At 61.6% G+C, this 225,981-nt stretch carries 207 protein-coding genes, 1 tRNA gene, 1 pseudogene and 1 riboswitch (1 of these 210 cut by a window edge); of the genes and pseudogenes, 111 read left to right on the top strand and 98 right to left on the bottom strand.

What is annotated here, in order from left to right; genetic code table 11:
- Positions 1-377: the 5' end (the start) of a DNA topoisomerase IB gene (locus tag ACIQTS_RS12800; RefSeq protein ID WP_402473592.1), read on the bottom strand. 622 nt of this gene lie to the left of the window's left edge; only the first 377 of its 999 coding nucleotides appear in the window; its start codon is at positions 375-377; its stop codon lies beyond the left edge, outside the window.
- Positions 378-584: 207 nt separating this feature from the next.
- Between ACIQTS_RS12800 and ACIQTS_RS12795 the strand changes: the two genes are divergently transcribed.
- Positions 585-2,273, top strand: coding sequence for a long-chain-fatty-acid--CoA ligase (locus ACIQTS_RS12795; protein WP_402473591.1), 1,689 nt, complete (start codon positions 585-587; stop codon positions 2,271-2,273).
- On the opposite strand, the gene ACIQTS_RS12790 is transcribed toward ACIQTS_RS12795, so the two are convergent.
- The 5 genes from ACIQTS_RS12790 to ACIQTS_RS12770 all read right to left on the bottom strand — a co-directional run bounded on the left by ACIQTS_RS12790 (position 2,270) and on the right by ACIQTS_RS12770 (position 7,999).
- Entirely contained in the window at positions 2,270-3,865 is a 1,596-nt protein-coding gene (locus tag ACIQTS_RS12790; protein WP_402473590.1) for a dipeptide ABC transporter ATP-binding protein, read from the bottom strand. The genes ACIQTS_RS12795 and ACIQTS_RS12790 overlap by 4 nt on opposite strands.
- Complete coding sequence (locus ACIQTS_RS12785; protein ID WP_402473589.1) at positions 3,862-4,659, bottom strand: ABC transporter permease; 798 nt, start codon at positions 4,657-4,659, stop codon at positions 3,862-3,864. Before ACIQTS_RS12785 ends, ACIQTS_RS12790 begins: the two co-directional genes overlap by 4 nt.
- A complete protein-coding gene (locus tag ACIQTS_RS12780; RefSeq protein WP_332730915.1) occupies positions 4,656-5,588 on the bottom strand; it encodes an ABC transporter permease in 933 nt (310 codons plus the stop codon). The genes ACIQTS_RS12785 and ACIQTS_RS12780 overlap by 4 nt, the downstream gene beginning before the upstream one ends.
- A gap of 6 nt (positions 5,589-5,594) precedes the next feature.
- Complete coding sequence (locus ACIQTS_RS12775; protein WP_402473588.1) at positions 5,595-7,259, bottom strand: ABC transporter substrate-binding protein; 1,665 nt, start codon at positions 7,257-7,259, stop codon at positions 5,595-5,597.
- Between the two features lie 131 nt (positions 7,260-7,390).
- Positions 7,391-7,999, bottom strand: a complete 609-nt coding sequence (locus ACIQTS_RS12770) for an NAD(P)H-binding protein (RefSeq protein ID WP_359185366.1) — start codon at positions 7,997-7,999, stop codon at positions 7,391-7,393.
- Positions 8,000-8,082: 83 nt separating this feature from the next.
- On the opposite strand from ACIQTS_RS12770, the gene ACIQTS_RS12765 reads away from it, so the two are divergent.
- A complete protein-coding gene (locus tag ACIQTS_RS12765) occupies positions 8,083-8,451 on the top strand; it encodes a helix-turn-helix domain-containing protein (protein ID WP_105656244.1) in 369 nt (122 codons plus the stop codon).
- Here the strand turns inward: ACIQTS_RS12765 and ACIQTS_RS12760 are convergent.
- On the bottom strand, positions 8,448-8,957 hold the full coding sequence (locus ACIQTS_RS12760) for a GNAT family N-acetyltransferase (RefSeq protein WP_402473587.1): 510 nt from the start codon (positions 8,955-8,957) through the stop codon (positions 8,448-8,450). The genes ACIQTS_RS12765 and ACIQTS_RS12760 overlap by 4 nt on opposite strands.
- A 118-nt stretch (positions 8,958-9,075) precedes the next feature.
- On the opposite strand from ACIQTS_RS12760, the gene ACIQTS_RS12755 reads away from it, so the two are divergent.
- Positions 9,076-10,212 carry an acyl-CoA dehydrogenase family protein gene (locus ACIQTS_RS12755; RefSeq protein WP_332488881.1) on the top strand — a complete coding sequence of 379 codons (1,137 nt, stop codon included), beginning with the start codon at positions 9,076-9,078 and terminating at the stop codon, positions 10,210-10,212.
- Positions 10,213-10,222: 10 nt separating this feature from the next.
- Here ACIQTS_RS12755 and ACIQTS_RS12750 read toward each other — a convergent pair whose 3' ends face one another.
- Entirely contained in the window at positions 10,223-10,927 is a 705-nt protein-coding gene (locus ACIQTS_RS12750; RefSeq protein WP_402473586.1) for an NUDIX hydrolase, read from the bottom strand.
- A gap of 247 nt (positions 10,928-11,174) precedes the next feature.
- Here ACIQTS_RS12750 and ACIQTS_RS12745 point away from each other — a divergent pair, with 247 nt between their 5' ends.
- A complete protein-coding gene (locus tag ACIQTS_RS12745; RefSeq protein WP_332498844.1) occupies positions 11,175-11,945 on the top strand; it encodes a 3-hydroxybutyrate dehydrogenase in 771 nt (256 codons plus the stop codon).
- A 28-nt stretch (positions 11,946-11,973) separates the two neighbouring features.
- Here ACIQTS_RS12745 and ACIQTS_RS12740 read toward each other — a convergent pair whose 3' ends face one another.
- Positions 11,974-13,032 carry a YeiH family protein gene (locus ACIQTS_RS12740; protein ID WP_402473585.1) on the bottom strand — a complete coding sequence of 353 codons (1,059 nt, stop codon included), beginning with the start codon at positions 13,030-13,032 and terminating at the stop codon, positions 11,974-11,976.
- A gap of 72 nt (positions 13,033-13,104) precedes the next feature.
- Here ACIQTS_RS12740 and ACIQTS_RS12735 point away from each other — a divergent pair, with 72 nt between their 5' ends.
- Entirely contained in the window at positions 13,105-14,037 is a 933-nt protein-coding gene (locus ACIQTS_RS12735; protein ID WP_402473584.1) for a LysR family transcriptional regulator, read from the top strand.
- 124 nt (positions 14,038-14,161) lie between these two features.
- On the opposite strand, the gene ACIQTS_RS12730 is transcribed toward ACIQTS_RS12735, so the two are convergent.
- Both ACIQTS_RS12730 and ACIQTS_RS12725 read right to left on the bottom strand, forming a co-directional pair.
- Positions 14,162-15,397 (bottom strand): PLP-dependent aminotransferase family protein, encoded by a 1,236-nt coding sequence (locus ACIQTS_RS12730; RefSeq protein WP_402473583.1) that lies wholly within the window; start codon positions 15,395-15,397, stop codon positions 14,162-14,164.
- Positions 15,398-15,826: 429 nt separating this feature from the next.
- Positions 15,827-16,216 (bottom strand): helix-turn-helix domain-containing protein, encoded by a 390-nt coding sequence (locus tag ACIQTS_RS12725; RefSeq protein ID WP_105662004.1) that lies wholly within the window; start codon positions 16,214-16,216, stop codon positions 15,827-15,829.
- Between the two features lie 380 nt (positions 16,217-16,596).
- Between ACIQTS_RS12725 and ACIQTS_RS12720 the strand changes: the two genes are divergently transcribed.
- The 3 genes from ACIQTS_RS12720 (at position 16,597) to ACIQTS_RS12710 (ending at position 18,872) form a co-directional block, all read left to right on the top strand.
- Positions 16,597-17,772 carry an NADP-dependent malic enzyme gene (locus ACIQTS_RS12720; RefSeq protein WP_402473582.1) on the top strand — a complete coding sequence of 392 codons (1,176 nt, stop codon included), beginning with the start codon at positions 16,597-16,599 and terminating at the stop codon, positions 17,770-17,772.
- A gap of 175 nt (positions 17,773-17,947) precedes the next feature.
- A complete protein-coding gene (locus ACIQTS_RS12715) occupies positions 17,948-18,391 on the top strand; it encodes a DUF4262 domain-containing protein (RefSeq protein WP_402473581.1) in 444 nt (147 codons plus the stop codon).
- Between the two features lie 73 nt (positions 18,392-18,464).
- The gene (locus ACIQTS_RS12710; protein WP_402473580.1) at positions 18,465-18,872 is read left to right on the top strand and encodes a DUF4262 domain-containing protein; all 408 of its coding nucleotides are present in this window, start codon (positions 18,465-18,467) and stop codon (positions 18,870-18,872) included.
- Between the two features lie 24 nt (positions 18,873-18,896).
- Here ACIQTS_RS12710 and ACIQTS_RS12705 read toward each other — a convergent pair whose 3' ends face one another.
- Positions 18,897-20,378 carry an amino acid permease gene (locus ACIQTS_RS12705; RefSeq protein ID WP_402473579.1) on the bottom strand — a complete coding sequence of 494 codons (1,482 nt, stop codon included), beginning with the start codon at positions 20,376-20,378 and terminating at the stop codon, positions 18,897-18,899.
- Between the two features lie 607 nt (positions 20,379-20,985).
- Between ACIQTS_RS12705 and ACIQTS_RS12700 the strand changes: the two genes are divergently transcribed.
- Positions 20,986-21,831, top strand: a complete 846-nt coding sequence (locus ACIQTS_RS12700) for a CoA ester lyase (RefSeq protein WP_105656257.1) — start codon at positions 20,986-20,988, stop codon at positions 21,829-21,831.
- 86 nt (positions 21,832-21,917) lie between these two features.
- On the opposite strand, the gene ACIQTS_RS12695 is transcribed toward ACIQTS_RS12700, so the two are convergent.
- The 4 genes from ACIQTS_RS12695 to ACIQTS_RS12680 form a co-directional block, all read right to left on the bottom strand.
- Positions 21,918-23,408: a sodium:alanine symporter family protein gene (locus ACIQTS_RS12695; RefSeq protein WP_105656258.1), complete on the bottom strand. Its 1,491-nt coding sequence runs from the start codon at positions 23,406-23,408 to the stop codon at positions 21,918-21,920.
- Positions 23,409-23,635: 227 nt separating this feature from the next.
- Positions 23,636-23,758: a type B 50S ribosomal protein L36 gene (gene ykgO, locus ACIQTS_RS12690; protein WP_402473578.1), complete on the bottom strand. Its 123-nt coding sequence runs from the start codon at positions 23,756-23,758 to the stop codon at positions 23,636-23,638.
- Positions 23,748-24,809, bottom strand: coding sequence for a GTP-binding protein (locus ACIQTS_RS12685; protein WP_402473577.1), 1,062 nt, complete (start codon positions 24,807-24,809; stop codon positions 23,748-23,750). The genes ykgO and ACIQTS_RS12685 overlap by 11 nt, the downstream gene beginning before the upstream one ends.
- Before the next feature lie 110 nt (positions 24,810-24,919).
- On the bottom strand, positions 24,920-25,777 hold the full coding sequence (locus ACIQTS_RS12680) for a fumarylacetoacetate hydrolase family protein (RefSeq protein ID WP_332731296.1): 858 nt from the start codon (positions 25,775-25,777) through the stop codon (positions 24,920-24,922).
- 220 nt (positions 25,778-25,997) lie between these two features.
- On the opposite strand from ACIQTS_RS12680, the gene ACIQTS_RS12675 reads away from it, so the two are divergent.
- The 4 genes from ACIQTS_RS12675 to ACIQTS_RS12660 are packed head-to-tail and all read left to right on the top strand — an operon-like array spanning position 25,998 to position 29,593.
- Positions 25,998-26,639: an ABC transporter permease gene (locus ACIQTS_RS12675; RefSeq protein ID WP_105656261.1), complete on the top strand. Its 642-nt coding sequence runs from the start codon at positions 25,998-26,000 to the stop codon at positions 26,637-26,639.
- Positions 26,632-27,894: a betaine/proline/choline family ABC transporter ATP-binding protein gene (locus ACIQTS_RS12670; RefSeq protein WP_402473576.1), complete on the top strand. Its 1,263-nt coding sequence runs from the start codon at positions 26,632-26,634 to the stop codon at positions 27,892-27,894. Before ACIQTS_RS12675 ends, ACIQTS_RS12670 begins: the two co-directional genes overlap by 8 nt.
- Positions 27,891-28,619: an ABC transporter permease gene (locus tag ACIQTS_RS12665; protein ID WP_105661999.1), complete on the top strand. Its 729-nt coding sequence runs from the start codon at positions 27,891-27,893 to the stop codon at positions 28,617-28,619. The genes ACIQTS_RS12670 and ACIQTS_RS12665 overlap by 4 nt, the downstream gene beginning before the upstream one ends.
- Positions 28,616-29,593, top strand: a complete 978-nt coding sequence (locus ACIQTS_RS12660) for a glycine betaine ABC transporter substrate-binding protein (protein ID WP_402473575.1) — start codon at positions 28,616-28,618, stop codon at positions 29,591-29,593. The genes ACIQTS_RS12665 and ACIQTS_RS12660 overlap by 4 nt, the downstream gene beginning before the upstream one ends.
- A 149-nt stretch (positions 29,594-29,742) precedes the next feature.
- Here the strand turns inward: ACIQTS_RS12660 and ACIQTS_RS12655 are convergent, their stop codons facing one another.
- Entirely contained in the window at positions 29,743-29,901 is a 159-nt protein-coding gene (locus ACIQTS_RS12655; protein ID WP_402473574.1) for a hypothetical protein, read from the bottom strand.
- A 221-nt stretch (positions 29,902-30,122) separates the two neighbouring features.
- Here ACIQTS_RS12655 and ACIQTS_RS12650 point away from each other — a divergent pair, with 221 nt between their 5' ends.
- Positions 30,123-30,671, top strand: a complete 549-nt coding sequence (locus ACIQTS_RS12650) for a YceI family protein (RefSeq protein ID WP_105656264.1) — start codon at positions 30,123-30,125, stop codon at positions 30,669-30,671.
- A gap of 113 nt (positions 30,672-30,784) precedes the next feature.
- Here the strand turns inward: ACIQTS_RS12650 and ACIQTS_RS12645 are convergent, their stop codons facing one another.
- Both ACIQTS_RS12645 and ACIQTS_RS12640 read right to left on the bottom strand, forming a co-directional pair.
- Entirely contained in the window at positions 30,785-31,228 is a 444-nt protein-coding gene (locus ACIQTS_RS12645; RefSeq protein ID WP_105656265.1) for a DUF4190 domain-containing protein, read from the bottom strand.
- Positions 31,229-31,355: 127 nt separating this feature from the next.
- Complete coding sequence (locus tag ACIQTS_RS12640; RefSeq protein WP_402473573.1) at positions 31,356-32,528, bottom strand: MFS transporter; 1,173 nt, start codon at positions 32,526-32,528, stop codon at positions 31,356-31,358.
- 93 nt (positions 32,529-32,621) lie between these two features.
- On the opposite strand from ACIQTS_RS12640, the gene ACIQTS_RS12635 reads away from it, so the two are divergent.
- On the top strand, positions 32,622-32,954 hold the full coding sequence (locus ACIQTS_RS12635) for a hypothetical protein (protein ID WP_402473572.1): 333 nt from the start codon (positions 32,622-32,624) through the stop codon (positions 32,952-32,954).
- A gap of 98 nt (positions 32,955-33,052) precedes the next feature.
- Here the strand turns inward: ACIQTS_RS12635 and ACIQTS_RS12630 are convergent, their stop codons facing one another.
- The 3 genes from ACIQTS_RS12630 to ACIQTS_RS12620 are packed head-to-tail and all read right to left on the bottom strand — an operon-like array spanning position 33,053 to position 35,915.
- Positions 33,053-33,685: an LUD domain-containing protein gene (locus tag ACIQTS_RS12630; protein ID WP_105656267.1), complete on the bottom strand. Its 633-nt coding sequence runs from the start codon at positions 33,683-33,685 to the stop codon at positions 33,053-33,055.
- Positions 33,682-35,133 carry a LutB/LldF family L-lactate oxidation iron-sulfur protein gene (locus tag ACIQTS_RS12625; RefSeq protein ID WP_105662149.1) on the bottom strand — a complete coding sequence of 484 codons (1,452 nt, stop codon included), beginning with the start codon at positions 35,131-35,133 and terminating at the stop codon, positions 33,682-33,684. Before ACIQTS_RS12625 ends, ACIQTS_RS12630 begins: the two co-directional genes overlap by 4 nt.
- Positions 35,134-35,150: 17 nt before the next feature.
- Positions 35,151-35,915 carry a (Fe-S)-binding protein gene (locus tag ACIQTS_RS12620; protein ID WP_105656268.1) on the bottom strand — a complete coding sequence of 255 codons (765 nt, stop codon included), beginning with the start codon at positions 35,913-35,915 and terminating at the stop codon, positions 35,151-35,153.
- A 146-nt stretch (positions 35,916-36,061) separates the two neighbouring features.
- On the opposite strand from ACIQTS_RS12620, the gene ACIQTS_RS12615 reads away from it, so the two are divergent.
- The 4 genes from ACIQTS_RS12615 to ACIQTS_RS12600 all read left to right on the top strand — a co-directional run bounded on the left by ACIQTS_RS12615 (position 36,062) and on the right by ACIQTS_RS12600 (position 40,459).
- Complete coding sequence (locus tag ACIQTS_RS12615; protein ID WP_365943363.1) at positions 36,062-37,738, top strand: L-lactate permease; 1,677 nt, start codon at positions 36,062-36,064, stop codon at positions 37,736-37,738.
- 24 nt (positions 37,739-37,762) lie between these two features.
- Positions 37,763-38,470 (top strand): FadR/GntR family transcriptional regulator, encoded by a 708-nt coding sequence (locus tag ACIQTS_RS12610; protein WP_105656270.1) that lies wholly within the window; start codon positions 37,763-37,765, stop codon positions 38,468-38,470.
- A gap of 173 nt (positions 38,471-38,643) precedes the next feature.
- Positions 38,644-39,414: an SDR family oxidoreductase gene (locus ACIQTS_RS12605; protein WP_402473571.1), complete on the top strand. Its 771-nt coding sequence runs from the start codon at positions 38,644-38,646 to the stop codon at positions 39,412-39,414.
- A complete protein-coding gene (locus ACIQTS_RS12600) occupies positions 39,404-40,459 on the top strand; it encodes an L-idonate 5-dehydrogenase (RefSeq protein WP_402473570.1) in 1,056 nt (351 codons plus the stop codon). Before ACIQTS_RS12605 ends, ACIQTS_RS12600 begins: the two co-directional genes overlap by 11 nt.
- Positions 40,460-40,535: 76 nt before the next feature.
- On the opposite strand, the gene ACIQTS_RS12595 is transcribed toward ACIQTS_RS12600, so the two are convergent.
- Complete coding sequence (locus tag ACIQTS_RS12595) at positions 40,536-41,087, bottom strand: OsmC family protein (RefSeq protein ID WP_402473569.1); 552 nt, start codon at positions 41,085-41,087, stop codon at positions 40,536-40,538.
- A gap of 31 nt (positions 41,088-41,118) precedes the next feature.
- Positions 41,119-41,240, bottom strand: a riboswitch (SAM riboswitch).
- A 140-nt stretch (positions 41,241-41,380) separates the two neighbouring features.
- On the opposite strand from ACIQTS_RS12595, the gene ACIQTS_RS12590 reads away from it, so the two are divergent.
- Positions 41,381-44,596, top strand: coding sequence for a DEAD/DEAH box helicase (locus ACIQTS_RS12590; RefSeq protein WP_402473568.1), 3,216 nt, complete (start codon positions 41,381-41,383; stop codon positions 44,594-44,596).
- A 62-nt stretch (positions 44,597-44,658) separates the two neighbouring features.
- Here the strand turns inward: ACIQTS_RS12590 and ACIQTS_RS12585 are convergent, their stop codons facing one another.
- The gene (locus ACIQTS_RS12585; protein WP_365943366.1) at positions 44,659-45,102 is read right to left on the bottom strand and encodes a MarR family transcriptional regulator; all 444 of its coding nucleotides are present in this window, start codon (positions 45,100-45,102) and stop codon (positions 44,659-44,661) included.
- A gap of 423 nt (positions 45,103-45,525) precedes the next feature.
- On the opposite strand from ACIQTS_RS12585, the gene ACIQTS_RS12580 reads away from it, so the two are divergent.
- Complete coding sequence (locus ACIQTS_RS12580) at positions 45,526-46,323, top strand: class III extradiol ring-cleavage dioxygenase (RefSeq protein WP_359185434.1); 798 nt, start codon at positions 45,526-45,528, stop codon at positions 46,321-46,323.
- A gap of 87 nt (positions 46,324-46,410) precedes the next feature.
- On the opposite strand, the gene ACIQTS_RS12575 is transcribed toward ACIQTS_RS12580, so the two are convergent.
- From ACIQTS_RS12575 to ACIQTS_RS12550, 6 genes are all read right to left on the bottom strand, one after another.
- Positions 46,411-48,372, bottom strand: coding sequence for a S8 family peptidase (locus ACIQTS_RS12575; protein ID WP_402473567.1), 1,962 nt, complete (start codon positions 48,370-48,372; stop codon positions 46,411-46,413).
- A 580-nt stretch (positions 48,373-48,952) separates the two neighbouring features.
- Entirely contained in the window at positions 48,953-49,894 is a 942-nt protein-coding gene (locus ACIQTS_RS12570) for an AEC family transporter (RefSeq protein ID WP_402473566.1), read from the bottom strand.
- Positions 49,895-50,016: 122 nt separating this feature from the next.
- Complete coding sequence (locus tag ACIQTS_RS12565; protein ID WP_402473565.1) at positions 50,017-51,345, bottom strand: enolase C-terminal domain-like protein; 1,329 nt, start codon at positions 51,343-51,345, stop codon at positions 50,017-50,019.
- Between the two features lie 3 nt (positions 51,346-51,348).
- Positions 51,349-52,950, bottom strand: coding sequence for an aldehyde dehydrogenase (NADP(+)) (locus ACIQTS_RS12560; protein ID WP_402473564.1), 1,602 nt, complete (start codon positions 52,948-52,950; stop codon positions 51,349-51,351).
- A gap of 50 nt (positions 52,951-53,000) precedes the next feature.
- Positions 53,001-53,939, bottom strand: a complete 939-nt coding sequence (gene kdgD, locus ACIQTS_RS12555) for a 5-dehydro-4-deoxyglucarate dehydratase (RefSeq protein ID WP_402473563.1) — start codon at positions 53,937-53,939, stop codon at positions 53,001-53,003.
- A gap of 138 nt (positions 53,940-54,077) precedes the next feature.
- Positions 54,078-54,968 carry a LysR family transcriptional regulator gene (locus ACIQTS_RS12550; protein WP_105656282.1) on the bottom strand — a complete coding sequence of 297 codons (891 nt, stop codon included), beginning with the start codon at positions 54,966-54,968 and terminating at the stop codon, positions 54,078-54,080.
- A gap of 151 nt (positions 54,969-55,119) precedes the next feature.
- Between ACIQTS_RS12550 and ACIQTS_RS12545 the strand changes: the two genes are divergently transcribed.
- The 5 genes and pseudogenes from ACIQTS_RS12545 to ACIQTS_RS12525 all read left to right on the top strand — a co-directional run bounded on the left by ACIQTS_RS12545 (position 55,120) and on the right by ACIQTS_RS12525 (position 60,473).
- A complete protein-coding gene (locus ACIQTS_RS12545) occupies positions 55,120-56,118 on the top strand; it encodes a tripartite tricarboxylate transporter substrate binding protein (protein WP_105661987.1) in 999 nt (332 codons plus the stop codon).
- Positions 56,119-56,167: 49 nt separating this feature from the next.
- Positions 56,168-56,752, top strand: a complete 585-nt coding sequence (locus ACIQTS_RS12540; protein WP_105656284.1) for a tripartite tricarboxylate transporter TctB family protein — start codon at positions 56,168-56,170, stop codon at positions 56,750-56,752.
- Between the two features lie 23 nt (positions 56,753-56,775).
- Positions 56,776-58,305, top strand: coding sequence for a tripartite tricarboxylate transporter permease (locus ACIQTS_RS12535; RefSeq protein ID WP_105656285.1), 1,530 nt, complete (start codon positions 56,776-56,778; stop codon positions 58,303-58,305).
- Positions 58,302-58,694 carry a universal stress protein gene (locus tag ACIQTS_RS12530; protein WP_105656286.1) on the top strand — a complete coding sequence of 131 codons (393 nt, stop codon included), beginning with the start codon at positions 58,302-58,304 and terminating at the stop codon, positions 58,692-58,694. The genes ACIQTS_RS12535 and ACIQTS_RS12530 overlap by 4 nt, the downstream gene beginning before the upstream one ends.
- Before the next feature lie 318 nt (positions 58,695-59,012).
- Positions 59,013-60,473 (top strand): annotated as a pseudogene (locus tag ACIQTS_RS12525) (gluconate:H+ symporter).
- 94 nt (positions 60,474-60,567) lie between these two features.
- On the opposite strand, the gene ACIQTS_RS12520 reads toward ACIQTS_RS12525, so the two are convergent.
- The 3 genes from ACIQTS_RS12520 to ACIQTS_RS12510 form a co-directional block, all read right to left on the bottom strand.
- On the bottom strand, positions 60,568-61,281 hold the full coding sequence (locus ACIQTS_RS12520) for a FadR/GntR family transcriptional regulator (RefSeq protein WP_402473562.1): 714 nt from the start codon (positions 61,279-61,281) through the stop codon (positions 60,568-60,570).
- Positions 61,282-61,347: 66 nt separating this feature from the next.
- Positions 61,348-62,481 (bottom strand): mandelate racemase/muconate lactonizing enzyme family protein, encoded by a 1,134-nt coding sequence (locus tag ACIQTS_RS12515; RefSeq protein ID WP_105656289.1) that lies wholly within the window; start codon positions 62,479-62,481, stop codon positions 61,348-61,350.
- Between the two features lie 260 nt (positions 62,482-62,741).
- Positions 62,742-63,965, bottom strand: coding sequence for a mandelate racemase/muconate lactonizing enzyme family protein (locus ACIQTS_RS12510; RefSeq protein ID WP_105661983.1), 1,224 nt, complete (start codon positions 63,963-63,965; stop codon positions 62,742-62,744).
- A gap of 280 nt (positions 63,966-64,245) precedes the next feature.
- On the opposite strand from ACIQTS_RS12510, the gene ACIQTS_RS12505 reads away from it, so the two are divergent.
- From ACIQTS_RS12505 to ACIQTS_RS12490, 4 genes are all read left to right on the top strand, one after another.
- Positions 64,246-65,172 (top strand): carbohydrate ABC transporter permease, encoded by a 927-nt coding sequence (locus tag ACIQTS_RS12505; protein WP_105656291.1) that lies wholly within the window; start codon positions 64,246-64,248, stop codon positions 65,170-65,172.
- On the top strand, positions 65,165-66,145 hold the full coding sequence (locus ACIQTS_RS12500; protein WP_286134060.1) for a carbohydrate ABC transporter permease: 981 nt from the start codon (positions 65,165-65,167) through the stop codon (positions 66,143-66,145). The genes ACIQTS_RS12505 and ACIQTS_RS12500 overlap by 8 nt, the downstream gene beginning before the upstream one ends.
- A gap of 96 nt (positions 66,146-66,241) precedes the next feature.
- Positions 66,242-67,597 (top strand): Gfo/Idh/MocA family oxidoreductase, encoded by a 1,356-nt coding sequence (locus ACIQTS_RS12495; RefSeq protein ID WP_365943756.1) that lies wholly within the window; start codon positions 66,242-66,244, stop codon positions 67,595-67,597.
- An 8-nt stretch (positions 67,598-67,605) separates the two neighbouring features.
- Positions 67,606-68,514 (top strand): NAD-dependent epimerase/dehydratase family protein, encoded by a 909-nt coding sequence (locus ACIQTS_RS12490; RefSeq protein ID WP_402473561.1) that lies wholly within the window; start codon positions 67,606-67,608, stop codon positions 68,512-68,514.
- 75 nt (positions 68,515-68,589) lie between these two features.
- On the opposite strand, the gene ACIQTS_RS12485 is transcribed toward ACIQTS_RS12490, so the two are convergent.
- The 5 genes from ACIQTS_RS12485 to ACIQTS_RS12465 form a co-directional block, all read right to left on the bottom strand.
- The gene (locus tag ACIQTS_RS12485; protein WP_402473616.1) at positions 68,590-69,435 is read right to left on the bottom strand and encodes a M24 family metallopeptidase; all 846 of its coding nucleotides are present in this window, start codon (positions 69,433-69,435) and stop codon (positions 68,590-68,592) included.
- Positions 69,436-69,686: 251 nt separating this feature from the next.
- Entirely contained in the window at positions 69,687-71,816 is a 2,130-nt protein-coding gene (locus tag ACIQTS_RS12480) for a DUF6807 family protein (RefSeq protein ID WP_402473560.1), read from the bottom strand.
- Between the two features lie 30 nt (positions 71,817-71,846).
- The gene (locus ACIQTS_RS12475; protein ID WP_402473559.1) at positions 71,847-72,755 is read right to left on the bottom strand and encodes a sugar phosphate isomerase/epimerase family protein; all 909 of its coding nucleotides are present in this window, start codon (positions 72,753-72,755) and stop codon (positions 71,847-71,849) included.
- Positions 72,752-73,990 (bottom strand): dihydrodipicolinate synthase family protein, encoded by a 1,239-nt coding sequence (locus ACIQTS_RS12470; protein WP_402473615.1) that lies wholly within the window; start codon positions 73,988-73,990, stop codon positions 72,752-72,754. The genes ACIQTS_RS12475 and ACIQTS_RS12470 overlap by 4 nt, the downstream gene beginning before the upstream one ends.
- An 11-nt stretch (positions 73,991-74,001) precedes the next feature.
- Positions 74,002-75,138 (bottom strand): Gfo/Idh/MocA family oxidoreductase, encoded by a 1,137-nt coding sequence (locus ACIQTS_RS12465; protein ID WP_365943759.1) that lies wholly within the window; start codon positions 75,136-75,138, stop codon positions 74,002-74,004.
- A gap of 174 nt (positions 75,139-75,312) precedes the next feature.
- On the opposite strand from ACIQTS_RS12465, the gene ACIQTS_RS12460 reads away from it, so the two are divergent.
- From ACIQTS_RS12460 to ACIQTS_RS12415, 10 genes are all read left to right on the top strand, one after another.
- Positions 75,313-76,332 (top strand): LacI family DNA-binding transcriptional regulator, encoded by a 1,020-nt coding sequence (locus ACIQTS_RS12460; RefSeq protein WP_359185465.1) that lies wholly within the window; start codon positions 75,313-75,315, stop codon positions 76,330-76,332.
- Between the two features lie 173 nt (positions 76,333-76,505).
- Positions 76,506-77,822, top strand: a complete 1,317-nt coding sequence (locus ACIQTS_RS12455; RefSeq protein ID WP_105661977.1) for an ABC transporter substrate-binding protein — start codon at positions 76,506-76,508, stop codon at positions 77,820-77,822.
- 571 nt (positions 77,823-78,393) lie between these two features.
- Positions 78,394-79,323: an N-acetylglucosamine kinase gene (locus tag ACIQTS_RS12450; RefSeq protein WP_402473558.1), complete on the top strand. Its 930-nt coding sequence runs from the start codon at positions 78,394-78,396 to the stop codon at positions 79,321-79,323.
- A gap of 96 nt (positions 79,324-79,419) precedes the next feature.
- Entirely contained in the window at positions 79,420-79,737 is a 318-nt protein-coding gene (locus ACIQTS_RS12445) for a bifunctional 3-phenylpropionate/cinnamic acid dioxygenase ferredoxin subunit (RefSeq protein ID WP_105656303.1), read from the top strand.
- Positions 79,738-80,871 (top strand): NAD(P)/FAD-dependent oxidoreductase, encoded by a 1,134-nt coding sequence (locus tag ACIQTS_RS12440; RefSeq protein ID WP_402473557.1) that lies wholly within the window; start codon positions 79,738-79,740, stop codon positions 80,869-80,871. It begins immediately after the preceding gene.
- A 7-nt stretch (positions 80,872-80,878) separates the two neighbouring features.
- Positions 80,879-82,135: an MFS transporter gene (locus tag ACIQTS_RS12435; RefSeq protein WP_332487544.1), complete on the top strand. Its 1,257-nt coding sequence runs from the start codon at positions 80,879-80,881 to the stop codon at positions 82,133-82,135.
- 152 nt (positions 82,136-82,287) lie between these two features.
- Positions 82,288-82,776, top strand: a complete 489-nt coding sequence (locus ACIQTS_RS12430) for an Lrp/AsnC family transcriptional regulator (protein ID WP_105656306.1) — start codon at positions 82,288-82,290, stop codon at positions 82,774-82,776.
- Between the two features lie 200 nt (positions 82,777-82,976).
- On the top strand, positions 82,977-83,222 hold the full coding sequence (locus ACIQTS_RS12425; protein ID WP_105656307.1) for a hypothetical protein: 246 nt from the start codon (positions 82,977-82,979) through the stop codon (positions 83,220-83,222).
- A gap of 359 nt (positions 83,223-83,581) precedes the next feature.
- Positions 83,582-83,953: a hypothetical protein gene (locus ACIQTS_RS12420; RefSeq protein ID WP_402473556.1), complete on the top strand. Its 372-nt coding sequence runs from the start codon at positions 83,582-83,584 to the stop codon at positions 83,951-83,953.
- A 163-nt stretch (positions 83,954-84,116) separates the two neighbouring features.
- On the top strand, positions 84,117-84,305 hold the full coding sequence (locus ACIQTS_RS12415) for a hypothetical protein (RefSeq protein ID WP_038993331.1): 189 nt from the start codon (positions 84,117-84,119) through the stop codon (positions 84,303-84,305).
- Here the strand turns inward: ACIQTS_RS12415 and ACIQTS_RS12410 are convergent.
- A complete protein-coding gene (locus ACIQTS_RS12410; protein WP_402473555.1) occupies positions 84,302-84,523 on the bottom strand; it encodes a lipopolysaccharide assembly protein LapA domain-containing protein in 222 nt (73 codons plus the stop codon). The two genes, ACIQTS_RS12415 and ACIQTS_RS12410, sit on opposite strands and share 4 nt — an antisense overlap.
- Before the next feature lie 2 nt (positions 84,524-84,525).
- Positions 84,526-85,173 (bottom strand): TetR/AcrR family transcriptional regulator, encoded by a 648-nt coding sequence (locus ACIQTS_RS12405; RefSeq protein ID WP_105656310.1) that lies wholly within the window; start codon positions 85,171-85,173, stop codon positions 84,526-84,528.
- A 106-nt stretch (positions 85,174-85,279) separates the two neighbouring features.
- Here ACIQTS_RS12405 and ACIQTS_RS12400 point away from each other — a divergent pair, with 106 nt between their 5' ends.
- The 3 genes from ACIQTS_RS12400 (at position 85,280) to ACIQTS_RS12390 (ending at position 89,258) form a co-directional block, all read left to right on the top strand.
- Positions 85,280-86,707 (top strand): flavin monoamine oxidase family protein, encoded by a 1,428-nt coding sequence (locus ACIQTS_RS12400; protein ID WP_402473554.1) that lies wholly within the window; start codon positions 85,280-85,282, stop codon positions 86,705-86,707.
- Between the two features lie 3 nt (positions 86,708-86,710).
- Positions 86,711-87,583: a universal stress protein gene (locus ACIQTS_RS12395; RefSeq protein ID WP_402473553.1), complete on the top strand. Its 873-nt coding sequence runs from the start codon at positions 86,711-86,713 to the stop codon at positions 87,581-87,583.
- Between the two features lie 151 nt (positions 87,584-87,734).
- Positions 87,735-89,258 carry an APC family permease gene (locus ACIQTS_RS12390; protein ID WP_402473552.1) on the top strand — a complete coding sequence of 508 codons (1,524 nt, stop codon included), beginning with the start codon at positions 87,735-87,737 and terminating at the stop codon, positions 89,256-89,258.
- Between the two features lie 91 nt (positions 89,259-89,349).
- On the opposite strand, the gene ACIQTS_RS12385 is transcribed toward ACIQTS_RS12390, so the two are convergent.
- A complete protein-coding gene (locus ACIQTS_RS12385) occupies positions 89,350-89,598 on the bottom strand; it encodes a hypothetical protein (RefSeq protein WP_146112217.1) in 249 nt (82 codons plus the stop codon).
- Between the two features lie 167 nt (positions 89,599-89,765).
- Between ACIQTS_RS12385 and ACIQTS_RS12380 the strand changes: the two genes are divergently transcribed.
- Together ACIQTS_RS12380 and ACIQTS_RS12375 are read left to right on the top strand one after the other, a co-directional pair.
- Positions 89,766-90,170: a low molecular weight phosphatase family protein gene (locus tag ACIQTS_RS12380; RefSeq protein ID WP_105656315.1), complete on the top strand. Its 405-nt coding sequence runs from the start codon at positions 89,766-89,768 to the stop codon at positions 90,168-90,170.
- Between the two features lie 14 nt (positions 90,171-90,184).
- Positions 90,185-91,378 carry an MFS transporter gene (locus tag ACIQTS_RS12375; RefSeq protein ID WP_105656316.1) on the top strand — a complete coding sequence of 398 codons (1,194 nt, stop codon included), beginning with the start codon at positions 90,185-90,187 and terminating at the stop codon, positions 91,376-91,378.
- Positions 91,379-91,452: 74 nt separating this feature from the next.
- Here the strand turns inward: ACIQTS_RS12375 and ACIQTS_RS12370 are convergent, their stop codons facing one another.
- On the bottom strand, positions 91,453-91,935 hold the full coding sequence (locus tag ACIQTS_RS12370; RefSeq protein ID WP_105656317.1) for an Lrp/AsnC family transcriptional regulator: 483 nt from the start codon (positions 91,933-91,935) through the stop codon (positions 91,453-91,455).
- A gap of 227 nt (positions 91,936-92,162) precedes the next feature.
- Between ACIQTS_RS12370 and ACIQTS_RS12365 the strand changes: the two genes are divergently transcribed.
- Positions 92,163-92,369: a helix-turn-helix domain-containing protein gene (locus tag ACIQTS_RS12365; protein ID WP_105656318.1), complete on the top strand. Its 207-nt coding sequence runs from the start codon at positions 92,163-92,165 to the stop codon at positions 92,367-92,369.
- Between the two features lie 47 nt (positions 92,370-92,416).
- Here ACIQTS_RS12365 and ACIQTS_RS12360 read toward each other — a convergent pair whose 3' ends face one another.
- Positions 92,417-93,208 carry a MerR family transcriptional regulator gene (locus tag ACIQTS_RS12360; RefSeq protein ID WP_402473551.1) on the bottom strand — a complete coding sequence of 264 codons (792 nt, stop codon included), beginning with the start codon at positions 93,206-93,208 and terminating at the stop codon, positions 92,417-92,419.
- Between the two features lie 503 nt (positions 93,209-93,711).
- On the opposite strand from ACIQTS_RS12360, the gene ACIQTS_RS12355 reads away from it, so the two are divergent.
- Entirely contained in the window at positions 93,712-94,521 is an 810-nt protein-coding gene (locus tag ACIQTS_RS12355; RefSeq protein WP_365943743.1) for a hypothetical protein, read from the top strand.
- Positions 94,522-94,703: 182 nt separating this feature from the next.
- Here the strand turns inward: ACIQTS_RS12355 and ACIQTS_RS12350 are convergent, their stop codons facing one another.
- Positions 94,704-94,946 carry a hypothetical protein gene (locus ACIQTS_RS12350; RefSeq protein ID WP_402473550.1) on the bottom strand — a complete coding sequence of 81 codons (243 nt, stop codon included), beginning with the start codon at positions 94,944-94,946 and terminating at the stop codon, positions 94,704-94,706.
- Positions 94,947-95,063: 117 nt separating this feature from the next.
- Here ACIQTS_RS12350 and ACIQTS_RS12345 point away from each other — a divergent pair, with 117 nt between their 5' ends.
- The 6 genes from ACIQTS_RS12345 to ACIQTS_RS12320 all read left to right on the top strand — a co-directional run bounded on the left by ACIQTS_RS12345 (position 95,064) and on the right by ACIQTS_RS12320 (position 101,568).
- Positions 95,064-95,717 carry a peptidyl-tRNA hydrolase gene (locus tag ACIQTS_RS12345; protein WP_105656322.1) on the top strand — a complete coding sequence of 218 codons (654 nt, stop codon included), beginning with the start codon at positions 95,064-95,066 and terminating at the stop codon, positions 95,715-95,717.
- 145 nt (positions 95,718-95,862) lie between these two features.
- Positions 95,863-97,830, top strand: coding sequence for an SH3 domain-containing protein (locus tag ACIQTS_RS12340; protein ID WP_402473549.1), 1,968 nt, complete (start codon positions 95,863-95,865; stop codon positions 97,828-97,830).
- A gap of 78 nt (positions 97,831-97,908) precedes the next feature.
- Positions 97,909-98,874, top strand: coding sequence for a formimidoylglutamase (hutG, locus tag ACIQTS_RS12335; RefSeq protein WP_402473548.1), 966 nt, complete (start codon positions 97,909-97,911; stop codon positions 98,872-98,874).
- Positions 98,875-98,987: 113 nt separating this feature from the next.
- Positions 98,988-99,944, top strand: a complete 957-nt coding sequence (locus ACIQTS_RS12330) for a metal ABC transporter substrate-binding protein (RefSeq protein ID WP_402473547.1) — start codon at positions 98,988-98,990, stop codon at positions 99,942-99,944.
- Positions 99,941-100,696, top strand: coding sequence for a metal ABC transporter ATP-binding protein (locus ACIQTS_RS12325; protein WP_105656326.1), 756 nt, complete (start codon positions 99,941-99,943; stop codon positions 100,694-100,696). The genes ACIQTS_RS12330 and ACIQTS_RS12325 overlap by 4 nt, the downstream gene beginning before the upstream one ends.
- Positions 100,693-101,568 carry a metal ABC transporter permease gene (locus ACIQTS_RS12320; protein ID WP_105661959.1) on the top strand — a complete coding sequence of 292 codons (876 nt, stop codon included), beginning with the start codon at positions 100,693-100,695 and terminating at the stop codon, positions 101,566-101,568. Before ACIQTS_RS12325 ends, ACIQTS_RS12320 begins: the two co-directional genes overlap by 4 nt.
- Before the next feature lie 289 nt (positions 101,569-101,857).
- Here ACIQTS_RS12320 and ACIQTS_RS12315 read toward each other — a convergent pair whose 3' ends face one another.
- Positions 101,858-102,730 (bottom strand): HNH endonuclease family protein, encoded by an 873-nt coding sequence (locus ACIQTS_RS12315; protein ID WP_402473546.1) that lies wholly within the window; start codon positions 102,728-102,730, stop codon positions 101,858-101,860.
- Positions 102,731-103,021: 291 nt separating this feature from the next.
- A complete protein-coding gene (locus ACIQTS_RS12310) occupies positions 103,022-103,708 on the bottom strand; it encodes a metal-dependent transcriptional regulator (RefSeq protein ID WP_400289624.1) in 687 nt (228 codons plus the stop codon).
- Between the two features lie 230 nt (positions 103,709-103,938).
- Here ACIQTS_RS12310 and ACIQTS_RS12305 point away from each other — a divergent pair, with 230 nt between their 5' ends.
- The 8 genes from ACIQTS_RS12305 to ACIQTS_RS12270 all read left to right on the top strand — a co-directional run bounded on the left by ACIQTS_RS12305 (position 103,939) and on the right by ACIQTS_RS12270 (position 110,987).
- A complete protein-coding gene (locus tag ACIQTS_RS12305; protein WP_105656329.1) occupies positions 103,939-104,973 on the top strand; it encodes a LacI family DNA-binding transcriptional regulator in 1,035 nt (344 codons plus the stop codon).
- 21 nt (positions 104,974-104,994) lie between these two features.
- Positions 104,995-106,509, top strand: a complete 1,515-nt coding sequence (locus ACIQTS_RS12300) for a sugar ABC transporter ATP-binding protein (RefSeq protein WP_365943731.1) — start codon at positions 104,995-104,997, stop codon at positions 106,507-106,509.
- Positions 106,509-107,477 carry an ABC transporter permease gene (locus ACIQTS_RS12295; protein ID WP_359185508.1) on the top strand — a complete coding sequence of 323 codons (969 nt, stop codon included), beginning with the start codon at positions 106,509-106,511 and terminating at the stop codon, positions 107,475-107,477. Before ACIQTS_RS12300 ends, ACIQTS_RS12295 begins: the two co-directional genes overlap by 1 nt.
- 49 nt (positions 107,478-107,526) lie before the next feature.
- A complete protein-coding gene (locus ACIQTS_RS12290; protein ID WP_105656332.1) occupies positions 107,527-108,462 on the top strand; it encodes a substrate-binding domain-containing protein in 936 nt (311 codons plus the stop codon).
- 74 nt (positions 108,463-108,536) lie between these two features.
- Entirely contained in the window at positions 108,537-109,460 is a 924-nt protein-coding gene (locus tag ACIQTS_RS12285; protein ID WP_402473545.1) for a ribokinase, read from the top strand.
- A 34-nt stretch (positions 109,461-109,494) separates the two neighbouring features.
- Positions 109,495-109,878 (top strand): D-ribose pyranase, encoded by a 384-nt coding sequence (gene rbsD / locus ACIQTS_RS12280; protein ID WP_365943729.1) that lies wholly within the window; start codon positions 109,495-109,497, stop codon positions 109,876-109,878.
- 53 nt (positions 109,879-109,931) lie between these two features.
- Positions 109,932-110,123 carry a hypothetical protein gene (locus ACIQTS_RS12275; protein ID WP_105661953.1) on the top strand — a complete coding sequence of 64 codons (192 nt, stop codon included), beginning with the start codon at positions 109,932-109,934 and terminating at the stop codon, positions 110,121-110,123.
- A 63-nt stretch (positions 110,124-110,186) separates the two neighbouring features.
- Entirely contained in the window at positions 110,187-110,987 is an 801-nt protein-coding gene (locus ACIQTS_RS12270) for an oxygenase MpaB family protein (RefSeq protein ID WP_402473544.1), read from the top strand.
- Positions 110,988-110,999: 12 nt separating this feature from the next.
- Here ACIQTS_RS12270 and ACIQTS_RS12265 read toward each other — a convergent pair whose 3' ends face one another.
- The gene (locus ACIQTS_RS12265) at positions 111,000-111,485 is read right to left on the bottom strand and encodes a DUF6328 family protein (RefSeq protein WP_365943727.1); all 486 of its coding nucleotides are present in this window, start codon (positions 111,483-111,485) and stop codon (positions 111,000-111,002) included.
- Between the two features lie 152 nt (positions 111,486-111,637).
- Here ACIQTS_RS12265 and ACIQTS_RS12260 point away from each other — a divergent pair, with 152 nt between their 5' ends.
- Entirely contained in the window at positions 111,638-112,018 is a 381-nt protein-coding gene (locus ACIQTS_RS12260; RefSeq protein WP_402473543.1) for a hypothetical protein, read from the top strand.
- Positions 112,019-112,071: 53 nt separating this feature from the next.
- Positions 112,072-114,528 carry an ABC transporter gene (locus ACIQTS_RS12255; protein WP_402473542.1) on the top strand — a complete coding sequence of 819 codons (2,457 nt, stop codon included), beginning with the start codon at positions 112,072-112,074 and terminating at the stop codon, positions 114,526-114,528.
- 7 nt (positions 114,529-114,535) lie between these two features.
- Here the strand turns inward: ACIQTS_RS12255 and panD are convergent, their stop codons facing one another.
- From panD to ACIQTS_RS12235, 4 genes are all read right to left on the bottom strand, one after another.
- Positions 114,536-114,958, bottom strand: a complete 423-nt coding sequence (gene panD / locus ACIQTS_RS12250; protein WP_365943724.1) for an aspartate 1-decarboxylase — start codon at positions 114,956-114,958, stop codon at positions 114,536-114,538.
- A gap of 110 nt (positions 114,959-115,068) precedes the next feature.
- Positions 115,069-116,610, bottom strand: coding sequence for a histidine ammonia-lyase (gene hutH / locus ACIQTS_RS12245; RefSeq protein ID WP_402473541.1), 1,542 nt, complete (start codon positions 116,608-116,610; stop codon positions 115,069-115,071).
- Between the two features lie 141 nt (positions 116,611-116,751).
- Positions 116,752-117,324 carry a hypothetical protein gene (locus tag ACIQTS_RS12240; RefSeq protein WP_402473540.1) on the bottom strand — a complete coding sequence of 191 codons (573 nt, stop codon included), beginning with the start codon at positions 117,322-117,324 and terminating at the stop codon, positions 116,752-116,754.
- A 279-nt stretch (positions 117,325-117,603) separates the two neighbouring features.
- On the bottom strand, positions 117,604-117,996 hold the full coding sequence (locus tag ACIQTS_RS12235) for a hypothetical protein (RefSeq protein ID WP_402473539.1): 393 nt from the start codon (positions 117,994-117,996) through the stop codon (positions 117,604-117,606).
- Positions 117,997-118,310: 314 nt separating this feature from the next.
- Between ACIQTS_RS12235 and ACIQTS_RS12230 the strand changes: the two genes are divergently transcribed.
- Positions 118,311-118,820, top strand: a complete 510-nt coding sequence (locus ACIQTS_RS12230) for a Dps family protein (protein ID WP_133834001.1) — start codon at positions 118,311-118,313, stop codon at positions 118,818-118,820.
- 78 nt (positions 118,821-118,898) lie between these two features.
- On the opposite strand, the gene hutU is transcribed toward ACIQTS_RS12230, so the two are convergent.
- A complete protein-coding gene (hutU, locus tag ACIQTS_RS12225; RefSeq protein WP_402473538.1) occupies positions 118,899-120,575 on the bottom strand; it encodes a urocanate hydratase in 1,677 nt (558 codons plus the stop codon).
- A gap of 130 nt (positions 120,576-120,705) precedes the next feature.
- Positions 120,706-121,920, bottom strand: coding sequence for an ROK family protein (locus ACIQTS_RS12220; protein ID WP_402473537.1), 1,215 nt, complete (start codon positions 121,918-121,920; stop codon positions 120,706-120,708).
- 158 nt (positions 121,921-122,078) lie between these two features.
- On the opposite strand from ACIQTS_RS12220, the gene ACIQTS_RS12215 reads away from it, so the two are divergent.
- The 7 genes from ACIQTS_RS12215 to ACIQTS_RS12185 all read left to right on the top strand — a co-directional run bounded on the left by ACIQTS_RS12215 (position 122,079) and on the right by ACIQTS_RS12185 (position 129,404).
- Positions 122,079-122,819 carry a sugar phosphate isomerase/epimerase gene (locus tag ACIQTS_RS12215; protein WP_365943719.1) on the top strand — a complete coding sequence of 247 codons (741 nt, stop codon included), beginning with the start codon at positions 122,079-122,081 and terminating at the stop codon, positions 122,817-122,819.
- Between the two features lie 5 nt (positions 122,820-122,824).
- Positions 122,825-123,937, top strand: a complete 1,113-nt coding sequence (locus ACIQTS_RS12210) for a Gfo/Idh/MocA family protein (protein ID WP_402473536.1) — start codon at positions 122,825-122,827, stop codon at positions 123,935-123,937.
- 45 nt (positions 123,938-123,982) lie between these two features.
- The gene (locus ACIQTS_RS12205) at positions 123,983-125,335 is read left to right on the top strand and encodes an ABC transporter substrate-binding protein (protein WP_105656349.1); all 1,353 of its coding nucleotides are present in this window, start codon (positions 123,983-123,985) and stop codon (positions 125,333-125,335) included.
- A 95-nt stretch (positions 125,336-125,430) separates the two neighbouring features.
- Complete coding sequence (locus ACIQTS_RS12200) at positions 125,431-126,423, top strand: carbohydrate ABC transporter permease (RefSeq protein ID WP_105656350.1); 993 nt, start codon at positions 125,431-125,433, stop codon at positions 126,421-126,423.
- Positions 126,416-127,255: a carbohydrate ABC transporter permease gene (locus ACIQTS_RS12195; RefSeq protein WP_105656351.1), complete on the top strand. Its 840-nt coding sequence runs from the start codon at positions 126,416-126,418 to the stop codon at positions 127,253-127,255. The genes ACIQTS_RS12200 and ACIQTS_RS12195 overlap by 8 nt, the downstream gene beginning before the upstream one ends.
- A gap of 18 nt (positions 127,256-127,273) precedes the next feature.
- On the top strand, positions 127,274-128,380 hold the full coding sequence (locus tag ACIQTS_RS12190) for a Gfo/Idh/MocA family protein (protein ID WP_402473535.1): 1,107 nt from the start codon (positions 127,274-127,276) through the stop codon (positions 128,378-128,380).
- Between the two features lie 13 nt (positions 128,381-128,393).
- A complete protein-coding gene (locus ACIQTS_RS12185) occupies positions 128,394-129,404 on the top strand; it encodes a sugar phosphate isomerase/epimerase family protein (protein ID WP_402473534.1) in 1,011 nt (336 codons plus the stop codon).
- 7 nt (positions 129,405-129,411) lie between these two features.
- Here ACIQTS_RS12185 and ACIQTS_RS12180 read toward each other — a convergent pair whose 3' ends face one another.
- The 4 genes from ACIQTS_RS12180 to cobA all read right to left on the bottom strand — a co-directional run bounded on the left by ACIQTS_RS12180 (position 129,412) and on the right by cobA (position 133,461).
- Entirely contained in the window at positions 129,412-130,185 is a 774-nt protein-coding gene (locus ACIQTS_RS12180) for an IclR family transcriptional regulator (protein ID WP_105656353.1), read from the bottom strand.
- A gap of 201 nt (positions 130,186-130,386) precedes the next feature.
- Complete coding sequence (locus tag ACIQTS_RS12175; protein ID WP_402473533.1) at positions 130,387-131,295, bottom strand: carbohydrate kinase; 909 nt, start codon at positions 131,293-131,295, stop codon at positions 130,387-130,389.
- Between the two features lie 46 nt (positions 131,296-131,341).
- Positions 131,342-132,442, bottom strand: a complete 1,101-nt coding sequence (locus ACIQTS_RS12170; RefSeq protein WP_402473532.1) for a uroporphyrinogen-III synthase — start codon at positions 132,440-132,442, stop codon at positions 131,342-131,344.
- The gene (cobA, locus tag ACIQTS_RS12165) at positions 132,442-133,461 is read right to left on the bottom strand and encodes a uroporphyrinogen-III C-methyltransferase (RefSeq protein ID WP_402473531.1); all 1,020 of its coding nucleotides are present in this window, start codon (positions 133,459-133,461) and stop codon (positions 132,442-132,444) included. Before cobA ends, ACIQTS_RS12170 begins: the two co-directional genes overlap by 1 nt.
- Positions 133,462-133,751: 290 nt before the next feature.
- Here cobA and ACIQTS_RS12160 point away from each other — a divergent pair, with 290 nt between their 5' ends.
- Positions 133,752-134,426 (top strand): alpha-ketoglutarate-dependent dioxygenase AlkB family protein, encoded by a 675-nt coding sequence (locus ACIQTS_RS12160; RefSeq protein ID WP_402473530.1) that lies wholly within the window; start codon positions 133,752-133,754, stop codon positions 134,424-134,426.
- Here the strand turns inward: ACIQTS_RS12160 and ACIQTS_RS12155 are convergent.
- Positions 134,423-135,301, bottom strand: a complete 879-nt coding sequence (locus tag ACIQTS_RS12155) for an endonuclease/exonuclease/phosphatase family protein (RefSeq protein WP_365943712.1) — start codon at positions 135,299-135,301, stop codon at positions 134,423-134,425. The genes ACIQTS_RS12160 and ACIQTS_RS12155 overlap by 4 nt on opposite strands.
- A 208-nt stretch (positions 135,302-135,509) precedes the next feature.
- Here ACIQTS_RS12155 and ACIQTS_RS12150 point away from each other — a divergent pair, with 208 nt between their 5' ends.
- Entirely contained in the window at positions 135,510-136,736 is a 1,227-nt protein-coding gene (locus ACIQTS_RS12150) for an MFS transporter (protein WP_402473529.1), read from the top strand.
- 8 nt (positions 136,737-136,744) lie between these two features.
- Here the strand turns inward: ACIQTS_RS12150 and ACIQTS_RS12145 are convergent, their stop codons facing one another.
- A complete protein-coding gene (locus ACIQTS_RS12145; RefSeq protein WP_332731479.1) occupies positions 136,745-137,170 on the bottom strand; it encodes a VOC family protein in 426 nt (141 codons plus the stop codon).
- Between the two features lie 190 nt (positions 137,171-137,360).
- On the opposite strand from ACIQTS_RS12145, the gene ACIQTS_RS12140 reads away from it, so the two are divergent.
- Positions 137,361-137,436, top strand: a tRNA-Ala gene (locus ACIQTS_RS12140).
- 133 nt (positions 137,437-137,569) lie between these two features.
- Positions 137,570-138,142, top strand: a complete 573-nt coding sequence (locus tag ACIQTS_RS12135) for a dihydrofolate reductase family protein (RefSeq protein WP_402473528.1) — start codon at positions 137,570-137,572, stop codon at positions 138,140-138,142.
- Between the two features lie 16 nt (positions 138,143-138,158).
- Here ACIQTS_RS12135 and ACIQTS_RS12130 read toward each other — a convergent pair whose 3' ends face one another.
- The 8 genes from ACIQTS_RS12130 to ACIQTS_RS12095 all read right to left on the bottom strand — a co-directional run bounded on the left by ACIQTS_RS12130 (position 138,159) and on the right by ACIQTS_RS12095 (position 146,736).
- On the bottom strand, positions 138,159-138,746 hold the full coding sequence (locus ACIQTS_RS12130) for an NADPH-dependent FMN reductase (protein WP_365943707.1): 588 nt from the start codon (positions 138,744-138,746) through the stop codon (positions 138,159-138,161).
- 138 nt (positions 138,747-138,884) lie between these two features.
- On the bottom strand, positions 138,885-139,220 hold the full coding sequence (locus ACIQTS_RS12125) for a cupin domain-containing protein (RefSeq protein ID WP_402473527.1): 336 nt from the start codon (positions 139,218-139,220) through the stop codon (positions 138,885-138,887).
- A gap of 2 nt (positions 139,221-139,222) precedes the next feature.
- Positions 139,223-139,996 carry an IclR family transcriptional regulator gene (locus tag ACIQTS_RS12120; protein WP_365943705.1) on the bottom strand — a complete coding sequence of 258 codons (774 nt, stop codon included), beginning with the start codon at positions 139,994-139,996 and terminating at the stop codon, positions 139,223-139,225.
- 31 nt (positions 139,997-140,027) lie between these two features.
- Positions 140,028-141,380 (bottom strand): MFS transporter, encoded by a 1,353-nt coding sequence (locus ACIQTS_RS12115; RefSeq protein ID WP_402473526.1) that lies wholly within the window; start codon positions 141,378-141,380, stop codon positions 140,028-140,030.
- Between the two features lie 193 nt (positions 141,381-141,573).
- Positions 141,574-142,827 (bottom strand): M24 family metallopeptidase, encoded by a 1,254-nt coding sequence (locus ACIQTS_RS12110; protein ID WP_402473525.1) that lies wholly within the window; start codon positions 142,825-142,827, stop codon positions 141,574-141,576.
- 296 nt (positions 142,828-143,123) lie between these two features.
- Positions 143,124-144,770 (bottom strand): BCCT family transporter, encoded by a 1,647-nt coding sequence (locus tag ACIQTS_RS12105; protein WP_402473614.1) that lies wholly within the window; start codon positions 144,768-144,770, stop codon positions 143,124-143,126.
- A 100-nt stretch (positions 144,771-144,870) separates the two neighbouring features.
- A complete protein-coding gene (locus ACIQTS_RS12100) occupies positions 144,871-145,665 on the bottom strand; it encodes a creatininase (RefSeq protein WP_402473524.1) in 795 nt (264 codons plus the stop codon).
- 411 nt (positions 145,666-146,076) lie between these two features.
- Positions 146,077-146,736, bottom strand: coding sequence for a GntR family transcriptional regulator (locus tag ACIQTS_RS12095; protein ID WP_402473523.1), 660 nt, complete (start codon positions 146,734-146,736; stop codon positions 146,077-146,079).
- Positions 146,737-146,887: 151 nt separating this feature from the next.
- Between ACIQTS_RS12095 and glyA the strand changes: the two genes are divergently transcribed.
- The 6 genes from glyA (at position 146,888) to purU (ending at position 154,271) form a co-directional block, all read left to right on the top strand.
- A complete protein-coding gene (gene glyA / locus ACIQTS_RS12090; protein WP_134779506.1) occupies positions 146,888-148,204 on the top strand; it encodes a serine hydroxymethyltransferase in 1,317 nt (438 codons plus the stop codon).
- Positions 148,205-148,206: 2 nt separating this feature from the next.
- Positions 148,207-149,424 carry a sarcosine oxidase subunit beta family protein gene (locus ACIQTS_RS12085; protein ID WP_013350045.1) on the top strand — a complete coding sequence of 406 codons (1,218 nt, stop codon included), beginning with the start codon at positions 148,207-148,209 and terminating at the stop codon, positions 149,422-149,424.
- An 11-nt stretch (positions 149,425-149,435) separates the two neighbouring features.
- Positions 149,436-149,735: a sarcosine oxidase subunit delta gene (locus tag ACIQTS_RS12080; RefSeq protein WP_013350044.1), complete on the top strand. Its 300-nt coding sequence runs from the start codon at positions 149,436-149,438 to the stop codon at positions 149,733-149,735.
- A complete protein-coding gene (locus tag ACIQTS_RS12075) occupies positions 149,732-152,629 on the top strand; it encodes a sarcosine oxidase subunit alpha family protein (protein ID WP_402473522.1) in 2,898 nt (965 codons plus the stop codon). Before ACIQTS_RS12080 ends, ACIQTS_RS12075 begins: the two co-directional genes overlap by 4 nt.
- A complete protein-coding gene (locus ACIQTS_RS12070) occupies positions 152,622-153,230 on the top strand; it encodes a sarcosine oxidase subunit gamma family protein (RefSeq protein ID WP_365943697.1) in 609 nt (202 codons plus the stop codon). Before ACIQTS_RS12075 ends, ACIQTS_RS12070 begins: the two co-directional genes overlap by 8 nt.
- 180 nt (positions 153,231-153,410) lie before the next feature.
- Positions 153,411-154,271 (top strand): formyltetrahydrofolate deformylase, encoded by an 861-nt coding sequence (gene purU, locus ACIQTS_RS12065; protein ID WP_193057963.1) that lies wholly within the window; start codon positions 153,411-153,413, stop codon positions 154,269-154,271.
- Here the strand turns inward: purU and ACIQTS_RS12060 are convergent.
- The gene (locus tag ACIQTS_RS12060) at positions 154,268-154,501 is read right to left on the bottom strand and encodes a hypothetical protein (protein ID WP_134779510.1); all 234 of its coding nucleotides are present in this window, start codon (positions 154,499-154,501) and stop codon (positions 154,268-154,270) included. The two genes, purU and ACIQTS_RS12060, sit on opposite strands and share 4 nt — an antisense overlap.
- 4 nt (positions 154,502-154,505) lie before the next feature.
- A complete protein-coding gene (locus ACIQTS_RS12055) occupies positions 154,506-155,687 on the bottom strand; it encodes a S8 family serine peptidase (protein ID WP_402473521.1) in 1,182 nt (393 codons plus the stop codon).
- Between the two features lie 256 nt (positions 155,688-155,943).
- Here ACIQTS_RS12055 and ACIQTS_RS12050 point away from each other — a divergent pair, with 256 nt between their 5' ends.
- The 3 genes from ACIQTS_RS12050 to ACIQTS_RS12040 all read left to right on the top strand — a co-directional run bounded on the left by ACIQTS_RS12050 (position 155,944) and on the right by ACIQTS_RS12040 (position 159,656).
- Positions 155,944-157,827, top strand: a complete 1,884-nt coding sequence (locus ACIQTS_RS12050) for a BCCT family transporter (RefSeq protein WP_402473520.1) — start codon at positions 155,944-155,946, stop codon at positions 157,825-157,827.
- Positions 157,828-157,947: 120 nt separating this feature from the next.
- Positions 157,948-159,159 carry an NAD(P)/FAD-dependent oxidoreductase gene (locus tag ACIQTS_RS12045; protein ID WP_402473519.1) on the top strand — a complete coding sequence of 404 codons (1,212 nt, stop codon included), beginning with the start codon at positions 157,948-157,950 and terminating at the stop codon, positions 159,157-159,159.
- Positions 159,160-159,206: 47 nt separating this feature from the next.
- Positions 159,207-159,656, top strand: coding sequence for a universal stress protein (locus tag ACIQTS_RS12040; RefSeq protein ID WP_402473518.1), 450 nt, complete (start codon positions 159,207-159,209; stop codon positions 159,654-159,656).
- On the opposite strand, the gene ACIQTS_RS12035 is transcribed toward ACIQTS_RS12040, so the two are convergent.
- Complete coding sequence (locus tag ACIQTS_RS12035; RefSeq protein WP_402473517.1) at positions 159,653-160,006, bottom strand: CHY zinc finger protein; 354 nt, start codon at positions 160,004-160,006, stop codon at positions 159,653-159,655. The two genes, ACIQTS_RS12040 and ACIQTS_RS12035, sit on opposite strands and share 4 nt — an antisense overlap.
- Positions 160,007-160,177: 171 nt before the next feature.
- Here ACIQTS_RS12035 and ACIQTS_RS12030 point away from each other — a divergent pair, with 171 nt between their 5' ends.
- Together ACIQTS_RS12030 and ACIQTS_RS12025 are read left to right on the top strand one after the other, a co-directional pair.
- Positions 160,178-161,557, top strand: a complete 1,380-nt coding sequence (locus ACIQTS_RS12030) for an MFS transporter (protein ID WP_332731453.1) — start codon at positions 160,178-160,180, stop codon at positions 161,555-161,557.
- 321 nt (positions 161,558-161,878) lie between these two features.
- On the top strand, positions 161,879-162,421 hold the full coding sequence (locus ACIQTS_RS12025) for a hypothetical protein (protein WP_402473516.1): 543 nt from the start codon (positions 161,879-161,881) through the stop codon (positions 162,419-162,421).
- Positions 162,422-162,428: 7 nt separating this feature from the next.
- On the opposite strand, the gene ACIQTS_RS12020 is transcribed toward ACIQTS_RS12025, so the two are convergent.
- On the bottom strand, positions 162,429-163,358 hold the full coding sequence (locus ACIQTS_RS12020) for a LysR family transcriptional regulator (protein ID WP_400289537.1): 930 nt from the start codon (positions 163,356-163,358) through the stop codon (positions 162,429-162,431).
- Positions 163,359-163,499: 141 nt separating this feature from the next.
- On the opposite strand from ACIQTS_RS12020, the gene mmsB reads away from it, so the two are divergent.
- The 5 genes from mmsB to ACIQTS_RS11995 all read left to right on the top strand — a co-directional run bounded on the left by mmsB (position 163,500) and on the right by ACIQTS_RS11995 (position 168,342).
- Positions 163,500-164,444 (top strand): 3-hydroxyisobutyrate dehydrogenase, encoded by a 945-nt coding sequence (gene mmsB / locus ACIQTS_RS12015; RefSeq protein ID WP_402473515.1) that lies wholly within the window; start codon positions 163,500-163,502, stop codon positions 164,442-164,444.
- A gap of 2 nt (positions 164,445-164,446) precedes the next feature.
- Complete coding sequence (locus ACIQTS_RS12010; protein WP_402473613.1) at positions 164,447-165,544, top strand: alcohol dehydrogenase catalytic domain-containing protein; 1,098 nt, start codon at positions 164,447-164,449, stop codon at positions 165,542-165,544.
- Between the two features lie 31 nt (positions 165,545-165,575).
- Positions 165,576-166,640, top strand: coding sequence for an ROK family transcriptional regulator (locus ACIQTS_RS12005; protein ID WP_400289543.1), 1,065 nt, complete (start codon positions 165,576-165,578; stop codon positions 166,638-166,640).
- A gap of 70 nt (positions 166,641-166,710) precedes the next feature.
- Positions 166,711-167,520, top strand: coding sequence for a polyphosphate--glucose phosphotransferase (gene ppgK / locus ACIQTS_RS12000; RefSeq protein ID WP_332727753.1), 810 nt, complete (start codon positions 166,711-166,713; stop codon positions 167,518-167,520).
- Between the two features lie 6 nt (positions 167,521-167,526).
- Positions 167,527-168,342, top strand: a complete 816-nt coding sequence (locus ACIQTS_RS11995) for a Cof-type HAD-IIB family hydrolase (protein WP_402473514.1) — start codon at positions 167,527-167,529, stop codon at positions 168,340-168,342.
- 277 nt (positions 168,343-168,619) lie between these two features.
- On the opposite strand, the gene ACIQTS_RS11990 is transcribed toward ACIQTS_RS11995, so the two are convergent.
- Genes ACIQTS_RS11990 through ACIQTS_RS11980 form a run of 3 tightly spaced genes read right to left on the bottom strand, consistent with a single transcriptional unit; the run spans position 168,620 to position 171,315 of the window.
- Positions 168,620-169,828: an amidohydrolase gene (locus tag ACIQTS_RS11990; RefSeq protein WP_402473513.1), complete on the bottom strand. Its 1,209-nt coding sequence runs from the start codon at positions 169,826-169,828 to the stop codon at positions 168,620-168,622.
- A gap of 11 nt (positions 169,829-169,839) precedes the next feature.
- Positions 169,840-170,559 carry a hypothetical protein gene (locus ACIQTS_RS11985; protein WP_400289550.1) on the bottom strand — a complete coding sequence of 240 codons (720 nt, stop codon included), beginning with the start codon at positions 170,557-170,559 and terminating at the stop codon, positions 169,840-169,842.
- 9 nt (positions 170,560-170,568) lie between these two features.
- Positions 170,569-171,315: a DUF5058 family protein gene (locus tag ACIQTS_RS11980; RefSeq protein ID WP_400289551.1), complete on the bottom strand. Its 747-nt coding sequence runs from the start codon at positions 171,313-171,315 to the stop codon at positions 170,569-170,571.
- Between the two features lie 242 nt (positions 171,316-171,557).
- On the opposite strand from ACIQTS_RS11980, the gene ACIQTS_RS11975 reads away from it, so the two are divergent.
- A complete protein-coding gene (locus tag ACIQTS_RS11975) occupies positions 171,558-172,511 on the top strand; it encodes an Lrp/AsnC family transcriptional regulator (protein ID WP_400289553.1) in 954 nt (317 codons plus the stop codon).
- A gap of 245 nt (positions 172,512-172,756) precedes the next feature.
- Positions 172,757-175,492: an aminotransferase class I/II-fold pyridoxal phosphate-dependent enzyme gene (locus ACIQTS_RS11970; RefSeq protein ID WP_402473512.1), complete on the top strand. Its 2,736-nt coding sequence runs from the start codon at positions 172,757-172,759 to the stop codon at positions 175,490-175,492.
- Positions 175,493-175,664: 172 nt separating this feature from the next.
- Here ACIQTS_RS11970 and ACIQTS_RS11965 read toward each other — a convergent pair whose 3' ends face one another.
- The 5 genes from ACIQTS_RS11965 to ACIQTS_RS11945 form a co-directional block, all read right to left on the bottom strand.
- Positions 175,665-176,906: a serine hydrolase domain-containing protein gene (locus tag ACIQTS_RS11965; RefSeq protein ID WP_402473511.1), complete on the bottom strand. Its 1,242-nt coding sequence runs from the start codon at positions 176,904-176,906 to the stop codon at positions 175,665-175,667.
- The gene (locus tag ACIQTS_RS11960; RefSeq protein ID WP_402473510.1) at positions 176,896-178,521 is read right to left on the bottom strand and encodes a biotin carboxylase; all 1,626 of its coding nucleotides are present in this window, start codon (positions 178,519-178,521) and stop codon (positions 176,896-176,898) included. Before ACIQTS_RS11960 ends, ACIQTS_RS11965 begins: the two co-directional genes overlap by 11 nt.
- 226 nt (positions 178,522-178,747) lie before the next feature.
- The gene (locus ACIQTS_RS11955; protein WP_402473509.1) at positions 178,748-180,151 is read right to left on the bottom strand and encodes an NAD-dependent epimerase/dehydratase family protein; all 1,404 of its coding nucleotides are present in this window, start codon (positions 180,149-180,151) and stop codon (positions 178,748-178,750) included.
- A gap of 174 nt (positions 180,152-180,325) precedes the next feature.
- Positions 180,326-181,831 (bottom strand): sodium/proline symporter PutP, encoded by a 1,506-nt coding sequence (putP, locus tag ACIQTS_RS11950; protein WP_402473508.1) that lies wholly within the window; start codon positions 181,829-181,831, stop codon positions 180,326-180,328.
- Between the two features lie 136 nt (positions 181,832-181,967).
- Complete coding sequence (locus ACIQTS_RS11945) at positions 181,968-182,930, bottom strand: LysR family transcriptional regulator (RefSeq protein ID WP_402473507.1); 963 nt, start codon at positions 182,928-182,930, stop codon at positions 181,968-181,970.
- Positions 182,931-183,163: 233 nt separating this feature from the next.
- Here ACIQTS_RS11945 and ACIQTS_RS11940 point away from each other — a divergent pair, with 233 nt between their 5' ends.
- Entirely contained in the window at positions 183,164-186,682 is a 3,519-nt protein-coding gene (locus tag ACIQTS_RS11940) for a proline dehydrogenase family protein (protein ID WP_402473506.1), read from the top strand.
- A 73-nt stretch (positions 186,683-186,755) separates the two neighbouring features.
- Here the strand turns inward: ACIQTS_RS11940 and ACIQTS_RS11935 are convergent, their stop codons facing one another.
- On the bottom strand, positions 186,756-187,355 hold the full coding sequence (locus ACIQTS_RS11935; protein ID WP_402473505.1) for a hypothetical protein: 600 nt from the start codon (positions 187,353-187,355) through the stop codon (positions 186,756-186,758).
- Positions 187,356-187,449: 94 nt separating this feature from the next.
- Here ACIQTS_RS11935 and ACIQTS_RS11930 point away from each other — a divergent pair, with 94 nt between their 5' ends.
- The 4 genes from ACIQTS_RS11930 to ACIQTS_RS11915 all read left to right on the top strand — a co-directional run bounded on the left by ACIQTS_RS11930 (position 187,450) and on the right by ACIQTS_RS11915 (position 192,657).
- A complete protein-coding gene (locus ACIQTS_RS11930; RefSeq protein ID WP_400343791.1) occupies positions 187,450-188,358 on the top strand; it encodes a LysR family transcriptional regulator in 909 nt (302 codons plus the stop codon).
- Positions 188,359-188,520: 162 nt separating this feature from the next.
- Positions 188,521-189,867 carry an MFS transporter gene (locus ACIQTS_RS11925; RefSeq protein ID WP_359192590.1) on the top strand — a complete coding sequence of 449 codons (1,347 nt, stop codon included), beginning with the start codon at positions 188,521-188,523 and terminating at the stop codon, positions 189,865-189,867.
- Positions 189,868-189,904: 37 nt separating this feature from the next.
- The gene (locus ACIQTS_RS11920; protein ID WP_400343793.1) at positions 189,905-191,188 is read left to right on the top strand and encodes a M20 family metallo-hydrolase; all 1,284 of its coding nucleotides are present in this window, start codon (positions 189,905-189,907) and stop codon (positions 191,186-191,188) included.
- Positions 191,185-192,657 (top strand): amidase, encoded by a 1,473-nt coding sequence (locus ACIQTS_RS11915; protein ID WP_402473504.1) that lies wholly within the window; start codon positions 191,185-191,187, stop codon positions 192,655-192,657. The genes ACIQTS_RS11920 and ACIQTS_RS11915 overlap by 4 nt, the downstream gene beginning before the upstream one ends.
- Before the next feature lie 60 nt (positions 192,658-192,717).
- Here ACIQTS_RS11915 and ACIQTS_RS11910 read toward each other — a convergent pair whose 3' ends face one another.
- From ACIQTS_RS11910 to ACIQTS_RS11895, 4 genes are all read right to left on the bottom strand, one after another.
- Positions 192,718-193,890 carry an ABC transporter permease gene (locus ACIQTS_RS11910; protein WP_105658873.1) on the bottom strand — a complete coding sequence of 391 codons (1,173 nt, stop codon included), beginning with the start codon at positions 193,888-193,890 and terminating at the stop codon, positions 192,718-192,720.
- Complete coding sequence (locus ACIQTS_RS11905) at positions 193,887-194,768, bottom strand: ABC transporter ATP-binding protein (RefSeq protein WP_402473503.1); 882 nt, start codon at positions 194,766-194,768, stop codon at positions 193,887-193,889. Before ACIQTS_RS11905 ends, ACIQTS_RS11910 begins: the two co-directional genes overlap by 4 nt.
- 79 nt (positions 194,769-194,847) lie before the next feature.
- Positions 194,848-195,513, bottom strand: a complete 666-nt coding sequence (locus ACIQTS_RS11900) for a response regulator transcription factor (protein WP_105658871.1) — start codon at positions 195,511-195,513, stop codon at positions 194,848-194,850.
- Complete coding sequence (locus tag ACIQTS_RS11895; RefSeq protein WP_400289579.1) at positions 195,510-196,829, bottom strand: sensor histidine kinase; 1,320 nt, start codon at positions 196,827-196,829, stop codon at positions 195,510-195,512. Before ACIQTS_RS11895 ends, ACIQTS_RS11900 begins: the two co-directional genes overlap by 4 nt.
- 200 nt (positions 196,830-197,029) lie before the next feature.
- Between ACIQTS_RS11895 and ACIQTS_RS11890 the strand changes: the two genes are divergently transcribed.
- Positions 197,030-197,581 carry a thioesterase family protein gene (locus ACIQTS_RS11890; RefSeq protein ID WP_105658869.1) on the top strand — a complete coding sequence of 184 codons (552 nt, stop codon included), beginning with the start codon at positions 197,030-197,032 and terminating at the stop codon, positions 197,579-197,581.
- A 56-nt stretch (positions 197,582-197,637) separates the two neighbouring features.
- Here the strand turns inward: ACIQTS_RS11890 and ACIQTS_RS11885 are convergent, their stop codons facing one another.
- A complete protein-coding gene (locus tag ACIQTS_RS11885; protein ID WP_402473502.1) occupies positions 197,638-198,264 on the bottom strand; it encodes a phosphoribosylanthranilate isomerase in 627 nt (208 codons plus the stop codon).
- The gene (locus tag ACIQTS_RS11880) at positions 198,261-199,247 is read right to left on the bottom strand and encodes an acyl-CoA thioesterase (protein WP_402473501.1); all 987 of its coding nucleotides are present in this window, start codon (positions 199,245-199,247) and stop codon (positions 198,261-198,263) included. Before ACIQTS_RS11880 ends, ACIQTS_RS11885 begins: the two co-directional genes overlap by 4 nt.
- Positions 199,248-199,365: 118 nt before the next feature.
- Here ACIQTS_RS11880 and ACIQTS_RS11875 point away from each other — a divergent pair, with 118 nt between their 5' ends.
- The 3 genes from ACIQTS_RS11875 to ACIQTS_RS11865 are packed head-to-tail and all read left to right on the top strand — an operon-like array spanning position 199,366 to position 204,692.
- On the top strand, positions 199,366-201,105 hold the full coding sequence (locus ACIQTS_RS11875; protein ID WP_402473500.1) for an ABC transporter ATP-binding protein/permease: 1,740 nt from the start codon (positions 199,366-199,368) through the stop codon (positions 201,103-201,105).
- A complete protein-coding gene (locus ACIQTS_RS11870) occupies positions 201,105-202,865 on the top strand; it encodes an amino acid ABC transporter ATP-binding/permease protein (RefSeq protein WP_402473499.1) in 1,761 nt (586 codons plus the stop codon). The genes ACIQTS_RS11875 and ACIQTS_RS11870 overlap by 1 nt, the downstream gene beginning before the upstream one ends.
- Positions 202,866-202,925: 60 nt before the next feature.
- Complete coding sequence (locus tag ACIQTS_RS11865; RefSeq protein ID WP_402473498.1) at positions 202,926-204,692, top strand: FMN-binding glutamate synthase family protein; 1,767 nt, start codon at positions 202,926-202,928, stop codon at positions 204,690-204,692.
- On the opposite strand, the gene ACIQTS_RS11860 is transcribed toward ACIQTS_RS11865, so the two are convergent.
- From ACIQTS_RS11860 to ACIQTS_RS11845, 4 genes are all read right to left on the bottom strand, one after another.
- Positions 204,689-205,753, bottom strand: coding sequence for an enoyl-CoA hydratase/isomerase family protein (locus ACIQTS_RS11860; protein WP_402473497.1), 1,065 nt, complete (start codon positions 205,751-205,753; stop codon positions 204,689-204,691). The genes ACIQTS_RS11865 and ACIQTS_RS11860 overlap by 4 nt on opposite strands.
- A 59-nt stretch (positions 205,754-205,812) precedes the next feature.
- The gene (locus ACIQTS_RS11855) at positions 205,813-206,718 is read right to left on the bottom strand and encodes a LysR family transcriptional regulator (protein WP_105658862.1); all 906 of its coding nucleotides are present in this window, start codon (positions 206,716-206,718) and stop codon (positions 205,813-205,815) included.
- Between the two features lie 46 nt (positions 206,719-206,764).
- The gene (locus tag ACIQTS_RS11850) at positions 206,765-207,028 is read right to left on the bottom strand and encodes a hypothetical protein (RefSeq protein WP_402473496.1); all 264 of its coding nucleotides are present in this window, start codon (positions 207,026-207,028) and stop codon (positions 206,765-206,767) included.
- Between the two features lie 135 nt (positions 207,029-207,163).
- Complete coding sequence (locus ACIQTS_RS11845; protein WP_133834920.1) at positions 207,164-207,640, bottom strand: Lrp/AsnC family transcriptional regulator; 477 nt, start codon at positions 207,638-207,640, stop codon at positions 207,164-207,166.
- 237 nt (positions 207,641-207,877) lie between these two features.
- Between ACIQTS_RS11845 and ACIQTS_RS11840 the strand changes: the two genes are divergently transcribed.
- Positions 207,878-209,122: an MFS transporter gene (locus ACIQTS_RS11840; RefSeq protein ID WP_400289598.1), complete on the top strand. Its 1,245-nt coding sequence runs from the start codon at positions 207,878-207,880 to the stop codon at positions 209,120-209,122.
- Between the two features lie 21 nt (positions 209,123-209,143).
- The gene (locus tag ACIQTS_RS11835) at positions 209,144-209,626 is read left to right on the top strand and encodes a hypothetical protein (RefSeq protein ID WP_402473495.1); all 483 of its coding nucleotides are present in this window, start codon (positions 209,144-209,146) and stop codon (positions 209,624-209,626) included.
- On the opposite strand, the gene ACIQTS_RS11830 is transcribed toward ACIQTS_RS11835, so the two are convergent.
- The 3 genes from ACIQTS_RS11830 to ACIQTS_RS11820 all read right to left on the bottom strand — a co-directional run bounded on the left by ACIQTS_RS11830 (position 209,613) and on the right by ACIQTS_RS11820 (position 212,747).
- Positions 209,613-210,605 (bottom strand): LLM class flavin-dependent oxidoreductase, encoded by a 993-nt coding sequence (locus tag ACIQTS_RS11830; protein ID WP_402473494.1) that lies wholly within the window; start codon positions 210,603-210,605, stop codon positions 209,613-209,615. The genes ACIQTS_RS11835 and ACIQTS_RS11830 overlap by 14 nt on opposite strands.
- A 126-nt stretch (positions 210,606-210,731) precedes the next feature.
- Positions 210,732-210,935 (bottom strand): cold-shock protein, encoded by a 204-nt coding sequence (locus ACIQTS_RS11825; protein WP_013349999.1) that lies wholly within the window; start codon positions 210,933-210,935, stop codon positions 210,732-210,734.
- 294 nt (positions 210,936-211,229) lie between these two features.
- On the bottom strand, positions 211,230-212,747 hold the full coding sequence (locus ACIQTS_RS11820; protein WP_402473493.1) for an MFS transporter: 1,518 nt from the start codon (positions 212,745-212,747) through the stop codon (positions 211,230-211,232).
- Between the two features lie 134 nt (positions 212,748-212,881).
- On the opposite strand from ACIQTS_RS11820, the gene ACIQTS_RS11815 reads away from it, so the two are divergent.
- Both ACIQTS_RS11815 and ACIQTS_RS11810 read left to right on the top strand, forming a co-directional pair.
- A complete protein-coding gene (locus tag ACIQTS_RS11815) occupies positions 212,882-213,436 on the top strand; it encodes a TetR/AcrR family transcriptional regulator (RefSeq protein WP_105658857.1) in 555 nt (184 codons plus the stop codon).
- 17 nt (positions 213,437-213,453) lie between these two features.
- Complete coding sequence (locus tag ACIQTS_RS11810; protein ID WP_402473492.1) at positions 213,454-214,710, top strand: CynX/NimT family MFS transporter; 1,257 nt, start codon at positions 213,454-213,456, stop codon at positions 214,708-214,710.
- Here the strand turns inward: ACIQTS_RS11810 and ACIQTS_RS11805 are convergent.
- The gene (locus tag ACIQTS_RS11805; protein ID WP_402473491.1) at positions 214,707-215,363 is read right to left on the bottom strand and encodes a trimeric intracellular cation channel family protein; all 657 of its coding nucleotides are present in this window, start codon (positions 215,361-215,363) and stop codon (positions 214,707-214,709) included. The genes ACIQTS_RS11810 and ACIQTS_RS11805 overlap by 4 nt on opposite strands.
- Positions 215,364-215,422: 59 nt before the next feature.
- Positions 215,423-215,962 carry a DUF1697 domain-containing protein gene (locus tag ACIQTS_RS11800; protein ID WP_400289611.1) on the bottom strand — a complete coding sequence of 180 codons (540 nt, stop codon included), beginning with the start codon at positions 215,960-215,962 and terminating at the stop codon, positions 215,423-215,425.
- A 75-nt stretch (positions 215,963-216,037) separates the two neighbouring features.
- On the opposite strand from ACIQTS_RS11800, the gene ACIQTS_RS11795 reads away from it, so the two are divergent.
- The gene (locus ACIQTS_RS11795) at positions 216,038-217,987 is read left to right on the top strand and encodes a prolyl oligopeptidase family serine peptidase (protein ID WP_402473490.1); all 1,950 of its coding nucleotides are present in this window, start codon (positions 216,038-216,040) and stop codon (positions 217,985-217,987) included.
- Here ACIQTS_RS11795 and ACIQTS_RS11790 read toward each other — a convergent pair.
- Complete coding sequence (locus tag ACIQTS_RS11790) at positions 217,984-218,394, bottom strand: RNA-binding S4 domain-containing protein (protein WP_133834871.1); 411 nt, start codon at positions 218,392-218,394, stop codon at positions 217,984-217,986. The genes ACIQTS_RS11795 and ACIQTS_RS11790 overlap by 4 nt on opposite strands.
- Positions 218,395-218,437: 43 nt before the next feature.
- Complete coding sequence (locus ACIQTS_RS11785) at positions 218,438-218,734, bottom strand: hypothetical protein (protein ID WP_286172318.1); 297 nt, start codon at positions 218,732-218,734, stop codon at positions 218,438-218,440.
- 129 nt (positions 218,735-218,863) lie between these two features.
- Between ACIQTS_RS11785 and ACIQTS_RS11780 the strand changes: the two genes are divergently transcribed.
- The 3 genes from ACIQTS_RS11780 to ACIQTS_RS11770 all read left to right on the top strand — a co-directional run bounded on the left by ACIQTS_RS11780 (position 218,864) and on the right by ACIQTS_RS11770 (position 222,768).
- Complete coding sequence (locus ACIQTS_RS11780; RefSeq protein WP_402473612.1) at positions 218,864-221,308, top strand: Tex family protein; 2,445 nt, start codon at positions 218,864-218,866, stop codon at positions 221,306-221,308.
- A gap of 145 nt (positions 221,309-221,453) precedes the next feature.
- The gene (locus ACIQTS_RS11775; protein WP_402473489.1) at positions 221,454-221,954 is read left to right on the top strand and encodes a ferritin; all 501 of its coding nucleotides are present in this window, start codon (positions 221,454-221,456) and stop codon (positions 221,952-221,954) included.
- A gap of 100 nt (positions 221,955-222,054) precedes the next feature.
- A complete protein-coding gene (locus ACIQTS_RS11770) occupies positions 222,055-222,768 on the top strand; it encodes an SH3 domain-containing protein (RefSeq protein WP_402473488.1) in 714 nt (237 codons plus the stop codon).
- Positions 222,769-222,785: 17 nt separating this feature from the next.
- Here the strand turns inward: ACIQTS_RS11770 and ACIQTS_RS11765 are convergent, their stop codons facing one another.
- Positions 222,786-223,451: a LuxR C-terminal-related transcriptional regulator gene (locus tag ACIQTS_RS11765; protein ID WP_402473487.1), complete on the bottom strand. Its 666-nt coding sequence runs from the start codon at positions 223,449-223,451 to the stop codon at positions 222,786-222,788.
- Positions 223,452-223,857: 406 nt separating this feature from the next.
- Here ACIQTS_RS11765 and ACIQTS_RS11760 point away from each other — a divergent pair.
- The coding region (locus ACIQTS_RS11760) for a choice-of-anchor G family protein (RefSeq protein ID WP_402473486.1) at positions 223,858-225,981 on the top strand (2,124 nt) is incomplete at its 3' end.

Here is a 225,981-nt window from a genome sequence, read left to right as displayed (position 1 = left end):
AGCAAGACCACGGCCGCAGCGACCCTGTCCTTGTCGTTTCTTCCCCGGCGCAGATCCCGCAGCAGCTGGCGGCGGAGATTGGGCAGTGCGCGGCCGAACGCCGGCAACCGGTCGAACTTGGCGGCATCCTGCCGCTCGCGGAAATCGGGGTGGTAGATCATCTGGGTGCGTCCTGCCGCATCGATTCCGCGAGCTTGGACCTTGGCCCGCGCACTGGCCGCGATCTGGACCTGTTTCCATGCCGGCGGGATCGACAATTGCCTGATCCGATCCAGCAGGTGCTGGTCCTTCACCGTGCGTGCCCCTTCCAGGTAGAAGAAGCCGGTTCCCGCGCGCCGGCGCGTGATGGGAAGCCGTTTGCTTCGGCGTGCTGGCATGGATGCCTCCCGGTAGTTGCGTAGCCGTGCAATCACGCACACGCTATCGCCGATCGCTGCCCTGCTCCGGGTGTTCGCAGGAAAATCCCAGCTGTGCGGTGCCGGGGCATTGACGCCAGCGGGCGGATCCGCCACCTGCAGCGCGTCGTTTGCGCCCGGGAAGCCCTGGAATCGCGCCGCGCTTCGTTACAGGGCATGATTGGAGGTATGGAAAATAGTGCTGCGCCCGCATGGGTGGCAAATTACCAGCCGGGAGTCCCGGCCGAAATCGAGCTGCCCACCGAACCGCTCAGCCGCATGTTCGAGCGCTCCGTGCGTGAAGCCGGCGAGAGCCCGGCGACCGAATTCTTCGGCCGCCGCACCAGCTACGCCGATCTGGGCGCGCAGGTAGCCAAGGCCGCCGAGGGCCTGCGCAAGCTCGGCGTGCGTGCCGGCGACCGCGTTGCGCTGATCCTGCCCAACTGCCCGCAGCACGTGATCGCCTTCTACGCGATCCTGCGCCTTGGCGCCGTCGTGGTGGAGCACAACCCGCTGTACACCTCGCGCGAACTGCGCCACCAGTTCGAGGACCACCAGGCGCGCATCGCGATTGCCTGGGACAAGGTCGTGGCCAACGTCCAGGAGTTCCCCAAGGACGTGCAGCTGGACTCCATCGTCTCGGTCAACCTGCTCGAAGCCTTCCCCGCGGTCAAGCGCCTGGCGCTGAACCTGCCGGTCAAGAAGCTGCGCGAGACCAAGGCGTCGCTCACGGCGCGCGCCTCGGGCACCGTGGCATGGAAGGACCTGCTCTCCGGTGCGCAATTGGATGCGAACCACCCGCATCCGGATGTCGATGACCTGGCGGTCATCCAGTACACCTCGGGGACCACCGGCCACCCCAAGGGTGCCATGCTCACCCACTTCAACCTCTATTCCAACGCCTTGCAGGGCGAGGCCTGGATGCTCGGGGCGCAGGAGCGCGAGGAAATCCTCTACGCGATCCTGCCGATGTTCCATGCCTTCGGCATGACCCTGTACCTGACCTTCGGAGTGAAGAAGCAGGGCCTGCTGGTGCTCTTCCCGAAGTTCGATCCGCAGATGATCCTGGATGCCTGGAAGAAGTCCCCGGCCACCGTTTACTGCGCGGTGCCGCCGATCTACGAGCGCACCGCCCTGGCGGCCAAGGAGCGCGGCGTCTCGCTGAAGAGCGCCAAGTACTGCATCTCCGGGGCGATGAACCTGCCCGACCATGTGGTGGAGCTGTGGGAATCGATGTCCGGCGGCCTGCTGGTGGAAGGCTACGGCATGACCGAGTCCTCGCCGGTGGCCTTGGGCAACCCATTCCACCCCAGCCGCCGCACCGGCACCATCGGCGTGCCCTTCCCCTCGACACTGATGAAGGTCGTGGACGTGGAGGACCCGAGCCGGGAAGTGGCCCAGGGAGAACCGGGCGAATTGCTGATCAAGGGCCCGCAGGTGTTCCAGGGCTATTGGAACAACCCGGAGGAAACGGCCAAGGCCAAAACCGAGGACGGCTGGCTGCGTTCGGGCGATGTGGTCACCGTTGACGAGGACGGCTTCGCCCAGGTGGTGGACCGCGCAAAGGAGCTGATCATCACCGGCGGCTTCAACGTTTCACCGACCGAGGTCGAGATCGCCCTGCGCCAGCACGCTGACGTGGCCGATGCCGCAGTATTCGGAAAGCCGTTGGCCCGCGGCGGCGAAATGGTGGTTGCCGCGGTGCAGCTCGAAGAGGGCTGCGGGCTGAACGAGGACGCGCTGCGCGCTCACTGCCGCGAGCTGCTGGCTGCCTACAAGGTGCCTAAGCGCATCGTGCAGATCGACGAGATGCCGCGCTCGCTGCTGGGCAAGATCCTGCGCAAGCAGGTCAAGGACCAGATGGTGGATCTGGTCTAGCGCAACCGCGGCATCGCCGAAAGCAGCAGTTTCGTGTAGTCGTGCTGCGGGGCGCCGAAGACCTGGTCCGTAGAGCCCTGCTCGATGATCTTGCCTTCATGCATCACCGCAACGGAGTCGCTCATGTGCTCGATCACCGACAGATCATGGCTGATGAACAAGTAGCTGGTTCCGGTGTCCAGCTGGATCCGATCCAGCAGGTCCAGCACCGTGGCTTGGATTGATACATCCAAGGCCGAGACCGGCTCGTCAAGGACCAGCACCTGCGGCTTGGGCGCTAGCGCGCGGGCAATTGCCAGGCGCTGGCGCTGCCCGCCGGAAAGCTCGCGCGGGTTGCGGCCCAGCAATTCGGTGGACAGCTCGACTTGTTCGAGCAGTTCAGCCGCCGGCTTGCGGTACTCAGCGGCGCGCTTGGACTTGCCGCGGCTCAGCGCATCGGCCAGCAGCTGCCCCACCGAATAGCGCGGATCGAAAGACCCCAACGGGTTCTGGTAGATCGCGCCCATTTGTTCGCGCAGCTTTCGGCGCTGGGATTCGAGGGCCGGGGCAAAGTGCTCGCCGAGCAGCTGGACATTGCCTGCATCAGGCTTCTGCAAGCCCAGCACCATGCGCGCGGTGGTGGTCTTCCCGGACCCGGATTCGCCGACAACGCCCAGGGTCTTGCCCCGGGGCAGTTCGAAACTGATCGCATCCACGGCCTGGTGCTTGCCGAACGTTTTGGACAGCTGCGTGGCTGATAACGCGGGGGCAGTAGTGGCGGGTGCTTCTGGCGGTGGTGCCGTCAACGGCTTGCTGGCTGCCGACAACGGGGCGAAGCGCGGTATCCCCGAAGGCACGGCCCGCAGCAATTGGCGGGTGTACTCGTGCTGCGGGTCGCCCAGGATCTGCCCGGTGCTGCCGGCCTCAACGATTGCACCGTTGCGCATCACCGCAATGTCGTCGGCCAAATGCGCTACCTGGGCCAGATCGTGGCTGATCATCAGCACGCCGCGGCCCTGCTCCTTGAGCTCGCGCAGCTGCGAAAGGACCAGTGCTGTCAGCGCCGAGTCCAAGGCGGTGGTTGCCTCATCGGCGATGACTACCTGCGGGTTGCCGGCCAGGGCCTGGGCAATCAGGGCACGCTGGCGCATGCCGCCAGAGAGCTCGGTGGAACGCTGCTTGGCACGGCGCCCGGGCTCGGGCATGCGCACGGATTCCAGCACCTGGAGCACTCGCTGCTGGCGCTCGGATTTCGACATCTTGCCGTGCGCCTTGAGCGCATCACCGATTTCCCGGCCCACCGGGCGCAGCGGATCGAGCGCCATCAGCGCATCCTGCAAGATCATGGACACCGAATTCCCGCGGATCTGCTGCCAGCCGCGGTCGGAGAGCTCCAAGGCGTTCTGCCCGCAGACAGCGAGCTCGGCGGCGCTGACGGTGCCGCCGGAGAGGCCAAGCAGGCTGCGGGCGGTCACGGATTTGCCCGACCCGGATTCGCCGACCAATGCGAGGCAACGTCCGGCCTTTACGGTGAAGGAAATGTTCTTCACCGCCACGGTGGAACCGAAATGGACCGAAAGGTCCTTGACCGTAATCAGTGCTTGCTCGTTCATGCTGTCCTTGCCCTTCCGCCCAGCGCGCGGCCAATCAGCGTGGCGCCTGCGGCCACGACAACTATCGCCAAGCCGGGGAACAAGCTCATCCACCACGCGAAGTGCAGGTAGGTGCGCCCGGCCGAAAGCATGGCACCCCATTCGGGAGCTGGCGGGGGAGTGCCCAAGCCCAGGAAGGACAGGGCAGCAGCCCAGATCACGGCTTGGCCGATCCCCAAGGTCGCCAGCGCCAGCAGGGGCTTGAGGGCGTTGGGAACCAAATGGTTGCGGACCAACAGCCACGAGCCGCGGCCCAGCACGGTGGCTGCCTCCAGCATTTCCGAACTCTTCAGCGTGCGGATCTGGCTGCGCACCAGCCGGGCATATCCCGGTGCGGTGGACAGGCCCACCGCGACGATGGCCGGCCCGACACCGGGTCCGGTGAAGGCAATGATCAGCAGTGCCATCAGCAAGGATGGAATCGCGTAGAGCGCTTCGAGCACGCGCAGGATGATCTCGTCGAGCCAGCGCGGGGACAATGCCGCAGCTGTGCCCAAGACGATGGCCAATCCCATGCCCAATCCCGTGGCCGCCAGGCCGATAGCCAGCGAGTCGCGGGCACCATGGATGACACGGGTATAGATGTCGCGGCCCGATTCGTCGGTGCCGAAGAAATGCGCGGCGCCGGGTTTGCTGAATGCCTCGGCCGGGTTGATGGCCAATGGGTCGCCCGGAGCCAGCACCGAAGGGGCCAGCGCGATGAGCGCCCACAGGGTAATAAAGGAAACCGAGAGGATCTTCGCGGCGCGGCTCATGAGCTGGCCCCCGCCGGATCAATGGCGCGTTCGATGCCCTCGGTAATCGCCATGGCCACGATGTACACCAGTGCGGAGAACAATGCGATGCCGGTGACCATGGGGATGTCGCGGGCCAGCACCGCAGAGAGCAGTGAGCGGCCCAGGCCCGGACGGGCGAAGATCGCCTCGACCACCACCGCGCCGGAAAGCAGCGAGGAGAAAGCCCAGCCGGTCAGGCCCAGAGCAGGCAAGGCGGCATGGCGCAAGCCATGGCGCCAGAAGACCGCCAGCCGGCTTTCGCCACGGGCACGCGCGGCCAGCGCGAACTGGCTGCCCAGGGCTGCACTCAGCGAATCGCGCATCAGCTGTGTGAGGAACCCGGCCAGCGGCAATGCCAAGGTCAGCACGGGAAGTACCAAACCCTGGGCGGTGCCGTTATCCACGGCCGGCAGCCAGCCGAGCATCGAGGAGAAGAGCATGATCAGCACCGCGCCGAGCCAGAAGTGCGGCACGGCGGCGGCAATGATCTCCACGATATTTCCCAGCCAGGCGCCAAAGCGGTTGGCCCGCATGGCCGATGCCGCGAAGCCCAAGGCCAGCACCCAGGCGGCCGCCAGGGCCAGCAGAGCAAGCCAGAGGGTATTGGGCAGGAGATCGCCCATGATGCCGGCGACCGGCTGCTTGAGCGAATAGGAGGTGCCGAAGTCCAAGGTGGCCAGCTTGCCCAGGTACATCAGGTACTGGGAGATGAGCGGCAGGTCCAGTCCGTACTCGGCGCGGGCCGCGGCCAGCGCTTCGGCCGAGGCCTGGGAACCGGGGCCGCCCATGATTGCTTCGGCCGGGTCGCCGGGGATCAGCCGGATGGCGATGAAGATGGCGGTGGCCACCAGCCATAGCACCACCAGCGCGCCGCCGATCTTGCGCCCGGCCCAAGCAATCGTGCCCATGGGGTGCTACTTGGTGATGAAGGTGTCGTAGTAGACCGGCGAGGACACCGCGGTGGTGGCGCCGATGCCGTGCACGTTCTTGCCGTAGAGGAAGTGGTTCTGCTGGTCGTAGAGCGGCAGCACGTAGTAGCCCTCCAGGACCAGCTTCTGGGCCTGCTCGTACAGCGCAGCGCGCTGGGCTTCATCGTTGGCCTCTTCGGCCTGGGCCAGGATCCCATCGAGCTTCTCGTTCTTCACCTGCGCGTTGTTGGCGAAGTAGCCCGATGGCGCCGGGACGGTCGAGTCGGAGTGGTACAGGATGCGCAGCACCGACGGGCCGACCTTGGTGTAGGGAGCCGAGACCAGGTTGTAATCGTGCTTGGCCAGGGCGCCGTACCAGCTGGACAGGTCCAGCAGCTGGATCTTCACCTCGAAGCCCACGGCCTTGGCCTGGGCCTGGAACTGCTCGAACAGGGACTGCTCGGCAGGAACCGACTGGTTGGTGGAGACCGGGAAGTCCAGCGACAGGCGCTTGCCGTCCTTCACGCGGTAGCCCTCGGCGTCGCGTTCGCTCCAGCCTGCTTCATCGAGCAGCGCGTTGGCCTTGGCCGCATCGGTGCCGAACAGCGATTCATCGGAGTAGCCCAGCGGCTCGGCTGACGACAGCAGCGAGTAGCTGCGCTCGGTGGTGCCGAAATAGAGGGCCTTGACGCCGGCGCTGGCATCCACGGAGCGGACGAACGCCTCGCGAACGCGCTGGTCATCGAATGGAGCCTTGGAGCTGTTCAGCTCCAGGCGGTTGGAAGCACCCGGGCGCGGAGCGTCCAGATGGCCCAGCGAGCCGTCCTGCTTTGCCGTGGCGATGGTGTCCGGCTGCGCGTTGTCGATGACGTCGACTTCGCCCGAGACCAGGGCTGCATAGCGGGTGGCGGCCTCAGGGATGAAGCGCCAGGTGATGGCCTCCAGGTAGGCCTTGGAATCGGAGCGCTCCGCGTCCTGGACCGGCAGCACATAGTCTTCGTTGCGGACCAGGTTCACGGCCTTCTGGTGCTCCCAGGACTCGACCTTGAACGGGCCGGTGCCTACCGGTGAGGCGCAGTTGGTCGCCTGGTCGCGTTCCAGCGCCTTGGGGGATTCGATGGCGGTCCATGGCATGGACAGCGATTCGAGCAGCGCGTTATCCGGGGCGGAGAGCGTCAGCTTGGCGGTGAGCTCATCGGCGATCTCGATATCCACGACCTTGCCCACGGCCAGGTAGCCGGTGGAGGACGCGGTATTCGGATCCTTCAGGTGCTCGATGTTGGCTTCGATGGCTTTGGCGGTGAGCTTCGTGCCGTCGGTGAAGGAAATCCCATCGCGCAGGGTGATGGTGCGGGTCAGCCCGTCATCGGAAACTTCGGTGCTTTCGGCCAGCCACGGGATGATCTTCCCGTCGGCATCCTTGGTGAACAGGGATTCGAGGTACTGGCTTGCCACCAGGGCTTGCGGGTAGTTGCCGCCCACATGCGGATCCAGGCAGGCCGGCTCGGCGTCGCCCGAAGCATAGACCAGGGTGCCGCCGGCAACCGGCTTCGCCTCCTCTGCGGGGGCATCGGGTCCTGCCCCTGCCGAGCAGCTGGCTAGAAGGGATCCAAGGAGCGGGAGCGCGATAGCGCAGCCAAGGATCTTGGACGCGCGCGAGTTTCGTTGCATGGGGAAGGGCTTACCTCGATGAACTAGTGGTGATGACCAAACCAACTCTAGCCATCTGGAACGCATTCGTCAGATCGGAGCGAATCGCTCCGATCCGACGAAACCTGGCTAGCGGCACTGCGCGAGGTGATCTACTTTTCGCTGGCCACGGTCATGCGGCGGTTCTGGTGGACCGGGGTTTCGATTTCATCGAGGATCGCCACGGCGAAGTCCTGGGAGGAAACGAAGTCGCCCGCTGGCGAATCGGTGCCCAGGGTGTAGCTGCCGGTGCGGCGTGCAGGCATGATCACCGGGGCTGGAGCCGCGACGGTCCAGGTGATGCCGGAAACCGAAGTGAACATGTCGTAGACCTCGGCGCAGGTGGTGGCCTCGGCCTTGTATTCCTCCGGGAAACCCGGGGTGTCGACCAGGCGGACGCCGTCTACCTCGGTAGCGCCGGCGCCGCCGACAACCAGCAGGCGGGCTGGGACCAGGGTTTCGGTGATCTGTTCGAAGGCATCCAGGTATTCCTGGTGGTCGCCACCGGTGCGCGATGGCGGTACGGCAATGACGAGCACGTCGTTGTTCTTTCCCAGATCGCGGTAGGTTGCCCCGTCGCCCAGCTCGGCGGCCACGGTGGTGGTTCCGTCGATTTCCTTGCCCGAACGGGAGACCGAGGTGACCTCATGGCCGCGTGAAATGGCTTCGGCAACGACTTCCGAGCCGACCATGCCGGTAGCTCCGTAAACTGCAATCTTCATGGTGTTCTCTTTCCTTGGGAAATTGGGTCCGGCACAATGGTATCTTTTAGATACCGCCCACTACAACGAAACTAGGTTTCCTCATGGATAGCCATGGCTCTTTTGACGTGTTCGTGCAGCAATGCCCTTCACGTGAAATCATGCAGCGCCTAGGCGATAAATGGACGCCGCTGGTCCTCTTGTCCCTGGCTGGCGGCCCGCAACGTTTCTCCGCATTACGCCAGCGCATCGGCGCGGTCACCCCTAAAGTGCTCACCAATACCCTGCGCAACCTGGAGCGCGACGGGCTGGTGCAGCGCACCGTATATGCCCAGGTGCCGGTGCGGGTCGACTACGAGCTGACTGATTTGGGACGCGGGATCCTGGAACCCATGGAAATCCTGCGCCTGTGGTCCGAGGAGCATGTGCCCAAAGTGCTCGCTGCCCGTGAGCGGTTCGACGCGCGCGGCTAATGGCCAGGTGGAGCAGCAGGACGCAGCGGCAGGAACATGAAGTGCTGGCCCACCAGCCCCTTGGTCGGATGGTTGAAGGCGCCCGGAATGGTGCCCAGGATCTTGAAGCCCAGCGATTGCCATAGACGCACTGCAGCCTCATTGGTCTCGACGACCGCATTGAACTGGATACCGTGATAATTTTCCTGCCGGGCCCAGTCGATCACGTATTCGCCCAGTGCTCGTCCCACGCCGCGATTGCGGCGTTCCGGATCGACCAGGAAGGACGCGGTGGCTATGTGGGCTCCCCGTCCGGGCTTGTTTGGCCCCATCTTGGCCGAGCCGATGATCCTGCCATCTGCCACGGCAACGACCGTTTGCCCTGGTAGCGTCTCCATCCACCAGGGGCGGGCTTCTTCAAGGGTTTGGCCTTGGGGGAAGGCGTAGGTCTGTCCCTCATCCATGATTTTGCGGTAGAAGCCGAAGATCCCAGGCCAATCCCCGGCGGTGCTTGTCCGGATTTGCATGCGCTTAGCCCAACTCTTTCGAAATGAATGCTTCGGAACTCATCCTATTGGTCCTCATTGTATCTTGCGTCACATAGACTGAGGTCAAAGACGCAAGGTGTAGGCAAAGGAGCCGGTGTTGTTTGAAGTAAGCGAAGACCAGAAGTCGTTGATCGAGATGGTCCATGATTTCGCCGAGACCAGGATTGCTCCCAATGCCCTGAAGTGGGACCAGGAACAGCACTTCCCGGTGGATGTGCTGGCCGAAGCCGGACAGCTGGGCATGGGCGGAATCTATGTTTCTGAAGATCATGGCGGATCCGGTCTGAGCCGCAGCGATGCGGTGCTGGTCTTCGAGGAACTCGCCAAGGCCGACCCGACCTTGGCCGCCTACATTTCCATCCACAACATGGTCGTGTGGATGGTCGACACCTTCGGCAACGACGCGCAGCGCGCCAAATGGCTGCCATCGATGACCGCCATGGACGACCTGGGCTCCTACTGCCTGACCGAGCCCGGAGTCGGCTCCGATGCGGCGGCCCTGTCAACCCGTGCCCGCAAGGACGGTGACGAGTATGTGCTCAGCGGCGTCAAGCAATTCATCTCGGGAGCTGGAAGCTCGGCGCTCTACATCGTCATGGCCCGTACCGCTGATACCGGTTCGCGCGGCATCAGCGCCTTCCTTGTTCCCGGGGATGCCGAGGGCCTGAGCTTCGGGCCGAACGAAAAGAAGATGGGCTGGAAGGCGCAGCCCACTCGCCAGGTGATCATGGAAGGCGTGCGCATTCCCGCCGCCAACCTGCTGGGCGAGGAAGGCCAGGGATTCTCCATGGCCATGCAGGCACTCAATGGCGGCCGCCTGAACATCGGGGCCTGCTCGCTGGGTGGCGGGCAGAGCGCGCTGGAGAAGTCGGCGCTGTATTTGAAGGAGCGCCAGGCCTTCGGCGGACCGCTGACCAGACAGGAAGCGCTGGTCTTCAAGCTGGCCGAAATGGACATGGAGCTGGAAGCCGCCCGCTCCTTGCTGCGCCGTGCCGCCGCCGCACTGGACGCGAAGAGTCCGGACCGCGTCCGCCTCTGCGCGATGGCCAAGAAGATGGCCACGGACGCCGGATTCAACGCCGCCAACAGCGCTATCCAGCTGCACGGCGGCTACGGCTACCTCGCGGACTACGGGATGGAGAAGATCACCCGGGATCTGCGCGTGCACCAGATCCTGGAAGGCACCAACGAGATCATGTCGCTCATCGTCGGACGCACGCTGCTGGAATCCTGACCGGCGGCAATCAGGCGTTGAACTGCTTTTCCGAATTCCGCACAGCGTTTCCCGAGAGGGAATCGCGGGGATCCGGATGAACCGATGAGATGGCCGGCTCGATGGAAATGATCTGCTCGATGCTGCCCTGCTCCATCGCATCCCGCAAGGTGCGCTGGGTGGGGCGCATCATTTTAATCTCGCCGCGTTCCAGGGAATCGAAGAGCTCCTGGGGGCTGATCCATGTGGAGATCACCGCTTCGGTGGTCTGGTGGACTGGTTCCTGGCCGGGGCGCAAGGCCGCGACAAAGAAGTACGTATCGAACCGCCGCGGGAAACCGGCTGGGGTGACCCAATTGGCCCAGGGGCGCAGTTGGCCAGGATCCAGCAGCAGCCCTGTCTCCTCGAAGACTTCACGACGTGCTGCGGCCAGGATCTCCCCGGCCAGATGCTCCGCGCGATCTGGTCCTTCCCCAAGGATCGAGGTGCGCGCCCATTGCCGGGCGTGCTCGCTGAGCAAGGCGGGATCCAGCTCTCCTGCCGCCACCGCTTGGCCGTCTTGGGCATCAACTCGGCCGCCGGGATAAACCACCATGCCGGCTGCGAAGTCCATGGTGTTCACGCGATGCTGGACGAAAACCTCAAACCCGCCAGCTGCCTCGCGCAGCAGCAAAACACTGGCCGCTTTGCGGATCGGGACCTCTGCGGGAGTCGCAGGTATCGGGGAAGTCGTCATTGCCTACCATGTCCTTGGCTCTTGGAAGTGAAAATAGCCTTCGAGAGCCAGCTTAGCTTCCAGCGCACAGCAAACGGGCAACCGGCAGAAACCGCTGTGCATGCTTGCACATTGACCTGCGGAATCTGCACAGCAAATGCCGTTGACCGGATTCCTGGCGGAGCCTAGTTTGAATCACAGAGACCTGCGCGAAGCTGCGGGCATCGCAACTGGAAGCCGCAGGGGAGCCGAGCAGAGGATGAGCGCAATGGCGGAACAAATTGGCCCATGGCCTCAGGGTCTGAAGGGGCGCCGCGCCTTGGTTACCGGTGGCGCCTCCGGCATAGGCCTGGCCAGTGCCCGGGCATTGGCCGACGCCGGTGCCACTGTGACGATTGCCGACCTCAATGAACAGGCCGCTGAAGAAGCGGCCCGCGAGCTCGGCGGAAAAGCATGGGCTGTGGATCTTTCGGATACCGCGTCGTTGGAAGATCTCAGCGTGGATACCGACATCCTGATTAACAACGCCGGCGTGCAAAGGGTGGCTCCAATCCATGAGTACGACCCCGAAGCCTGGAGGCTGATCCATCGGCTCATGCTGGAGTCGCCGTTCCTGTTGATCCGGGCAGCACTGCCCGGCATGCGCGAGCGCGGCTTCGGCCGCATCATCAATATTTCTTCGATCCACGGGCTCCGGGCCAGCGCGTTCAAGAGCGCCTACGTTGCGGCCAAGCACGGGTTGGAGGGACTGTCGAAGGTCACTGCATTGGAAGGTGCCGACTACGGGATCACCAGCAACTGCATCAACCCGGGCTATGTGCGTACCCCGTTGGTGGAGCGGCAGATTGCCGATCAAGCGAATTCGCATGGCATTGACGAGTCGGATGTCATCCAGAAGATCATGCTTGCCGAATCGGCCATCAAGCGCCTGGTTGAGCCAGAGGAAGTCGCTTCGCTGGCGGCCTGGCTCAGTGCGGATGCCGCGGGCATGGTGACCGGAGCGTCCTACACCATGGATGGCGGCTGGAGCGCGAAATAGGTGCGGCGGGCCCGCATGGCTGCCATGCCTAGGCCGGCGGGAACAGCAGGGTTCCGCCGATCGACACGGCGATGATCACCAAGGTGGACAGCAACCCCAGCAGGAATGAACGTCCGCCGGTTTTTGCGATGCTGCGCAGGTGGACCCCGAGCCCCAAGGCGAACATGGCCGCGGCAAGCAGGAGCGTCTGCGCGCTGGCCGCAGCTGCAAGCCACGCCTCGGGAGCCAGCCCGGTGGTGCGCAGCAGCATTGCCACCAGGAACCCGAGCACGAACAGCGGCACCAGTGGCGGGTTCTTGCCGCCTTGCACCGATTGGCGCCGCCGCATGAAGACGCCGACGCCGGCAATGATTGGAGCCAGCAGGACCACCCGGGCCAGCTTGACGGTCACCGCCACGGCCAAGGCGCCGGCACCTACCGAACCGCCGGCGGCGACGACTTGTGCGACCTCATGGGTGGACGCGCCGATGAGCATGCCGATGCTGCGTTCATCCAGCCCGAGCAGCAAGCCCACCGCCGGCATGAGCGGAATCATCAATGTCCCGAAGAGCACTACCAGCCCGATCGCGGTGGCGACCTGATCCTGCTTGGCCTTGACGACGTTCTCCGCACCTGCGACCGCGGCGGCACCGCAGATGGAGAAGCCGGTGGCGATGAGCAGGCGCTGCGGCAGATCCATGCCGAGCTTCTTGCCGATCCACAAGGTGGCCAAGAACGTGATGCCAACCGAGAGGGCCACCACCAGCAGTACCCCGGGGCCCAGGCCGAGGATGGTGCCCAGCGAGAGCTGCAAGCCCAGCAGCACAATGCCCAGGCGCAGCAGCTTCTTGCCGGCAATTGCCGTGCCGGGGGCAAAAGCCTGCGGGACCGGGGCAAGATTGCGCCACAGCGCACCGAGCAGGATAGCCAGCAGCAGGGCGCTCAGGCCATGGATGTAGCGGCTGGCGAACATGCACAAGATGCCGGCGGCAAGGCAGAGGAGCAGTCCCGGAAGAGCCGGAGCGAAACGCGAAGCAGGTTTTCGATGTCCGGACTGGTCACGTTTGGAGGTGGCAGATTCTTTGACGGGACTTGTGGAGTCGTGCATGGAAATAATTCTTCTCCGGCATGGCGAATTGCGGTATACCACTTCTTGCTATCGCGGACATATGATCATGATATGGAAAGCAGCTCGTCATCTCTCGAAGACATTGCCCGCTGGATTCAACCCTCCTCATTGGAGTTGCTGGTCGGCATCGCCGATCACGGGAGCCTGAGCGCCGGTGCCCGTGCGGCCGGGATGGCGCAGCCAAATGCCACCCGCGCATTGAAAACGTTGGAGCGCCGGCTGGGATACCAGCTTGTGGCACGCAAGACCACCGGATCGCGCTTGACGGCAGAGGGAGTGCTGACCGTCCAGTGGGCTCGTGAAGTCCTGTCCAGCCTGGAAGCCTTCGCCGCTGGCGCGCGCGCGCTGGCTGAAACCGGAGAGGGAGAGCTGGAATTCGGAGCCAGCATGACGGTGGCAGAATTCTTGGCGCCAAATTGGATCGGACTACTGCATCGTGCCCTGCCACGAGTCATCCCTCGAATGAAGATCATGAATTCCCAAGATGTTATTCGTGCAGTGCAGCAGGAGGAATTGGGACTAGGATTCGTGGAAACCCCGCACATTCCTCTGGGCCTGAAAAGCCGGCAGGTACTTCACGATGAAATGCTCGTGGTCACGTCGCCTTCACATGCTTGGGCACAACGGAAGGAACCGCTGAGCCTTCACGAATTGCAAAGCACGGCGCTGATAGAACGCGAGGAAGGCTCCGGCACCCGGGCATTCTTGGATTACATTGCCCATGCCGAACGCCCGAATCCGGTCGCTGTCTTCAACTCGAACGCAACGATTTGCCAGTGCGTGGCGCGCGGAATGGGACCCGCTGTGCTCAGCCATTTGGCGGTAGAGAGCCAATTGGAGCAGGGGCTGCTCGTCGAGATCCCGTTTGATGGGCCGGCGCTGTTACGCGAGCTGCGGGCGATATGGCCTGCGCACCGTGTCTTGAAAGCGACCGAGCAGAAGCTGCTTGAGATTTCCGTGGAATCCCGGATCGCGCAGGGCTAGCCGGAGATCCAGCCCCGACTGGATCTGTGCGGACTTGGCCAGGAGGCGGACAGCAAGCTTCCCATCAAGGATGCAGGGCGGCCATTTGTACCGGGCAATGAGCTCCCGGTACAAGCCTCCGGACTTAGAGTTTGAAGATCTCGTTCTTGAGCAGACCCGACAGACGCTGGACGCCTTCGTCGATGGTCTTCTCGTCAACGGAGCAGAAAGCCAAGCGCAGCTTATTGTCGGCTTGGCCGCTCGGGCTGAATGCCGCGCCTGGAATGAAAATGACCCCGGCCTTCACGCCCTGCTGCAGCAGCGCGTAGGTGTCAATGCCTTCAGGCAAGGTCAACCAGACGAAGAAGCCGCCTTCGGGACGAGTGTGGGTGACACCTGCCGGCAGGTACTTGGCCAATGCTTCGAGCATCGCGTCGCGGCGGGAACGGTACAGGTCGTTGTACTTGGTGATCTGCCCCTTCCAGTCATGCTCGTTGAGGTAGGCGCTGATGATCATCTGGTTCAAGGTCGGTGGGCACAGGGCTACCGCCTCGCCGGCCAGGTAGAAGCGGCGGAAAAGGTGGGTCGGGACCGCGGCCCAGCCGATGCGCAGGCCGGGCGCGAAGATCTTGGAGAAGGAACCCATGTAGATGACGTTTTCCGGGTCCAGGCTCCGCAGGGTAGGCGCAGGAGTTCCTTCGTACCGCAGCATTCCGTACGGGTTGTCTTCCAGGATCAGGATGCCGGCTTCGCGGCAGATGTCCACGATTTCCTGGCGGCGTTCGGCCGCCAGAGTGATCCCTGATGGGTTGTTGAAGTTCGGGATGGTGTAGAGGAATTTGATGCGCTCGCCGGCGGCGCGCAATTCGGCGATGCGGGCACGCAAGGCATCAGGAATCAAGCCATTTGCATCGGTGCCCACGGGGCGGGCGGACACCTGGTAGGCCTCGAAGGTATTCAGGGCCCCGACGTAGGTCGGATCTTCGCAGAGCACAGTGTCTCCGGGATTGCAGAAGACCTTGCAGGCCATGTCTTGTGCTGACTGGGAGCCGTTGGTGACCACCACATCTTCGACCCCCACGTTCGTGATGCCTTCAGCTGCCATGACATCGATAATTTGTGCACGCAGTTCAGGAGTGCCAAGTCCGGAGCCGTATTGCAATGCTTCGGGGCCCTGCTCGACGATGATGCGCCGGGCCATTTCACCGACCTTTTCCAGCGGGAGCAGCTGCAGGTAGGGGTTGCCTCCGGCCAGGGATACCAAGGAAGGGTCCAAGGAGAGCTCGAAGACGTCGCGCACCGCGGACTGCTTGATTCCGGCCGCGCGCTCGGATAGCAAGGATTCGTGCGAAGTGGTCAGCGGTTCTGATGCGGTGGTCATGGTTCTCCTCGGCAAGGCTCCCGGGGCGGGGGAGCGGGGTTCCTGCGCTGGGTGCGGCACAAGAATTGTTTTCAAATAGAATACTTTGGTATTCCAGCAGGAAATTCAAGGCTTGGCAAGAGCTGAGTTTTCAACCACGTGATTCTTTGCTCCAGGCGAGGCGTTGCGTTCCTCGATCTTCAGCTGGCCCAACGCCGAATTGACGCGGCCGTGAAGTTTCTCGGAAAGGTTTCGCGGCTAGCTCCCGGCCAGCCAGCACTGCCGGACCAAGAGGACCAGTAATTCGACGCAGTCCGCCGAAGCCCGGAAATACCCAAGACCGGGAGGCGCCCATCCATGCGAACAGGGAATAACCCGGGACCCTGATCAGCAGGCGATCCCATCATCCGACTTCCTGCGGGCCGCTGGCGTATTCGCCGGCTGGTTGGCTCACTTCTCGGTTTCGGTGCGGGAATCCAGCCAAGACTGGATGGCGCTTGGGCGAATGCGGCGATGCGTTCCACGGTATTCCACCGGAATAATCCCCGCATCGGCCAGCTTGCGCAGGTAGCTGTTGGAAATCCCGGCCATTTGGGCTGCTTGGGAAGTATTAAGGAGCAGCTCGGGTGTGCCGATGCTGACGGACTCGCCATCTGCAAACCGTGAAAGCACCTCGATCAGCGCCTGGTGCGCTTCTTTGGGCAACTTCAACGCGGTGCCGTTGACGAACACGGTCGTGTCATCCGACTCGTCCAGCGCGCGGCGTAGCCGCGCGGTGGTCTTCTCATCTAACGCCTCGAAGGTGCGGACCCTGCCCAGTGCTGAAGTCGGTGATGCCATGGCCCTTATTTTGCCTGAGATGTCCTTCGGACGCACCTCATGACGCTGCAAATGGACTGCCTGTCGCAACTCCTTTATGACACAGATGCGACGAATGGGGGTTGTACAGCGCCAAGCGGTTCCCGTATGGTGGAAAACGTAGGTCTAAAGAAAGTACTGACCAGCCATCTTCCGGCACACCATGACGGATCCTTCAGCCTCACCCGGCGGAGCCCCTCTGGGAATTGTGTACATGGAAGCCTGACGCCCTCCTTAATTGCCTGTGGGTCACGCTCCATTGCGGTCGGATGAATGGTCATGCGCGTTCCTACGCTCTGCCACCAATTTCGTGGGTACTGCGTTTTCGTCAATCAGAACTTTCTTGAAAGAAGAGCTATTCAATGTCTGTTGAATCCACTAAAGACCTGTCCACCATCACCGACGAAGAGATTTTCGACGCCCATCTTGGCGGCAAGCTTTCCGTCTCATCGCAAATGCCGCTGAACACCAAGCGCGACCTGTCCATCGCCTACACTCCGGGTGTAGCCAAGGTATCCCAGGCCATCGCAGATGATCCAGCCAAGCACGCAACCCACACTTGGGCCTCCCGCCTGGTTGCTGTGGTTTCGGACGGCACCGCTGTGCTGGGCCTGGGCAACATCGGCGCCGCTGCCTCGCTTCCGGTCATGGAAGGCAAAAGCGCCCTGTTCAAGGAATTCGGCGGCCTGGATTCGATCCCGCTGGTATTGGACACCACCGACGTCGATGAAATCGTCGAAACCGTCATTCGCCTGCGCCCGAGCTTCGGCGCCGTGAACCTGGAAGACATCTCCGCCCCGCGCTGCTTCGAAATCGAAAAGCGCCTGATCGAGGCGCTGGATATCCCTGTTATGCACGATGACCAGCACGGCACCGCGGTGGTGGTGCTGGCAGCTCTGATCGGCGCGGCCCGCCAGACCAAGCGCGACATCAGCTCGTTGAAGGTCGTCATCTCCGGTGCCGGTTCGGCTGGCGTCGCCGTCACCAACCTGCTGCTTTCGGCCGGCGTGGATGACGTCATCGTGCTCGACTCGCGTGGCACCATCCACCGCGAACGAGACGACCTTAATCCGGTCAAGGCCGACCTGGCCAGCCGCACCAACCGTGAAGATGTCATGGGTGGCCTGGCTGAGGCACTGGACGGCGCGGATGTCGTAGTGGGACTTTCCTCATCGACCTTCGAAGAAGCTGCCGTGGCGAATATGAACAAGGACGCCATCATCTTCGCGCTGTCCAACCCGACCCCGGAAATCATGCCGGATGCTGCCGCGAAGTATGCAGCCGTGGTGGCCACTGGCCGCAGCGACTTCCCGAACCAGATCAATAACGTGCTGGCCTTCCCGGGCATCTTCCGCGGCGCCCTGGACTCCGGTGCCAAGAAGATCACCGAGGGCATGAAAGTCGCCGCGGCCCATGCCATTGCCAACCTGGTTGGTGATGATCTGGCAGCGGATTACATCATTCCTTCGGCAACCGATGACCGCGTGATGCCTGCTGTAGCCGCGGCTGTGGCTGCGGAAGCAGAAAAGGCCAGGTAGAAAAAGCTGGCGAAAAAGCACTGCCTGCAACGACTCGTTGCGGGCAGTGCTTTTTTCATGCGCCGGGCTGTTCTGAGGCCGTTGTCTTGGGATATCCACAATCGTAGAAAGTTCCTGCCGGGGCGATGAATTCGCGCCACACTTGCTGGCATCAGATCAACCAAGGAGGAATGCGATGCGTAATCCTGAAGGCGTCCATCTCAGTGTCCGCAGCTCGTTGCCCGAAATGCAGCTACTTGGCGTTGTTGCACTGCGCGAAATATCAGAGAAGGGGTATGCCGTAGTGCTCAGCACTATGGCAAGGCAGCAACGGGTCCTGGGGTACACGCTGGGATTGGCGAAACGAGGGCATCCTGAAATCGTCAGTATCGGTGGAGGCGAAGATGATGTTTTTGGGCTTCTCACGCATCTGGCATCACAAGTCGTCGAGCATGGACAAGTCTTTTCCGAAGGTACCCACAACACATCGCTATTTAGCGAGCTCATTTTCTCGGAGCCAGAGGCGGAACTGAACACTCTTCCCCTCACCAGTCTGATCCTTGGCGACATCCCGATAAGAACCCTGCATTGCATGCAACCCAGGGACTTCGCCGTGATCCAGCAACAGGCTGCTCACTAGGAACTGCGCCGCATCGTCAAAAGATGAGCAGGCAGAGGAAAGGAACTGGACCATGTGCGATATGTGCAATGGCATGACACGCAAGCTACTGGAAGCCCTGATCGACCAGCGGATCCGCGACTACGGACATGAAGTGATTTTTGTTGAGTCGGACCGGATCAGCCCATCGCTTGCCTACACCGTTGGCCTGAGTCGCATCGGGCACCCAGAATTCCTTGTTCGAGGGCTGGACATGGATGACAGCATTCAGATGCTCAACGGATTTTCTGCGTCCGTGCTGGAATGGAATGAGGTTTTCGCCCACGGGCACACCGGCCGCTGGAAGGACGGAACACTGTTGTACTTCTCCAAGATCAGTACCGGGATCCGCAAGCAGGTGCCATTGGCTTATCAGAGGTACGGAGAAAGCCTGGGGTTGCTAGAAGTCCTACTCGTCGGCAGGGATATCCCTTACGAATATGTAGTTGCCCGGCACAATTAGGCCTTGGCATCCTTTGCCAAGCGCCTAGCTTCGCCGATGGATTGCAGCGGCCTCGTTCTCCGCGCGGACTTTTGCCCGATGTGCTGCGCGCAGGGCCTGGTGGCCGTCGGATTTGCGCACCTTCAGGTAGAACATTCCAACTACAAGGAACCACAGGGGCGTAGCCAGCAACGCAGCACGCGTATCGGCCTGCGTGGTCAATGCCCCCAGGACGAATACGAAGAAAGCTAGGACCATGTAGGGGGCTCCCATGCCGCCGGGGACCTTGAACTTGGAGGCATCATGCAGCTGCGGGCGGCGCTTGCGGAAGGCCAAATAGCTGATAAGGATCATTGACCAGACGAACATGAAGCACAGGGCAGACACCGTGGTCACCAACGTGAAGGCCTGGGCTACGGAGTCACCCGCGTACAACAGCACGACGGCAGCAAGAAGGAAGATGCAGGAGAATAGCAACGCATTGCGTGGCACCTGCGTGGCAGAAAGCTTGCTGAACTTCTGCGGAGCATCTCCATCCTGCGACAGGGCGTACAGCATGCGCGATGTCGAATAGATTCCGGAATTTGCACTTGAAGCGGCGGCCGTCAGCACGACGAAGTTGACCAGACCTGCAGCTGCGGCCAAGCCAGCCATCGAGAACATGCCAACGAATGGCGATGCATCAGCGGAGAACTTGTACCAGGGGGTGACGGCCATCAGGACGGTCAAGGCACCGACGTAGAACAGGATCACGCGCAGCGGAATGGAATTGATGGCCTTCGGGAGATTCTTTTCAGGATCCTTGGTTTCAGCCGCAGCCGTACCTACCAATTCAATGCCGACGAAGGCGAAAACGGCGATCTGGAAGCCTGCGACGAAGCCCATGAAACCAGTGGGGAACATGCCGCCGTGCGCCCACAGGTGGACGAAGGAAGCGGTGTCTCCCTCGGAAGAACTGAACCCGGTGGCAATCATTGCCAGGCCGCAAACGATCAACGCCAGGATTGCAACGATTTTCACCAAGGAGAACCAGAACTCGGTTTCGCCAAAAGCCTTGACCGTGGGCAGGTTCAGCCCGACCAATAGCAGGATGCAGCAAAGCGCGGGGAGCCACAACGGGATCTCGGACCACCAGTAGGCGACATACTGGGCAATCGCGACTACGTCCGCAATGCCGGTGACAACCCAGCAGAACCAATAGGTCCAGCCGGTGAAGAAGGCAGCCCAAGGTCCCAAGAGATCGCCGGCAAAATCTGCGAAGGTCTTGTAGTTCAAGTTGCTGAGCAGGATCTCGCCCATGGCACGCATGACGAAAAAGAGCATGAAACCGATGATCATGTATACGAAGATGACGGACGGTCCAGCAGCGGAAATGGTCTTGCCGGAGCCCATGAACAAGCCGGTGCCGACTGCTCCGGAGATCGCCATGAGTTGGATGTGCCTGCTGGACAGGCCGCGCTCAAGTTTCGTTCCGTCGGAAACGGTTTTCACTTGCGTGGAATCGTTCGCCACGGCTGCACCTTTCATGAGCAGATCCCTTCGGTTTTTCGAAGGAGACGGCCTGCTCGGAAGAAGAACTAGACCGCTGGAAGAGGTTATCGCAGATATATTGACCAGCTATATTTGGCCGTCACCGTGGACTGCGAGCAAGCTTAACAGTTGTGAAATTGGTTATACGCCACTCGATTCGGGCAGGCAGCCCGCTGCTTCGCGCAGTAGCCAGATGGGCAGAAACTGCACTTGAATGGGGCATTTGGATGCTGCTGGACCGCAGGGTGGCGGCATCTACCCGAAAACAAAGCCGCGGGAAATTGTGCGAAGGAAATCCTCCGGTTCCGGCAAATGGAATTAGCGGGAGGCGGTTGATCTGGAGAATCAGTACCACCGAAGATCAATACCCGTATGTCCCACCTGCAATCGGACTTTGGAAATGGCGGAACGCGGGAGCCGGGAAGCACCACGGGCAACACTGCATCCATGTTCAGCTCTACCGCGCAGAAGATGACCCGGCCCATCTTGGCAATGCGTAACAGGACTGCTCCAGCGCTGCATTCCGCGCCTTTTGGTTCACTTGAAGCAAATACTGTACATGGCCAGTGGAAGCTTGGAGGGCCAAGTGAGTAGTGTAGGACGTATGGCATTCCGAAATCGTCGAGCTGCGGCTCTTCCTGCAAAATTGTCCCGTTCCTGGCTCTTGGTCAATGCGGCCAAGGAGGAAACTTTCGCTCCTTCACTGGCTTGTGAAGCGGACTCGGTGATTTTTGATATGGAAGCTGCCGTTCCTGACGACCAGAAGATCCAGGCTCGCGATAACGTAGTGCGCGCACTGTCCAATGGCATGACTGCGTGGGTGCGCGTCAACGGCATTGACACTGATTTCTGGGCCGATGACCTTGCCGCGCTGTCGGGAACTCCCGGCCTGCGTGGAATCATGCTGGCCATGACCGAGCAGCCTGAACAGGTTACCTACAGCGCGATGAGGCTGCGCGCGGGCACTCCGGTCCTGGCCTTGATCGAAACCGCTTTGGGTATCGAGAACGCCACGCAGATCGCTTCGGCCCCGGGTACCTTCCGCCTGGCGTTCGGCATCAACGACTTCCGCAAGGACACGGGCGTCTCCGACGACCCGATGGCACTGGCCTACGCACGCGGCCGGCTCGTGATCGCTTCGCGTGTAGGCAAGCTGCCTGGCGCTATCGACGGACCTCCACCGGCAGGTGCCGATGCCGCCAAGGTGACCGAAGAAACCCGCATCACCGCCTCCATGGGCATGACCGGCAAGCTGTCGTTGTCCACCGATCACGTAGATGGCATTAACGCCGCGTTGGCACCCAGCGAAGACGAGCTGTCTTGGGCCATGGAACTGCTCGAAGCGCACGCCGCCGGCGCTTCGGTGGGCGATGGCTCATACCTGCCGCGTCTGGCCCGTGCCCAGAAGATCGCCGACCTGGCCGACTCCTACGGCCTGTGGAACGCCTAAGTCTTTAGCTGTCTTCCAACAGCAAAGAACCCGTTCAGCATCTGGAATCAATCAGATGCTGAACGGGTTCTTTTAGCTTGCGGAGCCTATGCCTCGTGGGCACCGCGGTTGCGAGAGGAACCGACGACGTCGCCAGCCTTCCATTCAGCCCAACCCGGACGATCATTCATGAAGTCCTCGATCTGCGCCTTGTTGGCTTCCAGCTTCGGGTCATGCTTGAGGTACCAGTGGGTTTCGCGAGCCACCATGCCCGAGAGGATCAGTAGGCCGATCAGGTTCGGCAGCGCCATCAGGCCGTTCATCATGTCCGAGAAGTTCCAAACGGCGGTCAGCTCGGTGGTGCAGCCTACGTAGACGACCAGCGAGAAGACGATGCGGAATGGCATCACGAGCTTGCGGCCGAAGAGGCGCTCGATGTTGCGCTCGCCGTAGTAGCTCCAGCCCAAGATAGTGGAGAAGGCGAACATGACCAGTCCGATGGTCACGATCCAGTGGCCCCATTCACCAGGCAGGCCGTGGGTGAATGCCTGGCCGGTCATCAACGCAGCGGAGATCTGCTCGCCGGTGGATTCATCGATCACCTTCCAGGTGCCGGTGGTGATGATGACCAGGCCGGTGCAGGTAACAACGATGATGGTGTCGATGAAGGTCTGGGTCATGGAGACCAGGCCCTGGCGAACCGGGTGGGTGGTCTGTGCCGACGCGGCAGCGATAGCAGCCGAACCCATGCCGGATTCGTTGGAGAAGATGCCGCGGGCAACACCGTACTGGACAGCGATGATGATGGCCGAGCCGACGAAGCCGCCAACAGCGGAAGTGCCGGTGAAGGCGTCGGTGAAGATCTCGCCGAAAGCTGCAGGAATGCCGCCGACGTTAGCGATCAGGATGTAGATCGATGCGGCCACGTAGAAGACGATCATGACCGGAACGAATCCAGCGGTGACACGGCCGATGGACTTGATGCCGCCGACCAGGACAGCGATCGACAGCACGGTCAGCACGACACCGGTAACCCATGGGGTGACGTGGAACGAATTCTCCAAGTTTAGGGCGATGGAGTTGCCCTGGGTCATGTTGCCGATGCCGAAGCAGGCCAGGGTGGCGGCGATGGCGAAGAACAGGGCCAGGAACTTGCCCAGCGGACCCTTGATGCCGCGTTCCAGGTAGTACTGCGGACCGCCGGACTTTTCGCCTGCGGCGTCGGTGCCGCGGTAACGCACGCCGAGATAGGCCTCGGTGTACTTCGATGCCATGCCCAGTAGGCCGGTGACCCACATCCAGAACAGGGCACCTGGGCCGCCGATGCCGATGGCGGTTGCGACACCGACGATGTTACCGGTTCCGACAGTGGCCGCCAGCGCTGTGGTCAGTGCCTGGAATTGCGAGATGTCGCCTTCTGCCTCGGCATCCTTGCGCTTGAGCAGGCCCAGGCGCAATGCGGCAGCGAGCTTGAAGAATTGCAGGCCACCCAAGCGGATGGTCAGGTACAGGCCAGTACCCAAAAGTAGCGGGATGAGGACAAACGGTCCCCAAATGACGGAGGAGATGTCCCCGAAGAGATCGCCCAAAGCGTCCATGGACTCAATATCCTTATGTGCGAGTGACTGATGATGAAGAGTTTCAGGCGAGAAGCCGATCCCCTTATGTGAGTGCCATCATATGGCAAGGGGAGAACTGTGTCACAAAGCGCGCTGGCGGATGCCATGTCCGGTTTGTTAACTTTATTTCACGATCAGGCCCGGGGCTCGGGCTGGCTGCCGCATTGCCGGCATCCACCGAAGTGGACGCCGGCAATTTCCGTGCTTCAGCCTTGCCGCGCTTTCATGCGCGGATTTTGCTTGTTGATCACGAAGACGCGACCTCGTCGTATGACCACCTGGGAGCCGGGCGCCTTCTTCAATGCGCGGATGGAATTCCTAACTTTCATGCCATTCACCTCCTTCATGATGTGCGGAGCTGAACAGGTCCTTGAGTTCTTCTTCGGTGACCTGGCATTGCTCGAAGACCGTCTCGATCTGCGAAGCTTCGTGTTCGGATCCGTAGAGCAGCAATTCCGAGACGGCGATATTCGAATTCCACGCGCCGGTGTTTTCCATCCAGATGCGCGGGCCGGCTCCGCCGATGGCGACGCGCTCGCTGAGGGCACTAGCCACCCAGAGGATTCCGCGGATGCAGGTGCAGGATTCAGCCAGGGACGGCAGGGCTTTGCGGAAGCGCTCGGGATGAAGCGGACGTTCGGCATGCAGGTGGATCGGCGCAGTGCGGGCATTGGTTGCTGTTCGCGGCAGGTGCCCGGCGCTGGTGCGTTGGCGCGCTGCTCTGGGGTGGAAGGAGCCGAGTCCTTCTTCGTGCACGCAGATATGCGCATGCGGTGCCATCTGCCGAGCTAATTCGAGGCCGGCTTCATAGTCGGCGCCGCCAGCGCGTCGTGGACCGGTGGCACTTTCGAGCAGTTGGGTTTCCAGGCCTTCGACCGGAATGAGGGTATCTGCCTGCATCAATTCGGTGAAGAAGAACTCTCCCGACGTCCTCGCATCGCGTTCCATGGCGTTGAATCCCGATTCCCAGAGGGTGTGCCGGTCCCACATCTGGTTTTCCAATTCGGCGGGATCCAGGGACAAGACGATGCTGCTGATCCGGATTTCCAATGGTTCGAGCTTTGTGCCGAGCATGTCCAGCACTGTTCCGCTAGGCCATGTGGCGGGCAACGCCAGGATCATTGCGGCCTCGGAATCTTCCGGTGCCAGGCGTTGGATCGTCGGCAGGATCTCGAACTTCGTCGCACAGCCGATGCAGGGGTGCCCAAGAACGGTTTCGGCATGTTCTGCGGCTGCAGATCCGGAGACGTGGCGCACCAGCCGATTGCCGTCGACGAAGTCATAGCGCAAGATGACGGCGTCAGGATGGTGGTGTCCCAGGTGGCTGAGGCCGGAGTCGCGGCTGGAAGTATCAAGTGCGGAGAGAACGATGAGATTCACGCGTTCAAGCTTATATGAGAATGAGTCTCAATAGCAAAATTGGGAACAGGGCTTAATGCCTCGGGGCCCGCCCGCAAATGCGGACAGGCCCCCGGAAGCGACAAGAAATATCAGTTCTGCGGCGCGTTGAAAACTACCGCAGAGGTACCCAGGCCTTCGATCGAAGTTTCAAGTGAATCGCCGTGCTTGAGCCACGGGTGACGCCCATTCTCGTCGCGGCGGCCCAACGCAACACCAGATGGCGTACCCGTCAGGATGACGTCGCCTGGCTGCAATTCATTGAATGTCGAGAGGTAGGAAACCAAGGCGTCAGCAGAGAAAATCAGATCATCGATCTGTTCGTCCTGCACCACGGTGCCATTGACCGTGCTGGTAATGCGGGCGGCAGGGTCCAGCTCATCCGGGGTCACGAGCCACGGGCCCAGGGGAGTGGAGCGATCCCAGATCTTGCCCTGCAGCCACTCTTGGGTGCGGCCCTGGTAACCGCGCATCGACACATCGCTGGCCACGGCGTAGCCGGCAATATGCGCGGCTGCATCCTCCTGGCTGATGCGGCGACCCGGCTTGCCGATAATGATGGCCAGCTCTGCTTCGTAGTCCACCCGATGGTCTTCCACTGGAATTTCGATGGTGTCCTTGGCGCCGCATAGGGTGGAAGCGAACTTCGCGAACACCGTCGGATACTTCGGCAGCTCTTCGCCGACCTCGGCCGCATGCGTCTTGTAGTTCAACCCGATGCAGTAGATTTTCTCCGGCTTGGGGATCAGCGGAGCATAGTCGGCTTCGCCCTCGGCGATGGAATCACCCACTAAAGCGCGAGCAACTACTTCTTGCTGAGTTGCGTCATCAAGACGCAGGAAACGCTGCACTGAATCGAGATTGTCCAAGTAGTAGGCGCGGCCATCTTCAATGACAGCAGCGGTGGTATGGCCTGGTTCGCTGGCGAGGCGGAGCGTTGCAAGTTTCATGAATCTATCTCACTACACTTCTCGCTGAAAGTGCACCATATTTCGTGATCGGCAATTGATAGCAATTGGCCTTAAATACGGCCGAGCCAGAGTTTTGATCTGGATAACGTGGCTTGGCCATGCTCCGCTGACCCGGCTAAACTCATGGCAAGCTACGGTCCCAGAGACCAGTCTTGAAATAACGATCTAGATACGAAACTAAAGTGAAGCAGGTTTTAATGTGGGTGACTTTTTTGGCGAGCGATCTCGCCATATCCTCTTCGCCTCGTGGCAGCACTTCTCGCTAGTCGCGCAGTGCTTGATCCTGGCGACAATTATTGCTGTGCTGATTGCCGTATTGGTATACCGCAACAAGCCCCTATCAGGCTTGGCTAACGGCATTAGCGCCATCGGCCTGACTATTCCGTCCTTTGCCCTGATCGGTTTGCTTATTGTCCCCGTGGGCTTCGGGGTTACTCCGGCAGTCATCGTGGTGACGTTCTTCGCCGCCCTGCCAATTCTGCGCAACGCGATCGTTGGGCTGAACAACATCGAACCAACCATTATCGAGTCAGCGCGCGGCATCGGCATGAGCCGGCTGAAGACTCTGATATCAGTAGAAATTCCCATAGCTTGGCCGGTGATCCTGACTGGCGTACGAATTTCAGCCCAGATGGTGATGGGCGTCGCCGCAGTGGTCTCCTACGCCCTGGGTCCTGGCCTCGGCGGGTTCATCTTCCAAGGACTCTCGCGTCTGGGCGGCGCGAACTCCCTGGAATCCGTGATCACCGGCGTAGTTGGCGTCGTGATCCTGGCGCTCATCCTTGATTTGATTTTGCTCGGCATTGGCCGACTGACTACCCCGCGAGGTATCCGTGTCTGAACATAAGATCCCTGAAAATGCCATGGCCCAGAATGTCACTGGCGCTTCGATCATGCTTGAGGAAGTAACCAAGACCTACCCGGGACAAAAGAAATCGGCCGTAGGCGGCCTGACCCTGGAGATCCCTGCCGGGTCCATCGTGATGTTCGTGGGGCCATCGGGCTGCGGCAAGACGACCACCCTGAAGATGATTAATCGCCTGATCGAGCCGACCAGCGGCAAGATCGTCATTGACGGCGAAGATGTCACCGGCATGAACGGTGATGAACTGCGCCGCCGCATTGGCTATGTGATCCAGGCTGGCGGCCTGTTCCTGCATATGACCGTGGCGACCAATATCGCCATGGTTCCAAAGATGCTGGGTTGGCCCAAGGAGAAGATCGCTGCCCGCGTCGACGAGCTGCTGGAACTCGTCTCGCTGGATCCGGAACTTTACCGGGACCGTTTCCCCAAGGAGCTCTCCGGCGGCCAGCAGCAGCGTGTGGGCGTCGCCCGTGCATTGGCAGCGGATCCACCGGTCTTGCTGATGGATGAGCCATTCGGTGCAGTTGACCCAATTACCCGCCAGCGTCTGCAGGATGAGCTGCTGAACATCCAGTCTGAAGTCCAGAAGACGATCGTGTGCGTGACCCACGACTTCGACGAAGCGGTGAAGCTCGGCGACTGGATTGCGATCTTCAACGAAGGTGCGCAGTTGGAGCAGTACGACTCCCCAGAAAGGATCCTGGCCAATCCGGCCAGCGAGTTCGTGGAGAACTTCATCGGTTCGGGTGCCGGCTTGAAGCAGCTGACCTTGACGCGGGTGAACGAAGTGGAACTGGGAGAAGCCATCACCACCACACCGGGCAAGAATGCTTCGGAGGTGCTCTCGCAGCTGCAGGGCGCCGGACGCAAATACGCGGTAGTGCTTGATTCGCGGGGACGTCCGCTGCGCCGCATGGACCGCCGGCAACTGTCGCGTGCCCAGATCATCGAGGGTACCTACGATGAATCCATGCCGGTCGTCGGTGAGCAGGCTACCTTGAACGACGCATTGGACACCATGCTGGTGGCCAGTTCCGAGTCGGCCCTGGTAACGGGACGCCGTGATGTGCTCACGGGTGTCATCACGGTGCAGACCGTCATGGAGGCGATCGCGGCCGCGAACAACACCACGGATGCTAATCACGAGGCGCCGGTTGGCCTGAACTCGGGTGCCATCAACGTCGTGAATATCGATAGTGCGGCCACCGGGCAGGATGGTGAATCGGCATGAGATCCGAAACCCGCAGCTTGATTTGGCAGATCGCCGGAATCGCAGCTGCTTTCGCCATCTTGGTGGGTTGGCTGGTAACAGCCGACCTGACCGAGACCGAACAGCAAACGCTGGATCCGGCAACGATTTGGGGCTACACCCTCGACCACCTGAAGATCACGGTCATCTCGGCGCTCATCGTTCTGCTGATCGCGATTCCGCTCGGCGTGCTGCTCACTCGCCCCGGACTGCGCAAGGCAGCCCCGGCGGTGCGCGCCATTGCCAACTTCGGCCAAGCCGCACCCGCCATTGGCGTCATCGTGCTCTTGGCCTTCTGGTTGGGGTTCGGCCCGAAAACTGCCATTGTCTCACTGGTGATCTATGCGATTCTTCCGGTGCTCTCCAACACCATTGTTGGCCTGCAGCAGGTTGATGAACGCCTGGTGGAGGCCGGGCGGGGAATCGGCATGAGCCAGATGTCCGTGCTGTTGAAGGTCGAGCTGCCGTTGGCCGTCCCGGTGATGCTATCGGGCATCCGCACAGCCCTGGTGCTGCTGGTAGGCACCGCGACGTTGGCAACCTTTATCAACGGCGGCGGGCTGGGCATCTTGATCACTACGGGAGTGAACCTGAACCTGAATGTGGTGCTGATTGCCGGCTCGTTGCTAGTGGCCTTGCTGGCTTTGACGATTGATTGGCTTGGCCGCGTCGTCGAACAGGTGGCACGACCGAGAGGACTTTCGTGAACCGCAAACTGAATTTAGCTGTCCTGTCCATGGCCGCGCTGATCGGAATGACTGGGTGCGGACTTAGCCCATCGACTGGGACGGTGCCCAACGCCGGCCCCGCCGAGATCAAGCCGCTGGTCGAAAACGCTGAAGACACCACCGTGACCGTCACGTCCAAGTCCTTTACCGAGCAGCTGCTGCTGGGGAAGATCACCGTGATCGCGCTCAAGGCTGCCGGCTATGACGTCACCGACCTGACCAATGTTCCTGGCTCCCAGCCGGCACGTCAGTTGCTGCTTTCCGGCGACGCGAGCGTGCTCTGGGAATACACCGGTACCGCGTGGCTGACCTACTTGGGCCACGAATCACCTGTTGTGGGTGAAGAAGAGCAGTGGCAGTCGGTGCACGATGAGGATGTTGCCAATGGAATTATCTGGGGAAATCCGGCACCGTTGAACAACACCTACGCATTGGCGATGAACGAAGAAACGACCAAGCGGCTGGGTATCACCAAGCTTTCCGAACTGCAAACGCTGGACCCCGAAGATCTGACGTTCTGCGTCGACCCGGAATTCAATTCCCGTCGAGACGGTCTGACTCCAATGCTGGAACACTACGATATCGACCGTGGTTCGGAAGTGGCTGAGGACAATATCGGCCTGTACGACGTGGGTGCCATTTACCAGGCAACCGCTAATGGCGCGTGCAACTTCGGTGAAGTCTTCACCACTGACGGACGCATCAAGGCGCTTAACTTGACCGTGCTGGAAGATGACCGGAAGTATTTCCCAAGCTACAACGCCGCCCCGGCTTTCAACGGAGAATTTCTTGAAAAGCACCCGGAAATCCAGCAGATCATGGACAAGATCGCTCCGTTGCTGACTGATCAGGTTTTGATGGAACTGAATTACCAGGTGGACGTGGTTGGCCGTGAACCGGCGGATGTTGCCTTCGAGTGGATGGTTGACCAAGGCTTGGTCTCCAGTCCCTAACCGAGACAACGAAAACTGCATGGATTAGGCAATGGATCCCCGGCATCGCGATGCCGGGGATCCATTTCAATGTCGCCGAGGATTCACTGGGGATTGGTTTCTCTCGGATGGATTTGCTTGCAGGATAGAAATAGGTGGAGGCCATCTACCTATTGCTGGTTCCGGGTGCCTAGCTCGCCGTCGACTTCATCGGCGATTTCGGTCGTGGCAGCGGTAGTGATGGATTCTTCCTGCCAAATTTCCTCTAGCTCTGCGGATAACTCGGCTTCTTCTTGGGCATTATCGGGAACTGGGTCATTTGCGTTCATGGCCTCAGTCTAGCCATGTACGCGTCTGAGTAAAGGGGTGCATGAAAAATGATTTCAGTAGAAACTTTCCTAGTCAGTATCTAAATACGGATCTCTTGAATAGCCAGATGAAACTTTTTTAGGGAAAGTGGTTGACGCTTCAACTTCATTAGTGTCATACTGGTATCAGCAAAACAAATTGAGGCGTCAACTACTTGATGGCCCGACGAAAGGATTTAGACATGACTGCATCTGCACTGACCACCGGAACCTGGAACCTCGACGCATCGCACTCCGAGATCGGCTTCTCGGTTCGCCACGCAGGCATCTCCAAGGTTCGCGGCAGCTTCACTGAATTCGACGCAACCCTGACCACCGGCGCAACCCTGGCAGATTCCTCGGTCGAGGCAACCGTCCAGATCGCATCGGTCAACACCAAGGACGCTAACCGCGACGGCCACCTGAAGGGCGAGGACTTCTTCAACGCCGAGCAGTTCCCAACCATGACCTTCAAGTCCACTGCGGTCAAGGGCGAGGCTGGCGAGTTCATTCTCGTTGGCGATCTGACCATCCGCGGCGTGAGCAAGGAAGTTGAATTCGAAGCAGAGCTCGGCGGCGAAGCTGTAGACGCTTTCGGTGCAACCCGCGTTGGCTTCTTCGCATCCACGACCATCTCCCGCAAGGAATTCGGCATCACCTGGAACGCAGCACTGGAAGCCGGTGGCGTTCTGGTCAGCGACAAGGTCAAGATCGAAATCGACGCTTCGTTCGTACTGCCAACCGCAGAGTAAAAGTTTCCCGAAGGCCGTCATGGGGATGACGGGATAAGGGCCGATACCGGCAAAGCCTCCGGCTCACGAAAGTGAGCCGGAGGCTTTGTCGTTAAAGTCGAGGGAAGAAGTGCCTAGGACCCGCTGAATGACGGGTCCACGGAAAATGCGATAGCACCGATGACAAGGAATGCGACATACACGATCCAGAGCACGCCCAAAATGGTGCCGATCCAACCGGTCACTTTGCCGACCGTGGATACCGTATTGAATTCCCTTTCGGCTTTATTGGCCTTGAAAATAGCAATCGGGCCAAGGATCACGCCTGCAACGAAGATGGACACAATGCCAAGAATCATCGAGGTCTGTGCCAGCTGGGTGCCTTGAAATTGGGATGCTGTCGGATAGCCGAAGTTGCCCTGGGGGTACTGGCCCGGTTGGCCATGTGCCTGTTGATTGTAGTAAGGCTGTTGCGGGACGCCGTTGAGATCGTAGGAACCAGGCTGCTGGTACTGCCGGTTCTGACCCTGGTGCCCTGAAGAATAGGGGTTTCGTGGTTCTTCGCCTGGACTGGTCATGGCAACCTGCTTTCCGCTTGTGAGGCTCGTTCGCTTAATTCAAGATTCTCACATGCAACCGGCAATAACATCTAATCTCTAGAAGAACTCTCTGCAATGCCAGAATGCCCCCTACCTGCCAGTGAAGTCAGCTGGCTGGATGCATTCTGCGCCACAGCGCATGAGTGCCAGTCGCCACCGCCACAAGTAATAGGCTCAGTGCCAAGCCGATCCCGAAGATCTGTCCGTAGTGGCCATTCTGCGCTAAATCTGCAGTTAGGTAGGTCGCCGCAGATGCCCCGGCGAATAGGGCGAAAACGAACAGTGAAACGGTGGTGGCCCGCGCGTCAGGCGAGATATCGGTCGCCCACCCCTGCATTGATGAGTGCATGATCGCGTTCGTGGCACCCAGGAAGAACGCGGTGAAGGTGTAGGAGGCAGGGGAGGGAGCGAACACCGAAGGGAGGAAAGCTGCGCAAAGCACCAGGCCGCCACCCCCAATAAGCCACGTTCGGCCAATGCGTGCCACCAATCGGCGCATCAAGCGTGCACCCAGAATGACTCCCAGGGCAAAAGCGCAACCTAGCGCTCCCGCCAAGCCAATAGTGACACCGGATTCTTGCAAGGCGGGAACGATATAGGTCAGCAATCCCATGAGCAGCCCGCCTTCGAGGAAGACGATGGCATAAAGGGCCAAATTCATGGGACGCAAAGCTGCACGGAATTGGAATCCGGAACGCGAATGCTCGGGCTCTGCCGCCTTCCGCAAGCTATACAGGGCCGCTACGCAACCCAGTGCAGGCAACAGGAACACCAGCCGCCAGTTCGCGTATGTTGCCAATGCTCCTGAAGCTAATGTCGCCAGGGTGGTGCCCAGCGAGGAATAGATCTGCAAATCAGATAAGCCCCGCGCGCGTTCTACCCCGGTACGCGTATCGCCCAGGAGCGTCATCAGCGTTGGATACAGCGCGCCGAACATAAACCCGATGACGGAGCGGGCAATGAGTAGCGGCAAATAGTCGGTGAACATGATGCTGGCGACCGCGCCGAGGCCAGCGCCGATGAGCGCCGCGCGCAAAACCGCCAGACGCCCGAAACGATCGCTAAGCACGCCCCAGATCGGCTGGCCAATGGCATAGAACAAGGCATAGGAAGCTACCAGTTGGACAGCTTGGGCGAAACTGAGCGAGGTGCCCAGCGAAAGTGCGACCAGCATGGGCGGAGTGCCATAGCGGTCGAAGAAGGAAAGGAAGCCGACGAAGCGCAAAGCCGAATCGGGAATGGTGCGTACCGAAATCCGAAGGTCCTGTTGTTTCTCCATCCCGGCCCTTCAAGTGAGAATCTTCCGCCTGCCTATCCATGTAAACAGAATCTGCCCGCTGATACTGTTTTGGATGACTGCTGCCACGGGCAGATGACGCATTGGCAGCTAGGCAGTTACCGGTGCTTCAGCCATGAACTCGCACTCAATTCCGGTCGCGCCCAGCGGCAGCGCCATGGACACGTCCATGACTGGCCAGGATTGGCGGGCTGGGTGCGCCAGGTATCTCCGGTAATGAAAATCCGAGGCAAGGGAAGCATAACGGATTGCCGTCACGATGGAGCCAGGGAAGTCATCGCGGGATTGAGCGTTTCCATTCCACCGGTGCGCTTCCGCGAAATGGTCGAGGCCGGGCTGCCGGCGTCGGTTTTTGCCGCGCGCGATCGAATAGAAGCGGACCTGAAGGATTTCACTGCCGGCGGCTAGGGCAAGAAGTCGACAGCACGCTTAAATGCACTCGCGGCCGGTTCCCCTGGAGGTTTAGGAGGGGGGAACCGGCCGCGAAAGCTTATATTGCGCCAGCCTTACAGACCGCGAACCATCAGGACGTCCAAGGTACGCGGGCCGTGCACGCCTTCAACGCGCTCCAGCTCGATATCACTGGTGGCCGACGGACCGGAGATCCAGGTCTGCGGACGGGTGATGGCCAGTCGCGGCATGGCTTCTGGCAGCAGGCGCACGATCGAGGAGATCGGCACGATGCACACATGGTGGTCGGGTACCAGCGAAATCGCGCGGCGGCCCTGGTTTGGCTCGCCATCGAGGATGATGGTGCCGGACTCGGCGACCGAAACGGCCGACGAGGTGACCACGGCGCTGGTTTCATCCAGTTCGGCGATGCTCAGCCGTGCGCCCGGGGCATCGATGCGCTGCTCGACCTTCTCGCCCAGCCCTGAGAGCCAGCCGGTGTCCAATCCATGCGGGTAGACAACGCTGGAGGCTCCCGCCAGCTTGGCCGCTACGTATTCCGGGATCTGCGCGGCGTCAATGACGTCCACCCCGGCCTTATAATCCACCAAGCGGTCCACCAGCAGGTCGATGAGCTCAGCTTCACCCATATCCGAGGTCTTGCGGTATTCGCGGGGTACCTCTTGGGCGACGGGAGCATCGGCTAGTGCCGAGCGGATCCGTCCCAGGATTTCGTCTTTTGCGCTCACTTGGACTCCTTCTCGTCGCTCCACCAGTCGCGGAAGGACTTGTTTGGCGGGGCGGGAATGTCACGGCTGGCGGTCCACCCTGCGGCGATGCCCGGAAGCTTCTTGATCTTCTTTTCCTTGCCGGACATCAGCCGGCCCAGCGGCAAGGCCTTTTCGAGCAGGCCGAGGTTCTTGCCCTTGCCCAACGCCCAGGAACCGCCCTTCATCAGCAGATCCATCTGGGTCGGGAGCTTGTGCTTGTCGCGGTTGGCATCCACGTCCTCGCCGCGCAGGTGCACGAGGATTTCCGGGATGTTGATCTTCACCGGGCAAGCGTCGTAGCAGGCGCCGCACAGCGAGGAAGCATATGGCAGGGAACCGTTTTCCTCGACCTCGATGCCGGTCAGCAGCGGGGAGAGGATTGCGCCGATCGGGCCTGGGTAGGTCGAACCGTAGGCGTGGCCGCCGGTGCGCTCGTACACTGGGCACACGTTCATGCAGGCCGAGCAGCGGATGCAGTTCAGCGCGGTGCGGCCGAAGCGGTCGGCCAGGGCGCGGGTGCGGCCGTTATCCAGCAGCACGATGTGCACGTTCTGCGGGCCATCGTCTTCGCTCACGCCGGTCCACAGCGAGGTGTAGGGATTCATGCGCTCGCCGGTGGAAGACCGCGGCAGCAGCTGCATGAAGACCTCGATGTCCTCCCAGTGGGGGAGAACCTTCTCGATGCCCATGACGGTGATCAGGGTTTCTGGCAGGGTCAGGCACATGCGGCCGTTGCCCTCGGATTCCACTACGCCCAGGGTGCCGGTATCGGCCAGCGCGAAGTTCGCGCCGGAGATGGCGACCTTGGCGGAAAGGAACTTCTTGCGCAGGTGCTTGCGGGCAGCTTCGGCCAGCTTGGCTGGCTCATCGGTCAGGTTCGGATCCACTACCGGCATTTCCTTGAGGAAGATGTCGCGCACCTCGGTGCGGTTCTTGTGGATTGCCGGAACCAGGATGTGGCTTGGCTTGTCGTTGCCCAGCTGGACAATCAGCTCGGCGAGGTCGGTCTCGAAGGCTTCGATGCCCTCAGTCTCCAGGTGCTCGTTCAGGCCGATTTCCTGGGTGGCCATGGACTTGACCTTGACGACCTCTTTCGAACCGGTCGCCTTGACCAGCTCGGTAACGATCTTGTTGGCTTCGTCCGCGTCACGGGCCCAGTGGACAATGCCGCCCCGGGCGGTGAAGTTCTTCTCGAACTCTTCCAAACGCTCTTCGAGGTTGGCCATCGTCAGGTTCTTGATGGCGCTGCCGGCGTCGCGCAGCTCTTCCCAGTCCGGAAGCTCGCCGACGACGTTCAGCCGCTTGTCGCGAATGGTGTGGGTGGCGTGGCGCAGGTTCTTGCGCATCTGGGTGTTGCCCAGTTCGCGGTGCGCGGCCTTGGGGAATGGCTCGGTCTCGAACAGGTTGCCCTGCCCGCCGGCAGGCATGCCGAGGAATACCTGAGTCACAGTGACACCGTCTCTTCCATGGTGCTGGCCAGGATATCTGCCAGGTGCAGGGTCTTTGGCTTGGCTCCGGTGCGTGAAAGTCCGCCGCCGATGTGCATCAGGCAGGAGGCATCGCCGCCCGCGCAGGCCGAGGCGCCGGTGGAGCAGATGTTCTTCATCTTGTCTTCGAGCATTGCCGTGGAGACATCGGAGTTCTTGATCGAGAAGGTACCGCCGAAGCCGCAGCACTGGTCAGCTTCCGGAAGTTCGTTGACGGTGATGCCGCCGACGGTCTTGAGCAGATCAAGTTGCCGATCGCCGAGTTTCAGCGAACGCATGCCGTGGCAGGAAGGGTGGTAGGTGATGGTCTGCGGGAAGTAGCTGCCCAGCTGCTCGGCGGCGTTGGTGATCCCCAGGACATCCACCAGCAGCTGGCTCAGTTCATAGGTGCGCTTGCCCACGGCAACTGCGCGTTCCTTGAGCTCCGGCTTGCCCAGGCGCTCTGCCAGGAAAGGGTGCTGGTGCTTGACCGAAGCAACGCAGGAGCCCGAGGGGGCCACCGCGACGTCATAGTCTTCGGTGTCGAAGGCATTGATGTGGTTTTCGACCACGGGCAGGGCTTCAGGCATATAACCGGAATTCATGTGCATTTGCCCACAGCAGGCTTGCGCCTTGGGGAAAATTACTTCATGGCCCAAGCGTTCCAGGATTTTCACTGTCGACTTGGCGGTTTCCGGATACATAGCATCCACAATGCACGTGGCAAAGAGAGCAATTCGCATAATAAATGACTCTTTCAGGGTGTGGTCAGACCATACTATGCCACGTACTTCGTAATAGTCAAGACTTGTTGTGATAGCTCTCACCTTGTACTCTAGGTGGTCGGACCACATATGGTCAGACCATCTCGAGTAAGGACGCCCACACCGTGTTTACACCCTCCACGGATCCGATCGCGGGGAGCATAGCTGTTTCAGCGCTCATCGCACTGATCCCGCTTGTAGCCTTCTTCGTACTTCTGGCGGTAGTCAAGGTCAAGGCCCACTGGGCCGGCCTCGGCTCGCTCGCTGTTGCCATCCTCGTGGCGATCTTCGGCTGGAACATGCCGGTTGGATTGGCATTGAACTCCGGACTGATGGGCATGGTCTTCGGTGCCTTCCCTATCGTCTGGATCGTTGTCATGGCGATCTTCCTCTACCAGGTCACCGTCAAGTCGGGCCGCTTCGAAGACCTGCGCCGCGTCTTCGACGTCATCGGCGGCGGCGATGTGCGCATCCAGGCCGTGCTGATTGCTTTCTGCTTCGGCGGCCTGCTTGAAGCGCTGGCCGGCTTCGGCGCACCGGTGGCGATTACCGCCACCATGCTGCTGGCATTGGGCCTGTCGCCCCTGCGCGCAGCCTGCGCGGTGCTGATTGCCAACACCGCCCCGGTGGCCTTCGGCGCCGTGGCGATCCCGATCACCACCGCCGGTGCCCTGACCGGCATCCCGGCTGCCGACATCGGCGCCATCGTTGGACACCAGTCCCCGCTGCTGGCGCTGTTCGTCCCATCGATCCTGGTGCTGATCCTCGACGGCTGGCGCGGCATGCGCCAAACCCTGCCGGCAACGCTGACCATCGGCATTTCCTTCGGTGTCGCCCAGTGGCTGTGCTCGACCTACTTCTCCTATGAGCTGACCGATATCGTTGCTGCGCTGGTTGGCTTGGCCGCCGCAGTGATCCTGCTGCGCTTCTGGACTCCAAAGGGTGCCGACGAGGCACGCCAGCGCGTGCTGACTGCTGAAGCCGCGGCAATTCCATACGAAGCCAACGCCAAGCTGCACCCGGTCAACACCTGGATGGCCTTGTTCCCGTACCTGCTGGTTATCGTCATCTTCGGCGTGGCCAAGCTGTGGAAGCTGGGCGTGGACATTCCTGCATGGCTGGCAACCACGGACATCAAGTTCGGCTGGCCAGGACTGGACGGCAAGATCCTGAATGCTGATGGCGAAGCGGTATCTTCGACCGTCTACAACTTCCAGTGGCTTTCCTCCCCGGGCACCTTGCTGCTGATCACCGGCCTGATCGTGGCCCTGGTCTACGCGAAGAACGACGGCAACGGCAAGTACAAGATGACCTTCGCCGAGGGTGCTGCCGAAATCGGCAAGACCGTCTACAACATGCGCTACGCCGCGCTGACCATCCTCTCGGTCCTGGGCCTGGCTTACGTGATGAACCTTTCGGGCCAGACCATTACCATTGGCACCTGGCTGGCAGGCACCGGCGCATTCTTCGCCTTCCTGTCGCCAATCCTGGGCTGGATCGGCACCGCGGTGACCGGCTCGGATACCTCGGCCAACGCGCTGTTCGCCAAGCTGCAGCAGACCGCTGGCATCAATGCCGGCATCGATCCGAACCTGCTGGTTGCCGCCAACACCTCCGGCGGCGTGGTCGGCAAGCTGATCTCCCCGCAGAACCTGGCCATCGCCGCTACCTCGGTGAAGATGGAAGGCCAGGAGTCGGTGATCCTCAAGAAGGTTGCCGGTTGGTCCGTAGGCATGCTGCTGGTGCTGTGCTGCTTGGTTTACCTGCAGTCCACCCCGGTTCTGTCCTGGATGCTGCCTTAGCCGTGAACGGCTAAAATAGATCCGATGCCAGTAAACCCAGCTCCGCGTGCGTACCAGATTGTTCTCCAAGCAATTGAAGAGGATCTGCGCAAGGAGAAGCTCTCCGTTGGAGACCAGCTTCCCGGCGAGCGTGCGCTCGCGGAGCAGCATGGGATCTCGCGGGCCTCGGTCCGCGATGCCATCCGCATCCTTGATGTGATGGGCATTATCAAGACTTCCACCGGCTCCGGGCCCAACTCCGGAGCGGTGATCATCTCCAACCCCTCGGCAGGCATTTCGCAGGCATTGCGCCTGCACTTGGCGGCCAAGGGGATCAACGTCCGCGAGATCGTCGAATCTCGCATCCTGCTGGAAACCTGGGCAGCGCAAATGACGCCGCGCGATCCGATCCATGCCCAGCAGGTCATTGACCGCACCGCGGTGCTGATCATGCGCATGGACGACGCGCAGCTCTCGCGCGAGGCCTTCCACCGCATTGATGCCGAGTTCCATGTGCTCCTGGCCTCCATGGCCGGCAACGCGGTAGTGGAATCGATGATGGAATCGCTGCGCAACTCGATCAGCGACTATGTCTCCGAATCGGTGCCCAGCGACGAGGCCTGGCAGCCGGTGGTGCGCGTCCTGCGCCGCCAGCACAAGGCCATCCACCACGCATTCGCGACGAACCAGCGCGAACGGGCGGCCCAGCTGCTCGAAGAGCACATCAACTGGTTCTACTCGCAGACCCGCTAGATCCGGCAGGATAGTTTTCAAATAAATAAGTCGGACTTTATGGCCCCTCGCACCTCTTATATCTGATATGTTTTTGGGGAAGCGACGGGGCTGATTTTTCGGATTTAACAGCTGGTTCATACCGCTGATGGGTTCCCGTCGATGTACCATCGACACTTCATGCGAGGGAATTCATGAGCCAACTTTTTGACCTGTCCGGACGCCTGGCCCTGGTCACCGGATCCTCCCGCGGCATTGGCCGCGAACTTGCCAGTGCCTTGGCGGATGCCGGTGCCACCATCATCCTTCACGGCCGAGATGCGCAACGCCTGGCCGAAACTGCCGCCGAATTCGGTACCCGCCATGGCACCGAAAGAATCCATAGCGCCTGCTTCGATGTCACCGATGATGCCGCCGTGCGCGAGAACATCGCAGCCATTGAAAAGAACATCGGCCCCATCCGCATTTTGGTGAATAACGCGGGTATCCAGCACCGCGTGCCCATGCTTGAATTGGAAGTATCTGACTGGCAGCGCGTGATCGACACGAACCTCACCAGCGCATTCCTGGTAGGCCGAGAAGTCGCACGCTCCATGGTGCAGCGTGGCGAAGGCAAGATCATCAACATCTGCTCGGTGCAAACCGACCTGGCCCGCCCCACCATCTCCGCCTACACCGCGGCCAAGGGCGGCCTGCGCAATCTCACCCGCGCCATGACCGCCGAATGGGCTGGTTCGGGACTGCAAATCAACGGCATCGCACCGGGCTACATCCACACCGAGATGACGCAGAATCTGGTGGATGACGAGAAATTCAATTCCTGGATTCTGGGCCGCACCCCGGCTGCCCGTTGGGGAACTGTCGAGGATCTGGCCGGACCAGCAGTCTGGTTGGCCTCGGATGGATCGAACTACGTGAACGGGCAGACCATTTTCATCGACGGAGGCATGAGCGTTGTCGTCTAATTCCCTCGCCACCAGCACGTTGGCCGTCGTGGCCCATGCAGCCGGTGATTTGCGTATTGAACAAATCGAGCTGGCAGCGTCGCGAGCAGATGAAGCACGCGTTGCCATCGCTTACGGCGGTATTTGCGGATCAGACTTGCATTACTGGAGCCACGGCGCCGCCGGGGAATCGATCCTCAAGGCTCCAATGGTTCTCGGGCATGAAATCGTCGGGACCGTCATGCAGGCCGCCGCTGACGGCAGCGGGCCGGCAGCCGGAACCAAAGTCGCCGTGCACCCGGCAACACCAGGCGAGACCGGGGAACCCTACCCGGCCGACCGCCCGAATCTTTCCCCGGGGTGCACCTATCTGGGCTCGGCCGCCCGCTACCCGCACACCGAGGGCGCATTCGCCCGCGAAGTGAACCTGCCATCACGCATGCTGCGTGAGCTGCCTGCTGGCTTAGCACTGCGTGATGCGGCACTGGCAGAACCGGCTGCGGTTGCTTGGCATGCGGTGTCGCGCGCCGGTGAAGTCGCCGGCAAGAAGATGCTGGTTATTGGTGCTGGGCCGATCGGAGCTCTCGCTGTAGCAGTGCTCAAGCGTGCCGGAGCCAAGGAAATCATCGCAGTGGACATGCACGAGAAGCCGTTGGAAATCGCCGGGAAACTCGGTGCCACTTCAACTTTGCGCGCCGGTGACCAGGAAGCTCTTGCCCAGGTGGGCGCGGACGTGGTGATCGAGGCCAGCGGCAACTTCCGCGGGTTGGCCTCCGCCGTGCGCGGTGCCGTGCGCGGCGGTCGAGTGGTCATGGTCGGGTTGCTGCCCTCTGGAGAACAGCCGGCGCTCATTTCGCTGGCTATTACCCGCGAGCTGGAACTGGTTGGTTCCTTCCGCTTCAACGACGAAATCGACCAGGTGCTTGCTGCCCTGGCCGACGGGTCGCTGCAGGTTTCCGAGGCGGTTACCCACGAGTTCGCGGTCGCCGATTCGCTTGAAGCTTTTGAAACGGCGAAGGATTCGGCTCGCTCCGGTAAAGTCCTGCTGAACTTCCTGGGGCAGTAGTTGGCTTCAGCTAGAAGTGCACCGCGGCGGCCCCTGAAGTCAGGGGCCGCCGCGGTGCTCTTTGCTTCAGCGAACTCTAGTTGGACTCTGCGATGCTTACCGCGGTTGTCACGGGCACCGGATTGGCGAAGAGGTCCAGCACCGGGCAGTGGGCATCCACTGCGCGGCGCAGTTCTTCATAGCGTTCAGCTGATTCCGGTCCGGCAATCCGGATGTCCAGATCCACCGACGAGAAGCCGGGGCGGATGGTCTGGTCGATGCCAAAGAGTCCGCGGACATCGAGGTGGCCATTGGCCTGGATCTTCACGTCGTCCACCTGGATGCCGAGGTTCTGCGCGTACAAGCGGTAGACCACAACCTGGCAGGAGATGAGCGCTCCGAGCGCGTATTCCACGGGGCTTGCGGCCAGGTCGCTGCCACCCAGGGCAGCTGGCTCGTCGACCTGGAAGGTGTGCTTGCCCGAGACAATGTTGCTGGCTACTGAATCGAAGCCTTCGCCCTCCACAGTGAAAGTCAATTGGGCACTTTGCGGGGCAGCCGAAATTCGTTCGCCCCAGCCCTTGCCTGCTTCCTGCAGGCGCTGTGCGCGGTCTTCGGATACGGTTGGGGCAGATGCTGCATTAGTCATGGGGAATTGATCCCCTTTCTGGCGCAAGGGGCGCCATCGCTTACGCATCTTGGCTGTCAAGATGCGTCGAATCTTCACCTGGGGCACCCCGCACAATGACGCAGGAGGGTTGCCGTCCACTCAGCCAGGGCTCAAAGAGTGGAACTCGTGATTCAGTGATTAATTTCTATCGGTTACAGGGCCCGCGGGTAAAGGGCAGAAGTAACTTTTCGTCACCGGGCATCTTGCTTTCCGGCTCGCTAAGATGGAATCTAGCTCTCGGGCGCCCACTGCACGAACAATGAACGGCGAGTATGGAATTCCAGCTGACACTTTCTGCGGCCCAGACCTTGGTGACCGAATCCGAATACAACCTGGGCCAGTTCCTGTGTGATTCCGGAAAAGTGCAGATCGCCAACCGGGTAATGCAACCGGGATCTACCCGCATCTCCGGTGTGGTGCTGCGCGAATCGGTGATGGCCCAATTGGAAATCACCGAGGGCAATATCAGCTTCACCAGCTTCTGCGGGAAGCATCCGGGGGTTCAGTCCTGTGAAGATGTCGCCGCCTTGCTCATCGAGGTCACCACCGAAGAAGACCAGGGCTTCTTCGTCTCCGACTCCGGGGTGGATCCCCACGCATGGAAACGCAATAGCAAGCCGCAGTGGGAACGTACCCTTGACCGTCTGCTTCCAGTCATTTCCGATGAGCCGCTGGCTGTCGAAGAACCGCTGGGATTGATCCTGAAAGTGGTCAGCGAACCCCGTTATGGCGGCGAGGACGCGCTGACCTTGCAGGCACGCCCGGCCCGCCAGGGAACCAAGAGCCCCTGGATCCAAACCGGGATCAGCTGGCGCAATGTTGCTTTTGATGCGCGGTTCTCCAAGAAGCAGCGTCGTGCGGTCGTTGAACTGGACCGGTTGCGTGAACACGTTGAACAAGATACTTATCGCCATTCGTGGGATCCCAAGGAGTGGATCTCCTTGATGGATCTTCCAGGCCAGGACCTGCTGGATGCGTTCGAAGCCCTGCGTGAAGCTGGAGTGCAGATCGTCAACGGTGGTTCTACGGCCAAGGCCCCGGTGGAGTTCAGCGAGCAACCAGCCATGGCACACGTGGATGTGCGTCGCGGTGAACATGGCCTGAGCATGGAAGGGAAGCTGCGCGGGCCGAGCGAAGAGCACGTCTACCTCTTGCCCATAGGCACGCCGCCGACCTTGTTGACTTACGCGTCCAGCCCCTTGCCGAAGGCCAGGGAAATCGGTTTGGCCCGGTTCGCTGAACCGGTCACGAAGGAACTGGCCACATTTATTGAATCCGGTGCGCAATCCATCCCGCAGGAAGGCGTTGAGCTTTTCGAGCGCCAGCACCTGGATCGATTGCGCCTGATGGCACCGTTGAAGAGCGAGGATGACAGCTACAGCATCCCTGTTCCAGCACGCCCCAGCCTCAAGCTGTCCCTGGAGAGCATCCGAACTCCGCTGACCGTGAGCTATTCCTGGGAGTACGGCTCCGCGGGCCCCCGCCAGTATGCCGTGGAAAAGGAAATTGCTGCTTCGGTGCAGGACAAGCTCGGCGCGCAGGCTTCCTTGGGGCAACTGACCTCTTCAGGAATCTTCCCGCCGAAGGAATTCAGCACCTCCGAATCCATCGATTTCTTGGTCTACGCATTGCCGCTCTTGGCAGAGCATCCTGATGTGGTCGTTGAAGAGCAGAACAGGCTGCCGAAGTACCGGATCAGCCACGCGCCGGCCGCTGTCAGTGTCGAAGCCGGCGAAAGCACGGGGGACTGGTTCGACTTGTCTGTGGAAGTGCTCCTGGACGAGACCAAGGTCCCGTTCCCACTGCTGCTGGAGGCCTTGACCAAGCAAGATGAGTATCTCGTCCTCGATGACCTTACGGTGATCCCGATTGATGGTGCAGATTTCACGCAGCTGCGCCAGCTGATATCAGAGGCCGGGGAGCTGGGCACGGTGCAGGGCGATACGATCCGCATCCATAAGTTGAGCATCGACTGGTGGCAAGAACTGGTGGATCTGGGCATTATCGAAGCCCAGCACAACCAGTGGCTGCAGACCATGAAGGCGCTGCAAAGCGGTGAAGAAATGCAGCCGGTCCAGCTAGCGGAAACGTTCAACGCTGAACTGCGCCCGTATCAGGGCCACGGCCTATCCTGGCTCAACTTCTTGCGTACCCATGATCTCGGTGGCGTCCTTGCCGACGATATGGGTCTGGGCAAGACCGTCCAGCTGCTGGCTTGCCTTGAACAAGCGCGCGTCGAGGATCCTGCACAGAAATTCCTGGTGCTGGCTCCTACCTCGGTGGTGGGTAACTGGATCAATGAGGCGCAGCGATTTGCGCCGCAGATGAGCGTCACCGGCATTACTTCAACAGCTAGAAAGAGCGGCCAAAGCATGGCTGCGCAGATCGGTGATGCCCAGCTGGTAGTTACCAGCTACACGATCTTCCGCCTGGCCTATGAGGATTTCGAAGCAGCCGGCTTCAACGTCATGATCATGGACGAGGCCCAGCAGCTGAAGAACCATGCCTCCAAAGGCTATAAGCAGGCCCGGCAGCTGCCAGTGCCGTGCAAATTCGTGGTCACTGGCACACCCATGGAAAACAACCTGATGGAACTGTGGGCGTTGGTCTCACTGGCTGCACCGGGCCTGTTGGGCGGTGCGAAGTCCTTCAAGGACAACTACCAGAAACCAATTGCCGACGGAGACCAGGAGCGCTTGGAGCGCCTGAAGAGCCGTCTGCGTCCGTTCGTGCTGCGCCGTACCAAGGAACAGGTCGTTCCAGAGCTGCCGGCGAAGACCGAACAGGTGCTGGAAGTCGAACTGGAGCCGGGGCACCGCAAAGCCTATGACCGCCGCTTCCAGCGCGTGCGGCAAGAAGTCCTGGGCCTGGTTGACGACGTTGATTCGAATCGCTTCCAGATTCTCCAATCGCTGACCTTGCTGCGCCAGCTGGCCTTGGATCCGTCCCTGGTAGGGGAGGGCGATGCCCCGAGCGCGAAGCTTGAAATGCTGCGCGAACTCATGGGGGACGCGGTTTCTGAAGGGCATAAGATTCTGGTCTTTAGCCAATTCACCAGTTTCTTGGCCAAGGCACGCGACGTCGCTGAAGAGCTGGGCATTGAGCACGGATACCTTGATGGGTCCACCACTGGCCCTAGGCGCAAGGAACTGATTGACGGTTTCGGCGAGGGAGATTTCCCGGTCTTCTTCATCTCGCTGAAGTCCGGCGGCTTCGGCATTAACCTCACTTCCGCCGACTACTGCATCTTGCTGGACCCATGGTGGAACCCGCAGGCCGAAGCCCAGGCTATTGACCGGGCCCACCGCATTGGGCAAACTCGTCCGGTCTATGTGTACCGCTTGGTGGCAAAGGACACCATCGAATCCAAGGTGCTCGCGCTGCAGGCCAAGAAGACGCAGCTGTTCAATGATGTCCTGGGAGAGACTGCCCAAGCCGCGCAGAGTGCGGCGTTAAGCGCCGATGATTTCCTGGCGCTGATGGAGTGAGCCTAAAAAGCTGAAGCCTTGGAAACCAGAAGGTCTCCAAGGCTTCAGCTGAAGATCGGGAACTAGAGAATCTGTTCAAAGCTGTCGTTGAGGCGGTGCAGGAGATCTCCAAAATTCTTCAGTTCGGCGGCTTCCCATTCCTTGAGCTGGCGGCGCAGTTCCTCACGCAGCGTGTTACCGCTGGAGCGCCACTTCTCCTTGGCGATTTCTGTTGCCGAGACCAGCTGGGCCCGGCCATCGGAAGGATCCTGGGTGCGGGTGACAAGTTCCAGAGACTCGAGGTGCTGCACGAGGCGGGAAATAGTCGCCTTGTCCAGACGCAGTTTTTCTGCGAGTGCTCCCTGTTGCTGGGCTTCATCACGGATGACCACTGCAAGCAAGCGGTACCCCGGATCCTGCAGGTCCGGGTGGATGATCTTGGCGCGACGGATCAGCATCTGGCGGGCGCGCAATAAGATGGCGGTGAATTCTTCTTCGACCGTCTGCATCAGTTCTTCTTCTTGCATACAAACCATTCTAAAGATTAATGGTCAATAAGTCTGATATTGGAAACCGCAGCCGTTCGAAGCCGAAGTGTTGAACGTACTGCGAATCCCCAGCTGAGCGTAATTAATGGCTTGGAAAAGACTGGCCAGGCAACGCCTGATGCCTGCAAAGCCGTACAGTTCCACTTCTCCGGCGCAGCTTAGGAACGACTTGCCAATTGCATTCGTGATTAGAGAAGCAATAGATTGCCGCCGCCGCTCAGAAGCAGAGCAAGAAAGCCATGGCCTCCGTTGCCGCTGGCGTTGGACCCAACGTGGTGCGGCGAATCTGTCCGCACTGTCCACGGGCCTCGTGGAGAGCATTGAGGGTCTTGCATGAATTGGATATCGGGATTCATGAAAATAAAGCTTGACGCTTCAACTAATGGTTGGTAGTTTTTAATCATGAATCAGCTATCCGATACCCCTCCCGTCTTGTTCCTTAGCCATGGTGCACCGCCACTCGCCGACGACCAGCGCTGGACCCAGGAGCTGGCTAGCTGGTCCGGCACTTTCGAGAAGCCGAAAGATATTCTGATGATCTCCGCGCACTGGGAAAATGCGCCGGTGACGCTGAGTGCTACCCAGCAGAAGAACGAATTGGTCTACGACTTCTGGGGCTTCGACCAGAAGTACTACGACGTTCGCTACGATGCGCCAATGGCGCCCGGGCTGGCCAATGAAGTCGAACGGCTGACCTCGGCCTATGGCCATCACGTGGAGCGCGACGAGACGCGTGGACTGGACCATGGCGCCTACGTGCCGCTGAAGGAAATGTTCCCGGATGCGGATGTACCTGTGGTGCAGATGTCCATGCCAACACTGGATCCTGCAGGACTCTTTGATCTGGGCAAGAGCTTGGCACCCTTGCGCGAGCGGGGAACCTTGATCGTTGGCTCCGGATTCACCACCCACAACTTGCGCTGGTTCAACCCAGCCGGCGGGCCGGATTCGGCGCCGCCATCGGCCTCCAGCGAGTTCGACCACTGGGCTGAGGAGGCGATGGTCCGCGGGGATGTGGACTCGATCCTCGACTTCCTGCACAAGGCCCCGGCGGCCCGTGAAGCGCACCCTCGCTCGGAGCATTGGGCTCCGCTGTACGTTGCGCTGGGAGCGGCATACGCCTCGGGTGGAATTGATGCCAAGACGGCAATTGACGGTTTCTGGTACGGCCTGTCCAAGCGCTCCTGGACCTTGAGCTAGGCGATCTCCCTATCTTTCCCGCAGCAAGCGCGGCACCGATTGGTGCCGCGCTTGCACAGGTAATAGTGGACTTTTCTGGTCGATCCTCTAGCTGGCGGCTACCGATGCATCATCAATGCGGAACAAGGTAGCCTGCGAGCTGTCTTCCACGCCCTTGAAACGCAAAGTAACGGTCTTACCGCGGAAGTTGTTCAGGTCAACAGCCTGCAGTTCGTAGGACGAGCCGGCATCCAAGTTCGACCAGGTGCCCACGTTGTAGGTTCCGTAGCCGTCCAGAACCTGTACGGTCAGCTTGTCGTACTGGCTATAGGCAGTAGTTTCATTGGTCAGCACATGCAGGTAGAACTCCAGCTGCGCATTGGTGGCATCTGCCGGGATGGCGACCTTCTGGTCCAGGGTGTAGGTGTTGGAATTGCCCCAACCATTCAGCCCAGCTAATCCGCTGCCGGAGCGGGCTGCCGAGCCGGACTCGAAGGTGTCGGCGCGGTTGGCGGTCCAGTAATCCGCCCCGTTCTCGAAGCCAGCATTCTTCAGCAGGTTGCCGCTTGGCTCCGGATCCGGAGTTGGCTCCGGGGTTGGTGTTGGGTTGCTGCCGTCCAGGGCATTCATGATCTTGGCGGCATCCACCAGTCCGGCGCCGCAACCGATGCTGCAACCGCCTGGCATCGCGCGGGTGCCCTGCTTCAACGCAGTTTCCACGGAGGCGGGGGACATCCCAGGGTCTGCCGACTTCATCAGTGCGACCATGCCCGCTACGTGCGGGGTGGCCATGGAAGTGCCCTGGTAGAAGGCATAGCCCTGGCTGGATGGAGTAGTGGTGCCGGTATTGATGGTGGACAGTACGCCCTGGCCGGCGTAGCGGGTGTCGCCACCAGGTGCGGTGACGTCAACGGCCGAGCCGTAGTTCGTGTAGTACGACGGAGCGCCCGAAGGGTTGCTTGCCGCTACGGTAATGACGTTTTCGCAGTTGGCCGGGCGGGAATTCGAAGCGTTCTGGCTTTCGTTGCCGGCGGCAACTACCACCGAGGTGCCGCGCGAAACCGCGGCGTTGATGGCCGCCTGGTAGGTAGTTCCGCAAGCGCCGCCACCGCCCAGGGACATGTTGATGGTGTCTGCAGGGGTTGGGTTATTGGCAATTCCCGGGACCGCACCGCCCGAAGCCCAAATGATGGCATCGGCGATATCGGACAGGCTGCCGCCGCACTTGGCCAGGACGCGGACCGGCTGGATCTTGGCATCCGGTGCAACTCCGGCCACGCCGCTGGAGTTGTTGGTGACTGCGGCTACGGTGCCGGCCACGTGGGTGCCGTGCCAAGAGGAATTGCCCGAGTAGCTGCCGCCGCATTCACCAGCGGCGTACCAGTCGCCCTCATCCTGGGGGTTCGCGTCGCGGCCGTTGCCGTCGCGGGCCGAGGCAGAGCTGGAGACGAAGTCGTAGCCGGAAACGATGTTGGCGTTCAGGTCCGAGTGCGAGGTGATGCCGGTATCCAGGACTGCGACGATGCTGCCCTCGCCGGTGGCGATGTCCCAGGCCGAAGGCAAGCGCATCCCGTTGGTGCCGCTGTAGTGCCACTGCTCGCCGTACCGGGTGTCGTTAGGCGTCATGGAAATCTTCATGATGGCATCGGGTTCCACCGATTCCACGAGACCAGACTGCGCAATATCGGCCATGAACTCCTTGGCGCCGTTGCCCTTGAGTTTCTTGTCGGCCTTCACCACGAAGCTGCCGGTGGCCATGGCTCGCATTTCCTTGACGGTAACGCCTGCTGCCTTGGCTGCTTTGCCCCAGGCCTTGGCGCGGGAGGACTTGCCCGTCTGCGTGGCTGAAGCCTTGTAGGTGACGATGAACTGGTCGTAGGCCTCGCCTGATTGCACCGAACCGATCTTGACCTTGTCTTCGCCATTTGCCTTGGGGAGGGACTTTTCAGCGGGAGCCGACACGGGGGAGGCGGTAGCTGGCAAGGCGCCAGCGCCGAAGCCGCTCATGCCGATCACTACGGCCGCGGAGACGGCCAGGGTTCTCCGAAGAGGGGTAGAAAAACGTGCCATTGATGTTCTCCTTGTAGGGTTTTTGGGCGCACAAAGGTCGGTGATCAATCGATGTGGTGTGTGCCGGTAGGAGCGTAACTGCTCGGCAACTCCTAAAGGAAGTACTTCTCAAATAAATCTTTTATATTCGCTCATGTACTAAAAAGGTGTTTCACATATTTCTGTGGAACTATCCCGGCGGACTCGCAGATTCGAAAAATGAATGATGGTTATCTGCATGTTTGGGGAGTTCGAAATTTTCAGATCCGCACTGACCATGGAAAACACATAATTATTTGCATAGCGAACGCTATCTTTCCGAAGTTGTTTCACGCTAGAAGTACATTCCGGGATCCAGCTCTCCTGGCGTCGAAGCCGTGTTCCAAGCGTGATAGGTATCTTGGCTAATTCATTGAATAAATGGGGTCCCTCCGGATTCGGCACCGTGCGATGGCCGATAGCGCCTTGGTTGCCAGCTCATCGGCTGGAGGCTTCGCCAACTAATCAGTTCCGCCGAGTTACCCTTCGGGAGACAGCTGGCAACGGCTTGCAGCGGCAGGCCCAAGATGCCCACCGGAGCGAATACCGGTGCTGCACGTATCTAGCCCAGCAAGAAGGCAATGACCAGCACACTGGGAAAGGTCAGCAGGGTGCTTGCCAGCACCACTTCGCGCGGCACGGCGACGGGCAACTTGAATTGCTGGGCAAACAGCAAGACGTTTTGCGCGGTTGGAAGCGCCGCCATGATCACCACTCCGAGAAGTTCGATTCCGGATAGGCCGAAAACGAAGCGGGCAACGAGCCAGGCGAGCAAAGGCATGAAGAACACCTTGAACGCGGTCGCCAGATAGATTTCGCCGCGCAGGTTCTTATCTGACAATGGACGCTGGCCGTATAGCGCCATTCCAAAGGACATCAGCAACAGGGGGATGGATGCGTCGCCAATCATTTGCACTGGCGCATGAATGACTTCGGGCAGTGCCAGGCCAAAGAAGGAGAACACCGCACCGAGGAAGGTCGCAATAGTGACAGGGTTGGCGATGGACTTGAGGATCATTTTCGCACCGGGCAGGCTATCCGCGCCACCGGACTTGGCGCGGGAGAGCACCGCGAACATGCACAGGTAGACGGGAGCGATGATCAGCAACTGCGCGATGAGCACCGACACTACGGGACTGGTGCTGCCCACCGCATAAAGGGCCAGCGGCACACCGATATTTCCAGCATTCACATAACTCGTGGACATGGCCGCAACGGGCAGCCGACGAGCTGGAGTATTGAAGACCAGCCGCGCGACCAAGGCATAAGCGGAGCCGGTCAGCACGGCAACCATCAAGGCTATCGGGGTGAATACACCAACCACCGCATGCAGATCGGTGCTGGCAAGCAGAGTGAACATCAGGGCGGGGTTGGTGATGTAGAAGATGAGCGGGGTCAGCCCCTGGGCAATGGCCGCGCGTTGTCGCGGCAGCGCGACCGACGTCAGCAGGCCGATGCCGATGAGGATCAAGACAACGGAGAATCCCTGTAGAACTCCTTGCATATTGCCTTTCCCGCCCGGTACTGGTGTTCCCAGCTCCGGGGCTTCTCGAAGCCGTGGACGGCGAGGGTGCGAAAGCTCCCTCTACCGTCCACGGTGCATTATTCAGATTCCCTGGCAGCCTGTCAGCGAACCAGCGCGGGACTCTTCGAATCGAAGGTCCAGCCGGGAATCAGGTATTGCATGGACACCGAGTCGTCACGCGAGCCCAACCCATGTTCCAGGTACAGTTCGTGGGCTTGGGCGACCCGATCCATGTCCAGGCTGACACCCAAGCCGGACCGCTGCGGAACCTTGATCTCTCCGTCCCGAATCACCAATGGTTCCTCGGTCAGGCCCTGTCCATCCTGCCAGATCCAGTGGGTATCGAGTGCCGTGATCTCGCCCGGAGCAGCGGCGCCGACCTGGGTGAACATCGCCATCGAGATGTCGAAGTGGTTGTTCGAGTGCGACCCCCAAGTCAGTCCGAACTCGTTGCACAGCTGGGCAACGCGCACTGAACCGGACATGGTCCAGAAATGCGGATCTGCCAGGGGGATGTCTACCGCATTGGTGCGCACCGCGTGCGCCATTTCTCGCCAGTCAGTCGCAATCATGTTCGTGGCGGTCTGCAGACCGGTCGCCCTGCGGAATTCGCTCATGACCTCGCGGCCCGAGAAGCGGCCCTCAGGGCCGCACGGATCCTCGGCATAGGCCACCACTCCACGCATGCGCTTGCCAAGCCGGATAGCATCTTCGAGCAGCCAGCCGCCATTGGGGTCAAGCGTGATCCGGGCTTCGGGGAAGCGTTCCTTCAAAGCGATGACAGCATCGACCTCGGAGTCCCCGTCCTGGACGCCGCCCTTCAGCTTGAAATCCTTGAACCCGTAACGGGCCTGAGCCGCCTCGGCCAGGCGCACCACGGCTTCTGGTGTCATGGCTTCCTCGCGGCGCAAGCGCTCCCAATCGTCGTTGCCCTGCGGTTCGCGCAGATACGGCAGATCCGTCGTATCCGGGTTGCCCACGTAGAACAGGTAGCCGAGCATCGGAACCGCGTCGCGCTGCTGCCCGTCGCCGAGCAGTTCGGCCGCCGGCACTCCAAGGAACTGGCCGTGCAAATCCAGCAGTGCAGACTCAAGTGCGGTGACTGCGTGCACGGTGGTGCGCAAATCGAAGGTCTGTGCACCGCGTCCGCCGGAATCGAGGTCTGCGAAGCGGGCTGCCACCTGGCGCAGCAGCGAACGGTAAGTCGCCACAGGGGCGCCGGTAATCAGTGTGCCGGCCTCCTCTATGGTCGAACGGATCGCTTCGCCGCCAGGTACCTCGCCGAGGCCCGTGCGGCCTTCGGAGTCAGTGAGGATAGCGATATTGCGAGTGAAGAACGGCCCGTGCGCCCCGGAGAGGTTCAGCAGCATGGAGTCATGCCCGGCGACCGGGATGACCTTCACCGAGGCAATGGTGGGCTGGGAAGTCATGGATTATTCGCCTTTCGCCTGCAGGACGCCGTCAATCCGGCGGGTCAACTTCCACGGGTTGTCTTCCGCGATGGGCTTGGGCAAAAGCGCGTCCGGGAAGTTCTGGTAGGCGATCGGGCGCAGGAAGCGCTCGATGGCCAGGGTGCCCACCGAGGTGGTCCGCGGGTCGGACGTTGCCGGGAATGGACCTCCGTGCACCATCGCGTGGCCCACTTCCACACCGGTTGGCCATCCGTTGACCAGGATGCGCCCGACCTTGGTTTCCAGCGTCCCGATGATCTGCCCTGCGGCTTCGTGATCCGAATCGTCCAGCTGCAAGGTGGCGGTGAGCTGGCCTTCCAGCCGGCCCAGCGCGGTTTGCAGCTGTGCGGCATCGGCGTAGCGAATCACCAGCGAGGCGGCTCCGAAGATTTCGTCTTGCAGCACCGGGTTGGCCAGCAGCTGCTCCACTCCAGCGGTGTAGATGGCTGGTGCCGGAGCGTTCTCGGTTGCCCCTTCGGTGCCACGGCCCAGCAGTTCGACACCGTCCTGGCTGCCGAGCGCTTGGACACCAGCGGTCCAGGAATTGTAGATTCCCTCGGTGAGCATCGTCTGCCCGGAAGTTTCCGGTGCCTGGCCGCTGACGGCGCGGGCGAATGCGTCGCCGGCAGCTCCGGTGGGAACAAAGACGAGTCCCGGTGCGGTGCACAGCTGCCCGGAAGAACCGACAACAGAAGCCAAGTAGGCCTTGGCCTGCGCAACGGGATCCTGAGCCAATGCTCCCTCGAAGAAGATCACCGGGTTGATGGAGCTCATCTCGGCATACACCGGGATGGGTTCCGGTCGCGCGGCCGCGGCGGCCATCAGGGCGGTGCCGCCGGCCCGCGAGCCGGTGAAGCCCACGGCCTTGATGACCGGATCCTTCACCAGGGCTTGGCCGATCGACGCGCCGGGGCCATAAACCAGTGAGAAGACTCCCGGGTGCAGCCCGAAGTCGGCGACGGCCTTGCCGATGGCATGGCCAACAATCTCGCTGGTTCCGGGGTGCGCATTGTGGGCCTTGAAGACCACCGGGCAGCCGGCAGCCAGTGCGCTGGCGGTGTCGCCGCCTGCGGTGGAGAACGCCAGCGGGAAGTTCGACGCGCCGAACACCGCGACCGGGCCCACCGGGATCTTGCGCTGCCGGATGTCCACGCGCGGGGCTGGGGTGCGCTCGGGCAGGGCCGGGTCCACGCGCACGCCGTGCTGGTCGCCCTGGCGCACCACCTGCGCGAACAGCCGCAGCTGTCCGGTGGTGCGTCCGCGCTCGCCGGTCAGGCGCGCCTCGGGCAAGCCGGTTTCGGCCATGGCGCGAGCGACCAGTTCGGCGCCCACTGCCTCGATGTTCTCCGCGATGGCTTCCAGGAACTCTGCGTGCTTCGACGGTTCCAAGGACCGGAAGGACTCGAAGGCCTCGGCCGCCGCAGCGGTGGCCAGCTTCAGCTGCTGCTCATCGATGAGGCTGTAGGCAGGTTCCAGGCGCTCGTTGGTCGCCGGATTATAGCCGTTGACCTTGCGCCCGTTGCCTTCGGTGCTGGCGCCGGCGAGGATGGACTGGCCGGTGAGGTTCTGCGTGGTTGTGCTCATGAATTGCTCCTGAGTCGACTGATTGGTGTGTCGTAAAGTGCCAGTGCTGGTCAGAGGCTCGCGCCGGCGGGAACGATGCCTGCCTGCTGGATCAGCGCGGACAGGTCCGCCAGGTCCTGCTCGGTCAGATCCTGCAGCGGCGGGCGCACCGAGCCGGAGTCGCGGCCGATGGCCTTCAGCCCGCCCTTGACGATGGATACGCCGTAGCCCTTGACGCGGTCGCGGATTTCCAGGTACGGCAGCACGAAGCGGTTCAGCTTCTCGTTGACCGCCTTCAGGTCCTGGGCGCGCACATCCTTGTAGAAGTCCAGCGCGAATTCCGGAACGAAGTTGTACATGGCCGAGGAGTAGGTGCTCATGCCCAGCTGCAGCAGCGGCAGCGCGAAGGTCTCCGCGGTAGGCAGCCCGCCCAGGTAGAACAGGCGGTCGCCATTCTTGGCGTACACCTTGGTCAGGTGCTCGATGTCGCCCAGCGCGTCCTTGAAGCCGATGAAGTTCTCGTGGTTATCGGCCAGCCGGGCCACGGTGTCCGCCGAATAGATCGCGTTGGCGCGGTTGTAGACGATTACGCCGGTCGTCGTCGATGCGCAGATGGCCGACGCGTGCTGGTAGAGCCCTTCCTGGTCGCATTCGGTCAGGTACGGCGGCAGCAGCAGCAGGCCCTCGGCCCCTGCGGCCTCGGCGTCTTGCGCATTCTGGATGGCCTGCTTGGTCGAACCGCCGGCCGAGGCCAGCACCGGAACCTTGGAGCCGGCTTCTTCCACTGCCATGCGGACCACACGCGAGGCCTCTGCCGGGGTCAGCGTGAAGCCTTCGCCCGTGCCTCCGGCGGCGAACAGTCCCGCGACATCGAAGCTGGACTGCCAGGCCAGGTGGTTGCGGTACGCGGCCTCGTCGATTTCTAGGTTCGCGTCGAATGCGGTGACCGGGAAGGAGAGCAACCCGTCCTTGAGCTTGGCGGCAAGTTCGGCGGGGGTGTACTGGGCCATGGTTTGTTCCTTTGACTGGTTCCCACCTCAGGCGAGACGGGAAAGCTGGGGGCGGTGCATTGGTATTACCCTCAGCCTAGGAACCCTCTATGATGCCTGTCCAAGCCCATATTTGTATTGTTTGATACCTACTGTGCATCATTCAGCGTGCAGCGCGTGGCGCACGATCGAGACCACCCGTTCCAGCGCCGGATTGCGCGAGGACTTGCTCCAGATGGCGTGCAGCTGCACCGGATCGTCGGTAACCTCGCCAAGCCGCAGGTAGCTGACCCCGCCCACGCCCAGCAGCTTGGCACTCTCCGGGACGAAAGCAATACCGCGCCCGGCGGAGACCAGCGCGAGCATGGTCAGCACCTGGCTGACGGTATGGCGCACGTTCTTGTGCTCGATGTCGACGCGGCGCACCACCAGGTCGTAGAAGTAGCGGGCCTTGGTGGGGGAGTGCATGATCAGCGGTTCGTTGCGCAGGTCATCGAACAATACCTCCCGCTGCAGCCGGGCCAGCCGGTGGCCGGAGGGCACTGCCACGTAGAGCCCCTCGGTTAATAGCAGTGCGGATTCGAAGAGCTTCTCGTCGAAGGGCGGGCGGGCCAAGCCCAGATCGATGTCGCCGTCCAGCAGGGCGTCGACCTGCTCGCCGGTCACCATTTCCGACAGCTCCAGGTGCACCTGCGGCATCTGCGCCGAGATTTCTCCCAGCAGCGGGCCGAGCAGGCTGAAGCCCGAGGCCGCGGTGAAGCCGATGCGCAGCTCGCCCAGCTGGCCGGCGGCGATGCGGCGGGCATTGTCCGGGGCACGCTCGGCGGCCACGACCAGCCGGCGGGCATCCTGGAGGAAAGCATGGCCCGCCGCGGTGAGGGCCACGCGGCGGTTGTCGCGCTCGAGCAGTTCCACGCCGACCGTGCGCTCGAGTTTCTGGATCTGCCGGCTCAGCGGCGGCTGGGTCATGTTCAGCCGCTCGGCGGCACGGCCGAAGTGCAATTCCTCGGCAACGGCAACGAAACTGCGTGCTTGGTCCAGAGTAAACATTTGATACCTTTCTGGAATCATTCTATGCACATTCAACCTTGGACATGCATCACTTCAAGTTTCTACGCTTGACTCCAAGACCAGCAAGGTGAGCTGTCTCACTCGAGGCCTCGGCCGGGGTCCCACACTCGACACCACAGGAGAACTTCCCATGAAAAATCGCTTGACTCGCCGCTCGCTGCTCGCCCTCTCGGCCACTGGCGCGGTACTAGCGCTTTCCGCCTGCGGCGGCAACGTCGGCGGGGGCTCGGCCTCCGCCGAATTCCCCAGCGGCCCCATCACCCTGACCGTCGGCCAGGCGCCTGGCGGCTCCACCGACCTGATCGCGCGCGCCGCGGCGGACGGCATGGCGGATTCCCTGGGCGTGGCCCTGCCCGTGGTGAACAAGCCGGGCGCCAACGGCGCGCTGGCCACCGAAGAAGTGGCGGCCATGGCCCCGGACGGGCAGAACCTCGTGCTGCTCAACGCCTCGTTGATCACCATTACCCCGCTGGCGGTATCCGCGGACGAGGCGGTTTCGCTCGATGACCTCGATGTCCTCATGGGACTGAGCCAGGATGACTACGTCATGGTAGCCAGCACCAAGTCGGGGATGGAGAACTTCGATGACATCAAGAACAGCGGCAAGAAGCTGTCCTTCGGCACTACCGGCGTGGGCACCGGCTCGCAGCTGGCCCAGGAACTGATCCTGGCCCAGGCGGGCATCGAAGGCACCACAGTACCATTCGACTCGGGTTCCCCGGCACTGACCGCCGTCATGGGCGACCAGGTACAGGTCTCCACAGTGCAGCTGGGCGAAGCCAAGCCGCAGATCGACGCCGGCACCGTCACCCCGATCGTGGTCTTCTCCTCCGAGCGCAATGAGTTCCTTCCCGATGTGCCCACCGCCATCGAGGCAGGCTATGAAGTCCCGGTCTCCCAGTACCGCGCCATCGCAGCCCCGAAGGGCCTGAGCGATGACGCCAAGCAGAAGCTGGTGGCCTCCATCAAGGACGCGGTAGCCACGGACACCTACACCTCGTTCAACGAGAAGAACATGCTGACTCCGAACGAGATTTCCGGCGAGGAAGTCACCGCCGAATGGAATGAGCTGGCCGCGAAGTACAAGGAACTGACCGATGAGTACGACATCTCGCTGGCCGGCAAGTAGCCTCCCGGCAGCCAGCTGATCCGGAACACTTCAAGCACAGGACAACATCATGCAAGCCAAACACGTTGAACGCCCGCCGGTGCCCGCCGCGCCCCGCGCGGAATCCGGCCCGGTGCAGCCCGAGGACGATTCGTCGCCCGAGGCGCTGACCCCGGAGGAACTCGCCGCCCAGTGGGAAGCCGAGGCCCCGGAACCGGCCGGACCGGTGGCGAACCTTGCCTCCAGCCTGGTGGTGCTCGCGCTGGGCTGCGCCGGCATGGCGCTGTCCGTTGGCCTGGGGCTGGGCACCCCCGCGGCGCCCAGCGCCGGGATGTGGCCCTTCATTGTCACGCTGATTGCCGCCGTCATGGCCGTGGTGCAGCTCATCGTGGGCAGGCGCGGCGGGCAGGACGGGGAGAAGTTCAGTGCCATGAGCTGGTACACCGTCATTGGTTTCGCCACCCTGATCCTGATGGTGGTGCTCATGCCGCTGATCGGCTTCGAGATTCCCGCGCTGCTGCTGTGCTTCGTGTGGATGCGCTGGCTGGGCGGTGAGCGCTGGCGCTCTGCCGCCTTGTATTCGGTGCTGGTGGTCGTGGCCTTCTACGCCATCTTCATTGCCGCGCTCGGCACCACGATTCCCCGACTGTTCTAAGTCGCAATTAAAGGTTGACTCCCATGGACTTCTTCGGACCAGTCCTGGACGGCTTCGGCACCGTCCTGGACCCCACAAACCTCTTGTATTGCCTGCTCGGCGTTGTCATTGGCATGCTGATCGGCGTGCTGCCGGGCCTGGGCCCGGCGGCCACGATCGCGATCCTGCTGCCGTTGACCTACGGTGTCGAGCCGGTGACCGCCATCATCATGCTGGCCGGCATCTTCTACGGTGCCCAGTACGGCGGCACGATCACCTCGGTGCTGCTGCGCCTTCCCGGCGAGGCCAGCTCGGTGGTGACGGTCTTCGACGGCTATGTCATGGCCAAGCAGGGCCGGGCCGGCACCGCACTGGGCATTGCCGCCATCGGCTCGTTTATTGGCGGCACGATCGCCATTGTGGGCCTGACCTTCCTGGCTCCGCTGGTGGCCAGTTTCGCGCTGGACTTCGGCCCGCCGGAGTACACGGCGCTGGCGCTGCTGGGCATCTTGCTGGTGGCCACCATCTCCGGAGGCTCCAAGATCAAGGCGATCATCGCCGCGGCGTTGGGCCTGTTCCTGGCCACGGTGGGTCGCGATGGCTTCACCGGGGCCGAGCGCTTCACCTTCGGCAACCTGTCGCTGGCCGACGGGATCGACTTCGTGCCGATCGCCATGGGCCTGTTCGGCGTGGGCGAGATCCTCTACAACCTGGAGGAGCGGCACCGGGCCGTGTCCGCCCCGCTGAAGGTGGCCAACGTGTGGCCGCGGCGCCAGGACCTGAAGCAGGCCTCCGGGGCGATCGGCCGCGGGTCGGTGCTCGGCTTCTTCCTGGGCATCTTGCCTGGCGGCGGCGCGACGATCTCCTCGCTGGCCTCCTACGCGCTGGAGAAGAAGACCGCCAAGGACCCTACGCGCTTCGGCAAGGGGGCGATCGAGGGTGTCGCCGGACCGGAAACCGCGAACAATGCGGCGGCGACCAGCTCGTTCATCCCATTGCTGACTCTGGGCATTCCTGCGAATGCGACAATGGCGATCATCTTCGGGGCGTTACTGATCCAGGGGGTCACCCCCGGCCCGCAGCTGATCTCCAATGACCCGGAATTGTTCTGGGGCGTGGTGAACTCGATGTATATCGGCAACATCCTGCTGCTGATCATGTCGATCCCGCTGATCGGGGTATTCGTGCGGATCCTGCGCATCCGCGCCGCGATCCTGGCGCCGATCACCGCGTTGATTACCCTGCTGGGCGCGTACACCATCCGCAACTCCATGTTCGACGTGATGCTGGTGGTCATGTTCGGCGCCGTGGGCTACCTGATGAAGAAATTCGGTTTCGAGCCCGGCCCGCTGGTGCTGGCGTTCGTGCTGGGCAGCCTGCTGGAATCCAACCTGCGCCGATCCCTGCTGGTGCTGGAAGGCGACCCCTCGGGCTTCCTGTCCCGACCCATCTCCGCAACGCTGCTGGTGGTGTTCGTGTTCGTGGCCGTGTGGCCGATGATCAAGTCCGCCATCGATCAGCGCAAGAACCGCTTGGTGGCCGTGCAGGCCGTAAAGGAAAAGGAAAACGCATGAGCATCATCGTGGGATACGTCCCCACCCCAGTAGGGCAGGCCGCCGTCGACGCGGCCATCATCGAGGCGAAGCTGCGCGCCGAACCGTTGCTGATCGTGAACTCCTCGCGCGAGGGGTCGCTGGTGGACAAGCACACCGCTTCGCCCGAGGACCTGGAACGCGTGCTGCTAGCTGCCGCCGCGGCGGGAGTCGAGGCTCGCATCGTGGAGTCCAGCTACCGTGATGACCTGACCGAGGAGTTCCTGGGGCTGGCCGAGAAGCACGAGGTGTCCTTGATCGTCATCGGGCTGCGCCAGCGCAGCCAGGTGGGCAAGTTCATCATGGGCTCGCACGCCCAGCGAATCCTGCTGCAGGCACAGCATCCGGTGCTGGCCGTCAAGGCCGGCTGACCCGCTACCGCACCGCTGCCAAGGGCCGCGGAAGGCTTCAATGGAAGCCTTCCGCGGTCTTTGCGCGTCCACGGTCCGGTGGCTCCTCAATGGTTGCAGCGCTTCAACTATTGTGAGGCTCGTCACTCAATGAATGGTTCCCGGGGAGCGCCGAAACGCCGAGCCGAATGCGCTACCGGGCGCGGAGTGCCGGAATGTCGCGGGATCGCGGGGATGGCCGCCACCCGGGCACGCAACGCGATGCCGGCTGGGTATCAAAACATGCGGATCGAGTCTTGGACGGGAGCGATCCCGGCTTACTAACGTGACTACAGGCACATGGCGATATGCGGCAGCTCACGTAAACCCAAGACCTCGCCGCCACCCGCGATGCCGAGATTCCACCCTTTTCCAAAGTATTCCCCAGATCGGAGCCCCTTTATGCCCCTGCTTGTCGTAGCGCTGGCGGTAGTCGTGCTGCTGATCCTCATGATGAGGTTCAAGCTCAACGGATTCATCGCCCTGATCCTCGTCGCCACCCTCGTGGCCTTCTGGGCCGTCGCCACCGGATCGCTGAGCGTGGACGGCGAGCCCGCGGGCGTCGCTGACATCCCGGAGATCATCACCGAGGGCCTGGGCGGGCAGCTGGGAAGCACCGCCGTCGTCATCGGCCTGGGTGCCATGATTGGCCGCGTCATGGGCGACGCCGGGGCGGCGCAGCGCATTGCCCGCAAGATCCTCTCGGTCTTCGGCGAGCGTGGCGTGCAGTGGGCCATGATTATTTCCGCGATGCTGATCGGCGTGACCATGTTCTACGAGGTCGCGTTCGTGATCCTGGTGCCGGTCGCCTTCACCCTGGTGCGCGCCACCAAGGTCAACCTGCTGTGGGTGGGCCTGCCCATGTCCATTTCGCTGTCCACCATGCATTCCTTCTTGCCCCCGCACCCGGGTCCGACCGCAGTGGCCGGGCTGTACAACGCATCGGTCGGATTGACGCTGGCCTACGGCCTGCTCATCGCCATTCCGGCCGGTGTGGCCATTGCGATGGCCTGGCCGCGGCTGTCCTTCGTGCGGCAGATGAACCCGCAGATGCCCTCGGGGCTGCTCGCGGAAAAGGACTTCGCCGACGACGAGCTGCCCTCGGGCGCCTTGTCCTTCCTGGTGGCGCTGCTGCCCATCGTGCTGATTGCCGGTTCGGAAATCCTGCGCATGACCGTGACGCTGAGCGAGGAGGCCGACGATGTGCTCGCGCTGCTGGGCTCGGCGGAAATTGCGTTGCTGATCGCCCTGCTGGTGGCGATTGCCGCCTTCGGCCCGCTGAACAACCGTTCCATGGCGCAGGTCGCCAAGTCGATGAGCGAGGCCGCGCGGGCCATGGCCATGATCCTGCTGGTCATCGGTGCCGGCGGTGCCTTCAAGCAGGTGTTGGTTTCCGCCGGCATTGCCGACTACATTGCGGACACCACTGCGGGGTGGAATCTCAGCCCGCTGTTCCTGGCCTGGATCATTGCGGTGATCCTGCGCATCGCGCTGGGATCAGCTACGGTGGCGGTATCGACCGCCGCCGGCATCGCTGCACCGCTGGTCGCGGCCACCGGAGCGTCGCCTGAGCTGATGGTGCTGGCCACCGCCTGAGGCTCGATCGCCTTCAGCCACGTGAACGACCCGGGCTTCTGGATGTTCAAGGAGTATTTCAACCTCAATGTCGGGCAGGCGCTCGCGGTGCGCACCACCTACACCACGACGTTGGCGGTACTCGGGTTGCTCGGGGTCTTCGCACTGGACCTGGTGATCACCTAGGCCCGGTACGGAACTTTGAAGGAAAGACCTCTCGGCGACATGGAGCTGATGGCAGCTGCCACGGCCAGCCGGAGGTCTTTTCCGCGTCCCGGCCCTAAAGCGCGGGGCCGAGCCCCGCTTCGGATTGCAGCCGCAGCATGGAGTTGCCCAGATGCATGCGCATGGCCGCGGCCGCCATGTGCGGGTCGCCGGAGGCAATGGCATCACGCACGGCGCGGTGCTCTGCGGCCACCGAACCCAGCCGGTCGGCGGTGATCGTGTCGGCCGAATCCAGCCGGCCGCGCGGCATCGCGATCATGGAGGGACCGAAATTCTCCACAGCCTGGCCGAAGTAGGGATTGCCGGTAGCCCTGGCCACGGCCAGGTGGAACTCGAAATCGCAGCTCATGCTCACCGCCGCATTGCCCGCTGCTGCCTCGAAGCCCCGCAGGGCCTGGTCCATTGCGGACAAATCCTGCGCGGTGCGGGAGCGGGCCGCGACGGCGGCGGCCTCGGTCTCGAAACCCACCCGGTACTCGATCAACTGGCGGCGTTCCTCGACGGTACGCGGAACCAGTGCTTGAGCGGCAGGCTCGGCGGGCGGTGGAGGAGTCAAAGCGAAGCTGCCCGCGCCGCGCCGCGTGTAGACCAGCCCTTCGGCCTGCAGCCGGGTAATGGCCTCGCGGACCACGGTGCGCGATACCCCGTGCTCGGCGATCAGCTCGTTCTCGCTGGGCAGCTTCTGTCCCGGAGGAATGGCCCCGCCGCTGATCTGCGCGCGCAGGTGCCCGACCAAGGCCGATGCCAGATTGGGTTTGGCTTTGTGCATGCTTAAAGGATAAGCGCCGGAACCGCCTGGCAGGCGGTTCCGGCGCGAAGGTCCAGTCATGGGGACTCAGGCGGTGCCGAATTGCGCGGTTTCGGTGGTCCACGCGCGGGCCTGGTCGCTCAGGGTGAAGCCGAGCCCTGGCCTGTTCGGAACGATCATCCGGCCGTCCTTGGTTTCCAAGTGCTCATTGAACAGCGGGTCGAGCCAGTCGAAGTGCTCCACCCAAGGCTCGCGTGGGTACGCTGCTGCCAGATGCAAGTGGATTTCCATTGCGAAGTGCGGTGCCAGATCCAGCCCAGCCTGGTCAGCGAAAGTTGCCAGTCTCTGGAACTGGGTGATGCCACCAACCCGGGGAGCGTCAGGCTGGATGATGTCGCAGGCGCGTGCGGCAATCAGGCGTTCGTGCTCGGATACCGAAGCAAGCATCTCTCCTGTGGCTATTGGCGTATCCAGGGCAGCGGTCAGGGCCGCATGGCCTTCAGCATCGTAGGCATCCAGCGGTTCTTCGATCCAGACGAGGTTGAACTCCTCGAGCCTGCGCCCCATGCGCAATGCGGTAGCGCGGTCCCATTGCTGGTTGGCGTCGACCATGAGCGGGAAATCCGGGCCAATATGCTCGCGCACTGCGGCAACGCGGCGCAGGTCTTCGGCGCTGTCCGGCAGGCCGACCTTGATCTTGATGCCGCCGATCCCTTCCTCGATGGACTGGGTAGCCCGATCCTTGACCTCCTCGATGCTGGCGTTCAAGAAGCCGCCGGAAGTATTGTAGGTGCGCACCGAATCGCGGTGGGAGCCGAGGAACTTGGCTAGCGGAAGCCCCGCGCGCTTGGCTTTCATGTCGTAGAGCGCGATATCAAGTGCGGCCAACGCCTGGGTCGCCACACCAGAGCGGCCCACCGAAGCGCCGGCCCAGAGGAGCTTGGTGTACAACTTGGCGATGTCACTTGGATCTTCGCCAATCATCGCTTGTGCGACTTCCTTGGCATGGGCGTACTGTGCAGGACCGCCAGCCCGCTTGGAGTAGGAGAACCCGAAACCCTCATGGCCCTGTTCCGTGGTGATCTCCGCGAAGAGGAAGACCACCTCGGTCATTGGCTTCTGGCGACCGGTGAAAACTTTCGCATCGGAGATCGGTGTGGCCAGCGGCAACCGGGCCGTTGAAAGCTTGACGTGGCGGATGGCGTCGGGGGTATAGGTCATGGCGGGAATCTCCTGTTGGGATCACTGTGGGGGTAAGCTCATTTAATTACTTATCCTATAAGTAAAGAACTTATTACACAAGTGATTTTTCGAGTGTTTTCTTCGGTGGCCTGCTGCCCCTTTCTTCTCTGTGGTCGAATGCGCCCGGAGCTGCCGCTCGGGTGCTTGAAACCACGGCAGGTTCCCGTCTGGACGGCGGGGCTCCAGGCAATCTCGGGCTGTCCGCAATGCTTGAAGCGGCTATTGCCTTGCCGGATCATTTACCCTTCGCAAGGCGCAGTGGTCAAGACCAGATGCTTGAGGGCATGGTTTTCAAGAACGACTGGATCCGGAGTGAAACCGAGCCCGGCTTCCGTTGGCAGACGGATCGTACCCTCGTTAGTGAGCTTCCCCTGATGCGGCGCATGCCAAGGGTGGAGCTGGGTTTCCCAACCGAGGAAGGGGATTTCCAATTCCGGACGGAGTGACCCGTTGGCAAGCTGGACTTCCTGGTCTGCGGCGATCAGCTGCGCGGTGGCCAGGAGGGCCGGACCGTAGTAGAAGCAGTGTGGCACCACATGGACATTAAGCCGTTGACCCGCCTCGCGAATTTTGAGCATGGCGCTGAGTCCGCCAATCTTTCCGACGCTAGGCTGGGCAAACTGCAGGGCGCCGAGTTCCATATCCGAGGTCAGCCCCTGGACCCCTGAATGGTTTTCTCCACCGGAGACGTTGCCGAAACGAGCATTGAGGGCGGCTAGTGATTGCGAATCATCTGGCGGGAAGATCGGTTCTTCGATCCACAGCAGCTCCAGGGCCGCCATGGCAGCAATCGACGACCCGGCTTCGGCTGGATGATGCCACTTGCAATTGACATCGACCATCAGCGGGTGGGAGCCCACGGCCTGCCGTGCGGCCTTGATGGCTGGAATCGAGGACTCATGGATTTTGAACGCCTTGAATCCGTGTTCCAAAGCCCTGGAAAGATGAAAAGCAACCTCCTGCGGATCCTCGGCATAGTGGACCAAAGACGCGTAGGCATTGATTTCATGGCGGGCATCGATATTGATGAATTCCCGCAGCGTCTGTCCTGCACGACGTGCCGCTATATCCCAAAGAGCGATGTCCACTGCGGATAGTGCGAAGTGAATGGGTCCGGTGCGCCCGAAAGCGTGGAATGCATATTCTGCCGAGGCAATGCTCCCGTCGAGGGCCGATGAACGCCCCAAGAAAAAGGGGGCCACGATCTGTTCAAGGGCAGCCCATGTCGCGGGATTGGATTTGTGGCCGAAGGCTTCGCCCCAGCCGGTGAACCCATCCGCGGTTTGCACCTTCACCATTAATGATTCCATCTGGGTCAACGTGCGTGATGATGCATTGAAAGCATCGATTGATTCCGCATTGGAATCTTCCTGGCTTCGCCGCGCGGCATCAAAAGGCAGTGATATCCGATAGAGCTCTATTGACACGATAGTGTCACTTAAACCGTCTTTGGCCTGCGACATTTTACTGATCTCCTATTTTCATATGGACGCATCCAGCGACTGTACGCACCGTGTGATGGCGTCCAGCGGTGGCTCCGAGGCGATTCCTCAAACCTATCTCGCCAGTGTGGTTGACCTCACGTTGGTGTTTAGTTTAGCGTTGAGGAATAGAGATTGGAAAGCGCATTCCTGAAGTCGATTTCGAATCATCTTCACCAAGCGCTTCTAGCAAGGAGTCACTCATGTCGGTCCCGATTCGTAAGGGCTGCCTTCGCGTTTCGTCGAAAGGAGGTAGTGGTCAATGAGCGCCATTGCCGAACTGCAGAACCTCAGCAAGAACAATGGCCGCAAAGTCCCTCCCAAGGACAACAAGGCAGCGCATATCTTCCTCATTCCGTGGACGATCGGGTTATTCCTTATCACCCTGGGGCCCATGGCCATGTCGCTGTATCTTGCGTTTACGGACTACAACCTTTTGCAGGCTCCGTCCTTTTCAGGGTTTGAGAACATTGAACGGATGCTCGACGACCAGCGGCTGCATAATTCATTGCGGGTCACGTTCACCTACGTTTTGATCGGTGTTCCGTTGCAGCTGGCAGTGGCCCTCGCCGTAGCAATCTTGCTTGACCGGGGAATGCGCGGGCTCTCTTTTTACCGCTCAATTTTCTACCTGCCTTCCATGCTGGGTTCCTCAGTTGCAATCGCAGTGCTGTGGAAGCAGATTTTCGGTACCACCGGCCTGGTGAATCAGCTCTTGGAATTGGTCGGTATCCAAGGCATTGGATGGATCTCCGATCCAAACACGTCACTTGGAAGCCTGATCTTGCTCAACGTGTGGACCTTCGGCTCACCGATGGTGATCTTCCTTGCAGGTCTGCGTCAAGTTCCCATGATGTATTACGAAGCAGCCTCCATTGATGGGGCGAGCAAATGGCGGCAGTTCCTGAGTATCACGTTGCCGATGATTAGCCCCATTATTTTCTTCAACCTGGTCCTGCAGATCATTGGGGCCTTCCAGAACTTCACTCAAGCTTTCATCGTGTCCAATGGATCGGGCGGTCCTGCCGATTCCACCATGTTCTTCACGCTCTACCTGTACCAGCAAGGATTCAAACAGTTCGATATGGGTTATGCCTCAGCCATGGCATGGCTCCTGGTGCTCATAGTTGGTGCATTTACCGCTGTGAACTTCTTCGTTTCTAAGTATTGGGTGTTTTACGATGACTAATCAAACTTCACTTCCAGATTCGCAAGTACGCGGTGGGTCACCGCAAGAACTCGTGCTTGATGAGGAAGAACTTCTCGGAAAAAAGCCGCCGGTTGGCGGTACTGATGAACGAGGCAAGACCGTAAAGGGTAAGAGCCCGAAGTTCAAGGTTTCAATGCGCTCATTGCTAAAGCATGCGCTGCTGATCCTGGGTGCCGGAGTCATGATCTATCCATTGCTGTGGATGGTAGCTAGCTCCTTCCGCCCGAACGACCTGATCTTCCGCGAGGCCGGTTTGGTTATTTCCCAGGTGGACTGGAATAACTACCCCAGCGGTTGGAACGCGCTGTCTGAACCTTTCAGCAAGTACTTGATGAACTCTGCGATTTTGGTTTTGGGATGCATCCTTGGCAACTTGGTGTCCTGCTCCATGGCGGCATACGCATTTGCCAGGCTTGACTTCAAGTTCAAGAAGATTATGTTCGCGCTGATGCTGATGACCATCATGCTGCCGATCCACGTGATTATCGTTCCGCAGTACATCATGTTTTCTCAGATCGGCTGGGTCAATACCTTCTGGCCAATCATCGTTCCGAAACTGCTTGCCACGGATGGGTTCTTCATCTTCCTGATGATCCAATTCATCCGAGGAATCCCTAAGGATATGGATGAAGCAGCCCGAATCGATGGCGCCGGCCATCCACGGATCTTCCTGCAGATCATCCTGCCGCTTATGGTTCCAGCCTTGGCAACTACGGCAATCTTCACGTTCATCTGGACCTGGAGCGACTTCTTTACCTCACTGATCTACCTCACCAACCCGAGTAATTACACCGTGCAAGTTGCGCTCAACGCATTCATAGACTCCACCGGAGAATCCAACTGGGGCGCACTGTTCGCAATGTCGATCGTCACGTTGGTCCCTGTATTCCTTGCCTTCCTCTTCGGGCAGAAATACCTGGTCAAGGGCATCGCAACTACTGGGATCAAATAGCAGGAATATGTCACTGGCCTAGGACAACAGCGCTAGGCCAGTGGCCTCGACCGATACCAGCCACAAGCGCCAGAAACTTATCGTAGGAGAAACCGCATGGGAAGCTCATCACGCACCAGCTACGTACTGATCGGCACAGGGAACCGATGCGAAATGTACCTGACTGCTATCTTCGGTGAACATAGCGACGTCGCTGAACTTGTCGCATTGGCAGATACCAACCAGGGGCGAATCGAGTACTACCAAGACGTAGTTGAACAGACCTTCGGCGAGAAGGTCGGGTCCTTTGACCCGCAAGACTTGGCCAAAGTCATTCGAGAACGCCACATTGACCGGGTAATCATCACGAGCCCGGACTACACGCATGCTGAGCTGATCTGCACCGCTCTGTATGCCGGCGCCGACGTGATAGTTGAGAAACCACTTACAATTGATGCGCCGAGCACCGCTCGTATAGCTCGGGCGGTGGAAGAAAGCGGCCATCAAATCGTGGTCACGTTTAACTACCGTTATTCTCCTCGGAATACAGCCCTGAAGAAGGCCATCGACGATGGGAAAATCGGCCAAGTCACATCCGTGGACTTCAACTGGATGCTGGATACCGTTCACGGAGCAGACTACTTTCGCCGATGGCATCGACTCAAGGAAAACTCTGGCGGCTTGCTAATCCATAAGTCCAGCCATCATTTCGATCTGGTCAATTGGTGGCTCGACGATTCACCGCAGAAGGTCTTTGCAACAGGAGGGCTGAAGTTCTACGGGCCCGACAACGCAGAGTTCAGGGGCCGCCAAGCCAACGAACGCGGTACCCACGGGCTAAGCGATAAGGATCCGTTTGATTTGGATCTTCGCAGCGATGAGCGGTTGGAAAAGCTCTATCTGGAGAACGAACACTTTGATGGGTACCGCCGAGACCAGGGAGTCTTCAATGGCGAGATCACCATCGAAGACAATTTGAGCCTGACTGCTGAGTATCAAAACGGACCGGTGCTTTCATATTCCCTGAACGCGCACAGCCCATGGGAAGGATACCGGGTTGCGGTGAACGGGACGGAAGGACGCCTGGAACTGGACGTTGTCGAACGGGCAGCAGTACTGCCCGCGGCCGGCGGGCATCCGGTGGATCCTTCATATAGCAATGATGGCCAGAGCGGCAATGCCAGGTCGAAAGGCGAGAGATTGCTTTTGCAGCGGCATTGGGAAGAAGCAGTGGAGATTCAGATCGAAAACTCGAATGGATCGCATGGTGGCGGCGACAAGCTCCTGCTCGAAGAGCTCTTCCGCGGAGCCAACGAGGATGGATATGCGCGGCAAGCCGGATTCATCGACGGTGTGCGCGCCATTGCTGTCGGGATTTGCGGAAATCAATCGCTGGAAACCAGGCAGCTCGTGGACGTCGGGAGTGCTGGCCTGGGCGTGGACATTTCGTTTCAACCGAAGGTCAAGGTGTAAACGGAGCCATGGGTGAAAAAGTCGTCATCACCGGGGGAGCAGGGCGTTTAGGCCGTGCCGTGCTCGCGGGGTTTTCCCACGCAGGGCATGAAGTGATCTCTCTTGACAGGCAGATTCCGCAAGAACCTCTCGATGGCGTGGAGTATCACTGCATCGATCTGATGGATGCGAAGGCTACGCATGCGCTATTCGAGCAGCTTGCTCCGCAAGCGGTGGTGTCCCTCGCGGCAATGGCTGTTCCTTTCATGGCCCCGGAAGAGGTGCTTCTGCACACGAACGCGACCATTGCCCATAACGTCACCTCGGCGGCAGTGGAGGCCGGTGCTACCAGGGTCGTGCTGGCCTCCAGCCCATCAATAATGGGCTATGGTTCTCCGGGCGGATGGGTGCCGGAGAAGCTGCCTCTTGATGAAAACGAAGTTCCCAAGCCATGGCATGCTTATGGGCTTTCCAAATTCGTAGCCGAGCAGATTGCCGCCATGTTCGCAGCGAAAATGGGACCGGCAAGTTCGGTGAAGTTCGCTTCCTTCAGGCCCTGCTATGTGATCGCAGAGGAAGAGTGGGCCGGCGCTCCAACGCAGCAGGGACACACTGTTGCTGAGCGCCTACAAGATCCTCGCTTGTCAGCGCCTGCGCTATTCAATTACGTTGATGCGCGGGACGTGGCAGATTTCCTGCTGGTACTGCTTGAACGGTTTGACCGCGTCGAGAATGGCTCGGTGTTCTTCGTTGGTGCAAAGGATGCCATGGCAACGCGTCCGCTCGCAGAGCTGATCCCAGAGATTTATCCGGAGCTCGAGGACGTCGCAGCGGGACTCACCACGGATAGCCCTGCCTTCAGTATCCAGAAAGCGCGAGATGTCCTTGGCTGGGAACCGAAACGCAGCTGGCGCTCGGAATTGAAGGCCACCGTATAAAGGGCATCGGTACATAAAATTATTGGCTGGGAAACCTCAAAAGGATTTCCCAGCCAATAATTGTTTAGGGTGCGCTTAGCGTTGAAGTACTGCTGGCCGTGGCAAACCGTTAACCAGGTTTGAGGGCCAGAGCGGATCGAAGGTGAGAACCTCAAAATCCCCGGACTCGGTCAGCAGCATGGTGTCCTCAACTTTGAACGCCAGACCATCGCGTGCTGCACTGGGATTGAACGCAAAAGCCTGGTTCAACTGGAAGAGATCAGTTGCTCCTGGGGTGAGCCGGGGATCTCGTCCGTTGTAGCCGGCAATGCCGCCTTGATGATGCAACGACCATTCCCCGGCATCGAAACCATGCTCCGGGTAGGATCCCTGGATGACGGGCAATAATTCACCGAGAACGCCGCCAGGGCGAATTGCCGCAAGGATATCTGCCTCGACAGCCAGGATGTCGTCTTCTCCAGAGAGTTCCTGAGGCGTCGGCGCACCGAATCGCACCCACCTGGTGATGTTGGCAATGAGCCCATGACGTCTTACGCACAGCACTGCCATGGCTTTGCCTCCGAGCGGGGCCGCGGTGGGCAGGGGGTGCCGGGCTGCGGCACGTGAATCGCCGCTGACCAAGGCAACGAGCACTTCGCCTCCTTGGGCGATGGCTCCAGCTGTCAGCTTGGCTGCCACATCGAACTCGGAATCATCGCTACGGGCGGCCGACAGCACTTGGGTCATGAGCGCAGCCGTGTCGCGGCAAAGAGCGCGATACCTATTAATCTCAGTTTCATTGAGTGCTGAGCGAAGGGCTCGCAAATCGGACTCGATTTCCCGCTCGCTGAGGATCTTTTGTCCGCTCGCCGCTGGAAACCATTCTCGGACATTGTCGAGATCCTGGTACCAGGCGGTGACATGTACCGAAACTTGTTCCACGTTGCCGAGCTCTTCTCGCTGGATCCGTGCAGCTTCACTCACGGACGTTGCAAGCTCGCACCCCTGGGCATGAACCAGAACCCTGGCAATGGGTGGTGCCGCAAGAGATACGTGCGTGCGGGCACCGCCCAAGAGCCAGGCAAGCGAAGCGGGGGTTGAGAGAAGCAGATACTGCCCATCGCGGCTTCTGATGAGCTCGACCAGTTGGGCATGCTTCTTTGCGTATCCATGAGTGGCAGTGGTGGGCACAATCAGCCTTCCTTGGAACCTGAACCGTATTTTCGGGCTAGCAGGGCCACGGTCTGCACCGGGACCCTCCCATCAACCACGAGTACTCGTACCTGGCGGGTTATCGCTTCCTGAGGGTCCAGCACAACCGGTGTAGACCAGGCCAGCGAACTGCCGACACCCGGATATCCAGAACTGCGAACAAACCATGGGTCATCATGCTCACTGCAGAAAATGATGGTGGCATCCCCGTGGCCTTCAGCAAGATCAGCCAAAGCCACCGAGTCCGAAGAGAACGTAGCACTGAAGGCGAGCCACGGACTGTGCACACCGTGGACTTGCGATTCCCCGGAAGCCGATGGGGTAAAAATATGTGGATCAGCGATTGGCGGCAGACGCCAGAAGAAACCTCCGTAGCCGCCGTTGTGACGGCCGTTGGTACCCGGAGAGCCAAGCGACACCTGGCGTTCGCGCGCCGAGAGCCTGAAACTGAAATCCAGGCTCCAGCCGGTGATGGCGCTTTCATGGTCCTCAAATGCATTGAGCTCAATCGAACGGTGCTCATCGAGCAGGATTTCCTGTTCGTGGCTGACCCATTCAAGCTGCGAATCCAAAGCGCTGCCATTGCGGGTGAACGCATTGGACGCTGTGCGGATATGTCCATGGTCCGCGCGCCATATGTAGCGTGACGCGTCGCGTGTGTAGGTGCGCCCACCCCAGAAATTGGTCCCGTTCACATCTTGCAATGCAACCCCGACACCTAGATGCCAGGTGTGGTCAAGCGGTTGCTGCTCACTGACCACGACTCCGTTGAAGGTCTTCAGGTTATCCAAGAAGGGACGCGGTGAATTGGTGAGGGAAATATCTTCTCCCGTCCGCAACTCCGCAAGGGTGCGCTGCTTCCCCGTTGCGGGATTGATCAGCGACAACGAGCCACTGGTTTTCGGTGGCAAGGCCCAAGGCGCTCCGAGTGAAGAGAAACTGGACTGCGCCGCCACCGCTCGGTCGATGAATCGTTCGATGTTCGGTATCACTGGGTGGAAATCTGCTCCATCACCGACAGGGATAACCTGCTCTTCTGCGATCTGAGTTGGAGCATCCGAGGTCCGTATCTGCTCAAGGACGCGCATGAAAGCACCGGCCGACGCCAATGAGCTCAAGAGTTCAGTTTCGCTGCCGTTGCGCACCTCGACGAGGTTCTCGAGAAGGTTGACTCGTCCGAAAACTTCAGAAGATTCTGGAAGTCCCAAGTCCGGGTTGGATCGAACCAGCAACTCATCACGGGTGTAGTACAAGGTTGCGGTGCCTTCGGTGCCATAGATGGTGATCCATGGATCCTGCTGTTCACTGGCGCAAACGGTCAGCGCGGCAATGACGGGGATTCCGGTGCTCGTTTGCACGCGCACCACGGAGGTATCGTCTGCTTGGATGCTGTGCGCGTGATACAGCTCGGTGGCAAGATGGGCGACGTCCTGGGCTTTGCGTGCTCCGGCGATGTGCAAGGCGCTGGCGACCGCGTGGGCCAGGGGATTGGTCACCACACCGTCGGCAATCTCGACGCCGTCGAGTTTTCGATGTCCTGCCCAAGGCGAACGTGCATAGTAGCCCGTGGTGCGGAGCCAATTTCCACTGGCACCCACCGCACGAAGGGCCCCGATGGGAGAGTTCTTCGCGTTATCGGCGAAGAACCCATCTATGGTTTTCAAGGCTGTCGAGCCAAGGGCCTGGAACCCTACCTGCACGTGGGCGCCAGCATCGGCCGCGGCTTGCAGCAGGCGTGAATACTGATCCAGGGTCGCTGTCGGCGGTTTTTCGAGGTAGAGATCTGCACCTGTACGCAAGGCCTTCATCGCCAGGTCGGCATGCGTACTGATCGGCGTTGAAATAATGATGATGTCCGGGGTTAATCCGGAGCTGAGGAAAGCATCAAAGTCGGCGAACACGTGCGTGTCCTTGCCGCGAATCTCTTTCCCGGGATCGACCGGATCGATGCCGGCAAGGAACGTGATTTTCTCCTCGGCTGCGAGTCGATGGATATTTGCCAAATGCTGGCGTCCGAATCCGTTCAGACCAATCAGCACCACCGCAGGAGCAGTTGGCGCTGCCAGGGCACTAGTCGTTGCAGATCCCGCTGCGGTGGCTTGCTGATTCATCGTGTTCCTTCAGAGATATTCGAATTCAGATCAGTTTAATGCGCTGGCCGGCTGAACGCCCGCAGCTTGCTCAAGGTGGGGCAGTACGAGAGTTTCGTAGCGCTGGGACATGGTTGCCAAGGTCAGCGCGGAATCCTGCTGGTTGATCTCGTCATTGAAGATCTCGACTTCAACTGGACCTCGGTATCCAGCCTGTGACACCCATCGGGAAATCGCCGAGAAATCGATATGGCCGTCGCCCATCATGCCTCTGGATTGCAGTGCATTGCTGGCAATCGGCAGATTGAAATCACAGATCTGGTAGCTGGCCAGGCGATGGTCAAGGCCTGCCCGCTGGATCTGCTGCTGCAATTGCGGATCCCAGAACACATGGAAGGTGTCAACAACAACGCCCACGGCCTTGGTTGGATAAGGACTGGCCAAGTCCAGGGCCTGTCCGAGTGTGGAAAGCACCGCTCGGTCGGCGGCATACATTGGATGCAACGGTTCTAGCACCAGCCGAACGCCGTGTTCCAGGGCGATGGGAACCAGCTCTTCCAAGCCGCGCGCGACGCGATCGCGAGCCGCGACAATGTTCTTGTCTGCTGGATCCCCGGTGCCGCCCAGAATATGCGCGGCCGACGGCAAGCCGCCCACGACCATGATCAATTCATTGGCGCCGATGACGGCAGCTTCCTCGATGGCCTGCCGGTTCGATGCCAGCGCGGCAGCTTGGGCTTCGGCCGAAGGTGCAGTGAGAAAGCCGCCACGGCACAAGGTGCTGGCTTTGAGCCCTGCCCCAGCGATGATCTGGGCTGCTGGCCCAGCGCCACCGGCCTCGGCAAGCAAATGCCGCCACGGACCAATATGGCTCAGGCCCGCCTGCGCTGCAGCTTCGGCGGCTTCGTGGAGGCTGAGATTCGGGGTAGTGCCGGTATTAAGCGATAGTTCGAATGTCATGACACACCTGTCAGGGACGAAGTTGTAGTTTTGATTCCAGAAATTGCCAGGAGCTGTTCCATTCGCTCAGCAGCCAGATCAGGGTTTTGCAACAGGCCAGCGCCATCAGCGAGAACGAATGTGCGCACCAAATGCGGCAGGGAACGTCCGGCGTGCAGCCCGCCGATCATCTGGAAACCGCTTTGGTGCCCATTGAGCCACGAAAGGAAGGCAATCCCGGTCTTGTAGTAGAACGTTGGGGCGCTGAAAATATGCAATCCCAGCTCTCTGGTGGAGTCCAGGATCTTCAGGCCGCGTTCTGCGTCGCCTGCATCGAAAGCCTGCAAGGCCGTTGACGCAGCGGGATAGATGGCGGCGAAAATTCCCAGCAACGCATCGGAATGCAGTTGCCCGTCACCGTGAATCAGCTCGGGATAGTTGAAATCGTCGCCAGTGTAGAGGCGCACTCCAGCTGGCAATGCGGCACGAAGCTGTTTCTCATGCTCGGCATTGAGCAAAGAGACTTTGACGCCGTCGATTTTCGACGCGTGCTGCTCCAGAATGGACTGGAAAACCCCGGTGGCTTCTGCCAAATCCTGTGTTCCCCAGTAGCCGCTCAACTGTGGATCGAACATGTCGCCAAGCCAATGCAGGATCACTGGCTGCTTGGCAGCATCGAGCAAAGTCGCATACACGTCCAGATAATCCTGCGAGGTGCGCGCAGCCTTGACCAGGGCCCGGGAGCACATCAAGATCGCCTTCGAACCTGAATCTTCAACAAGGCGCAGCATCTCCAAATAAGCGTTGGTGACTTCAGCCAGCTGGCCCGGCTGGACAGTGTCTGCCGACAGCTGGTCCGTGCCGACACCGCAGGCGAGAATATCCCTGACGGTGAGCCCGGCCAAGGCCGGGTAGCTGTTTTTCTGGAGAACCCCGGCCGCTTCGATCGCCGATCGCCTGATCAACTCGCAGGTAGCCGCGTAGTCCAGCCCCATGCCTCGCTGCGCCGTATCCATCGCATCGGCGATACCCAGCCCGTAGGACCATAGCTCGTGCCGGTAGGCCAGCGTCGCATCCCAATCGATGCTTGCCGGTGCGCCAGGCGTATTGTCTGCTCCCATGAGGGGGATGACATGGGCTGCGGCATAGGCCTTGCGCGAGGAAAGCGGGGCAGACGGCCGCTGGAATTCTCCGGGGCCTTTCAACCGATAGGAAAAGTTCTGCCCGTTTTCGTCAATGAGTGTCAATTCGGGCAAGGATGCGTAGCTCATAGCGTGATCTCCGGGATATCGAGGGTGCGTCGTTCGGCGGCTGACTGCAATCCCAAAGCCGCCAGCTGGACACCGCGAGCTGCCGAAAGCAAGCCATACTGGTGTTCGCGTCCCGCTGCGACGTCGGCCAAGAAATCTTCCCACTGCAGCTTGAAGCCGTTATCCAGGTCGGCATTGGCGGGAACTTCCATCCACTGGTCGCGGAACGACTCAGTGACTGGCAAATCGGGGTTCCAAACAGGCTTCGGAGTGTGGGCGCGTTGCTGGGCAACGCACTTGTTCAATCCCGCGACGGCGGAACCGTGGGTGCCGTCGATCTGGAATTCCACCAGTTCATCGCGGTAGACGCGCACTGCCCACGAGGAGTTGATCTGCGCAATTACTGCATCGCCGGAAGGAGTTTCGAGTTCGAAGATGCCGTAGGCCGCATCATCTGCGGTGGCTTCGTAGGCTTCGCCTCGTTCGTCCCAGCGGGTAGGGATGTGGGTTGCCGTGGTCGAGGTGACGGACTTGACCTTGCCGATGATTCCTTCAAGGACGTAGTTCCAGTGGCAGTACATGTCGGTGGTCATCGATCCGCCATCCGCAAGACGGTAGTTCCAGGAAGGCCGCTGCGCTTCCTGGATGTCTCCCTCGAATACCCAGTAGCCGAACTCGCCGCGCATTGAGAGAATGCGTCCGAAGAAGCCTTCGTCGACCAAGCGGCGTAACTTCACCAGGCCGGGCAAGTAGAGCTTGTCGTGCACGACGCCGGCGGTAATTCCCTTGGCCTGTGCCTGGCGGGCGAGATCAACGGCCTCTTCGAGGGTTTCAGCGGTCGGTTTTTCGGTGAAGATATGCTTGCCTGCCCCGATGGCTTTCGACAGCGTTTCGTAACGCAAGGAAGTCATGGACGCGTCGAAAATGATGTCGACACTCGGGTCATCAATCAGGGAGTCAAGATCGGTGCTGTAGTGCTCAACCTGGTGCTTCTGAGCAAGTTCGCGCAGCTTCGCTTCGTTACGTCCAACGAGGATCGGTTCAACGGTCAGCTTCGAACCGTCCCCGAGAATGATTCCTCCTTGGTCTCGGATAGGAAGGATTGAACGCAGCAAGTGCTGGCGGTATCCCATGCGGCCGGTGATGCCGTTCATGGCGATGCGTAGAACTTTTGTTTCTGTCACTGGGGTCTCCTCAAAACGGGGAATGCGTAAGGGAATAGAATGGGAATGCGCTTTCCACGATAGTGAGGTGTAATTGGAGTGTCAACCATCACGTTCGCGAAAGATAAGCTTGTGCCAAGTTGCAGAGAATGATAAGGATTTCAGATGGCTGTTCGACTAACTGATGTGGCTAATGAAGCCGGAGTTTCCCTGGCGACCGCTTCGCGAGTGCTCAATGGGTCAGCGCGCAAGCCGGCTGTGGAAATCTCGGATAAAGTGCGTGCTGCGGCTGAAAAGCTCGGATACTTCCCCAATGCCCAAGCGCAAGCGCTTGCCAGATCCACCACGAAGCTGATCGGCTTGGTGGTCAGGGACATAGCCGACCCCTACTTCTCTACCATCGCCCGGGGAGTGCAGCGCTCTCTTGGTGATAGCGGTGTCCAGCTGCTTTTGGCCAGCACGGAGTACGATCCCGAGCGGGAAATCGAAGCCGTTCAGGCATTCATGTCGCAACGGACGGACGCTATCATCCTATCGGGATCGCGCAGTTTGGGCGAGAATGGGCAGTTGCTGAAACTGATCGAGAATTATCAGGAAAACGGTGGCCAGGTCATGATTATCGGCCAGCCCATGACCGATATGGGCGGCATACAAATCGACAACGAAGCAACTGCCGAGCATCTGGCGGCCGAGCTGATCAGTGCCGGCCACCGCAGGTTTGTCGTATTGGCAGGGGAAGCGAATCTGCTGACATCGAGGGACCGTTCCAACGGGTTCCTGGAGAAGCTGAAGCGCAGTGGCCTGGATGCAGAGGAAGTTATCAGCGGTCCCTTCTCGCGCGAGGGGGCCTATGTTGCAATGAGCGACTACCTCAAGCAGCAGAAGTCGGCAGGCGGTGTCCATCGGGTGTGCGTGTTCTGCGTTTCGGATGTCATGGCCCTGGGAGCCATTCGGGCGATTCGCGAAAACCGCTTGCGTATTCCCGAAGATATCGCTGTGGTGGGATTCGATGACATCCCGACCCTTATCGACATTACGCCCACGGTCAGCACTGCTCGACTTCCTCTGGAAGAAATCGGAAAATGGGCTGGTGAGATGGCGCTGAACCACGGCGAACTGCGGAAGATTGTGGTTTCCGGTGTGCCGGTCCTGCGCGAGTCCACGCAGCTGGCTGACGGTCAGTAGTGATGTTCATTGGGAATCGTGCCATGCGAAAACTAACTGACTTGATTCCCGAAACCCCTTGACCAGTGACCGCAATCACACCTAGATTGTTTGGCAAGCGCTTTCCACAATGAAAAACCAGGTGTTGCTTGCAGGATGGCCTCGCATCACCACCCCACCCAAGGAAGATTTTCATGACTCAGCAGGTATGCACGAGAAAAACTGGACGGAAATTCGGTCTGCGGCTAAGCAAATCAGTTGCAGTTGTGGCGGTAGCCGCTCTGGCCCTCACTGGCTGTGGCGGTAGCAGCGCTGCCGACGGTGAGGACGGGAAGATCCAGCTTCGTTTCTCATGGTGGGGCTCGGATTCGCGGGCCCAGGCAACCAATGAAATTATTGAGGCTTTCGAAGCGGCCAACCCGGACATCGATGTCCAAGGCGAGTACTCCGACTGGAGCGGCTACTGGGACAAGCTCGCAACACAGGTTGCCTCCAACGATGCTCCGGACATTATCCAGATGGACGACAAGTACCTTCGCGAATACGCGGACCGCGGCGCATTGCTGGACCTCGAAGGCGTAGATGTTTCCAAGTTCGAAGACGTTGCCGTTCAAAACGGTACGACCGATGCCGGCCTTGTCGGCATTACCACCGGAATCAATTCCTTCACATTGACCGCCAATCCAAAAGTCTTAGCCGAAGCTGGCCTGGAAGTTCCAGATGACAAGACCTGGACGTGGGATGACTACCGGACGATCACCGAGACGGTGAGCCAGAAGCTTGACGGCAAATATGGAGCCGAAGCCCCGAACGAACCGGCCGGGTTGCAGACCTGGTTGCGTCAAGACAAGAAGAATCTGACGAGCTCGGATGGATCACTCGGATTCTCGCCTGACGATCTGGCCAAGTACTTCCAGCACCACAAGGACTTGATGGATAACGGTTCTTATCCAAAGGCCTCGGTCCTGGCGGAAAACCAGAATGCAGGTCCAGACCGTTCTATGACAGGCACGGGAGTGGCAGCCTTCGGCATGTGGTGGAGCAACCAGTTGGGAGGCCTTTCCACAGCGGTTGGTTCGGACTTGGTTCCGCTGCGACTGCCAAGCCACACCGGCAAGGCTGAGGACAATGGTCTTTGGCACAAGTCGTCAATGATGATGTCGGGGTATGCTCGCACCGAACACCCGGAAGAGGTCAAGAGATTTGTTGACTTCATGGTGAATTCGCAAGAAGCTGGCGCGCTGAACCAGATGGACCGCGGGTTACCTTCGAACACCGAAGTGCGGGAACAAGTCGTCTCAAAATTGGATTCAATCGAAGCTTCTTCTGCAGAATTCGTGACGAGCTTGAAACCCGAACTTCAGAGCACGGAACCAATCCCGCCAATGGGGTTCAGTGCGGTTCAGGATGTCCTCTACCGTTATGAAATGGAAGTGTTCTTCGAGCGCCAGAGCGTAAGCGACGCGGCGCAGAATGCCTTCAAGGAAATCGAAACTGCGGTAGCCCAATAGCTGAACGAGAATCAACCATCGTTCTTGCGGTCGTTGCAATCCCTGGATCCCGGGGATTGCAACGGCCTTTGCGCGTTCGAGGGAAAGTTCATTCTGCTCCTCCTTCAACTCTCTGCGCGGTGCAATCCTTGAATTCGCCACGGCGCGTGCCGTACAGGGCTGCGGTTTGAACCAGGGCTTCCAGATGCCTCATAACCTTGTTCGGTCGTGATCTGCGCCCAAGCAAGCCTCTCTAGCCATTTGCGTGCGACGAGTCGCGAGTGCACCAGCAACCGGGATGCGAGGCGCCAGCGGCCGTTGAACTTTCCAGAGCATGGCCTATCGGAAGGGTGCTGCCAATCAGCTGGAATCCCGCAGAGGTGAATTGCCATTGGGTTCCTGCTTTCTTCCATCCATTGCCAGAGGTAACCACACCGCGGTGCCCGCAGTTCTGGGCCGCAAAGCTGCTGGCTCGACCTTGCCGGTGATCGGTTTACGGCACCTGCGGATTGCAGGTCGAACCCCGCCAGCTCTGCGGCCAATGCGGGGAGCACAAAGTATCCTGAAAACTAAGTGCAAGAGGAATGGAAAAATGGCATCTGGACTTTTGGCAGTAGACGGCGGGCAGACCGGAATCAAGCTGAGATTCGAGCAGGATGGCGAAACTGCAGAATTAGCGCTTCCCGGTGTGCAAACCCATGAACCCGTCCTGCCCCAACTGGCACGCGCCATTAACCAAGCTGCCGCTGCCGCCGGATGGGAGTGCAGCACCGTGAGCGTAGGCACCACAGGCCTGGTGAAAGCCGAACATGATGCACGGCAGCTCTACGACCTCATCGGATCCAGCGCTATTTCCCATATTGCGCTGGCCCACGACTCGGTGACCAGCTATCTCGGAGCGCTGGGAGAACGCCACGGCGCTGTCGTTGCAGCCGGTACCGGTGTCGTCACCTTGGCGGTAGGCCCCTGCTCGGTGGCCCGAGTTGATGGATGGGGCCACATCATGGGTGATGCCGGCAGCGGCTATTGGATTGGCCAGAAGGCAATGAACGCGGCCATGCGCGGCTTTGACGGCCGCGGGCCAGCTACCGCGCTGACCGGGGAACTCGCGAAGCGCTGGCCCGATCTCTCCGAAGCGTATATTGACTTGCAAGCGATGCCGGACAGGGTGGCCATCGTCGCCTCTTTTGCGCAGAGGGTTGCCCAGTTGGCCGCGACCGATGAAATGGCGGCGCGGATCTGCGCGCTCGCCGGTGCAGAACTGGCCAGCTCCGCAGCAACGGCATTGCGCCGCGCGGGGCTGGAACAACAGGCCGGAGCGATTCCGGTCGCAGCCATCGGGGGAGTGCTCGCCGGCGAATTCGCCAGAAGCAGCTTCGTGCGGGAGCTGCACCTGCTGGTCCCTGCCGCGCAAGTCCAGGATTCGCCGGGAAATGGGCTGGACGGAGCCCGTGCATTGGCCCTCCTGCCAGCGGACCACGCCTTGCAAGGCCTCGTATCGCGCTTTCGCGCCCAGCCATAATACGTGGGCAGCGGTGATATCTGGCCATCAAATAGGCGCAGGCAATCAATAGGTGACAAGATTAGTGGAGAACGTCGTGATTATTAAGGAGTCATCGTGAGTTTCCGAGTCGGTCCCGTAGATCTTGTCCCCGAAGGCGAATCGTTGCTGGTTGAAGCCAAAGACAGCGGCGCAAGCGAAGACATCGCGATCTTCCACGCCGAAGACGGCAACTTCTACGCGCTGCAGGATGAATGCACCCACGAGGTCGCTTCGCTTTCCGACGGCTGGCTCGAAGACTGCAGCATCGAATGCCCCATCCACTCCTCGACCTTCGACCTGAAAACCGGCAAGGTGCAGTGCATGCCAGCCACCGTGGACGCCCGGACCTACAAGGTGGACGTCGTGGACGGCTTCTTGGAGCTTGAAATCTAAATGCCTTCCGTGCACATCATCGGAGGCGGGGTCGCGGGGTACGCACTGGCCCGGCACCTGGTGCAGCAGCAGTACGCCGGATCCATCAAGATCAGCGATGCCCAGGGCCTGCCCTATGATCGTCCGCCGCTGAGCAAGTCCCTGCAGGTTGAACCGTTCGCACCGGTGTCCTGGTACCAGCACCATGGCGTCGGCCTGATCCAGGAAGATGTCCAAAGCCTGCAACTGCCGCAGTCCGCTGACGACTGGGTAGTGCTGGCTACCGGCACCACGCCCAAGGCATTGGATGTTCCCGGCGGGCACCATGCGCTCAGCCTGCACAGCGCAGCTGACGCCGCCCGCATATCAGACGTCCTGGAATCGGGGATGTTCGGCCAGCGGGTGCTTGTCATCGGAGCGGGGCTGGTAGGGGCCGAGTTCGCGTCCACCGCCAAGATGTCCGGGGCACAAGTCACCTTGATTTCCAGCTCCGACGCACCTCTTGCCCACGTGCTGGGCCACGAACTTGCCGAACAGCTGCACGCGGATCATGCCAACCACGGCATTGCCACCTTGACCGGTGCGGTGACCGAGCTCGGCCCCAACTATGCAATGGCCAATGGCCAGCGCCATGATGCGGAGCTGATCGTGGCAGCCATCGGCGTCGAACCCGAAACTGCGCTCGCCGAGCAGCTGGGCCTGGAAGTCGACGACGGGATCGTGGTCGACGCGCAGCAGCGTTCTGCCAGCTGCCCCCAGGTGCTGGCTATCGGCGACGTCGCCCGGGAGGAAAACCAGCCCCGTGCGGTGCACTGGGAAGCTGCCATGGAAGATGCCGCCCAAGCGGCGGCAACCATCATGGGCACAGCCGCACCGAAGCGTTCGGTGCCATGGTTCTGGAGCGACCGCCACGAAATGCACGTGGAAACGGTGGGCGACTTCAGCCAGGCCGCCAGCACCGTGACGCGCCTGAACCGGCGAGGCAAGATCCAGACGGTCTTCGGGCTCGACGCCAAGGGCGCATTGGTGTCCGCCTCGATGATCGATGGCGGCCTGATGGCCAAGGCCGCGAAACGGCTCATTGCGAAATCAGCCACCCTAAGCATTGAACAATTGAAGGACCCCCTGACGGGTCCGCGCGAGTTAGGCCGGTAAGAAACTTATGAATGCAGCCGAACCACTGAAGGTTCCCGCGGCCCTGCAGACGCCCACCAAACGGGTCGGCCCTGGCTGGATCGCTGCGGTTGTCATTGTCCATATCGGTATCAATGTCGGCTTCTTCGCACCGATCCAGGTACTGCTCGGATTGCACGCCGAACAGCTGGATGCCAGCCAGAAGAACGCGATTCTCTCGCTGGTCACCGGCGTCGGCGCGGCAGTCTCGCTGGTGGCCAACCCGCTGTTCGGCGCGCTCAGCGATCGCAGCACATCGAAATTCGGGCGCCGCATCCCGTGGGTGTTCTTTGGAACTATCTGCGCTGCGCTGGCCCTGCTGCTGATGTCGACCTCGCAAACCGTGAGCACGCTGGTCATCGGCTGGGCGCTGATGCAAGCTGCCGGCAACGCCGCGCTGGCTGCGATCTTCGCGGCCATCCCGGACAAGGTGCCGGTAGAGCAGCGCGGCATGGTTGGCGGGCTGGTGGCCTTGGGCCAAACCTGCGGTTCGCTGATCGGTGCCGTGATCGGCATGGTCGCTGCGAGCAACCTGGTCTTCGGCTACGCCATCGTCGCTACCGCCGTGGCCATTTGCTCCATTCCGTTCGTGCTGATGCGCCAGGATGTTCCGCTGCCCAAGGGAGCACTGGAGCCTGTCAAGCCGCTGGAATTCGTGCGCAGCTTCTGGATCAACCCGGTCAAGCATGCCGACTTCGGATGGGCGTGGCTGACCCGGTTCTTGCTGTATCTCGGCTGCCAGCTGTGCCTGGTCTACCTGCTGTTCTTCCTGCAGGATGCCATCAAGCATCCAGAACCGGCCCAGGGCGTGCTGGTGCTGACCGCGATCTACGCCTTCTGCGTGATCTTCTCTTCGGTGATCTCCGGCAAGCTCTCGGACAAGGACGGCAAGCGCAAGAAGTACGTCATCATCTCTTCGGTCATCGTTGCCGCCGCGGCCGGCGTGCTGGCGACGGCAACGTCCTTCGCCACCGCCATTGTCGCCGCAGTGCTCCTGGGCATCGGCTTCGGCGCCTACCTGGCGGTGGACTTTGCGCTGCTGACCCAGGTATTGCCGAACGCCGATTCGCGCGGCAAGGACCTGGGCATGATCAACATTGCCAACTCGCTGCCGCAGGTGGTCGCCCCGCTGATCGCCTGGCTGGCGGTGAGCTGGTTCGGCGGCTACCCAACCCTGTTCCTGTGCTCTGTGGTGATCAGCCTCCTCGGCGCCGTGCTGGTACGCCAGATCAAGAGTGTTCCGTAGGTCCTGGACGAAGCATTCCCCAGCGTCGCGCACCGAGCGGAACGGAAACGGTGCGGCACCGGGAACTGGTGGCGGAAAAACGCCAAGGGGACGCCAACCGGGCCGTATGATGAATCCAGCGAACCGCGATAATGAGGAGCAGGTGCGGCTGAATGTCGATGAACGAATCCGGGCGGGAGAGCCGTGCAACGCAGCTTGATGGCATAGACCGCAAACTGCTGGCGTTGCTGACGAAGAACTCCCGGCGGACCAACAACTCCCTGGCCGAGGAGCTGGGCATAGCACCGTCCACCTGCCTGGCGCGGTTGAATGCCTTGCGCGATTCGGGAGTGATTTCGCGCTTCACCATCGAAGTGGATCCGCAGGTTCTGGGCCGGGAGCTCGAAGCGCTGATCTTCGTGAAAATCCGTCCCGGAGCCCGTCACCTGATGTCGAACTTCGCTACTGACATGCGCGGCAAACCGGGGGTGCGACAGCTGTTCTTCCTGGGCGGCGCTGACGACTTCGTCCTGCACGTAGCTGTGCGCAATTCTTCGGATGTGCGCCAGTTCGTGCTCGATAACCTCTCGGCCAATCCGGCCGTGGCCACCACCCAAACCTCCCTGGTATTCGAACACGGCCACGGCAGCGGAGAGTACTAGGCCCCATTTTTGACCGATTTCCATCTCGCCCATGTTCGCAGGAACAACCCGCAGCCCTGCGTTGGTCGAAGAAACATGCTAAACTTGATGTTCTTCTCTTGGCATGGCTGCGGCCCGTTGGCAGCTGGGGATCGGTTCTCCAGACAAGCAACGGACCCCACCGCAGCTGCGACTGAAAGAATGGGGAGGTCGAGAAGATAATGCATTTTGACGCAACTGTTGTCACCGCACTGGTGACCTTGATTGTTCTGGCCATCGCAACCGTTGTGCTGGTGATCCGGTACAAGCGCACCCACCAGGCAGAAATCCGCCAGGCCCTGGTTGCCAAGGCCCGGAAGCGCGGCGTTGCCTCGCCGGAAGACCTGTCGAACCACGATCTGGTACTGCAGATCCGAGCGGCAAAGCGCCAGCGCAAGCAGGATGGGCAGGACCTGAAGACCGCATAGGGTTTGCACCCATGCGCTGACGATGCTGAGCCCCAGTCCATTTCCGGACTGGGGCTCAGCCGCGTCAAGGGCGCTTGGGCGGCCGCTGGCCCCGTCTTTATCCAAAGCTGATGAACCGGTAAATGGCGTCGGGAATAAACGGCAGGTGCCAGCGGAATGCAGGCAGGTAATTAACCTCGCGCAATTCCGGGAAACTATGTCCCCGGTCACCAGAAAAGCCGATTTAACCCCTGAATCATGCGGATTGCATCACAGGGGCATGTGGGGTTCTGAACAAACCACTTCTCAATAGATAAATGGTCGGAAATGATGGATATGACTGGAAATCCAGCAGCGTTAATTCTTTAGGAGCAACAACAATGGCCTCGATCCCACTCGGTGAAGACATTCTCTTGGCACGCCACGGCGCCAGCATCGTCAAGCTCCGCCAGGATCGGAAGAACCGCACCACTGTTGCCCATCTGCGCGGTGGAGCCACCGATACGGCCTCGAACCTGCTCACCGCACCAGTTCCCGCATTGACCCCGGCAGCCAGCTTCACCCAGGGCGCGGCTCGCTACCTCAACGATGAAGCCGAGGTTAGCCGCGGCGAAGTTCGTTCGCTGGTCAAGATCTCGCTCGGCTTTTCTGCCATCATGGGCATCGTCTTCGGCGGCCTGGTCTTGGCTTTGTACAAGGTCGGCGGCAATGAAGCTCTCCAGTCGCTGAGCTACATGGGCGCAAGCCAGTAGCTCTCGCAAGCATTTCCAGGAAAACGGGATTCCGAGGCAACTCGGGATCCCGTTTTCCTGTTTCCGGACCAGGTGCTTACTCCGAGGCCGGGCTTGCGGCAAGTCTCGTATTTCTTGCCCTGCAGGCATAGGATGGCGGCAACGGGAAGGACGGGAGCAGGCCATGCGTTTTGTTTTGGAAGTTAACTTCGATACCGAGAACATGCAGCTCAAGCCATTGGAGGAGCTGCAGAAGATTCTGCGCGACTGGTCGACGAACATCACGATGTATCCGATCGTTGCCGGCGCCCAGGAAGATGTCTACGACTCGGATAACGAGCAGGTAGGGGAGTGGGCAATCCTCGACGACTAGCCTCGCCGTCTGGAGAACCACCCGATGGCATACCCCGCGGCCAGGGTAATGAGCAGGACAAGCCACAGCGGGGCCGTGGAATGGATCAAGAAGAATTCAACGCGGACGAAGGCCCGGTTCTGCAGCATGAAGACCACCGCGAGGATCACCAGTGCAATAGCTGCCCATTGCCTGGCGCTAAGCCCCTTCTTCGGCGGCCGCTGCTCCGGATAGCCCATGCTCAGCTTCCGTTCGCCAGCAAGCCGGCAACGAGAGCCGACAACCCGCGCTGGAACGAATCGTCGCTGGTATCAAGCTCTGATCGGCGTTGCGCGGCCACAGCCTGGGTGAAATGCGGAGTGAGATCCTGGTGATTGCTGGTGTCGAAAATGTCATGCGGAGCGGCCGTATCCATGGCCGAGCCGAAGATGAATGATTCCAGTGCGACAATCGTCGGAACAATCTCGTTCTCTGCCATGCCGAAGTCTGCCAGCGCTTCGGCAACGCGCTCGTACATTCCCAAGGTGCGCGGCGAATCGGAGACGGGCAGTACCGCGATGACCGGAATCAGGGGAATGTGCCGCGCGAAGACGTTCCGGTAGCTCGTAGCCCATTGAAGCAAAGCCTGCTTGGTATCGGCTTGGTCGAATACCGAGGTGTCGATATCGGCCATGACCAGTTCCTGGATCCACTGCAGGAGGTCGTGCTTGGAATCGACGTGGTTGTAGAGGGCCGATGGAGAGACGCCCAGGGATTTTGCCAGCCGCTGCATGGTCAGGGACTCGTAGCCGTCCCCGGAAACAAGTTCCAGCGCGTGCTCGGTAATGCGCTCCCGATTCAGCACCGCCTTGCGCGGGCGCCCGGCTCGCCTGGCTTCCGTTTCACTCATGCGGACCTCTTCCTGACGTGGGGTGCTTCACAACTGGATCTTCGTACCCTATGCTATATGACAGGTAAATGAACCTTATTCATTTAAATGTGCAAGGGAGTCGATCATGCAACATCTGGAACGCGACGTCGTCGTCATCGGGGCAGGGCCATCGGGACTGACAGCAGCCTATGAGCTGAGCAAGGCCGGCAAGTCCGTCGCGGTGCTCGAAGCCCGCGACCGCGTCGGCGGGCGCACCTGGACCGATGTCATGGACGGCGCGACCATCGAGATCGGCGGCCAGTGGATCAGCCCCGACCAGACCGGCCTCTACTCGCTGATCAATGAACTTGGCATCGAGACCTTCGAACGCTACAAGGCGGGCAAGAGCGTCTACCTCACCGGGGAAGGCGAGCGGATCGCCTATGAGGGCGAGGACTTCCCGGTGGCCGCCAGCACCGTGGCCGAAATGGACAAGCTGGTAGAACTCATGAACCAGCTGGCCGCCGAAATGAACCCGGACAAGCCGTGGGAGCACCCTCAGGCCCAGGAGCTGGACCAGATCTCCTTCCACCACTTCCTGCGCCAGCACTGTGCCGACGAGCTGGCCTGCAACAACGTGGGCCTGTTCATCGCCGGGGGCATGCTGACCAAGCCGGCGCACACCTTCTCCGCGCTGCAGGCGGTGCTCATGGCGTCCTCGGCCGGCTCCTTCGACAACCTGGTGGACGAGGACTTCATCCTGGACCGGCGCATCGTGGGCACCATGCAGGGCGTATCCAAGACGCTGGCCGAGAAGCTGGGCCAGCAGACCGTCTTCCTGGACAACCCCGTGCTCAAGCTCGAATGGTTCGATGGCGGGGTGGTGGCCCACGGGAGCACCGTGACCGTCTCGGCGAAGAAGGCCGTGCTGGCGGTACCGCCGAACCTGTACTCGCGCATTTCCTACGTCCCGGCGCTGCCTCGCAAGCAGCAGATCACCCACCAGCACCAGTCCATGGGCCTGGTCATCAAGGTCCACGCCGTCTACGACACCCCGTTCTGGCGCGAAGAGGGCCTGTCGGGCACCTGCTTCGGCCCGAGCAGCCTGGTCCAGGAGCTCTACGACAACACCTATGCCGGGGAGGAAACCGGCACACTGGTCGGCTTCATCTCGGATCTGAAGGCCGACGCCATGTGGGAACTGGACGAGGAACAGCGCCGCGCGGTGATCCTCAAGGCCATGGCCGGCTACCTGGGCGAGAAGGCACTGGATCCCAAGGTCTTCTACCTCTCGGACTTCGCCGCCGAGGAATGGACCCGCGGCGCCTACGCCACCAGCTACGACCTGGGCGGGCTGCACCGCTTCGGCCCGTCGCAGAACGAGAATGTCGGACCGATCTACTTCTCCTCCTCGGATCTGGCCGGCGAAGGCTTCCAGCACGTGGACGGCGCGGTGCGCATGGGCCGCCGCTCGGCCGCGCGCATCATCGCCGCACTGGATGGCACCGCCTACGACCAGAGCTACGATGGCGTTGCCACGCTGACCCCGTCCAAGGAAAAGGCCAGTGCCTAGGCCATGAAATTGCTCGTAGGTTACACCGCGGACCAGCGCGGTGCCGAAGCCATCGAACTGGCCAGCGCCCTGGTGGCCGGTACCCGCGACGCGTCCTTGCGGGTCGCCATCGTGCTGCCTGCCGCCACCCCGTTCAACGCGGTCTACCCCGGCGGGGACCATGGGTTCTCCTCCATCCTCTCCGACCAGGTGGACCGCTGGGCGGCGCAGGCCCTGGCCCTGGTGCCGGAAGGAATCGCCACCTCGGTGGTAGCCCGTTCCGTGCCCTCGGTGGCCGAGGGGCTCATCGGCCTGGGCGAGGAATTCGGGGCGCACGGGATCGTGCTGGGCGGCCGCAAGCGCCACCGCGCCGGATTCTTCAGCCCCGGGGCGATCGCCAATGCGCTGCTGCATTCCTCGCCGATGGCCGTGTTCATGTCCTCGCCGGCCTCCTTGGCCACGCTGCGCGCAGCCGGCGGGAAGATCACCAGGCTGACCGCATTCGTGGGGGACCGCCCGGGGGCACGGGAAGTCATCGGCCTCTCGGCGCGGATCGCCGCCGCCTGCGGACTGCCGCTGCGCGTGGCCACGCTGGTCTCCCATATGGATCTGGCCGACCCCCGGCTGGAGCTGGATGACCATCTGACCCAAACCCGCAGCTACCTGCAGGAACTGACCGGTTCCCTGGGCCTGGAGGCGGTAGTCGAGGTGGTCTCCGGGCGCGGCCTGGACGAAGCGGCCGCCCAGCTGTCCTGGCAGGACGGGGACCTGGCACTGCTGGGATCGGCCCGGCTGGCCGCCCCGCGCCGATTGTTCATCGGCCCCAAGGCCCAGCGGATCCTGGGCCAGCTCAACGTCCCGATAGGCGTCATCCCGACCCTCGAGGCTGCCAGCTAGAAGGCAGCGCGTCATTCTTGCACGATCCTTGTTCCCCGGGCACTTGCCGTCGCGAAGCACGCGGACGGTGCCCATCTGACCCCTGACGGAAGGTGGCTCGGTACTTCTGGCCGACGCACTCACACCTCGCTAATTGTTTAAGGTAACCACCATGTCGCACGACCTGAGGCAGGCATCGCCGCCTGCACGCTCCGAGAGCGGACTGCACGAAAAAGGACTGTCCAAGGGCACCGTTGGCGTTCTGGGGCTTGTCGTTATCGGCATCTCCTGCATCGCCCCGGCCTACACCCTCACCGCAGGCCTCGGCGCCACGGTGGCCGAAGTCGGCACCAGCCTGCCTGCGATCCTGCTGGCGGGATTTCTGCCGATGCTGCTGGTGGCCTTGGGCTACCGCGAGCTGAACAGCGCAATGCCCGATTCGGGCACCTCCTTCACCTGGGCGACGCGTGCCTTCGGCCCGATGATCGGCTGGATGGGAGGCTGGGGCCTGATCGCCGCGACGGTGATCGTGCTCTCCAACCTGGCGGCAGTGGCCGTGGACTTCTTCTATATCCTGATTGCCCAGCTCACCGGCCAGCCATGGATTGCGGAGCTGACCGGCAACCTGTGGGTCAACATCCCCACCACGCTGGTGTTCATTGCGTTGGCCGCCTGGATCTCCTACCGGGGCATGAACGCCACGAAGGTCTTCCAGTACGTGCTGGTCGGGTTCCAGGTGGCGGTGCTGCTGCTCTTCGCGGTCATGGCCCTGACCTCCAGCCAGCCCAATGATCCGACACCCATCACCTGGCAGATGTTCAATCCGGCCGGCATCGATACCTTCTCGGCCTTCGCCGCGGGCATCTCGCTGTCCATCTTCGTTTTCTGGGGCTGGGATGTCACCCTGACCATGAACGAGGAAACCACCGATCCAAAGAAGGTCCCCGGACGCGGTGCCACCTGGACGGTGCTGGTGATCATCGCGTTGTACCTGGCCGTATCCCTCGGGGTGATCTACTGGGCCGGGGTGGGCACCACGGGCCTGGGCGCAGGCAACCCGGAGAACCAGGAATCAATTTTCGCGGTGCTTTCCGGTCCGGTCATGGGCCCGCTGGCGATGCTGATGTCCTTGGCCATCTTGTCCTCCTCCGCGGCCTCGCTGCAATCCACCATGGTTTCGCCGGCACGCACCTTGCTGGCCATGGGCTACTACAAGGCGCTGCCCTCCAGCTTCGCGAAGATCTCCGCGCGCTTCATGTCCCCGTCGGTGGCGACTTTCGCCTCCGCTGCTGCCGCTGCCGTGTTCTACGTGGTCACCAGGCTGCTCTCGGAGAACGCATTGTGGGACACGATCACGGCGCTGGGCCTGATGATCTGCTTCTACTACGGGCTGACCGCCTTGGCCTGCGTCTGGTACTTCCGCGGGGAACTGTTCGCCAACGCCAGGAACTTCTTCTGCAAGTTCTTGGCGCCGTTGGCAGGTGGCGTCGTCTTGCTGGTGATGTTCTTTGCCACCGCCATCGAATCCATGAATCCGGACTACGGTTCGGGCTCCAATATCGGGGGAGTGGGCATGGTGTTCATCCTCGGGGTCGGCGTGCTGCTGCTGGGCGTTGGCATCATGCTGTGGATGCGGGTGCGCCACCCGGCGTTCTTCAAGGGAGAAACCATCAAGACCTACAAGCTGCTGAAGTAGGACCGGCGCAACGAACCAGAAGGACCACTCGCGAACGAATCGCGGGTGGTCCTTCGTGTTCGGTGCCGCCGCCGCAGGAGCTATCTTGCCGCTAGTCGGCGGCGTCGGCCCGGGTCATGTGCTTGGCCACGCCGATGGCGGCCAGCACGGCGCCGAAGGGGATGAGCGCGCTCTGGATCAATGAATTAAGGAAAGCCAGCGGCGCGCTGCCCAAAGGGCTGCTTCCAAAACCGGATTCGAAGCTCCACATCGCCAGGACTGGCAAGATGCTGCTGATGAGAACGCCTGCCAACACGATGACGACGCCGGATACAATCATCTTCTTATGTAGAGCAAGCAACGTTTTCTCCTATTGCCTTAGGCTGAGTATTTCCAACCGTAGCCAAATCCGCCACTTTTAGCTATAGCGGGAGTGCTGTTTGCTTTCGCCAAGGGCAGGTCTTTTCCTGCTTCGCAACCTTCTCGTCCAAAGGCCCCTAACCGGCGCGCAAATGGTTCAATAGGTTCATGGCTAACTCGGTACTTTTCATCTGCTCCCGCAATGCAGGCAAATCGCAAATGGCGGCCGCATTGATGGACTACATTTCTGAAGGGAAAGTTACCAGCTACTCGGCTGGAACCAACCCAGGTTCAGGCATCAACCACGAAGCGGTTGAATCGCTCTCGCAGGCCGGCGCGGACATGTCGCAGGGCACGCCCAAGGCCATCGACCCTCGCGTCGTCGAGCAAGTTGACCGCGTGGTAATCCTTGGCTCCGATGCGAATCCGCAATTCGATCCGTCCATCAAGACCGAACGCTGGGTCACCTACGAACCCAGTGAAGACGGCATCACCGGTGCCGAACGAATGAACATGATCCGCGATGAAATTGCTGATCGCGTCCGTGAACTGTTCCACGAGTTGGAGCGGTAGAAATCACTGTTCGCATGACCACCCGAAAGGCAACTCCGTGGTGGCTTCCGGGCGTATGCCTTGTGCTCACTGGTTGGTGTGCCAACCAATACGTATCGCTGATCAATTGGTACCAGCAATTCCGCGAGCTCAGTGAGTTCGAGGCCATGCTGGTCATGGGCAGCTACCTGGCGGGCATGATCCCGGCGTTGGCTTTCGGCGGACCGCTGGCGGACAAGTTCGGGCGCAAGCCATTTTCGCTGCTTGCCCTGGCCTGCTCCATTCTGGGATCCCTCGGGCTCATCTTCGGATCGGTTCACGAGTCCGGTCTCTATGCGGGACGCATCCTGACCGGCTTGGGCATGGGCCTGGCCATGGTTGCCATCACCAGCTGGGTGAAGCTGCTTAGCCCGGGAGCTGCCGGCGCGACTCGTGCCGCGCTGTGCACGTCCTTGGGCTTCGCGCTGGGACCGGTCATTTCAGGGGCAATTGTCGGGACCAGCGGCAGCCCGGAACTGGCATACATCGTCCATGCCGCCGCGGCGCTTTCCTGGTTGCTGTTGATGTTCTTCACCCGAGAAGACCGAGTCACTGACCGGGCAGGGCATCATCTGGAGGCCGACGTGACGACTCCGGCAAACCTCCAGCGGTTCTACCGCATCGTCTTGCCCGCAGCCCCATGGGTCTTTGGCATGGCGGCAACAGGGTTTGCCGTGGTTCCGGCGCTGAGCAACGGCGCCGGTGAATCCAGCCTGTTCTACACCACCTTGGCAGTCGCGGTCACCATGGGCATGGGCACCTTGATCCAGCCATTCGTCAAGAGATTCAATGACTTGGGCAAGATCAAGCTGCTCATGGCTGGACTGGCTACCTCGCTGGCTGCACTGCTCATGATGATCGCAGTGTCGCTGAGCGGCTCAGAATTCTTGGGAATTATCGCATTCGCCATAGCCGGTTCGGCCAATGGCATTTTGCTGGTTGCCGGGCTAAGCCAGGTATTGGATCTTGCCGGCGGCGCCGATGTCGGCAAATTGACCGGCCGGTTCTACATGTGCTGTTTCATCGGGTTCAGCTTCCCGACATTCTTTGCACTGTGGCGCACGGTCGCTCATCCTGCTCTATTCATTGGCCTGCTAGCCGTGCTCTGCCTGCTGTCCATGATGCAGGTGTACCGCTCGGCCAAGTATCTGCCCGCTGCCATTCTCGAAGAAGTTCCAAACAGGCCATAATGCCAAACGCCGCTGCCGGCCACCTTGCGGTGCCGGCAACGGCGTTTACGCATTGGACTCCAACGTACTGGGAGCTAGTCCTGGCTCAGCTTCTTGAGCAGCTCGGTGGTGCGGAATGGGATGACATCGCGCAGGATCATCGAGGTGGAAGTGCGGGTTATGCCCGGGCAGAGGCGGATCTCTTCACTGACCCGGTACAGGTCATCCGGGTCAGTCGCGGCCACACGAATCAACAGGTCCGTGTCTCCCGCCGGCGCGACGCATTCCAGAACCTCGGGAATCTGGCGCAGTGCGGCGATGGCCTCATTCAAGCTGGCCTGGTTCAATTCAGCGCTAACGAAAGCGCTGACGCCACGGCCCATGGACGCAGGGAGGATTCGCGCGGTGTTCGGGCGCAACGCACCTGAATGGGCCAAGCGTTCCAAACGAGTCTGCACGGTGCCGCGGGCCAGGCCCAGCTGCTGCGCCAGCATCATGATCGGCACACGCGGATCCGCATCGAGTGCCAGAAGGATACGCCGGTCGGTTTCATCGAGCTGATACGTATCCGAATTCATGTGGTGGTCTCCTGAGACAGGTTGTGTTGCGCGTGCATAAGTACCAACCTAGATTTTAGTCAATATGACCAGTGAATCCCAAATGTGTTGCGCGGATTGGCCGATATTATTGCGTGCAAGTCGGCTACTGGGGCCAACAGGGCGAATGCTCGGGCGAAAAGCCATCTTTTATCCACAAAATAACCAGGCTGAGATCAAATGGGCGCTAATCACAGTAACCTGTTGATATGAGGTTTTTGCGGTTGGAAGACGTGGCAGAGGAACTGAATGTGAAGCTGCCCCAGGTCCGCGCTTTGGTGAAAAGCGGGGAGCTGCCGGCCATCCAAATTGGCGGGCGGGGCATGTGGCGCGTGGAACGCGTTGCACTGGAGAACTATATCCAAGAACGCTATGCGCAGGCCCGCGATGATATCGCGAACGAGTCCCAGAGCTGAATGCGGTGCCCTTGGCTGTTCCCGAGTCCATCGGGAACAGCCACCGCCTAGTCCAGCTCGATAGCCCGTTCTGCAAAGACCCGCAATGCGTCGCGAACCAGCTCCGCGTATCCGCCGTAGTTCTTTGCAAACCGCGGATCAGCGACATACATCTCGCCGAGATTGCAGATATATGCCTTGTGCTGTGCCGGATCGCCGGAATCCAGCGGGGTGCCCTTGGCGCTCTGGAGCCAGCGCACATGTCGAGCCGCTAATTCCTGGGCTTCGAAGCTGTCTGGTGGGACGGAATTCTTCCCCGCCACGATCCAATCCTGATTGAGCATCTTCACCTCTTCCATGAATGCGTTTTGCTGGTCCCCGGTTTTGGAACGCCACCAGCGATTCGATGCTTCATGCGCGTCGGCGCCCCAGCGTTCGGCAACCTCTTGCTTGTACTGCTCGTTGAAGCCGTCAAAGCTCTTTTCCGGTTCCATGTTTCCTCCTGTCGTTAGTGTTGAAATGCTGTGTTCCAAGGCAGCGATCTGCCGGTCCAGCGCCGCACGCTGCCTATGAAGCTGTTCCTTATGGGTGCTCAGCGCGACCAGTTCATCGCGTTGCTCGTCCAGGATTTCAGCGATGGTATCCAGCTTGATGCCCAGCTGCTTGAGCAGGAGAATCTGCTGGAGCCGGACCAGCTGCCCGTCGGTGTAGAACCGATAGCCGTTGGCGGACACGTAGTCAGGTTTAAGCAAGCCGATCTGGTCGTAGTGCCGCAAGGTACGGCTGCTGATGCCAGCGGATTTTGAGACGTGCGCAATCGAGTGGTGAACTGCCGGCTCGTGGCTAGTTGAATCCTTCATGGCTACCACGCTAATGGTTGTCGCAACGTCAAGGTCAATAGTTCCAGTCGCATTTCCTGATCAAAATTTGTGATTCAGATCTCACGGCAAAATGGCGAATAATAGCGAGACATTCCTTGCCTGATTGATCATATTGACTAGTTGTTAGCACGCCTGTTGCACAGTGTGATCTATGTGTAGTTCACTGTTGGTAGATGAAGTTGAACAGGCTACCGCCGAAATCAACGAGGACCGCCTGATGACGTGAACCATCTGCATTTACGGGATCAAGGAGCCCTGGCCACCCACGCCGAGGCAAGGTAGAAGACATAGTCCAGATGGCTCGCGGGCATTCCAGTTGGGTGGAATGCCCACGGGCCATCTGGTATTTCTGCCAAAATCACTGACGTTCGGATCATAAGCTCCGAGCGAGTTGGGGGAAACGCCTGCCGGCATTCGCGATGCTTCGCTCTGGCTCTGGAACAATGAGCGCGTAGGGACACCGAGGAGTAAGAGTGGGTTCAATGAGGCGCGTCTGGCAAAACTGGTGGATGCAATTGGTCGCCGGATTGCTGATCACTGCGATCGTGGTGTTGCCGTGGTTATGGATCGGTCAGGAAGACCGCTCAATTCTCCCGCATGCCAGCGACGACGCCCAAGGGCTACTAGTGGTTTTCTCCGTGATCACCCTTTGGGGCAGCTGGTTTGCCCGACGCGTTGGATATAGCCGCACCGGCTTTGCCATCGTGACTGCCGTGGGCATGGTCCTGGGACTCTTGGGCCTGGGGTTCCAAGGACTCCATGCATTCGAACCGGGGCTTTTGAAGGGGGAACTCTCCGCAGCTTCGATTCGCCATCTCTGGGTTTTCGGTGGCCTGCTGCTGGTCAGCCAAGCCTGGTATTTCCTGGCCACTAAATTGCGGCTGCCCATAGCGGTGCTCTTCTATGCAACGCTCACTGTGGGCGTGAGCTATTGGCTGCAGATCATCGCATCGCTCGTTGCGGGCGCCCAGTCGTACTACGTTTACCTTTGGTATTCCGGGCCGCTGATCCTCGGCCTCATCTTGGGATTCGTCGGGTTCTCGAGGATCATGAACCTGCTGATGTGGGTTTTCGCATTGGCTATCCAATGGATGATGCCGGCAGTCGTGGAAAGCGCGGCCAGGGTTATTGGGTCGAAGACCACTGGCTGGAAGACCGTCGGCTCCTTCTGGGAACAATTCACCGCAAGTGTCCTGGAAATTCCGTGGCAGACTCCGCTGCTGGTCAGCTTGGCGACGGCCATGCTTACAAGTGTCATCTTGCTGATTGTTCGCAAGGTGCGGCGGCGCTAGGAAAGAGTCCAAGCAGCTAGTTAGCCGGTGCTGGCCAAATATCGGCAACGACGCGAACTGCACCCTGGAAATTCATTGCTGCCAAGACAGCATCAAAGGCTTGCGGGCCATTCGTAATGGATTTTTAGAACAACGGTGACCAGGCGCGCCCAGCTCCTCGTGGTTGGCAAGAGTGCGCGCCGTCAGGATCTCCGCTGGATCGTTGCCCGGAACACCAGGGTCCACCACGATTTGCCGACAGCCTCATCGAGCAGCACGGTGCCCAGCCCATCGGTACGTACCGTGGGCTCGATGAACTGCACGCCCACTGGCAAAACGGTGGTGTTCGCGGAAGTGATTGGAATCAGCTTGCTGGTCAGCTTGCCGTTCCCCGAAGCACCAGTGCTCGGGGCCCACCGGCCAACATAAGCCAAGCATTGGGACATGGCGCAATGCCGCGCTGTGCACGCGGTGGAAGCCGGGGAGCAATCGGCTTCGCCAGTCGGGGCACTGCTAGTCCGCTCCGAGTATTTCAGGGCCACCACTCGCCATAGAATAAGACTATGACTGAACTGCGCGATCGCGACCCCGGAGAACTGGTCCAGCCCATCATCCTGCGAATCGACAAGGAGGATCCGTCGAGCGAGGACGAGGGCCTGTCAGCGGTGGCACGAGCAGCCGTGATTGCCTATCTGCAAGATCCGCAGAACCCGGATTGGCAGCAGTGGGCTTCACAGGCCTACGCCAAATCGGTACGCCGGGCTAATCCCAAGATGTTCGCCAAGGTGCTGGAGATGTTCCCTGAGCAAATGGTCAGTGAAGTGGGCAAGGCCCGAGCCGTTGGCTTGCCTCCATTGCCGGCCGCTGACTTGCCGAAGCTGATTGCCAAGTTGCAGGTCTCCGGCACGCAGCTTCCAAAAGCGGAGGAAGTCCTGGATGCGCAGATCAGCATCGTACTGAACAAATCCTTGGACATGTCCACAGGCAAGGCCGCGGCGCAGGCAGCACACGCGCTGTTCGCCTGGCTGACAGAATCCCCAGCGGAAGAGGTCGAAGCGTGGCTCCACGCCCATGCTCCGGTGGGCATCAAGCACCTGCCGCGCAGGGAATTCGACCGCTTGTCGCGGCAGGCCGCTGGACCTGTCATCCAGGATGCCGGGCGAACTGAAATCGAACCCGGATCCGTCACCGCTTTCGTCATTTCCGAGGCACGCTAGAACCTTAGAATCCAAGCGCGGTGAAACCGCCATACCTGTGTCATGATTTCCTTGGCGGTAACAGCAATTGTCACCACAGCGGATCGCTGTGCACTTCCGTGGGCCACAGGAAACGGCAATATGCCCTTGCTCGAAAGCACTGACATTGAAATTCTCTAAACGTGTACTGGGCCTGCTGCTGGTCCTGATGCTGTCCTTCGGGACCGCAGCTGGCGCCAGCGCCTCAACGCAGGCTCCAGCCGGCCTGGCGCAACTCGCTGCCGCTCCTCCGGCAATTGCCAAGCAGACCACCACCAACCTGAATTTGCGCAAGTCGCCATCGGCCCGATCCGCGTCGCTGCTAGTCATTCCCAAAGGTGCCAAGCTCCTCGCGTCCAAGGGTTCATCGGGCTGGGTGCAAGCGAGCTACATGAAGAAGACCGGCTGGGTCTCGGCCAAGTACCTGGCAACGCCGAAAGCGCCGGCGCCGGCAAAGCCCAAGACCTCAGCCGTGCGCTATCTGATTTCCTTCCAGCCGGTGCGCAAGAAGGCATCGGCGGCATCCGCGGCCTTGACCGGGGCCATGCGCAAAGCCGAGGTCCAGCGCCTGGGCGCAACCGGTTCCTGGAGCCGGATCAGAATCGGCAAGATCACCGGTTTCGTGCCCACCAGCCAGCTGTCTACCGCAATGCCCGCGCCGGTGTACCGGTATGCGAAAACCGCGCAAGTGCTGCGCAAGTCCGCCTCTGCCAAAGCGGCACGCGTTGCGGGTGTTCCAGCTGGAGCCAAAGTCGAGTGGCTGCGCACGTCAGGCTCGTGGACCTATGCCATTTCTGCCGGAAAACGCGGCTGGCTGCCGGCCAAGCAGCTGTCGTCGCAACCGGCAGCAACCCGGAAAACGATCGGGAACCGTTGGCTGATCAGCAACAGCGTCCTGCGCCAGTCCAATCGCAGCTCATCTCCATCCCTTGGAAGCCTTGCACCGGGTGAAAAAGTCGGCTTGTACGCAACCCGAGGTTCCTGGTCCCAGATCAAGTCCCAGCGCGGCACCGGCTGGGTGCCTAGCGCTAGCCTGTCCAGCACCGCCTACAAGCCCGCCAACCCATCGGCTCGCTGGATCCTGGCTAATACAGCCCTGCGCGTCGGCGCTTCGGGCTCTTCCAAGTCCCTGGGGACTGTGGCAGCGGGGTCCAAGCTCACCCTGCACGGCACGTCGAATGGCTGGGCGCGAGTGAAGACCTCCAAGACGATGGGATGGGTTCCATCAAGCGTACTGGTGGCCAAGGCCTACACGCCGCTGAAGCAGGCCAAGCGCTGGACGACGGCTAATGTACACCTGCGCTCCGGGTACTCCACCGGCCATAAATCACTGGCGGTCATCTCCAAGGGCCAGCAGGTCAGCGTCCTGGGAACGGCCAATGGCTGGACGCGAGTTGCCTCAACGCAGGGCACCGGATGGATCAGCAATGGCTATCTTGCTACTAGCAAACCGCAGGCGCCGCGACCGGCACCGGCACCGGCACTGAAAGCCGAATACCGCTGGACCACAACCAACGTGAACCTCCGCGCCGGCGCGGGAATCAGCCACCAGAGCAAAGCCGTGCTGCAAGCGGGGCAGAAAGTCGCCTACCTGCGCAGCGATTCCGGATGGGCGCAAGTCGCCGCTCCCCAGGCCACCGGCTGGGTCAAGGAAAACTACCTTTCCAAAAATGAGCCGGGAATGTTGCAACCAGATGCGCAGCGCGTCATCGCTGCGTTGCAGGGGAAGACCGGCGATACTATCAGCGCCATTCATACCATTCGAAGCGGCTCTGCCGGGCACAGCTCCGGGAGGGCCGTGGACCTGATGATTCGCGACTACAAGAACAGGCAGCGGGTTGCCCAGGGCCAGAAGCTGGCCCAGTTCCTGCTGGATAACCGCAGCCAGCTGGGTATCTATTACCTGATCTGGCAAGACCGGATTTGGCTTCCCACGACAGGCTGGACGCCGTATTCCGGATCAGGAAAGTACGGAAACCAGTTCACCGGCAATTGGAATGACACCACGATGCATATGGATCACATCCATGTGGAGGTCTACGGCAACTCGGCCACGGGAGGTCCGCTGGACTACGGGGCGCTGCGAACCCGCTAATCTGCTGCTGTCTGGTGTTTCAGACGAAGATGCGCAGGGGGCATGGCGTATTCGCGGTGTCTCTGGTCAGCTGGAACCATGGAGAATTTTAAGCCGGAATTGGCTGTTGACCGGGCAGCGGCTACGTGGAGCGGGCGCAATGACGGTGCCGGAGAGCAGCACCTGAGATGGCATCAGCAAATCAACCGCAAGGCTGACGACCAGTCCGGCGGGCGGGGACCGGCAGCGCTGCTCGGTTTCGCTTCGGATGCCGGCGTGCTGCGCAACGAGGGCCGGGCCGGGGCGGCGCAAGGACCACAGGCGCTGCGTGCCGCCTTGGGTTCCCTGGCTATCCACGAGCCACGGCTCCTGATTGATGCTGGTGATGTCGCAGTATCTGGCGATGAGCTTGAATCAGGGCAGGAACGGCTGGCGCAGTCAGTGAGCGCTTTGCTCGGAGAAGGGATGCTTCCAGTCGTGCTTGGCGGCGGCCATGAAACGGCTTACGGTTCGTTCAACGGGCTTTTCCGGCATTGCAGCCAAGAGCCTGGAACCCGGCTGGGCATCTTGAATCTGGATGCGCATTTCGATCTGCGCAGTGCTCCGCGGCGGAGCAGCGGCACCCCTTTCCTGGATATTGCCAAGGACCTTCAGTCGGCGGGACAAGATTTCAACTATGCCGTGGTGGGCATCAGCAAACCGAACAATACCCGGGTCCTCTTCGAGCGGGCCCGCGCCCTGGAAGTGCGCTACCTGCTTGACGAGCAGTGCACTGCCGGGCAGCTGCCTTCCGTCCTGGCGTTCGTTGCCGACTTCATGGAGAGCGTAGACAAGCTGTACCTGACCATTGACCTGGATGTGCTTCCTGCCTCGGTCGCCCCCGGGGTCAGCGCCCCTGCCGGATTCGGGGTGCCGCTGGAAGTAATCCACGGGGTCTGCGCGATGCTGGCGCGCAGTGACAAGCTGGCGCTGGTCGATGTTGTCGAATTGAATCCATCATTGGATATTGACGGAAGAACGGCCCGCACCGCAGCCAGGCTGGTCAATACCCTGCTGGGGGTCTGATGCAGTAGGGCGCACCGAAATCTGCCGACGCGAACTTGCAATGTTCGACCCCTCAAACATTATGATTGAGGGGGACGAACTAATCGTCATGGCGAGATTTGGAATGGTGTGCAATGGTGCGAACCCTCAAGCCCCGATCACGTGCGGGGCAACGCGCAGGCTGGCTGGCTGCTGGCTTGGCATGCCTGTTCGCGCTCGCTGGATGCGGCGGTAGCCAAAGTGCCGTGCCCGCCGACAGCCAAGACCACCGGCCGGTGGTGCTGACAACCTTCACGGTCCTGCAGGACATCGCCCAGAATGTCGCAGGCGATCACCTGCGCGTTGATTCAATTACCCGTCTTGGTGCGGAGATCCACGGTTACGAACCTACCCCTGATGATCTGCGCCGGGCATCGCATGCGGACCTGATTCTCGATAACGGGCTGAACCTCGAAGCCTGGTTCCAGCAATTCGTCGAAGGCAATGACGCTCCGCATGCCACCGTCAGCCAAGGGATCAAGGCCATCGATATCGTCCAGGAAGAAGGTGCGGGAAAGCCCAATCCGCATGCGTGGATGAGCCCATTGAACGTGAAAATCTACGTGGACCGCATGGCAGATGCATTTACCGAACTGGACCCGGCCAATGCGCGCGACTACCGGGACAACGCCAAGGCCTACCAAGCCGAACTGCAAAAGGTCCACGACGAGCTCGAAGCGGCACTGGCAGAAATCCCCGAACGCCAGCGGGTACTGGTGACCTGCGAAGGGGCCTTCAGCTATCTGGCCCGGGATACCGCCATGGCCGAAAAGTATCTCTGGGCCGTCAACGCGGAATCGCAGGCTACGCCGCGCAAGGTCGCCGCGGCGATTGACTTTGTCAGGGAAAACGATGTTCCTGCGGTCTTCTGCGAATCCACGGTCTCCGATGCGGCCATGCAACGAGTCGTCGAATCCACCGATGCCTCCTATGGCGGAACGCTCTATGTGGACTCGCTATCCGAGCCTGGCGGTCCAGTACCCAGCTACCTGGACCTGATCTCGCATGACACCAGAACCATCGCCCGTGCCTTGAAAGGCGGAACACCATGAACGCGAAGCCCAGCGATGCCCTCGCAATTGATGTGTCGGCCGCGACCGTCCACTACGGCCCCGTGCTGGCCCTGGACCATGCCTCCTTGCAGTTGGGCCGCGGTCGGGTCTGCGGCCTGGTCGGGATGAACGGCTCGGGCAAATCCACGCTGTTCAAAACCATCATGGGGCAGATCAAGCCCGACACCGGCAGCGTGCGCATCAACGGCACCGACCCGCTGCAAGCTCGGAAAAGTGGGCAGCTTGCCTACGTGCCGCAAAGCGAGGCCGTGGATTGGAACTTCCCGATCTCGGTGCGTGAAGTGGTGATGACCGGGCGCTACGGGCAAATGGGATGGACCAGGAGAGCCAGGAAGAGGGACCACGCCGCCGTGGATGAAGCCCTCGAACGGGTGGAGCTGGCCAGTTTTGCCAACCGGCAAATCGGCCAGCTCTCCGGAGGCCAGAAAAAGCGTGCCTTCGTCGCCCGATGCATTGCCCAGGGCGCCAATATCATGCTGCTCGATGAGCCTTTCGCAGGCGTGGATAAACGCAGCGAAGCAACGATCACCAAGCTGTTGCGCGAAGTTGCTGATGAAGGCGGCAGCGTGCTGATTTCCACCCACGACCTGCACGCGCTTCCGGAACTTGCCGATGAAGCGGTGCTCCTGATGCGCAAGGTGCTGATGCATGGCCATCCGGATCTCGTGCTGCAGGCAGAAAACCTGGCCCTGGCCTTCGGGCTGGATCCCATGAAGCGAGGCGGGGAATGAACCTCATTGAATTGCTAGCTGAGCCGCTGGGCTACACCTTCATGGTGCGCGCCCTGCTGGTTACGATCATCGCCGCCGTACTGTGCGCGGTCCTGTCCTGCTGGCTGGTCCTCATTGGCTGGTCGCTGATGGGCGATGCAGTCTCGCATGCGGTCTTGCCCGGAGTCGTGCTGGCCTACATCGTGGGTGCTCCCTTTGCCCTGGGTGCCCTGGTCTTCGGATTCCTCGCGGTGGCCCTGATCGGGGGAGTCCGCGACACCACCAAGCTCAAGGAAGATGCTGCCATTGGCATCGTCTTCACCACGCTCTTCTCCATCGGGCTGGTGCTGGTCTCGGTCACGCCGAGCCATGTGGATCTAAACCACATCATCTTCGGCAATTTGCTGGGCGTCTCGGCCAATGACCTGTGGCAGGTCCTGGTGCTTGGCGCGATCACCTTCGCCATCCTGATTCTCAAGCGCAAGGACTTCACCCTCTATGCCTTTGACCAAACGCACGCACATGCCTTGGGGATGAGCCCGCGGATCATCGGCGCGGTGCTCCTGGGGCTATTGGCCATGACCTCTGTTGTGGCTTTGCAGGCGGTGGGCGTCATCCTGGTAGTTGCCATGCTGATCATCCCCGGCGCCACGGCCTACCTGTTGACCGATCGATTCGGGAAGATGCTCCTGATCGCACCGATCCTCGCAGCCTGTGCAGGAATCCTGGGTGTCTACATGAGCTATTACCTCGATGCATCAACCGGCGGAATGGTGGTTCTGGCCCAGGCGGCGATTTTTGGAATTGCCTATCTGTTCAGTCCGAAGCAAGGACTCATTGCCACCCGGCTGGCCAGCAAGGGGCGGCGCAAGGCGCTTGCGGCGAACACGTAGAAGGCGGTGGCAAGTTTCCCGCAGCTGAAAGGAAAATGGCGTGTGAGACGTGCGCTCGCCGGCGACAGCTGATGGGCAATGGATGCACGCATCAGCGAATCAGCGTACTTCCCATGGCCGGCAACGCTGCGGCAGGTCCTCTCGATTCATGGCTGGATCCGGATCCGGGCGATCCGGCGCATGGCTTGAACCTCCACCCGACCACCCTGCTAACTGGAAGGGCGCTGCCCTGCGCTGCGCCCGGATGGGCAGCTGAATCAGTTGGCTCGATCGGGACCTGCAAGCGGCATTAGGCGCGCCAGCGCAGTTTGCCCTTGGCGTCGGTCTTGCAGGTGTAGAGCTTGCCGGCCTTGGACTTGCCGCGCTTTCCCTTGTCTGCCTGCTTGCAGTAAGCGCCCGGATGCACGGTGCCCTTGACCACGGAAGGAGCCTTGTGCACGTCCTTCTTCGGTGATGCCTTGGGCTTGGAACCGGCAGGCTTGATCGTGGTGACTTTCGCGGCCTTCTGGTTGCGGCAGCTCTTGAGCACTTTGGCCATGCCCTGCTTTTCGGCTTTGGTGACCGACAGCGCGTACTTCTTCTTGACGCTGATCTGGGTGGCTACGTACTGGCATCGGAAGGACTTGTTCTTGGGGAGCCATTCAGCTGTGTTCTTATCGCCCTTTTGGCGATTGGCAGAGGCATCAGCGGCCATCAAATTCAGCGGGTCGTTAGCCAGAGCCTGGCGCTGGGCCTGGGAAAGCTTCTGGCCGCCGGAGATCCACGCGTTCTTCAGGGAAACCACGTGGTCAATGTCGACGCTGCCTGACTTGACCTTCCAGTTGATCCTCTTGCCGGTGTAGCTGTCATGCAACGTGCCCGAAGCTAGGGTGCACTTCTTGCGGTCCTTGAACTTCACCTTGGACATGTCCCGGGACAAGGTGTCCTGGCGTTCATCGCATTTGTCCTTGTCGAAGTCCTTCCACCCATTGCCGAATTTCTTGTTCCGGTTGTACCCAGTGGCGGCCGCCTTGCCCTTTACCGGCAGGGTCTTGAGCATTGCGGTGGCCTTGGGGCCCTTGAGCTTCGCCCCGGGAAGGACCTTCTTGCTGCTGGTGGCAGCCCGTTCAACCAGCAACGGACGATCTGTTGCCAGCAGGTCTTCAACCGGTGCGGGATCCATCCCGGTAAGTGCCGAAGGTTCTGCCGGTGCGCTGCATCCAGCGAGCACCAAAACTGCAGCGCAGAGCGCAGCAATGAGTTTTCTTGGCAAGGTGATGTCTTTCAAGAGAGTGTGAGCGCAGGAGTTCGCCAAGAATGCTGCAATGCACCCCCATGTAAAACTTGTACATTGCAGTATCCCTGGTTGATCATCACTTTAGACTATTGGCCGGACAATCAGCACCCTGGGTGCAGGGACGCGTCGATTCCACGGGCCTTCCGCGTGCCGTTGACCAGAACCTGGAAGGGCATTTCAGGGGAGAAGGGAGACCCATGCGGCCGCGGCTGCACGTGATCCCAAGCGCAGGGTTTCGCCAGTTGAGCAGACCTGGACATTCACTGTCTCGGAGAATTGCTCGCCAGCGGTAATGCGCAGTTGCGCGCCGACAACGATCCGGTGATCGGAGAAATACTGCAGCAGCTGCGAATCGTCATCGGCGATGCGTTCGACAACCACCTGGGCGTCATCGCTGGCATCGCTCAGGTTGAACGCCTGCGGGATGGAAATGCGGCCTTCGGCCGTCGGGATGGGGTCGCCATGCGGGTCGCGGGTGGGGTGCTCCAGCAGGCTGTCGATGCGCTCGATCATGAAATCGGATACCGCATGCTCCAGGCTCTCGGCCTCCTCATGCACCTGGTCCCAGCGGTAGCCCAGCATCTGCACCAGGAAAGTTTCGATCAGGCGATGGCGGCGCACCATGGTCACCGCATACTCGCGTCCCAGTTCGGTCAGCGTTACGGCGCCATAGGGCGCATGGTCGAGCAGGCCCTGCTGGCGTAATTTGCCCAGCGCGCCGGAAACCGTGGAGAGCTTCATGCCTGATTTGCTGGCGATGATGCTGGCGGTTACCGGATCGCTCGACCACTCGTTGAGACCGAAGATGATCTTGAGATAGTTCTGGGCGCTATCTGAAAGCTGGTTGACCGACACAAGCACCATCTTAGCGACCATCGGGCCAGCTGGCCGCGAGGTGACTTTGATTATTGGGCATTTCGGGCTGGAGACCGCTGACAACTGAAAGCGGCTAGTCAAGAGCCGAAAAATTCTGCTCCATGGATAAGGATTATCCGAGGCCCAGGGGCAGCGTATTGACTTAAATTTCTTTGTGAGGAAAACTGTGTAATCGATTCCATGGAATCGATTACACGTAAGCAAAGGGGCTTATCGACATGAACGCTGTCACCATCAAGGATGTGGCACTTGCAGCCGGAGTATCTTCCGCGACTGCCTCGCGCGTTCTATCCGGCCACCCCGCCACTTCGGCCGCTTCCCGCGAAAAAGTGGAAGCTGTCGCCAAGGATTTGGGTTTCGTGCCCAATGCCCAGGCCCGCTCCCTGCGCTCCACCAAAACCGACACCATCGCGCTGCTGATATCCGATGTGCGCAACCCCTACTTCTCCGATCTCGCGCATGCCGTCGAGCAGCAGGCCCACGCCGCGGGAATGATGACCTTCATCGGCAATGCCAACGAGGACACCGAACAGCAGGACCAGTTCCTCGCCGCGATGCTTTCGCGCCGCGTTGACGGATTGATTCTCGTTCCCCAGGGCCTTGATGAAGACGCCGACCGGCCAAGCCAGATGATGCAGCGCATCATTGCCTCGGGCACTCCGCTGGTTTTCGTCGACCGCACCCTGCCCGAGCTTCGCATCCCATCCATCACCGCCTCCAGCACCGGCGCCCTGGAAGAAGCCATCGCGCGGCTGAAGGCCTTGGGCCACGCCAAGATCGCTTTCTTGGGCGGCCCGGACCACGCTTCCACCGCCCGCGAACGCCACAGCGCCTTCGACTCGGCGATGGCAGCCAACGGCCTGGATACCGATCCTGCCCTGCACTTTGCCGGCGACTTCCGCGCCGCCTCGGGTGCCGAAGGCGCCCGCTGGCTGCTGGGCCATGAACTGCAGCCCACCGCGGTGGTCATCGCCGATGCGCCAATGGCCATCGGCGCACTGACCGTGTGGCGCGAAGCCGGCATCCGGATCGGGAAGCAGCTCTCGGTGATCACCTTCGACGAGGTGGACGCAATGCTCATGCACGATCCGCCGATCGCCACGATCAGCCACGACCTGACCAGCATGGGCCGCGCCGCGGTCACCGCGCTCCAGGACGTCATGGCGGGCAAGAGCCCCGAGCCCCAAGAATTCATCAGCCGATTCACCGCGCGTGAGTCGCTGGCCCCAACGCAACCCGCCACCGGCGCATAGGCGAGGATGGAAGGAACGAAAATGAGTAATGACGCTCTGCTGGTCCTGGACAAGGTCTGCAAGTCCTTCGGCCCGGTACAGGTGATCGACGAGGTCACCGTCGAGGTGCATGCCGGCAAGGTCTCGGTGCTGCTCGGCGAGAACGGCGCAGGCAAGTCGACGCTGATCAAGATGATCGCCGGCGTGCACGAGCCGGACGCCGGCCGGATCCTGGTGGACGGCAAGGCCGTGAAGATTCCCAACACCAAGGCCTCCGAGGCATTGGGCATCGCCACCATCCACCAGGAACTGAACCTGGTCCCGTCGATGACCATCGCCGAGAACATCACCCTGGGCCGCGTGCCGCGCAAATTCGGCATCATCAACCGCCGCGCCATGCGCCAGATCGCCCGCGAAGCGATGGACAAGCTCGGACTGGCGCTGGACGTCGATACGCCGGTGGGCCAGCTGGGCCTGGCCCAGCAGCAATTGGTGGAGATCGCCAAGGCGCTGAGTCTGGACGCCCGCGTGCTGATCCTCGATGAGCCCACCGCGGCATTGACCAAGGCCGAAATCGCGCACCTGTTCTCGGTGGTCGCCACCTTGAAGCAACAAGGGGTGGGCATGGTGTTCATCAGCCACCACCTCGATGAGATTGCCGAAATCGGCGACTTCGTGAACGTGCTGCGCGATGGCAAATTCATTGCCACCGTGCCGGCGGACACCGAGGAGAACGAGCTGGTCCGGCTCATGGTCGGCCGCGATATCGACGCCCAGTTCCCGCGCGTAGCCACCGAGCCAGGCCAGAAGCCGTTGCTGAGCGTGCAGAACCTGTGCGAGGGCATGCTCAAGGACATCTCGCTGGAAGTCCGCCCCGGCGAAGTGGTTGCCCTGGCCGGCCTGATGGGTGCCGGGCGCACCGAGCTGATCCGCGCCATCGCCGGAGCCGACAAGTACGCCAGCGGCGTCGTGGCGGTCAACGGCAAGAAGCTGGCCAGCTTCGACGTCGCTGCAGCTACCCGCGCTGGGATCGGGCACGTTCCCGAGGACCGCAAGACCCAGGGCCTGGTGCTGGATGCCTCGGTGGCCGAGAACATCGGCTACGCCACCATGGCCGCCACCGCCAAGAACGGACTGGTGGACCGCAAGGGCCAGAAGGACCGCGCGCAGCAGGTCGCCGAACGCCTGCGCATCCGCATGGGCAGCATCGATGCGCCCATCCGCTCGCTCTCGGGCGGAAACCAGCAGAAGGCCGTGTTCGGCCGCTGGTTCACCGCCGGGGCCAAGGTGCTGCTGCTCGATGAGCCGACCCGCGGCGTGGACGTGGGAGCGAAGGTCGAAATCTACGAACTGATCAATGAGATCACCGCCTCCGGAGGCTGCGTGTTGATGGCCTCCAGCGAACTGCCCGAAGTGCTGGGCATGTCCGACCGCGTCCTGGTCATGAGCCAGGGACGCATCGCCGGGGAACTGGCCACCGAACAAGCCACCCAGGACGCCATCATGTCCCTGGCCGTCAGCAATGTGCACCGCGAAGAAGAAATGGGAACCAAGTAATGAGCAGCGTAGCTACTGCCCCGAAGAAGGGCTTTGATTTCAAGGCATTCCTTGCCAACAACGGAGCCCTGGTTGGCCTGGTCATTCTTTGCCTGGCCCTGTTCATCGCCACCCCGCGCTTCCTGACCGGACCGAACCTGATGAACATCGGCATCCAGGTCTCCACCATCGCGGTGATGGCCTTCGGCATGACCTTCGTGATCGTCGCCGCCGGCATCGACCTCTCGGTCGGCTCGGTCGCGGCGCTCTCGGCCATGGGCTCCTCCTACGCCATCACCACCGCCGGCCTGCCCGATGGCCTGTCCATCCCGATCGGCCTGGCCGTCGGTGCACTGTGCGGCTGGGTCACCGGTGCGATGAGCGCCTACGGCAAGCTGCCCACCTTCATCGCCTCGCTGGCGATGCTCACCGTGGTGCGTGGGCTGACCCTGGTGATCTCCGATGGCCGGCCGATCTCCACCAGCTCCTCGGTGTCCTGGCTGGGCGATGACCTGGGCCCGATCCCGGTGCCGATCCTGATCCTGGTCGTCTCCGGCCTGCTTGCCGCCTTCGTGCTCAACCGCACCGTCATCGGCAAGAACGCCTTCGCCGTGGGCGGCAACACCGAAGCCGCGCGTCTGTCGGGCATCCCGGTCAAGCGCGTGCTGGTCACCGTCTTCATCATCTCCGGCGTCTTCGCGGCCCTGTCCGGCATGATCCTGGCCGGGCGCCTGGACTCGGCCCAGCCGACCCTGGCATCGGGCTACGAGCTGGATGCCATCGCGGCCGTGGTCATCGGCGGCGCATCGCTCTCCGGCGGCGTGGGACGCATCTCCGGCACCCTGATCGGCGCCCTGGTGCTGGCCGTGATCCGCAACGGGCTGAACCTGCTTTCGGTTTCCGCCTTCTGGCAGCAGGTAGTCATCGGCGCCGTGATTGCGATCGCCGTGGGCTTCGACGTGCTGCGCCGCAAGAACGTCAAGCACTAGATTTTCCCTCCGTACCCAGCAATTCAAGAAAAGTTCAAAGGAGAACCCCATGAAGAACATCATCCGCAAGACCGCAGCCGTCAGCGTCGGACTGGCCCTGGTGGCCGGCCTGGCCGCCTGCAACCGCGGCACCGAAGCAGAGGCCGGCTCGGCCACCTTGGCAGTGTCCACCCTGAACAACCCCTTCTTCGTCGACCTGCGTGACGGCGCCCAGGCCGAGGCCGAAGCGCAGGGCATCGACCTGTCCGTCGTCGACGCGCAGAACGACTCCGCAACCCAGGCCAACCAGCTGGCCACCGCGGCAACCAACGGCTCGGCCGGCCTGATCATCAACGCCGTGGATACCGAAACCGCTGAAGCCGGCCTGAACCCGGTGGCCGAGGCCGGCCTGCCGATCGTTGCGGTTGACCGTGCGGTGGGCGAGACCAAGATCGCTTCCTTCGTGGCTTCGGATAACGTTGCCGGCGGCGAGCAGGCTGCCAAGGCGCTGGGCGAGGCGCTGGGCGGCAAGGGCAAGATCATCGTGCTGGAAGGTGTTCCAGGCGCCTCGGCAACCAACGAGCGCGGCGAAGGCTTCGACAAGGGCCTGGCCGAGTTCAAGGACATCGAGGTCGTCTCCTCGCAGACCGCCAACTTCGACCGAGCCGAAGCACTGGACGTGGTCACCAACCTGATGCAGGCCAACCCGGATGCCGCTGGCGTGCTGGCGATGAACGACGAAATGGCCCTGGGCGCCATCCAGGCACTGGGCGACAAGGCCGGCAAGGACGTGTTGGTAGTCGGCTTCGACGGCACCGACGACGGCTTCAAGGCAGTCCAGGATGGCACCCTGGTTGCCACCATCGCCCAGAACCCGGCCGAGCTGGGCAAGCAGTCGGTGCAGATCCTGGCCAAGGCCATCAAGGGCGAAGAAGTCGAAGCCAATGTGCAGGTCGCCGTTGACACGGTAGACGAGAAGAACGTCGCCGACTACGCAGGCGAGTAATCTGCCCTTAGCGGCAATCAAGCAGTGCACCGGCGCCCATCGGCCGCCGGGTGGAGAGAACCAGAGGACATAGCATGCAGCAGGACATCCAGGTCACCATTGTGGGCTCTAGCAACGTGGACATCACTGCGCTGATGGCCCGCCTTCCCGGCCCGGGTGAAACCGTGCTGGCAGATTCCTACCAGCTCTCGCCCGGCGGCAAGGGCGCCAACCAGGCGCTGGCCGCCCAGCTGGCCGGTGCCGCCACGGAATTCATCGGCGCCGTCGGCAACGACTCGCACGCCGAAATTGCGCTGGGCCAGCTCGGGGAAGCCGGCGTGAAGCTCGATCGCGTGGCCCGCGCCAGCGAGCCGACCGGCGTAGCCATCATCCAGGTGGACCGTGGCGCGGAGAACTCCATTGCCGTGGTCTCCGGGGCCAACTCGACCGTCTCCGGCGAGGCTGTGCAGGGCGCCGGGGGCATCGAGGGCATCCTGGTGCTGCAGGGCGAGATTCCTGCCTCGGGCATCAAGGCCGCCATGGATGCTGCCACACAGCGCATCGTGCTCAACCTGGCGCCGGTGATTGAACTGGACCGCGAGTACCTGCTCAAGGCCAACCCGCTGGTGGTCAACGAGCATGAGGCCGAAGCCGTGCTCCAGCAGCTGAACCCGCACCCGGCTCGCCGGTTCGACGGCAAGTACGAGCGCCTGGCCGGGATGCTGGTCGACGAGGGCATCGCCAGCGTGGTCATCACCCTCGGCGCTAATGGCTGCCTGGTTGCCGACCGGTTCCCAGGGGAGAACGGCGGGGTCCAGGTTCGCGCGCTGCCCGCCGTGAAGGTCCAGGCCGTGGACACCACCGGTGCCGGCGACGCATTCACCGGTGCGGTGGCTGCCCGCCTGGCCAAGGGCGATGACCTGGCGCAGGCCGCAGAATTCGCCGGCAAGTTCGCCGCGCTGACGGTGCAGGCGCACGGAGCCCAAGCTTCCTACCCGCGTTCCCTGCAGAACCTCTGAGACCCCTTTTCGAGCAAGACCTGAGGAAGCCGCTGTGCTGAAATCCGAAATTCTCAACGCCCCGCTGCTGGCCGCCCTGGCCAAGTGCGGGCATACCGACACCGTGGTGATAGCGGACTGCGGCCTGCCGCTGCCCGAAGGCCCACTGGTCATCGATCTGGCCTTGGTGCAGGGGCTGCCCAGCTTCGATCAGGTGCTCGAGGTCCTGGCCCGGAACATGGTGATCGAGAACAGCACCCTGGCGGCCGAAGCAGAGAACGGCCCGGTCCAGGAACTGTGCCTGGCCAGGGGCCTGGACCCGGACTTCATCTCCCACGAAGAGCTGAAAGCCCAACTGCCCCAGGCCAAGGTCATTGTGCGCACGGGGGAAGCTACCCCCTACGCCAACGCGATCCTGCACTGCGGGGTAGCATTCTAGGCACCGGATGCCGCAGCTGTTTCGCGGCAGCGCGCTACCCGAGGAGAGACGCAGTGAAGAAGATGTTCTATGCAGCTTTCGCCCTCATGGTGCTGGGGGCGGCCGTCCTGATTCTCACCGTGCCGGCGTTGTCCAGCGACCCGGGCCAGACGCCCCAGAGCATTGCGGTGATCGCGGGAACCGTGTTCATGGCCGCAGCTTCCGTCGTTGTCCTGCTGAAGAAGGGTGCGACGCAAGAATCCTGAGCGACTTCCTGCAGCCATCGGCGCCAATGACCTTGGGCAAGCCGACTGCCTAGAATGGAGGTCATGAAGCAAAGGAACCTGGCCGCAGAGAACGGCGAGCCCTTCTCGAGCATCGCGCCGGAAGCCGGGCTGCTGCTCGGAGCGGGCCGAGCCATCTTGCTTCAGCTGGCCCACCCGCAGATTGGCCGGGCCATTGCCGAGCACTCTGATTTCGCCGCCAACCCGCTCAGCCGGCTGATTCATACCCTCGGCTATATCTATGCATTGAGCAATGGCACAGCAGAACAGCAGCGCAAGATCATCGCCCATGTGGACGCGGCGCACCGGCCCATTCGCGCAACGCGTGACGAGGGCAGGCCCGCGTATTCTGCGCTGGATCCCAGGCTGCAGTTGTGGGTGGCGGCCACGCTCTATGATTCGGCTCGCGTAATTGCCGGCCAGATCCTGGATGAAAACAAGGCCGACCAGGAAGAGCTCTACCTGCAGTACGCACGGCTCGGTGAGGCCTTGCAGATGCCGGGCGACTACTGGCCGCAGGACCTCGGCGGCTTCGAGCAGTACTTTGCGCAGAATCAAGCGAAGCTGGAAGTCACCAACCAGACCAGGGCGCTGGCCCGCGAACTTTTCGAAGCACGCAATGTCCCATGGTGGGTCCGGATCGGCATGCCGCTGATGCGCGACGTGACCATCGCCCAGCTGCCGGCCCCGGTGCGCGAGGGCTTCGGCTATCGCCTCACCGGGAAAGCAGCGCAGCGCAACGCCCGCGTCATCGCCGTCGCCAGGGCCGCCACGCGGCTGCTGCCGCGAGCCATCAGGCATGCGCCGATGCGGCTGATATTGCGCCGCGTCGACAAGATGGCCTAGCCGGCCCGAAGCCTAGTGCCCCAAGCCGTTCTCTGGTCCAACCCGGATCAGGATCCGCGGCAGCGCCACCAGCAGGAACAAGGCCACCAGGATCAGCGGCCCTCCGATCCAGGCCCCGATTTGCCAGCCGAAGAGCACCTGCAGCACAAACCAGACGCAACCCGAGACCAGCAGCCCCACGCCGATGCCCACGATCTTCACGACGGCGTGCCCCAAGCTGACCGTCTGCTCCTTGAGCCGCTGCCCGAAGAGATACCGGTGCACGGCCACGGGGGTGATCAGCAGCAGAATCAGCACAGTGGCCGCCACCAGCAAGATGATGTAGACCACCTCGTCGGTTCGGCTGAGCATCTCGAACCTCGCCTGGAAGGGCAAAACCACCAGGAAAGCAGCCAGGATCTGCACACCAGTTTGCATCACCCGCATTTCCTGCAGCAGCTCGTTCCACTGCCGGTGTGGTGCGCCATCGCTGGTATCGGGGTGGGAACGCTTGATCATCACTGTTCTCCTCGGCCTCAATCCGCCAGCTGGTTGAACCCCGCCGGCTCAAACGACTATGCCAAGCAATGCCGGTGCAGGCAAGAGCCTGCCGGCCCGCCGGGCCAAACTGTAGGTCGCGGCCGGTACATTCGGGAGCCAAGCAGAATTCGATGATGGAGGAGCAGATGGAACCTGATGGCGCCGCCGGGAGCAGCATTGATGTGTGGTCGATGCCCAGCCAGGGCCTGGCCTGGTGCGATTGCGGCAAAGGCCATGAACTCACGGAGGATATCGTGCTCCAGGCTATGGCGGCAGCAGGATTTGGACCCGGCCGGCCGCTGGCCCATGGACAGCTGGCCGAGCTGATTGCGGATCTCTGGCACTACTCACAGGTCTGCCGGTTCTTCCACCTGGCCGTGGCGCAGGCTGCGATGCGTATCCACGGGAAGGTCGATGAAATCTACCCGTGGGATCACAGTACCGATATCGTCGGATACTTCTCGAAGACCTGGCAAGGATGCCCCGACGCGGCCTGCCAATCCGAAGGGTGAGCGCGCGAGGTGCGAATTGAGTTCGCCCCGTGCATGCGCATAGTGTGGGAAAGATGAAGAGCTTTGCATCCTTCCGGGCACCTGCCGACCATGACGGATTCATCCATGTGCGGGGTGCCAACGAGAACAACCTGGACAATGTCGAAGTGCGCATTCCGCGCGATGCCATTGTCGCCTTCACCGGGGTCTCCGGTTCCGGGAAATCTTCCCTGGCCTTCGGAACCATCTTCGCTGAATCCCAGCGCCGATTCCTGGAATCGGTGGCTCCCTACGCGCGGCGGCTGATTGCCCAGGGGCACACGCCCAAGGTGGAATTCATCTCCGGGCTGCCACCGGCCGTGGCCCTGCAGCAACGGCGTGGTGCTGCCAGTTCCCGTTCCACCGTCGGGACCCTGACTACGCTGTCCAACTCCGTGCGCATGCTGTTCTCCCGCGCAGGAACCTACCCCCAGGGTGCGGCGATGCTGGATTCGGATGCCTTTTCCACCAACACCGCGGCCGGCGCCTGCGCGCAATGCCACGGTGCGGGAACGGTGCATTCGGTCAGCGAGGAATCGCTGGTCCCGGATTCCTCCCTGAGCATCAGGGACGGCGCGATTGCGGCTTGGCCCGGCGCCTGGCAGGGCAAGAACCTGCGGGACATCACCACGCACCTGGGCTACGACATCGACGTTCCGTTCCAGCAGCTGCCCGCGGAAACACGGAAGTGGCTGCTGTTCACCGAAGACCAGCCAGTCGTGGAAGTCACCCCGGAACGGGATCGCGTGGCCAAACCGTACAAGGGCCGGTTCTGGAGTGCCGAACGCTACGTCCGGCACACGGTTGCGACCTCGAAGAGCGAGAACCTGCGGTCCAAGGCGCTGGCTTTCATGCATTCGCAGGATTGCCCGGCGTGCTCGGGGACGGGATTGCGCCCCGATGCGCTCCAGGTCACCTTCGACGGCCTGGATATCGCGGAATTCAACGGCAAGCCGCTCAGCTCCCTGGCCGAGCTCTTGCGCCCCTTCGCGGCTGATGCCCAGGCAGAGGCGCAGGCCGAAGTCGCGAGCATCATCAGCGCCGACCTGCTGGGCCGAATCCAGGTGCTGGTCGAGCTCGGGCTGGGATACCTGAGCCTGGACCGCGCCACCCCGACGCTGTCGCCGGGGGAAATGCAGCGCCTGCGCATCGCCACCCAGCTGCGCGCGGGACTGTTCGGCGTCATCTACGTGCTCGATGAGCCATCGGCCGGGCTACACCCGGCCGATGTGCAGCCGCTGATCGAGGTGCTCGACGCGCTCAAGGCCGAAGGCAACTCGGTGTTCGTGGTGGAGCACAATATGGATGTGGTCAGCCGTGCGCAATGGATTGTCGATGTCGGCCCGGGCGCGGGCAGCAACGGCGGGCAGGTGCTCTACAGCGGAGAAGTTTCCGGCCTGTCCGGAATTCAGGAATCCGTGACCCGGCGCTTCCTCGATCCCGGGCCTGCGCCGCGCCGCGAGCCGCGCGAAGCCCAAGGATGGGTGCAGCTGCGCGGGGTGAACCTGCACAACCTGGACGACGTGGATGCCGCGTTCCCGCTGGGGGTCTTTTGTTCGGTCACCGGCGTGTCGGGATCGGGCAAGTCCAGCCTGGTCTGCGGTGCCCTGGCCCAGGCTGCGGGCGGCCCGGTGCTTGCCGGGCCGGAGGATCCGGAGGCGGTGGCGGACCGCGCGGTGATCGCCGAGGTCACCGGCGCAGACCAGCTAAGCCGCGTAGTGCTCATGGACCAGAAGCCCATCGGGCGCACGCCCAGATCCAATGTCGCAACCTACACGGGCCTGTTCGATGCGGTCCGCAAGGCTTTTTCCGAGCTGCCGCTGTCCAGGCAACGCGGCTACAGTGCCGGACGCTTCTCCTTCAACGTCGCCGGCGGGCGGTGCGAGAACTGCCAGGGCGAAGGCTACTTGGAAATCGAGCTGCTCTTCTTGCCAGGGACCTACGGGCCATGTCCCGAATGCCGCGGAACCCGGTACAACCAGCAGACCCTGGATGTCGAATACCAGGGCAAGAACATTGCCCAGATCCTGGAACTGGACGTCAGCCAAGCCGAGGATTTCCTCTCCGGGATCCCTTCCGCGGCACGGGCCCTGGCGACCCTGCGCGAAGTCGGACTGGGGTATCTGCAGCTGGGCCAGCCTGCCACCGAAATGTCCGGCGGCGAAGCCCAGCGCATCAAGCTGGCCACCGAACTCCAGCGCCAGCGCCGCGGGCACACGCTCTATCTGCTCGATGAGCCCACCACCGGACTGCACCCTGCCGACGTGCAGCTGCTGGTATCGCAGCTGCAGCAGCTGGTCGACCAGGACAACACCGTCATCGTGGTGGAACACCAGATGGATGTGGTTGCCGCAAGCGACTGGGTGATCGATTTGGGGCCGGCCGGAGGGGATGGCGGCGGGCGCATCGTTGCCGAGGGGACCCCAAGGGCGGTGGCGCAAGACAAGGCCAGCAGAACCGCGCAATACCTTGCGCGCCGGCTGGCCTTGTGAAGCTGGACTAGTTGCTGTTCAGCAGTGCGTGCGGCGGAGTCTGCACCCCGTCGGCCACGGCTTCGGCAGGATCATCGCCGAGGTGGATGATCTTGTTATCGGCATCCACATGCACCACGCTCGGCACATAGCTGCGCGCCTCGGCATCGTCCATCTGCGCATAGCTGATCAGGATGACCAAGTCGCCGGGGTGCACCAGATGCGCTGCCGCACCATTGATGCCGATGACCCCGCTGCCTGGCTCGCCAGCGATGGTGTAGGTTTCCAGGCGGGCGCCGTTGGTGATGTCTACGATGCTGACCAGTTCGCCGGGCAGGATATCCGAGGCTTCGAGCAGCTCGGAGTCAACGGTGACCGAGCCTACGTAGTGCAGGTCTGCCTGGGTGACAGTTGCCCGGTGGATCTTGGACTTGAACATGGTGCGTTGCATTAGACGATTCTTTCACGCGAGGTAAGTGGTTTCCCGGTATCCAAGCTTACGCCTCTTGCGCGCAGATGCCCGGGCATTGTCCGGCACCCCACACAGTTGGCCGCGAACGGCTACTTTGGCAGATGGGTTTCCAGCACGCGATGCACTTCCCCGGAGGCCAGCAACTGGCAAGCAGCTTCCAGCTCGGCAGAGAGGAAACGGTCCTCGCCCGGGCCTGCAACCTTGGTGCGCAGCAGCTCCAATACGGCGCGGGTAGCCGGGCCAGGCTGCAATGGCTGGCGCAGATCCAGGGCTCGGCCGGCAATCAGCATTTCTATTGCCAGGATGCGGCGCAGGTTGGTGACCGAGGTGCGCAATTTGCGCGCCGCGTGCCAACCCAGGGAAACATGGTCTTCCTGCATCGCTGATGACGGGATGGAATCCACGCTGGCCGGTACGGCCAGACGCTTGTTCTCCGCGACCAGTCCGGCCTGCGTGTACTGGGCGATCATCATGCCCGAATCCACGCCCGGGTCATCGGCAAGGAACGCTGGCAGGTCGCGGGAACGAGCCGGGTCGAGCATGCGATCGGTCCGGCGTTCTGCAATGGATCCCAGGTCAGCTACGGCAATGGCCAAGAAGTCCAAGACGTACGCCACGGGAGCGCCGTGGAAGTTGCCGTTGGAAGTGACTTCACCCGATGGCAGCACGACAGGGTTATCGATGGCTGCTGCCAATTCGCGGGTGGCGACCAGGCGGGCATGGGCGATGGTGTCGCGTACTGCGCCGGTAACCTGCGGGGAGCAGCGCAGCGAGTAGGCATCCTGCACGCGGCCGTCGCCTTCGCGGTGCGAAGCGACAATGGGGGAGCCCGAAAGGAAACTGAACATGTTTGCAGCACTGCGGCCCTGGCCCGGATGCGGGCGCAGCGGTTCGTGCAGTTCAGCACGGAAGACCTGGTCGGTGCCCAGCTGGGCTTCGACGCTCATGGCCGCGGTGGCATCGGCAATGTCTGCGAGCTCTTCCAGGTCTGCCAGTGCCATCAGCAGCTGGCCGAGCATGCCGTCGGTGCCGTTGACCAGCGCCAGGCCTTCCTTCTCCGCCAGTTCGACAGGTTCCAGTCCTGCTTCAGCAAAGAGCTCCGGCACGGGGCGCTTCACGCCTTCGCGGTCAGTGGCTTCGCCTTCGCCCATCAGGACCAGTGCGCAGTGGGAGAGCGGAGCAAGGTCTCCTGAGCAACCCAGCGAACCGTACTCACGCACTACCGGGGTGATGCCGGCATTGAGCAGTCCAACCATGGTTTCCAGCACTACCGGGCGCACGCCGGTGCGGCCCGAGGCCAGGGTCTTGGCACGCAGGAACATCAGCGCGCGCACCACTTCGCGCTCAACTGGGTCGCCCATGCCGGCTGCATGCGAGCGGATCAGCGAACGCTGCAGCTTAGCGCGGTCCTCGGGAGCGATGTGGCGCGTTGCCAGGGCGCCGAACCCGGTGGAAATGCCATAGACCGGGGTGTCGGCTGAAGCGAGGGCATCGATGTGGGCGCGGACTGCTGCCAGTTCTTCAAGAACCTGAGGCGCGATGCTGATTTGCGCGTTGTGCCGAGCTACCGCAATCACGTCATCGGCGGTGGCGCCAGCTAGGTCCAGGGTTACGTGCGGGGAAGTAGCCATGATTTTCAATCCGTTCTCTACGCTGCAATGAGGTCTCTAATCTCCATTGTTCGGCAGAACGAGTTTGCACGGCACTGATATTCGGGTCATCTGTCCGAAATGCCAGACAGTGCCCTGGAGGCCCGTTCAGGGGTTCCGGTTTCAGAAGGTGATGCCTTCGAAGGCATCCTCGCCAAATTTGTTGGACGAGCCGTTGTCCGTGACCTTGGCGTTCTCGTTAAGGGATGCGGCCGAATTGCCGATGCCGCTAAAGGTTACGTGCTTGATGTTCTTGACCGCTGCGATATTACCGCTGCCGTCCAGCTCAAGATTTTTGATGTGCGGAGCGACGATCATGTTTCCGGAACCAGAGATGGTGACGTTCTGGCAATCGCCGATGAGCTTCAGCATTTGACCCATTTCAGAGATATCCATGCCGCCCGTGCACCTGATTTCGGTCGCTTGCGCATCGAGGAAATCATAGACGAACTGGAAGGTGCTGTCCGCAGGTGCCTTCGGAACATTGGGAGTACCAGTAGAAGCGCCTTCTGGGGCTTTGGAGCTTGGGGTGACGCTGCCTTCGATAGGCCCGGCGTTCTCCGGTGCCATGCTTTCTTCTGCTGGTGCGCTTGTCTCTTCGCTGGAGGGTTGGATGCTCACGCAACCTGCCAGTGCGCCTGCAAGGATTCCAACCGCCAGCGGCCCAGCGAAGCGTTTGGTAATTTTCGAGAACATAACCATCCTGTCAATCGAACCGGCCAGCGCATTTGGACACGTGGTATAGATACATTCTGCGTTGAATGACGATAAATGACCAACGCGAACGGCACAGGAACGAATGAGTTCTCGTGCCCCGGGAGCACGCAACCATGCAATTTACTGACGATTCCATGCGGGGACAAAAGCAATCGCTTCACCGCATGCCCAGTGCAAGCAGTGAAGCTACTACTAGTGCCCAGGGGGAGAAGGGGCACGGTTTGAGCCGGCAGGCGAACCTACCGGGCTATTTGGTTCCTAGAATCCTTCATTCCGCTCTTCGGAACCAAACTGGCTTTCATCGTTTCCATACGATTGGCCATCGGACTGCTGTCCGGCCTGGCTTTCGCCGCCAAACGATTCCTCACCGGATTCGTTGCTATCGCCGTAGGATTGCTGCTCCGACTGCTGGCCTTCACCGCCGCCGTAGGGCTGCTGGCTTTCGCCACCGCAGTAGGACTGTTGTTCCGACTGCTGGCTTTCGCCACCGCCGTAGGACTGTTGTTCCGACTGCTGGCTTTCGAAGCCTTCAGATTCGTTGTTGTCGAAGTTCCCGAACTGCTCGTTTGCATCCTGCTCAGATGTGCTGTCCTCCGTGGGTCGGTGCTTCCTGACTTGCCCTACGCTATGCGCAGAAAAAGCCCGGTTCAAGGATTCCGGGGAAGCTCAGAGCCGCTGGAAACCCGCAGTTAAGCCAATACCCACGGTGTTCGGAGACTTCGGCCAATATTCACCACTGCGTGCTAAAAGGAATCGCCGTTCCCGGGAACCCGAGGGGCAAAGAGTATTTTCCGCAGCTGCCATGGCGGCTTCTGGAATCGCTCAACAGGCGCGAAGAGAAAGCTGAGCGTTCTCCGAAAGAATTGTCCATCCGGTCGGAATCCGCCCGGTAAATCGGTAGTGTCCAGACTGGGACACCGAGACAGGTCTTGCCCCAAGCGTCCATGACAACGTAAGGAGAAGCATTGGCTAATTCGAAGAAGACTCCAGCAAAGAAAACTGATCGCGAAAACGCAGAAAACGGGTTCGTGGCTCCGGAAGTGCTGCGCGAGTCCTTGCAGACCGTGCTGATCCAGCTGCTGGACCTGCAATTGGTGGGCAAGCAAATCCACTGGAACGTCGTTGGCCCCAACTTCCGCGACCTGCACCAGAATCTCGACGAAATCGTTGACATCGCGCGTCGCGGCTCGGATGAAATCGCCGAGCGGATGCGAGCTTTGCATGCCACTCCGGACGGGCTGGCAGCAACGGTCACGAAGTACACGAAGCTGGAACAACCGGTGAATACCGAAATCCTGACCACTAATGCAGTGGACATGGTTGTCAAGGCACTGCAGACCACTGTGGGAGTCATGCGAGAGGTCCATGACCCGGTGGATGAAGCGGATCCGACCACCGCCGATATCCTGCACCAGTACATTGCGGATCTGGAGCAGCAAGCCTGGTTTATCAGCGCGGAAACCCGGAAGCCTTAACCCGGGCCGCGCGGTCCTGGAATTGAATAAATAGCCTGAGGCACCACAATCAGTGGTGCCTCAGGCTATGTTCGCGTCCTACTTCTCCTGTGTGGCCATCGGGATGCGCACGCCGCGTTCAGCGGCAACTTCGGCGGCGCGTTCGTATCCGGCATCGACGTGGCGGATGACGCCCATGCCCGGGTCATTGGTCAGCAGTGCCTCCAGCTTCGCGGCGGCCATTTCGCTGCCGTCAGCCAAGGAGACCTGGCCGGCGTGGATGGAACGGCCCATGCCCACGCCACCGCCATGGTGGATCGAAACCCAGGTGGCACCCGAACTGGTTGCGGTCAAGGCGTTCAGCAGCGGCCAGTCGGCCACGGCATCGGTGCCATCCTTCATGGCCTCGGTCTCGCGGTACGGCGAAGCTACCGAACCCGAATCCAGGTGGTCGCGGCCGATCACGATAGGTGCAGAGACCTTGCCTTCGGCGACCAGCTGGTTGAACAGCAAGCCGGCCTTGTGGCGCTCGCCGTAGCCCAGCCAGCAGATGCGCGCCGGCAGGCCCTCGAACTCCACGTGCTTCTGTGCGGCATCCAGCCAGCGGTGCAGGTGCTCGTTTTCCGGGAACAGGTCCTTCAGCGCCTGGTCGGTGACCTTGATGTCCTCGGGATCCCCGGACAGCGCTACCCAGCGGAACGGGCCCAGGCCTTCGCAGAACAGCGGACGGATGTAGGCCGGGACAAAGCCGGGGAATTCGAAGGCGCGGGTGAAACCGCCCTTGCGTGCCTCGTCGCGGATCGAGTTGCCGTAGTCGAAGACCTCCGCGCCGGCGTCCTGGAATCCCACCATCGCCTCGACCTGCGCGGCCATGGCGGCCTGGGCTTTCTTGGTGAAGCCGGCCGGATCGGCTTCGGCTTCGGCGTGCCATTGGTCCATGGCGTATTCCACCGGCAGGTAGCTGAGCGGATCGTGGGCACTGGTCTGGTCGGTGACGATGTCGCAGGAGAATTCTCCAGCTTCGTGGCGCTTGAGCAGCGCCGGGAAGACCTCGGCGGCGTTGCCGACGTAGCCCACCGACAGCGGTCGGCCCTCGGACTTGGCTGCCAGGACTTTGCCCAGCGCCTTGTCCAGATCCAGTTCGACCTCATCGAGGTAGCGCTTGGAGGCACGGCGGCGCAGTCGGGTTTCATCCACGTCAACGATCAGCACGGCACCGCCGTTGAGGGTCACGGCCAGCGGCTGGGCGCCGCCCATGCCGCCGCAGCCACCGGTCAAGGTCAGGGTTCCGGCCAGCGAGCCCTTGAAGCGCTTCTCGGCGATCGCGGCGAAGGTTTCGTAGGTGCCCTGCAAGATGCCCTGGGTGCCGATGTAGATCCACGAACCGGCGGTCATCTGGCCGTACATCATCAGGCCTTCGGCTTCGAGCTTGCGGAAGTGCTCCCAATTGGCCCAGTCGCCAACGAGGTTGGAGTTGGCAATCAGCACCCGTGGTGCCCACTTGTTGGTCTTGAAGACGCCGACCGGCTTGCCGGACTGCACCAGCAGCGTCTCGTTCTCTTCCAGATCCTTGAGCGTCTGGACGATCGCATCGAATGCCTCCCATGAGCGGGCTGCCTTGCCGGTGCCGCCGTAGACCACGAGATCCTCGGGGCGTTCGGCAACTTCCGGATCCAAGTTGTTCATCAGCATGCGCAATGGGGCTTCGGTGGCCCAGGACTTGGCGGTCAGTTCGGTACCGCGCGGGGCGCGGACAACACGTGGTTCGTGGCTCATGGCAATTCCTTACGATGTAACGTAGCTAACTGATTCCATCATTGGCTATCGGCCATGGCTTGGGTACCGGAGAATGGGCAGAGCTGTCCGGTATTTCAGAATCGGAGGAATTTCCGGTTGCCTCCAGCTCCTAGGTGGCGGGGATCAGCGCCAGCGCGCTGCGTTCGATGGCCTCCGGGCTCAGGGCTTGGCTGATGGCGATCATGCTGGCTCCGCGCAGGGCTCCAACTTCCCAGCTGCGCGAGGTGCGGATCTGCAGGTGCTGGGTGGAAAGCGGCGCTCCGCGCTGGTAGACCACCTCGCGGATGCCTGCCAGCAGGTGCTCTCCGGCGGCGGAGATCCGACCGCCCACCACGATCAGCGACGGGTTCAGCAAGCTCACGCTGGCAGCCAATACCTCGCCCAAGTCGCGGCCGGCTTGGCGCACTGCATGGATCGCTTGGATGTTCCCCGAGTTCACCAGGGCGACCACATCGGTGTTGCTGTGCGCTTCGATGCCCTGCGCCCGCAATGCGGTGGCAATTTTGGGTCCGGCGGCTACGGCTTCCAGGCAGCCTTCATTGCCGCAATGGCAGTAGATGCCATCGCCGCGGCGGATGCGCACGTGCCCGATATCGCCGGCTGTGCCCTGCGCTCCGCGTTGCAGCAGCCCTCCGGAAATGATGCCCGAGCCGATGCCGGTAGCCAGCTTGACGAAAATGAAGTCCTCGCTGCCGGTCTCCAGCTGGTCCTTCTCGCCAATGGCCATGAGGTTGACGTCATTGTCCACGACCACCAAGGCATCCAGCTGCTGCTGGAACCAAGCGGGGATGTCGAAGTCGTCCCATCCGGGCATGATGGGCGGATTGGCGGGACGGCCGGTCTCGAAATTCACCGGCCCTGGCACTCCCATGCCTATGGCAATGACATCGTCACGGGTGCGGCCCAGCGAATCGAGCAAGCCATCGGCCAGATCCATCGCGGTCTGCAAGATCGCCACCGGGCCGTCGGCGAAGGAAATGGGAGCCTGGGATTGCATCAGGGGAGTGGGGGCCAGATCGGTCAGCGCAACGCGCAGGTGGCTGGCTCCCAGATCGACGGCCAGCACCAGGCGGGCATCGGGGAGCAGGGCAAGCCGCTGGGGAGGGCGGCCTCCGGTGGACGCGCCATCCGCAATGGTGCCAACCAGGCCCAGCTGGATGAGCACGTCGAGGCGCTCTTGCAGGGTGGAGCGAGCCATGCCGGTCAGGGCGGCAAGGTCCGTGCGGCTGTGCGCGGCACCGTCCATGAACAGTTGCAAGACGTCGCCTGCCCCACTGGCGCCGCGGGCGAATTGCATGCTTTTGGGGCTCGAAGGATTGGCCATGAACCCAGTAAAACACAGCAATGGACGCGAAGCCGAAACACTTTATGAGAATGTCGACATACTTCTATTGACTATCGACAAAAGTAAAACTAGTCTCAAGGTGTGATGCAAGTCATGAGCATCTGGATCGCACCCACCACTTCTTTCAGGAGACGCCTTTGCCTGCCCACGACCTATCAATCCAGCTGTACACGCTGCGCGAGCACATCGCAGAGAACCTGGCCGCGACGCTCGAACGCGTAGCTGGCATCGGCTACACGCAAGTCGAGCCGTACAACTTCGTGGCCCGCGCTGACGAGTATGCACAGGCGCTGGCCGAGAACGAACTCAGCGCGCCAACGGCGCACGCACCGCTGCTCTCCTCGGACTACGACGAGGTCTTCGCCGCGGCCGGCAAACTCGGCATCAGCACGGTCATCGATCCGTTCATCCCGGCGGAGCAGTGGCAGGATGCCGAGTCCATCGGTGCCATCGCGCAGAAGCTCAACGCCGCCTCCCGGCGCGGTGCCGAATACGGCATCAAGGTCGGCTACCACAACCACGACTGGGAGATCTCCAGCAAGATCAATTCCAAAACGTCCCTGGAATACCTGGCTAGCCTGCTGGACCCGGAGGTCGTCCTGGAAGTGGACACCTACTGGGTTGCCGTGGGCGGCGCCGATGTGCTCCAGCTGCTTGAAGCGCTGGCACCCCGCGTTGTGGCCCTGCACATCAAGGACGGGCCGAAGTCCAAGAACCACAAGGAACAGGTTCCGGTGGGCAGCGGATCCATGCCGATCGACCAGATCATCGACGCCACCAGCGGCATGCTGCATGTGGTGGAACTCGATGACTTCGCAGGCGACATCTTCCAGGCCGTGTCCGAAAGCCGCGCCTACCTCGTAGCAGAAAAGAACTAGGGACTATGGAATTCCAGAATCAGCCCATGGGCGTGGGCATTGTCGGAGCCGGCACCATCAGCGACCAGTACCTGGAGAACCTCACCGCATTCCCGGACCTCGCCGTGCGGTTCATCGCCGACCTGGATACCGAGCGCGCAGCAAGCCAAGCGCGCAAATGGTCCGTGGAAGCCTCGGGAACCTATGCTGAATTGCTGGCCCGCGAAGACATCCAGATCGTCGTGAACCTGACGATCCCGGCAGTTCATGTCGAGGTAGCCCTGCAGGCGGTGGCCGCCGGCAAGCACGTCTGGGGCGAGAAGCCCTACGCGCTGGACCGCGAATCCGGACGGCAGCTGGTCGACGCCGCCAAGGCAGCAGGAGTCCGCGTCGCCGTGGCCCCGGATACCATCCTGGGTGCGGGCCTGCAGACCGGCCTGCGGCAGATTGAAGCAGGCGCCATCGGCACCCCGCTTTCGGGCCTGGCCATCTTCCAGGGCCCCGGCCCGGAATCCTGGCACCACAGCCCGGAATTCCTCTTCGCCCACGGCGCGGGACCGCTCTTCGACCTCGGGCCCTACTACCTGACCACCCTGGTGCGAGTCTTCGGCCCGGTAGCCAAGGTCGCCGCCCTGGGTTCGCAGGCCCGCGCGCAACGGGTCATCGGTGCAGGCCCCAAGGTCGGAACCAGCTTCCCGGTCGAGGTCCCAACCCACGTCGGAGCGCTGCTCTCCTTCGAATCCGGGGCCAGTGCGCAGTGCATCTTCAGCTTCGACTCCAAGCTCAAGCGTGCAGGGTTCGTGGAGATCTCCGGAACGGAAGGCACCGCGCAGCTGCCGGATCCGAACGAATTCACCGGAGACACCATCCTGCACTTCGGGGACCAGGAGCCGAGCGTTGTCACCGCCCAAGGATCCACCTACGGGCGTGGCACCGGCGTTGCCGAACTGGCCCAAGCCATCCGCGAGGGCCGCAAGGAACGCGTGCCCGGCGAACTGGCGTTCCACGTCCTGGACATCATGGTCTGCGCCGCGGAAGCCATGGAATCGGGAGCTTTCATCGACGTGGCCTCGACGGTCGAGCCCATCGCGCTGCTGGACCCGGCCTGGGATCCTTCGGCTCCCGGCATCCTTGCCTGAAGCACCACCCCTTGACAGCATCACCCGCACCTAAAAGGAATAAACATGTCTGCACCACATTTCAAGAGCAAGCTGGGGCGCTTCACGGCGATCACCTCCATCGCAGCGCTGTCGCTCAGCGGCCTGGCCGCCTGCTCCGGCTCGGCTTCCGGCTCCGGGTCGGAAGAAGCCGGCGGGACCATCACCTACTGGGCTTCGAACCAGGGCAGCTCGGTCACCCAGGACGAGGAGATCCTGGGCGAATCCATCAAGCGGTTCACCGAGGAAACCGGCATCGAGGTCGAGCTGGAAGTCGTCCCCTGGGCCGACCTGTACAACCGCATCCTCACCGCCGTCTCCAGCGGCGAAGGGCCGGACGTGCTGAACATCGGCAACACCTGGGCCACCACCTTGCAGGCCAGCGGTGCCTTCGTCCCCTTTGAAGGCGAGGCGCTGGAGGCCATAGGCGGAGCCGAGAAGTTCGTGCCGGCAGCCCTGGCCACCGGCGGCGCCGAGGGCCAGGCCCCAACCTCGCTGCCGTTGTATTCCATGGCCTACGGCCTGTACTACAACACCAAGATGTTCGAGGAAGCCGGCATCAAGCAGGCTCCGAAGACCTGGGATGAATTCTTGGCCACCGCCAAGAAGCTGACCAAGGATACCGACGACGACGGCAAGGTCGACCAGTACGGCTTCACCTTGGCCGGACAGCGTACCGCCAATAATGCCCACTCCGCATTCATCCTGGGCATGCAGAACGGCGGCGAGCTGTACACCACGGACGGCAAGCCGGACTTCACCAATGATGGCGTCGTCAGCGGCGTCAACGACTGGATCCAGCTGATGGGCGAGGACGGCGTTGTCTCCAAGTCCAACGCCGAGATCAATGACGGTTCGGTGCTGCCAGGGGAAATCATGGACGGCAACGCCGCCATGTTCTTCGACCAGGCCCCGGGCAAGTCCTTCAATGCCGCTGACTTCAAGGACTACGCCATGGCGCCCATCCCGCTGAAGAACGCCGATGCCACCGGGCTGGAAGCCACCCAGTCGCTGGTTGCCGGCATCAACGTGAGCGTCTTCGAGAACTCGGATAACAAGGATGCCGCCCTTGAATTCGTGAACCACCTGCTCAGCGTCGATGAGCAGAAGAAGCTGAACGCCAAGTACACCTCGCTGCCATCGGTCACCGAAGCTTTCGACGACCCGGCCTTCGACACCCCCGAGCAGCAGGCCAAGAAGGAGATCCTGGCCAATAACGCGGCCCCGATGCCGCTGTTCCCCACCGAAGGGCAGATGGAATCCCTCGTAGGCGAGGCCATCGCCAAGCAATTCGCCAGGATTGCCCAGGGCGAAAAAATCACCGAGGCCGATGTCCGCAAGGCATTGGAAGACGCGCAGAAGCAGATGCCGGCTAGCTAGCGGCCCGACACGTTGCACTGGCCGCGGGAGCGGACCTCCTTGCGCCCCCGCGGCCAGTTGCAGCACCCAAATTCGTTTTCATGAAAGGAGACCGAATGTCGGCGCCAGCCCAGACACCGCCTCGAATCAGCGAACCGCTCAAGCCCCGCGACGCTTCAAGGGCGATCAAGCGCAGTTCAATCAAGCGCGACCGGTTCTTCCCCTATGCGCTCTCAGCTCCCGCAGCATTCCTGGAACTGCTGATCCACATCATCCCGATGCTGCTCGGCGTATGGATCGCCTTCCTCTCGCTGACCCAGTTCTCCATTGCCAACTGGGTCAAGGCCCCGTTCGTGGGACTGCAGAACTTCACCACCGCGCTGGACCCCAACGGTCCGATCGGTTCCCAATTCTTCGACGCCCTCGGGCGCACCTTCCTGTTCACCTTCCTGGTAGTGGCAATCGCCTGGAGCCTTGGCATTTTCGCCGCGGTCTTGCTGGCATCCAAATTCCGCAGCAACGGATTCTTCCGCACCCTGTTCCTGGTGCCCTACGCACTGCCAAGCTACGTCACCACCATCGCCTGGGCGTTCATGTTCAACCAGCGCGATGGCATGGTCAACCGCTTCCTGGTCGAAGACCTCGGGATCCTGGAGGAAGGGCCGTTCTGGCTATTGGGCGGGAATTCCTTCTTTGTCATGGTGGTTGTCGCCGTCTGGCAATTCTGGCCTTTCGCTTTCCTGATGCTGCTGGCCGCCCTGCAATCCATCCCGAACGAAGTCTATGAAGCCGCTTCCCTGGATGGAGCCAGCCTGTGGAAGCAGTTCACCAGGATCACCCTGCCAATGATCAAGCACGCCAACGTGGTGCTGCTTTTGATGCTGGGACTGTGGGTGTTCAACCAGTTCGACATCCCCTACCTGCTCTTCGGCCCGGTGTCCCCGGAAGAAGCAACCCTGATTTCCCCGTTGATCTACCAGCAGTCCTTCAACAACTGGAACTTCGGCGTGGGTGGCGCCTTGAGCGTCGTCCTGCTGATTGCCCTGCTGATCGTCTCAGCGTTCTACATCCGACTTGTCATGCCGAAGGGAAAGAGCATCGATGATTGAGACCCGCGGCTTCCGCATCCTGCGAGTTTTCGGACTAGCCTTCATCACCCTGATCATCGTGCTGCCGCTCTACGTGGTGCTCACGACCTCCATCAAGCCCCTCAAGGATGTGCGCGGCGCCTTCGAGTGGATTCCCTCGGAAATCACGCTGGCCCCGTACCTGGATATCTGGACCACGGTGCCGCTGGGCAAGTACTTCGCCAACTCGTTGATCGTGACCATCAGCGCCACCATCCTCTCGGTTTCCATCGCGATCCTGGCCGCCTATGCGCTCTCGCGCTTCGACTTCCGCGGGGCACGGTCCTTCCGGCTGATCGTGCTCTCCACCCAGATGTTCCCCGGCATCCTGTTCCTGCTGCCGCTCTTCTTGATCTTCACCCAGCTGGAGCGTGCCGTGGGACTGCAGCTGAACGGAACCTACCTGGGGCTGATCGTCACCTACATGACGTTCTCCCTGCCATTCTCCATCTGGATGCTCACCGGCTTCTTTGCCGCCATGCCCAAGGAACTGGAAGAGGCGGCCATGGTCGATGGACTTGGCCGGCTCGGCGCACTGCTCAAGGTGGTCTTGCCGGTAGCACGCCCGGGGATCATCGCGGTGTCGGTCTACTGTTTCATCACTTCCTGGAGCGAAGTGCTCTTCGCCAGTGTGCTCACCAATTCGGACACCAGGACGCTGTCCATCGGCTTGCAGGCCTACGCTTCGCAGACCGATGTGTACTGGAACCAGATGATGGCCGCCTCGGTGGTGGTATCGATTCCGGTGCTGGTCGGTTTCCTCTTCGCGCAACGGCACCTGGTCGCAGGCTTGTCCTCCGGCGCGGTCAAGTAAGAAAAGACAAGGAATTACATGTCCCAGTTGAACAGCCAGCAGGCTGCACCGGCCATGCAGGAACTGAAGGTCGGCGTCATCGGCGGCGGCTTCATGGCCCGGACCCACGCCGATGCGATCCGCCGGGCAGGCGCCCAGCTCATCGGGGTGCGGTCCAACGGCGAGCAATCCACCCGCCAAGCGTCAGCCGCCCTGGGCGTGCCCGGTTTCGGCAGCGTCGAAGCGCTGCTCGCCCAATGCGACGCCGTGCATGTCACCTCGCCCAATGCGTTGCATGCCGAGCAGGCAGCCGCTGCACTGGCAGCTGGCCTGTCCGTTGTTTGCGAGAAGCCGCTGGCGACCAGCGCCCGGGAAGCCGGCGAGCTGGCATTGCTGGCATCGCGTTCCCGGGCCGTGGCTTCGGTGCCGTTCGTCTACCGCTACCACCCCATGGTGCGGCAGGCCCGGGCCCACGTGCAGGAAGGGAAACTTGGCCGGCTGCTGACCGTGCGTGGCCAGTACCTGCAAGACTGGATGCATACGGTCAGCGACAGCAACTGGCGGGTAGAACCGGACAAAGGCGGACCTTCGCGGGCCTTCGCGGACATCGGTTCGCATCTGGTGGATCTGCTGGAATTCATTGCGGGGGAGCGGATCGTTCGGCTGAACGCGACCACCTCCATTGCCCACAAGCAGCGGGGCGCCGTGGACGTCGATACCGAGGATGCTGCCGCCTTGATTGTGCAGATGGCTTCGGGAGCCATCGGCACGCTGATGGTGTCACAGGTCAACGCCGGCCGGAAGAACGCCTTGACCATCGAGCTGTCCGGAGACCGGTCGGCGCTGGAATTCAAGCAGGAAAAACCGGAAGAACTGTGGATCGGCAAACCCGACATGTCCTCGATCCTGTCCCGCCAGGCCGCTGACCTCAGTCCCGATGCCGCACGCTTGTCGGTGGTCCCTGCAGGACACCCGATGGGCTACCTTGATGCTTTCGCCGCTTTCGTGGCCGACACCTACGCGGCGATCCGTGGCGAAGCGCCCGAAGGGCTTCCAACTTTTGCCGATGGCGCCCGCGCCTGCCGCTTGACCGATGCCGTTCTGGAATCGGCTGATTCCGGGGACTGGATCGACACCGATGACTAGAGGAGAAACCACCATGAACGCGACGCATCCAGTGACGCTTTTCACCGGCCAGTGGGCTGATATGCCCTTTGAAGAAGTCGCCCGGCTGGCTTCAGAATGGGGTTATGACGGATTGGAAATCGCAGCCAGCGGTGACCACCTGGACCTCAAGCGTGCCGACGAGGATCCGGCCTACCTCCAGTCGCGGCTGGAAATCCTGGACAAATACGGGCTGAAAGCCTGGGCGATCTCCAACCACCTGGGCGGCCAGGCTGTCTGCGATGATCCCATCGACTTCCGCCACCAGGCCATCCTGCGCGACTATGTCTGGGGCGATGGGGATGGGGAAGGCGTCCGCCAGCGGGCCGCCGAGGACATGAAGCGCTCGGCCCGCGTCGCCCGCAAGCTCGATGCCGATGTAGTGGTTGGCTTTACCGGCTCGAAGATCTGGCAGTACGTCGCCATGTTCCCGCCGGTTCCGGGCGAGGTCATCGATGCAGGCTACGAGGACTTCGCGGATCGCTGGAATCCGATCATGGACGAATTCGATGAGCAGGGGGTGAAGTTCGCCCTGGAGGTGCACCCATCCGAGATCGCCTACGATCACTGGACCACCGTGCGCACCATGGAAGCAATCGGCCACCGCGAAGCGTTCGGGCTGAATTGGGATCCCAGCCATATGTTCTGGCAGGGCATCGACCCGGTCGCATTCATCACCGACTTCGCCGACCGCATCTACCACGTGGATTGCAAGGACACCCGGATGCATCATCCCAACGGGCGCAATGGCATCCTGGGTTCCCATCTCCCGTGGGGCGATCCCCGCCGGCGCTGGGACTTCGTCTCCACCGGCCACGGAGACATCAACTGGGAAGATGCCTTCCGCGCACTGGACTTCCACGGGTACAAGGGCCCCATCTCCATCGAATGGGAAGACGCGGGAATGGACCGCTTGCACGGTGCGAAGGAAGCTGTGGGCTACATCCGCAGCCTCCTGTTCAAACGCCCCGAAGCGTCCTTCGACGCGGCATTCTCGAACCAGTAGCACCTGGCTAGGATGGACGCTTGCCCTGCACCCGCGAGGTAATCACCGAAGCAGTGGCGCGGATCTGCAGCAGGAGAGTCTCCCACTGCTCTTCGGGGACACGATCGGCCAGGAAGGTGACAGCAACGGCGGCCACCGGCCAATCGCTGGAATCCCGGATTTCTACCGCGAGCGAGTGGAAATCCGGGGTGACATCTCCGCGCTCTACGGCATAGCCGCGCTGCGTGCTCTGGTCCAGCTCGCGGCGCAACTGCGAGTAGCTGGAGATCGATGACTCGGCCACGCGCTCCGTGAAGCTGGCGGTACCGGGGTAGAGCGCGCGCACCTGGGATTTGGGCAGCGCGGCGAGAATTGCCCTGCCGGATGCGGTCAGGTGCGAAGGCAGGCGAACACCCACGTCGGTGACCAAGGATGGCCGGCCCTTGGCGCGTTCTTCGACAATGTAGAGAACATCGGAACCATGCAGCACGGCCAGGTGGGCGCTTTCGCCGACCTTGTCGACCAGCTGGGCAATCAGCGGGGCACCCAGCCGTGCCAGCGGTTCCTGGCGGGTATAGGCGCTGGAAAGCTCAAAAGCGGAGACCCCCAGACCATAGGATTTGTCCTCTGGATAGTGGGTGATGAATCCGTGCTCCAGCATCACGTTCAGCAGCTGGTAGACACTGGATCGAGGAAGCTCCAGCAACGTGGCGATCATTGCCGCCGGAGTCGGGGTCTTCCGGCTGGCCAGCAACCTGAGGATCCGCAAGGTGTTATCGGCCGCTGGAACCTTGCTGCCCATGGGGCCTCCTCAATGAATCGTGCATAGTGCTCTGCAAGGAACTCTAGCAACCTGGTCTGCCGTTTCCTTCGATAGTCCAGGCTGCTGGGCTGGCTGCCGGCGGATAATGCAAGTCACCCACAACGAATGAAATAAATAGTCGCTGGGATCAGCGCCATTCCAGGCGGAGATCCCAGCGACTATCGGCCAGAAATGAAAGGTCTAGCGCGTCGTGGAACTGAGGAAATGATTCAGCTCGTCAAGGGTTGGAGGATTCGCCCCGGCGCGCGACACGGTGATTCCCGCGCACACCGAAGCGATCTGCATGACCTTCTCCAGCTCGACGCTGTCCAGCTGCGTGCCATCGCGAAGGGACTTGGCCAGCGAGCTGTCCAAGATGGCGTGGAGCAGCCCGGCCATGAACGCATCACCGGCGCCGACCGTATCTACGGTACGCACCGAAATCGAGGGAACCATGACCTCGCTTTGCCTGGTCCGGGCCTCGGCTCCGCGTGCGCCGAAGGTAATGATCGCTAGCGACGCCCCGCGCTCCAAGAAGTGCTCCAGGATGCGATTGGTGTCCCATCCCGGATAGAGCCACAGGGCGTCTTCGTCACTGAGCTTGACGATATCCGCCCGTCCGGCCAGCTTCTCGATCTGCTTGACCGATTCTGCCCGGTCCTCGACCAGCTCCGGGCGCAGGTTCGGATCGAAGCTCAGGATCTGGCCCGGTGGGGAAGCCTCGAAAGCCTCATGGATTCGAGCGGCACTCGGACCCTGGAATGCTGCAACGGATCCTGAATGGAACAAGGTGGCTTGGGTCGAAGCCATGCTCTGCAATTTGCAGTTCAGCTGGAACTCGTAGTTGGCATCTCCGGACTCGTCCAGCACGACGGTGGCGCTGGAAGTCTGCGCATCGGTGTGCGATCCGGCTGCGAGCTGAACGCCTGAGGCCGCCACATGTTCGGCGATCAGCCGGCCATGCTCGTCATCGCCGATGTCCGTCTGGAGCAGGACTTCGTGGCCCAATCGGCCGAGTCCAACAGCAACATTCATCGGGGAACCGCCGGGATGCGCCACACCATCGACGATATCGACTAGGGCTTCACCGGCAACCTGAATATTAACCATGACATCGATCCTACGTAACCCGGAGGGAAAAAGCCCATCGGGGCGATCATACGTTCAGCCTGTACCCACGTTTGATGACCGTGGCGATGATTTCCGGTTGCGGCAACGCCTTGCGCAGCCGGCTCAGGGTCATATCCAAGGCATGCTTGGAACTGGCTTCCGGAAGCGCGGCCCCCAGCTCGTCGCGGGAGAGGACGCTGCCGCCGGCCTCGATCAGCGCCCGCACCAATTCAGCCTGCCCGGGCGTCAACTCGCAGTTTTCGTCCTGGACTGAGAGGGTGCGACCGCGCAGCTGCACCTGGCCGTGGACTGTTTGCGCCTGCAACGTGCCCAGCGAGGCCAGATGCTCCACGAGCTGGCCGATCATGGCACCCATGCGATGGCGCTCGGGAACCAGCGGGCAGATGCCCGCCTCGATCAGCGGGGCAGCGGTCACCGGTCCAACGGTGGCCACTGCGACGCGCTCGGCCAGTGAGCGCAGCAGGGCGGGCAAGCGATTGCGCGCCTTGGCAGCGGCGAACAGCGCGTGCACGCTCGGCGCGCTGGTGAAGGTCACCGCGTCGAAGTGGGCGGCGCACAGGCCCTCCACCAAAGCCGAAATCCCGCTATCGCTGATGGTGTCCTGCCAGCGGTAGGGCTCCACCTTCAGCACCCGGCGAGCGCCCAGCTCGCGCAGGCTCTGGGGCATTCCATGGTCGGAATCGGCATGAAGCTGCAAGGCGACGGTGGCGCCCTGGAGCTTGCCCTCCAGCAGTTCCAGCATGGAGGCGCTGCGCCCGTCCTTGGCCACGGCGGCCGGCTCCAGGCCCAGCGCCTTGACGGCGCCATGGGCTTTGGCCCCGCGGACGTAGAGCTGCGCCTGCCCGAGCGCTGCCAGCAGCTCGTCGCCAATGCCGGCAGCCTCGGAGGTATCAACCCAGCGGCGCAGTCCGTAGGCGGTTGTAATGACGGCTACCTGCGGACGGACCTCAATCAGCTTTTGCGTTTGGGCGATCAGTTGCTGCTCGTCGTCCAGCGGGGCGAGCTGGAGCAGCGGAGTATGGGTCACCTCGGCGCCGCGGCGTTCGAAGGCTTCGATGAGTTCTGCGGAACGGCGGTCGCTGGTGACGGCCAGCCGGAAGCCGGCCAAGGGTTTGGGGCTGCTCATCAGGCCACTTCCAATTGCGCTGCCAGCGCGGTCGGCTCTTCTTGCGCTGCCGCGTTCACCAGCGTGGCCGGCAGTCCAGCGACTTCACCGATGACAATGACTGCAGGATTGGAATGGCCGCGGGCTGTTTCGGCGAGATGGGCTAGCCGTGTGCAGCTGGTGCGCTGGATGTCGGTGGTGCCGGATTCGACGATGGCGCATGGCATTTGCGGGTCCATGCCGACCCGGTGCAGCCCGGCGACGGTCTGCTCGATGGTGCCCATGCCCATCAGGATCACGATGCTTCCGCCCAGCTTGGCCAGGTGGTCAAGCTGCGCATCGCTGAGTGGATCGTGGGCCGAGACCACGGTGAACATGGTGTTCACCCCGCGGGCGGTGACCGGGATGCCGGCTGCTGCAGGCACGGTGATGCACGAGCTCAGTCCCGGGATGACGCTGATCGGGATGCCCGCAGCGGTAGCGGCCGCGATTTCTTCGAAGCCGCGGCCGAAGACGAAGGGATCTCCGCCCTTGAGCCGGACTACGGCAGCGCCACCGCGGGCCGCTTCGATCATCAGGGCTTCGATATCCCGTTGGGTGAGCTTGTGGTGTCCGGGAAGCTTGCCGACGTCCACGATTTGAGCTTGCGGTGCGAGAGCGGGCAGGTGCGCTGCGGGACCGAGCCTGTCGGCGAAGACGACTTCTGCTTCGGCCAGGGCCCGCACGCCGCGCAGGGTCAGCAGGTCCAGTGCGCCGGGGCCGCCACCGAGCAGGGTGATGGATCCGGCCCGGGTCGCTGGTCCCAGGTGCATGACGGGAATGCGCGCTGCCTGCACCACCGAGGCGAAGCGCAGCGGTTCGGCATCGCAGATCACCAGCAGGCCGGCTTGTTCCAGCAACTGTATTGCCTGGAAGGGCCCGTCGGCGGTGAGCACCGTGGCGCCCTCCGCCTGGAAGCGCAGCGCAGTATTTTTGCTCCCGGATTTATTTCCAGCGATCAGCACAGTGCATCCGCGCAGTTCGAGGTCGATGCCAATCATGGTTTCCTTGATTCTGCTCGAGTTTCTAGGGGTGACATGGGATTCTCCTTGAACTAGTGGATGCACCCAGCCTAGGCCCCCAGGTTTTCCCGGAGGTATCGCAAATGTTTCAAGCGCAATAATTCGAGTAAAGGTTAACCTTTTCGAAATGTTCGCGAGGGTAAGACGAAACACAAAGTCTCTAATGTAAATATTGTTGCGAGGCACTGGCCTGGCTGATCTTGCAAAGTTCAGTGAGCGAATACGCGGGAGACTTGCCGAGCTCTGCCTGCAACGGGCACGCTGGGAACATGGAATCCCTGTTCGACGACAGTGCACTGCCCCGTACCGGGGGAGCCTTGCGCCCAGGAGCCTGGCACTTGCCGGGGTGGCTGGACGCGCCCGCGCAGCAGTGGATCGTCCGGCGCTTCTTCGAATGGGGCAGCGGGCCTGTTCCGCCGCACCGCACAGCCGTCAACGGCCATCCAATGAGCGTGCAGAGCTTGTGCCTGGGGTGGCATTGGAGCCCGAACCGCTACTCCAAGACCGCTGACGACCTGGACGGGCAATCAGTGGCGCCCATGGAAGACTGGCTGGTCCGCTTGGGCAAGCAGGCGGTCGTAGAAGCTACTGGTGACCTGCAGCGCGCGCAGGACTACCAGCCCGATGCGGCTATCGTGAACTACTACGACGTGCAGGCCGCCATGGGCATGCACCAGGATGCGCAAGAGCGCATCAACGCCCCCGTGGTTTCGCTGTCCATCGGCGATTCGGCAACATTCCGCCTGGGCAATACCGAGAACCGCAACCGGCCATGGCAAGAGATCCGGCTGGCTTCGGGGGACCTGTTCGTCTTCGACGGCCCCTCACGCTTCGCCTATCACGGGGTGAGCAAGATCCATGCCGGGACCGCGCCTGCAGGCCTGGGCCTTGGCGGCGGACGCATTAACATCACGCTGCGCCAGACCGGGCTGGAAGCGAACTAGTTCCCCAGGTCGATCGTGGCAGAGAGCGCGTAATGATCGGAATCGGCGATTTCCAGCCGCTCCAGGCCTGCTGATTCGACGCCGCGCAGCATCACATGATCGATGCCGAGCATCGGGAACAGGGACCGCGGCCAGGTCAGGGCCAAGCCCCAGTCGCTGTAGTGGGCTTCCTCCAGCTGGTTAGCGACCGGCGCGAAGTGGCGGTCGGAGCTGGTGGCGTTGAAGTCTCCGGCGGCAACGATCCTCGGAGAATCGTCATCGGCGAGGTAGCCGGCCAAGGAAGCAAGCATCATGTCCCGCTCGTGATGGCCGGTAGGCCTGGCCGACGCCGCATGCACAGCGTACAGGCGGACATCCCCTTTTTCGCTGGCCACGTCCACCCGCAACGCGCGGTCCCAACCCAGGCCCAGATCCAGGGGCTCTGGATTCTTCAGCGGATAGGCGCTCCACACGCCTACGGTGCTGACCATGTAGCTGTAAGGGTGGGATTGGGCGAGCTCGGCGGTGATTTCCGGCTCCTGGCCTTCACCGATTTCCTGCAGGGTGATGACCTGCGCGCCGTTGGCTGCCAATTCGCGGGCAGCCTGCACGCCCGCAGACTCGTGGACGTTTTGCGTGGCAACCAGCAAGGAAGCTTCTGGTGCGCGCCGGTCCGAAGGCAGGAACGCCGGCCCGAAGAGCACAGCCCAAACAACGACCGGTACGAGCAGGCCGATGAAGCTGATGCGTCCGCGCACCACCAAGGCCATCAGCAAGAGCACTGGAATTCCGAGGCCCATCCACGGGGCCAGGTTATCGACGATCAATCCGAGACCCAGGACATCGGGGATCTGCTGGTGGAACACCATTAGCCCGGCCAGCGCGAGACAGAGCATGACAAAGAAGAACCTCGCGATTATTCGCGAGGTCGACAGGCGATGGTGCGATGAATGAGGCATAGGACTTAATACAGTGGCACAAAATACTGTGGGATTCGTAATTTTCCGCTCGGGGATTGCCACTGTCGCCCGATGCAGTCACTACGATGGATAAGAGCGCCGAGGGAGCCGCTTCCCAAGACCCTGCCATGAATTGAGAAATTGAATGACTGCCTATGTATCTGGCGGAAAACTACTGCTGGCAATTATTGCCTTGGCCATGGGCGGCGTCGGCATCGGTGTCACGGAGTTTGCCATGATGGGCTTGCTCCAGGAAGGCGCCGCTGATCTGGAAGTGGGCTATGCGCAGATGGGCCTGATGATCAGCGCCTACGCAATCGGCGTGGTGGTGGGCGCCCCGGTGCTCACTGCGCTGGCTGCCAAGATCCCGCGCAAGCGTGCGGTGCAGCTGCTGATTCTCTTCTTCACGCTCGCCAACCTCTCCTCATTCTTCGCTCCGGACTACAACACCATGCTGGTGACCCGCTTCCTTGCAGGCCTGCCGCATGGGGCCTACTTCGGGCTGGCCGGGGTGCTTGCCGGCAGCCTGGTTCCGGCCACAATGCGCGGACGCGCCATTGCCTGGGTGATGCTCGGGCTTTCGGTGGCCAACGTTGCCGGTGTCCCGTTGGTGACCCGGCTCGGCCAGGAATACGGCTGGCGTTCGATGTTCCTGATCGTCACTGCGATCGGCGTGTTGACCGCTGTGCTGATTAGCTTGTTCGTCCCATGGCGCAAGACCGATGCCGGGGCGAGCATCCGCCGCGAGCTGACCGCCTTGAAGAGTGCCCAGGTGTGGCTGGCGATGCTCACCGGCATTGTCGGCTTCGGCGGATTCTTCGCGGTGTACTCGTACATTTCGCCCACGCTGACCGAAGAAGCAGGACTGTCAATTGAGCTGGTGCCGCTGGCTTTGGCGCTCTATGGCGTAGGCATGGTCGTTGGTTCGCTGGCCGGTGGCAGGCTTGCCGACTGGTCGATCTTCGGCGCGATCAAGCTTTCTTCCGTTTTCATGATCGCCACCATGCTGATTTTCGCTGCCGTGACGAGCTGGGTGGTTCCGACGATGATCATGGTCTTCGTGATGGGCGCGGTGGGTTCCTTGCTGATCCCTGCGTTGCAGACGCTGCTGATGGATTCGGCCCCGCATGCGCAGTCGCTGGCTGCCTCGCTGAACCACTCGGCGCTGAATGTTGCCAACGCGCTGGGCGCCGCCCTGGGTGCCGCGGTGATTGCCGCCGGTTACGGCTTCCGCGCCCCATCTGTGGTCGGCGCTGGCCTGGCCGCCTTGGGCCTGCTGATCGCGTGGATCACCCAGATCCGCGCGAAGAAGGTGGGCCTGCTCGTAGGCCGCGAAGCTTTGGAAGCCCGCGAGCAGGCGCGCACCCACTAGCGCTTCGGCTAGCTGGTCACCGCGGTGATGTTGAACATCCAGACCACGCCGAACTTGTCGCGCAGCTCGCCAAAGGAGTCGCCCCACGGGGCCCGCTCCAATGGCATGTTGATCTGGCCGCCTTCGCCCAATCCTTCCCACCACCGGGTCAGGGTCTCCGCGTCGGCTCCGGCCGTCCCGTCGCTGCTTAGCGCGATCACGCCATTGCCCCGGACGTCCATTTCAGGCGGGGTGTCCGAGGCCATGAAGTGCAGGCCGCGTTCAACGAATAGCGAGGAGTGCATAATCTGGTCGGCAACGGCCGGATTATTGTCATTCATGCCTTCTTGGAAGGTCATCATGGAAAGCTCGCCACCGAGTACCTGGTGGTAGAACTCCATAGCTTCTTTGGCGTCTCCGGCGAAACGCAGGTATGGGGTCAGTCCGATGGTCATGGGATTGCGCCTTTCGAAGGAATGGGTGGGGCCGGCAGGTCCCGACCCATATTCTTCCACTTGGGGAGCACCGTGTGAATAGAGGATTGTGACCAGCGTCTCGAACAGCCGATTTGGAGTTTTCGGCAGTGCTCCGGTAAAGTTTTATCTCGGTTCAGGGGTTCTACAAGCCACTGGAATCACCTCGTTTGGGGGTATGGCGCAGTTGGTAGCGCGTCTGCATGGCATGCAGAAGGTCAGGGGTTCGAATCCCCTTACCTCCACCAAATAGAAAAAAACCGGGAAACATCAGAAATGATGTTTCCCGGTTTTTTGCATTCTCCCAAGTTCCCAACAGGCCATGCTGTAGGGTTGGCTCAACTTCCCAGACGATTCCGTCTTCGAGCCAAGGGAGAATCAATGAGAGAACTAACCTACTTCGTTGCAGTGAGCTTGGACGGGTACATTGCCGGTCCTCACGGCGAATTCGATGCATTCGCGGTGGCTGGCGACCATGCGGCGCCCATCTGGGACCGCTACCGCGGCACCGCGCCGACCCAGCTGGCAGAGTCGGCTGGACTGCCTATCGAGGGGTGCCCTTTCGATACGGTGCTGATGGGATGGAATACCTACGCTGTCGGCTTGCCAGCACTGCCTAGCCCGTACTCGCATCTGAGACAGATTGTTTTCACGCGCGAGCACTCTTCACCTCCAGGAAGCCAAGAGGTGCAGTTCAGCAGTGCGGATCCGCGAGAGGTCATCGGGGAACTCAAATCCCAACCGGGTGACGGCATCTGGCTGTGCGGCGGAGGGCAATTGGCCGCCAGGCTCCGGCCGGACATCGACAGGTTGGCCCTGAAGGTGCAGCCGGTGATGTTCGGGTCGGGTATCAGGCTCTTCGGGGACACAGGGTATGCCCCGGATCGCTGGAGGCTGGAGAACATGCAGGCTTTTGCCTCCGGAGTCTGTCTTGCCGAGTACTCGCGCGTCTAGTGGACGTTGGAGGCGGCTACATACCTTCGTCTCCGATATGACCCGCAGCTGTCGCATCGAGCACACGCTCAACGAACGCCGCATATTCGCCCATGTAGTGGGCCAAGAACTTCTCAGTGTCCGGGTTGCTGATGCTCCCGTCCTCGCCGAAGTCTTCGGGACGGTACTGCAGGTAGACCTCGGGGGAGTTCAGCTGCGGGGCATCCAGGAAGCTGAGGACGCTGCGCATGCTGGACTGCATGACCGCAGTGCCGATGGCTCCGACCGAAGCGCCGAGCAGGCCCGTGGGCTTACGGGCGAAAGAGTTGGAGCCCCAGGGCCTCGAACCCCAGTCGATGGCATTTTTCAGCGCACCGGGAATTGAACGGTTGTACTCCGGGCTGATGAATAGCAGGCCGTCCGAAGCCTCGATGGCGGACTTGAGCGCGGTCCCGGCTTCGGGATAATTGTCATCGTAGTCAGCGCTATACAAGGGCAGATCGCTGATCGGGATTTCCGTGAAACTGAGGTTTTCAGGTGCTAGGGCTATCAGGGCCTTGGACAGGACGCGGTTGATGGAGTTCGTGGCGAGCGAACCGACGAAATAGCCGATGTTGTAATCCATGGAACCACTTCAGCACCGGGGCGAGGGGTGGCAAAAGGCACTCGGGCAAACTCCCAGCTAAGCCAGTCCGCCTGGTTGACCGCGCTGGGTAATCTGCTGCGAGCCGAAGGCTGAGAAGTCGGCTTTGCGTGGCGGGGCCTAAAGCGTGAGCACGCGCAGGCCAGTGCCGCCGGTATTGCGCAGGCCGTGGTCCGCTCCGGCGTCGGCCAGTATGCTGCCACCGGGACCGAGCTCGTTATCGTGCTCGCCGACCCGCATCAGCGCCCGACCCTCTCGCACTTGGTAGAACTCCTGGGAAGCACTCTCGCCCTCGTGGCGATGGAAGCCCTCGAATCCGCCTGGCTCGATCACCCAGGTCTGGATGGCTACTGGCATCCCGGTATGCCCGGCGAAGTGGTGGCTGACTTTCATAGCTGACCCTTCGTGCATACCGTAGTCGAAGGCATGGGCATCGCGCGCTTCAAACGGGTCCATGGCTAACTTTCCGCCTGGTATCCCAGCCTGGTGCTGATTCGCCTTGCTGCGGTGCGGGTGCTGGAGCAGAGCTGCTCCAGCTCATCGGCGCCGATGCGGTAGAACGGAGCGGCAGTCATGGCGCAGGCTACGAGTTCACCGCGGTGGTCGAGGATGCCTGCGGCCACTCCGACCTCCTCGGCGGAAGTCTCGCCGTAGTTGACCGCGTAGCCGCGCTCGCGCACAAGATTCAGACGTGCTTGGTATTCGGTGGGGGCTGTGCCTGCAAGATCGATCTCTCCACTGGAGATCAGCTCCGCGCGGCGTACTGGATCCTCATTGGCGAGGAATACCTGCACGGTAGCGCTCAGTCCCGAACGGTAACGCGACCCCATGACCGAAGTGTGCTTGACCAGGTGGGTAGAAGGCAGTTGTTCGACCGAAATCGACTCGTTGCCGTCCCAGATATTCAGTACAGCGGTCTCGCCGGTCGCTTCACGAAGATCTTCCAGAAGAGGGTAAGCCACCTGCCGCACATCCAGGTTCGCAAGCAATGGACCGGCAATGGCAATCAGGCCGACACCCAAGCGGTACTTGCGGGTTTCCTCGTCTCTATCCACAACGCGTTCCTGCTCAAGGGTGGCCAGAATGCGCGAGACGCTGGATTTGTGGAGACCAACCTGATCTGCGATTTCGGTGACGCCGACTAACGGGCGCTCAACGGTGAAGCAACGGAGCACATCGAGCACGTTGACAATCACCGAGGCGCCTCGGGTTTCGCTGCGAATTTCAGTCATTTCCCCTCCTGAGTTGCTACTATCCTACGGCTCAAACCAATGGTTTACGGCTGGTTTCGACCGAGCAGGCCACCGCCACCAGCGAAATCACTGCTGCGCCCATCAAGTACCAGCCGGGGGCAAGGACGTTGCCGCTAGTGGCAATCAGTAATGTGGCCACGAATGGCGCGGTTCCGCCAAACAATGCATTTGAGAGGTTGAACGACACTGCGAAGCCGGAATAGCGGACCTTGGTGGGGAACATTTCCGCGAGATAGCTCGGAAGGGTGCCGTCGTTGAGCGTGAGCATCGCGCCGAGCAGGATCTGGACCAAGACAATGACCAGGAAGTTTCCTGATTCCAAAGCCATGAAGGCAGGAACGGTGAACAGGATGAACAGAATCGATGCGCTGATCAAGATGCGCTTGCGTCCGAAACGATCCGAAAGCATGCCCGTGATAAAGATGAAACCGACGTAGGTCAACAGCGCAACGGTCGTTGCCAGGTAGGAACGGGTGGCGTCCAGTCCGAGCTCTTCGGATAGATAGGTCGGCATGTAGGAAAGGATGACATAGAACCCCACGGCGTTCAGCAGCACCGCACCCGCAGCCTGGACCAGCTGGCGCCAGTGGTTCTTCAGCAACGACCCGACCGGGGATCCCTCAGGAGTGGAGGACTCGGACGCTTCAAGGAAAGCTGGCGAATCCTCCAGCTTGGTGCGGATATAGCGGCCAATGAGCCCCATGGGCGCGGCCAGCAAGAACGGTATGCGCCATCCCCAGGACTCCAGATCCCCGGTTGACAGCAACACGGTCAGCCCGGCGGCCATCAGTGAGCCGAAGAGCAGGCCGGTGGCAGTGCTCGCCGGAACCACTGCCGCGTACAGGCCGCGCCGGTTGGCCGGCGCGTACTCGACCAGGAAGGCGGAGGCGCCGGCATACTCGCCGGCGGCAGAGAAGCCCTGGACCAGACGCAGGGCCAGGAGCAGCAGGGGCGCGCCAAAACCGATGGATGCGTAGCCGGGGAGCAGCGCTATGCAGAAGGTGGCACCGGTCATCAGCAGGATCGACCACGACAGGGCTTCACGCCGGCCGATCTTGTCGCCCAGATGCCCCCAAATGAACCCGCCTACAGGACGGACCAGGAACGAGATGGCGAATACCCCGAAAGTCATCAGCAGACCAGCTTGGGGGTCGTCGCTGGGGAAGAATACGGCGGCGATTGTGACGGCGAAGTAGCCGTAGGCCGCGTAGTCGAACCATTCCACGAAGTTGCCGATGAAGCTGGCAGCGATCACCTTGCGGCGGGTCTTCGCGTCAATGGTGCGGGACTGGGACACGCAGGGGGCCGCTGCGGCCGTGGTTCCGGTGGGAGCTTGCAGTGGGGAATTGCTGGAATGGTTCATGGGGTGAAACCGCCTCTGGAGGGCAACGGCTTTGGCCAGTCCTGGCTTTGATGCCGCTGGAATGATGAAGTGTTTCGACAGACCGGTGGGTGGTCTTCGGTTCTAGGCACAGCCCCCTGCTTGCTGCGCCCCAGATGGCTAAAGCAGCCGTGGGGCAGGGTATTGGGCCCTGCCCCACGGTGATCGGTTGCGCTTACGCGTCGATGATGTTGTTCTCCGGGCCGAAGCCGAACTTGGTGATGTTCTCGACTCCGCCATCCTCGCCGATCACGAGGATGTCGTGCTCGCGGTAGCCGCCGGCACCTGGCTCGCCATCGGCGACGGTGATCATTGGCTCCATCGAAACGACCATGCCCGGCTCCAAGACGGTGTCGATGTCTTCGCGCAGTTCCAGGCCTGCTTCGCGGCCGTAGTAGTGCGAGAGGACGCCGAAGGAGTGGCCGTAGCCGAAGGTGCGGTTCGGCAGCAAGTTGTGCGAGATGAAGATTTCGTTCAGCTCTGCGGCGATGTCCTTGCAGACTGCGCCCGGCTTGATCAGTTCCAGGCCCCGCTTGTGGACCTCGACGTTGACGTTCCACAGTTCCAAGCTGCGTGCATCTGGCTCACCGAGGAACAAGGTGCGCTCCAGCGCGGTGTAGTAGCCCGAGGTCATCGGGAAGCAGTTCAGCGAGAGGATGTCCCCGCGCTGAAGCTTGCGGGTGGTGGCCCAGTTGTGGGCGCCGTCGGTGTTGATCCCGGACTGGAACCAGACCCAGGTGTCGCGCACTTCGCGGTGCGGGAAGGTCTTGGCAATCTCGTGCACCATGGCTTCGGTTCCGATCAACGCTACTTCGTATTCGCTGATGCCTTCGCGGATCGCTGCCTTGATGGCTTCGCCGCCCAGGTCGCCGATGCGTGCACCGTGCTTGATGACCTCGATTTCCTCGGCGGACTTGATCATGCGCTGGCGCATGGCATCCTGGGAGACGTCTACCAGTGCGGCACCGTCGAAGGCGGCGGCGATCTTCTCGCGGGTCAGGCCCGGCAGGAAGTCGTCTTCCACGCCGATGCGCGAGGCCTTCACTCCATCGCGCTTGAGTGCTTCCTGCAGGCCGTAGAAGAAGTTGTCGCGCTTCCAGTCGGTGTACACGATGTTCTCGCCGTAGCTGGTGCGCCATGGCATGCCGGCGTCGATGTTCGCGGTGACGGTGGTGGAGTTGGTCTGGGTGACCACCAGCGCGTACTTGCGACCGAAGGTGGTGTACAGGAAGTCCGAGTAGTACTTGATGCCGTGGTAGCTGGTCAGGATGACTGCGTCCAGGGACTTGGCTGCCATGATCTGGCGCAGGCCGGCCAGGCGGCGTTCGAACTCCGCATCCGAGAAGGTCAGCTGCTGCTTGGATCCGTTGTGCAGGGTCTTCAGGCGGGCCAGTTCGGAAACGTTCGTGGCGATGTTGGCGGTAGTCATGGTTGTGGCTCCTTGTAAGAAATCAAGTGTCAAGGCAGGCCGGCCCAATCAGATGGATTGCGAGGATTCATGGGAATCGCCGGAGAAGAAAGTTACGTGTTGCGCTCACTGCAACGCCGTTGCAATTAGACTATGTGTGCTCTGCGTCACTGTCAAGGGAGAATCCAAAAACTTTTCACTTTTACCGAAAAACTCCAATTGACTTAGTGGTATGCAATACAGGTGCGGAGATGATGAAGGCCGCGCAATTGAATATGACCAGTTGCGCGGCCTTCATGCTCGATGCTTCCCAGAGCCTAGTTGTGGCTTCCCTGGTCCGGCTCCGTCTTGCGGATGGCGCCTTCTCCACTGGGATCCGGAACGAAGACGAGGTTCGGGTCCGGATTATTGATGTCCTTCTCCAGCTGCTTGATGGCCTTATCGCGCTTGAGCAGCCGGCGGATGAGGTTGATGATCATCAAGATGATCACGAACGAGAACGGGAAGGCCCCGATGATGGTACCGGTTTGCACGGTATCCACCACCGCGGTTCCGCCCATGGTCAGCAGCACAGTGGTCACGGTGGCCACCGAGAGCACCAGGACCACGCGGAAGACCGGGCCGGACTTGCCTGGCGCCGAGACGAACTCGCTCAGTGCATAGATGCCCGAATCCAGCGAGGTGACGTAGTAGGTGGCCACCAGGATGGTGGAGACCACCAACAGGATCGTGCCAACCACCGGCAGCGAATCAAGCATCACGAACAAGCCCGAAGAGGTGTCTTCGGCCACCGCGGCGCTGACGCCGCGATCGGTCTGGTCATCGTAGTAGATGGCGGCGGAGCCGATGACGGCAACCCAGACCATCACGATCAGCGAAGGGATGATGGTCACGCCCAGCACGAATTCGCGAATGGTGCGGCCTCGGGAGATGCGTGCGATGAAGCCGGCCACGAATGGCGAGAAGGCGATAACCCAGCACCAGATGAAGACCGTCCACCAGCCATTCCAAGAATCCTGCCAGCTGTCCAAAGTCGTGGCCGCCAGGCCGGAATCGGTCCACAGGCTCATATTCGCGAAGTTCGTGAAGAAGCTGCCGAAAGTCTGGGACATGTTCGAGATGATGTACAGCGACGGTCCGAAGATCAGCACCGCGGCAACCAGCGCGATACTCAAGATCGAGTTCAGCCCGCTGATGCGGGCCATACCCTTGTTGATGCCGACAATCGCGGAGATCGAGGTGATGCCGGCGAAGATCAAGATAACCATCAGCCACATCATCGGGCTGGCAGTCAGGCCAGTAAAGGAAGTCAGACCCGAAGAGAACTGCATGGCGGCGAAGCCGAAGGAGGTGGCCAGGCCGAGCACGGTAGCGATGATGGCCAGCAGTTCAACAATCACGCCGGCGCCGCGGCGGGACCAGCGGGGCAGGATGTCCACGGTGGCTTCGCGGAAGGTCAAGGTCTTGCCCAGATTGTGGTGCGAGTAGGCCAGGCAGACGGCTACGGCGCAGTACATGGCCCAGGCGGTCAGGCCCCAGTGGAAGTAGGTCCAGACGATGGCGCCTTCTTCTCCGCCGCCGCCCGGCATTGCCGGAATGACCGGGTTTTCATCGCGCAGCATGATCGGTTCGGCCACGGACCAGAAGATCAACCCGATGCCCTGGCCGCAAGCGAAGAGCATGGAGTACCAGGCGAACTTGCTGTGCTGAGGTTTGGCATTCGGACCGCCCAAGCGGATCTTGCCCACCCGGCTCATCGAGAGCCAGATGCACACCACGACGGTGAAGACCGAGTACAAGATGAAGAGCCAGGTGAATTTCCCGGTGACGAAGGTGCGCATTTCGGAAATGGCAGCCGAGGCGGCTTCAGGATTCGAGAGCACCCAAATCATCACGGCGACAATCAGTACTGGCGGGATCGCCCGGATCAGCAGGCGATCAATCGGAGGGATATGCCGTCCCATGAAGCGTGGAACTTCAACTTGCTGTGGGGAGGAGTCTGAAGGCTTGGATGCTTTCAAGGACTTTTTCCTGTCTTGGGATGTTGAATTATCCACCGACATGTTAATTCACCTCTATATTTACATCGCCAAGAAGCAGCTCGCCTTTGAGCGCTTGGGCAACTTGGTCTGTGACGGTTTCGAAAAGTAGTTGGCCGCGTTCGGCGGTTGCTCCCTTGGCGGATGACAAGCAGCCGCTGTCCGGGGTGCGCGCGGGGTCTTCGGGGAAGATGTCGTAGGCGGTGAGCTTGGCTGGCGGGTGGTCGATGACCCGGTCCATGTCCACCAGCTGCGGGTGCAGCAGGAGCATGAGCGAGGTTTCCAGGATGCCGCCGTGCTCGATATCCCAGCCGAGGAATCCGTCGGGGAAGACCTTGGCCAGGGTGTTCTCGTCGACGAAGTCCCAGTACGAAAGCAGGATGGCGCGGGCGGTGGAACCGGCGGTGCGTGTTTTGGCCACGGCGTTATCTACACCCTCGTAGAGGAACTGGTAATTCTCGAAGTGCCCGTTGAGCAGCACCACCTTGTCGAATCCCTGGGAGATGAATGAAGTGACGACATCTTCGACCATCAGGCTCAGCGATGTGCCTCCCAGGCTCGTCGTGCCTACGCGGTGGTTGCCGCCGCCCGAGCGCGGCTGCGACTTGTAGCCGTAGCAAAGAGCTGGAGCAACCAGCGCGCCGGTGAGCTGGGCGACAGCTTCTGCGATGGAGCGGGAAAGCATGGCGTCGACGCCCAATGGCATGTGCGGACCATGCTGTTCGGTTGCGCCCGCAGGAATGATGATGGTGGATCCGGTACGCGCTACGTGCTCGGCGTAGGTCTGGGCATCGAGTTCGTCGATGAATACTGAGTGCATGGATTTCTCCTGGACCCGTGGGGCCCTTGAGGCCGCAGGCGGGGATGATTCTGTATCGGAATACAGTTGCAAGATCTGCAACACTGTTGCAGTGAATCATTTCAGTGGCTCACATCACAGTCAATACCCGTGGTGAAAAACTTTCGAATGGCCGAACTGCGGGCACTCGTAACGGTGCTTCAGACTGAGGAATCCAGCCGGAGAAATCAGTGGTTTAGCGTGACGGCGACCCGAAAAAACTTCTGTTCAAGCGCGTAGCGCCCTCGTGGCTGGCTGGATTCCGCGGCGGCGTCCCTGTTTTATGCAGGCGGAGGTGGGCACCGCCAGTGTGTAGCGAGACAAAGTGAAACAGTTGGCAATGCGCGGGCTGCTCCATATTGTTGGTGGCCAGCTCGGCGGGCAGTGGGGCGCCTAGAGGACGGCGCGAACCGACTTCTGGAAATGCACGATATGTTCTAGGGCCAGCTGGCGCGCTACTGGCGCATCCCCGTCCAGAATGGCCTGCAAGAGCGAGACATGCTCGGCGATATGCTCGTCCACGCTGGGCAGTCGATCCAGTGCCATGCACCAGATGCGCGTGGCCAAGTTATCCAAGCGGATTAGTGTCTCTTCTAAGTGGTGGTTGCCGGCGGCCTGGTAGATCAGCCGGTGCACTTCGAGGTCATTTTCCATCAGGGTGCGGCGCAGATTCTCTCCGGAGAGCTGGCTGACTGCTTCCAAGGTGGCTTCGATGCCGGCGCGGGCGGTTCCTCCGCGCAGGGTTGCGGCCTTAGCCGCTGCCAGTGGTTCAAGGACCTGGCGGATTTCGGTGATATCAGCTAATTCGGTGATATCCACGCGGGTGGCGAAGGTGCCGCGGCGCGGGTAGGACTGCACCAGATGGTCTACTTCAAGGCGCTTGAGTGCTTCGCGCAGGGGAGTGCGTCCCACTCCTAAGTCATCGACTAGTCCGGCTTCGTTGATCGGGTCGCCGGGGGCGATGTCCATCATGATCAGCCGGTCTCGCAGCACCTGGTAGGCGCGTTCGGCCATGGACTCGGTGCCTGCTGCAAGCTGCGTCGTGGTTGTCATCCCGCCTCCAATTTCCTTGCTCCATTCTGCACGATTGTTACGCGCTGAAGTAATTTCGGGTAACCCATTGACCGGGCTGTGATTTCCATCATACAGTGAGTTGCAGATTGATATATCAGTTGTCGACAATTCATACATTTAGGGATGGGTAATGGCACACGCTACGACTCTTGCTGCAGATTCACTGACTGCAGACCTCGCACACCTCGACCCGGAGGTGGCGCAGCGTATCGACGCTGAGCTGGCTCGCCAGCAGCGCGGTCTGGAAATGATCGCGTCGGAGAACCACACCGCGCAGGCAGTGATGCAGGCGCAGGGTTCGGTACTGACCAACAAGTACGCCGAAGGCTACCCGGGCCGCCGTTACTACGGCGGGTGCGAAGAGGTTGACGTGATTGAGACGTTGGCTATCGAGCGCATCAAGGAATTGTTCGGTGCGAAGTTCGCTAATGTGCAGCCTCACTCCGGTGCTCAGGCTAATGCGTCGGTGTACCACGCGTTGGTCCGCCCGGGCGATACCGTGCTGGGTTTGAACCTGGCTCATGGTGGTCACTTGACCCATGGCATGAAGCTGAACTTCTCGGGCCGCTTGTTCAACATCGTTCCTTACGGTGTGGACGAGGCCACTTATGAAGTGGACATGGACGAGGTGGAGCGTCTTGCTGTGGAGAACCAGCCGAAGATGATTGTTGCTGGCTGGTCGGCTTACCCACGCCAGTTGGACTTCAAGCGTTTCCGCGAGATTGCTGACAAGGTCGGCGCGTACTTGTTCGTGGATATGGCTCACTTCGCTGGCCTGGTGGCTGCGGGGTTGCATCCGTCGCCGGTGCCTCATGCGCATGTGGTGACGTCGACTACGCATAAGACTCTTGCTGGTCCTCGTGGCGGCATTATCCTCTCGAATGATGCTGAGATTGCGAAGAAGCTGAATTCTGCGGTGTTCCCTGGTCAGCAGGGTGGTCCGTTGGAGCATGTGATTGCTGGCAAGGCTGTGGCTTTCAAGATTGCTGCATCCCAGGAGTTCAAGGAGCGCCAGGCGCGTACTTTGGCTGGGGCGAAGATTCTTGCTGAGCGTTTGACCCGGGCTGATGTGTCGGCTCAGGGCATTAGCGTTCTGACTGGTGGCACTGATGTGCATTTGGTGTTGGTTGATCTGCGTGAGTCGGAGCTTGATGGGCAGCAGGCTGAGGATTTGTTGGCTCAGGTGGAGATTACGGTGAACCGTAATTCGGTGCCGTTTGATCCTCGTCCGCCGATGGTGACTTCGGGTTTGCGTATTGGTACTCCTGCGTTGGCTACTCGTGGTTTCTCTGAGGCTGCGTTTGCTGAGGTTGCGGAGATCATTGCGCAGACGTTGATCGCCGGCGCCCAAGGCAACACCGAAAAACTTCCCGAACTCAAACAGCGCGTACTGGACCTGGCCCAGGCCCATCCGCTCTACCCGAACCTGAAGAAGATTGGAGAATAGCCATGGCTGATCTGCTGCCTGAGCACCCAGAATTCCTCTGGGCAAACCCGGAACCGAAGAAATCCTATGACGCCATCATCGTTGGCGGCGGCGGCCACGGCCTGGCCACCGCATACTTCCTGGCCAAGAACCACGGCATCACTAACGTCGCCGTCTTGGAAAAGGGCTGGCTGGCCGGTGGAAATATGGCCCGCAACACCACCATCATCCGCTCGAACTACCTCTGGGATGAGTCGGCCGGCATCTACGAAAAGTCGCTGAAGCTGTGGGAACAGCTGCCCGAGGACCTGGAATACGACTTCCTGTTCTCCCAGCGCGGCGTGCTGAACCTGGCCCACACCCTGGGAGATGTGCGCGAATCCGTGCGCCGCGTCGAAGCGAACAAGCTCAACGGCGTGGACGCCGAATGGCTGGACCCATCCCAGGTCAAGGAAGCCTGCCCGATCATCAATACCTCCGACGACATCCGCTACCCGGTCATGGGCGCCACCTGGCAGCCACGCGCCGGCATCGCCAAGCACGACCACGTAGCCTGGGCCTTCGCCCGCAAGGCCAACGAAATGGGCGTGGACATCATCCAGAACTGCGAAGTCACCGGCTTCATCAAGGATGGCGAGAAGGTCACCGGCGTGAAGACCACCCGCGGCACCATCCATGCCGGGAAGGTTGCGCTGGCCGGCGCAGGCCACTCCTCGGTGCTGGCAGAAATGGCCGGCTTCGAACTGCCGATCCAGTCCCACCCGCTGCAGGCTCTGGTTTCGGAACTCTTCGAACCGGTGCACCCGACAGTGGTCATGTCCAACCACATCCACGTCTACGTCTCCCAGGCCCACAAGGGTGAGCTGGTCATGGGCGCGGGCATCGACAGCTACAACGGCTACGGCCAGCGCGGTGCCTTCCACGTCATCCAGGAGCAGATGGCCGCGGCCGTGGAACTGTTCCCGATCTTCGCCCGGGCGCACGTGTTGCGCACCTGGGGCGGCATCGTGGACACCACCATGGACGCCTCGCCGATCATCTCCAAGACCCCGATCCAGAACCTGTACGTGAACTGCGGCTGGGGCACCGGCGGATTCAAGGGCACCCCGGGCGCCGGCTTCACCCTGGCGCACACCATCGCCAACGACGAGCCGCATGAGCTGAACAAGCCGTTCAGCCTCGAACGCTTCGAAACCGGCCACCTGATCGACGAACACGGCGCTGCCGCCGTCGCACACTAGGAGCAACCACCATGATGCTGATTGATTGCCCGAACTGCGGGCCACGAAATGAAAATGAATTCAAGTACGGGGGGGAAGCCCACGTGGCCTACCCCGCAGATCCCCACGCGCTGAGCGACAAGCAATGGTCCCGCTACCTGTTCTACCGCCAGAACAAGAAGGGCATCTTCGCCGAACGCTGGGTCCACGCCGCAGGCTGCCGCAAGTGGTTCAACGCTCTGCGCGACACCGTCACCTATGAATTCAAGGCCATCTACCCAGCCGGCGCACCACGTCCGGAAATCCACAGCGCCGAAGGAGGCACCCGATGAGCAAGCCACAACGCCTGAGCGCCGAGCAGAGCTCCCGCGCTCGCATCAACCGCGAGGAAGCACTTTCCCTCACCGTTGACGGGGCCAAGCTTTCCGCCTTCCGCGGCGACACCGTAGCCAGCGCACTGCTGGCCAATGGGGTGCGCAGGGCCGGCAACTCCCTGTACCTGGACCGCCCGCGCGGCATCTTCGCCGCCGGAGTGGAAGAGCCCAACGCGCTGGTTACCGTCAGTGCCCGCCACGAGCAGGACATCGATGAGTCGATGCTGCCAGCGACCACCGTTCCGGTCACCGAAGACTTGAACGCCACCTTGCTTTCGGGCCTGGGCGTACTGGATCCGACCAAGGATCCGGCCTACTACGACCACGTCCACGTGCACACCGATGTGCTCGTGGTCGGCGCCGGCCCGGCAGGCCTGGCCGCGGCCCGCGAAGCCTCGCGTTCCGGAGCCCGGGTGATGCTGCTCGATGAGCGCGCAGAAGCCGGAGGCACCTTGCTGGATACCGCCGGCGAGCAGATCGATGGCATGGACAGCAGCGCGTGGATCGAGCAGGTCACCAGCGAGCTGGCTGAAGCCGAGGAGACCACCCACCTGCAGCGCACCACCGTGTTCGGCTCCTACGATGCGAACTACCTGATCGCCGCGCAGCGCCGCACCGTGCACCTGGATGGCCCATCCGGCCCCGGCGTCTCCCGCGAACGCATCTGGCACATCCGTGCCAAGCAGGTAGTCCTGGCCACCGGCGCCCACGAACGTCCGATCGTCTTCGAGAACAACGACCGCCCGGGCATCATGCTCGCCGGCGCGGTGCGCAGCTACCTGAACCGCTACGGCGTACGTGCCGGAGCGAGGATCGCGGTAGCCACCACCAACGACTCGGCCTACGAGCTGGTGCGTGAACTGGCCGCCACCGGCGGAGTTGTTGCGGTCATCGATGCCCGCTCAAGCATTTCGGCCGCCGCCGCACAGGCTGTGGCTGACGGGGTCCAGGTCATCTCGGGCTCCGTAGTGGTGGACACCGAAGCCGATGAAAACGGCGAACTGTCGGCCATCGTGGTCGCAGAGCTCGATGAAGCACGCGAGCTGGGGGAAACCCAGCGCTTCGAAGCAGACGTGCTGGCCGTGGCCGGCGGCTTCAACCCGGTAGTGCACCTGCACTCCCAGCGCCAGGGCAAGCTGGATTGGGACACCACCATCCACGCCTTCGTCCCAGCCGATGCCGTGGCCAACCAGCACCTGGCCGGTGCGATGACCGGACGCCTCGATACCGCCAGCGCCCTGTCCACCGGCGCAGCTACCGGCGCCGCGGCAGCTACTGCCGCCGGCTTCGCCACCGTGGCCCGCACCCCGCAGGCCTTGGAAACCGCACTGGGCGAAACCCGGCCGGTCTGGCTGGTGCCGTCGGTCAGCGGCGATGACGCAGTGAACTACAAGTTCCACTTCGTTGACCTGCAGCGCGACCAAACCGTAGCCGACGTATTGCGCGCCACCGGCGCCGGCATGAAGTCGGTGGAGCACATCAAGCGGTACACCTCGATCTCCACGGCCAATGACCAGGGCAAGACCTCGGGCGTGGCAGCGATCGGCGTGATCGCCGCGGTACTGGGCATCGAGAACCCGGCGGCAATCGGCACCACCACCTTCCGCGCACCATATACGCCGGTGGCCTTCGCAGCCCTGGCCGGACGCAACCGCGGGGACCAGCTGGACCCGGCACGCATCACCGCAATGCACTCCTGGCACCTGTCCCACGGCGCCGAATTCGAAGACGTCGGACAGTGGAAGCGCCCGTGGTACTACCCGCAGGCCGGGGAAACCATGGACCAGGCCGTCTACCGCGAATCCAAGGCCGTACGCGACTCGGTGGGCATGCTCGACGCCACCACGCTGGGCAAGATCGAGATCCGCGGCAAGGACGCGGCAGAGTTCCTGAACCGCATCTACACCAACGGCTACACCAAGCTCAAGGTGGGCATGGGACGCTACGGAGTGATGTGCAAGGCCGACGGCATGATCTTCGATGACGGCGTGACCCTGCGCCTGGCCGAAGACCGCTTCTTGCTGCACACCACCACCGGCGGCGCCGCCGACGTGCTGGACTGGCTGGAGGAATGGCTGCAGACCGAATGGCCTGACCTCGACGTCACCTGCACCTCGGTAACCGAGCAGCTGGCCACCGTAGCCGTGGTGGGACCGCGTTCGCGCGATGTCATCGCCAAGCTGGCCTCCACTGTGGACGTGTCCAACGAGGGCTTCAAATTCATGGCCTTCAGGGACGTGGTGCTGGACTCCGGAATCGAAGCGCGCATCAGCCGCATTTCCTTCTCCGGCGAACTCGCCTTCGAAATCGCGGTCCCTGCCTGGCACGGGCTGCGCGTCTGGGAAGATGTGTACGCCGCCGGCGAGGAATTCAACATCACCCCGTACGGCACCGAAACCATGCACGTGCTGCGTGCCGAAAAGGGCTTCATCATCGTCGGCCAAGACACCGACGGTACGGTGACCCCGCAGGATGCCGGCATGGAATGGGTTGTTTCCAAGCTCAAGGACTTCATCGGCAACCGCTCCTACTCCCGGGCCGATAACGCCCGCGAGGACCGCAAGCAGCTGGTCTCGGTACTGCCGGTGGACAAGTCCCTGCGATTGCCAGAAGGCGCCGCGCTGGTGGCCTCGGATGCTCTGGCAACCGAAGGCATTACCTCGATGGAAGGCTGGGTCACCAGCTCCTACGATTCGCCGAATCTGGGCCGCACCTTCGGCCTGGCGCTGATCAAGAACGGGCGCAACCGCATCGGTGAAGTGCTCAAGACCCCGGTCGGCGACCAGCTGGTCGACGTCGTAGTCTCCGAAACCGTCCTCTATGACCCGGAAGGAAGCCGTCGAGATGGCTAACAACACCTTGATTGAAACCCCGCTGCGCCATTCACCAGCAGAACACCTGGATACGGTCATGGACGCAGCCAGCGTAGCCGGACGTGTGGAACTGCGCGAAATCGCGTTCACCACCCAGATCTCGCTGCGTTGCGCACCGGGCACGCAGGCCCATGCGGCATTGGCCGCGGCCACCGGCGCAGGCTTGCCAGCGAAGGTGGGCGAAGTTGCCGGCGAGGCACAAGGCACCGCGGTGCTATGGCTGGCTCCGGATGAATTCCTGGCCACCAGCGCGGAGAACACCGAACTGGGTGGCGTGCTCAGCGCGGCGCTGGGCGATGCACCGGGACAGGTCGTTGACCTCTCGGCTAACCGCAGCGTGCTGGAACTGACCGGACCGGATGCGCCGCTGGTGCTGCGCAAGAGCTGCCCGGCGGATCTGCACCCGCGTGCCTTTGCAGTGAACCAGGCGATTGTCACCTCGGTGGCGAACATCCCGGTATTGCTGTGGCGTACCGGCGAGCAGGCCTGGCGGATCATGCCTCGCGCATCGTTCACCGAGCACACCGTGCATTGGCTGGTTGATGCCATGTCCGAGTTCGCCTCGGAAGCAATGATCTAGCCCAGCTTCGCTAGAGCACCTTGAGCACAGTTCCGGCCCCGCCCTGATCTTTGGGGCGGGGCCGGAACTGGCCAAGAATGCAAAGGCAGGCTAAGCAATATTCTGTCCAGTTCATGGTGGTAGGCCGTATGCTCCGGCACCGTGCTACATAGGCCGTCCACTCACAGAAAAGAAGGACTCATGAGCGAGCAAATCCGTCACGTCTTGACCCTGCAATGCCCCGAAGGAATGGGGATCGTGAATGCGGTCACCGGATTCCTGGTTAAGCATGAACGCACCATCGTGGAACTCAAGCAGTTCGACGACATGAGCGCCGGACGCTTGTTCCTGCGCGTGGAATTCTCTGGGGAGGCCGAAGAGAATCTGCTGGCTGAGCTGCGCGAGGAATTCACCGCCATCGCCGCCAAATTCGAGATGGACTGGCAGCTGCGCGAACGCGGGCAGAAGACCAGGGTACTGATCATGGTCTCCAAGTACGACCACTGCCTCAATGACCTGCTTTTTCGCTCGCGCACCGGCGAACTGCCCATCGAGATCGTTGCGGTGGCCTCGAATCACGAAGACAGCCGCGACCTGGTCCAGTGGCATGGCATCGAATACCACCACATCCCGATCAGCAAGGAAACCAAACCGCAGGCCGAAGCGAAGCTGCTGGAACTGATTTCCCAGACCGGCGCCGAATTGGTAGTCCTGGCCCGCTACATGCAAGTTCTCTCAGACCATCTGGCCACGGAGCTGACCGGCAAGACCATCAACATCCACCACTCGTTCCTGCCCTCCTTCAAGGGCGCCAAGCCGTACCACCAGGCTTGGGAGCGCGGCGTGAAGACCGTGGGCGCGACTGCCCACTACGTGAACTCCGAGCTGGATGAAGGGCCGATCATCGCCCAGCAGGTCGTGGAAGTGGACCACACCTTCGGGCCATCGGAGCTGATCGCCGCCGGACGCGACTCCGAATGCAGGGCGCTGTCCAACGCGGTGCGCTGGCACTGCGAAGGCCGAGTCTTCCTCTACGGAAACCGCACGGTCATCCTGCGCTAGGCATCATCATCCAAGGCCCGGTATTGCTGCTGGGCATCAACCGATTCCACCGCCGATAAGCCGCGCAGCTTCTCGGCAACCTCCTCGCTGCCCTCGCCAATCACCTGGCCGAGGGCGGCGAGCACCTGCTTAACCTGCAATCCGCGGGACTGCAGTTCGCTGACCACCGGTTCCAGCGGGTGCTGGGTGGAAATGGTGATGACATAGACGTGCACTTCGGCGCCGGACATGCCGCTACGCTTCCTGTGAGGCCGGGGCCTGGACCAGCCCGGCTCCGGCATCCATGGCCGGCAGGGAGACATCTCGGGAAGTTGCCACCAGCTTGTCCCACAGCTGCTGGGAGCGCAGGCCGGTGGATTCGGCCAGCAGCGCTGCCACGCCGGCCACATGCGGGGTGGCCATGGACGTTCCGCTGATGGTGTTGTACCGCTTGGCGACGGGCCACGAAGAGTAGATGCCAACGCCGGGGCCTGCAATATCCACCTCGCCGCCCTCGGTGTCCAACGCCTGGGCCGAGAAGTCCGCCACGGCCAGCTTCGAGTCCAAAGCCGCTACGGCCATGATGTACGGGCTGTTGGCCGGTGCGCCGACGAATCCCGGGTTCCCGGCAGAGCGCTGTGCATTATTTCCGGCGGCCGCCACGATCAAGGAGCCCAGCTCCAAGGCGCGGCGTCCGGCAGTGACATAGGGCGGGTGCACAGTTCTCACGTCAGCACCCAGCGACATGGAGATGACCTCGCACTTGTTTTCCAGTGCCCAGTTGATGCCGGCCAGGATCGTGGAGTCCGAACCTGAGCCATCGGCGCCCAGCACCTTTCCAGCGAAGATATTGGCTTCCGAGGCGACCCCGTAGCCCGGACCCTGCTGCGGTTCGCGCGGACCGCAGGCGCTGCCGATGCAGTGGGTTCCATGTCCATGGCCGTCAGTGGCGTCCTCGCCTGCGACAAAGGACTTGGCGGTCACCGTGCGGCCTGCGAAGTCCGGATGCGCACTGTCAAAACCGGTATCCAAGACGGCCACGTTGATGCCCTTGCCGGTGTAGCCCGAAAGCGAAGCGCCTACGGCCTGCAGGCCCCAGGTGAATTGGCCGGTGTCCGCATAGGAGTCCGTGGCGGCCGGGGCATCGGGCAGGATCCGGTAAACCAGCTCGGGTACCACCGAGGCTGGCAGCTTGTGCCCGGCGCAGCGCTGGCGGAAGTCCTCAAGCTGGTCAGCCGAGCTGGTGACCACAGCGATGCCCAGCATCGGGAAGTACTCGGTACTGGAATAGCCCTGTTCAGCCAGTAGCTGCGGAAGTTCTGATTCGCGCTGGGCTGCTGCGATGCCCGGGGCTCCGGATTCCTGCCGGTCGAAGACCAAGACGTAGCGGTTGGGAATTTCGGCGACGGCTGCGTGACGGGTCTGGTTGCTGTACATGACGGGGCTCCTTGCTGGTTCCGAGAGGCTTTCATGCCAAGGCCTACGAGGTACCTCGCACTGTACCCGGTGGCATGGACAAACTGCCATGCCTGGCAACAAGCATCTATGCAGCGCACAGCAACCACGGCGCACCGCCCGGCGATACCCGACTGGCAGAAAGAAGCCACTATTCTTCGCTGGCCCTTGAATCTTCGCGGCGAAAGAACAAGGGTGGAAGTCCTAGGGCATTTCTCTGAGTGAAGGAGCCTGGACCATGACGAAGAACATTGACGAAGTTGAACCTCCCGAAGCAGATAATGGGCAGCACGCAAATGCTGTGCTGGAAGCATCCCCGCATACCGCGCCGATCCCGGTGCACATGCACATTGCCGAGGACGACACCGACGAGCAGATCACCGCGAAGCTGCGCCGGCAGGGCGTGCGCCTAGGCAAGGGCGGGATCGCCCCTGCGGTCTTCTGGCCGGCGCTGCTGGTGATCCTGGCTGTGGCGGTCTTCGCGATCCTCGCGCCCAACGCGGCGGACACGACTTTCAACGCCGTGCAGAACTGGATCGTAGCCAACCTGGGCTGGTACTACATGCTGATCATCGGCGGCTTTGTGGCGCTGGTGATCGCCATCGGCTTCTCCAAGCTCGGGCGGATCACCTTGGGCAATGACGGAGAGAAACCCGAATTCGGCCTGTTCAGCTGGTTCGCGATGCTCTTCGCCGCCGGCATGGGCATTGGCCTGGTCTTCTACGGGGTCGGCGAACCTCTGATGTACGCCACCGTGGATCCGAAGCCGGGTTGGGAAGGCAGCGAATCGGAGCTGGCCGGACTGGCCATGGCGCAGACCTTCATCCACTGGGGCCTGCACCCGTGGGCCATCTACGCGGTGATCGGCTTGGCTTTGGCCTACGCGATCCACCGCCGCGGCCGCCCGGTGTCCATCCGCTGGGCGCTGGAACCGATCCTGGGAGATCGGGTCAAGGGCTGGCTGGGCGATGTGATCGACGTGCTGGCCATCTTCGGCACCGTCTTCGGCATCGCGACCTCGCTGGGCTTGGGCGTGCAGCAGATCAGCTCGGGACTGCAATCCATCGGGCTGGTGGAGTCGGTGGACAACACGCTGCTGGTCGTCCTCATTGTCGTGATCACTTTCCTGGCCACCATGAGCGTGGTCAGCGGCCTGGGCGCCGGGATCAAGTGGCTGTCGAATATCAACCTGTCCATGGCCGGGCTGCTGATGATCAGCGTGCTGCTGCTGGGCCCGACGCTGTTCCTGTTCCAGAATTTCGTGCAGTCCCTGGGCGTGTACCTGGCCAATTGGATGAACATGACCTTCGACGTCGGCGCCTTCCAGCAGGGTGAGGAATCGGCCACCTGGTTCTCCAGTTGGACGGTCTTCTACTGGGGCTGGTGGATCGCCTGGGCACCGTTCGTGGGCATCTTCATTGCCCGCATTTCGCGCGGGCGTACCGTGCGCCAGTTCGTCACCGGCGTGCTGCTGGTGCCGACCATAGTCGGTTTCCTCTGGTTCTCGGTCATGGGCGGGTCGGGGCTGTACCGCCAGTTCTTCGGCGCTGGGGACATGGTCCAGGACGGGGCGGTCTCCGCGGAGGGCTCGCTGTTCCAGGTGCTTGAAGCCTTGCCGCTGGGTTCGATCCTGTCGGTGGTGGCGATCTTGCTGGTGGCGATCTTCTTCATCACCTCCTCGGACTCCGGCTCGCTGGTGGTCGACATGCTCGCCTCCGGCGGGCACCCGAACCCGCCGACCTGGTCCAGGGTGCTGTGGGCGGTGCTCGAAGGCGTGCTGGCCGCTGCCTTGCTGGTGGCTGGCGGGCTGCAGACGCTGCAGGCCGGTTCGCTGGCCACGGCCTTGCCATTCAGCATCATCATGATCATGATGTCGGTGGCCACGATCAAGGGGTTGCGCCATGAAAGCCGGGCCTTGGAAGTCATCGAGCAGAAGCGCCGGCTGGCGCGGGTCACCGAGCACGTCTCCGATGAGCTGTGGGGCGCCTTGGACGAGCAGCCCGAACTGCGCCGCTACGTCGATGACCGTATCGACTACCGGGTCTCGCGCACGCGCGGGATCTTCGGCAAGCGCGTGGAATCAGAAGCAAAATCCCGGCACGTGAAGCCAAGTGACGACTAGGTCCGGGACCTGACCCCCGATGCCTTGCCAAGCAGGGCATCGGGGTGTGAGGATCAAGGTGACAAGCACTATCCACTGGCCGCGGTCCGTCACCGCGGCGGGAAGCAGAGGGGTTGTTCCATGGACCAGGAGTCGATAGTCATCGTTGGTGCCGGGCTTGCCGCCGCCAGTACGGTGGCAGCACTACGCGAGCGGGGACATGCCGGCCCGATCACTCTGATTGGCGAGGAATCGCACCTGCCCTATGAGCGTCCGCCCCTGTCCAAGGGCTTCTTGCAGGGCAATGACAAGCCAGAAGACTTCACCGTGCATGACGCGCAGTGGTACGCAGCACAGGAGGTCACCCTCCGGCTGGGAACCGCCGCAATCAGCGTGGAGACCGGCAAGCAGCAGGTGATGCTGGCCGATGGCACCGCCGTGGATTACGGGCAACTGGTGCTGGCCACCGGTTCGCGGGCCAGCGTGGGCGGGGACTCGCCAATGCCCGGTTATGACCTGCCCGGGGTGCATGTGCTGCGCACGCTGGAAGATGCCCAGTCGCTGCGCGAAAAACTGGTCGAGGGTGCCCAAGTGGCCGTGGTCGGCTCGGGCTGGATCGGCATGGAAGTGGCCGCCACAGCCCGCCAACGCGGAGCCCGGGTCACCGTCTATTCACCGTCCGAGGTGCCGTTGGCCAAGGTTTTCGGAGAACGCTTCGGGAACCACCTGCTGGAGCTGCACCAGTCCAATGGAGTGGATGTGCGCACCGCACGCGTGCAGGGCATCGAGCAGGTCGACGGGCACCTGCAAGTGCTTTCGGATGCCGGCTCATCGCGTGCCGATGTGGTGCTGCTGGCTATTGGTGCCAAACCCAATCTGCAACTGGCCGAGACTGCCGGGCTGGCAGTGGATCACGGGGTGGTGGTCGATGCGTCGCTGCGCAGCAGCAACTCCAAGATTCTGGCCATCGGGGATATCGCCCAGGCGTTCAATACCAAGCTGCGCGCCCAATTGCGCGTGGAGCACTGGGACAACGCGATCCGCCAGGGCAAGCTGGCGGCCGCGACGCTCACCGGTGCCGACGCATCCTATGACTGGTTGCCGTATTTCTTCACGGACCAATTCGATCTGGGAATGGAATATGTGGGGCATAATTCCCCAGATGACGTCTCGGTAGTCCGCGGCAGCATGGAAAGCGGAGAATTCTTGTTGTTCTGGCAAGATGGCGAGAAGATCACCGCGGCGGCAAACGTGAATATCTGGGACGTCAATGATCGCCTGCGTGAGCTGGTGGGCAAGACGGTGCCAGCCGCCTCGCTGGCGGATCCGGATATCGACCTCGGTGATTTATAGGATTTTACTAAGCAGCAAGTGACCCTCCAAGAAAGTAGGAATAGCTGATGAGCATCATGGTCATGGGCGTGGAGCCGGGGATGTCCCCGGCAGTATTGGCCGCGGCGGCTTCGCTGGCGCGCGGCCTGGATGCGAAATTGGTGTGCATCCATGCCGACTCCGGACGTTTCGTCACCGACAAGCTTGCCGAAGGAAACCTGCTGGCTTCGGCTGCTCCGCTCTCCGAGGAACTCGCCTGGGAACTCAACTCGGTGGTTACCGGTGTCGAGCTTGAAAGCTACACGGTGGCCGGCGACCCGGCCAAGGTGCTCGCTGCCGTTGCCGAACAGCTCGATGCGCAGATGATCGTCGTGGGCACCCGGCGTCCGGGGATCCGCAATAAGATGGCTCAGCTGGTCGAGGGATCAATCGCCGTGGCGCTGGCCCATAAGCAGCACCGCCCGGTCCTGGTGATTCCACAGCAACCTTCCGAAGAAAACGAACTGCCCTGGGACTAGGCGGCTGACTTCATCTCGAAGTACAAGTCCAGATGCAGTTTGCAGCCCGGATTGAACAGTGCCTGACAGTTCGGGCAGGAACTGGTTTCCAGATATTCTGCGGGGCTCAGCTGCGTGCTGCAGACTCCGCAGAGCACCGCCGGTTCATCGAACCTGTCTGCCGGCCACGGCTCTGTCTGGTGATCGGCGAGCTCGGCATGGCAAAGGTGGCAGGGGTAGAAGGTCGCGCAGCAATCGTGCTTCAGCGCGATCACATCGAAGAGCGAGTGGTAGTGGGCGCACCGAGTTTGCCCATCCATGCGCACGCCTCGCAATGCTGCAGGGTGCGCCGGGTTTCCCCATTTCTTCATATGGATCCTTTCAGATAACCGTGATCGGGTGTGCAAATATGCACGCCGAATGTGCACAATCCGTGTCCCACTATGCCTCGTTTTACCTATCTTTCGCGATGTGATCTAGGCCATACTCGCTGATGAAGCTGGTTCCAAAGGGGGTACTGGCGTGGGCGGAAGGAACGCACAGTGGCAAGCGAAACGTCATCGAAGGCCGAGCGCAAGGGATTGCGCCGGGTCGTAGCAGCCTCCATGGCTGGCACCGTCGTCGAATGGTATGAATTCTTCCTCTACGCGACCGCGGCAACCCTGGTCTTCAACAAGATCTTCTTCCCGGATACCGGCAACGATCTGGATAACATCATCAAGGCCTTCCTGACCTACGCGGTCGGTTTCATTGCGCGCCCCATCGGCGGCATCGTCTTCGGCCACTTCGGCGACAAGTACGGGCGCAAGCACCTGCTGCAGGTGGCGATCGTGCTGGTCGGCGCAACCACCTTCCTGATGGGCTGCCTGCCCACCTTCGACTCCATCGGCTATGCCGCACCGATCCTGCTGATCGTGCTGCGCTTCGCCCAGGGCTTCGCCGTGGGCGGGGAATGGGGAGGCGCGGTGCTGCTGGTGGCCGAGCACGCGCCGAACAAGGAACGCGGCTTCTGGTCCTCCTGGCCGCAGGCCGCAGTGCCGGTGGGCAACCTGCTGGCCACCGTGGTGCTGCTGGTGCTCTCGGCAACGCTGAGCGAAGCGGCCTTCCTGGCGTGGGGCTGGCGCATCGGCTTCTGGCTCTCGGTGGTGATCGTGGTCGTCGGCTACTACATCCGCACCCGCGTTTCCGATGCCCCGATCTTCAAGGAGGCCAAGGCTGAGCTGGAGCAGAACGCGGCTGCCGGCTACGGCGTGGGCGAAGTCTTCAAGCGCTACCCGCGCGGGGTGTTCACCGCCATGGGCCTGCGCTTCGGGGAGAACATCATGTACTACATGGTGGTGACCTTCTCCATCACCTACATGGCCACCCAGCTGGACATGGACACCTCCACGATCCTTGGCCTGATGCTCATTGCCCACGTGATCCACGCGATCCTGGTGCCGATCGTCGGCCGTTTCACCGACACCCTCGGCCGCCGCCCGGTCTACGCCACCGGCGTGGTGCTCATGGCCGTCTGGGGCGTGGCGGCCTTCCCGCTGTTCAATACCGCCAATGATGCGGTCATCCTGGCCACCATCGTGCTGGGCTTGGGTGTGCACGCGCTGATGTACGCCGGGCAGCCGGCCATCATGGCCGAGATGTTCCCGACCCGCATGCGCTACTCGGGCGTCTCGCTGGGCTACCAGGTCACCTCCATCGTGGCCGGGTCCATGGCCCCGATCATCGCCACCTTCCTGCTCAAAGTCTACGGATCCTGGGTTCCGGTGGCCGGCTACATCGTGTTCGCCGCCCTGGTCACCCTGGTGGCGGTGTTCTTCATGAAGGAAACCAAGGGGCTGGACCTCGGCGAGATCGACGAGGCGGACCGGCTGGCAGTGAACGGCGAAAATGCCGTCCGCGATGAACTGAAGATGCAGAAGTAAGCCGCAAGATCCAGCACGACGCCGAAGGCCAGCTCCACGCACGGGGCTGGTCTTGGGCGTGTTCAGTGGCCTGCGGGCGGGCCATCGGCTTGCGCCGCCGTTGCCGATCTGCGAGTCTGGCAGCCAAGAAGGGTGGGGTTTTGGTGGACGTCACTGTCCCCAGCATGATGCGATTGCGAGGTGCACGGGCAGATGGGAATCGAGTACCTGTTGGCGTTCCTGTTCGGTATTGGCTTCGTTGCCGCTTGCGCTTCATACGGGCGGCGCCGGAGCAGCAAGAAGAATAATGAAAAGTAGCCAAGTTTGCCGTTGGGGTTCGGCATGAAGCGGTGCAGGCTGCATATCTTCGGTGCCAGCGGCAGTGGCACCACGACCCTCGCGCGCGCCGTGGCCGATGCCTGGTCCGTGCCGCATGCCGATAGCGACGACTACTTCTGGGTTCCGACCGATCCTCCATACCGCGAGCAGCGTGCGCCGGCTGCCCGAACCATGCTCATGAACCAGGTCTTCGTTCCGCGCAAAGCCTGGGTACTGTCCGGATCAGTGCAGGGATGGGGAGAAGAAGTCCTGTCGCAGTGCGATGCCTTCGTTTTCCTGGCGCTGGATCCCCAAGTGCGCCTGCGCCGTCTTGCAGAACGCGAGAAGCAGCGCCTGAGCGGGCAATCCCTGGAACTCGGAGCCCTGGAACAATTCATGGCGTGGGCAGCTGGCTACGATGACCCGGACTTCAGTGGACGCAGCCGCGCCCGCCATGAGGCCTGGCTGGAGAACGAAGTCCGTCCGGTGCTCCGGCTGGACAGCGCCCGATCAGTGGCGCAGCTGCTGCAAGCCATCGTGGACTGGGAACCGGACGGGCCACGGTGAACGGCGCCTAGCCGGGGGACAAGTTGTACGCCGGGAATGGCGGGATGAACCAGTCGCCGGCGGTGGCTGCATCATTGAGCGCGCGCACCGTTTCCTGGACCGCGCGGCTGCGCAAGGCTTCTTGGCGTCCCACCAGCCAGTACTCGGACTGGTAGGTGAACTGGTCATGGAGCACCGGAACCATATTCGGGTAGTGCTCCGAGAGGAAAGTGGGGAGCAAGCCGATGCCTGCATGGTTCATGGTGGCCGCATATTGCACCGCGATGCTGGTGGAGGAAATCGCGCGGTGCATTGGCGGCAAGGCGCCGGTGGCCTCGTCGAGCTTGTCCACCGTCAGCGCGGTGTCGATGTAGTAGTTCAGGCTATGCCCGGCCAGATCGGCAACCTGTGCCGGGGTGCCGTGGGCTTCCAGGTACTCGGCCGTGGCGTAGAGCCGCAGCTCGTAATCCAGGAGTTTTGTGGAGGCCGCCTTGCGGACGCTGGGTTCGCCAATGACAATCTCCAAATCCATGCCGGTCCGCGTCTGCCGTGCACGGGTGGTTTCCGAAACGATCTCGAAGACCAGTTGCGGATGCTTTAGCTGGAGCTTTGCCAGGGCCGGAGCCGCCAGGTGGGCGCTGAAGGCGTCGGGAGCGGCGACGCGCACATGGCCGGCCAATGCACCGGTCTCCTTCTGGGAGCCGATGGCTTCCACGGCCTGCTCGATGGCTTCCGCGCTGGACATGGCCCGGCGCCCCAGGTCCGTCAGTTCCCAGCCGTTGGGAGAGCGCGTGAGCAGGTGGCCGCCCATGGCTTTTTGCAGTGCGTCGATGCGACGGGAAATCGTCGAGTGGTTCACCCCGAGAACATTCGCGGCGGCGGTGTAGCGGCCCAGGCGCGCAACGGTCAGCAGGGCAATGAGGGATTCGAGATGGCGGTAATCGATCTGACGGTCCATGGTCCACAGTCTGCCATGCCTCGTGTGCGCTAGCGCACACTAGGCCTGCGCAATTGGCGTGCCCAAGTGCATTGAGTCTGGCACGCCGCGCACCCTACGCTGGCCTGACAAGGACAATACTCAAGGACGAGGGGTGTGCAGATGAGCACGTACGCATGGATTGGCCTGGGCAACATGGGCGGACCGATGACCGCGAATCTGGTGGCCGCAGGGCACACCGTGCGCGGCTACGACCTGGACGAGCAGGCCTGCGCCGCCGCGGCCGACGGCGGAGTACAGATAGCCGGATCGATCGCCGAAGCCATGGACCAGGCCGACGCCGTGTTCACCATGCTGCCCAAGGGAGAGCACGTGCGCGCGGTCTATGAGGGTGACGCCGGCATTTGGGCCAACGCCAGCAAGGACATGCTGCTGCTGGATTCCTCCACGGTGGACATCGAGACTTCCCGCTACATCCACGCGGGCTCCGCGCAGCGCGGCCTGCACTTCGTCGATGCCCCAGTCTCCGGCGGCATCTCCGGAGCCGCGGCCGGAACCCTGGCCTTCATGCTCGGCGGGGCACCAGAACTGATGGAGCAGGCCACCGGATTCATCGCCCCGATGAGCGGGAAGACCATCGTTGCCGGGGGCCCCTCCATGGGCATTGCCGCCAAGATCTGCAACAACATGATGCTGTTCATCGACCTGATGGCCAGCGCCGAAGGCTCCCAGCTAGCCGAGGCCCTGGGCCTGGACCCGGAAGTCTTCTGGCAGATCGCCTCGGTCTCCTCGGGACGCTCCTGGGCGCAGCAGACCTGGTACCCGGTGCCGGGCATCATCGATACCGCCGCGGCGAACAACAACTTCGAGGCCACCTTCCGCACCGACTTGGCCCGCAAGGACATCGGGTTGGCCCTGGACGCGGGCGCAAGCACCGGGGTGCAGCTGCCGGCAGCCAGCTTGGCCCGCGAGCACTTCGACGAACTGATCGAGCAGGGGCTGGGCGACAAGGACTGCTCGCTGATCGTGAAGAACCTGCTGCCAGAAGGTGCCGTGCGCGGGTGGAACCCGGAGTCGGCCGAAGCCAACCAGCCAACCGCGGGCTGAGCATGCGCCAGATCCATGCCGCGGTGCTTGAGCGCCGGGAGAACCAGCGGCCCTATGCCAAGCACCGGCCGCTGGCGATGCGCCAGCTGCAGCTCGAAGAACCCGGGCCCGGCGAAGTGCTGGTGCGCATCACCGCGGCCGGACTGTGCCATTCGGACTTGTCGGTGATCGACGGGAACCGGCCGCGTCCGCTGCCGATGGTGCTGGGCCACGAGTCAGCAGGCATCGTCGAGCAGGTGGGTGATGGGGTGGATCTGGACATCGGCCAGCAGGTGATCTCGGTCTTCCTGCCGCGCTGCGAGAAATGCGAAGCCTGCGCCAAGGGCGGCAAGCTGCCGTGCAGCGCCGGCACCGCGTCCAACGGTGCAGGGACCCTGCTGACAGGCGCTCGCCGGTTGGCCCTCGATGGCCAGCCGGTCCATCACCACCTCGGCGTCTCGGCCTTTGCCGACTATGCGGTGATGGATGCGCGCAGCCTCATCCCGGTGGGCGCGGACGTTCCTGCTGAAGTGGCCGCGGTGCTGGGCTGCGCGGTGCTCACCGGCGGCGGTGCACTGCGCAATGCCGCCGGGGCAACCGGCGCCCAGGATGTTGCCATCGTCGGCCTGGGCGGGGTAGGCATGGCCGCCTTGCTGGTGGCCGCGGGGCAAAGGAGCACCGGCAGTATCCTGGCCGTTGACGCCAATGAGGACAAGCTGGTCACCGCGCTGGCCTTGGGCGCCGATGAAGCCTGCACGCCGCAGGCCCTGGGGCAGCGCACCGCCGAAATCGTGATCGAGGCCGCGGGGCATCCGCGTGCCTTCGAAACCGCCTTGCAGGCCACCGGCGTGGGCGGAACCCTGGTGACCGTGGGGCTTCCGGCTCCGGGCGCGATGAGCAGCATCGAGCCCCTGGGCCTGACCGCAGGTGCGCGCACGATCATCGGCAGCTACATGGGTTCTGCCCTGCCCAAGAAGGACATTCCCTACTACGAGCAGCTCTGGCGCTCCGGCAAGCTCCCTGTGGAGAAACTCGTGGAAACCAGGCCGCTGGCCGAGGTCAACGACGCCCTGGATGCACTAGCCGAGGGACGGTCGGTGCGCCAAGTTCTGCTGCCCTGAAATCAGGGCAGAAGGCCAGTAGGATTGGTGGGTGACTGATTCCACTGCGGGGCCCCGTGCCCTGGCAACGCTGACTGACATCCGGGTATTCGATTACCTTTGCCAAGCCCCGGCGACCCGTACCCAGATCGCTGCGGATCTGGGGATCTCCAAGCCCACCGCATCACAGGCGATCTCGCGCCTGCAGGAGAACGGCCTGGCCTCGTCCATCGAGCGGGACAACGAGCCCAAGCGCGGCCGCGTTCCCGAGCACTATGCGCTGGACAGCGGCTTCGGCCACCTGCTGGCACTGTGCCTGCAGGCAGAATTCCTGCAGGTCCGCGCCACCGACTTGGCCGGAAAGACGCTGGTGGACCGCTTCTACCCGCTGACGGCGCAAACCACCGCCGCGCAGGTAGAGCAAATGGGAGCCCGCGAGATCTCCCGCGTGGCCGCTGAGCTCGGCTCCCCATTGCTGGCCGGGGCCGTGAGCCAGTCAGCCCCGGTGCAGCGCGATGGCGGGCTGCGAGTCCTGGCCACCCCGATTTTCCCTTCCTCCGGGGCCAACCTTGCCGGCCAGTTCGCCGGCGGGGTTCCGGTGCTGCTGGATAACGACGTGAATTGGATGGCCCTGGCCGAAGCCGGGGAGCTGGCCGGTTCCTTGATGATGATCTACATCGGTTCCGGCCTGGGCGCAGGCCTGGTCATCGACGGTGCGCTGCACCGCGGCAAGCACGGCACCGCCGGCGAGCTGGAGACCCAGCTGGTAGGCACCGCGAACCTGCGCGATGCGCTCGGCGAGGCCGGGATGTTCCAGACCCGCGTGCTCTGGGAAAAACTGGCCGATGAACGGAACTGGCCAGCCTTCCTGTCCCCGTTCGGCCGTGTCCTGGCCAACCTGATCGGCTTCGTCGATCCGCAGCGAGTGGTGGCCATCGGCCCGGGGCTCACGCCTCAATTGTGCGCGGCGCTGGAAAGCGAACTGAACAGCTTGCTGCCCAAACCGGTTCATGTTCAGCTTTCCACCTTGGGAACGGAGGCCGCGGCACGCGGCGCTTTGGCCGGCGCCCGGGAGCTGGCCTTGGCCAACTTATGGGAAAACTACCGGGTACGTTGACCGAAGTGATCCAAGCTATATATTGTAAAGAGTCCTTAAAATTTTATTTTCTTCACCGGGGAGACCACTGATGGCACCATCTGACGCATCGGCATCCACGTCGCAGTTCGCTGCCATCGGCCTTGATCTGGGCGGCTCGTCGATCAAGTACGGATTGGTTGGAACCGACGGCAAGCTTGTTGAGAGCACCTTCAGCAAGGCAGCTACGCCTGAGGGCGCGCATCCGGATGCTGTCGCCCAGGTGATGGCGGGCATCGTTGCCGACCTGCAGGAGCTCACCGGCGACGAGCTGGCAGGAATCCCCGCTGGCGTCACCGTGCCTGGCATCGTCATCGACGGCGTCGTGCACTCGGCGGCCAATATCGACAAGGCCTGGATCGGCTTGGATGTCACCGCTACCTTCAGCGCGATCCTGGGCCGTGACGTCTTTGTTCTCAACGATGCGGATGCCGCCGGCGTGGCCGAGGTCTACGCGGGTGCCGGAGCCGAGCAGGGCAAGCCGGTCAAGGGCAGCACCTTGCTGCTGACCCTGGGCACGGGCATCGGCTCGGCCTTCTTCCGCGACGGCGTGCTGTTCCCGAATGTCGAATTCGGCCACCTCGAAATCGACGGATTCAATGCCGAGAGCAAGGCCGCCGCGCGAGTCATGCACGAGGAAAACCTCAGCTGGGAGCAGTACATCGCCCGCCTGCAACGCTACCTGTCCCACGTGGAATTCCTGTGCAGCCCGGATTTGATCATCATCGGCGGAGCGATCTCGGAAGACCACGAAAAGTTCCTGCCGCAGCTGGAACTGCGAGCCAGGATCGTGCCTGCCCAATTCAACAACGCCGCCGGGGTACTGGGCGCTGCGCATCGCGCGCTGAAACCCGGCAACTAGGAACCTATGCATACGATTGACCCGAAGGCCCAGATCAAGCTCGTCGCCGTTGACATGGACGGCACTTTCCTGGACGGCGAAGGCAAGATCCCCGAGGCCTCGTGGGCTGTGATCGACAAGCTCCAGGCCCGCGGCATCAAGTTCGTGCCGGCTTCCGGGCGCCAGTTCGCGACCCTGCGCGAGCAGTTCGCCCCCTTGGGGGAGATCGCGATCATTGCCGAGAACGGGACCGTCGTGATGCACGGCGAGAATGAGATCTACTCCAACATCATCGATCCGCCATCGGTAGCCGCCGTGATCCAGGCCGTGCGCGGGCAAGCCGCGCTGGACGCCGGATTGGTGCTGTGCGGACGCCGCACCGCCTATGTGGAGCGCGCCGATGAACGGTTCGCCAGCGCCGTGGCCCCGTACTACCGCGCCGTGCAGGTGGTTGACGACCTGGCCCAGGTCGAGGACGAGATCATCAAGATGGCCGTCAACGTCGGCACCGGCGCCGTGCAGGCAATGGCGGCAGCGCTGCAGGTGCCGCTGCAGGTGGTGATCTCCGGCAGCCACTGGGTGGATGCCATGAACCACGGCGTGCACAAGGGACTGGCCCTGGCAGCGTTGCAGGACAAGCTGGGAATCAGCGCGGATGAAACGGCAGTTTTCGGCGACTACCCCAATGACCTGGAAATGATCAAGGCCGCCACCTACTCCTTCGCCATGGCCAATGCGCATCCGGTGGTGGCAGAAGCCGCGAACTTCACCGCGCCTTCCAACCTCGAGCACGGTGTGCTGCAGGTGCTCGGCGCCTACCTCGATGGGCGTACCCGGCTCTGAAGCCACGGTCAAGATACCTCTTGGGGCGGATGCCGGCGGCGGCCGATTCCCGCTAGGCTCGGGGCATCGAGTGAACCCGCTGGGTGCTATTGGGCAAAAGGGGAACGAGCCATGGAATCGCCAACAGCCATCATGGGCGCAGTCCTGGTGCTTATCGCGTTGATCGGTTGCGGGGTTTTCGATCGCAAGCCCAAGGGCTAGCGTTCGGGCGGAACTGCACGGGCCGGGGTCCGGGTGGAGGTTTTTCGTTCACCTGGACCCCGGCTTTTCGCGTTGGCTAGTTGCCCAGGTAGTGGCGGATTCCCGCCAGGGCTGCCCGTACCCCCGAATCCAATGCGCCACGGTATTCGGGCAGGAAGAACGGGGAGTGGTTGCCAGCCGGTGCTGGATCCTGCGGGTCGGCACCGCCGAACATCCAGAACACGTTCGGCACGCCGATGGCATCGCCCAGGGAGCCGAAGTCCTCGGACCCCATGAGCGGCGGCACTAGGCGGACCTGCTCCTGCCCGAATTCCCCGCGCAGTGCGCCCACGACGTTGCCGGTCTGCTCCGGGTCGTTGTACAGCCGAGGGAAGGTGTAGAGCTGCTCGATCTTCGGCTGCGGAGCTCCCGAGGCCTGCGCCTCGGCATCGATGATGCGGGTGACCGCATCCAGCACCTTCTCGCGGACCGGTTCGGTGAGCGTGCGGATGTTCAGCGTGAGCACCGCAGTGTCCGGGATGATGTTTTCCTTCAGGCCCGCATGGAACGAGCCGCAGGTGACCACGGCGGAATCCAGCGGATGCACTTCGCGCGAGGTGATGGTCTGCAGCCGGGTGATGATATTGGCTCCCAGGACAATCGGGTCGATGGAATCCTGCGGCTGGGAACCATGGGCCTGCTTGCCGTAGAGGGTAACCTCCAGCGAGTTGGCCATCGCCATCGCCGATTCCGGGGTGATGTGGATGATTCCGGTGGGGAAGGGGAAGACATGCTGGCCGAGGACTGCTGATGGCCGCGGAGCCCGCTCCCACAGGCCATCGGCGAGCATGGCGGCGGCTCCGGCGCTGGTTTCCTCGCCGGGCTGGAAGATGAACACCACGGTGCCGGCCCACTGGCCGGTGCTGCGGGCCAGCACGCGGGCCGCGCCCAGGGCGCTGGCCACGTGGGTGTCATGGCCGCAGCCGTGCATCACCGGCACATCGGTGCCATCAGCCAGCAAGCCCCTGGCGGTGGAGGCGTAGTCCACCTTGGTGTCCTCGGCGATGGGCAATCCGTCGCTGTCGGCGCGGAAGGCCACCACTGGCCCCTCGCCGTTGCGCAGGATGCCCACCACACCGGTGCCGCCGCAGCGGAAGTGCTCGATGCCCAGGTCTTCGAGCCTGGACTCGATGAACGCTGCGGTGTTGTGCTCCTGCATGGACAGCTCCGGGGTGCGGTGCAGGTGCAGGTAGTCCTCGTGCAGGGTTTGGGTTTCGGTTTCGGTGAGCCCGAAGGTGTTCAGCATGGAATGATCCTCTAGCTTTCTGCGGTGTAGATTTTCTTGCGGTCGCGCAGGACCCAGGAGAAGACGATGGAGCTGATGACCACGATGGCGGTGGCGAACATGCCCACCGCTGGTGCCGCCGGAACGACCACGAAGTTCATGGCCAGGGCCAACGCCAAAGCGATGATGGTGGGGCGCAGCGACTTCATTGCCACGATGCTCTGGACCAGTACGGCACCCATCAGCGAAGGCAGGATGTACAGGCGGGCCACCTCGATGACTTCGAGGGGGATCAAGGAAACCAGCCAGGTGCCCAGCAGGCCGACGAACAGCAGCAAGCTGGTCAGGTGGACGGTTGCTGCACCGCAGATGGCCATGACCGCGGCCAGGTCGCCGCGCTTGGATCCGGGCTTGGCGCCAATGGTGGACTGGGCCACGATCGCCGCCGGAAGCAGCTTATTGGAGATGTTGCCGATCATGAACGCCTGGTACATGGCTGCCGAACCGAGGATGGGGAAGTAGGTCAGCGGTTCGACGATCCACAGCACGCCGAAGGTTGCACCCACGGCGAGGAAGGCGACCCAAATCATGGACGGGGTGATCTGCAGGCCGCTGAAGAAGGCGATGTAGATCGGGCCGATCAGCGAGAGCACCAGTCCGATGAGCATGGTGATCGAGCCGTAGCGCGACGTCTGCTTCTCGAATCGCGCCATTGATGCGTCGGCGCCGGTCAATTGGGGTGTCGTAGTCATGATTGGTCCTTAGGCGGTGTGCAGGAAGTAGGCCGCGACGATGGAAACGACGATGGAAATGCCCAAGGCCCATTCCTTGAGCCATTTGATGTTCAGCACCTTGGCCAGGTACAGGCACAAGCCCATGCAGGCTGCGGAGATTCCCACCAGAATTGCGTGGATGCTGGATTTCGGCAGTTCGGCAATGGTCAGTGCGGAGAACGCGCCGAGCAGGGCCGCGGTGGGGATCAGCGCCATGATTGCCGGGTTGCGCTTGGACATGGACGCGCCGCCCTTTTTCAGCAGCGGGGTCATGATCAGCGTGCAGATCATCCACATGGCGCCGGACAGGCTCATGGCCAAGAAGGCGACTCCGAAGACCTGCTGGGTGTAGCTGCCGCCACCGAGGGACGCACCCATGGTGCTGGCCGCGATACTCGCAGAACCGGTTTCAGCCGCGGCGGAGCCGATCAGGCCGATGCGTACCAGGACCGCGGGTGTGCCGAAAAGGGCCAGCAGTGCGATAGCTACCAGGACCACCGCCAGGGACGGGCCGATGGACGCGACCATGCCGGCACGGAAGGATTCCTTGACTTCGTTGAGCGGCATGTCCACATGCGGAGCTGCCTTCTTCGCCGCCCGCGAATACAAGATGCACTGCACGAAGATGACAGCGAAGACACCCAGCGCGCAAAGCCAGAGGACCGGCGAGTTGGCCAGAGCCCAGATGTCGGTTGATCCGGGATCACCTGCTGCCATGACGAGTTGCGGATTCATGAGTGCTCCTTGGGTTGGAAACAGTGGATGTGAGCTGGATCTCTATCGAGTACCAACGATCCGGGATTAGAATGTTTCTGGCAAGATATGAATTGATTAGCCATAAATCTGGCCAAATCCTCCAAAACACCCCAATTGCACGAGTGGAACTTGGGAATTTAGACGAAATAATCTGAACTTTTTCCATATGAATTGCAGTGGTACCGGCGCCATGCGGCGGTTGTGGCCTGAAAGCAGGAATCATGTCCGATTTAAGCATCCTCAGCGACCTGGAACGGCAAATCATCGTCGCCTTGCAGGTCGACGGCCGCGCGACTTGGCGCAAGATCGCCCGGGTGATTGGCGAACCGGAACGTACCGTTGCCCGCTACGGTTCAGCCCTGCTCGAGCAGGGGAAGGTGAAGATCGCGGCTATTGCCCATCGCGCCGGCGCCGTGATTGCCTCGGTGAGCTGCGCGCCCGGAACGATCCCGGTAGCCAGCCAAGCGCTGTCCGCGCGAACCGACACCAGCTTCACCTATATGGTCACCGGTGAAAGCGACGTCGTCAGCGAACTGCACTACGACGGCGGGTTGCAGGACATCCTGACGTTGCAGCTTCCGGCCACCCCGGGCCTGAGCAATATCCAGATCTACCCGATCCTGAAATACTTCAAGACCATTCGCGCATGGCGCGGCGGGGCACTGAGCAATGCGCAGGAAACGGCTTTGGCCCCCAGCACCGGAGGGGAACTGACCACGTGGAACCCCGTCGGAGAGCTGGGGGACAGCGATCACCTCATCATCGACGTGCTGCGCAAGGACGGCAGGGCAAGCATCGAAACTATCTCGCGCCAAGTGCGCCTGAGCGAAACCTCGGTCTCCCGCCGGCTGGATTGGTTGCTGCGCGGCGAGCACATCTCCATTCGTGCGCTGGTTGATCCCGCGCTGATGGGATTCAAGGTCGAAGCGCTGCTCTGGGTCCAGGTCTCCCCGGCCCATGTGGATGCGTTGGGGACCCTGCTCACCAGCCTGCCGCAGGTGAGGTATGTTGCCGCGGTGGCTGGCGATGCCCAATTGCTCGTGGACGTCACGGTGCCAACCCAGCGGGATCTCTACGAATTCATTGCCAAGACGAAATGGGGCGAAATGGTCCAGCTGCGCACCTCGATGGTGCTCGGTGCCCGCAAACGCGGCGGTCAGCTGGCCGGCGCCTGAACAGGCCGGCGGATAAGGTGTTCAGCAACAATTCACCGGTTTTTCGCTCCCGCAGCCGAAGGGGGCCAGCGGCGGTAAACGCAAGGTGAACACTTCCCCGAAAGGCGATAATAATGCGTAATATCGTCTCAACGGTTCGGAACCGCTTCGGAAGTGGCATAGTCTCACGATACCGGGCGGCATGGCTTCGCTCGCGCTGTTAACAACCAGTTAACGCTGCAGGGGTGAAAGGAATACCGGCAACCGTGAGCAAGAGGTTGACCTACGGGACGAACCAGGGAACGGCTACGCCTGAAAGCGCGTGGCGCAAACGCAAGGACGCGTGGGAGCACTTGGGCTATGTGCTCAGCGAGATCTCTTCTGAATACCAGGAGGAAGACCGCCGCACGGAGCACGAACTGGAGGCCGGCCGGTTGCTGGGGCTGCTGGCAGCCATAGAACCGTACTGGGCGAATCCCGGCATCGAATATTTCAACGAGGTTTCCCGGCTCATGTCCGGCGGGCAGTACGAAGATGCCATGAAGCTGGTCTACCAAGCGAACCAGACCTTCAGGACGCTGACCCAGTACATTGACCTTGAAGGCCATGACGAGGCGGAACAGGATCCATCCCAGCTGGGTAACGGTGCACCTGGCAACGCCAGGGTGCAGGCACCGATGGTGGAAATCCTGCTGGTGGATAATGGCCCGGTGGAGGAGATTGAGCTTTTCAAGGAAGAAATCGCCGAACAGCGCCAGCGCACCGATCCGTTCCACTACAACTTCGTGGTGGTGCCCAGCGTGGAAGATGCCTTGGCCGCGATCCTGATCAATCCCGGCATCCAGTCCGTCGTGCTCACCGCACGCTTTGATGTGCGCACGCGCCGCCGGCTTTCCTCGACGCTCAAGAATTTCATTGCCCGGCGGATGGAAGGCTATTTCCAATCCACTAGGCAGATCCAGGGCCTGCTGGATCTGGAAAACATCCTCGATCAACTGCGCCCCGAAGTCCCGGTGTACCTGATCGCCGGGGTCGCCCTGGAATCGATTGCCCACGAGATCACCGGGCGTTTCCGCCGGATCTTCTCGCGCAATGACCGGATGGATCTGCACCTGTCGATTGTCTCGGAAGTGCTCGAACGCTACCAGACCCCGTTCTTCAACGCGCTGCAGAAGTACGCCAAGCGGCCTGGCGGGGTCTTCCACGCCATGCCGATCTCCCGGGCAGGTTCGGTGCAGAACTCCCCATGGGCCAGGGACCTGGTGGACTTCTATGGCAAGAACCTGCTGCTGGCCGAAACCTCGGCCACCTCCGGCGGGCTCGATTCCCTCCTGGACCCGCAAAGTTCCATCAAGAAGGCCCACGAGCTGGCGGCCCGGGCTTTTGGCAGCCACCGCACCTACTTCGTCACCAATGGCACGTCGACCGCCAACAAGATCGTGCACCAGTCGATTCTCGCTCCGGGGGACATCGTGCTGGTGGACCGCAACTGCCACAAGTCCCACCACTACTCGCTGGTACTCGCCGGGGCGAACGTCAGCTACCTGGAGGCCTACCCGCTCAACGAGCATTCGATGTACGGGGCGGTGCCGCTGGAGGAGATCAAGGGACGGCTGCTGCAACTGCGCCGCGAGGGCCTGCTGCACAAGGTCAAGATGCTGACCTTGACCAACTGCACCTTCGACGGGATCATCTACGACCCGCGCCGGGTGATGGAAGAATGCCTGGCCATCAAGCCGGATTTGGTGTTCCTCTGGGACGAGGCCTGGTTCGCCTTCGCAGGATTCCACCCGGTGTACCGCCAGCGCACCGCCATGACCGTGGCGGCCGTGCTCGAAAAGCAGCTGCAGACCGCGGATTACCACCAGCGCTACGCCGCGCAGCGTGCGGCCCTTCCATCACCGGGCACCGTGGAGCACCCGGAGAATGACCAGGCCTGGCTGGACACCCGGTTGATTCCGGATCCGGAGCAGGTCCGCTTGCGGGTGTACTCCACCCAGTCCACGCATAAGACCCTGACCTCGTTGCGCCAGGGCTCGATGATCCACATCTACGACCAGGACTTCGCGGTGCGCAACCTCAACGCCTTCCGCGAGGCCTACATGACCCACACCTCCACCTCGCCGAACTACCAGATCCTCGCTTCGCTGGATATCGGCCGCCGCCAGGCCGAGCTGGAAGGCTACGCGCTGGTGCAGCGCCAGGTCGATTTGGCGCAGTCGATTTCGCGGGCCATGGCGCGCAACGAGCTGCTGGGCAAGTATTTCAAGATCCTGCACTCGACGGACCTAATCCCGCAGAAGTACCGCCGGTCCACCACGCAGAACCCGGTGCGCGACGGCCTGGCAGCCTGGGACGAAGCCTGGGCAGAAGACGAGTTCGTGGTGGACCCCTCACGCCTGACCTTAGACATCAGCCGCACGGGCGTGGACGGGGACACATTCAAGCACGAGTACCTGATGGATGGGCATTCGATCCAGGTCAACAAGACCAGCCGCACCTCGGTGCTGCTGATGACCAATATCGGCACCACCCGTTCGGCCGTGGCGCACCTGATCGAGGTGCTGGTGAAGATCGCGGAGGAACTGGACCGCAAACGCCGCCTGGATGGGAGAGTGCTGGCGCTGGGCAAGAAGCCTGCGGCCGAACAGATTCCGTTGCCGGACTTCAGTGCCTTCGCTCCTGAATTCGCAGGAGGCGGTGGAAGCGGGGACATGCGCTCGGCCTACTACCTGACCTACCAGGACCCGGCGACGCATTTCCTGTCCTCCGCGCAGATCCGCACCCAGCTGGTGAACGGAGAACGCGTGGTGTCGGCGGTATTCGTCACCCCGTACCCGCCGGGATTCCCGGTGCTGGTCCCCGGCCAGGTCATTACCCTGTGCATTCTGGATTACATGGACCGATTGGACACCCGCGAAATCCACGGTTACCACCAGGATCTGGGCTACCAGGTGTTCACCTGCGAAGCCCTGGAACAGATCGCGGCGCAGCAGCCCTGAACGGGTTGAGCGGCTTGCCTTGAACGCAGCTTGCGAACCCACCCGGCATCCCCGGGTGGGTTCCGGCTTCCGCGGCGAAGAACGCTGCACGCAAGAACAGTTGCCGTCACGACCCGAAAGGCCCTGATTCGCGCACCGAATGCGCAAATCAGGGCCTGAATCGTAAGCAGCCCTAAGGCTGTATTTTCCGTCCGGCCAGATGCGCCGAGATCGCCTCGAACGCACGAATGGTCGGGAACAGCTTGGAAGCATCCTGCGGCAGCGGCCAGCTGGAAAGCTTGACCGCGACCAGCTTGGTCGCCGGATCCATATAGATCATCTGGCCATGGATGCCCAGGGCCACCGCGGCCCCGGTGGCAGGGTTCGGGAACCAGATCTGGTTCCGGTAGTGCCCGCCGGGCATCATGTTGTCGCCCGGGGACTGGGCGAACGCCTGGACCAGCGCGGGATCGGTGGCGAAGGTGTCGGCGATCCATGCCTCGGAGAGAACCTGCTTGCCGGTCAGCGCACGCCCGCCATTGATATAGAGATGGCCGAAACGCGCCAAATCGCGCAGGCAGGCGTTGAATCCGCCGTCGAACATTCCGGTGCCGAATTGGTCAACGCCCATCACCAGATCCTGCTGGGCACCGAGCTTGGACCAGACATAATCCGAAAGCAGTTCCTGCAGCGGGGCGCCGCCGGCGGCTTCCAGCACCCAGCCCAGGGCGTCGGTCTCGCAGGAACGGTATTCGAAGACCCCGCCGTGCGGTCCCTTGGCCTGCAGGGTCAGCAAGAACTCGTACATCCCGATAGGCCCGATGCCGCCACGCGACGGGGCCCAGCCGATGGCCTCCTCCAGCTGGCGCACCTCGGCATTGGGATCCAGATACTCTTCGGAGAATTTGATCCCGGAGCGCATATCCAGCAGGTCGCGCACCCGGGCGCCGGCATAGCCGCTGCGTTCCAACACCGGCACGTAGGTGGCTACCGCCTGCTCGGCATCAAGCATTCCGGCGTCCACCAGCGCCCCGGCCAGGGAACCCACCAGGGTCTTGCTGACCGACATCAGCAGATGATCGGTCAGCGACGTCATGGTGTTGTAGTACTTCTCCCAGAGGATCCGTCCATTGTGCATGACCAGCACGGCGTCGGTATTGGTCGCGTGCATTACCCCGCGCACGGTCAGCGCCGGGTCGGTAATGCTCGCCTTGGCCACTTCTAGTTTGCCCAGCTTCTCCTCGGCCAGGTGCAGCCTGACGATCGGGCCATCGCCGCGCGAAACCTTCACGGTGGGATGGATCCTGGCGATGTTCTGGAATGAGCGCTTGATATTCTGCGGGTACTGCCAGGTGGCGATGTTCAGCGCCTTGCTGGGAGGACCTGCCAAGTTGGCCGCCATGTGCCCGGCGGCATCAGTCGCTTCAGTTGCCATGCTCTGATGGCGGAACGTCAATTCCCTTGTATTGGGATCGGATGCAGGAGATGAAGTGCTTGGCATCGATGCTGAGCTTGGTTTTCTTCTTGCCTTCGTACTGCAGCTTGGCCTTGGTGACCAGGACCCCAAGATCGGCTCCCTTCCATCGGTAATCCTCTACGCCGTAGATGCGCAGGAAGAATGCTTCCTTGTGGGTCTGCAGCTGGTGCCAGTCCAATGCGGAACGGGAAAATTGCAGCTTGCCGCGCGAGTCGAGGTAATAGTTTCCGGTGCGTGGGGCATGGGTGATGTACTGCAGGATGTCATCGGTTTCCTTGATGATCATGTGGCTCCAGACATCAGCCCCGCTCATCTCTTCCCAGCGAGCATTGATCTCGTCAACGTCCAGCTCGAATTCCACATCAAGGAATTCAAGCAGGTGGAAGAGGAACAGCGGCACGTCGGCATAGGCTCCGGCGGTGACGTTGGTGATGGCGCTGGCCCCGGAGATGCGCGGGTTCAGTTCGCCCAGGTACACCTCGTCGGTGTCGGTGTCCACCAGCACGTCCACCTCGAAGAAGCCGCGGTAGCCGGTGTCCTTCAGACCGTTGCCCACCTTGCGGACCAGATCGATGGCGCGCGAACGCTGCGAGTCGGTGACCACATCCGGGTGCATCTCATTGCCGCACCAGCCGCCCTTGTACGGAGTCAGTTCCTTGTAGCCGGCCAGTTCGGTCAGGATCGGCCCCACCACCGTGCCGCATTCGGTCAGCACTGCCTCAACGGCTACCGGCTGGTTGTTGATGCGCTTCATGATCTTGAGCTGTTCGCCGATGATGTTCTTGGCATGCGCCTTGAACTGCGCCTTCGAGTCGATGAAGAAGGTCGTCTTGCCCGAATCCCCGTAGGGGGTCTGGACCACCAGGTCCTTGCCCAGGCCGGCTTCCCCGGCCAGTTCCATGAGCTCGTCGTAGTTATCGGCGGTGCCCAGCACGTTGGGCACCGATGGTGCGCCGGCGGCATTGCCCAGCTTGGTGGTAACGATCTTCGAGTCCAGTTCGGTGCGCAAGGCGGCCGAGGGCAGGATCAGGTCGTAGCCCAGTTCCTCGCAGATTGATTCGGTTTCCTCGTCGAAGAAGACCATCGCGATCTTCGGCCGGGGACCGCCCGGGGTGCACTGGGAATCGATGTATTCGCGGACCTCGGAGTTCTCCAGCAGCCAGTTGTTGATCTCTTCGGCGCTCTGGAAATCGACATAGGGCTTCTCGGCGGGGGTGAAGACCCGCGGGTGGTGGCCGTCCCAGCCGTCGTAGTAGGTGATGTAGCTGAATTTGCGGACCCATCGGTCAAGGCCCAGCAGATTGACCGGGGTGGCGCCGAGGAAGAAGATCGGAGTGGTATTGGTGCGGAAGAAATGGCGAACTTCGCTCATGTTCTTCAGCTTGCGGTCCATGCGCAGGACCTTGGCCGGGAGATTCTCGGGTTCGGACTCGTTGTAGGCCGCGTCGACGGCGACGTTGGCGCTGAGCTGATCGGTAACAACGCGCGCCTTGTGGCGCAGCTTGTCCAGATCGCTGGGTTTGGGCATGCGGTGGCGAGAAGCCGGGGCGTGGGCTTCAAGAATGTTGGCCATGATGTGGAGATGTCCTTTGAAACTGTCCGAAGAAGGGCGGTTGCACGGCACAATGCGTGACAGTTTCATGCTCAGCGCTCATCGTAAGCACCGGCACACGTTCTGCTTAACGCGTGGTGAACATTGAGCCCGCCCCCGCCGATGCGGCCTGTGACTTGGGATGCAACGGCAGGTTCGCGCTCAAAGCTAGGTAAAGGTTACTCCTTATTGCGGTAACTGGCGGCTGCTAGCCAGACACCGTCGATGCGAAATCCAGCTGCTGGAATTCGAATCCGGCCTGCTGCAAGACTTCGCTGGTGACCTTGCGGCCGGTCAACGCGACCCGGGCATTGGATCCCATGACCGCGGCGCCGATCTTGGGCAGCACCGACCCGGTGGGCAGGCCAGGCAACCCCGCGATGGATCGCAAGGCGGCCATGACCTCGGCATTGCGCAGCGGCTTCGGGCTGGCGGCATGAACCAGACCGGCAGGGATGGAGGGCTCTTCGAAGCCGAGCAGGCAACGGATCAAGCGCAGCCAGTCTTCCAGCCCAATCCAGCTGAACCATTGCTTGCCGTCCCCCAGCGGACCGCCCATGCCGGTATTCACCAGCAGGTTCAGCGGGCCAAGCAGGGGAGCATCGGGGTGCATCACCAGCGAGGTGCGCAAGAGATAGCGCTGCTCGGCGTTGACCGCAGCTTCGGCGAAGGCCTGCTCCCATGCCGAAGCGACCCCGGTCATTTCCGGCAGGGCGCGCTGGTCGCTGGGCACGGGGCTGGACTCGGTCAGCTCTTCCTCGCCGGCGTCACCGAAGATGGCGGTGGTGCTGGCCTGGATCCAGGTGGCCAGCTGGGGCGCCGAGGCTGCGGCTTCGGCCAGGGTCTTAGTGGAGGCCACGCGCGAGTCGGTGAGCGCTGCGATGTTCTCCGGGGTGTTGCGCTTATCGACGCGCTCGCCGGCCAGATTGACCAGGTGCACCGGGTTCTTGCTGGACAGCGCACGGGCCCAGGGCCCCTGGTGCACGCCATCCCAGCTGTACTGCTCGGCAGGGAAATCATTTTCCGGGTTGCGGGTCAGCACCAATACGGAAATGCCGCGGCAGACCAGATCGGCGACGAGGTTGCGGCCAAGGAATCCGCGACCGCCGGAGATCACCACATGGGCATCGCGTTTGCGGTGCGCACCCGGGGCGATGATCCGGTACAGGCGGGCCGCCGCGATGGCGAAGTCCTTGCACAGGGCGTTGGCCACGGTGAATTTGAAAGCGGTGGTGCCCGGGCCGTTGAGCTCAGCGGTGAAGTGCAGCACGGATCCGTGCTCATGGGGCTCTACCTGCCAGCGCAAGACCATTTCACCGGCCGGCTGCGGCTGGGTGAACTCCACCATGAGGGTGTCCTGGTTGCGCCGGGTGATGGAGCCCGAAGGCGCGGTGCTGCGGTGCAACGGGCCGAAGAATTTGCCCGGCGGCAGCAGGTCCACCTTGGTGCCCACGCCGCGCTGGTCGTCATGCACGACGAAGCCGTCGAAGCTCTTCATCCACTGGCCGGTCTGCGACAGGTTGCCCACGATCGAGTAGACGGCCTGCGGGCCAGCGGCCAGGAACTGCGACTCGGTGCGCTGCCAGTGCGTGAATTTACTCGTGGTGCTCATCTTGGAATAGTTCCTTCCAGCTCGGTTTCTCGGGCATAGCTCTAGGCTACTGTGCCCGGTGCACTTCGGCAGGATAGACATCGAAGCCTGCCTGAACTGTTACACCAGAGTCCGGGAACGGGAAAAGCTCCCTTGGTCCATGCGGACCAAGGGAGCTTTGCATCGGTGCGTTGGCTAGGCGGTAACCTTCGCGCCGACTTCCTGTTCCATTTCGGTGAACTCGGCATCGATGGTCGGGTTCGGGCGGTAGGTTGCCCGGGAAACCAGCCATGCGACAACCAGTGCGGCGATGAAGCCCGGGACGATCTCGTACATGGCCGCGGACAGCGGCTTGACGTTGCCCCAGATGAACACCACGACGGCGCCAGTGACCATGCCGGCGAAACCGCCTACGGCGGTCAGCTTGCGCCAGTACAGGGCCAGCAGGACGACCGGGCCGAAGGCGGCGCCGAAGCCCGCCCACGCGAAGGAGACCAGCTTGAGAATGGACGAGCCAGGGTCCAGCGCCAGCAGGGCCGCGATTACGGCCACCAGCAGCACGCCGGAGCGGCCCAGCATGACCAGGGCCTTGGGCGAAGCCTTGCGGCCGGTGATGTTGTAGAGGTCCTCCACCAGTGCCGAGGAGCAGACGATCAGCTGCGAGGACATGGTGGACATGATGGCCGCCAGCACAGCGGCGAGCACCAGGCCGGCGATCAGCGGGTGGAAGAAGATCTGGCTCAGCAGCAGGAAGACAGTTTCGCTGCTGGCCTTGTCCAGTGGCTGATCGGCGAAGTACGCGACGCCGATCAAAGCGGTGGCGACGGCGCCCAGGGTGGTCAGGAACATCCAGCCGATGCCGATGCGCCGTGCGGTCTTCGCTTCGCCCGGGGTGCGCAGCGCCATGAAGCGCACGATGATGTGCGGCTGGCCGAAGTAGCCCAGGCCCCACGCTGCGGTGGAGAAGATGGCCACGGCGGCCAGGATCGCGCTGTTGTCGCTGAAGGAGGAGAACAGGTTGAACGCTTCGGGATTGACTTCGGTGACCTTCGAGGTGATGTCCCCGATGCTGCCGATCTGGATGACTGCCACAATTGGCACGGCAATCAGTGCGGCGAACATCAGCACGCCCTGGACCATATCGGTCAAGGATGCTCCGAGGAAGCCGCCGAACAGGGTGTAGAGCAAGGTGATTCCTGCCACGAAGAACATGCCCGCAAGGTACTGCCAGCCGAAGGAAGCCTCGAAGAACTTGCCTGCAGCCACCATTCCCGAGGATACGTAGAAGGTGAAGAACACCAGGATGATCACCGATGCGCCGATGCGCAGCAGGTGGCTGTTGTCCTTCAGGCGCTTTTCGAAGAAGCTCGGGATGGTGATGGCGTTCTGCGAGATCGCGGTGTAGGAACGCAGCCGCGGGGCGACGAACTTCCAGTTCAGCCACGCGCCGATGAGCAGACCGATGCCGATCCATGCTTCGTGCAAGCCACCGAGGTAGATGGCGCCGGGCAGGCCCATGAGCAGCCAGCCGGACATGTCGGATGCGCCTGCGGAAAGGGCTGCGACCCACGGCTTCAGGCCGCGGTCGGCCAGCATGTAATCGTCAATGTTGTTGGTGCGGCGATATGCAATATAGCCGATGCCAAGCATGGCGGCCATGTAAATTGCGATCGCAATCATCTGGAAAGTCTGGTCGGACATTTTTCCTCATTACCGTTTGTGCCTGGGGCTTTTCTCAGCCGCCATAGGCGCGGATTTCTGTGGTGCGAGTCACCACTATGGCACTAATTCTCCGGTTTGTCGCCGGGTGCCATTTGGTCTGTGATCATTCTGTTATCTAGTCGACCGTATCGAAGTCTGCAGGGGTAGCCAAAATCGCGGAGTTGCTTGCATCACTCATTCCGGGCTGCGCGTGCAGCGATTTGCGCACCGCGCGGATGGCCGGGGACTGGGTGGAGGAATGCCGCATGGCGGTGAAGATGGTGCGCTCCGGAGTGCCGGGAAGATCCACCGTGCGCAGGCTGCTGCGCTGGTCGCGCAGGACCAGCTCTGGGAGCATCGCCACGGCGTTGCCCGAAGCGACTAACTGCACGTGAGCCTGCAAATCAGCGGTTTCGTAGCGCAGGTCCGGCTCGAACCCTGCAAGCCGGCAAGCCTGCAGGGCCCAGTGCCGGCTGGCGGCACCCGCCGGTTCCACCACCCAGGGCAGGGAGTTGGCATGCTCCAAGGTGTGCACCCGGTCGAATTCTGCATTTCCGGCCGCGCCTCGTGCCGGCAAGGCCAGGCGGATCGGATCGTGAGTCAGAACACGCCGATCGAGGTTGTCGTAGTGCGGCGCGGAATGTCCCGAGTACTGCTCCGCGACCACCAAATCGAAACTTCGGCTGCTGGTTTCATTCAACGCGTCCGCCGGTTCCTGCTGGCTCATTTCCACCCGCAGATTGGGGTGCCTGGTGCGCAGTTCGCGCAGTACTGGCGGCATGAGCCGGAGCATGGCCGTCTGGAAAACCGCTAGCCGGACGGTTCCGGACACCGTGGACATGGCCGCGGACAGGTCCGCTTCGGCACGTTCCATGGAATCGAGCAGCTCTTCGGTGTGGGCCACCAGGATCTGGGCCTGCGGGGTGAGCTTGAGGGTGCGTCCGGTGCGCCGCAGCAGCTCCACTCCGGTTTCGGTTTCCAACTGGCTCAGCTGCTGCGATACCGAGGAGGGGGAGTAGCTCAGCGCGTCGGCCACCTCGGCAATGGTTCCGCGGATATGCAATTCGCGAAGCAAGCGCAATCTTCTCAGTTCAAGCACGGTTTTCCCGCCATTCAGTTAATAGGGACTCACGGAGTCCAAATACTTCGGCAAAACCGAACGAACATCTTCGGCTTTGTTCACTTTTGCTTAAGACAATATAGGTTCATACTCGATCTTGCACACAGCTTTTCTTGGCGGTTCTCTGGCAACAGCAGACCACCGGATTAGCCATAACGACATCAGCGTTCGGTGCCGAACCACAAGTACGAATTGCATCGAAGGGACCACCAGTGTCTTTCACCTCCACCCAGCACGTAGTGCCAGCCGCACTAGATGCCGACGGCAACCCGCTCACCTCGCCGGCCGAACTCGCTGACGACGTCATCAAGCTGGTGCGCCGCTGGCTCACCGAAGCTTCCGAATACCCTGTAGATGCTGCCGCTGCCCGTCTGGCCGGTGTGCTCAAGGACCCCAAGGGCCTGGACTTCACCGTAGGCTTCGTCGATGGCGTGATCCGCCCCGAAGACCTGAAGGTCGCAGCAGCCAACCTCAAGGCGCTGGCTCCCATGGTGCCAAGCTTCCTGCCCTGGTACATGCGCAAGGCCGTCGCAGTAGGCGGCGCCATGGCCCCAGTCGTGCCGCAGGTAGTAGTTCCCATCGCCCGCAAGGTCTTGCGCGAGATGGTAGGCCACCTGATCATTGACGCCTCGGATGCCAAGCTCGGCGGCGCGATCTCCAAGATCAAGCGCGAGGGCGTGGACCTGAACGTCAACCTGCTCGGCGAGGCGATCCTCGGCGAAGGCGAAGCGGCCCGCCGCCTGGATGGCACCACCAAGCTGCTGGAACGCGATGACGTGGACTACGTGTCGATCAAGGTCTCCTCCACCGTCGCCCCGCACAACCACTGGGCGTTCGATGAAGCCGTGGAGCACATCGTGGACAAGCTGCAGCCGCTGTACGAGCTGGCTGCCAACAGCCCGAAGAAGAAATTCATCAACCTGGACATGGAAGAGTACAAGGACCTGGAGCTGACCATCGCGGTCTTCACCAAGATCCTGTCCAAGCCCGAATTCAAGGACCTGCCCGCCGGCATCGTGCTGCAGGCCTACCTGCCAGATGCCCTGGGTGCAATGATCCAGCTCCAGGAATTCTCCGCGGCCCGCGTGGCCGAAGGCGGCGCACCCATAAAGGTCCGCGTGGTCAAGGGCGCCAACTTGCCAATGGAAACCATGGAAGCCGACATCCACGGCTGGCCGCTGGCCACCTGGCACACCAAGCAGGACTCCGACACCAGCTACAAGTCCGTGCTGGAATACGCGCTGCGTCCGGAACACGTGAAGAACATCCGCATCGGCATCGCCGGGCACAACCTCTTTGACGTTGCACTGGCTTGGCTGCTGGCCAAGTCGCGCAACGCCACCGACGGCATCGAATTCGAAATGCTGCTGGGCATGGCCACCGGCCAGGCCGAAGCGGTGCGCAAGGACGTCGGCTCGCTGCTGCTCTACACCCCGGTGGTGCACCCGCAGGAATTCGACGTGGCCATCGCCTACCTGATCCGCCGCCTCGAAGAGGGCGCCAGCCAGGAAAACTTCATGTCCGCAGTCTTCGAGCTGGCCAAGAACGAGGCCTTGTTCGAACGCGAGAAGAACCGCTTCCTCGCATCCCTGGAAGCCATGTCCAATGTGGTCCCTGCCCCGCATCGCGTGCAGAACCGCCAGGTCCAGGATCCGGCGCTGAGCACCCGCGTGGCCGGTTTCGCCGACGGCTCCACCGAATTCTTCAACACCCCGGATACTGACCCGGACCTGAACCAGAACCGTGCCTGGGGACGCGAGATCCTGGCCAAGATGCAGGCATCGCCGCTGGGCAAGGAACGGGTCAAGAACAACACCCTGAACAGCGCCGGCGAACTCGACGAGTCCATCGCCATGGGCGTGGATGCCGCCGCCGGCTGGCAGCAGCTGGGCTCGGCCCAGCGCGCGCAGATCCTGCACCGTGCCGGCCTGCTCTTCGAGGAGCGCCGCGCCACCTTGCTCGAGGTCCTGGGCTCCGAATGCGGCAAGACCATTGACCAGGGCGATGTGGAAATTTCCGAGGCCATCGACTTCGCGCACTACTACGCGGAACTGGGCCGCGAACTGGATACCGTGGATGGCGCGAAGTTCGTCCCGTCGAAGCTGACCGTGGTCACCCCGCCATGGAACTTCCCGATGGCGATCCCAGCCGGTTCCACCCTCTCGGCGCTGGCCGCCGGTTCCTCGGTGATCATCAAGCCTGCCAGCCAGGCCGCCCGCGTGGGCGCTGTCATGGTGCAATGCCTGTGGGATGCCGGCGTGCCCAAGGACGTGCTGCAGCTGGTCTTCGTGGGCGATCGCTCCCTGGGCCAGCAGCTGGTCTCCGATGAGCGCGTGGACCGCCTGATCCTCACCGGCGGCTACGAAACCGCGGAACTGTTCCGCTCCTTCCGCAAGGACCTGCCGCTGCTGGCCGAGACCTCCGGCAAGAATGCCATCATCGTCACCCCGAACGCCGACCTGGATCTGGCTGCGCGCGACGTCGTGCAGTCGGCCTTCGGCCACGCCGGCCAGAAATGCTCGGCAGCCTCGCTGGTGGTGCTGGTGGGCTCGGTGGCTGAATCCCGCCGCTTCAACAACCAGCTGATCGATGCGGTGAAGTCGCTGAAGGTCGGCTACCCGTGGAACCCCGAATCCCAGATGGGTCCATTGATCGGCGAGCCGGGCGAAAAGCTCAAGCGCGGCCTGACCACCCTGGGCGCCGGCGAGCGTTGGGCCATCGAGCCGAAACAGCTCGATGACTCGGGCAAGCTCTACTCGCCGGGCGTGCGCTACGATGTGGCCCGCGGCAGCGAATACCACAAGACCGAATACTTCGGCCCGATTCTCGGCGTGATGACCGCGCAAACCCTGGAAGAAGCCGTGGAGATCGTCAACGAGGTGGACTACGGCCTGACCTCGGGCCTGCATTCGCTGGATTCGGCAGAGATGGGCTACTGGCTGGAGAACATCCAGGCGGGCAACATCTACGCCAACCGCGGCATCACCGGTGCCATCGTGCAGCGCCAGCCATTTGGCGGCTGGAAGAAGTCGGCCATCGGCGCAGGCACCAAGGCCGGCGGTCCGAACTACCTGATCGGCATGGGCTCCTGGGTGGATGCCCCAGCCAAGCAGGGCGCAGCGCTCTCGGCATTCGACCAGCGCCTGCTGAACACCGCAGAACTGGATTCGGAGCAGGCACAGTGGCTGGGCTCGGCACTGGCCAGCGACAAGCTGTGGTGGAACAACGAGTTCAACCAGGCCAAGGACCGCTCGGGTCTGGTCGCCGAACGCAACATCTTCCGGTACCGCGCCGTTGACGTGACCGTGCGCTTCGAAGAAGCCACCAGCGGCCACGGCCTGGCCGAGGCGCTGCGCGTCATTGCCGCCGGTGTCACCGCAGGTTCCCGCGTGATCTTCTCCGCTGACGTGCAGCTGCCGTTGGGCGTGCGCAACCTGTTGGCCGAGAACTCGGTCACCGTGGTGCGCGAAGACGCTGCGGCATTCGCCGCCCGTGCTGCGAAGCTGGCTGCGAAGACCGGTCCGGAGTCCGCTGCCCGCATCCGCCTGATCGGCGGCTCGATGAAGGCTGTCGCCGAGGCAGCCAACGGCAAGCCGGATGTGGCCATCTACGCATCGCCGGTGACCGCTGCCGGACGGGTGGAGATGCTTCCGTTCCTGCATGAGCAGGCCGTATCCATCACCGCTCACCGCTTCGGCACCCCGAATCACCTCAGTGATTCGCTGATCTAGCAGGCAAGCGCATAAAGCAGTGGCCAGCATCCATTTATTTGGATGCTGGCCACTGCTTTATGCCGGATGCTCTTTACTTCTTGCGTACCTTGTACTTGGCGACCAGAAGATCCGCGGTGGCGGAGAGGATCGCCGGAAGAATGTAGCGCGCCAAGGTCACCAGGGTAAAGGCGAGTACGGATCCGCTGGCCGAACCAGCCACGGACAGGGCCGCAAATCCCAGGCACACCGCGGAGAGCAGGCCGACGATCCAGCCAGCGAGCTTGCGGGGACGCAGGACGAACCAGCCAACTAGCGAAAGCACCGGCAGGAGCAGGCCCCAGACGGTGAAGTAGCCGGTGTACATTCCTTGCAGATCCAGCGCGGAGACCAGGAACCAATCGCCATATTCCACGGTGTCCAGTACCGGCAGCTTCAGCAAGATGTCCAGGACCAGCGACAGCAGGACCAGCAGCATCGCGAAGACCTTGGTGTCCTTGCGCGCTTCGAGCAACCAGAAGCTGCCGATGGCCACGAGCCTGATCACCCACAAGGCGATCAGGGAGAGCAGGCTGCCGCCGGTGACATAGTCGGCGGTGGACAGCAGCGTGGATCCGGTGATGCCGGCGATCAGCACCAGCCAAACAATGATCAGGCGGGCCGGCAGATGCAACAGTGGTTTTTCTTCGCTCACTTAGCCAAGTCTAATGAAACTGGCTGTGCATCGACTTGGTTTCACCCTAATGGAGTACCGATTAGTAGGCCAATACAGGGCTAGGATGACTTGCATGGCGCGTTCATTCACTCTGATCCAGTTGCGGTATTTCATTGAAGTTGCGCGGTTCGAAAACATGCGTGCCGCAGCAGCGTCCTTGAATGTCTCGCAATCGACATTGTCTGCCGCGATCAACCATTTGGAACGCGATTTAGGCGTGCAGCTGTTCCTGCGGTTACCAAACCGTGCGTTGAACCTGTCCGAGGACGGGAAGCGACTTGTGGCAGGTGCCCGGAACCTTTTGGAAAATGCGGAGATCTTGCACTCGTCATTGAGCGGAGCGAGCCATGAACTTAGCGGAAGACTGCGCGTCGGAATTTTCGCGCCGTTGGCACCCTTCGTTGCACCGAGGTTGTTCGCAGCATTCAAATCCGCATTCCCCGGTATCGAATTGCAATTTATCGAAGGCGAGCAACAACAAGTTCTAGATGCCTTGCGCAAGGGCGAATGCGAAATAGCGCTCATGTATGACCTCGGCGTCGGAGCAGAATTCTCGATGGAGCAGGTAGACCGGTTAGGTGCGCACGTCATCGTGGCCCAAGAACATCCGCTGGCGCAAGGCAACGGAACTGTATCGCTAGAGGACCTCGTTGACGAGCCGCTAGTTCTGCTCGATCAAGAACATTCAAGAGAGTACTTTCTCAAGCTCTTCTCCTCGTTGGGACTCCAACCCAATGTGGCCCATTGGGTTTCAGGATACGAGACCGTCCGTTCCTACGTGGCCATGGGGTTGGGATATTCGGTTCTGAACCGGCGTTTGTCGCATGACCTGACCTACACCGGCAAAGCCGTAGTGCCCCTGCAAATCAGTGATCCGGTCATTCCCATTTCAATTGTGGTCGCCTATCCGAAGGAGATGCAGATGACGCGGAAAGCACGGGCGTTCGCAGACCTTGCGGGCGAGATCCTGAACGACGGGTAACTTCTGATCGTTTTTAGCGATCACGCCAATAAAACTTTTGCGTTGGACGACATGACGTGGATCACAGATGGTTGAGTACTAAGAGGCCGGACTGCTCGTCCGCTCCTTCCACAGCAGCTTCCTGAGAATTCGGCGGAGCTTAGCCCGAAAGAAGGCAGACTCGTGACCCTGAATAGCATTGATGCCGGCGCGGTGCCGTCGACGACGAAATCCGACATGAAACAGAAGCGTCGTGTGCTGGCCGGTGGCAGCATCGGACAGTTCATCGAATTCTACGACTTCACGCTCTACGGGTTATCGGCAGTCACGCTGTCCGCACTCTTCTTCCCATCAGACAGCCCGCTGGCAGGCCTGCTCGCGACGTTCGCGACGTTCGGTGTCGCCTTCTTCGTCCGGCCGCTTGGCGGAATGTTCTTCGGCGTGCTGGGAGACAAACTCGGTCGCCGTAAGGTCTTGTTCATCACCTTGATGACTATCGGACTGGCAACATTCGCTATCGGACTGTTGCCGACCTTCGCGCAAATTGGAGCTCTGGCTCCAGCACTTCTGGTGTTGTGCCGACTCGTCCAGGGATTCTCGGCCGGCGGCGAATCTGTCGGTGCACCTGCCTTCGTCTTCGAACATGCGCCAATTGATAGACGAGGCTTCTGGCTGAACATCACTCTGGCAGCTACAGCATTGCCGTCGGTGATAGGTGGAACCCTGATCCTGGTGCTGTCCACGACGATGGACTCCGAAGATTTTGCATCCTATGGCTGGCGTATACCATTCCTGCTCGCCCTCCCGCTCGCACTCTTCGGCCTTTGGATTCGCTCCAAGACCGAAGAGTCGGAAGCATTCCAGCAGGTGCTCAAGAAAAACGAGCACAAGGAGTACAGCCCTTTGCGCCAGACGTTCGCAGAGAACAAGCTCCGGATGCTTCAGGTCATCTTCGTCATGGCGCTGACAGCCATGGGGTTCTACTTCCTCTCCGGATACTTCGTTTCCTATGTCCAGGTAACCGGAAACCTGAGCCTGGAAATGTCGCTAGTGGCAAATGCCGTAGCCATGGCCAGCTACGCGATCCTGCTTCCTATTGGCGGACGGTTCAGCGACCGCTTCGGACGCAAGCCGATGCTCATCGCAGGTTCCGCAGCGCTGATGATACTCAGCATTCCATGCTTCATGCTGGTAACCAGCGGTTCACTCGCCTTGGCAATCATAGGGCAACTGCTCTTCGTGGTTCCCATGTGTATTTATGGCGGCGGTTGCTACACCTTCTTCGTGGAAATATTCACCACCAGAACTCGGTACACTTCCTCAGCCATCAGCTACAACGTTGCCTACGCAATCTTTGGCGGCACTGCTCCATTCGTCGGGACGTGGCTGGTCTCGGGCACCGGTATTGCGATGATCCCAGGCGTGTACATGGCCACAGCCGCACTTATCGTGCTGTGTCTGCTGGTCTTCACCCCAGTGCCGGAAACCCATCCGCTTTATGCCAAGTCTTCGCCAGCCACCGGCCAGTAAAAGCGCCGTACTCTAACTTCACAGAAAGGAATTCACCATGCACAACGAATTTCTCGTTGACTTCCACCACGTTGCCGAATTCGGCGCAACGGATAAAAACGGTGTCGACCGGCAAGCAGCCACACCCGAGGACAAACTCAGTCGAGATTGGTTCGCGCGATTCACCAGGAACCACGGCTGGGAACTTCGCGTCGACACTATCGGCAACATGTTTGCATTGATCGAACTTACGCCAGGGGCCCCCTACATACTGCTGGGATCGCATATGGATTCGCAACCACTGGGTGGACGCTTCGATGGTGCCTACGGTGTCCTCGCAGGCCTGCATGCTGCCAAAGCCATTGAGTCAAGGTTGAAAGCGGAATTACAGCAGCCGGCCTTCAACATAGGGGTAGCCAATTGGTTCAATGAAGAAGGCGGCCGGTTCGCCCCGTCCATCATGGGCTCTTCTGTGTTCGAGGGCTCCATGGACGAACAACAGATGCTGCAAACCCGGGATTTGGCGGGGATCAGCGTCGCAGAAGCCCTGGAATCTATTGGATACCTCGGCCACGATCAACGTCCTGAAGTGGCAGGCTACGCGGAGATCCACATCGAACAGGGACGCATCCTGGAACGAGAGTCGATCAACATCGGAGCTGTCGATTTTTCCTGGCACACGCAGAAGCTGGACGTCGAAGTGCTTGGGGAACAATCCCATACCGGTGCAACGGCCATGGCCGATCGTCATGACGCACTTGTCGCTGCGAGCAAGGTGATACTGAAAGTCCACGACGTCGTAGGACACTTTGCTGAGGGCAGCATCGTGTCGTCGGTCGGGCAAATGACGTTGGAACCGAATTCTCCGATTGTCGTAGCTCGTCGGGTGCACTTGGTTGCTGACCTTCGCGCCGAGATGAAAACGGACGTATTGCGAGCGCGACAAATTCTAATTGGGCAAATTGCGGAGATTGCCCGTGAACACGACATTCGGATCAACGTCAATGATTTCGACGTGCGCGAGATTCAGTACTATCCCGAGTCTGGCCTTGAATTAATCGAGAAAATAACCGCCAATCTGGGCAAGAGCGTTCGTCGTATACGCACGATGGCTGGGCATGACTCGGTAGCGATGAACCGAATGGTGCCGACGGTCATGCTCTTCATTCCCTCAATCGACGGCGTCAGCCATTGCGAACGAGAATTCTCTACTGACGAGGACATGATCCACGGGTTGGAAGTCCTCACTGAGATTGGCTGGGAAATGATCTTTGGCGCCCTAGATGAGAATGCAGCGTTGGCTGGCAACGAGAGCAAAGCAATCCATGGGATTTCCGCATGATGGATGATCTAGCCTTCCTCAGCGCAACAGAGCAGTTATCAGCTTTCCGCAGTGGAGAAATCTCTCCTGCAGAGGTCCTTGAAGCCCAGTTTGAATTGATCAATGCCGACAGGGACCGTGGGGTCGAAAGAATCAACGCGCTGACCGAGACGATGGAAACCGAAGCATATGCTGAAGCTGCCAGAAACACGGAGGCGTACGCCAAAGCCCGTCGCGCAAATGAAGTGCAGCAGTTGCCGGCATTGTTAGGCATCAGTGTCGTCGCGAAGGAAAAACACGGGCTAGCCGGGCACAGCCTTTCGATGGGACTGCTCTCGCAGAAACAGTCTGTTGCCGAGGTCGACCATCCGATCATCGAACGGCTCCGAACTGCCGGAGCCATTATCCACGGCCGAGCGACGAGTCCTGAGTTCAGCTGCGCCACTGTAACGCACTCTCCTATCTGGGGAGTTACCCGCAACCCTTGGAACCCCCAAATGTCACCGGGCGGATCCTCCGGGGGATCGGGTGCAGCGTTGGCAGCCGGATTTACCACGTTGGCTACCGCCTCGGACATTGCAGGATCAACTCGAATTCCGGCTGCCTTCACCGGAACCGTTGGGTACAAGGCCCCATACGGAAGGATCCCCGGGGCTGGGGAATTGGCCGCTGATCGTTACCGCGGCGATGGGCCGATGGGACGAACCGTCGCGGATGTTCTGCTTATGTCATCAATCATCAGCGGTACGCACCCGGCTGATTCGAACTCTTGGGGATCGACAAATCCCAGCCAAGAATTTGAAGAAGCGTCTCTCGCCGACTTGAAGATCGGGGTCTCCCTGGAGCTGGGCAATTACCCCGTAAGCCAAATGGTTGCCGCAGCGTTCGCCTCGACGATCCAGCGGCTGCGGGATCTGGGCGCGAATATTGTGGAAGTCGACCTGCCCTGGACAACAGACCAGGTCAGGGAAACAAGCTTCGCCCATTTCGGACAAATTCTTGCCCCGGCGATGACCCAGATCATCGGGAACTCTAAAAATCCGAGAGCTGCTTATACCGATCAATTCATTGCCGACGCGCTGGCTCAGGCGGAATCAGTGTCATTGGTCGATTCCCTTCGCTTGGACGCACTGTTCAATCAGCAATTGAACACGGCTATGTCAGGCGTGGATGTCTTGCTTTGCCCGACGAACGCAGTCGATTGGCTGCAGGCCGACGGAGACTACCTGGACGGGATCAGCGTGGCAGGACGGAAGCTTAAGCACTATTGGGAGGGCCATATGACCAGTCCTTTCAACATCGCCAATCATCGACCGGTGATGAATCTTCCGTGCGGTGTGGGTGAGGCCAACGTTCCGATTGGACTGCAGATTGTCGGTCAGCCATGGGATGAAAGGACCGTATTCCAGGCTGCGCTCGCTATGGAACGAGTCATCCAGTTTACCAGTGGTAATCCATACCCAGCACTGGCAGGAACACCGACCGGTTAACATCAGGGAATATGCGGGGACCAGTCCAGAATGGACTGGACCCCGCCTATTCTTGCAGGCTCAGACCTCGAGTTTCAGTGCCTTGCGCAAGGTCAGCGCCCCACCGGTGTGCATCACTGCCCTGCCGTAGATCTTCTCGGCAAACAGCAGCACGAGCCAGCAGGCAGCCAGGAGAATTGCCAGCGAAAGAATCGGCTCCCAGAAAGCTACCTCGCCGGAGAGCAGGCGGCTAGGCATCGCCGCCGAGGAGACGATAGGAATGTACGAAGCGACCACCAGGAAGCTGCCCTTGGCATACAACCCGATGAACAGCACCGCCATCAGGAGGCCCACCACGGGCCCGCTGGATTGCTGCAGATCCTCGGTACGGGTAGCCAAGGAGCCCAACGCTGCCCAGATCCCGGCCAGAAGCAGGAAACCGCCGAAGAAGAACACCACGAACCACCCGGCCACCTGGGTGACAACTCCGAGGAACGGGATCTGGATCGGGGAAATATAGGCAGCCAGCAAGCCAATGCTGAGGAAGGCCAGGAGCTGGATCATTGCGAGAACGACATTCCCGATGATTTTTCCTGCCAGCAGCTGGCGCAGCCGGATGGTGCTGGCCAGGATCTCGACCACGCGGTTCTGCTTCTCCTCGATGACCGAATTGGCGATGGGCATGCCGAAGAGGAATGCGGCCATGTAGAAGAGGAATGAGAAGACCAGCGCCATGGCACTGGCCATCGCGGCCCGTTCGGAATCGCCATGGAGCTGATCGAGAATGAGGTCCTCGTTATCGGGCAGGCCAGCTGATTCCAGTCCGGCCTCGGCCAGCAGCTGATCGGTCTTCACGGTTTTCATTGCTTCGCGGACCAGAGAACTGAGCTCTTGGTCGACCGCGTTGAAACCGGTCAGCGTGAATTCCTGCGCATCGGCCGAACCGGACAAGGTCGCGTTCAGCCGCTCAGCGGATAGCTGCTGCTCCGCCTGTTCAGGAGCGAGCCTGGAAATGCTCAATTCCACGTCTTCGGGGCGATCCTGGATCACCTGCTCCAGCACCCGGAAACTGGCATCGTCGGTGGCCGCCACGGCGAAATTCGACGTGCGATTGGCGAGGAAACCGGTAAGGGCGACCGATCCGATGATGAATAGCAAGGTCACGATGGTGCTGATGATGAAAGCTTTGTCGCGCAGCTTGGTTTCGACTTCGCGCAAGGCGACAATGAGCCATGGAGCCGTGGTGGTGTTCACTTGATGATCTCCCGGTAGATGTCGGCCAGCGAAGGGCGATGGACCGCGAACTCTGCGACGGGCCCGCGGCTCATGGCGGTGGCGAGCACGCGTTGGGCATCGGCTTCGGAATCGAAATTCACCAATGCGTCATGGCCTGAAATATCGATAACGGTGACCCCCGGTTCATTGCGCAGCCAGCCCGTGTCGGAGCCCAGGGACAACCGGTGCCGGGAGGCCTGCGTCGCACGGAGCCCGGCTGCCGATGAATTGGCCAGGATCCTGCCGCCCTGGATGATCACCAGATGGTCCACCAGCACATCGAGCAGATCCAGCTGATGCGAAGAGAAGAGCACCGGTACGCCACGCGCTGCGTAGTCGCGCAGGATGGAGCTCATTGCGTCCACCGCGATCGGGTCAAGTCCGCTGAAAGGTTCGTCGAGGATGAGCACGTCGGGTTCGTGCAGCAGTGCTGCGGTGACTTGAACGCGTTGCTGGTTGCCCAGGGACAGGGATTCGAGTTTCGACTTGGCGCGGTCAGCCAATCCGAAACGGGCCAGCAGTTCCATGGCCCGTTTGCGTGCTCCGGAGCGGGACAGGCCATGGAGCTGTCCGAGGTAGACCAGCTGGTCTATGACCGGCTGCTTGGGATACAGGCCGCGTTCCTCGGGCATGTAGCCGAAGTTGGGGCGGGTGGCTCCATTGAGCGGTTGGCCGTTGAGCGAAACAGAACCGGAATCGGCGCTGAGCAATCCCATGATGATGCGCATGGTGGTGGTCTTGCCGGCACCGTTGGCACCGACGAATCCGGTGAGCGCGCCGCCAGGTACGGTGAAGCTGATGTCATCGAGCACCAAATTCTGTGCAAATGACCGTGACACATGGTTTAGCTCAAGCATGTTTTCCTCTGCCAAGTATTGTTTCTACTCATCAGCTTAGGAAACTAAGCAGCATTTGCGCTCCGTCTGGAGAATGAAACTATTGGATGAGTCCGGCGCGGTGGGCGAATAGCACGCCCTGCACCCGGTCGCGCAGGTGCAGCTTCGCCAACAGGTTCGACAGGTGGGTTTTCACCGTGGCTTCCGACAAGGAGAGCACTGCGGCGATTTCCTGGTTGTTCTTGCCCTGGGCCAGTTCGCAGAGTACCTGGCGTTCGCGTTCGGTGAGTTTTTCCAGCTGCTGGGCCTCGGTAGTTGCCGCTGCCGAATCCGCGGCAGGGACCGCGCCGGTGCCACGCTGGATGAGCTTGAGCGTGACTTCGGGGGAGAGCAGCCCGTGGCCGGCGGCCACCTGGTGCACGGCGGCCACCAGCATTTCAGGCTCTGCATTCTTCAGCAGGAACCCGCTGGCCCCGGCATCCATGGCCTCGAAGAGGTAGTCGTCGCGGTTGAAGGTGGTCAGCACAATGACTTTGGTCTGGGTGGTGCTGGCGATCAGCTTCGTGGCTTCGATGCCGTCCATCTGCGGCATTTGGATATCCATCAGCGCCACCGTGGGGTTCAGCTCGCGAACCATTTCCAGGCCCGCTTGGCCGTTGCCTGCCGTGCCGATGACCTGGATCTGCGGATCGGTTTGCAAGATCAGTTTCAGCGACGAGAGGATCAGCGACTGGTCATCGCAGATCACCACGGTAATTTTGCTCATGTTGCCAGTCTAGTTGCCGCGTCGGAAACCACGCGCAACCGGGCCCGGGTACGCCAGCCGTGCGGAATGCGCGGGCCGATTTCCACTAGCCCGTGATGCAGCTTGGCGCGTTCGCGAATGCCACGCAGGCCGTAGCCGCCACCGGCGGAATCCGGCCGGGGACGGCCGCTGTCGGTGACCTCGACTTCTATCCATGCGCCATCGGCATCGGTTCCCGAACGCAGCGACAAGGTAGCTGTGCGGGCCGTGGAATGCGCACGGACATTGGCCAAGGCTTCGCCGCTGATGCGGTAGAGCGCGAGCGACAGGCCTGCCGGCAGAGCGGAAATGAAGCCGGGCTGGTGTTCATCGCGGGAGATCTGGATGCTCAGTCCCTGGCGTTCATTGGCTGCGATCAGCTCATCGAGCTGCGCCATGGAGGGTTCGGGGTTCCGTGCCCCCTCAGCGCTGTTCGGCGAATCCTCCGGTCCGCGATGTTCGCGCAATACGCCCAGCAGTGCCCGCGTTTCGCTGACTGCACTGCGTGCCGAGGACTCGATGCCGCGCATCAGTTCGATGGACTGCTGGGGATCGCGCTCATGCACCATGCGGGCGGCCGAAGCCTGGATTCCCACCGAGGCAATGTGGTGGGCAATGACATCGTGCAGCTCGCGGGCGATGCGCAGCCGTTCCTCGTTGACCGCACGGTCTGCCAGCTGCTGGGACTGGTCGGCAATGCGCTGGGCCTGGGTTTCCACTATTTGGCTGGCGTAGGCATTGGTCCAGCTGACCATGCCCAGGAAGATCGCGCCGCCGAAGTACAGCAGGTTCATCAGCAGGTTGTAGAAGATGAAGGCCGTTGACGTCGGCAGCACGCCTGCTGGATCCTCGACCATGGAAGTTCCGGTGGCCGTGAGCAAGTCGGAGGTGAAGAAGGTGACGATCACCCAGGTGGCCATGAACAGCAGCACCACGCTCATCGCTATCCACAGTCCCCGGCGGTTCTTCGACCACGTGACCGCGGTGTAGATGCCGATGAAATAGGCCAGCTGCGCGCAGAGCTCCATGCCGACTTGGTAGGTATTTTCGCTTCCGGCGCCCACGAAGGCAGCCGAACCGATGAGCATCATGGTGATGGGCCAGCGCCGGCGGAACATCAGCGGCACGATCAGGGACACAAGCACGAGATAGGCGAGAAGGGGATCGGGCGCGTTCTCTTGCTCGGTCAGGGAGAGCAGGAGTTCGTGCATGGCCAGCGCCAGCAGGAGGAAGCCCGAAGCGACGATAATGTCGCGGCGCAAGCTCTTCTTATCCGGAGACGGACGTTCCCAATCCATCGGAGGCAGCGTTGGGAGCCTCCGGTGTACTAGCTCGGGGAGTCGGTACATGGTGTTCCTTGATCATCTCGTTGGCCAGGCATTGGAAACGACTTTACCGGTCTGCGGTTTTCCGGGCATGAGCCTGGAGGCTTACCCCTGGCGTTGACCCGGGAGGAAATGCGCTAGGCAGAAAGGTTACTAGGCAGTAATGTGATGGTATGCACATGATTTTCCGAATCCTCATGGTTTACCTGAACAGCAAGAAGGCTTCCAAGCTGTCCATGTTCGACACCAGCTCAGTGGGCATGCGTGCCACGCTGACCGATATCGACTTTGCCGGCCACATCAACAACGGCATGTACTTCTCGATCTTCGATCTCGGACGCTTCGACTTGATGTTCCGTTCCGGTGTCTGGGACATCATGTCCAGGAATAAATGGGTTCCGGTCGTGCAGACCGAGACCATCACCTTCCGCAAGTCGGTGCGCCTGGGAACCAAGTTCTCCCAGGAAACCCGGCTGATCGGCATGGACGACAAGTGCATCTTCTTCGAGCAGCGCATCGTCGTGAAGGGCGAAATCTACGCTCGCGCCTATGTCGCCACCCGGATGACCTCGAAAAAGGGTGCGGTTTCCAACGAGGAAATCCTGGCTGCGGTCGGCTTGGAACTGCCAGCAGATATGGTGCTGCCCGAGTGGCTGCACCAGTGGCGCCAGGACGGAGCGCTGCCCAGCACCCGCAAGCCGGCCCCGCACAATTGGATCCGCTGAATCAATTCACTCGCGCAATTCCTGCTGGACCGGGCCGCCATGCCGTGCCGGGGGACTCAGCGTGCGGGGTTCGGCGAAGCCTTGGCCGCATCAATGAACATGGCGATCAGCTCGGGATCCTTGACTCCGCGCGATGATTCGACGCCCGAGGAGACATCGGCGCCGAAAGCGCTGGACGCAGCTAGGACATCAGCAACATTCTGCGGGGACAGTCCGCCGGCCACCAGCCAGCGCCGCCCAGCGGCCAGATCCTTCACTGCCGCATAATCCCAGCTTTCGCCGCTGCCGGGGACCGAGGCGTCAATGAGCAGCAGATCTTCGCCCCAATCGGCAAACTGCTCTTCCGGGTCATCGCGCCGCACCGCGCGGATGACCTTGAACCCGGCCTCATGGGCGGTGCTGACATCCGTTGCCGTGCGCTGCCCGTGCAGCTGCACCCAACTCACGCCGGCGTCCGCAGCACGCTGAAGCACCGTCTGGATCTCTTCGCCGCGGAATACCGCCACGGTGGCAATGCCTGCGGGAACCGCCTCCACCAATGCGGCGGCGCGCTGCGCGGAAATTTCCCGGGCACTGGGCGTGAGCACGAACCCGATGGCGTCAGCACCATGGGCCGCAGCGGTTTGCACGTCCTGGGCCGTGGACAAACCGCACACTTTGACGAAGGGCTTTGCTGCATTCACTTGGCGTTCTCCTTGGCCATATGGATTGGGGTGTAACCGCCAGGCGCGTTGGCGCGGATGGCCAGCAAGTCGCGGGCGTGATTCCACAGCCGCTTGTCCTCCCCGGTGACGGGCACCCAGGGCTTGACCGGAACAGCGGTGCCGGTTTCATCGCGGGTCACCATCACGGTCAGGCAGTAGGTCGTCAGCTGCATTTCCCGGATCTTCGGATCGCCAGAGCGCACATGCACCGCAATGTGCATCCCCTTGTTTCCGGTGTAGACCAGGCGGGCCTCGACCTCCACCAGGTGGCCGATCAGCAGCGGACGGTAGAAACGCACGCCGCCGGAGAACACCGCAACGGTTTCTTGCTGGCAGTAGCGGGCCGCGCACAGCTCAGCGGCATCGTCAATCCACTTCATCACGATGCCGCCGTGGACCTTGCCGCCCCAGTTCACATCGGTGGGCGCCGCCAAAAAGCGCAGCGTCACGCGTTCGGCGGTTCCTTCATCGGTGTATACCTGTTCATTCATGGACGCGACGATCTGCTCGCGGATCTCAATGCGCGCCAGCGCATTCTCGCGCATGGCGATTTCCCTGGCCGTCCCCGGGGTGAATGCCGGAACCGGGGTTGGCTTGCCATTCTCGCCGACGGCTACGAAGATCACCAGGCAGCTGCTGGACTTCACCGGACGCAATTCGCGCGGATCGCTGAAGGACACCTCGGTATGGATGTGCATGGAGCTGGTTCCGGTGTACACCACCGAAGCGGTCACTTCCACCAGATCTCCGGAGTGGATCGGGTCTTCGAAGTGGATATTGCCTACATAGGCGGTGACGCAATAGCTGGAGGACCATCCCACCGCCGCGGCGTAGGCGGCCTTGTCGACCCACTCCAGAACGGTGCCCGCAGGAACAATCCCGGTAACATCGACGTCGGTTGGTGCCGCGAGGAATCGCAAGGTGACAGAATGTGGACGTTGTTTCAGCTCCGGGGTGCTCATGCACTCCAGTTTCGCGCACAACGCGCATCACGGGCAATGTATGACGCTTCACGGCCCAGCCTTGCCGGCAAGCCCCACGGCGCGGAACTGCCGGTGGGCTCTGCCCTAGGATAGGAGGGTGCGTAGGGTCTTTGGAATATTTTCGGCTGCAACAGCCATCGTGGTGGCACTGAGCCTCAGTGCCGCGGCTGGAACCGCCGGCTTGGTGATCGTCGTGGGCCAAGGCCTGGATGAACTCATGGCCCATCGGCCGCTGGGCACCCAATGGTATGCCAGCGCCTTCGGCGAACTGCTGATCATGGCGGTTGCCACCTTCTTGATCCCGGTGGTGATCTCGCGCAATAGCCTCGACCTGATCGAGTACCACCGCATGAAGCTGCTCAAGCACTATCTGTCCATCGGCCCGCTGGCGGTGCGCGCCTCCGGCGACGGGGAGCTGCTGCATGCGGCGATGGACTCGGTGGAGCGGTCCGTGAAATACCGTTCCAGCTTCATCGGCCCGGCCATCTCCGCGGTAGCCACCCCGGTATTGATCCTGTGCTTCATCGCCTTTGCCATCGATCCGCTCAGCGCACTGGTGCTGCTGGTTCCCACCGCGCTGGTCCCGGTCATCGTCCTGGGCTTCCAGCGGCGCTTCGGCTCCTCGAACGGCGAGTACCGCCGAGCCCAGGGCATCCTTTCGGCGACCTTCCTGGACGCACTGCGCTCGCTGGGCATGCTCAGGCTCAACGGCGGCAGCCGGTGGATGGGATCGCGCATCGAGCAGGCCACCGAACGCGTACGCCAGCAAGTGATGAAGCTGCTGGCCCGCAACCAGTTGATCTTGCTGGTCATCGATTCCAGCTTCGCCGTGCTGCTGCTCGCCAGTGCCACCCTGCTGGCCTGGTGGCGCGCCAGCTCCGGGGCCATCACCCCGGGTTCTGCCCTGTCGCTGGTGATCCTGAGCTTCCTGATGCTCGCCCCGGTCAACTACGTCGGCAGCTTCTTCTACATCGGGATGACCGGCAAGGCTGCCGAGAAGAAACTGGCCGAAGTCGCCGACATCCCCATGCACCGTTCCATGGCCAATCCGCTGCACGTGGACCTGCGCCACCGCGATCTGATCCTGGAAGAAGTCAGCGCCAGCTACGACAGCGGGCACCACGCGCTGGACAAAATTTCCTGGCATTTCCCGGCCGGTTCGCGTACTGCCATCATCGGCCCCTCGGGCAGCGGCAAGACGACGCTGCTGCGCGTGCTCCAGGGCCAGCTCGAAGCTTCCTCCGGCACCATCCGCGATGCCCGGCAAGCCATGGGCCCGGCAACCTTGAAGGCCAATACCGCCGTAGTGGAACAGCACGCCACGCTCTTCGGCATGAGCCTGCGCGAGAACCTCCTGCTCGGTGCGCCCCAGGCTGCCGACGGCGAACTGCTCCTGGCGCTGCGCCAGGTCGGCATGGGAGCGTGGTTCGAGGCGCAACCCGGGGGATTGGCGCAACGCCTGGGCGAGGGCGGGGCACGGCTTTCTGGCGGCCAGGCCCAACGCCTGTCGCTGGCCCGCGCCCTGCTGGCGCAGCGTCCCGTGCTGCTGCTCGATGAGCCCACCAGCGCCTTGGACGTCAAGACCGAAGCGGACGTGCTCGGGACCCTGCGCTCCTTGGACCGCAGCACCACGGTCATCACCGTCACCCACCGGCTGGGGTTGCTGGCCGACTACGACTACGTGCTGGTCATGGACCACGGGCAGCTCATCCAGGCCGGACGCCGTGACGAGCTGCTGGCCGCCGACGGCTATCTCAAGGAAGCCATGGACGGATTCCGCCAACGCGCTGATGCGCTGCATGCCAGTGGCCGGAGCCAGCGGGGGGAGGGGAACTAATGCGCACGCAGAAAATCTCCACGATCAAAACCGTCGCCTGGCTGATTGGCAGCACCAAGGACCTGCTCCCGCCGCTGCTGCTGGCCTGCGTGCTGGCCTGCGCCACTCGCCTGGCTTCGCTGGGGATCTACGCTGTGGCCGGGTTCGGCCTGGCCAAAGCCCTGCACCTGGGCGGTGCGCAGCTGCCTCTGGACCTTGGCTGGGGACCGCTGATCGCCGTGGTCATCCTGCTGGGGCTGGCCAAGGGGGCGGTGCGCTACCTGGAGCAGTATGTAGGGCACCGGGTGGCCTTCCTGTCTCTGGCGCGGCTGCGCAACCGCATGTACCAGGCATTTGAACGCCAAGCGCCATTCGCCGCGGACAGCAAGAATTCCGGCGGCATGCTCGCCAAGGCCACCAGCGACATCGACAAGGTTGAAGTGTTCTTCGCCCACACCCTGCCCCCGGCGGTGGCGGCAGTGGCAGTCAGCGGCCTGGCAACCTGGGGAACCTGGGCGGTATTCGGCATGCAACCGGCCCTCGTGCTGCTCGCCGGCTACGTGCTGATCGGGCTGGCCATCCCGGCCCTTGGCGTCGGCGCCCTGCGCCGTACCGCGCGGGCCACCGCCAGTGCTCGCGGCACCCAGAACCAGCTACTGGCCGACGCGCTTGCCGGCATCGACGTGATTCACGGATTCAATGCCGGCAAACCCGTCATGGCGCGGATGCGCGAAAGCCTGCACGAAAGCCGGCAAGCGGCGCGCTCGGCCGGAACCGTGAGCGCGGTACGGGCCACGCTGACCCAGCTGGTGGTCTGGGGCAGCCTGCTCGCGCTCTTTGTCCTGCTGGGAACCGCCGGGCAGTTCGGCACGCTGATCGTGCTGTGCTGTGCTCTGGTCCCTTCCTATGAAGCGGTGCGCGCGGTAGACGGGTTCATCCTGGGCCTGCAGGATTCGCTGGCCAGCGCTCGCCGGCTGTACGCCACGGCGATAACCAGCCATCCGGTTTCCGAACCCGCCAACCCGGTTCCCCTTCCTGCTTCCGGCACCTTGCGCGTGGCGGATCTGTCGGTTGCCTTCGAGCGCCATCGGGTAGTTCGCGGCGTGGATTTCGAGCTGGAACCAGGCTCCCTGCTCGCATTGGTGGGCGAAAGCGGCTCCGGCAAATCGTCGGTCGCGGCAGCCCTGGTGCGCTCGGTGGAAGCTGCCGGCACCGCCAGCTTCGGCGATGTGCCGCTGGAGGCCGCCAGCTTGGCGCAGCTGCGCACCCGGATCATCCTGGTCTCACAAGAGGCGGTGATGATCCGTGGAACGCTGCGCGAGAACCTCTTGCTGGGTGCGGAAGGGATCAGCGACGCCGAGATGGAGCAGGTCCTCGACGAGCTGGGCATGGGCCCCTGGCTGCGCCAGCAGAAGGCCGGATTGCAGACCCGGTTGGGGGATCGCTTTGCCCGGCTTTCCGGTGGCCAGCGCCAACGCGTGGCCCTGGCCCGGGCGCTGCTGCGCAACCCCGCGGTATTGATCCTCGATGAATCCACTAGCGCCCTGGATGCACGCAGCGAACAGCTGGTCCTGGAAGCAGTGGAACGCCGCCGCGGTGAAGGGATGGCGGTGCTGATGATCAGCCACCGGCTATCGATCCTGGCCCGGGCGCAGAACGTGCTGGTGCTCCATGAAGGAGTGGTGCTGGAACGCGGTGCGGCGCCAGCGCTATTGGCCGATGGGCAATCCTTGTTCTCCCGCATGGCCGTGCGCGAAGCGGACCGGATTTTGCCAAGCTGATCCACGCCTCGCCCAATGGATGGAACTGACAAGGCAGCGGGGAGGTACTAGGCTCGCATCATGATGCGAATAGTGGTTCTCCTGTTCCTGGCTGTCCTATTCACTGGCTTCGTGGTGACCGCAATCCTGGCCGGCACCTCCGGGGAATGGGTGTGGTGGATCCTCGTCGTGCTCACCGGTTTGCTGGTGATTCTGGGCATCAGGGACCTGCTGCAAAAGAAGCATGCGATCCTGCGCAATTTCCCGATTGTCGGGCACGCCCGCTACCTCTTCGAATTCATCCGCCCCGAGATCCAGCAGTATTTCATTGAGCGCAATACCGATGGCCGTCCTTTCAACCGCGACACCCGCTCGCTGATCTACGCGCGGGCCAAGGGCGCCGATAGCCATAAGGCTTTCGGCACGGAGCTGAATGTCAATGAAGTCGGCCACGAATACCTGCTGCATTCGGCAGCTCCGGTAGCCCCCGTGGCATCGCAGCACCGCGTACGGGTGGGGTCCAGCCAGTGCTCGCAGCCCTATGAGATTTCGCTGATGAATATCTCCTCGATGAGCTTCGGCTCGCTTTCTGCCAACGCGGTGCTGGCGATGAACAAGGGCGCCGCGATGGGCGAATTCGTCCATGAAACCGGTGAGGGCGGGCTGACCAAGTACCACCTGGAATACGGGGCGGACTTGTTCTGGGAAATCGGTTCAGGCTACTTCGGCTGCCGTACCGAGCAGGGCCGCTTCAACCCCGAAACCTTCGCTGCCAAGGCGAACCATGAAAAAGTCAAGGGCATCACCATCAAGCTCTCCCAGGGCGCCAAGCCCGGGCTCGGTGGCGTGCTGCCGGCGGCCAAGGTCACCGCGGAAATCTCCGAGGCCCGCGATGTCCCGATGGGCGTGGACTGCATTTCACCGGCCAGCCACGCAGAATTCTCCACCCCGCGCGAATTGATGCACTTCGTAGCGAAGCTTCGCGACCTCTCCGGTGGCAAGCCAGTGGGCATCAAGTTCTGCGTTGGTTCCCGCACCGACGTCATGGCCCTGTGCAAGGGCATGCTGGAAACCGGCATCCTGGTGGACTTCATCACCATTGATGGCGCTGAAGGCGGCACCGGAGCTGCGCCGCTGGAATACGAGGACCATGTTGGCGCCCCGCTGACCGAAGGCTTGATGCTGGTGCACAACACCTTGGTGGGTGCCGGACTGCGCGACGAAATCCGCCTCGCCGCGGCAGGCAAGGTCGCCAACGGCTCCGACATCATCAAGCGGCTGATCCAGGGAGCGGATTTCACCTTCTCGGCGCGTTCCATGATGATGGCCACCGGCTGCATCCAGGCCCAGCAGTGCCACACCAACCACTGCCCCGTAGGCGTAGCCACGCAGAACAAGCGCCTGATGCGTGCCCTGGATGTGGAGGACAAGGGCCACCGCGTCTACAACTACCATCGCTTGACCGTCACCGAATGCGCGCAGATCATGGCATCGATGGGACTGACCAGCCCGGAGCAGCTGAACACCCGGATGCTGCGCCGCCGGGTGAACCTGCAGTCCACTCGCTCCTACGCCTCGCTGTTCCAGTGGTTGCGTCCCGGCGAGCTGCTCGAGGATATTCCAGGTTCCTGGATGGAAGACTGGAATGAAGCCGACGCGGACCACTTCGGCGAGCACGCACCGCTGGACTACGCGGCACCCAAGAGCGTGGATATCACCCCATCGGTGGTTCGCGAACCAGCCGATGCAGTGAACGCCCCGCGCATCGAGCCCAGGGATTCAGCCAAGGTGCGCCCGGTACATGCAGATGTCACCCGGCCAGAAGGCAAGCCGGGAGCTGACAGCTAGCCTTCCGAATCAGCAGCCAGAGACCGCAACGCCTCGTGGTCCACTTCCTCCAGCGAAGCCGGAATCCACGTGGGGTTGCGGTCTTTGTCGATGACCTGGGCACGGATGCCCTCGGCAAGATCGGCACGGTGCATCAGGTAGCGGGCCAGGCGCAGTTCGCGGTCCAAGGCCGAACGCAGGTCCTGCTCCTCACGCGCAGCCCGCACGTTGTAGAACGCGCTGGCTACGCTGGTCGGGGAATTCGCTGCCAGCATTTGCGCGGCACGCTGCGCCGAAGGATGGACCATCTGCTCCAAGCGTGCCAAGACTTCCTGCGGGGTGGCGGCACTGAAAGCATGATCGATCCAGCCGCGGTCCAGTTCCAAGGCGAAGGACTCGGGCGCACCGTGCATGACCTCGATAGCCGCCGCGATCTCTCCGGCATTCAGCCCCGCGAACTCATCGAGCTCATCGAGGATGTTCTGGGCGAAGTCCTCGGTGACAACGGCATCGGCAAAACCGAGAAGTACGGCATCGGCACCGGTGAAGGACTGCGCACTCATTGCAAAGAACTCGCCGAAGTGGCCCGGCGCGCTGGCCAGCAGGTGGCTGCCTCCCACATCCGGGGTGTAGCCGATCTTCGCTTCGGGCATTCCCATGGTGGCGTTCGCGGTCACCAGGCGCACCGGTGCGTGCGAGGCCAAGCCGATGCCCCCACCCATGGTGATGCCATGGGCCAAGGTGATCAGGGGCTTGGGATAGGTGGAGATCAGGTAATCCAGTTCGAATTCTCTCGCTAGCAGATCGACGAAGTCCTGATGGCGTCCGGTGGTGACTGCTGCGTGGAAATCGGCGATATCTCCGCCGGCACAGAAGGCGCGTTCGCCGCGGCCGGTGAGCAGCACCAGCGAAATCAACGGGTCCACGGCCCACGCACGCAGCACCCGGCCCAGCTCGGTGAGCATTTCCAGGGTCAATGCATTGAGCTTGCTGGCACGGTTCAGCTCGATGTGGCCGATTGGGCCATGCACGGCCGCGATGACTACGCGATCGCTGGAAGATGCAGGTGTCTGGTTCTCCACCGGGACATTCCTCTTTCTTGGGACGGATGCAGGCACCAGTGGCGCCGCGGCGCAACGAATCAGCGGGAGAGCACCTGGGCGAGCCGGTCCAATACCAGCGCGGCCTTCGGCTTCTTGGAATTCTCCGGTTTCAACGCGAAGATGGAGCGGGCCAGGCGAATCTCGGGGGCATCAACTATGCGGATGCCTTCCGGAGCGTTGGCCATGGCCAGATCGGGAACCAGGGCGGCGCCCAGTCCCGAGGAAACCAGGCTCAGCGACGCATTGAAGTCGTCGCAGTAGGCAGCCACCTGCGGGTGGATGTTGTAGGAAGAGAACAAGCGCGAAATCAAGGTGGCATCCGAGGTGCCCGGGTGGTGGAAGATCCATGGCCATTCGGCCAACTGGTCCACGGTCAGCTGGGCGTCTTCAGCGATGGGCCAGGACGCCGGGATCACTACCCGGAACTGGTCATCGCCCAACCAGGTGCGCTCCAGGGACGCTGGCCACGACAGTCCGCCGGGTCCCACCTGGAAGATCAGTGCGAGGTCGAGGTCGCCGCCGGTGCCAAGGCCTGCGACAGTTTGCTGGGGTTCGCCGATCCACAGGCGCAGGTTGATGCCCAAGGAGGACCAATCCGGTGCCTTAAGGATCTGCGGCAGCGCGTAGGTCGCCAGCGAGGGGAAGATGCCAAGCTTGATTTCCTCAAGGTCGGTAGCTTCGGTGGAGATGGTGGCGACGTCTGCCATGAGGGCGTCGAGGTCGGTGAGCACCCGTTTGGCGTGGCGCACCATGCGCAGGGCGCCTGGTGTCGGGGTGATGGAGCGTGCGCCGCGCAGGAACAGCGTGGTACCGGTGCTTCGCTCCAACGCTGTCATCTGCTGGGAGACAGCGCTGGCCGTGTAGCCCAAGCGGGTTGCAGCCGTGGCAAAGGAACGATGCGCCACCACTTCGAGCAATGTGCGCAGATGAACTGGATTAATCACTTCTAAAGTCTATGGCCTTTAGCCAAAGATTTGCTTAGCCCACGGCCTAGAGTTCGTCCTCAAGGTCATCAAGCTCTGTGCTTTCCTCGTCGTCGTCATCGTCTGCGGCGAATTCGTTGTCGAGCTGGTCTTCGGTTTCCAGGTCATCGTCGTAGAGGTAATTGCGCTGTGCCAGCGGGTCGAGGTTGCGCATGGTTTCCGGCATGTCGCTTGAGCCCTCATAAGCCTGGGAATCGCGTCCGTCATCCGGTTCGTAGATGTCGTTGCCGAACTCCGGCGCAAATTCTGTGGTGTCGAAATCCTTCGTCATTGCGTACTCCTTCGTCGAATACGAGGGATCCGCCGGAAGCCGGGGATTTACCTCGTGACTTCTCGTATCACCAGAGTAGGACGCTGCTTCGGGAAACGAAAGACTTGTTTTCTGCAGCTGACAGTGAATGACTTCTCAGTGGTCATGTTCGGCATAGTGCTCCAGCAGGGGAGCGGCACGGTAGGCCAGGTGCGTATGGAGCGCGAAGGTTGTTTCCGAACGGGTGACACCCTTGACGCGCAGGATCTGGCGCAGTGCTGATTGCAGCTGGTGGGTGTCGGTGGCGATGAGCCGCACCCAGAGATCGCCACGTCCGGAGGTCTCGTGGATTTCCAGCACGCTGGGGATCTGGCGCAGCGCAGTGACCACGGTATCCAGATCGCGGTGGTTCACTTCCAACGTCACGAAGGCCAGGACGTCGTAGCCGAGCTTGCTCAGATCGATGTCGCGGCCGCCGTCGCGGAGGATTTCGGCGCGCTGCAAACGGCGCAATCGCGACTGAGCTGTGTTGCGCGCAACACCGACCTCATCTGCGAGTTCAGAGATTTGGATGCGGGGATCCTTGATCAGTGCGAGCAGCACTTTCAGGTCTACATCGTCTAATCGCACTATATGCTCACTCCGGGTTATCTGCGGGGACAAAATTTTGAACAATCTGCTCAAATGCTAGCAAGAAATCTCTCTCGTTGCTTTCAGCAGGCGGATATTAGTGAGTGAACGCTCTGTTGTAGTAGACAAACGCAAGCAGAACGCTCAACTAACCGGTGGGGCAGCGAGTGGCCCCACCGGTAAAAACTCTTTCTGGGCATTCTTCGTGCCCAGCTGGTCTGGACTACTTTGATCCCGGGAGTGAATTTGTCGGTTATCAGCGAGCTGCGCATGCAGCCTATGAACCATCGCGTACTCTCCTGGAACCCCGGGCTGACCGCTCGACTGGTGATCACCGTGTCCGTCAGCTTCCTGCTGCTGGTCGGAGCCAACCTGGCCACCCCGCTGTATCCGGCACTCCAATCCGAATTGCACCTTGGCGCCATGGGAACCACCGTGGCCTTTGCCAGCTACGTCTGTTCGCTGATGCTCTTCCTATCCACCGTGGGGCATTGGTCGGATCATATCGGACGCCGTGCGGCGCTGGTGATCGCGGTCGTTGTTTCTTTCGCTGGAACCCTGGTCTTCGGATCGGCCGGCAACCTGCTGGAACTGTGCCTTGGCCGTGGTTTGCAGGGCGCCGGTGTCGCGCTGGCTACCGGTGCTAGCGCCGCGGCCCTGCGTGAACTTCTTCCTGCGCGGCCTGAGTGGGCTTCGCGCTTCACCCTCTTGGCCTCATCGGGCGGTGTCGCCTTCGGACCGGTCTTGGGCGGACTGCTGGCTCATCTGCCTGGCGGGCGCACTACCGTGTTCATGGTGCAGGCGTTCTTGCTGCTGCTGGTCCTGGTCCCATTGAGCACCCTGCAGGCCCGTCCGGCCATTGCGCTGGCTGAGCGCGGACAGCGAAGCAAGGCCCTGGCCCCACGCCGCTTGGGCGTCCCCAGCTCGGCCCGGGCACCGTTCTGGCTCGCTGCCCTCGTTGGCTTCTTGAGCTTCGCCATCTTCGGCTTCGTGCTGTCCTTGGCACCTGGCTACTTCGCCCAGGCCTTTGGCCTGGATTCGGTGCTGGTCATTGGCCTGATTGCCGGCCTGCCATTGGGCATATCCGCCCTGTCGCAGCTGGTCGTGCGCGGCGGCAAGGCCTTGCTGCCTATCGGTCTGGGATTGATGGCGGCCTCCACCGTAGTGCTGGCCGTGGCTGCCGAGCATCGCCAGCTGCCATGGGCCATCGCGGCATTGGTTTTCGTGGGCCTGGGCCAGGGCATGGCCTTCCGCACTGCCTTCGCTCAAGCGGTGGACGCAGTCAACGACAAGCAGCATGCCCAAACCGTGTCCACCATATACCTGGTGACCTACCTGGGCAGTGCTGTTCCAGTCATCGCGCTGGGCTGGGCCGTCGGGGTCTTCGGGCAGCAGCAAAGCATCCTGGTCTTCTCCATCGGCTGCGCCGTGGTGGCGGCAGCGCTAGCCGTCTGGGCACTGGCAGGACTGCGCAAAGCACGCTAGAACCGGGCGTATTGTGGAGGCATGACTAGTCCACTTCCAGCGCCTGCTAGCCGCGGCGCACAGTGGGCCGTGGCTGCACGCATCTACATTCCTGCACTGTGGCTCGGCCTGATCATCGGCATTTCATTCATCGAGGCACCACTGAAATTCACCGCACCCGGAATCACCATTCCCCTGGGACTGGGCATTGGACGCCGCGTCTTCTTCGCAATGAACATGGTCGAGGTCATCTTCTTCATTGCCCTGGTGGCCGGGTCGGCCAAGCGCGCTGCCGGCAAGGCCTGGGGCTGGGGCGTAGGGCTGGTCGGCCTATTGCTGCTGATTAAAACCGCAGCGATCCGCCCGGGTCTGTCTGCGCGTACCGATGCGGTGCTTGCAGGAGTCTCCGATGGCGGATCGCTATGGCATTACGCCTATATTGGCGTGGAATTCTGCTTGACCCTCGCTCTGGTTGCGCTGCTGCTGATGGCAGCCAAGCGCTGGATCAGAATTACCGGTCGCTAGCCAGCTGGCAGGCCTCGGCGGTAATCATCACCGATTCGAGTCGAGCGTGCTCCTCGGTGGGGTAATGGATGGTGATCAGTTCATCTGCCTGAGCTGCCGAAGCGAAGTGGCGCAGGTATTCGGCAACCTGTTCTCCGGTGCCAACCGCGGTGTAGCGCATCATGTCCAGGATCTGCTGCGCCTGCGGAGTATCCATGAGCATATCGATCTCCGCTTCGGTGAATTCCTTCTTCGCGGAACGGCCGATGAAGCTTGCCACGCGATGGCGCTTGGCAACGTCCAGCAGTTCATGCGCTCGTTCAGCCGTTTCCGCAGCCAGCACGCCTACGCCGGCAATGACATACGGTTCAGCCAGTTGCTCTGAGGGGGTGAACTCCTCGCGGTAGATGCGGATCGCTTCATGCAGCGCAGCCGGTGCGAAATGCGAGGCGAAGGAATACGGCAGTCCCAGCTGGGCGGCGAGCTTGGCACCGAAGAGCGAGGAACCCAGGATGTACAGCGGAACGTTGGTTCCTGCTCCCGGGGTCGCCTGAACGGTAGGAACCCTGGATTCGCCGGCGAGATAGGACTGCAGCTCCAGCACATCGTGCGGGAAGGAATCGGCGGCCGACGGGTCGCGGCGCAAGGCACGCAGGGTGGTCATGTCGGTTCCCGGTGCACGGCCCAAGCCCAAATCGATGCGGTCGCCGTAGATTTCGGCCAGCGTGCCGAACTGCTCGGCGATCACCAGGGGGGAGTGGTTCGGCAGCATGATGCCGCCTGAGCCGAGGCGAATCTTCTCGGTGTGGTGGGCTATGTGGCTGATCAGCAACGAGGTCGCGCTGGAAGCAATGGTGGGCATATTGTGGTGTTCCGCGTACCAGACGCGTTCATACCCATGGCGTTCTGCAGTTTGCGCCAAGCGGACGGAGGACTTGAAAGAGTCGGAAATAGTTGTCCCGGGTTCAACCGGAGCAAGATCCAGAATAGATAGCTTCACACTGGGTACAACCGGTGGCGTACGGGAAGTATTCCAGTAATTTCCGCCTCAAACGCAAGGAACGGCTATCCGCAGTGCGGATAGCCGTTCCCTGGCTAAGTCTGGCGTTAGCGCCAAAGACCTTCTCTAGAGAGCGCGAATGTCTGCAGCCTGCAGACCCTTTGGACCCTCAACAACTTCGAACTCCACCTTCTGGCCCTCGTCCAGGGTGCGGAAACCCTGGGTCTGGATTGCAGAGAAGTGTGCAAAGACGTCTGGATCGCCGCTGTCTGGAGCGATGAAGCCGAAGCCCTTTTCAGCGTTGAACCACTTGACGATTCCGGTTGCCATTTTCTTATTTGGTCCTTTCAGACGTTTCTCGCCGGTTTAGTTGGCGAGCTTGGTTGTAATCTGCGCACCCTCCGAATTCCAGGATGGAAGACGGATAATGCGAAGCAGCCAAGTCATTCACTTCACGTCTAGAAGGGGGCTCGCGTCAACCGAGGTGGTACGACATTCACAAACTTCTAACGGGTACTTCGCGAATTACTTTGGAACTACATTGCCTAGCCTACGTGTTTGGTGACGACAAATGAATAACTTTGAACCAATTAATCAGAAATTTGGTTAAGCGGTGAGCCGAGTTCACCGAAATGCCGGTTTGATGACGCGGAATACGACCACGGCAGCGATCAGGGACAACGCCGCGGCGATGCCGGAAGTCAGCAGGACTCCGTGGTCGAAGGCCATGGCTGCGGAGCCCAGCAGCGCTTGCGCATCGGCGGCATTCAAATCGGCGGCGACCTGGTGCGCTCCGCCCAAAGTCTCGCCGGCAGTTTGCAGCTGGGCATCGGTCAGCGAGCCGGGCGCGAGCAACCGCGAGGTGTAGACCGTATTCAGGATGGTACCGAGCACTGCAATGCCCAGTACCGAGCCCACTTCGTAGGCGGTTTCCGAGATCGCCGATGCCGCGCCGGCCTTGGAAGCCGGGACTGCGGAGAGCACCATGTCATTGGACAAGGTCTCGGTCATGCCGATTCCCGTACCGAGGACAGCAAACGCGGTCATGAGCAGGAAGGAATTGGATCCCTCCCCGGCCAGGATCACCAGCAGGTAGGCGACCGCGGAGAGGATCAGGCCGATGGCCATGATGTTCGGCGTGCCGAAACGGCGCGAGAGCGCCACCGAGAGCAATCCGAAGCCCATGGTCAGCACCAGGCCCGGGGTCATCCACAGTCCCGCCACCAGCGGGGAGAACCCTGCAATGAGCTGCAGATGCTGGGAGACGAAGTAGATGAAGCCCACCAGCGAGAAGATGCCGATCAGGTTGACCATCAACGCGCCAGAGAACAGTGCGTTGCTGAACAAGCGGACATCGAGCATCGGCTGTTCGGCCTTGAGCTGCCGGCGTACGAAAGCCGCACCGCAGACAATGGCCAGGACGATGGCCGCGGCCGAGAAGTACCACGGGGCAGTTACCGCAGTCTTGATGGCGTAGACAAAAGGCAGGAGGGTGAAGACCACCAGCAGGATCGAGAACGGATCCACGCGGCCCGGGTTCGGGTCCTTGGATTCGGGAACAAGGATCATGCCGCCGATCAGCAGGGGCAGGAGCATTGGCACGGCCATCAGGAAGACCGAGCCCCACCAGAAGTGCTCGAGCAGCACGCCGCCGACAATGGGGCCAAGCACAGCGCCGCCGGAGAAGGCCGCCGCCCACACCGCAATGGCGGTCCGGCGTTCGGTATCATCCATGAAGATATTGCGGATCAAGGACAACGTGGCCGGCATGAGCATTGCGCCGAAGACGCCAAGTAGGGCACGGGCTGCCACCAGCTGGGTGGCATCCGTGGCGAAAGCGGCGAGGGCGGAAACCAGCGCGAAGCCGGTCGCACCGATCAGCAGCAGCTTGCGCCGGCCGATGCGGTCGCCCAGTGAACCCATGGGGACCAGCAGCCCGGCCAGGATCAGCGGGTAGATGTCGATAATCCACAGCAGCTGGTTCCCCGAGGGGGACAGGGCTCCGGTGATTGCCGGGACCGCGAAGGAGAGTACGGTGTTGTCGACGGAAATGAGCAGTACAGGGAACAGCAGGACCACCAGTGCCGCCCAACGGCGCGGCTTGCTGAGCACTGTAACGCGTTCGGAGATATTCGAGGTCATGACGTTCGCCCTTGGATAGGTAGTGGAATGCGCGGCGATTTGCCCGCAATTGTTAACTGTACCGTCTAGACGGTATAGTTACAATTGTTGGTAAAGTCAGATCGATCACGAACTACACCTTGGAACGGAGAACTATGGCTCGCCCACCTGCTGCCCGCGGCAAAGTGCTTGACGCCTATATCGCGCTCTTGTGCGAAGAGGGGGAGCGGGCAGCCACGCTGGATGCCACGGCCGCACGCGCCGGGGTCTCCAAGGGCGGCCTGCTCTACCACTTCGCCTCCAAGGATGCGCTGGCGGACGCGGTCATCGAGGCCGCGGAGGAACATGTTGCCCGTGATGTCGAGGGGATGCGCACCTCGGCGGAAGGGGCGTCCGTTTATTACGTGCGCACCAGCGCGGAAGTCGATACCGAATTGGATCGGCACCTGGTGGCCCTGCAACGCCTGGCCCAGGCCGGGGTCAAAGCCGCGACGGAAAAAATCGAGAGCACCAATGAGCGCTGGTACCGGTGCATTCTGGATGAAGTCGGCAGCAAGGACATCGCGCATCTGGTGATGCTCGCCGGCGAGGGGCTCTACGCGAACCTGGCCCTGCCCGGGACTTGGTACGAACGCAATTTTGATGGCGAGCTCAATCGCTTACTAGAGTTGGTCTCGAGAATAAAAAAGTTGGGAAACCTCAACGAATAGCGAGCAGGTAGAAATCAATGAAGAACAAGAGCGTTGCTTCTCCAATCAGAGGACGAGTTGGAGCGCTGCTTGGCATCCTGCTGCTGGCACTGTCCCTGCGCGCCGCAGTGGTGTCAGTTTCCCCGTTGCTCTCCCGCATTGAAGCGGATATCGCGTTCACCGAGTTCACCACCGGCCTGCTGGCGATGCTCGCGCCCATTGCTTTCGCAGTCTTCGGCCTGCTCACTCCGCGGTTGATCAAGGCTTTCGACCTGGAAAAAACCCTGATGATCTCGCTGGGCCTAGCTGTCATCGGCCAGGTCGCGCGGATCTTCATGCCCGAGGTCTATTCCTTCCTCGCCCTGTCCATCATCACCTTGGCTGGCTACGGCATGGGCAATGTGGTGCTGCCGCCGTTGGTCAAGAAGTACTTCCCGGACCGTATCGGCATGGTCACCAGCGGCTACGTCACGATGCTGGCCATCGGCACCTGGATGGCCCCTCAGTTCTCTGTTCCACTGGCCAATCTCAGCGACTGGAAGATCTCCATTGGTTCCTGGGCCGCCCTGTCGGGCATCGTGCTGGTGCCATGGCTGGTGCAGCTGGTTGCCGACCGCGGGACACAGCGCCCGGATAATCCCGTCCACGCCAGCGGGCATCCGCAGCCTATCGCCAAGATCAACCCCTGGAAGTCCAAAGTGGCTTGGGGTCTGGCAATTTTCCTGGCCGGGAACTCGGCGCAGACCTATGTCTACTTCACCTGGCTTCCGCCCTACCTGCAGAACCGCGGCCTCGACGAAATGGCAGCTGGCAACATGCTGGCGCTCTTCGCGATCCTCGGCCTGCCGGTCAGCCTGCTGGTTCCGCTCTGGGTGCCTCGGCTGAAGCACCCGATCATTGCAGTCCTGGTCTTCACCTCGTGCTGGATTGCCGGGCACCTTGGCATCTATCTGTCGCCAACGCAGAACACTGCGTTGTGGATCTGCCTGGCTGGCCTCGGGCAGGGCACCTTCGCCATTGCGCTGCTGATGATGAACCTGCGCTCGCGCACAACCTACGGTTCAGGCGTGCTCTCGGGCTTCGCCCAGGGCCTTGGCTATGCCGGTGCCGCGGTGGTTCCCATGCTCTTCGGCGTGGTGCAGAAAGCCACCGATTCATGGGGTGCGGCCTTTTCGATGCTCGGCGGCTGCGTCATCGTGATGCTGGTCGGCGCGATCATCATCAACCCGCCGCGCACCATCGAAGATGATTCGCCAGGCACCGAGGACCTGGGCAAGCTCGAGCGCATCGACTAGAAGTGGCGCTGCGGACCTTCGCTGGACGGTGGCGTGGGGCGGGAGCGATGCCAATGGCCCGCGGCCAACGGGACCGACCAGCCGAAGCGGATGGAAGCCACGCGGATGGCAAAAGCCAAGGCGGCAATGCCGGCGCCCACCGGAACGTTCATCAGCCCCAGATGCCAGGCCACGGCGGTGAGCGCGGCACCCACCATGGCGGCCAACGCGTAGATATCGCGCGGGTTGAACAAATCAGGGGTGACGTTGGAAATGACATCGCGCATCAAGCCGCCGCCTACGCTGGTGATGACACCAAGCAGGACCGCGGTGACCGGATTGAAGTCGTGTTCCAGGGCCTTGAGCGTACCGGTGACGCAGAACAGGCCCAGGCCTGCCGCGTCGAATAGCTGGACCAGGCGGTGCAGCTTCTGCACCGCGGGGGTAAACGCGTAGACGCACAGCGCCGCGAGCACCGGAGGCACAAAGTAGACCGGATGCGCGAAAGTCGCCGGGGACTGATTGAGAGTCAAATCCCGCACCACTCCGCCGCCCAGACCGCAGACCCCGCCGAGGAAGGCCGAACCGAGCAGATCGAAGCCACGGCGCGCGGCCATCAATGAACCCGCGACGGCGAAGAAGAAAATGCCAATGAGCTCGATCAGGATGTACATTCCGGGCCTTTTGCAGGTCAATCAGTGGGTCAAGGCTCAATTATTGCTCACCGGCGATCTCAGCCAAGAATCTTGGCGAGCTTGACCAAGGTGTTGTGGTTACGGGTCGTCACAATGCGTTGCTTTGCCTGTGCGGCCATGAGCTTCCCGATGGGATTCGCGGTGCTTTCGCCCTTGCGGACAATCCACGCTACGGCACGGCCCTGGACCAGATAGGCTCCTGGCCCAGCGAGTCCCTGGATAGCGGCGCCCACCGCTTGGGCATCCTCAGCCGATTCGCAGAGCGTGAAGTAGCCATGGTGTTCGCTGGCCGGATCAGGCAAGGGCAGCGGGAAGGGCTGGGACAGCTGCTGGATTTCCGCGACGGTGCAGACAAGCGTGGGAATCGGCCGCTGGTAGTGCCCGGCCAGAACCGCATTGCAGTGCTCCTGGACTTCCAACGGATCAGAACTGGATGCGCTGAGCACCGCATTGCCGCTGGCCAAAAGGGTTTTCACGTCGGTGAAACCAGCAGCGAGAAGCAGCTGGGCCAGGTCCTTCATCAGGACCTTGACCCCACCGACATTCACCCCGCGCAGGAATACGGCGTATCTAGTCATGGATCAATCCAAGCGCATCGGATTGATGCTTGTCGAGGGTCGTTATGAGTCATAAAGATCGCTAGGATCAAGAATATGCCTACGCACTTACCCTTTGGATCATGGCCATCATCGATTTCCGCGCATGACGTCGCTGCCGGAACCAAGCCGCTGGGCGGAGCCTGCTTCTTCTCGGACAAGCTCATTGTCCAGGAAGGCCGTCCTGCCGAAGGCGGGCGCATCACGCTGATGGAATACGGCACCGACGGCACTGCCGGTGCAGAGCTCATCCAGGCACCATTCAACGTGCGCTCCCGGGTCCACGAATACGGTGGCTCCAGCTGGATGCTCATCGAGGGCGGCACCTCGGCAATTGTTTTTGCGAACTTCGCTGACCAGCGGGTTTACCGGCAAACCGTAGGGGAGCACGATGCCGCGGCCCTGACCCCCGCCAGCGGAGTCGACGCAGACCCGCAGCTGCGCTTCGCCGAATTCACCCCTGGTCCAGAAGGCAGCATCCTGGCCATCATGGAAGACCTGCGGGCAGAACCGGTACGCCACATCGTGCAAGTTCCCCTGGACGGCAGCGCAGCCGAGGACCCGGGCAAGATCCGCATCCTCAGCGCCCCGGCGCGATTCGTTGCAGCGCCACGGCTGAACCCCGCGGGAACCCGGCTGTCCTGGATCAGCTGGGAACATCCGAATATGCCGTGGGACTCCACCGAGCTGCACCTGGCTGACTTCACCGAAGAAGGCGTACTGGAGGACACCGTCATTGCCGGTGGAGCAGAAGTCTCGGTCATGCAGCCGGAATGGCTCGATGATGACCAGTTGGCTTTCATCTCCGATGCCAGTGGCTGGTGGAACCCCTACCTCTACCAGGACAGCTCGGCACGCACCACCCGGCTGGTTGACCGTGCCGCAGAATTCGCCGGCCCGCTCTGGCAGGTGGGCACGCGATGGTACCTGGCAGAAAGCGCCCGCACCCTGCTGTGCTCCTACGGCACCGGCACCACCAAGCTGGCACGCTTGCACGCGGACACCGGGGGATTGGAAGACCTCACGCTGCCATTCACCGGCATCCGCCCGTTCGCGCTGCGTGACGGGTGGCTGCTCGCCGGCACGTCCTCGATGACCCAGGGCGAAGAAATTACCTTGATCAACCTCGACACCTTGGAACACCACCCGGTGACCCGTGCGATTGCGCAGCTGCCGGATCCAGCGGTGCTTCCGGAGGTTGAAGAGTTCGAGTGCAAGAACCTCGCCGGCCAGTCCGTCCACGCGTTGCTCTACCGGCCTTCCCAGGAAGGCTACGCAGGGATGGAGGGCGAACTGCCGCCCTTCGTCACCTTCGTGCACGGAGGCCCGACCAGCCAGGCTTCCCCGACGCTCAGTGCCACGGTTGCCTATTACACCTCGCGCGGGATCGGGGTAGTCGATGTGAACTACGGCGGCTCCACAGGCTATGGCCGCGAATACCGCAACCGCCTGCGCGGCTCCTGGGGCGTAGTCGATGTTGCCGATACCGTCGCGGTGGTCAACGCGCTGGTAGCGCAGGGCATTGCCGACCCCGCACGCATCGGCATCGAAGGCGGCAGCGCCGGCGGGTGGACCGTGCTGTGCGCGCTGACCTTCTCCAATGCCTTCACCGCGGGCATCAGCCGCTACGGTGTTTCGGATCTGGTGGGCCTGGTGCAGGACACCCACGACTTCGAATCGCAGTACATGTTCACGTTGGTCGGACCGTACCCGGAAGCTGCCGATCTGTACGAGAAGCGCGCGCCAATCAATCACGTGGCGAAGATTTCCTGCCCCGTATTGCTGTTGCAGGGGGATGAAGACAAGGTGGTGCCGCCGGCGCAGTCCCAGATCGTGGCGGACGCGCTGGCCGAACGCGGCATTGCCCATGCCTACATTCTCTTCGAAGGAGAACAGCACGGGTTCAGGAAGTCGGAGAACATCATCAAGGCGTTGGAAAGCTCATTGGCCTTCTACGCGCAGATCTTCGAATTCCAGTCGGACGTTCCGGCGATCGTGCTGTCCTAGGACAGATCAGGACCTGGATCCGGGGCCTGCCAGGAATCCCGCAAGCGATCCATTTCGCGGCGGTCCTTCTTGGTGGGCCGGCCGGCGCCGCGTTCGCGGATCGGTACCTGGGGAATGACCAGGCGTTCGCGCGGCGGGGTGTGGTCGATGTAGCATTTTGCGGCAACTGGCGCGCCGACGCGCTTGGAGATCAGCCCGCTGACTTCCAGCTCGCGGTCGAAACCGTCTTTGCGCACACGGATGCGATCACCGGAGACAACGGTTTGCGAAGCCTTCACCGGATCGCCGTTCAAGCGAACATGTCCGGCACGGCAAGCAGTGGTCGCGGACGAACGGGTCTTGTAGATGCGTACTGACCACAGCCACGCATCGAGACGTACTTTGCCGCTTCTTGGAATTTCGACCATGGGAAAATTCTAAATCAGCAGATGGCTAGTGCCGTTGAAGCTGCTAAACCGTAGCCTCGTCGCAAATCCCGATCAGGCGCTGCTGCAGCGCTTCGGGTGCTTGGTCTCCTGAATTGGCGAGCTCCTGGAGCACATCGACCAAGTCTTGCGGCAGGCCACCGCCCTGGACCGACTTCACAATGGACGAGAGGACACGAAGTTCGCTAGCGTCAATGGTGCCGTCCTGTACCGGTGCGCAGGCCTGGCGCACGATTTCCTTGGACGCTGCATCGGTCAGCTGGTTAGCCGCGTCGGCCGCGGTGTCTTCAACAAATGCGCATCCGGTGCTCAATAGAGCCATACACGAAATCGCAACGAGCGCTGTTGCTTTTCGAACTTTCTCAATCCCCATAACAATAAATCATAGCCATGGAGATTGAGTTTCTGCTGAATGCCAACCGAGTCGATCATCTGAAGATCGGATGGCATGATGCACAATGGATCGGTGACTAGCGAGCAGAAGAACACCGCAAATGACAGCGCAACGGGGCAGCAAATCATTGCCCAACTGGCCCGGGAACTCTCCGAGGAATCCGCGGTAGCCCCCTGGCAGGTCAAGGCAGCGATCGAGCTCCTGGACTCCGGATCCACCGTTCCCTTTATTGCCCGTTATCGCAAAGAGGTTACCGGCATGCTCAGCGACAGCCAGCTGCGCCTGCTCGAAGAACGGTTGCGCTACCTGCGTGAATTGGAAGACCGCCGCGCAGCTGTACTGGAAGCCATCGCCGAAGCCGGCAAGCTGACCGACCAGCTTGCCGAGGCGATTCGCGCCGCCAGCACCAAGGCGGAACTCGAAGACCTGTACCTGCCATTCAAATCCAAGCGCCGCACCAAGGCCCAGATTGCCCGCGAGGCTGGCCTGGAAGCCTTGGCCGATCTGCTGCTCGCGGACCCAATGACGGATCCGGTGCAGGCGGCTGCCGGCTACCTGAACCCGGATGCAGGATTTGCCACCGACGCAGATGCGCTTTCCGGCGCGCGTTCCATCGTGACCGAGCGCGTATCCCAGGATGTCGTTCTCGCCGGTGAACTGCGAGAACGCCTGTGGAACACCGGCAAGATCGGTGCCAGCGTCGCCTCGGGCGCCACCGCAGAGGGCCAGGGAAAGTACTCCGATTATCTGGACTATGTGGCACCACTTGATCGCTTGCCATCGCACCGGGTCCTGGCACTGTTGCGCGGTGAACGCGAAGGCGTGCTGAATCTGCAGCTCGCTGAAGCTGATCCACGCGACGAACAGGCCTTGGACGAAGCGCGCAGCGCCTACGAGAACGCTATCGCCTCCTCCCTGGGGCTGAACGTTCCCACCGGTGCGCCTGCTGCCAAATGGATTGCGCAGACCGTGCGTTTGGCGTGGAAAGCCCGCCTGCTGACCCGCTTTGAATCAGACCTGCGCTCACGCCTGTTCGAAGCCGCTGAAGATGAATCGGTGAAGATTTTCGCGGCGAACCTGCGCGATGTGCTGCTGGCGGCGCCGGCCGGCAACAAGGCCGTGCTGGGCTTGGACCCGGGCCTGCGCACCGGTGTGAAGGTTGCAGTGGTGGACCTGACCGGCCAATCGGTGGAAACGGCAACGATCTATCCCCATGCGCCAGCCAATAAATGGAATGAATCCATCGCGGTACTGGCCAAGCTAGCCCAGAAGCACGGCACCACGCTGATTGCGGTAGGCAACGGCACAGCGGGGCGCGAAACAGACCGTCTGGCTGCCGAGGTCATCAAGGTGCTTGGCGGCGAGGGCGTCAGCAAGGTCATCGTCTCGGAAGCCGGCGCTTCGGTCTACTCGGCCTCCGAATTGGCCAGCCAGGAATTGCCGGATATGGATGTGTCGCTGCGCGGCGCGGTATCGATCGCCCGCCGCTTGCAGGACCCGCTGGCCGAGCTGGTGAAGATCGATCCGAAGTCCATCGGCGTGGGCCAATACCAGCACGATGTCACTGCCTCGAAGCTGGACCGCGCACTGGATGCGGTGGTCGAGGACTGCGTGAATGCCGTCGGCGTCGACGTGAATACCGCATCCCCTGCCTTGCTGGCCCGTGTAGCCGGCGTGGGACCGCTGCTGAGCCGCAACATCGTGGATCACCGTAACGCCAACGGCCCTTTCGCCACCCGCAAGGATCTGCTGAAGGTACCGCGTCTGGGAGCCAAGGCCTTTGAACAGTGCGCAGGCTTCTTGCGCATTACCGGCGGCAAGGAGAAACTCGATGCTTCCTCGGTGCACCCCGAAGCTTATGTTCTGGCCAAGACCCTGCAGAGCAGCGCCGAGGCGCAGGGCCGCCGGCTTGAAGAGCTGAACCCGCAGGACTTCGCCACGGACCAATTTGGCGAGCCAACCATTCGTGACGTGATTGCCGAGTTGCGCCGTCCTGCCCGCGACCCCCGTGGCGAATTCGTGACGGCCACGCTCAAGGAAGGCGTCGAGACCATCAAGGACGTCAAGCCGGGGATGATCATGGAAGGCACCGTCTCCAACGTTGCCGCCTTCGGTGCGTTCGTGGACCTGGGCGTCCACCAAGACGGCCTGATCCACGTCTCGGCCATGAGCAGCAAGTTCATTTCGGATCCTCGCGAAGTGGTCAGTTCCGGCCAGATTGTCAAGGTCAAGGTGCTGGAAGTGGATACCGTGCGCAAGCGCATTTCGCTGACTCTGCGACTGGATGACGAACTGCCTGCTGCTGGCGCGGAGGCCAGGAACTCCGGACCAGGCGAACGCAAGGGACCGGGAGCTGGCCGTTCGGCGCGCTCGGGCCAGAACCGCACTGGCCAGAACCGCACTGGGCAGAACCGCAAGGCCCAGCCCGCGCAGGGTAAACCGGCTGCACCGGGCAACACCGCGATGGCCGAGGCGCTGCGCAGAGCAGGACTGGGCAAGTAGGTTAGCATCGTATCGGCATGCCTAAGTTAGGTTAGTATCGGCTACATTAACTCGATCCCAACTTGGGATGATTCCCTAATTCAGGTTTGACTAAGTGAGTCCGAACTTCGGTGACAAGGTGGCAAAACAGGTTTAGTCTGATGACATGGAACTTACAGGAAAACTGGCAGAAGCCTTCAGCACCCAGGTAACTCTCGAACTAACCGCAGCAACGGTTTACCGTCAGCTGGCAGTTGAAATGGACGTATTGAGCCTTCCCGGCATTGCTGGCTGGTTCCGCGCCCAGGCCGGCGAGGAAATCGTGCACGCGGAAAAGTTCATGACCCACATGACCGACCGCTCGGCCCACCCGAAGATTGGCGAGCAGCCTGCCCCGACTGTGAATGTGAACAGCGTTGCAGATGCCTTCGCAGTTTCCTTGGCCCACGAGCAGAAGGTCTCCGGAGCGATTCGCGAGCTGTACCGTTTGGCGCAGACCGAGGGCGACATCGACTCCCTGCCGCTGCTGCACTGGTTCATCGATGAGCAGGTTGAAGAGGAAGCCACCGTTGGCGAAATCCTGGATCGCGTCAGGATGATCGGCAACGATGGAAGCGGCCTGCTGCGACTGGATGCAGAGCTCGGCTCGCGTTCTTCCGCATCCTAAGAGGCGGCGAAGCACGCATCTTCTAAAAATGGAATAAACTTAGGGAAGCAACCGGTGGTTGCTTCCCTAAGTTTTTTCATTTGAGGTGGTTGTGAACCAGGTGGGCTATCCACATCAGTCGGCTCGGACGTCGTCCATTGCCAATACCCACCGGACGACTGCCTCGCTCAAGCTGCGCAAGGGCGCCGGCCGCCACTACGTAGTGCAGAGCCATTTGGAGCAAGGCACAGAGCTGGTATTGATTGAGGTCAACGGCTCGTGGGCGCATGTTCTTGTGCATCGTATCTACGGTTGGCTGCCGAATATCTATCTCGAAGCGATTCCTGCGGTCTTTGACGAGCCGGCAGTTGCCGAAGACGATGATGAGCTGGCCGAGCCAGTTCTTTCACGCTATTCGTTGATCGAAGCCACTCATGTTACGACGGCAACGCTGAATCTGCGCAAGGGCAGCGGCACCGGGTATCCGGTGCTCAAGGTCATTGACCAGGGGTCCAAGGTCCGTTCGATGCTCCAGCAGGGATTGTGGTCCCAGGTGCAGTGCGGCAAATTGCTGGGCTGGGTTCCCAGCATGTACCTGCAGGAGATTCCCTCCCGTCCAGCCAAGGGCGGGCTGATCGCCGTCCCCAACCAGCGGGCACTGACCACCATCGGATTGAACGCGAGACGCGGTCCTGGCGACCATTACTCGCTAGTGCGGATTCTTCCGGCCGACACGGCCGTGGTCATCGTTGCGCGCCAGGGTGCGTGGCGGCAGATTGACCGTGACGGCGAAGAAATGTGGATCCCTGCCAGCCAGCTTCGTACGGTGTACTGACCAGATTCGATTCTGTTTCAGGCGATCTGCAGATCTGCAGATGAAACCAATCCGGATTCTGTAGCCACTACTGCCAGCTGCACACGATTGGTGACGCCCAGTTCCTCCATGATGCGCGCCAAGTGGAGCTTCACCGAGCCCTCGGAAATATGCGCGATACGGGCGATCTGCGAATTGGTGAGCCCGGCCGCTACCAGGCGCACCAGGCTGCGATCGCGTTCGCTGAGCTTGCGCACGACGGATTGCTGGCCTGAGCGGCGCACGATTTTCGCGGTCGATTCCCAACCGTCCGACGGCTGGGCAAAAAGTTGGTAGCCTGCAGCGAGCATGCGCAATGCGCTGGGCAGTTCCGAGCTGATGGAGCTTTTCGAGATCAGTCCCGAGCTGCCAGCATCGTAGGCCTTGGAGATATCGTCCCGCTGGTATCGGGCAGCCAACACCACGATCTTGGTATTCGGTGCACTCTCGGAGATGTCCCGAATCGAGCAATACAGATCCGTCCCATTCAGCGACGATTCCAGGATGACGAGGTCCGGCTCCAACTCGGTTGCAGCTTGAACGGCCTCGGACATGCAATCCGAAACATGCTCGATCACCATGTCGCTGGCCTCGGCTAAGACTCCAGCAATCCCGGCCCGTGAGAAATGGTCACTATCAGCCAGATGAATGCGGATGTGCGACATACAAGAATCCTCCATCACTACGAACTGGTGTTGTCCTGGCCAATCCTTCTCAATGCATCCTGAGTTGGGGATAGCTAGCAGGTGATTCACAGTCTATGGCCAACTAGTCAAATCCCTTGGCTTGACAGATAGCATTGCGGGGTTGTTGTCATACTGTTACATCACTGTTTGGGTAAATTTTCAGGTCAACTGTTGTAAGTGCGTTATTTTCTCTAATGGCAAGAAGTTAAATTACTGCTCAGTATTACCTGCTGGCCATCGATTCTGACCGCGTGGCTAAGAAATTTGACCTGAGTATGCAAAGAAATGGCTGAAAGAAACCTGTGAGCCGGGGTTCGTCCAGCATAGGGTCAAATAGGAGCTCTTTGGGGTTTCCTAGATCACAACCAACTTTTGGAGGATAGTGGTGCAAGCAAATAATTTGCCACCAGCTAAGGGCGCTAAGCTCAAGGCAGCCCGTCCGGTGCTAGCTGGCGCAGTCGTCGCGAGCCTGTTCGTGGCCCCGACCGTGACCGCAGCATATGCAGCTCCTGAAGATCATTCAGAAGCTTTCGGACAGGTCATCAATGTAGACGGACTAGGGCTAGAGGTAGCTGACGCCGGCTACTCCTTCTCGGCCAACCCGAGCTCCACAGACGCTCAATCGAACCGGTTGAATGTAGCTGCGCTTAACGGTGCGCTGGATCTAACGCTGCCGACCATCAACCTTCCAGTTATCAGCGAAGATGAATCTGGCCTTCTCGAATTGGGCCAGATCGGCGCGCTCTCGTCGTTCGCAATCGCTGACACTCCAACCCATGCCAAGGCTTCGGCGGGCGTACTGGATGGAGACGGTGCATTGGCATTGGACACGGCGCCCGGCGATCTTGCAACCATCGACCTGACCAAGTTGTTCGGCCAGCTGAATGTGGACGGCGTGACCAACGAAGTCTTGGACGTTGCTGAACTGCAGCTGGGTGCACTAGGTTCAACCACCGAACGACTCGATGGCGCGGATCCAACGCACGAATACCAGATTGCTTCGGCAACCGTAGACCTACACAGCCCACTGTTGACTGAGCTCAATGGAACCCTAACTTCTACCACGACCGCACTCGGTACCGCGTTGGATGGCCTGGTTGGCGAAGGCGGAACTGTAGCCGAACTCGTTGCTGCTCTCAATGGCATCAACCTCAATGTCCTTGTGGCTGAGGTCGGTCTGTCCAACTCCAAGCTGACCATCGACGGACTGGATGACGTCGTAGGAATCGCGAATGGTGTACTGTCCGAGGAATTGGTATCCGAATCGGGTCTAGTATCCGTCAACCTCGGCGCAGGAACCGTCAATATTGACCTTTCGAAGTTACTGAAAGGCGGCTTGAACGACCAGCCAGCCAACACCAAGTTGCTGGATGACGCTATCGCCCAGCAGATCAGCACCGAGCTGACAGGCTTGCTTGACGAGGTCGTCACGAACCTGACCACGGCCGTGAATGAAGCACTTGCAGCCGCAACGTTCACCTTGACCGCAGATGTTAATGCTGAAGTTCTCTTCGTTGACGTTGTTGATGGCGGCATTAACATAAGCGGTTCGCTTGCCGACCTGCTGAATGGCAAGAGCGAAGCCTTCACCGTAGACAACAACCTGTCACTCCTCTCCGGCACTCTAGACTTGACTGCAGTTCTCGATGCTGTTGTCGATTCGGTCTTCGCTATTCTGGATTCGACTCTGACGGAAGTAACCGCTGTGGTCGATGGTCTTCCTGAAGCCTTGAATGGTGCGGTTGCCAACGTGGTTGCTCCACTGATTGACGGAGCGATCGAGCCACTGCTTGAAGGTGTTCTGGAAATCACCATCAACGAGCAAGGCACGATCGCAAGCGCCGACGTTACCAACCTTGTAGCAGCACCTGCAGCCGCCCAGATGGTGGCTCCGGCACCAGCGGGAGAGCTTAACTACGTAACTGCCCTGGCAATCGACGTCTTGCCTGATGCTACAGCGCTTGCAGTTGGCGTTGACCTAGGCACCTCAGCAGTTCGTGCAGCTGAAGCGCCGGCAGTGGCCGTTGTTGATATCCTGACTCCGATCGACGGTGATGTACTTCCTGTTGGCCCAGTTGAGGTGACGGGTACCGGTGAGGCTGGCACCGAGGTAACTGTTTCGATTCCGGGCCAGAATGATCAGGTGACCACTGTTGACGGAGACGGAAACTGGACTGTCACGTTCCCTAACGTGCCAGCCGGTGACCACACAGCTACTGCAACGGACGAGAACGAATCAACCGATTCCGTAAGCTTCGTGGTAGTTGAGAACAGTGATGAGAATACTGCGGATAACACTGACGCGAACACCGATGCCAACACGGATGCGAATACTGACGCGAACACCGATGCAAACACCGATGTGAACACTGCGGATAACGCTGATGCGAACACCGATGCCAACACCGATGTGAACACCGATGTGAACACTGCGGATAACGCTGATGCGAACACCGATGCCAACACGGATGCGAATACTGACGCGAACACCGATGTGAACACTGCGGAG

It is taken from the genome of Glutamicibacter sp. NPDC090743 (assembly GCF_044769125.1).
In the GTDB taxonomy this organism is placed as follows: Bacteria; Actinomycetota; Actinomycetes; order Actinomycetales; family Micrococcaceae; genus Glutamicibacter.
The sequence above is the reverse complement of the archived record's forward strand: the minus strand, read 5'-3'. Positions and strand labels throughout refer to the sequence as shown.

What these genes read in the sequence shown, in the direction of transcription:
- ACIQTS_RS12795 (WP_402473591.1), top strand. Translation starts at nt 585, where the DNA reads ATGGAAAATAGTGCTGCGCCCGCATGGGTGGCAAATTACCAGCCGGGA.
- ACIQTS_RS12790 (WP_402473590.1), bottom strand. Translation starts at nt 3,865, where the DNA reads ATGAACGAGCAAGCACTGATTACGGTCAAGGACCTTTCGGTCCATTTC.
- ACIQTS_RS12785 (WP_402473589.1), bottom strand. Translation starts at nt 4,659, where the DNA reads ATGAGCCGCGCCGCGAAGATCCTCTCGGTTTCCTTTATTACCCTGTGG.
- ACIQTS_RS12780 (WP_332730915.1), bottom strand. Translation starts at nt 5,588, where the DNA reads ATGGGCACGATTGCTTGGGCCGGGCGCAAGATCGGCGGCGCGCTGGTG.
- ACIQTS_RS12775 (WP_402473588.1), bottom strand. Translation starts at nt 7,259, where the DNA reads ATGCAACGAAACTCGCGCGCGTCCAAGATCCTTGGCTGCGCTATCGCG.
- ACIQTS_RS12770 (WP_359185366.1), bottom strand. Translation starts at nt 7,999, where the DNA reads ATGAAGATTGCAGTTTACGGAGCTACCGGCATGGTCGGCTCGGAAGTC.
- ACIQTS_RS12765 (WP_105656244.1), top strand. Translation starts at nt 8,083, where the DNA reads ATGGATAGCCATGGCTCTTTTGACGTGTTCGTGCAGCAATGCCCTTCA.
- ACIQTS_RS12760 (WP_402473587.1), bottom strand. Translation starts at nt 8,957, where the DNA reads ATGCAAATCCGGACAAGCACCGCCGGGGATTGGCCTGGGATCTTCGGC.
- ACIQTS_RS12750 (WP_402473586.1), bottom strand. Translation starts at nt 10,927, where the DNA reads ATGACGACTTCCCCGATACCTGCGACTCCCGCAGAGGTCCCGATCCGC.
- ACIQTS_RS12745 (WP_332498844.1), top strand. Translation starts at nt 11,175, where the DNA reads ATGGCGGAACAAATTGGCCCATGGCCTCAGGGTCTGAAGGGGCGCCGC.
- ACIQTS_RS12740 (WP_402473585.1), bottom strand. Translation starts at nt 13,032, where the DNA reads ATGCACGACTCCACAAGTCCCGTCAAAGAATCTGCCACCTCCAAACGT.
- ACIQTS_RS12735 (WP_402473584.1), top strand. Translation starts at nt 13,105, where the DNA reads ATGGAAAGCAGCTCGTCATCTCTCGAAGACATTGCCCGCTGGATTCAA.
- ACIQTS_RS12730 (WP_402473583.1), bottom strand. Translation starts at nt 15,397, where the DNA reads ATGACCACCGCATCAGAACCGCTGACCACTTCGCACGAATCCTTGCTA.
- ACIQTS_RS12725 (WP_105662004.1), bottom strand. Translation starts at nt 16,216, where the DNA reads ATGGCATCACCGACTTCAGCACTGGGCAGGGTCCGCACCTTCGAGGCG.
- ACIQTS_RS12720 (WP_402473582.1), top strand. Translation starts at nt 16,597, where the DNA reads ATGTCTGTTGAATCCACTAAAGACCTGTCCACCATCACCGACGAAGAG.
- ACIQTS_RS12715 (WP_402473581.1), top strand. Translation starts at nt 17,948, where the DNA reads ATGCGTAATCCTGAAGGCGTCCATCTCAGTGTCCGCAGCTCGTTGCCC.
- ACIQTS_RS12710 (WP_402473580.1), top strand. Translation starts at nt 18,465, where the DNA reads ATGACACGCAAGCTACTGGAAGCCCTGATCGACCAGCGGATCCGCGAC.
- ACIQTS_RS12705 (WP_402473579.1), bottom strand. Translation starts at nt 20,378, where the DNA reads ATGAAAGGTGCAGCCGTGGCGAACGATTCCACGCAAGTGAAAACCGTT.
- ACIQTS_RS12700 (WP_105656257.1), top strand. Translation starts at nt 20,986, where the DNA reads ATGGCATTCCGAAATCGTCGAGCTGCGGCTCTTCCTGCAAAATTGTCC.
- ACIQTS_RS12695 (WP_105656258.1), bottom strand. Translation starts at nt 23,408, where the DNA reads ATGGACGCTTTGGGCGATCTCTTCGGGGACATCTCCTCCGTCATTTGG.
- ykgO (WP_402473578.1), bottom strand. Translation starts at nt 23,758, where the DNA reads ATGAAAGTTAGGAATTCCATCCGCGCATTGAAGAAGGCGCCCGGCTCC.
- ACIQTS_RS12680 (WP_332731296.1), bottom strand. Translation starts at nt 25,777, where the DNA reads ATGAAACTTGCAACGCTCCGCCTCGCCAGCGAACCAGGCCATACCACC.
- ACIQTS_RS12665 (WP_105661999.1), top strand. Translation starts at nt 27,891, where the DNA reads ATGAGATCCGAAACCCGCAGCTTGATTTGGCAGATCGCCGGAATCGCA.
- ACIQTS_RS12655 (WP_402473574.1), bottom strand. Translation starts at nt 29,901, where the DNA reads ATGAACGCAAATGACCCAGTTCCCGATAATGCCCAAGAAGAAGCCGAG.
- ACIQTS_RS12650 (WP_105656264.1), top strand. Translation starts at nt 30,123, where the DNA reads ATGACTGCATCTGCACTGACCACCGGAACCTGGAACCTCGACGCATCG.
- ACIQTS_RS12645 (WP_105656265.1), bottom strand. Translation starts at nt 31,228, where the DNA reads ATGACCAGTCCAGGCGAAGAACCACGAAACCCCTATTCTTCAGGGCAC.
- ACIQTS_RS12640 (WP_402473573.1), bottom strand. Translation starts at nt 32,528, where the DNA reads ATGGAGAAACAACAGGACCTTCGGATTTCGGTACGCACCATTCCCGAT.
- ACIQTS_RS12635 (WP_402473572.1), top strand. Translation starts at nt 32,622, where the DNA reads ATGACGCATTGGCAGCTAGGCAGTTACCGGTGCTTCAGCCATGAACTC.
- ACIQTS_RS12625 (WP_105662149.1), bottom strand. Translation starts at nt 35,133, where the DNA reads ATGCCTGCCGGCGGGCAGGGCAACCTGTTCGAGACCGAGCCATTCCCC.
- ACIQTS_RS12620 (WP_105656268.1), bottom strand. Translation starts at nt 35,915, where the DNA reads ATGCGAATTGCTCTCTTTGCCACGTGCATTGTGGATGCTATGTATCCG.
- ACIQTS_RS12610 (WP_105656270.1), top strand. Translation starts at nt 37,763, where the DNA reads ATGCCAGTAAACCCAGCTCCGCGTGCGTACCAGATTGTTCTCCAAGCA.
- ACIQTS_RS12605 (WP_402473571.1), top strand. Translation starts at nt 38,644, where the DNA reads ATGAGCCAACTTTTTGACCTGTCCGGACGCCTGGCCCTGGTCACCGGA.
- ACIQTS_RS12595 (WP_402473569.1), bottom strand. Translation starts at nt 41,087, where the DNA reads ATGACTAATGCAGCATCTGCCCCAACCGTATCCGAAGACCGCGCACAG.
- ACIQTS_RS12590 (WP_402473568.1), top strand. Translation starts at nt 41,381, where the DNA reads ATGGAATTCCAGCTGACACTTTCTGCGGCCCAGACCTTGGTGACCGAA.
- ACIQTS_RS12585 (WP_365943366.1), bottom strand. Translation starts at nt 45,102, where the DNA reads ATGCAAGAAGAAGAACTGATGCAGACGGTCGAAGAAGAATTCACCGCC.
- ACIQTS_RS12580 (WP_359185434.1), top strand. Translation starts at nt 45,526, where the DNA reads ATGAATCAGCTATCCGATACCCCTCCCGTCTTGTTCCTTAGCCATGGT.
- ACIQTS_RS12575 (WP_402473567.1), bottom strand. Translation starts at nt 48,372, where the DNA reads ATGGCACGTTTTTCTACCCCTCTTCGGAGAACCCTGGCCGTCTCCGCG.
- ACIQTS_RS12570 (WP_402473566.1), bottom strand. Translation starts at nt 49,894, where the DNA reads ATGCAAGGAGTTCTACAGGGATTCTCCGTTGTCTTGATCCTCATCGGC.
- ACIQTS_RS12565 (WP_402473565.1), bottom strand. Translation starts at nt 51,345, where the DNA reads ATGACTTCCCAGCCCACCATTGCCTCGGTGAAGGTCATCCCGGTCGCC.
- ACIQTS_RS12560 (WP_402473564.1), bottom strand. Translation starts at nt 52,950, where the DNA reads ATGAGCACAACCACGCAGAACCTCACCGGCCAGTCCATCCTCGCCGGC.
- kdgD (WP_402473563.1), bottom strand. Translation starts at nt 53,939, where the DNA reads ATGGCCCAGTACACCCCCGCCGAACTTGCCGCCAAGCTCAAGGACGGG.
- ACIQTS_RS12550 (WP_105656282.1), bottom strand. Translation starts at nt 54,968, where the DNA reads ATGTTTACTCTGGACCAAGCACGCAGTTTCGTTGCCGTTGCCGAGGAA.
- ACIQTS_RS12545 (WP_105661987.1), top strand. Translation starts at nt 55,120, where the DNA reads ATGAAAAATCGCTTGACTCGCCGCTCGCTGCTCGCCCTCTCGGCCACT.
- ACIQTS_RS12540 (WP_105656284.1), top strand. Translation starts at nt 56,168, where the DNA reads ATGCAAGCCAAACACGTTGAACGCCCGCCGGTGCCCGCCGCGCCCCGC.
- ACIQTS_RS12535 (WP_105656285.1), top strand. Translation starts at nt 56,776, where the DNA reads ATGGACTTCTTCGGACCAGTCCTGGACGGCTTCGGCACCGTCCTGGAC.
- ACIQTS_RS12530 (WP_105656286.1), top strand. Translation starts at nt 58,302, where the DNA reads ATGAGCATCATCGTGGGATACGTCCCCACCCCAGTAGGGCAGGCCGCC.
- ACIQTS_RS12520 (WP_402473562.1), bottom strand. Translation starts at nt 61,281, where the DNA reads ATGCACAAAGCCAAACCCAATCTGGCATCGGCCTTGGTCGGGCACCTG.
- ACIQTS_RS12515 (WP_105656289.1), bottom strand. Translation starts at nt 62,481, where the DNA reads ATGACCTATACCCCCGACGCCATCCGCCACGTCAAGCTTTCAACGGCC.
- ACIQTS_RS12510 (WP_105661983.1), bottom strand. Translation starts at nt 63,965, where the DNA reads ATGTCGCAGGCCAAAGACGGTTTAAGTGACACTATCGTGTCAATAGAG.
- ACIQTS_RS12505 (WP_105656291.1), top strand. Translation starts at nt 64,246, where the DNA reads ATGAGCGCCATTGCCGAACTGCAGAACCTCAGCAAGAACAATGGCCGC.
- ACIQTS_RS12500 (WP_286134060.1), top strand. Translation starts at nt 65,165, where the DNA reads ATGACTAATCAAACTTCACTTCCAGATTCGCAAGTACGCGGTGGGTCA.
- ACIQTS_RS12495 (WP_365943756.1), top strand. Translation starts at nt 66,242, where the DNA reads ATGGGAAGCTCATCACGCACCAGCTACGTACTGATCGGCACAGGGAAC.
- ACIQTS_RS12490 (WP_402473561.1), top strand. Translation starts at nt 67,606, where the DNA reads ATGGGTGAAAAAGTCGTCATCACCGGGGGAGCAGGGCGTTTAGGCCGT.
- ACIQTS_RS12480 (WP_402473560.1), bottom strand. Translation starts at nt 71,816, where the DNA reads ATGAATCAGCAAGCCACCGCAGCGGGATCTGCAACGACTAGTGCCCTG.
- ACIQTS_RS12475 (WP_402473559.1), bottom strand. Translation starts at nt 72,755, where the DNA reads ATGACATTCGAACTATCGCTTAATACCGGCACTACCCCGAATCTCAGC.
- ACIQTS_RS12465 (WP_365943759.1), bottom strand. Translation starts at nt 75,138, where the DNA reads ATGAACGGCATCACCGGCCGCATGGGATACCGCCAGCACTTGCTGCGT.
- ACIQTS_RS12460 (WP_359185465.1), top strand. Translation starts at nt 75,313, where the DNA reads ATGGCTGTTCGACTAACTGATGTGGCTAATGAAGCCGGAGTTTCCCTG.
- ACIQTS_RS12455 (WP_105661977.1), top strand. Translation starts at nt 76,506, where the DNA reads ATGACTCAGCAGGTATGCACGAGAAAAACTGGACGGAAATTCGGTCTG.
- ACIQTS_RS12450 (WP_402473558.1), top strand. Translation starts at nt 78,394, where the DNA reads ATGGCATCTGGACTTTTGGCAGTAGACGGCGGGCAGACCGGAATCAAG.
- ACIQTS_RS12440 (WP_402473557.1), top strand. Translation starts at nt 79,738, where the DNA reads ATGCCTTCCGTGCACATCATCGGAGGCGGGGTCGCGGGGTACGCACTG.
- ACIQTS_RS12435 (WP_332487544.1), top strand. Translation starts at nt 80,879, where the DNA reads ATGAATGCAGCCGAACCACTGAAGGTTCCCGCGGCCCTGCAGACGCCC.
- ACIQTS_RS12430 (WP_105656306.1), top strand. Translation starts at nt 82,288, where the DNA reads ATGTCGATGAACGAATCCGGGCGGGAGAGCCGTGCAACGCAGCTTGAT.
- ACIQTS_RS12425 (WP_105656307.1), top strand. Translation starts at nt 82,977, where the DNA reads ATGCATTTTGACGCAACTGTTGTCACCGCACTGGTGACCTTGATTGTT.
- ACIQTS_RS12420 (WP_402473556.1), top strand. Translation starts at nt 83,582, where the DNA reads ATGGCCTCGATCCCACTCGGTGAAGACATTCTCTTGGCACGCCACGGC.
- ACIQTS_RS12415 (WP_038993331.1), top strand. Translation starts at nt 84,117, where the DNA reads ATGCGTTTTGTTTTGGAAGTTAACTTCGATACCGAGAACATGCAGCTC.
- ACIQTS_RS12410 (WP_402473555.1), bottom strand. Translation starts at nt 84,523, where the DNA reads ATGGGCTATCCGGAGCAGCGGCCGCCGAAGAAGGGGCTTAGCGCCAGG.
- ACIQTS_RS12405 (WP_105656310.1), bottom strand. Translation starts at nt 85,173, where the DNA reads ATGAGTGAAACGGAAGCCAGGCGAGCCGGGCGCCCGCGCAAGGCGGTG.
- ACIQTS_RS12400 (WP_402473554.1), top strand. Translation starts at nt 85,280, where the DNA reads ATGCAACATCTGGAACGCGACGTCGTCGTCATCGGGGCAGGGCCATCG.
- ACIQTS_RS12395 (WP_402473553.1), top strand. Translation starts at nt 86,711, where the DNA reads ATGAAATTGCTCGTAGGTTACACCGCGGACCAGCGCGGTGCCGAAGCC.
- ACIQTS_RS12390 (WP_402473552.1), top strand. Translation starts at nt 87,735, where the DNA reads ATGTCGCACGACCTGAGGCAGGCATCGCCGCCTGCACGCTCCGAGAGC.
- ACIQTS_RS12380 (WP_105656315.1), top strand. Translation starts at nt 89,766, where the DNA reads ATGGCTAACTCGGTACTTTTCATCTGCTCCCGCAATGCAGGCAAATCG.
- ACIQTS_RS12375 (WP_105656316.1), top strand. Translation starts at nt 90,185, where the DNA reads ATGACCACCCGAAAGGCAACTCCGTGGTGGCTTCCGGGCGTATGCCTT.
- ACIQTS_RS12370 (WP_105656317.1), bottom strand. Translation starts at nt 91,935, where the DNA reads ATGAATTCGGATACGTATCAGCTCGATGAAACCGACCGGCGTATCCTT.
- ACIQTS_RS12365 (WP_105656318.1), top strand. Translation starts at nt 92,163, where the DNA reads ATGAGGTTTTTGCGGTTGGAAGACGTGGCAGAGGAACTGAATGTGAAG.
- ACIQTS_RS12360 (WP_402473551.1), bottom strand. Translation starts at nt 93,208, where the DNA reads ATGAAGGATTCAACTAGCCACGAGCCGGCAGTTCACCACTCGATTGCG.
- ACIQTS_RS12355 (WP_365943743.1), top strand. Translation starts at nt 93,712, where the DNA reads ATGAGGCGCGTCTGGCAAAACTGGTGGATGCAATTGGTCGCCGGATTG.
- ACIQTS_RS12350 (WP_402473550.1), bottom strand. Translation starts at nt 94,946, where the DNA reads ATGTCCCAATGCTTGGCTTATGTTGGCCGGTGGGCCCCGAGCACTGGT.
- ACIQTS_RS12345 (WP_105656322.1), top strand. Translation starts at nt 95,064, where the DNA reads ATGACTGAACTGCGCGATCGCGACCCCGGAGAACTGGTCCAGCCCATC.
- hutG (WP_402473548.1), top strand. Translation starts at nt 97,909, where the DNA reads ATGGAGAATTTTAAGCCGGAATTGGCTGTTGACCGGGCAGCGGCTACG.
- ACIQTS_RS12330 (WP_402473547.1), top strand. Translation starts at nt 98,988, where the DNA reads ATGGTGCGAACCCTCAAGCCCCGATCACGTGCGGGGCAACGCGCAGGC.
- ACIQTS_RS12325 (WP_105656326.1), top strand. Translation starts at nt 99,941, where the DNA reads ATGAACGCGAAGCCCAGCGATGCCCTCGCAATTGATGTGTCGGCCGCG.
- ACIQTS_RS12320 (WP_105661959.1), top strand. Translation starts at nt 100,693, where the DNA reads ATGAACCTCATTGAATTGCTAGCTGAGCCGCTGGGCTACACCTTCATG.
- ACIQTS_RS12315 (WP_402473546.1), bottom strand. Translation starts at nt 102,730, where the DNA reads ATGGATCCCGCACCGGTTGAAGACCTGCTGGCAACAGATCGTCCGTTG.
- ACIQTS_RS12310 (WP_400289624.1), bottom strand. Translation starts at nt 103,708, where the DNA reads ATGGTGCTTGTGTCGGTCAACCAGCTTTCAGATAGCGCCCAGAACTAT.
- ACIQTS_RS12305 (WP_105656329.1), top strand. Translation starts at nt 103,939, where the DNA reads ATGAACGCTGTCACCATCAAGGATGTGGCACTTGCAGCCGGAGTATCT.
- ACIQTS_RS12300 (WP_365943731.1), top strand. Translation starts at nt 104,995, where the DNA reads ATGAGTAATGACGCTCTGCTGGTCCTGGACAAGGTCTGCAAGTCCTTC.
- ACIQTS_RS12295 (WP_359185508.1), top strand. Translation starts at nt 106,509, where the DNA reads ATGAGCAGCGTAGCTACTGCCCCGAAGAAGGGCTTTGATTTCAAGGCA.
- ACIQTS_RS12290 (WP_105656332.1), top strand. Translation starts at nt 107,527, where the DNA reads ATGAAGAACATCATCCGCAAGACCGCAGCCGTCAGCGTCGGACTGGCC.
- ACIQTS_RS12285 (WP_402473545.1), top strand. Translation starts at nt 108,537, where the DNA reads ATGCAGCAGGACATCCAGGTCACCATTGTGGGCTCTAGCAACGTGGAC.
- ACIQTS_RS12270 (WP_402473544.1), top strand. Translation starts at nt 110,187, where the DNA reads ATGAAGCAAAGGAACCTGGCCGCAGAGAACGGCGAGCCCTTCTCGAGC.
- ACIQTS_RS12265 (WP_365943727.1), bottom strand. Translation starts at nt 111,485, where the DNA reads ATGATCAAGCGTTCCCACCCCGATACCAGCGATGGCGCACCACACCGG.
- ACIQTS_RS12260 (WP_402473543.1), top strand. Translation starts at nt 111,638, where the DNA reads ATGATGGAGGAGCAGATGGAACCTGATGGCGCCGCCGGGAGCAGCATT.
- ACIQTS_RS12255 (WP_402473542.1), top strand. Translation starts at nt 112,072, where the DNA reads ATGAAGAGCTTTGCATCCTTCCGGGCACCTGCCGACCATGACGGATTC.
- panD (WP_365943724.1), bottom strand. Translation starts at nt 114,958, where the DNA reads ATGCAACGCACCATGTTCAAGTCCAAGATCCACCGGGCAACTGTCACC.
- hutH (WP_402473541.1), bottom strand. Translation starts at nt 116,610, where the DNA reads ATGGCTACTTCCCCGCACGTAACCCTGGACCTAGCTGGCGCCACCGCC.
- ACIQTS_RS12240 (WP_402473540.1), bottom strand. Translation starts at nt 117,324, where the DNA reads ATGTTCTCGAAAATTACCAAACGCTTCGCTGGGCCGCTGGCGGTTGGA.
- hutU (WP_402473538.1), bottom strand. Translation starts at nt 120,575, where the DNA reads ATGAGCCACGAACCACGTGTTGTCCGCGCCCCGCGCGGTACCGAACTG.
- ACIQTS_RS12220 (WP_402473537.1), bottom strand. Translation starts at nt 121,920, where the DNA reads ATGGCCAATCCTTCGAGCCCCAAAAGCATGCAATTCGCCCGCGGCGCC.
- ACIQTS_RS12210 (WP_402473536.1), top strand. Translation starts at nt 122,825, where the DNA reads ATGGAATTCCAGAATCAGCCCATGGGCGTGGGCATTGTCGGAGCCGGC.
- ACIQTS_RS12205 (WP_105656349.1), top strand. Translation starts at nt 123,983, where the DNA reads ATGTCTGCACCACATTTCAAGAGCAAGCTGGGGCGCTTCACGGCGATC.
- ACIQTS_RS12200 (WP_105656350.1), top strand. Translation starts at nt 125,431, where the DNA reads ATGTCGGCGCCAGCCCAGACACCGCCTCGAATCAGCGAACCGCTCAAG.
- ACIQTS_RS12195 (WP_105656351.1), top strand. Translation starts at nt 126,416, where the DNA reads ATGATTGAGACCCGCGGCTTCCGCATCCTGCGAGTTTTCGGACTAGCC.
- ACIQTS_RS12190 (WP_402473535.1), top strand. Translation starts at nt 127,274, where the DNA reads ATGTCCCAGTTGAACAGCCAGCAGGCTGCACCGGCCATGCAGGAACTG.
- ACIQTS_RS12185 (WP_402473534.1), top strand. Translation starts at nt 128,394, where the DNA reads ATGAACGCGACGCATCCAGTGACGCTTTTCACCGGCCAGTGGGCTGAT.
- ACIQTS_RS12180 (WP_105656353.1), bottom strand. Translation starts at nt 130,185, where the DNA reads ATGGGCAGCAAGGTTCCAGCGGCCGATAACACCTTGCGGATCCTCAGG.
- ACIQTS_RS12175 (WP_402473533.1), bottom strand. Translation starts at nt 131,295, where the DNA reads ATGGTTAATATTCAGGTTGCCGGTGAAGCCCTAGTCGATATCGTCGAT.
- ACIQTS_RS12170 (WP_402473532.1), bottom strand. Translation starts at nt 132,442, where the DNA reads ATGAGCAGCCCCAAACCCTTGGCCGGCTTCCGGCTGGCCGTCACCAGC.
- cobA (WP_402473531.1), bottom strand. Translation starts at nt 133,461, where the DNA reads ATGATTGGCATCGACCTCGAACTGCGCGGATGCACTGTGCTGATCGCT.
- ACIQTS_RS12160 (WP_402473530.1), top strand. Translation starts at nt 133,752, where the DNA reads ATGGAATCCCTGTTCGACGACAGTGCACTGCCCCGTACCGGGGGAGCC.
- ACIQTS_RS12155 (WP_365943712.1), bottom strand. Translation starts at nt 135,301, where the DNA reads ATGCTCTGTCTCGCGCTGGCCGGGCTAATGGTGTTCCACCAGCAGATC.
- ACIQTS_RS12150 (WP_402473529.1), top strand. Translation starts at nt 135,510, where the DNA reads ATGACTGCCTATGTATCTGGCGGAAAACTACTGCTGGCAATTATTGCC.
- ACIQTS_RS12145 (WP_332731479.1), bottom strand. Translation starts at nt 137,170, where the DNA reads ATGACCATCGGACTGACCCCATACCTGCGTTTCGCCGGAGACGCCAAA.
- ACIQTS_RS12135 (WP_402473528.1), top strand. Translation starts at nt 137,570, where the DNA reads ATGAGAGAACTAACCTACTTCGTTGCAGTGAGCTTGGACGGGTACATT.
- ACIQTS_RS12130 (WP_365943707.1), bottom strand. Translation starts at nt 138,746, where the DNA reads ATGGATTACAACATCGGCTATTTCGTCGGTTCGCTCGCCACGAACTCC.
- ACIQTS_RS12125 (WP_402473527.1), bottom strand. Translation starts at nt 139,220, where the DNA reads ATGGACCCGTTTGAAGCGCGCGATGCCCATGCCTTCGACTACGGTATG.
- ACIQTS_RS12120 (WP_365943705.1), bottom strand. Translation starts at nt 139,996, where the DNA reads ATGACTGAAATTCGCAGCGAAACCCGAGGCGCCTCGGTGATTGTCAAC.
- ACIQTS_RS12115 (WP_402473526.1), bottom strand. Translation starts at nt 141,380, where the DNA reads ATGAACCATTCCAGCAATTCCCCACTGCAAGCTCCCACCGGAACCACG.
- ACIQTS_RS12110 (WP_402473525.1), bottom strand. Translation starts at nt 142,827, where the DNA reads ATGACTACCGCCAACATCGCCACGAACGTTTCCGAACTGGCCCGCCTG.
- ACIQTS_RS12105 (WP_402473614.1), bottom strand. Translation starts at nt 144,770, where the DNA reads ATGGGACGGCATATCCCTCCGATTGATCGCCTGCTGATCCGGGCGATC.
- ACIQTS_RS12100 (WP_402473524.1), bottom strand. Translation starts at nt 145,665, where the DNA reads ATGCACTCAGTATTCATCGACGAACTCGATGCCCAGACCTACGCCGAG.
- ACIQTS_RS12095 (WP_402473523.1), bottom strand. Translation starts at nt 146,736, where the DNA reads ATGACAACCACGACGCAGCTTGCAGCAGGCACCGAGTCCATGGCCGAA.
- glyA (WP_134779506.1), top strand. Translation starts at nt 146,888, where the DNA reads ATGGCACACGCTACGACTCTTGCTGCAGATTCACTGACTGCAGACCTC.
- ACIQTS_RS12085 (WP_013350045.1), top strand. Translation starts at nt 148,207, where the DNA reads ATGGCTGATCTGCTGCCTGAGCACCCAGAATTCCTCTGGGCAAACCCG.
- ACIQTS_RS12080 (WP_013350044.1), top strand. Translation starts at nt 149,436, where the DNA reads ATGATGCTGATTGATTGCCCGAACTGCGGGCCACGAAATGAAAATGAA.
- ACIQTS_RS12075 (WP_402473522.1), top strand. Translation starts at nt 149,732, where the DNA reads ATGAGCAAGCCACAACGCCTGAGCGCCGAGCAGAGCTCCCGCGCTCGC.
- ACIQTS_RS12070 (WP_365943697.1), top strand. Translation starts at nt 152,622, where the DNA reads ATGGCTAACAACACCTTGATTGAAACCCCGCTGCGCCATTCACCAGCA.
- purU (WP_193057963.1), top strand. Translation starts at nt 153,411, where the DNA reads ATGAGCGAGCAAATCCGTCACGTCTTGACCCTGCAATGCCCCGAAGGA.
- ACIQTS_RS12060 (WP_134779510.1), bottom strand. Translation starts at nt 154,501, where the DNA reads ATGTCCGGCGCCGAAGTGCACGTCTATGTCATCACCATTTCCACCCAG.
- ACIQTS_RS12055 (WP_402473521.1), bottom strand. Translation starts at nt 155,687, where the DNA reads ATGTACAGCAACCAGACCCGTCACGCAGCCGTCGCCGAAATTCCCAAC.
- ACIQTS_RS12050 (WP_402473520.1), top strand. Translation starts at nt 155,944, where the DNA reads ATGACGAAGAACATTGACGAAGTTGAACCTCCCGAAGCAGATAATGGG.
- ACIQTS_RS12045 (WP_402473519.1), top strand. Translation starts at nt 157,948, where the DNA reads ATGGACCAGGAGTCGATAGTCATCGTTGGTGCCGGGCTTGCCGCCGCC.
- ACIQTS_RS12040 (WP_402473518.1), top strand. Translation starts at nt 159,207, where the DNA reads ATGAGCATCATGGTCATGGGCGTGGAGCCGGGGATGTCCCCGGCAGTA.
- ACIQTS_RS12035 (WP_402473517.1), bottom strand. Translation starts at nt 160,006, where the DNA reads ATGAAGAAATGGGGAAACCCGGCGCACCCTGCAGCATTGCGAGGCGTG.
- ACIQTS_RS12025 (WP_402473516.1), top strand. Translation starts at nt 161,879, where the DNA reads ATGAAGCGGTGCAGGCTGCATATCTTCGGTGCCAGCGGCAGTGGCACC.
- ACIQTS_RS12020 (WP_400289537.1), bottom strand. Translation starts at nt 163,358, where the DNA reads ATGGACCGTCAGATCGATTACCGCCATCTCGAATCCCTCATTGCCCTG.
- mmsB (WP_402473515.1), top strand. Translation starts at nt 163,500, where the DNA reads ATGAGCACGTACGCATGGATTGGCCTGGGCAACATGGGCGGACCGATG.
- ACIQTS_RS12010 (WP_402473613.1), top strand. Translation starts at nt 164,447, where the DNA reads ATGCGCCAGATCCATGCCGCGGTGCTTGAGCGCCGGGAGAACCAGCGG.
- ppgK (WP_332727753.1), top strand. Translation starts at nt 166,711, where the DNA reads ATGGCACCATCTGACGCATCGGCATCCACGTCGCAGTTCGCTGCCATC.
- ACIQTS_RS11995 (WP_402473514.1), top strand. Translation starts at nt 167,527, where the DNA reads ATGCATACGATTGACCCGAAGGCCCAGATCAAGCTCGTCGCCGTTGAC.
- ACIQTS_RS11990 (WP_402473513.1), bottom strand. Translation starts at nt 169,828, where the DNA reads ATGCTGAACACCTTCGGGCTCACCGAAACCGAAACCCAAACCCTGCAC.
- ACIQTS_RS11985 (WP_400289550.1), bottom strand. Translation starts at nt 170,559, where the DNA reads ATGACTACGACACCCCAATTGACCGGCGCCGACGCATCAATGGCGCGA.
- ACIQTS_RS11980 (WP_400289551.1), bottom strand. Translation starts at nt 171,315, where the DNA reads ATGAATCCGCAACTCGTCATGGCAGCAGGTGATCCCGGATCAACCGAC.
- ACIQTS_RS11975 (WP_400289553.1), top strand. Translation starts at nt 171,558, where the DNA reads ATGTCCGATTTAAGCATCCTCAGCGACCTGGAACGGCAAATCATCGTC.
- ACIQTS_RS11965 (WP_402473511.1), bottom strand. Translation starts at nt 176,906, where the DNA reads ATGGCAACTGAAGCGACTGATGCCGCCGGGCACATGGCGGCCAACTTG.
- ACIQTS_RS11960 (WP_402473510.1), bottom strand. Translation starts at nt 178,521, where the DNA reads ATGGCCAACATTCTTGAAGCCCACGCCCCGGCTTCTCGCCACCGCATG.
- ACIQTS_RS11955 (WP_402473509.1), bottom strand. Translation starts at nt 180,151, where the DNA reads ATGAGCACCACGAGTAAATTCACGCACTGGCAGCGCACCGAGTCGCAG.
- putP (WP_402473508.1), bottom strand. Translation starts at nt 181,831, where the DNA reads ATGTCCGACCAGACTTTCCAGATGATTGCGATCGCAATTTACATGGCC.
- ACIQTS_RS11930 (WP_400343791.1), top strand. Translation starts at nt 187,450, where the DNA reads ATGGCGCGTTCATTCACTCTGATCCAGTTGCGGTATTTCATTGAAGTT.
- ACIQTS_RS11920 (WP_400343793.1), top strand. Translation starts at nt 189,905, where the DNA reads ATGCACAACGAATTTCTCGTTGACTTCCACCACGTTGCCGAATTCGGC.
- ACIQTS_RS11915 (WP_402473504.1), top strand. Translation starts at nt 191,185, where the DNA reads ATGATGGATGATCTAGCCTTCCTCAGCGCAACAGAGCAGTTATCAGCT.
- ACIQTS_RS11905 (WP_402473503.1), bottom strand. Translation starts at nt 194,768, where the DNA reads ATGCTTGAGCTAAACCATGTGTCACGGTCATTTGCACAGAATTTGGTG.
- ACIQTS_RS11900 (WP_105658871.1), bottom strand. Translation starts at nt 195,513, where the DNA reads ATGAGCAAAATTACCGTGGTGATCTGCGATGACCAGTCGCTGATCCTC.
- ACIQTS_RS11895 (WP_400289579.1), bottom strand. Translation starts at nt 196,829, where the DNA reads ATGGATTGGGAACGTCCGTCTCCGGATAAGAAGAGCTTGCGCCGCGAC.
- ACIQTS_RS11890 (WP_105658869.1), top strand. Translation starts at nt 197,030, where the DNA reads ATGCACATGATTTTCCGAATCCTCATGGTTTACCTGAACAGCAAGAAG.
- ACIQTS_RS11880 (WP_402473501.1), bottom strand. Translation starts at nt 199,247, where the DNA reads ATGAGCACCCCGGAGCTGAAACAACGTCCACATTCTGTCACCTTGCGA.
- ACIQTS_RS11870 (WP_402473499.1), top strand. Translation starts at nt 201,105, where the DNA reads ATGCGCACGCAGAAAATCTCCACGATCAAAACCGTCGCCTGGCTGATT.
- ACIQTS_RS11865 (WP_402473498.1), top strand. Translation starts at nt 202,926, where the DNA reads ATGATGCGAATAGTGGTTCTCCTGTTCCTGGCTGTCCTATTCACTGGC.
- ACIQTS_RS11850 (WP_402473496.1), bottom strand. Translation starts at nt 207,028, where the DNA reads ATGACGAAGGATTTCGACACCACAGAATTTGCGCCGGAGTTCGGCAAC.
- ACIQTS_RS11835 (WP_402473495.1), top strand. Translation starts at nt 209,144, where the DNA reads ATGACTAGTCCACTTCCAGCGCCTGCTAGCCGCGGCGCACAGTGGGCC.
- ACIQTS_RS11825 (WP_013349999.1), bottom strand. Translation starts at nt 210,935, where the DNA reads ATGGCAACCGGAATCGTCAAGTGGTTCAACGCTGAAAAGGGCTTCGGC.
- ACIQTS_RS11820 (WP_402473493.1), bottom strand. Translation starts at nt 212,747, where the DNA reads ATGACCTCGAATATCTCCGAACGCGTTACAGTGCTCAGCAAGCCGCGC.
- ACIQTS_RS11815 (WP_105658857.1), top strand. Translation starts at nt 212,882, where the DNA reads ATGGCTCGCCCACCTGCTGCCCGCGGCAAAGTGCTTGACGCCTATATC.
- ACIQTS_RS11810 (WP_402473492.1), top strand. Translation starts at nt 213,454, where the DNA reads ATGAAGAACAAGAGCGTTGCTTCTCCAATCAGAGGACGAGTTGGAGCG.
- ACIQTS_RS11805 (WP_402473491.1), bottom strand. Translation starts at nt 215,363, where the DNA reads ATGTACATCCTGATCGAGCTCATTGGCATTTTCTTCTTCGCCGTCGCG.
- ACIQTS_RS11800 (WP_400289611.1), bottom strand. Translation starts at nt 215,962, where the DNA reads ATGACTAGATACGCCGTATTCCTGCGCGGGGTGAATGTCGGTGGGGTC.
- ACIQTS_RS11795 (WP_402473490.1), top strand. Translation starts at nt 216,038, where the DNA reads ATGCCTACGCACTTACCCTTTGGATCATGGCCATCATCGATTTCCGCG.
- ACIQTS_RS11790 (WP_133834871.1), bottom strand. Translation starts at nt 218,394, where the DNA reads ATGGTCGAAATTCCAAGAAGCGGCAAAGTACGTCTCGATGCGTGGCTG.
- ACIQTS_RS11785 (WP_286172318.1), bottom strand. Translation starts at nt 218,734, where the DNA reads ATGGCTCTATTGAGCACCGGATGCGCATTTGTTGAAGACACCGCGGCC.
- ACIQTS_RS11780 (WP_402473612.1), top strand. Translation starts at nt 218,864, where the DNA reads ATGCACAATGGATCGGTGACTAGCGAGCAGAAGAACACCGCAAATGAC.
- ACIQTS_RS11775 (WP_402473489.1), top strand. Translation starts at nt 221,454, where the DNA reads ATGGAACTTACAGGAAAACTGGCAGAAGCCTTCAGCACCCAGGTAACT.
- ACIQTS_RS11765 (WP_402473487.1), bottom strand. Translation starts at nt 223,451, where the DNA reads ATGTCGCACATCCGCATTCATCTGGCTGATAGTGACCATTTCTCACGG.